General features: G+C 65.4%; 223 protein-coding genes, 7 tRNA genes, 7 pseudogenes and 1 other annotated feature (2 of these 238 running past the window's edge). Of the genes and pseudogenes, 127 read left to right on the forward strand and 110 right to left on the reverse strand.

Annotated features, from left to right (window positions below; translation table 11 throughout):
* Together plsX and rpmF are read right to left on the reverse strand one after the other, a co-directional pair.
* A protein-coding gene (gene plsX / locus H9L13_RS03190; protein ID WP_187538977.1) for a phosphate acyltransferase PlsX crosses the window boundary here: on the reverse strand, positions 1–897 show its 5' portion. It extends 150 nt beyond the left edge of the window; the window shows 897 of its 1047 coding nt (coding positions 1–897); it begins with the start codon at positions 895–897; the stop codon falls past the left edge of the window.
* A 16-nt stretch (positions 898–913) separates the two neighbouring features.
* Positions 914–1093, reverse strand: a complete 180-nt coding sequence (gene rpmF / locus H9L13_RS03195; protein ID WP_187538979.1) for a 50S ribosomal protein L32 — start codon at positions 1091–1093, stop codon at positions 914–916.
* A gap of 220 nt (positions 1094–1313) precedes the next feature.
* Here rpmF and H9L13_RS03200 point away from each other — a divergent pair, with 220 nt between their 5' ends.
* A complete protein-coding gene (locus H9L13_RS03200; RefSeq protein ID WP_187538981.1) occupies positions 1314–2318 on the forward strand; it encodes an amidohydrolase family protein in 1005 nt (334 codons plus the stop codon).
* 45 nt (positions 2319–2363) lie between these two features.
* Here the strand turns inward: H9L13_RS03200 and H9L13_RS03205 are convergent, their stop codons facing one another.
* Both H9L13_RS03205 and H9L13_RS03210 read right to left on the reverse strand, forming a co-directional pair.
* Complete coding sequence (locus H9L13_RS03205) at positions 2364–3032, reverse strand: MBL fold metallo-hydrolase (RefSeq protein WP_280528171.1); 669 nt, start codon at positions 3030–3032, stop codon at positions 2364–2366.
* Complete coding sequence (locus H9L13_RS03210; protein WP_187538983.1) at positions 3029–4282, reverse strand: dipeptidase; 1254 nt, start codon at positions 4280–4282, stop codon at positions 3029–3031. Before H9L13_RS03210 ends, H9L13_RS03205 begins: the two co-directional genes overlap by 4 nt.
* Positions 4283–4363: 81 nt before the next feature.
* On the opposite strand from H9L13_RS03210, the gene H9L13_RS03215 reads away from it, so the two are divergent.
* The gene (locus H9L13_RS03215) at positions 4364–4603 is read left to right on the forward strand and encodes an aminotransferase class IV (protein WP_187538985.1); all 240 of its coding nucleotides are present in this window, start codon (positions 4364–4366) and stop codon (positions 4601–4603) included.
* Here H9L13_RS03215 and pdeM read toward each other — a convergent pair.
* The gene (gene pdeM / locus H9L13_RS03220) at positions 4600–5262 is read right to left on the reverse strand and encodes a ligase-associated DNA damage response endonuclease PdeM (protein ID WP_187538987.1); all 663 of its coding nucleotides are present in this window, start codon (positions 5260–5262) and stop codon (positions 4600–4602) included. The two genes, H9L13_RS03215 and pdeM, sit on opposite strands and share 4 nt — an antisense overlap.
* A gap of 17 nt (positions 5263–5279) precedes the next feature.
* Positions 5280–5732, reverse strand: a complete 453-nt coding sequence (locus tag H9L13_RS03225) for a hypothetical protein (protein WP_187538989.1) — start codon at positions 5730–5732, stop codon at positions 5280–5282.
* 68 nt (positions 5733–5800) lie between these two features.
* Here H9L13_RS03225 and H9L13_RS03230 point away from each other — a divergent pair, with 68 nt between their 5' ends.
* Positions 5801–7309: a M20/M25/M40 family metallo-hydrolase gene (locus H9L13_RS03230; protein WP_187538991.1), complete on the forward strand. Its 1509-nt coding sequence runs from the start codon at positions 5801–5803 to the stop codon at positions 7307–7309.
* Here H9L13_RS03230 and H9L13_RS03235 read toward each other — a convergent pair.
* The 3 genes from H9L13_RS03235 to H9L13_RS03245 form a co-directional block, all read right to left on the reverse strand.
* Complete coding sequence (locus tag H9L13_RS03235; protein WP_235091126.1) at positions 7306–7587, reverse strand: hypothetical protein; 282 nt, start codon at positions 7585–7587, stop codon at positions 7306–7308. The genes H9L13_RS03230 and H9L13_RS03235 overlap by 4 nt on opposite strands.
* Positions 7588–7597: 10 nt before the next feature.
* Entirely contained in the window at positions 7598–9931 is a 2334-nt protein-coding gene (locus H9L13_RS03240) for a ligase-associated DNA damage response DEXH box helicase (RefSeq protein ID WP_235091127.1), read from the reverse strand.
* Between the two features lie 71 nt (positions 9932–10002).
* A complete protein-coding gene (locus H9L13_RS03245; protein ID WP_187540458.1) occupies positions 10003–10197 on the reverse strand; it encodes a hypothetical protein in 195 nt (64 codons plus the stop codon).
* Between the two features lie 52 nt (positions 10198–10249).
* Here H9L13_RS03245 and H9L13_RS03250 point away from each other — a divergent pair, with 52 nt between their 5' ends.
* Together H9L13_RS03250 and H9L13_RS03255 are read left to right on the forward strand one after the other, a co-directional pair.
* Positions 10250–11251 carry a ligase-associated DNA damage response exonuclease gene (locus tag H9L13_RS03250; protein ID WP_187538993.1) on the forward strand — a complete coding sequence of 334 codons (1002 nt, stop codon included), beginning with the start codon at positions 10250–10252 and terminating at the stop codon, positions 11249–11251.
* Positions 11252–11333: 82 nt separating this feature from the next.
* Entirely contained in the window at positions 11334–12398 is a 1065-nt protein-coding gene (locus H9L13_RS03255; protein ID WP_187538995.1) for a PAS domain-containing protein, read from the forward strand.
* Here the strand turns inward: H9L13_RS03255 and H9L13_RS03260 are convergent, their stop codons facing one another.
* Both H9L13_RS03260 and H9L13_RS03265 read right to left on the reverse strand, forming a co-directional pair.
* Positions 12399–12797, reverse strand: a complete 399-nt coding sequence (locus tag H9L13_RS03260; RefSeq protein ID WP_187538997.1) for a response regulator — start codon at positions 12795–12797, stop codon at positions 12399–12401.
* Between the two features lie 32 nt (positions 12798–12829).
* On the reverse strand, positions 12830–13795 hold the full coding sequence (locus tag H9L13_RS03265) for a GAF domain-containing protein (RefSeq protein WP_187538999.1): 966 nt from the start codon (positions 13793–13795) through the stop codon (positions 12830–12832).
* Positions 13796–13858: 63 nt separating this feature from the next.
* On the opposite strand from H9L13_RS03265, the gene H9L13_RS03270 reads away from it, so the two are divergent.
* Complete coding sequence (locus H9L13_RS03270; RefSeq protein ID WP_187539001.1) at positions 13859–14479, forward strand: hypothetical protein; 621 nt, start codon at positions 13859–13861, stop codon at positions 14477–14479.
* Here the strand turns inward: H9L13_RS03270 and H9L13_RS03275 are convergent.
* Positions 14468–15034, reverse strand: a complete 567-nt coding sequence (locus tag H9L13_RS03275; protein ID WP_187539003.1) for a hypothetical protein — start codon at positions 15032–15034, stop codon at positions 14468–14470. The two genes, H9L13_RS03270 and H9L13_RS03275, sit on opposite strands and share 12 nt — an antisense overlap.
* Before the next feature lie 90 nt (positions 15035–15124).
* On the opposite strand from H9L13_RS03275, the gene H9L13_RS03280 reads away from it, so the two are divergent.
* A complete protein-coding gene (locus H9L13_RS03280) occupies positions 15125–16159 on the forward strand; it encodes a winged helix-turn-helix domain-containing protein (protein ID WP_187539005.1) in 1035 nt (344 codons plus the stop codon).
* On the opposite strand, the gene pgmG is transcribed toward H9L13_RS03280, so the two are convergent.
* Together pgmG and H9L13_RS03290 are read right to left on the reverse strand one after the other, a co-directional pair.
* Positions 16156–17535, reverse strand: a complete 1380-nt coding sequence (gene pgmG / locus H9L13_RS03285) for a phosphoglucomutase/phosphomannomutase PgmG (RefSeq protein ID WP_187539007.1) — start codon at positions 17533–17535, stop codon at positions 16156–16158. The genes H9L13_RS03280 and pgmG overlap by 4 nt on opposite strands.
* 31 nt (positions 17536–17566) lie before the next feature.
* Positions 17567–18361 (reverse strand): division plane positioning ATPase MipZ, encoded by a 795-nt coding sequence (locus H9L13_RS03290; protein WP_187539009.1) that lies wholly within the window; start codon positions 18359–18361, stop codon positions 17567–17569.
* 72 nt (positions 18362–18433) lie between these two features.
* Here H9L13_RS03290 and panC point away from each other — a divergent pair, with 72 nt between their 5' ends.
* Both panC and H9L13_RS03300 read left to right on the forward strand, forming a co-directional pair.
* On the forward strand, positions 18434–19270 hold the full coding sequence (panC, locus tag H9L13_RS03295) for a pantoate--beta-alanine ligase (RefSeq protein ID WP_235091130.1): 837 nt from the start codon (positions 18434–18436) through the stop codon (positions 19268–19270).
* Between the two features lie 76 nt (positions 19271–19346).
* On the forward strand, positions 19347–19652 hold the full coding sequence (locus H9L13_RS03300) for an SEL1-like repeat protein (RefSeq protein WP_187539013.1): 306 nt from the start codon (positions 19347–19349) through the stop codon (positions 19650–19652).
* Here H9L13_RS03300 and H9L13_RS03305 read toward each other — a convergent pair.
* The 5 genes from H9L13_RS03305 to ruvB all read right to left on the reverse strand — a co-directional run bounded on the left by H9L13_RS03305 (position 19649) and on the right by ruvB (position 24192).
* On the reverse strand, positions 19649–20107 hold the full coding sequence (locus H9L13_RS03305) for an OmpA family protein (protein WP_187539015.1): 459 nt from the start codon (positions 20105–20107) through the stop codon (positions 19649–19651). The two genes, H9L13_RS03300 and H9L13_RS03305, sit on opposite strands and share 4 nt — an antisense overlap.
* A gap of 76 nt (positions 20108–20183) precedes the next feature.
* Positions 20184–21392, reverse strand: coding sequence for a PD40 domain-containing protein (locus tag H9L13_RS03310; protein ID WP_187539017.1), 1209 nt, complete (start codon positions 21390–21392; stop codon positions 20184–20186).
* A complete protein-coding gene (locus tag H9L13_RS03315; RefSeq protein ID WP_187539019.1) occupies positions 21389–21838 on the reverse strand; it encodes a YbgC/FadM family acyl-CoA thioesterase in 450 nt (149 codons plus the stop codon). Before H9L13_RS03315 ends, H9L13_RS03310 begins: the two co-directional genes overlap by 4 nt.
* Positions 21839–21934: 96 nt before the next feature.
* Positions 21935–23059, reverse strand: a complete 1125-nt coding sequence (locus tag H9L13_RS03320) for a DUF3089 domain-containing protein (RefSeq protein ID WP_187539021.1) — start codon at positions 23057–23059, stop codon at positions 21935–21937.
* Positions 23060–23145: 86 nt separating this feature from the next.
* A complete protein-coding gene (gene ruvB / locus H9L13_RS03325) occupies positions 23146–24192 on the reverse strand; it encodes a Holliday junction branch migration DNA helicase RuvB (protein WP_187539024.1) in 1047 nt (348 codons plus the stop codon).
* Between the two features lie 363 nt (positions 24193–24555).
* Here ruvB and H9L13_RS03330 point away from each other — a divergent pair, with 363 nt between their 5' ends.
* On the forward strand, positions 24556–25677 hold the full coding sequence (locus H9L13_RS03330) for a dipeptidase (RefSeq protein WP_187539026.1): 1122 nt from the start codon (positions 24556–24558) through the stop codon (positions 25675–25677).
* A 128-nt stretch (positions 25678–25805) separates the two neighbouring features.
* Here H9L13_RS03330 and ruvA read toward each other — a convergent pair whose 3' ends face one another.
* From ruvA to rplK, 9 genes are all read right to left on the reverse strand, one after another.
* Positions 25806–26396 (reverse strand): Holliday junction branch migration protein RuvA, encoded by a 591-nt coding sequence (gene ruvA, locus H9L13_RS03335; RefSeq protein ID WP_187539028.1) that lies wholly within the window; start codon positions 26394–26396, stop codon positions 25806–25808.
* An 89-nt stretch (positions 26397–26485) separates the two neighbouring features.
* Positions 26486–26977, reverse strand: a complete 492-nt coding sequence (gene ruvC / locus H9L13_RS03340; RefSeq protein WP_187540093.1) for a crossover junction endodeoxyribonuclease RuvC — start codon at positions 26975–26977, stop codon at positions 26486–26488.
* Between the two features lie 104 nt (positions 26978–27081).
* A complete protein-coding gene (locus tag H9L13_RS03345) occupies positions 27082–27825 on the reverse strand; it encodes a YebC/PmpR family DNA-binding transcriptional regulator (RefSeq protein WP_187539030.1) in 744 nt (247 codons plus the stop codon).
* A gap of 9 nt (positions 27826–27834) precedes the next feature.
* Positions 27835–28077, reverse strand: a complete 243-nt coding sequence (locus tag H9L13_RS03350; protein WP_187539032.1) for a DUF2312 domain-containing protein — start codon at positions 28075–28077, stop codon at positions 27835–27837.
* Between the two features lie 85 nt (positions 28078–28162).
* Positions 28163–28540 (reverse strand): 50S ribosomal protein L7/L12, encoded by a 378-nt coding sequence (rplL, locus tag H9L13_RS03355; RefSeq protein ID WP_187539034.1) that lies wholly within the window; start codon positions 28538–28540, stop codon positions 28163–28165.
* Positions 28541–28601: 61 nt separating this feature from the next.
* On the reverse strand, positions 28602–29117 hold the full coding sequence (gene rplJ, locus H9L13_RS03360) for a 50S ribosomal protein L10 (protein WP_187539036.1): 516 nt from the start codon (positions 29115–29117) through the stop codon (positions 28602–28604).
* Between the two features lie 386 nt (positions 29118–29503).
* Positions 29504–30379: an outer membrane protein gene (locus H9L13_RS03365; protein WP_187539038.1), complete on the reverse strand. Its 876-nt coding sequence runs from the start codon at positions 30377–30379 to the stop codon at positions 29504–29506.
* Between the two features lie 221 nt (positions 30380–30600).
* Complete coding sequence (gene rplA, locus H9L13_RS03370) at positions 30601–31299, reverse strand: 50S ribosomal protein L1 (RefSeq protein WP_187539039.1); 699 nt, start codon at positions 31297–31299, stop codon at positions 30601–30603.
* Positions 31300–31302: 3 nt separating this feature from the next.
* Positions 31303–31734 carry a 50S ribosomal protein L11 gene (gene rplK, locus H9L13_RS03375; protein ID WP_187539041.1) on the reverse strand — a complete coding sequence of 144 codons (432 nt, stop codon included), beginning with the start codon at positions 31732–31734 and terminating at the stop codon, positions 31303–31305.
* 232 nt (positions 31735–31966) lie between these two features.
* On the opposite strand from rplK, the gene H9L13_RS03380 reads away from it, so the two are divergent.
* From H9L13_RS03380 to H9L13_RS03390, 3 genes are read left to right on the forward strand one after another with little or no spacing between them, the layout of a single operon-like run.
* Positions 31967–32413: a cupin domain-containing protein gene (locus tag H9L13_RS03380; protein ID WP_187539043.1), complete on the forward strand. Its 447-nt coding sequence runs from the start codon at positions 31967–31969 to the stop codon at positions 32411–32413.
* 19 nt (positions 32414–32432) lie between these two features.
* Positions 32433–33545 (forward strand): AraC family transcriptional regulator, encoded by a 1113-nt coding sequence (locus tag H9L13_RS03385; protein ID WP_187539045.1) that lies wholly within the window; start codon positions 32433–32435, stop codon positions 33543–33545.
* Positions 33546–33603: 58 nt separating this feature from the next.
* Positions 33604–35079 carry a S41 family peptidase gene (locus H9L13_RS03390; protein WP_187539047.1) on the forward strand — a complete coding sequence of 492 codons (1476 nt, stop codon included), beginning with the start codon at positions 33604–33606 and terminating at the stop codon, positions 35077–35079.
* Here the strand turns inward: H9L13_RS03390 and H9L13_RS03395 are convergent.
* The 7 genes from H9L13_RS03395 to H9L13_RS03425 all read right to left on the reverse strand — a co-directional run bounded on the left by H9L13_RS03395 (position 35076) and on the right by H9L13_RS03425 (position 41091).
* A complete protein-coding gene (locus tag H9L13_RS03395) occupies positions 35076–35261 on the reverse strand; it encodes a hypothetical protein (protein ID WP_187539049.1) in 186 nt (61 codons plus the stop codon). The two genes, H9L13_RS03390 and H9L13_RS03395, sit on opposite strands and share 4 nt — an antisense overlap.
* Positions 35262–35264: 3 nt before the next feature.
* Positions 35265–35804, reverse strand: coding sequence for a transcription termination/antitermination protein NusG (nusG, locus tag H9L13_RS03400; protein WP_187539051.1), 540 nt, complete (start codon positions 35802–35804; stop codon positions 35265–35267).
* A 24-nt stretch (positions 35805–35828) separates the two neighbouring features.
* Positions 35829–35999, reverse strand: coding sequence for a preprotein translocase subunit SecE (secE, locus tag H9L13_RS12690; RefSeq protein WP_244954833.1), 171 nt, complete (start codon positions 35997–35999; stop codon positions 35829–35831).
* 136 nt (positions 36000–36135) lie between these two features.
* Positions 36136–36208: transfer RNA gene (locus H9L13_RS03410), tRNA-Trp, on the reverse strand.
* A gap of 48 nt (positions 36209–36256) precedes the next feature.
* On the reverse strand, positions 36257–38212 hold the full coding sequence (locus H9L13_RS03415; RefSeq protein ID WP_187539053.1) for a CocE/NonD family hydrolase: 1956 nt from the start codon (positions 38210–38212) through the stop codon (positions 36257–36259).
* Positions 38213–38268: 56 nt separating this feature from the next.
* A complete protein-coding gene (locus H9L13_RS03420) occupies positions 38269–39288 on the reverse strand; it encodes an SDR family oxidoreductase (RefSeq protein WP_187539055.1) in 1020 nt (339 codons plus the stop codon).
* A gap of 42 nt (positions 39289–39330) precedes the next feature.
* Positions 39331–41091 carry a fatty acyl-AMP ligase gene (locus tag H9L13_RS03425; protein ID WP_235091138.1) on the reverse strand — a complete coding sequence of 587 codons (1761 nt, stop codon included), beginning with the start codon at positions 41089–41091 and terminating at the stop codon, positions 39331–39333.
* Positions 41092–41367: 276 nt separating this feature from the next.
* Between H9L13_RS03425 and H9L13_RS03430 the strand changes: the two genes are divergently transcribed.
* From H9L13_RS03430 to H9L13_RS03450, 5 genes and pseudogenes are all read left to right on the forward strand, one after another.
* Entirely contained in the window at positions 41368–41727 is a 360-nt protein-coding gene (locus H9L13_RS03430) for a RecX family transcriptional regulator (protein ID WP_408022122.1), read from the forward strand.
* A gap of 136 nt (positions 41728–41863) precedes the next feature.
* Positions 41864–42388, forward strand: coding sequence for a cold-shock protein (locus tag H9L13_RS03435; RefSeq protein ID WP_187539059.1), 525 nt, complete (start codon positions 41864–41866; stop codon positions 42386–42388).
* Between the two features lie 113 nt (positions 42389–42501).
* Complete coding sequence (locus H9L13_RS03440) at positions 42502–42864, forward strand: DUF192 domain-containing protein (RefSeq protein ID WP_187539061.1); 363 nt, start codon at positions 42502–42504, stop codon at positions 42862–42864.
* A 50-nt stretch (positions 42865–42914) separates the two neighbouring features.
* Positions 42915–43298 carry an NADH:ubiquinone oxidoreductase subunit NDUFA12 gene (locus H9L13_RS03445; RefSeq protein ID WP_187539063.1) on the forward strand — a complete coding sequence of 128 codons (384 nt, stop codon included), beginning with the start codon at positions 42915–42917 and terminating at the stop codon, positions 43296–43298.
* A 170-nt stretch (positions 43299–43468) separates the two neighbouring features.
* Positions 43469–43681: pseudogene (locus tag H9L13_RS03450) on the forward strand (DUF2155 domain-containing protein); the annotation flags it as partial.
* Positions 43682–43716: 35 nt separating this feature from the next.
* On the opposite strand, the gene aat reads toward H9L13_RS03450, so the two are convergent.
* Both aat and arsC read right to left on the reverse strand, forming a co-directional pair.
* Positions 43717–44454 carry a leucyl/phenylalanyl-tRNA--protein transferase gene (aat, locus tag H9L13_RS03455; RefSeq protein WP_187539065.1) on the reverse strand — a complete coding sequence of 246 codons (738 nt, stop codon included), beginning with the start codon at positions 44452–44454 and terminating at the stop codon, positions 43717–43719.
* A 13-nt stretch (positions 44455–44467) separates the two neighbouring features.
* Positions 44468–44821, reverse strand: coding sequence for an arsenate reductase (glutaredoxin) (gene arsC, locus H9L13_RS03460; RefSeq protein WP_187539067.1), 354 nt, complete (start codon positions 44819–44821; stop codon positions 44468–44470).
* A 184-nt stretch (positions 44822–45005) separates the two neighbouring features.
* On the opposite strand from arsC, the gene H9L13_RS03465 reads away from it, so the two are divergent.
* Positions 45006–45569, forward strand: a complete 564-nt coding sequence (locus tag H9L13_RS03465; RefSeq protein WP_187539070.1) for a YMGG-like glycine zipper-containing protein — start codon at positions 45006–45008, stop codon at positions 45567–45569.
* 56 nt (positions 45570–45625) lie between these two features.
* Positions 45626–46999, forward strand: a complete 1374-nt coding sequence (locus tag H9L13_RS03470) for a L,D-transpeptidase scaffold domain-containing protein (protein WP_187539072.1) — start codon at positions 45626–45628, stop codon at positions 46997–46999.
* Positions 47000–47002: 3 nt separating this feature from the next.
* Here H9L13_RS03470 and H9L13_RS03475 read toward each other — a convergent pair whose 3' ends face one another.
* Positions 47003–47713, reverse strand: coding sequence for an energy transducer TonB (locus H9L13_RS03475; RefSeq protein ID WP_187539075.1), 711 nt, complete (start codon positions 47711–47713; stop codon positions 47003–47005).
* Positions 47714–47820: 107 nt separating this feature from the next.
* Here H9L13_RS03475 and corA point away from each other — a divergent pair, with 107 nt between their 5' ends.
* Entirely contained in the window at positions 47821–48786 is a 966-nt protein-coding gene (corA, locus tag H9L13_RS03480) for a magnesium/cobalt transporter CorA (RefSeq protein WP_187539077.1), read from the forward strand.
* A gap of 6 nt (positions 48787–48792) precedes the next feature.
* On the opposite strand, the gene accC is transcribed toward corA, so the two are convergent.
* On the reverse strand, positions 48793–50142 hold the full coding sequence (gene accC / locus H9L13_RS03485) for an acetyl-CoA carboxylase biotin carboxylase subunit (protein WP_187539079.1): 1350 nt from the start codon (positions 50140–50142) through the stop codon (positions 48793–48795).
* A gap of 11 nt (positions 50143–50153) precedes the next feature.
* Positions 50154–50651, reverse strand: a complete 498-nt coding sequence (accB, locus tag H9L13_RS03490) for an acetyl-CoA carboxylase biotin carboxyl carrier protein (protein WP_187539081.1) — start codon at positions 50649–50651, stop codon at positions 50154–50156.
* A 129-nt stretch (positions 50652–50780) separates the two neighbouring features.
* Here accB and thiS point away from each other — a divergent pair.
* The 3 genes and pseudogenes from thiS to H9L13_RS03510 all read left to right on the forward strand — a co-directional run bounded on the left by thiS (position 50781) and on the right by H9L13_RS03510 (position 52764).
* Positions 50781–51792 (forward strand): annotated as a pseudogene (gene thiS, locus H9L13_RS03500) (sulfur carrier protein ThiS).
* A gap of 33 nt (positions 51793–51825) precedes the next feature.
* Positions 51826–52491 carry a protein-L-isoaspartate(D-aspartate) O-methyltransferase gene (locus tag H9L13_RS03505; RefSeq protein ID WP_235091140.1) on the forward strand — a complete coding sequence of 222 codons (666 nt, stop codon included), beginning with the start codon at positions 51826–51828 and terminating at the stop codon, positions 52489–52491.
* An 84-nt stretch (positions 52492–52575) separates the two neighbouring features.
* Positions 52576–52764 (forward strand): hypothetical protein, encoded by a 189-nt coding sequence (locus H9L13_RS03510; RefSeq protein WP_187539085.1) that lies wholly within the window; start codon positions 52576–52578, stop codon positions 52762–52764.
* Here the strand turns inward: H9L13_RS03510 and H9L13_RS03515 are convergent.
* Together H9L13_RS03515 and H9L13_RS03520 are read right to left on the reverse strand one after the other, a co-directional pair.
* Complete coding sequence (locus tag H9L13_RS03515) at positions 52761–54422, reverse strand: thiamine pyrophosphate-binding protein (protein ID WP_187539087.1); 1662 nt, start codon at positions 54420–54422, stop codon at positions 52761–52763. The two genes, H9L13_RS03510 and H9L13_RS03515, sit on opposite strands and share 4 nt — an antisense overlap.
* Before the next feature lie 252 nt (positions 54423–54674).
* Positions 54675–56102, reverse strand: a complete 1428-nt coding sequence (locus H9L13_RS03520) for an NAD-dependent succinate-semialdehyde dehydrogenase (RefSeq protein ID WP_187539089.1) — start codon at positions 56100–56102, stop codon at positions 54675–54677.
* Between the two features lie 72 nt (positions 56103–56174).
* Here H9L13_RS03520 and H9L13_RS03525 point away from each other — a divergent pair, with 72 nt between their 5' ends.
* Positions 56175–56486, forward strand: a complete 312-nt coding sequence (locus tag H9L13_RS03525) for an SCP2 sterol-binding domain-containing protein (RefSeq protein ID WP_187539091.1) — start codon at positions 56175–56177, stop codon at positions 56484–56486.
* A gap of 135 nt (positions 56487–56621) precedes the next feature.
* On the opposite strand, the gene H9L13_RS03530 is transcribed toward H9L13_RS03525, so the two are convergent.
* A complete protein-coding gene (locus H9L13_RS03530) occupies positions 56622–57401 on the reverse strand; it encodes a LytTR family DNA-binding domain-containing protein (RefSeq protein WP_235091281.1) in 780 nt (259 codons plus the stop codon).
* A gap of 130 nt (positions 57402–57531) precedes the next feature.
* Here H9L13_RS03530 and H9L13_RS03535 point away from each other — a divergent pair, with 130 nt between their 5' ends.
* The 21 genes from H9L13_RS03535 to H9L13_RS03630 all read left to right on the forward strand — a co-directional run bounded on the left by H9L13_RS03535 (position 57532) and on the right by H9L13_RS03630 (position 73089).
* Positions 57532–58080 (forward strand): DUF2306 domain-containing protein, encoded by a 549-nt coding sequence (locus H9L13_RS03535; RefSeq protein ID WP_187539095.1) that lies wholly within the window; start codon positions 57532–57534, stop codon positions 58078–58080.
* 33 nt (positions 58081–58113) lie between these two features.
* Complete coding sequence (locus H9L13_RS03540; protein ID WP_187539097.1) at positions 58114–58821, forward strand: CoA transferase subunit A; 708 nt, start codon at positions 58114–58116, stop codon at positions 58819–58821.
* The gene (locus H9L13_RS03545; protein ID WP_187539099.1) at positions 58821–59261 is read left to right on the forward strand and encodes a hypothetical protein; all 441 of its coding nucleotides are present in this window, start codon (positions 58821–58823) and stop codon (positions 59259–59261) included. Before H9L13_RS03540 ends, H9L13_RS03545 begins: the two co-directional genes overlap by 1 nt.
* Positions 59258–59587, forward strand: a complete 330-nt coding sequence (locus H9L13_RS03550; protein WP_187539101.1) for a DUF5076 domain-containing protein — start codon at positions 59258–59260, stop codon at positions 59585–59587. Before H9L13_RS03545 ends, H9L13_RS03550 begins: the two co-directional genes overlap by 4 nt.
* Positions 59588–59599: 12 nt before the next feature.
* Positions 59600–60280 (forward strand): CoA transferase subunit B, encoded by a 681-nt coding sequence (locus H9L13_RS03555; protein ID WP_187539103.1) that lies wholly within the window; start codon positions 59600–59602, stop codon positions 60278–60280.
* 70 nt (positions 60281–60350) lie between these two features.
* On the forward strand, positions 60351–60620 hold the full coding sequence (locus H9L13_RS03560; protein WP_187539104.1) for a hypothetical protein: 270 nt from the start codon (positions 60351–60353) through the stop codon (positions 60618–60620).
* A 10-nt stretch (positions 60621–60630) separates the two neighbouring features.
* Positions 60631–61464: an N-acyl homoserine lactonase family protein gene (locus H9L13_RS03565; protein WP_187539106.1), complete on the forward strand. Its 834-nt coding sequence runs from the start codon at positions 60631–60633 to the stop codon at positions 61462–61464.
* A gap of 105 nt (positions 61465–61569) precedes the next feature.
* Positions 61570–62382 carry an N-acyl homoserine lactonase family protein gene (locus H9L13_RS03570; protein ID WP_187539108.1) on the forward strand — a complete coding sequence of 271 codons (813 nt, stop codon included), beginning with the start codon at positions 61570–61572 and terminating at the stop codon, positions 62380–62382.
* Between the two features lie 53 nt (positions 62383–62435).
* Entirely contained in the window at positions 62436–63179 is a 744-nt protein-coding gene (locus H9L13_RS03575) for an N-acyl homoserine lactonase family protein (protein ID WP_187539109.1), read from the forward strand.
* A 75-nt stretch (positions 63180–63254) separates the two neighbouring features.
* The gene (locus H9L13_RS03580; protein WP_187539111.1) at positions 63255–64253 is read left to right on the forward strand and encodes an NADPH:quinone oxidoreductase family protein; all 999 of its coding nucleotides are present in this window, start codon (positions 63255–63257) and stop codon (positions 64251–64253) included.
* Positions 64254–64300: 47 nt separating this feature from the next.
* Positions 64301–64630 carry a DUF1476 domain-containing protein gene (locus H9L13_RS03585; RefSeq protein WP_187539112.1) on the forward strand — a complete coding sequence of 110 codons (330 nt, stop codon included), beginning with the start codon at positions 64301–64303 and terminating at the stop codon, positions 64628–64630.
* Entirely contained in the window at positions 64630–64872 is a 243-nt protein-coding gene (locus H9L13_RS03590; protein WP_187539114.1) for a BolA family protein, read from the forward strand. Before H9L13_RS03585 ends, H9L13_RS03590 begins: the two co-directional genes overlap by 1 nt.
* Positions 64872–65186, forward strand: a complete 315-nt coding sequence (gene grxD / locus H9L13_RS03595; protein ID WP_187539116.1) for a Grx4 family monothiol glutaredoxin — start codon at positions 64872–64874, stop codon at positions 65184–65186. The genes H9L13_RS03590 and grxD overlap by 1 nt, the downstream gene beginning before the upstream one ends.
* 261 nt (positions 65187–65447) lie before the next feature.
* Positions 65448–66701: a glycosyltransferase gene (locus tag H9L13_RS03600; RefSeq protein WP_187539118.1), complete on the forward strand. Its 1254-nt coding sequence runs from the start codon at positions 65448–65450 to the stop codon at positions 66699–66701.
* Positions 66702–66759: 58 nt separating this feature from the next.
* Positions 66760–67584 carry a hypothetical protein gene (locus tag H9L13_RS03605; RefSeq protein ID WP_187539120.1) on the forward strand — a complete coding sequence of 275 codons (825 nt, stop codon included), beginning with the start codon at positions 66760–66762 and terminating at the stop codon, positions 67582–67584.
* Between the two features lie 46 nt (positions 67585–67630).
* The gene (locus H9L13_RS03610; RefSeq protein WP_187539122.1) at positions 67631–68476 is read left to right on the forward strand and encodes an MBL fold metallo-hydrolase; all 846 of its coding nucleotides are present in this window, start codon (positions 67631–67633) and stop codon (positions 68474–68476) included.
* The gene (locus H9L13_RS03615; RefSeq protein ID WP_187539124.1) at positions 68461–69210 is read left to right on the forward strand and encodes a DUF4230 domain-containing protein; all 750 of its coding nucleotides are present in this window, start codon (positions 68461–68463) and stop codon (positions 69208–69210) included. The genes H9L13_RS03610 and H9L13_RS03615 overlap by 16 nt, the downstream gene beginning before the upstream one ends.
* Positions 69207–70238, forward strand: a complete 1032-nt coding sequence (gene nadA, locus H9L13_RS03620; protein WP_187539125.1) for a quinolinate synthase NadA — start codon at positions 69207–69209, stop codon at positions 70236–70238. Before H9L13_RS03615 ends, nadA begins: the two co-directional genes overlap by 4 nt.
* Before the next feature lie 68 nt (positions 70239–70306).
* Positions 70307–70717: a hypothetical protein gene (locus H9L13_RS12695; RefSeq protein WP_235091142.1), complete on the forward strand. Its 411-nt coding sequence runs from the start codon at positions 70307–70309 to the stop codon at positions 70715–70717.
* Between the two features lie 39 nt (positions 70718–70756).
* Positions 70757–72445: a prolyl oligopeptidase family serine peptidase gene (locus H9L13_RS03625; RefSeq protein ID WP_235091144.1), complete on the forward strand. Its 1689-nt coding sequence runs from the start codon at positions 70757–70759 to the stop codon at positions 72443–72445.
* Positions 72446–72567: 122 nt separating this feature from the next.
* Complete coding sequence (locus H9L13_RS03630) at positions 72568–73089, forward strand: CAP domain-containing protein (protein WP_244954823.1); 522 nt, start codon at positions 72568–72570, stop codon at positions 73087–73089.
* A gap of 19 nt (positions 73090–73108) precedes the next feature.
* On the opposite strand, the gene H9L13_RS03635 is transcribed toward H9L13_RS03630, so the two are convergent.
* Positions 73109–73513 (reverse strand): hypothetical protein, encoded by a 405-nt coding sequence (locus H9L13_RS03635; RefSeq protein WP_187539127.1) that lies wholly within the window; start codon positions 73511–73513, stop codon positions 73109–73111.
* Between the two features lie 20 nt (positions 73514–73533).
* Here H9L13_RS03635 and H9L13_RS03640 point away from each other — a divergent pair, with 20 nt between their 5' ends.
* The gene (locus tag H9L13_RS03640) at positions 73534–74133 is read left to right on the forward strand and encodes a phosphatase PAP2 family protein (RefSeq protein ID WP_187539129.1); all 600 of its coding nucleotides are present in this window, start codon (positions 73534–73536) and stop codon (positions 74131–74133) included.
* Here H9L13_RS03640 and H9L13_RS03645 read toward each other — a convergent pair.
* Both H9L13_RS03645 and H9L13_RS03650 read right to left on the reverse strand, forming a co-directional pair.
* The gene (locus H9L13_RS03645; protein ID WP_408022130.1) at positions 74120–74557 is read right to left on the reverse strand and encodes a DUF4112 domain-containing protein; all 438 of its coding nucleotides are present in this window, start codon (positions 74555–74557) and stop codon (positions 74120–74122) included. The genes H9L13_RS03640 and H9L13_RS03645 overlap by 14 nt on opposite strands.
* Complete coding sequence (locus H9L13_RS03650) at positions 74557–76038, reverse strand: ABC transporter substrate-binding protein (protein WP_187539131.1); 1482 nt, start codon at positions 76036–76038, stop codon at positions 74557–74559. Before H9L13_RS03650 ends, H9L13_RS03645 begins: the two co-directional genes overlap by 1 nt.
* 100 nt (positions 76039–76138) lie before the next feature.
* Between H9L13_RS03650 and H9L13_RS03655 the strand changes: the two genes are divergently transcribed.
* The 4 genes from H9L13_RS03655 (at position 76139) to H9L13_RS03670 (ending at position 79384) form a co-directional block, all read left to right on the forward strand.
* On the forward strand, positions 76139–78115 hold the full coding sequence (locus H9L13_RS03655) for a transglycosylase domain-containing protein (RefSeq protein WP_235091150.1): 1977 nt from the start codon (positions 76139–76141) through the stop codon (positions 78113–78115).
* Between the two features lie 143 nt (positions 78116–78258).
* Positions 78259–78417, forward strand: coding sequence for a Flp family type IVb pilin (locus tag H9L13_RS03660; RefSeq protein WP_187539133.1), 159 nt, complete (start codon positions 78259–78261; stop codon positions 78415–78417).
* 199 nt (positions 78418–78616) lie between these two features.
* Entirely contained in the window at positions 78617–78955 is a 339-nt protein-coding gene (locus H9L13_RS03665; protein WP_187539135.1) for a hypothetical protein, read from the forward strand.
* 72 nt (positions 78956–79027) lie between these two features.
* On the forward strand, positions 79028–79384 hold the full coding sequence (locus H9L13_RS03670; RefSeq protein ID WP_187539137.1) for a response regulator: 357 nt from the start codon (positions 79028–79030) through the stop codon (positions 79382–79384).
* Positions 79385–79408: 24 nt separating this feature from the next.
* Here H9L13_RS03670 and H9L13_RS03675 read toward each other — a convergent pair whose 3' ends face one another.
* From H9L13_RS03675 to H9L13_RS03685, 3 genes are read right to left on the reverse strand one after another with little or no spacing between them, the layout of a single operon-like run.
* Positions 79409–80164, reverse strand: coding sequence for an ATP-binding protein (locus H9L13_RS03675; protein ID WP_187539139.1), 756 nt, complete (start codon positions 80162–80164; stop codon positions 79409–79411).
* Positions 80164–81468 carry an ATP-binding response regulator gene (locus H9L13_RS03680; protein WP_187539141.1) on the reverse strand — a complete coding sequence of 435 codons (1305 nt, stop codon included), beginning with the start codon at positions 81466–81468 and terminating at the stop codon, positions 80164–80166. The genes H9L13_RS03675 and H9L13_RS03680 overlap by 1 nt, the downstream gene beginning before the upstream one ends.
* Before the next feature lie 3 nt (positions 81469–81471).
* Positions 81472–86856 carry a HAMP domain-containing protein gene (locus H9L13_RS03685; protein WP_223176475.1) on the reverse strand — a complete coding sequence of 1795 codons (5385 nt, stop codon included), beginning with the start codon at positions 86854–86856 and terminating at the stop codon, positions 81472–81474.
* A gap of 227 nt (positions 86857–87083) precedes the next feature.
* Here H9L13_RS03685 and H9L13_RS03690 point away from each other — a divergent pair, with 227 nt between their 5' ends.
* Both H9L13_RS03690 and H9L13_RS03695 read left to right on the forward strand, forming a co-directional pair.
* Positions 87084–88574: an ATPase domain-containing protein gene (locus tag H9L13_RS03690; RefSeq protein ID WP_328282562.1), complete on the forward strand. Its 1491-nt coding sequence runs from the start codon at positions 87084–87086 to the stop codon at positions 88572–88574.
* Positions 88575–88584: 10 nt separating this feature from the next.
* Positions 88585–90666 (forward strand): PAS domain-containing sensor histidine kinase, encoded by a 2082-nt coding sequence (locus H9L13_RS03695; RefSeq protein WP_187539143.1) that lies wholly within the window; start codon positions 88585–88587, stop codon positions 90664–90666.
* 26 nt (positions 90667–90692) lie between these two features.
* Here H9L13_RS03695 and H9L13_RS03700 read toward each other — a convergent pair.
* Positions 90693–90768 (reverse strand) — tRNA-Ala (locus tag H9L13_RS03700).
* Between the two features lie 79 nt (positions 90769–90847).
* The gene (locus H9L13_RS03705; RefSeq protein WP_187539145.1) at positions 90848–91162 is read right to left on the reverse strand and encodes an FYDLN acid domain-containing protein; all 315 of its coding nucleotides are present in this window, start codon (positions 91160–91162) and stop codon (positions 90848–90850) included.
* Between the two features lie 139 nt (positions 91163–91301).
* Between H9L13_RS03705 and H9L13_RS03710 the strand changes: the two genes are divergently transcribed.
* Entirely contained in the window at positions 91302–91928 is a 627-nt protein-coding gene (locus H9L13_RS03710; protein ID WP_187540110.1) for a (d)CMP kinase, read from the forward strand.
* Here the strand turns inward: H9L13_RS03710 and H9L13_RS03715 are convergent.
* Positions 91925–92374 (reverse strand): CAP domain-containing protein, encoded by a 450-nt coding sequence (locus tag H9L13_RS03715; RefSeq protein ID WP_187539147.1) that lies wholly within the window; start codon positions 92372–92374, stop codon positions 91925–91927. The two genes, H9L13_RS03710 and H9L13_RS03715, sit on opposite strands and share 4 nt — an antisense overlap.
* Positions 92375–92621: 247 nt before the next feature.
* Between H9L13_RS03715 and H9L13_RS03720 the strand changes: the two genes are divergently transcribed.
* Entirely contained in the window at positions 92622–94199 is a 1578-nt protein-coding gene (locus H9L13_RS03720) for a putative bifunctional diguanylate cyclase/phosphodiesterase (RefSeq protein WP_187539149.1), read from the forward strand.
* Between the two features lie 198 nt (positions 94200–94397).
* Here the strand turns inward: H9L13_RS03720 and H9L13_RS03725 are convergent.
* The 3 genes from H9L13_RS03725 to H9L13_RS03735 form a co-directional block, all read right to left on the reverse strand.
* Positions 94398–94484 (reverse strand) — tRNA-Leu (locus H9L13_RS03725).
* Between the two features lie 63 nt (positions 94485–94547).
* Positions 94548–94772, reverse strand: a complete 225-nt coding sequence (locus tag H9L13_RS03730) for a helix-turn-helix domain-containing protein (protein WP_187539151.1) — start codon at positions 94770–94772, stop codon at positions 94548–94550.
* On the reverse strand, positions 94772–95224 hold the full coding sequence (locus H9L13_RS03735; protein WP_187539153.1) for a DUF2975 domain-containing protein: 453 nt from the start codon (positions 95222–95224) through the stop codon (positions 94772–94774). Before H9L13_RS03735 ends, H9L13_RS03730 begins: the two co-directional genes overlap by 1 nt.
* Positions 95225–95343: 119 nt before the next feature.
* Here H9L13_RS03735 and H9L13_RS03740 point away from each other — a divergent pair, with 119 nt between their 5' ends.
* From H9L13_RS03740 to H9L13_RS03760, 5 genes are all read left to right on the forward strand, one after another.
* Entirely contained in the window at positions 95344–96525 is a 1182-nt protein-coding gene (locus H9L13_RS03740; RefSeq protein ID WP_187539155.1) for an aspartyl protease family protein, read from the forward strand.
* Between the two features lie 60 nt (positions 96526–96585).
* Positions 96586–97542 (forward strand): complex I NDUFA9 subunit family protein, encoded by a 957-nt coding sequence (locus H9L13_RS03745; protein ID WP_187539157.1) that lies wholly within the window; start codon positions 96586–96588, stop codon positions 97540–97542.
* Between the two features lie 3 nt (positions 97543–97545).
* Positions 97546–98346, forward strand: coding sequence for an undecaprenyl-diphosphate phosphatase (locus H9L13_RS03750; RefSeq protein WP_187539159.1), 801 nt, complete (start codon positions 97546–97548; stop codon positions 98344–98346).
* Between the two features lie 72 nt (positions 98347–98418).
* Positions 98419–98871 carry a hypothetical protein gene (locus H9L13_RS03755; protein WP_187539161.1) on the forward strand — a complete coding sequence of 151 codons (453 nt, stop codon included), beginning with the start codon at positions 98419–98421 and terminating at the stop codon, positions 98869–98871.
* Between the two features lie 35 nt (positions 98872–98906).
* Positions 98907–99578: a glutathione S-transferase family protein gene (locus H9L13_RS03760; protein WP_187539163.1), complete on the forward strand. Its 672-nt coding sequence runs from the start codon at positions 98907–98909 to the stop codon at positions 99576–99578.
* 312 nt (positions 99579–99890) lie between these two features.
* Here H9L13_RS03760 and ubiG read toward each other — a convergent pair whose 3' ends face one another.
* Positions 99891–100610 carry a bifunctional 2-polyprenyl-6-hydroxyphenol methylase/3-demethylubiquinol 3-O-methyltransferase UbiG gene (ubiG, locus tag H9L13_RS03765; RefSeq protein ID WP_187539165.1) on the reverse strand — a complete coding sequence of 240 codons (720 nt, stop codon included), beginning with the start codon at positions 100608–100610 and terminating at the stop codon, positions 99891–99893.
* A gap of 46 nt (positions 100611–100656) precedes the next feature.
* On the opposite strand from ubiG, the gene H9L13_RS03770 reads away from it, so the two are divergent.
* Positions 100657–101889 (forward strand): aspartate kinase, encoded by a 1233-nt coding sequence (locus H9L13_RS03770; protein WP_187540111.1) that lies wholly within the window; start codon positions 100657–100659, stop codon positions 101887–101889.
* Between the two features lie 147 nt (positions 101890–102036).
* A complete protein-coding gene (locus tag H9L13_RS03775; RefSeq protein ID WP_187540113.1) occupies positions 102037–103020 on the forward strand; it encodes an NAD(P)H-dependent flavin oxidoreductase in 984 nt (327 codons plus the stop codon).
* 54 nt (positions 103021–103074) lie between these two features.
* Here the strand turns inward: H9L13_RS03775 and H9L13_RS03780 are convergent, their stop codons facing one another.
* Complete coding sequence (locus H9L13_RS03780; protein WP_187539167.1) at positions 103075–103740, reverse strand: porin family protein; 666 nt, start codon at positions 103738–103740, stop codon at positions 103075–103077.
* 156 nt (positions 103741–103896) lie between these two features.
* Between H9L13_RS03780 and H9L13_RS03785 the strand changes: the two genes are divergently transcribed.
* The 8 genes from H9L13_RS03785 (at position 103897) to H9L13_RS03820 (ending at position 113156) form a co-directional block, all read left to right on the forward strand.
* Positions 103897–105009, forward strand: coding sequence for a helix-turn-helix transcriptional regulator (locus H9L13_RS03785; protein WP_187539168.1), 1113 nt, complete (start codon positions 103897–103899; stop codon positions 105007–105009).
* Positions 105010–105230: 221 nt separating this feature from the next.
* On the forward strand, positions 105231–107498 hold the full coding sequence (gene ptsP, locus H9L13_RS03790; protein ID WP_187539170.1) for a phosphoenolpyruvate--protein phosphotransferase: 2268 nt from the start codon (positions 105231–105233) through the stop codon (positions 107496–107498).
* A 63-nt stretch (positions 107499–107561) separates the two neighbouring features.
* On the forward strand, positions 107562–108350 hold the full coding sequence (locus H9L13_RS03795) for a helix-turn-helix domain-containing protein (RefSeq protein WP_187539172.1): 789 nt from the start codon (positions 107562–107564) through the stop codon (positions 108348–108350).
* A 69-nt stretch (positions 108351–108419) separates the two neighbouring features.
* The gene (locus H9L13_RS03800; protein WP_187539174.1) at positions 108420–109355 is read left to right on the forward strand and encodes a tetratricopeptide repeat protein; all 936 of its coding nucleotides are present in this window, start codon (positions 108420–108422) and stop codon (positions 109353–109355) included.
* A 17-nt stretch (positions 109356–109372) separates the two neighbouring features.
* Positions 109373–110356 carry a tRNA lysidine(34) synthetase TilS gene (tilS, locus tag H9L13_RS03805; RefSeq protein ID WP_187539176.1) on the forward strand — a complete coding sequence of 328 codons (984 nt, stop codon included), beginning with the start codon at positions 109373–109375 and terminating at the stop codon, positions 110354–110356.
* 57 nt (positions 110357–110413) lie between these two features.
* Positions 110414–110656, forward strand: coding sequence for a hypothetical protein (locus H9L13_RS03810; protein WP_187539178.1), 243 nt, complete (start codon positions 110414–110416; stop codon positions 110654–110656).
* 109 nt (positions 110657–110765) lie between these two features.
* A complete protein-coding gene (gene ftsH / locus H9L13_RS03815; protein ID WP_187539180.1) occupies positions 110766–112718 on the forward strand; it encodes an ATP-dependent zinc metalloprotease FtsH in 1953 nt (650 codons plus the stop codon).
* A gap of 69 nt (positions 112719–112787) precedes the next feature.
* Positions 112788–113156 (forward strand): hypothetical protein, encoded by a 369-nt coding sequence (locus H9L13_RS03820; protein WP_187539182.1) that lies wholly within the window; start codon positions 112788–112790, stop codon positions 113154–113156.
* Between the two features lie 6 nt (positions 113157–113162).
* Here H9L13_RS03820 and H9L13_RS03825 read toward each other — a convergent pair whose 3' ends face one another.
* Positions 113163–114209 (reverse strand): DUF3667 domain-containing protein, encoded by a 1047-nt coding sequence (locus tag H9L13_RS03825; RefSeq protein WP_187539188.1) that lies wholly within the window; start codon positions 114207–114209, stop codon positions 113163–113165.
* A gap of 57 nt (positions 114210–114266) precedes the next feature.
* Between H9L13_RS03825 and H9L13_RS03830 the strand changes: the two genes are divergently transcribed.
* From H9L13_RS03830 to H9L13_RS03875, 10 genes are read left to right on the forward strand one after another with little or no spacing between them, the layout of a single operon-like run.
* Entirely contained in the window at positions 114267–114929 is a 663-nt protein-coding gene (locus H9L13_RS03830; protein WP_187540115.1) for a nicotinate-nucleotide adenylyltransferase, read from the forward strand.
* Positions 114910–115314 (forward strand): ribosome silencing factor, encoded by a 405-nt coding sequence (gene rsfS / locus H9L13_RS03835; protein ID WP_408022123.1) that lies wholly within the window; start codon positions 114910–114912, stop codon positions 115312–115314. Before H9L13_RS03830 ends, rsfS begins: the two co-directional genes overlap by 20 nt.
* Before the next feature lie 5 nt (positions 115315–115319).
* Complete coding sequence (locus H9L13_RS03840) at positions 115320–116159, forward strand: serine hydrolase (protein ID WP_187539192.1); 840 nt, start codon at positions 115320–115322, stop codon at positions 116157–116159.
* Positions 116160–116162: 3 nt separating this feature from the next.
* Positions 116163–116585, forward strand: a complete 423-nt coding sequence (locus H9L13_RS03845; RefSeq protein WP_187539194.1) for a 23S rRNA (pseudouridine(1915)-N(3))-methyltransferase RlmH — start codon at positions 116163–116165, stop codon at positions 116583–116585.
* Positions 116586–116588: 3 nt separating this feature from the next.
* Complete coding sequence (locus H9L13_RS03850) at positions 116589–117470, forward strand: hypothetical protein (RefSeq protein ID WP_187539196.1); 882 nt, start codon at positions 116589–116591, stop codon at positions 117468–117470.
* Positions 117471–117496: 26 nt separating this feature from the next.
* Positions 117497–117769 carry a peptidoglycan DD-metalloendopeptidase family protein gene (locus H9L13_RS03855; protein WP_187539198.1) on the forward strand — a complete coding sequence of 91 codons (273 nt, stop codon included), beginning with the start codon at positions 117497–117499 and terminating at the stop codon, positions 117767–117769.
* A gap of 41 nt (positions 117770–117810) precedes the next feature.
* The gene (locus H9L13_RS03860; RefSeq protein WP_187540118.1) at positions 117811–119154 is read left to right on the forward strand and encodes a S41 family peptidase; all 1344 of its coding nucleotides are present in this window, start codon (positions 117811–117813) and stop codon (positions 119152–119154) included.
* A gap of 8 nt (positions 119155–119162) precedes the next feature.
* Positions 119163–119675 carry a disulfide bond formation protein B gene (locus H9L13_RS03865; protein ID WP_187539200.1) on the forward strand — a complete coding sequence of 171 codons (513 nt, stop codon included), beginning with the start codon at positions 119163–119165 and terminating at the stop codon, positions 119673–119675.
* A 38-nt stretch (positions 119676–119713) separates the two neighbouring features.
* Entirely contained in the window at positions 119714–120205 is a 492-nt protein-coding gene (locus H9L13_RS03870; RefSeq protein ID WP_187540120.1) for a demethoxyubiquinone hydroxylase family protein, read from the forward strand.
* Positions 120206–120258: 53 nt separating this feature from the next.
* On the forward strand, positions 120259–120660 hold the full coding sequence (locus H9L13_RS03875) for a hypothetical protein (RefSeq protein WP_187539202.1): 402 nt from the start codon (positions 120259–120261) through the stop codon (positions 120658–120660).
* An 8-nt stretch (positions 120661–120668) separates the two neighbouring features.
* Here the strand turns inward: H9L13_RS03875 and H9L13_RS03880 are convergent, their stop codons facing one another.
* On the reverse strand, positions 120669–122438 hold the full coding sequence (locus H9L13_RS03880) for a DUF885 domain-containing protein (protein ID WP_187539204.1): 1770 nt from the start codon (positions 122436–122438) through the stop codon (positions 120669–120671).
* Between the two features lie 120 nt (positions 122439–122558).
* Between H9L13_RS03880 and H9L13_RS03885 the strand changes: the two genes are divergently transcribed.
* The 4 genes from H9L13_RS03885 (at position 122559) to H9L13_RS03900 (ending at position 126629) form a co-directional block, all read left to right on the forward strand.
* Positions 122559–123359, forward strand: coding sequence for a DUF1206 domain-containing protein (locus H9L13_RS03885; protein ID WP_187539206.1), 801 nt, complete (start codon positions 122559–122561; stop codon positions 123357–123359).
* Between the two features lie 63 nt (positions 123360–123422).
* Positions 123423–124667 carry a putative DNA modification/repair radical SAM protein gene (locus H9L13_RS03890; protein WP_187539208.1) on the forward strand — a complete coding sequence of 415 codons (1245 nt, stop codon included), beginning with the start codon at positions 123423–123425 and terminating at the stop codon, positions 124665–124667.
* 31 nt (positions 124668–124698) lie between these two features.
* Positions 124699–125184, forward strand: a complete 486-nt coding sequence (locus tag H9L13_RS03895) for a hemerythrin domain-containing protein (protein ID WP_187539210.1) — start codon at positions 124699–124701, stop codon at positions 125182–125184.
* A 2-nt stretch (positions 125185–125186) separates the two neighbouring features.
* The gene (locus H9L13_RS03900; protein ID WP_244954824.1) at positions 125187–126629 is read left to right on the forward strand and encodes a UdgX family uracil-DNA binding protein; all 1443 of its coding nucleotides are present in this window, start codon (positions 125187–125189) and stop codon (positions 126627–126629) included.
* On the opposite strand, the gene H9L13_RS03905 is transcribed toward H9L13_RS03900, so the two are convergent.
* From H9L13_RS03905 to H9L13_RS03930, 6 genes and pseudogenes are all read right to left on the reverse strand, one after another.
* A complete protein-coding gene (locus H9L13_RS03905; protein WP_187539212.1) occupies positions 126626–128719 on the reverse strand; it encodes a TonB-dependent receptor in 2094 nt (697 codons plus the stop codon). The genes H9L13_RS03900 and H9L13_RS03905 overlap by 4 nt on opposite strands.
* 58 nt (positions 128720–128777) lie before the next feature.
* On the reverse strand, positions 128778–130124 hold the full coding sequence (locus H9L13_RS03910) for a cytochrome P450 (protein ID WP_187539214.1): 1347 nt from the start codon (positions 130122–130124) through the stop codon (positions 128778–128780).
* Positions 130117–130809 (reverse strand): DJ-1/PfpI family protein, encoded by a 693-nt coding sequence (locus tag H9L13_RS03915; RefSeq protein WP_187539216.1) that lies wholly within the window; start codon positions 130807–130809, stop codon positions 130117–130119. Before H9L13_RS03915 ends, H9L13_RS03910 begins: the two co-directional genes overlap by 8 nt.
* Positions 130810–130811: 2 nt before the next feature.
* Positions 130812–134227 (reverse strand): annotated as a pseudogene (locus H9L13_RS03920) (chromosome segregation SMC family protein).
* 21 nt (positions 134228–134248) lie between these two features.
* On the reverse strand, positions 134249–135004 hold the full coding sequence (locus H9L13_RS03925; RefSeq protein WP_187539218.1) for a DsbA family protein: 756 nt from the start codon (positions 135002–135004) through the stop codon (positions 134249–134251).
* The gene (locus tag H9L13_RS03930) at positions 135001–135561 is read right to left on the reverse strand and encodes a DUF721 domain-containing protein (RefSeq protein ID WP_187540123.1); all 561 of its coding nucleotides are present in this window, start codon (positions 135559–135561) and stop codon (positions 135001–135003) included. The genes H9L13_RS03925 and H9L13_RS03930 overlap by 4 nt, the downstream gene beginning before the upstream one ends.
* 27 nt (positions 135562–135588) lie before the next feature.
* Here H9L13_RS03930 and H9L13_RS03935 point away from each other — a divergent pair, with 27 nt between their 5' ends.
* Both H9L13_RS03935 and H9L13_RS03940 read left to right on the forward strand, forming a co-directional pair.
* A complete protein-coding gene (locus H9L13_RS03935) occupies positions 135589–136590 on the forward strand; it encodes an A/G-specific adenine glycosylase (protein ID WP_235091156.1) in 1002 nt (333 codons plus the stop codon).
* A gap of 71 nt (positions 136591–136661) precedes the next feature.
* Positions 136662–137372: a c-type cytochrome gene (locus H9L13_RS03940; RefSeq protein WP_187539219.1), complete on the forward strand. Its 711-nt coding sequence runs from the start codon at positions 136662–136664 to the stop codon at positions 137370–137372.
* A gap of 12 nt (positions 137373–137384) precedes the next feature.
* Here the strand turns inward: H9L13_RS03940 and H9L13_RS03945 are convergent, their stop codons facing one another.
* The 3 genes from H9L13_RS03945 to H9L13_RS12900 are packed head-to-tail and all read right to left on the reverse strand — an operon-like array spanning position 137385 to position 139685.
* Positions 137385–138245, reverse strand: a complete 861-nt coding sequence (locus H9L13_RS03945; RefSeq protein WP_187539221.1) for an LOG family protein — start codon at positions 138243–138245, stop codon at positions 137385–137387.
* 31 nt (positions 138246–138276) lie between these two features.
* Positions 138277–138744: an inner membrane CreD family protein gene (locus tag H9L13_RS12895; protein ID WP_280528173.1), complete on the reverse strand. Its 468-nt coding sequence runs from the start codon at positions 138742–138744 to the stop codon at positions 138277–138279.
* Complete coding sequence (locus tag H9L13_RS12900) at positions 138741–139685, reverse strand: inner membrane CreD family protein (RefSeq protein WP_280528174.1); 945 nt, start codon at positions 139683–139685, stop codon at positions 138741–138743. Before H9L13_RS12900 ends, H9L13_RS12895 begins: the two co-directional genes overlap by 4 nt.
* 149 nt (positions 139686–139834) lie before the next feature.
* Here H9L13_RS12900 and H9L13_RS03955 point away from each other — a divergent pair.
* Together H9L13_RS03955 and H9L13_RS03960 are read left to right on the forward strand one after the other, a co-directional pair.
* Positions 139835–140526: pseudogene (locus H9L13_RS03955) on the forward strand (pirin family protein).
* A 139-nt stretch (positions 140527–140665) separates the two neighbouring features.
* On the forward strand, positions 140666–141901 hold the full coding sequence (locus H9L13_RS03960; RefSeq protein WP_187539223.1) for a hypothetical protein: 1236 nt from the start codon (positions 140666–140668) through the stop codon (positions 141899–141901).
* 182 nt (positions 141902–142083) lie between these two features.
* Here the strand turns inward: H9L13_RS03960 and H9L13_RS03965 are convergent.
* The 8 genes from H9L13_RS03965 to H9L13_RS04000 form a co-directional block, all read right to left on the reverse strand.
* Positions 142084–142197, reverse strand: a tRNA-OTHER gene (locus tag H9L13_RS03965).
* A 389-nt stretch (positions 142198–142586) separates the two neighbouring features.
* Positions 142587–143255, reverse strand: coding sequence for a DNA-3-methyladenine glycosylase family protein (locus tag H9L13_RS03970; protein ID WP_187539225.1), 669 nt, complete (start codon positions 143253–143255; stop codon positions 142587–142589).
* Complete coding sequence (gene rlmB, locus H9L13_RS03975; RefSeq protein WP_187539227.1) at positions 143255–143998, reverse strand: 23S rRNA (guanosine(2251)-2'-O)-methyltransferase RlmB; 744 nt, start codon at positions 143996–143998, stop codon at positions 143255–143257. The genes H9L13_RS03970 and rlmB overlap by 1 nt, the downstream gene beginning before the upstream one ends.
* 45 nt (positions 143999–144043) lie before the next feature.
* Positions 144044–144481: a hypothetical protein gene (locus tag H9L13_RS03980; protein WP_187539229.1), complete on the reverse strand. Its 438-nt coding sequence runs from the start codon at positions 144479–144481 to the stop codon at positions 144044–144046.
* A gap of 46 nt (positions 144482–144527) precedes the next feature.
* Complete coding sequence (locus H9L13_RS03985) at positions 144528–144872, reverse strand: hypothetical protein (RefSeq protein ID WP_187539231.1); 345 nt, start codon at positions 144870–144872, stop codon at positions 144528–144530.
* Between the two features lie 258 nt (positions 144873–145130).
* A complete protein-coding gene (locus H9L13_RS03990) occupies positions 145131–145508 on the reverse strand; it encodes a helix-turn-helix domain-containing protein (RefSeq protein ID WP_187539233.1) in 378 nt (125 codons plus the stop codon).
* Between the two features lie 172 nt (positions 145509–145680).
* A tRNA-Tyr gene (locus H9L13_RS03995) sits at positions 145681–145766 on the reverse strand.
* A 158-nt stretch (positions 145767–145924) separates the two neighbouring features.
* Positions 145925–145998: transfer RNA gene (locus H9L13_RS04000), tRNA-Gly, on the reverse strand.
* A gap of 125 nt (positions 145999–146123) precedes the next feature.
* Here H9L13_RS04000 and ku point away from each other — a divergent pair.
* Both ku and ligD read left to right on the forward strand, forming a co-directional pair.
* Positions 146124–146990, forward strand: a complete 867-nt coding sequence (gene ku / locus H9L13_RS04005) for a non-homologous end joining protein Ku (RefSeq protein ID WP_187539235.1) — start codon at positions 146124–146126, stop codon at positions 146988–146990.
* A gap of 3 nt (positions 146991–146993) precedes the next feature.
* Entirely contained in the window at positions 146994–149480 is a 2487-nt protein-coding gene (gene ligD / locus H9L13_RS04010; RefSeq protein ID WP_187539237.1) for a DNA ligase D, read from the forward strand.
* 6 nt (positions 149481–149486) lie between these two features.
* Here ligD and H9L13_RS04015 read toward each other — a convergent pair whose 3' ends face one another.
* Positions 149487–150410: an HWE histidine kinase domain-containing protein gene (locus H9L13_RS04015; protein ID WP_187539239.1), complete on the reverse strand. Its 924-nt coding sequence runs from the start codon at positions 150408–150410 to the stop codon at positions 149487–149489.
* A 162-nt stretch (positions 150411–150572) separates the two neighbouring features.
* Between H9L13_RS04015 and H9L13_RS04020 the strand changes: the two genes are divergently transcribed.
* Complete coding sequence (locus H9L13_RS04020) at positions 150573–152726, forward strand: penicillin acylase family protein (RefSeq protein ID WP_187539241.1); 2154 nt, start codon at positions 150573–150575, stop codon at positions 152724–152726.
* A 17-nt stretch (positions 152727–152743) separates the two neighbouring features.
* On the opposite strand, the gene H9L13_RS12580 is transcribed toward H9L13_RS04020, so the two are convergent.
* Genes H9L13_RS12580 through H9L13_RS04040 form a run of 4 tightly spaced genes read right to left on the reverse strand, consistent with a single transcriptional unit; the run spans position 152744 to position 156027 of the window.
* The gene (locus tag H9L13_RS12580; protein WP_223176476.1) at positions 152744–152887 is read right to left on the reverse strand and encodes a hypothetical protein; all 144 of its coding nucleotides are present in this window, start codon (positions 152885–152887) and stop codon (positions 152744–152746) included.
* 2 nt (positions 152888–152889) lie between these two features.
* Complete coding sequence (pip, locus tag H9L13_RS04030) at positions 152890–153861, reverse strand: prolyl aminopeptidase (RefSeq protein WP_187539243.1); 972 nt, start codon at positions 153859–153861, stop codon at positions 152890–152892.
* Positions 153861–155231: a glutamate--cysteine ligase gene (locus tag H9L13_RS04035; RefSeq protein ID WP_187539245.1), complete on the reverse strand. Its 1371-nt coding sequence runs from the start codon at positions 155229–155231 to the stop codon at positions 153861–153863. Before H9L13_RS04035 ends, pip begins: the two co-directional genes overlap by 1 nt.
* Before the next feature lie 25 nt (positions 155232–155256).
* On the reverse strand, positions 155257–156027 hold the full coding sequence (locus H9L13_RS04040) for a 16S rRNA (uracil(1498)-N(3))-methyltransferase (RefSeq protein WP_187539247.1): 771 nt from the start codon (positions 156025–156027) through the stop codon (positions 155257–155259).
* Between the two features lie 25 nt (positions 156028–156052).
* Here H9L13_RS04040 and ubiA point away from each other — a divergent pair, with 25 nt between their 5' ends.
* Positions 156053–156967 (forward strand): 4-hydroxybenzoate octaprenyltransferase, encoded by a 915-nt coding sequence (gene ubiA / locus H9L13_RS04045; RefSeq protein ID WP_187539249.1) that lies wholly within the window; start codon positions 156053–156055, stop codon positions 156965–156967.
* 11 nt (positions 156968–156978) lie between these two features.
* Positions 156979–158325: a TldD/PmbA family protein gene (locus H9L13_RS04050; protein ID WP_187539251.1), complete on the forward strand. Its 1347-nt coding sequence runs from the start codon at positions 156979–156981 to the stop codon at positions 158323–158325.
* On the opposite strand, the gene H9L13_RS04055 is transcribed toward H9L13_RS04050, so the two are convergent.
* Positions 158322–158759 carry a CoA-binding protein gene (locus H9L13_RS04055; protein ID WP_187539253.1) on the reverse strand — a complete coding sequence of 146 codons (438 nt, stop codon included), beginning with the start codon at positions 158757–158759 and terminating at the stop codon, positions 158322–158324. The genes H9L13_RS04050 and H9L13_RS04055 overlap by 4 nt on opposite strands.
* Positions 158760–158781: 22 nt before the next feature.
* Complete coding sequence (locus H9L13_RS04060; protein WP_425326492.1) at positions 158782–159753, reverse strand: Mrp/NBP35 family ATP-binding protein; 972 nt, start codon at positions 159751–159753, stop codon at positions 158782–158784.
* Between the two features lie 37 nt (positions 159754–159790).
* Here H9L13_RS04060 and hflK point away from each other — a divergent pair, with 37 nt between their 5' ends.
* From hflK to H9L13_RS04090, 6 genes are all read left to right on the forward strand, one after another.
* A complete protein-coding gene (hflK, locus tag H9L13_RS04065; protein WP_187539255.1) occupies positions 159791–160894 on the forward strand; it encodes an FtsH protease activity modulator HflK in 1104 nt (367 codons plus the stop codon).
* On the forward strand, positions 160891–161727 hold the full coding sequence (hflC, locus tag H9L13_RS04070) for a protease modulator HflC (RefSeq protein ID WP_187539257.1): 837 nt from the start codon (positions 160891–160893) through the stop codon (positions 161725–161727). Before hflK ends, hflC begins: the two co-directional genes overlap by 4 nt.
* Before the next feature lie 204 nt (positions 161728–161931).
* Complete coding sequence (locus H9L13_RS04075) at positions 161932–163362, forward strand: Do family serine endopeptidase (protein ID WP_342354488.1); 1431 nt, start codon at positions 161932–161934, stop codon at positions 163360–163362.
* 73 nt (positions 163363–163435) lie between these two features.
* Positions 163436–165046, forward strand: a complete 1611-nt coding sequence (locus tag H9L13_RS04080) for a helicase HerA-like domain-containing protein (protein WP_187539259.1) — start codon at positions 163436–163438, stop codon at positions 165044–165046.
* 13 nt (positions 165047–165059) lie between these two features.
* Positions 165060–165455 (forward strand): nuclear transport factor 2 family protein, encoded by a 396-nt coding sequence (locus tag H9L13_RS04085; RefSeq protein ID WP_187539261.1) that lies wholly within the window; start codon positions 165060–165062, stop codon positions 165453–165455.
* Positions 165456–165467: 12 nt separating this feature from the next.
* On the forward strand, positions 165468–167444 hold the full coding sequence (locus H9L13_RS04090; RefSeq protein WP_187539263.1) for an OPT family oligopeptide transporter: 1977 nt from the start codon (positions 165468–165470) through the stop codon (positions 167442–167444).
* Here the strand turns inward: H9L13_RS04090 and queF are convergent.
* Entirely contained in the window at positions 167441–167890 is a 450-nt protein-coding gene (gene queF, locus H9L13_RS04095) for a preQ(1) synthase (protein WP_187539265.1), read from the reverse strand. The two genes, H9L13_RS04090 and queF, sit on opposite strands and share 4 nt — an antisense overlap.
* A gap of 45 nt (positions 167891–167935) precedes the next feature.
* On the opposite strand from queF, the gene sseA reads away from it, so the two are divergent.
* Entirely contained in the window at positions 167936–168760 is an 825-nt protein-coding gene (gene sseA / locus H9L13_RS04100; protein WP_187540129.1) for a 3-mercaptopyruvate sulfurtransferase, read from the forward strand.
* On the opposite strand, the gene H9L13_RS04105 is transcribed toward sseA, so the two are convergent.
* From H9L13_RS04105 to H9L13_RS04130, 6 genes and pseudogenes are all read right to left on the reverse strand, one after another.
* The gene (locus H9L13_RS04105) at positions 168757–169116 is read right to left on the reverse strand and encodes a hypothetical protein (protein ID WP_187539267.1); all 360 of its coding nucleotides are present in this window, start codon (positions 169114–169116) and stop codon (positions 168757–168759) included. The genes sseA and H9L13_RS04105 overlap by 4 nt on opposite strands.
* A gap of 107 nt (positions 169117–169223) precedes the next feature.
* Entirely contained in the window at positions 169224–169775 is a 552-nt protein-coding gene (locus H9L13_RS04110) for a winged helix-turn-helix domain-containing protein (RefSeq protein ID WP_187539269.1), read from the reverse strand.
* A gap of 25 nt (positions 169776–169800) precedes the next feature.
* Entirely contained in the window at positions 169801–170211 is a 411-nt protein-coding gene (locus H9L13_RS04115) for a DUF3035 domain-containing protein (RefSeq protein WP_187539271.1), read from the reverse strand.
* On the reverse strand, positions 170204–170707 hold the full coding sequence (gene lspA / locus H9L13_RS04120) for a signal peptidase II (protein WP_187539272.1): 504 nt from the start codon (positions 170705–170707) through the stop codon (positions 170204–170206). Before lspA ends, H9L13_RS04115 begins: the two co-directional genes overlap by 8 nt.
* 178 nt (positions 170708–170885) lie before the next feature.
* Positions 170886–173833 (reverse strand): annotated as a pseudogene (gene ileS, locus H9L13_RS04125) (isoleucine--tRNA ligase).
* A gap of 181 nt (positions 173834–174014) precedes the next feature.
* Complete coding sequence (locus tag H9L13_RS04130; RefSeq protein ID WP_187539275.1) at positions 174015–174938, reverse strand: bifunctional riboflavin kinase/FAD synthetase; 924 nt, start codon at positions 174936–174938, stop codon at positions 174015–174017.
* 223 nt (positions 174939–175161) lie between these two features.
* Between H9L13_RS04130 and rpsM the strand changes: the two genes are divergently transcribed.
* The 8 genes from rpsM (at position 175162) to H9L13_RS04170 (ending at position 181940) form a co-directional block, all read left to right on the forward strand.
* The gene (rpsM, locus tag H9L13_RS04135; protein ID WP_187539277.1) at positions 175162–175530 is read left to right on the forward strand and encodes a 30S ribosomal protein S13; all 369 of its coding nucleotides are present in this window, start codon (positions 175162–175164) and stop codon (positions 175528–175530) included.
* Positions 175531–175581: 51 nt separating this feature from the next.
* A complete protein-coding gene (gene rpsK / locus H9L13_RS04140) occupies positions 175582–175971 on the forward strand; it encodes a 30S ribosomal protein S11 (RefSeq protein WP_116860794.1) in 390 nt (129 codons plus the stop codon).
* 85 nt (positions 175972–176056) lie between these two features.
* Positions 176057–177127, forward strand: a complete 1071-nt coding sequence (locus tag H9L13_RS04145) for a DNA-directed RNA polymerase subunit alpha (protein WP_187539279.1) — start codon at positions 176057–176059, stop codon at positions 177125–177127.
* A 148-nt stretch (positions 177128–177275) separates the two neighbouring features.
* The gene (locus H9L13_RS04150) at positions 177276–177518 is read left to right on the forward strand and encodes a putative periplasmic lipoprotein (RefSeq protein WP_187539281.1); all 243 of its coding nucleotides are present in this window, start codon (positions 177276–177278) and stop codon (positions 177516–177518) included.
* A 287-nt stretch (positions 177519–177805) separates the two neighbouring features.
* Entirely contained in the window at positions 177806–179611 is a 1806-nt protein-coding gene (locus H9L13_RS12700) for a sigma-70 family RNA polymerase sigma factor (protein WP_244954825.1), read from the forward strand.
* Complete coding sequence (locus H9L13_RS04160; protein WP_187539283.1) at positions 179608–181248, forward strand: FecR domain-containing protein; 1641 nt, start codon at positions 179608–179610, stop codon at positions 181246–181248. The genes H9L13_RS12700 and H9L13_RS04160 overlap by 4 nt, the downstream gene beginning before the upstream one ends.
* Before the next feature lie 15 nt (positions 181249–181263).
* Complete coding sequence (locus tag H9L13_RS04165) at positions 181264–181584, forward strand: hypothetical protein (RefSeq protein ID WP_187539284.1); 321 nt, start codon at positions 181264–181266, stop codon at positions 181582–181584.
* An 89-nt stretch (positions 181585–181673) separates the two neighbouring features.
* On the forward strand, positions 181674–181940 hold the full coding sequence (locus H9L13_RS04170; RefSeq protein WP_187539286.1) for a hypothetical protein: 267 nt from the start codon (positions 181674–181676) through the stop codon (positions 181938–181940).
* Between the two features lie 9 nt (positions 181941–181949).
* Here the strand turns inward: H9L13_RS04170 and lptG are convergent, their stop codons facing one another.
* Positions 181950–183050, reverse strand: coding sequence for an LPS export ABC transporter permease LptG (gene lptG / locus H9L13_RS04175; RefSeq protein WP_187540133.1), 1101 nt, complete (start codon positions 183048–183050; stop codon positions 181950–181952).
* Entirely contained in the window at positions 183050–184270 is a 1221-nt protein-coding gene (gene lptF / locus H9L13_RS04180; protein WP_187539288.1) for an LPS export ABC transporter permease LptF, read from the reverse strand. Before lptF ends, lptG begins: the two co-directional genes overlap by 1 nt.
* A 133-nt stretch (positions 184271–184403) precedes the next feature.
* Between lptF and H9L13_RS04185 the strand changes: the two genes are divergently transcribed.
* Complete coding sequence (locus tag H9L13_RS04185; protein WP_187539290.1) at positions 184404–185399, forward strand: diacylglycerol/lipid kinase family protein; 996 nt, start codon at positions 184404–184406, stop codon at positions 185397–185399.
* Positions 185400–185409: 10 nt separating this feature from the next.
* Positions 185410–186288 (forward strand): hypothetical protein, encoded by an 879-nt coding sequence (locus H9L13_RS04190; protein WP_187539292.1) that lies wholly within the window; start codon positions 185410–185412, stop codon positions 186286–186288.
* A 120-nt stretch (positions 186289–186408) separates the two neighbouring features.
* Here the strand turns inward: H9L13_RS04190 and H9L13_RS04195 are convergent, their stop codons facing one another.
* The 8 genes from H9L13_RS04195 to H9L13_RS04230 all read right to left on the reverse strand — a co-directional run bounded on the left by H9L13_RS04195 (position 186409) and on the right by H9L13_RS04230 (position 194828).
* On the reverse strand, positions 186409–188397 hold the full coding sequence (locus H9L13_RS04195) for an ATP-binding protein (protein WP_187539294.1): 1989 nt from the start codon (positions 188395–188397) through the stop codon (positions 186409–186411).
* A gap of 56 nt (positions 188398–188453) precedes the next feature.
* A complete protein-coding gene (gene spt, locus H9L13_RS04200) occupies positions 188454–189656 on the reverse strand; it encodes a serine palmitoyltransferase (protein ID WP_187539296.1) in 1203 nt (400 codons plus the stop codon).
* 138 nt (positions 189657–189794) lie between these two features.
* Complete coding sequence (locus tag H9L13_RS04205) at positions 189795–190037, reverse strand: acyl carrier protein (protein ID WP_187540135.1); 243 nt, start codon at positions 190035–190037, stop codon at positions 189795–189797.
* A 61-nt stretch (positions 190038–190098) separates the two neighbouring features.
* Entirely contained in the window at positions 190099–191016 is a 918-nt protein-coding gene (locus H9L13_RS04210) for an NAD-dependent epimerase/dehydratase family protein (protein ID WP_235091166.1), read from the reverse strand.
* A gap of 145 nt (positions 191017–191161) precedes the next feature.
* Positions 191162–192205, reverse strand: coding sequence for a GTPase ObgE (gene obgE / locus H9L13_RS04215; RefSeq protein ID WP_187539298.1), 1044 nt, complete (start codon positions 192203–192205; stop codon positions 191162–191164).
* 115 nt (positions 192206–192320) lie between these two features.
* Positions 192321–193505, reverse strand: coding sequence for a Na+/H+ antiporter NhaA (gene nhaA / locus H9L13_RS04220; protein WP_187539299.1), 1185 nt, complete (start codon positions 193503–193505; stop codon positions 192321–192323).
* Positions 193506–193551: 46 nt separating this feature from the next.
* Positions 193552–194175, reverse strand: coding sequence for a retropepsin-like aspartic protease family protein (locus H9L13_RS04225; RefSeq protein ID WP_187539301.1), 624 nt, complete (start codon positions 194173–194175; stop codon positions 193552–193554).
* Between the two features lie 20 nt (positions 194176–194195).
* A complete protein-coding gene (locus H9L13_RS04230) occupies positions 194196–194828 on the reverse strand; it encodes a TetR/AcrR family transcriptional regulator (protein ID WP_187539303.1) in 633 nt (210 codons plus the stop codon).
* A 28-nt stretch (positions 194829–194856) separates the two neighbouring features.
* Between H9L13_RS04230 and H9L13_RS04235 the strand changes: the two genes are divergently transcribed.
* Positions 194857–195729 (forward strand): metal-dependent hydrolase, encoded by an 873-nt coding sequence (locus H9L13_RS04235; RefSeq protein ID WP_187539305.1) that lies wholly within the window; start codon positions 194857–194859, stop codon positions 195727–195729.
* A 40-nt stretch (positions 195730–195769) separates the two neighbouring features.
* Here the strand turns inward: H9L13_RS04235 and H9L13_RS04240 are convergent, their stop codons facing one another.
* The 3 genes from H9L13_RS04240 to rplU form a co-directional block, all read right to left on the reverse strand.
* Positions 195770–196321 carry a GNAT family N-acetyltransferase gene (locus tag H9L13_RS04240; RefSeq protein ID WP_187539307.1) on the reverse strand — a complete coding sequence of 184 codons (552 nt, stop codon included), beginning with the start codon at positions 196319–196321 and terminating at the stop codon, positions 195770–195772.
* Positions 196322–196491: 170 nt separating this feature from the next.
* Positions 196492–196761, reverse strand: a complete 270-nt coding sequence (rpmA, locus tag H9L13_RS04245; RefSeq protein WP_187539309.1) for a 50S ribosomal protein L27 — start codon at positions 196759–196761, stop codon at positions 196492–196494.
* Positions 196762–196770: 9 nt separating this feature from the next.
* Positions 196771–197304 (reverse strand): 50S ribosomal protein L21, encoded by a 534-nt coding sequence (gene rplU / locus H9L13_RS04250; RefSeq protein ID WP_187539311.1) that lies wholly within the window; start codon positions 197302–197304, stop codon positions 196771–196773.
* Positions 197305–197566: 262 nt separating this feature from the next.
* On the opposite strand from rplU, the gene H9L13_RS04255 reads away from it, so the two are divergent.
* Positions 197567–200428, forward strand: a complete 2862-nt coding sequence (locus H9L13_RS04255; RefSeq protein ID WP_187539312.1) for a TonB-dependent receptor plug domain-containing protein — start codon at positions 197567–197569, stop codon at positions 200426–200428.
* Positions 200429–200512: 84 nt separating this feature from the next.
* Here the strand turns inward: H9L13_RS04255 and hspQ are convergent, their stop codons facing one another.
* The gene (hspQ, locus tag H9L13_RS04260; protein ID WP_235091167.1) at positions 200513–200854 is read right to left on the reverse strand and encodes a heat shock protein HspQ; all 342 of its coding nucleotides are present in this window, start codon (positions 200852–200854) and stop codon (positions 200513–200515) included.
* Between the two features lie 112 nt (positions 200855–200966).
* Between hspQ and H9L13_RS04265 the strand changes: the two genes are divergently transcribed.
* The 6 genes and pseudogenes from H9L13_RS04265 (at position 200967) to H9L13_RS13020 (ending at position 205763) form a co-directional block, all read left to right on the forward strand.
* Positions 200967–201056: transfer RNA gene (locus H9L13_RS04265), tRNA-Ser, on the forward strand.
* Between the two features lie 108 nt (positions 201057–201164).
* Positions 201165–201269: a sequence feature (Trp leader region), on the forward strand.
* 36 nt (positions 201270–201305) lie between these two features.
* Positions 201306–202372: pseudogene (gene trpD / locus H9L13_RS12705) on the forward strand (anthranilate phosphoribosyltransferase).
* A complete protein-coding gene (gene trpCF, locus H9L13_RS04275) occupies positions 202365–203735 on the forward strand; it encodes a bifunctional indole-3-glycerol-phosphate synthase TrpC/phosphoribosylanthranilate isomerase TrpF (RefSeq protein WP_187539316.1) in 1371 nt (456 codons plus the stop codon). Before trpD ends, trpCF begins: the two are co-directional and overlap by 8 nt.
* Positions 203732–204916 carry a tryptophan synthase subunit beta gene (gene trpB, locus H9L13_RS04280; RefSeq protein ID WP_187539318.1) on the forward strand — a complete coding sequence of 395 codons (1185 nt, stop codon included), beginning with the start codon at positions 203732–203734 and terminating at the stop codon, positions 204914–204916. The genes trpCF and trpB overlap by 4 nt, the downstream gene beginning before the upstream one ends.
* On the forward strand, positions 204913–205611 hold the full coding sequence (gene trpA / locus H9L13_RS04285; protein ID WP_223176479.1) for a tryptophan synthase subunit alpha: 699 nt from the start codon (positions 204913–204915) through the stop codon (positions 205609–205611). The genes trpB and trpA overlap by 4 nt, the downstream gene beginning before the upstream one ends.
* On the forward strand, positions 205587–205763 hold the full coding sequence (locus H9L13_RS13020) for a hypothetical protein (RefSeq protein ID WP_425326497.1): 177 nt from the start codon (positions 205587–205589) through the stop codon (positions 205761–205763). Before trpA ends, H9L13_RS13020 begins: the two co-directional genes overlap by 25 nt.
* Here the strand turns inward: H9L13_RS13020 and H9L13_RS04290 are convergent.
* On the reverse strand, positions 205696–206403 hold the full coding sequence (locus tag H9L13_RS04290; RefSeq protein ID WP_187539320.1) for an arylesterase: 708 nt from the start codon (positions 206401–206403) through the stop codon (positions 205696–205698). The two genes, H9L13_RS13020 and H9L13_RS04290, sit on opposite strands and share 68 nt — an antisense overlap.
* Positions 206404–206425: 22 nt before the next feature.
* Between H9L13_RS04290 and H9L13_RS04295 the strand changes: the two genes are divergently transcribed.
* The 8 genes and pseudogenes from H9L13_RS04295 (at position 206426) to H9L13_RS04330 (ending at position 216334) form a co-directional block, all read left to right on the forward strand.
* Positions 206426–207127 (forward strand): ABC transporter ATP-binding protein, encoded by a 702-nt coding sequence (locus tag H9L13_RS04295; protein WP_187539322.1) that lies wholly within the window; start codon positions 206426–206428, stop codon positions 207125–207127.
* Positions 207124–209623 (forward strand): annotated as a pseudogene (locus tag H9L13_RS04300) (ABC transporter permease). Before H9L13_RS04295 ends, H9L13_RS04300 begins: the two are co-directional and overlap by 4 nt.
* 109 nt (positions 209624–209732) lie before the next feature.
* A complete protein-coding gene (locus H9L13_RS04305) occupies positions 209733–211646 on the forward strand; it encodes a heme lyase CcmF/NrfE family subunit (protein WP_187539324.1) in 1914 nt (637 codons plus the stop codon).
* Complete coding sequence (locus H9L13_RS04310; RefSeq protein ID WP_187539326.1) at positions 211643–212170, forward strand: redoxin family protein; 528 nt, start codon at positions 211643–211645, stop codon at positions 212168–212170. Before H9L13_RS04305 ends, H9L13_RS04310 begins: the two co-directional genes overlap by 4 nt.
* 61 nt (positions 212171–212231) lie before the next feature.
* Positions 212232–212576 (forward strand): cytochrome c-type biogenesis protein, encoded by a 345-nt coding sequence (locus H9L13_RS04315; RefSeq protein ID WP_342354489.1) that lies wholly within the window; start codon positions 212232–212234, stop codon positions 212574–212576.
* Positions 212576–213217 carry a tetratricopeptide repeat protein gene (locus H9L13_RS04320; protein ID WP_187539328.1) on the forward strand — a complete coding sequence of 214 codons (642 nt, stop codon included), beginning with the start codon at positions 212576–212578 and terminating at the stop codon, positions 213215–213217. The genes H9L13_RS04315 and H9L13_RS04320 overlap by 1 nt, the downstream gene beginning before the upstream one ends.
* An 82-nt stretch (positions 213218–213299) precedes the next feature.
* A complete protein-coding gene (locus H9L13_RS04325) occupies positions 213300–215975 on the forward strand; it encodes a TonB-dependent receptor domain-containing protein (RefSeq protein ID WP_187539330.1) in 2676 nt (891 codons plus the stop codon).
* A 146-nt stretch (positions 215976–216121) separates the two neighbouring features.
* Entirely contained in the window at positions 216122–216334 is a 213-nt protein-coding gene (locus tag H9L13_RS04330) for a TonB-dependent receptor (protein WP_187539332.1), read from the forward strand.
* On the opposite strand, the gene H9L13_RS04335 is transcribed toward H9L13_RS04330, so the two are convergent.
* Genes H9L13_RS04335 through H9L13_RS04350 form a run of 4 tightly spaced genes read right to left on the reverse strand, consistent with a single transcriptional unit; the run spans position 216331 to position 224371 of the window.
* Positions 216331–218562 (reverse strand): TIR domain-containing protein, encoded by a 2232-nt coding sequence (locus tag H9L13_RS04335; RefSeq protein WP_187539333.1) that lies wholly within the window; start codon positions 218560–218562, stop codon positions 216331–216333. The genes H9L13_RS04330 and H9L13_RS04335 overlap by 4 nt on opposite strands.
* A gap of 8 nt (positions 218563–218570) precedes the next feature.
* Positions 218571–219584, reverse strand: coding sequence for a PrsW family glutamic-type intramembrane protease (locus H9L13_RS04340; RefSeq protein WP_223176480.1), 1014 nt, complete (start codon positions 219582–219584; stop codon positions 218571–218573).
* A gap of 51 nt (positions 219585–219635) precedes the next feature.
* Positions 219636–222758 carry a WD40 repeat domain-containing protein gene (locus tag H9L13_RS04345; RefSeq protein ID WP_187539337.1) on the reverse strand — a complete coding sequence of 1041 codons (3123 nt, stop codon included), beginning with the start codon at positions 222756–222758 and terminating at the stop codon, positions 219636–219638.
* A gap of 44 nt (positions 222759–222802) precedes the next feature.
* Complete coding sequence (locus H9L13_RS04350; protein WP_187539339.1) at positions 222803–224371, reverse strand: hypothetical protein; 1569 nt, start codon at positions 224369–224371, stop codon at positions 222803–222805.
* A gap of 244 nt (positions 224372–224615) precedes the next feature.
* Here H9L13_RS04350 and H9L13_RS04355 point away from each other — a divergent pair, with 244 nt between their 5' ends.
* Positions 224616–224843, forward strand: a complete 228-nt coding sequence (locus tag H9L13_RS04355) for a hypothetical protein (RefSeq protein WP_187539341.1) — start codon at positions 224616–224618, stop codon at positions 224841–224843.
* 51 nt (positions 224844–224894) lie between these two features.
* Here the strand turns inward: H9L13_RS04355 and H9L13_RS04360 are convergent, their stop codons facing one another.
* Positions 224895–225295: the 3' end of a CHAT domain-containing protein gene (locus H9L13_RS04360; protein WP_235091176.1), read on the reverse strand. The gene runs 2674 nt beyond the window's last position; 401 of the gene's 3075 nt are visible here — the last part of the coding sequence; its start codon lies beyond the right edge, outside the window; the stop codon is at positions 224895–224897.

Raw genomic sequence — 225295 nt, forward strand, 5'->3', positions numbered from 1 at the left:
CACTAGCCCGTTGAGGCCGAGGAAGACCGCGCCATTGTGGTTGTTCGGGTCGAGATGAACCTTGAGCAGGTTGAGCGCGGGGCGCGACAATGCGAAGCCGGCCTTGGAGCGGAGCGAACTCTTGAAGGCGCGGCGCAGCAGATCGGTGACGAAGCGCGCGGTCCCTTCCGCGGTCTTGAGCGCGATGTTGCCCGAAAAGCCGTCGGTAACGACGACGTCGACATTGCCGCGGCTGAGCTGGTCGCCCTCGGTAAAGCCGTCGAAGCGCAGCGGCAGGTAATCGGCATCGCGCAGCAGGGCGGCGGCTTCCTTGAGCTCGTCGGTGCCCTTGAGCTCCTCGGTACCGATGTTGAGCAATTTGACGCGGGGTTTGGCGTTGCCGAGCACCGTGCGGGCATAAGCCGCGCCCATGACCGCGAACTGAACCAGGTTCTGCGCATCGCATTCGGTATTGGCGCCGAGGTCGAGCATCACGCAGTCGGTGCCGAGCGTGGGCAGCAAAGCAGCAAGCGCGGGGCGGTCGATCCCCGGCATCGTGCGCAGCGCGAGCTTGGACATCGCCATCAGCGCGCCGGTATTGCCGCCAGACAGTGCGGCATCGGCCTGATGCTCTTTGACCGCGTTGATCGCCATGCCCATCGATGTGGTGCGGGCGCGGCGGATCGCCTGGCTCGGCTTTTCGCTCGCCGCAATCGAATCGGGCGCGTGGATCAGGGTAACGCCGCTGGCGAGGATCTTGTGCTGCGCGAGTTCGGCGCGGACGGTCTTTTCGTCGCCGTAGAAGACGAACTGCAACGTCGGGTCTTTGCGGCGCGCGCGGGCGGCGCCGGCGATGATCGCGGCATGGCCGCTGTCGCCGCCCATGGCGTCGATGGCGATGCTTGGGCCCCCGGTCATGCGGGGCGCCTTGGGCTTAGGCCTCGGTCGAGACGATTTCGCGGCCGTTATAATGGCCGCAGGCCCCGCACAAATTGTGCGGCAGCTTGAGTTCGCCGCAATTCGGGCATTCCTGGAAGGTCGTGGCCTTCAGCGCGTGATGGCTGCGGCGCATGTTGCGCTTCGAGGGCGATGTTTTTCTTTTAGGGACAGCCATTCCGGCACCTTTAGCTTCAATAAAAATTGCGACGATCTGCGCCAGTTTCCAGCGGGATCACCCCACGGCGGCACTCGGATCGTCGCGAACAGCGGCCCCTATAGCGAATGAGGGCGGGAGTGCAAGGTGGTCGAACGGCGTCTTCACGCGCCGATGTCTGCTTTCGACCCATTGCAGACATTGGACTTGCGGATAATCTGCGCGGCAAAGGGGCCGCATCATGTCATTCCTGTTGTTTCTTGCCGCACTGGCTTCTCAACCAAGTCACGCGGAAATTCCGCCGCCCATCATCGACATGCACATGCACGCCTGGTCGCTTAAGGAGTTTGGCGGGGAGAGCGTGCCCGGCTGTGTCGGCTCAAAGGGTATCGACATGCACGGAATCGACCCAGCCAAGCCCTTCGACTTCACCGCCCAAGTGACATGCAAAGTGATGATGCAGTCGCCTGGAACCGATGCCGCGGTCCTGGCCGAGACCGTCGCTCATATGAAAAGATTCAATATCGTCGCCGGGGTCATTTCCGGGGATCGTCCGATTGTTGCCGCATGGCACAAGAAGCATCCCGACCGTTTCATTCCCGCGGCCAACTTCTTTCTCGACGAAGGGCTGCCGCCTGCCTCGCACGTACGAACTCTTGAAGCACAGGCCCGGAGTGGGGAAACAAAAGTCTTTGCCGAGGTAACAGCCCAATATCGGGGGCTCCCTCCTGATCACCCCGCGCTTGAGCCTTTCTACGCCATGGCCGAACGGCTTGATGTGCCAGTCGGCATTCACATGGGTTATGGAGCGCCAGGCGGACCCTATTGGGTTTATCCCAAATACCGCGCCGCACTAGGCAACCCGCTATTGTTAGAGGACCTGCTCGTCCGACACCCGAAAATGCGGGTCTATGTCATGCATGCCGGCATGCCGATGGTGGACGAAATGATCATGTTGCTGAACGCGCATCCTCAGGTGTTCGTCGATATTTCGGCCGACAACTGGGGCGTCCCGCGAAAGGAGTTTCATTTCATTCTCAAGCGACTCGTTGATGCCGGCTATGCAAGACGCATCATGTTTGGCAGCGACCAGATGGTATGGCCGCAAACCATCGCGGTCGCAATCGATGCGATCACCGGCGCGGACTTCCTGACTGAGGCGCAGAAGCGCGACATCCTATACAACAATGCGGCGCGGTTCCTTCGCTTGAGCAAAGAGCAAATTGATCGCCACCACGGGCGCTAGCGCCCGGTCTCAATGTCCGCTTTCCACCCTAACCGCCGTCGCAGGCTAAGCCGCTGCCAACACCGCATCCCCGACGAACGGGTTGGTCGCGCGTTCGTGGCCGAAGGTGGACATCGGGCCGTGGCCGGGGACGAAGGCGGTGTCGTCGCCCATCGGCCAGAGGCGTGTGGTGATCGACTGGATCAGCTGCTGCTGATTGCCGTGGGGAAAATCCCAGCGGCCGACCGATCCCTGGAACAGCACGTCGCCGACGATCGCGAGCTTCGATTCAGGGTGGTGGAAGACGACGTGGCCGGGCGTGTGGCCGGGGCAGTGGCGGACCTGGAGCGTAAGGTCGCCGACCGTCACCTGGTCGCCGTCCTCAAGCCAGCGCGCGGGGGCGAAGGGCTGGCCGGTGATGCCGTACTTCGCGCCGTCCTCGCGCAGCCGTTCGATCCAGTAGATGTCGTCCTTGTGCGGGCCCTCGATCTCGACCCCCAGGTCCGCGGCGAGGATCGCGGCCGATCCGCAATGGTCGATATGGCCGTGGGTCAGCAGGATCTTCTCGATCGTCACGCCGACCTGCGACGCCGCAGCCTTGAGCTTGGGCAGGTCGCCGCCCGGGTCGGTGAAGGCGCCGCGCATCGTGGCGGTGCACCAGATCAGGCAGCAATTCTGCTGCAGCGGCGTCACCGGGATGATCGTCGCCCGCAGCGGCGGCTGCGGCTGGCTCATTGGCGGGGAAGCGTCGCCATGGAGGCCGGCTCGCTGCGCATCTCGGCCGCGACGGCCTCGGCCCGGCGCAGTGCGCGAAGCACGTTGCCGCCCGCCAGTTTGGCAAGGTTGGCGTCGCTCCACCCGCGGCGGATCAGCTCGGCGAAGAGGTTGGGATATTCCTCGACCCCGTCGAGGCCCTCGACGCCATAAGGGATGCCGTCGAGATCGCCGCCGATGCCGACATGATCATGCCCGGCGACGCGCACGACATGTTCGATGTGATCGGCGACGGCCGGCACGTTGACCGGTGGGCGCGGGTTTGCCGCTTCCCAAGCCTTTAGAGCGGCCTCGGCCTGGGCCTTGCTGTTTGGAAAGCGCGCCTTCAGCCGCGCTTCCTCGCCCGACCGATTCTGCGCCCACGCCCACACCTTGGGGTCGAGGAAGCCGGGGACGAAGGTAATCATCACCACGCCGCCATTTGCGGGCATCAGACGCAGCACGCCGTCGGGGACGTTGCGCGGATGCGGGTCAAGCGCGAAGGCGTTGGAGTGCGAGAAGATGACCGGCGCGCGGGTCGCGGCGATGGCGTCGCGCATCGTCGCCGCCGATACGTGGCTCAAATCGACCAGCATGCCGAGCCGGTTCATTTCCTTGACCACCTCGAGCCCCACGGGGGCGAGCCCGTCATGCCTGGGCTCATCGGTGCCAGCGTCGGCCCAGTCCGTCGTCTGGTTGTGGGTGAGCGTCATGTAGCGCGCGCCGAGGTTGTAGAATTGGCGCAGCGCGGCAAGCGAGCCGCCAATCTGCCGCCCGCCCTCGATCCCGAGCAGCGAGCCGATGCGGCCCGCGCGGTGGATGCGGACCATGTCGTCGGCGGTGCGCGCCAGTTCGAGATCGCGTGGATAAGTGCCGATGATCCGCCGCGCGGTGTCGATCTGCTCGAGCGTGATGCGGATCGCCTCATCGCCGGTGATCGTGCCGCTGATATAGACCGACCAGAATTGGCCGCCGACGCGCCCTGCGCGGAGCCGTGCCATGTCGGTCATCAGCGGCTTGGCGCGCTGGTCAGTCCCGCTGGCAAGGCCAGCGACGCTGCCGCCATGATCCTCGCGCAAGGCCCAAGGCAGGTCGTTGTGGCCGTCGATAAGCGGCGTGCGCGTGAGGATGCGGTCGATCCGCGCCTGGGTGCGCGGATCGACTGTCTGGGCCGGGGCGGTGGTCGCAAGGCCGAACAGAAGCGCGGCGCCAATCAATAGTCGGGTTTTCATGGCGCGGGTTTAGGAAGAGCCTTGTCCCCGCGCAATCGGGAGGGGTTGCCGCGCGCGCCGGAGCCGTCAATGAAGGCGGCGATGAGTCATTGCCCCGACATTGAAGAATTGATGCATTTCGATCCCGACGAAGGGATCGCCAATCTCGATGAGCATCTCGACCGGCTAAAGGCCGCGGCGGAAAGCCACGGCTTCAAGTTCGACCGACATGCGGCGCGCAACGAGCTGCAGGCGGCGACGTTCGGAAAGAGGCGTCCGGCAGTCGCGCGGCTGCTGCTGTCGCCCACTGGCGCGATGGCGATCGAGGTTCGCGGCGGCTAGGCCGCCAGCGGGAAGCGAAGCAAGCGGTCGGACACCGGAACGAGCGCCGCGGCGCCGTGCCCGACATTGCCCATGATCTGCGGATGATGAGCGTCGAGCCCGCCGGTCAGCGAGCCGAAGGCGGGCAGGATGACCTTGGTCGGCGACATTACGAAGCAGCGCCGCGATACGCGCCGCCCGCGCACCTGCAACCGCAGCTTGGGGTGAAAATGGCCCGACATTTCCGGTCGAGGATCGTCGCGCACCGCCTCATGTCGAAGGACGATGCCGCCGACTTCGACCTCTTCGGCCAGGCTCCCGCCGCAATGGTCGGCAAAGCCGGGATCGTGATTGCCGACGATCCAAGTCCAGTCGGTGGCGCTGGTGAGGTGCAGCAGCATCTCACGCGCCTGCGCCGGTAGGCGGTCACAGCCGAAGCGGTCGTGGAAGCTGTCGCCCAGGCAGTAGATCCGTTTGGCCCCGGTACGCGCGACCTCCTGAGTTAACGCCGTCAGTGTCGCCTGCGAATCATAAGGCGGGAGGAACTGGCCGAAGCGCGCAAACCAGCTTGCCTTTTCAAGGTGCAGGTCGGCGACCAGCAACGCCTCGCGCGCCGGCCAGAACAGCGCGCCTTCGGGCGTGGCCGCGAACGTTTCGCCTGCGAACGAAAAGGGAACCATGTCCGCCCAATCGGGCGTCAGGGTTCCAGCGTCAAGACATGATCGCGCAACGCGCGCGCGTCGTGCAGGGCGTTGTGCGGCACGCGGCTATTGGCCGCGGTACTGAAGCCTGCCAGCGGACGATACTCGAAGCGCAGGCGTGGGACTTCGACCATCGTTCCCGGCCCGGTCAGCAGAAGGGCGGTGAACAAAGCAATATCCTCGGGCCAGTCCGCGACGATGAGAGGCTGGGGATCGCCGGCGAGATAGTGCGAGACGGTGCGCGCGGCGTCGATCCGGCTCATCCGCGGCGAGACCAGGCCGTCGGGCACCGTGTCGAGATAGGGGACGACGTGGCGTTCAACCCACTTTTCGAGCGCTCCCGGCCAATCGAGCGTGATGTACAATTCCTCGCCATCGTCGGGGACGAGGGCGAGCGACAGGAGGGCACCGCCCCACCCATTATACTCGGTGTCGAGAAAATAGCGCACGCGTCCCCGTCTGGACTTGGGCGGAAGCCGCGTCCAGTCTCGATCGGCAATCGACTTGAGGGGGAATCATGACACGTCTGCACAGGTTGCTTTCGGCTGGTCTTGTCGTGGCGGCACTGACCCAGCCCGCCGTTGCGCAAACGCCCAATCGCGCGGAACTGGAGAAAGCGGTCGCTGCTCGCCACGGCGTGACGGTCAAGGCGCTGCAGGACTGGATCGCGTTGCCCACCATCGCGGCGGAAAGGCGCAACGTCGCGGAGGGAGCGGCCTATATGGTCCGGCTTGCTCAGGAAGCGGGTTTCGTAAATGCCAAGGTGGTCCCGACCGATGGGCTGCCGGGCGTATTCGGGACGATAGACGTCGGCGCGCCGGTCACCATGGGCGTCTACTTCATGTATGACGTGAAGCAGTTCGATCCCGCCGAATGGACGTCACCGCCGCTCGAGGCGAGGATTGTCGATCGTCCGGGCGAAGGCAAAGCGATCGTCGGTCGCGGCTCGGTCAACCAGAAGGGTCCGGAAATGGCTTTTCTGGCCGCGCTCCATGCGCTCAAAGCGGCGGGCAGGAGGCCGCCGGTCAACATCGTCCTGGTAGCCGAAGGTGAGGAGGAGATCGCCTCCCCCAACTTCCACCAGATCGTCCAGAACCCCGAGGTCATGGCGGCGCTGAAGCGGACCGCAGGCGTCTTCATACCTTTCAACGCGCAGGATCGTGACGGCAGTGCCGGCGTCAACCTGGGGGCCAAGGGCGCGGTCGAGCTGCAGCTGATCGTCGGCGGCGAGACGTCCAACCGTTACCCGAAAAGCGACACGCACTCGAGCAGCCATGCACGTATCGCGAACCCCGCCTGGCGGCTGGTCAAGGCGCTCGACACGCTGGTGGCCGATGACGGCTACACGGCCGCAGTCGACGGCTGGATGGAGAACGTCAAACCGTTGACGGCGCGGCAGAGGGAACTGGTCGAACAATTGTCGAAGCGCGGCAGCGAGGCGGATGCGAAGAAGGCGTCAGGGGGCGTTGGCCGCTGGCTCGGCGACGACGATTATCGCTCCAGCATCGAACGGCTGATCAGCCGGCCCACGATCAACATCCAGGGGCTTGTCAGCGGATATTCGGGGCCGGGTGGCAAGACCGTCCTGCCGAGCCGCGCGGAAGCGAAGATCGACCTCCGTTTAGTGCCCGACCAGACACGCGATGAGGTGGTCGCCAAGCTCAGGGCGCATCTTGCCAAGCATGGCTTTGACGATGTGAAGGTGAACGTCAGCGGCGGGTACGGCCCCAACCAGACGGATGAAAACGCGCCGCTCATTCGCGCGCAGAAGGCCGTGCTTGACCGCTGGAAGATTCCCTACGTGATCAATCCGCGGCTGGCGGGCAGCTGGCCGGGCGTCGTGTTCACCGGTCCGCCGCTCGGACTGCCGGCGGGGCAGATCGGCATCGGCCGCGGCGGCGGAGCCCATGCGCCTGACGAGTGGTTCCTGATCGAGAGCAGCGACCCCAAGGTCGCAGGCATGAAGGAGCAGACCCTGCTCTACGTCGATCTGATGTACGAACTCGCCAAGCAGGGCAGGCGCTAGTTTCGCGGAACGATGCTGCAATCGTCGGTCGGCAGCGGCCGGCCTTTGCGGCAGCGATCGACCAGCTTGCGCCACTGGCGGCCGCGCTCTTCCTCGGCCTTGCGCAGTTCGCGGCCGCGCTGTTCGTCGGCTTCGGACTGGCTGGTGGTGACCGCATCGACCCCGGCCGAGACGACCTTCACGGGCAGGGTGACGGCAGTTACCGCCGCATCCGCCACCGCCCCGACGACGCAGCCGCCGAGCATGAAGGCAACGGGCAAGAGTAACAGGATTCGCATGGGCGGCAGGCTAGACCGTCATGGCTTCCTGCGCGAGGGCTTCGGCCTGGAGCAGCAGTGATTCGTCCGCCGCGGCGCCCGGCGGCAGGGCTTCGCGCCCGATCACGACCATCAAAGGGATCGCGAGCGGGGTCACGCGTTCGGCGCTGACATGGACCATCGTCGCCTCGGCGCGCTCGACCAACCGCGCCAGGCGCCCGAGCTCGGTCATGCGCCCGCGCGCATCGTCCCACGCGGCGCGCAGCAGCAGATGCTCGGGCTCATATTTTCGCAGGACGTCGTAGATCAGGTCGGTCGAGAAGCTGACCTGCTTGCCGCTCTTGCGCTTGCCCGGGTGCTGGCGCTCGACCAGCCCGCCGATCACGGCTACCTCGCGGAAGGCGCGCTTGAGCAGGTGCGATTGCTCGACCCACTCGACGAATTCATGTTCGAGGATGTCGGCCGAGAAAAGCGGGCGCGGGTCGGTCACCGGTTCGAGGCTGTAGGCGGCGAGGCCATAATCGTTGGCGACGAAGCCGAGCGGCTTGAGCCCCGCAGTCTCCATCCGCCGCGTAATCAGCATGCCGAGCGACTGGTGCGCGTTCCAGCCTTCGAAGCTGTAGGCGACCATGTAGTGGCGGCCCTCGAACGGAAAGGTTTCGACCAGCAAGTGATCGGGCTGGGGAAGGATCGAGCGCTTGGCCTGGATCTCGAGCCATTCGCGGACGTCGTCGGGGAAGCGATGCCAGTCGCGGTTGTCGGCAAGGAAGGCGCGCACGCGGTCGGCAAGGTGCGTCGACATGCTCATCCGCTGCCCGCCGTAGGTCACCAGCCGCGCCTGCTTGGACGAGGCGCGCACGACGATGTCGGTGTCCTGAAAGCGCGTCACTTCCAGGCTCAGGCCCGCGAAGAAAATGTGATCGCCGACCGACAGGGTCGAGCCGAAACCCTCCTCGACCCGGCCGAGCGTGCGGCCGTTGAGGAAACGCACGTCCATCATCGGATTGTCGACGATCACGCCGGCGTTGAGCCGGTGCTGGGCGACCACGGCGGGCTTCGTCACGCGCCACTGGCCGGGCGCAAATTCGGTCAGGCGTTTGAACTTGTCGTAGGCGCGCAAGCTGTATCCGCCGGTCGCGATGTAATCGAGGACGCGGCGCCAGACCTCCTCCGTCAGGGCGGCATAAGGTGCCGCCCCGCGTACCTCATCGAGCAGCACCTTCTCATCGAACGGCCCCGCGCAGGCGACGCCAAGGATGTGCTGGGCGAGGACATCGAGCGTGCCCGGGCGGAATATTTCCGGATCGAGCTCGCGCGCCTCGACCGCGTCGAGCGCGGCGCGAGCTTCGAGATATTCGAAGCGGTTGCCGGGCACGATCATGCCGCGGCTGGGCTCGTCGAGGCGGTGGTTGGCGCGGCCGATGCGCTGGAGCAGGCGCGAACTGCCCTTGGGCGCGCCCATCTGGACCACGAGGTCGACGTCCCCCCAATCGATGCCAAGGTCGAGGCTAGCGGTGCAGACAAGCGCACGCAGCTTGCCTGCGGCCATCGCCGCTTCGACCTTGCGCCGCGCTTCGAGCGACAGGCTGCCGTGATGGACGCCAATCGGCAGAGCATCGTCGTTGGCGGTCCACAATTCCTGGAAGATGAGTTCGGCCAGGCTACGCGTGTTGCAGAAGACGAGGGTGGTGCGGTGCCGTTCGATCAGCCGCATCACCTCGCGCGCGGCGTGGCGGCCGCTGTGCCCACCCCACGGAATCCTGTTTTCGGGAATGAGGATCGACAAATCGGGGTCTGCTCCCGGCTCCCCGGTCACCAAATCCACGGCGTCGATGTCCGCGTCGGGCGCGAGCCAGCTGCGGTAGGCATCGGGGTCTGAAATGGTCGCGCTCAGGCCAACCCGCCGCAGCTCCGGCCGAAGCGCCTGAAGCCGTGACAGCGACAGGCTGAGCAGGTCGCCGCGCTTTTCCTTGGCGAAGGCGTGGATTTCATCGACGACGATGGTCGTCAAATTCTCGAACAAGGTCGCGCTGTCGGGGTAGCTAAGCAGCAGGCTGAGCGATTCGGGGGTGGTCAGCAGGATTTGCGGCGGGCGCGCGCGCTGGCGCGCCTTGCGGTCGGACGGTGTGTCGCCGGTTCGCGTTTCGACCCGGATCGGAAGCGCCATCTCCTCGATCGGGCCGATGAGGTTGCGCTGGACGTCGACTGCCAGTGCTTTCAGCGGCGAGACGTAGAGCGTGTGCAGGCCCTCGCTCGGTCGTTCGGCAAGGTCGCAGATCGTCGGCAGGAAGCCGGCGAGGGTCTTGCCCGCGCCGGTCGCGGCGACGAGCAAGCCGCTGCGTCCGCGCCGCGCAAGCTCGAGCATGTCCAGCTGGTGCCGGCGCGGTTGCCAGCCCCGGGCGTCGAACCAGCTTTCAACGGCGGCGGGAAGGCCGCTCAGAGGTCGTCGGTTCCCTCGCGCCGACGTTGTTCTTCTTCCTTGTAGAGATCGCCCGTCGCGCGTTCGGTCTGCCGCGTGGTCTCGGTCGGCTGGCCGGCGCGGCGGCGCGAGCGCATGACCAGCCAAATAAGGGCGATCAATAGGATGATTGGCCCGACGATGTTCATGATGCCCCACAGTGCCTGATCCATGTTTCTTCTCCTCCCGCGGGAACCTCGCGATGCTTCACCTATATAGCTCGCTATGGCGCGCTTAGGTTCCTGGATCGAGTCCCACCCCGAGGGAATTTATGTGCGGCCGGCGGATGCGTGGATCGATCCGTCTGAGCCCAAGGAACGCGCCTGGGTCACGCACGGCCATGCCGATCACGCGCGCGGCGGGCATAGCAAGGTGCTGGCGACGACCGAAACGCTGGCGATCATGGAATGCCGCTATGGGCCGCAGCCCGGCGGGCAGGGTGTCGCCTATGACGAGGCGATCCGCGTCAACGATGTCGATATCCGCTTCGTCCCCGCCGGGCATGTGCTGGGATCGGCGCAGATCGTGATGGAATATCAAGGCGAGCGGATCGTGGTGTCGGGCGATTACAAGCGCCGCGCGGATCCGACCTGCCCACCGTTCGAGCCGGTGCCGTGCGACGTGTTCGTGACTGAGGCGACCTTCGGCCTTCCCGTGTTCCGCCACCCCGATACGGGCAGCGAGATCGACCGGCTGTTGCACCGGCTGCACGCCGATCCGTCGCGCTGCGTGCTGGTCGGCGCCTATGCGCTGGGCAAGGCGCAGCGGATCATCACCGAATTGCGCGGGCGCGGGCATGAAGCCCCGATCTACTTCCACGGCGCGATCGAGCGGCTGAACCAGCTGTACCAATCGTTCGGCGTCGAGCTTGGCGAGCTTCGCCATACGGGCGGCGCGACCAAGGCGGAGATGGCAGGGCATGTCGTCATCGCGCCCCCCGGCGCGCTCAACGACCGCTGGTCGCGGCGGCTGCCCGATCCGGTGACGGCAATGGCCTCAGGCTGGATGCGCGTCCGTCAGCGCGCCCGCCAGCGCAATGTCGAGCTGCCGCTGATCATCTCGGACCACGCCGATTGGGACGAACTCACGACCACCATCCGCGAGCTCGCGCCGAGCGAAGTGTGGATTACACACGGCCGCGAGGAGGCGCTCAAGCATTGGTGCATGATGCACCAGATCAAGGCGCGCGAGCTCAACCTCATCGGATATGAGGACGAGGACGATTGAAGATCACGCGTTCCCGGCCGCCGTCGGGAACAGCCGTGCGTCACAAGCTTTATGACCTCTCCGAAACGGCTTATTCCCCCGGATGGCCGGGACCAGCCAGCGTTGGAGAATCTTCGTTTACGTCGAGAAACCCGAAGCCGAGACCTTGGCGGCGCGCCGCGCTCTTCTGAACAGCGATGCCAGATTCAAGGTCCTCGCCAATGCCCTGCCGCATATGGTCTGGTCGACGCTGCCCGACGGCGACCATGACTTCTACAACGCGCGCTGGTATGAATTCACAGGCGTCCCGGAAGGATCGACCGACGGCGAGGGCTGGAACGGGATGTTCCACCCCGATGACCAGGAGCGCGCCTGGGAACGTTGGCGGCGCAGCCTGGCGACGGGCGAGCCTTACGAGATCGAATATCGGTTGCGGCGGCACGACGGCGAGTATCGCTGGACGCTTGGCCGCGCGATGCCGGTGCGCGATGCCGACGGCAATATCGTGCGCTGGATCGGCACCTGCACCGAAATTCACGATGCCAAGGAGCATGCGGCGCAGAATGAGATCCTGAGCCGCGAACTCAGTCACCGGATCAAGAATATTTTCGCGGTCATCGGCGGCCTGATCGGCATGTCGGCGCGCGACGACCCGCAGCAGAAGGCCTTCGCCAAGCGCCTGCAGGAGCGCGTGGCCGCACTCGGCCGCGCGCATGAATTCGTGCGCCCGCACAGCGAACATTCCTCGCCAAACCGGCTGCCGGGGACGAGCCACGGTGTCCTGCGAGAAATCCTCTCGCCCTATCCCGCCTTAAGCGAGGGCCGAATCACGATCGATGGCGAGGACGTCGCGATCGACGATCGCGGGGCGACTCCCTTCGCGCTGCTCGTTCATGAACTTGCGACCAACGCGTCAAAATATGGTGCGCTGTCGGTTCCTGACGGCCGAATCGAGATCACAACCCGCGTCCACGGGGACCAATTCGAAATGCGCTGGAAGGAATGCGGCGGGCCGACGATCGAAGCGCCGCCCGAGCATCAGGGCTTTGGCACCAAGCTCAGCGAGCTGAGCATCGTTCAGCAGCTTGGGGGAGCGATCGACCGCGATTGGACGCGCGATGGGCTGATCATCGCCATCACGGTGCCGACCCGCGGCCTCGTCCGCTAGTCAGCCGAACAGTCGAAGCGCAGGCGGCGGTGCAACGGATCGCCCCTCGCGCATGCCCAGCGCATATTCCACCGCCTGCCGCACGGTCGGCTCGTCGGTCGGCTTGGTCAGCACACCCACCGCGCCGGCGATGCCGTCGCCGAGAAGTCGCGGATTTGCGGTGATGAACAGCACGCTGACGCCCTTGGCGCCAAGGAGCCGTCCGATTTCGGGCCCGGTTAGGCCGTCGCGAAGGTTCAAATCCACCAGAGCGAGATCGATTGTTTCGTCGAAATAGACTTCGGCGCTGGTGAGATCGGGCGCGATCCCGATCGGTTCGTAACCGAGATCCTCGAGGATCGACTCGAGTTCCACGGCGACCAGCATTTCATCTTCGACGATCAGAATTCGTGCAGGCATGGTCCTCACGTTTGGGTTGCGTCGCGTCGCTGCTAGAAATTCTCCGAGCCGCGATTCGGTTCCGAAGTCTTGCCCGTCATCGTCGCGATCGACTGCAACGCCGCGTGCGCGCGCTCGCGGTCGATGACCAGAGCAGCGGTCTGGGTGATGAGGTCGACCAGCATCAGGTCGCGGATGGTCGGCTCGCGCGGCTCGCGATGGTACATGGCAAAAGTGCCCAAGACCTGGCGGTTGCGCGTCAGAATCGGGATCGACCAGCAGGCACGAAGCCCGTGGGGCAAGGCGATGGCCTTGAAGTCGGCCCACAAGGGATCGGTCTCGATATCCGAAACGAACACTGCGGCGCCCATGTAGGCGGCCGTTCCGCATGACCCGGCGCAGGCGCCGATCTCGAAGCCGTCGATCGCGGCGCTATATTCGGGGGGCAAGCTGGGCGCGGCGCCGTGGTGCAGGTGCTTGCCCTCCGTATCAAGCAGAAGGATCGAGCCGATCATGCCGGTGCGCGAGTTCATCTCGACGATTTTGATCAGCTCGGTCAGCGTGACTTCGAGCGGACTGTCGCCAATCGCCAGCTCGAGTACCTTGGTATGCGCCGCGCGCAGCGCCTGGCTGCGCTTGTCCTCGGTCACGTTGTGGCCCTGGACGAAAATTCGCCGCTCGCCGGGCAGCGGCTGGAACACCAGGTCGACGAGAAGCTCTTCGTAAGATCCATCGCTGCGCACGACCGACAAAGGCAGGGCGCGACCGGAAAAGGCCTCGCCCGACCGCGCGACGCCATCCAGGATCTCGTCGAAGCCATGTTCGGTGAATTCGGGAATGGCGTCCGCAAGCGATCGACCGACAATGTCGCGGTTTCCGACGAGATCACGAAATGATTGGTTGGCAAGAGCAATGCGATGGTCGCCGCCCTCTAGGAGGGCCATGAAGCCGGGCGCCTGCTCGAACATCAGCGCGAGATTGGCGCGCTCGACATCCCTCGCTGACTGCTGCTGGAACATGGCCGAGTTATACTACAACGCCGCATGAGCGTCACTTGGCGTGTTGACGCGCAAGGAGAGAGAATGCCGATGCGAGGATGCTTGCTTGCCCTGGGCTTCCTGGCGGCATGTTCCGGCGAAGCGCCGAACCGCCCGGACAGCAATGCCGGCGCCCAGCAGACGCGGGTCCGCGCGACCGCCAACCCCCCGGCGCCCACCCCAGCAGCAGCACCCGCGACGCCGGCCCGTGTCAGCACCTTCACCCAGTTGGCCGAAACGCGATGCCGCCTGATCGAAGAGAACAAGGAGGAGGGGCCGTACTGGCTTCGGCGATGCCCCGGTCATGCCGGCTGGTCGTTGGAATGGAGCGAAAGCGACCTCCGCCAGGACCTCACATTGATCGCGCCATCGGGCGCGAAGAGCGAACTCGGCTTGACCGGGGCGGTCGCCAACGGCGCGTTCAACAGCATCCAGCCGACAATCGAATGGCGCGGACCCGATGCGCGCACGCCGGCCGCGCTGATCGTGCGCATGAACGTCGCAGCCGGCCAGGAAGGCGGCCGGCCGGACATCAGCCGCCTGGTGGTGGTTCGGCTGACATCTTCGCCATGTCCGGTCGCGGTCGTACCGCCCGGACCCGGCCAGAACGCACGTGCCCGGGCAATTGCGGACGCGCCGCCGCCTGCCTGCCTGTCAGCCGGCTAAGGCTCGCGCCGCCCGGCGAAAGAGCAAGCCCGAAGCAACGAAGATGGCTGCGAACAGTCCGGTGCCGATGATCTCGCGCCCTGGCGGCACCCACGGCTCGTCGGTCGCGCCCGCTTGGGCGACAAACAGCGCGACGACCAGCGCGGCGGCGGTGCCGAACATCGCCACGCTCATGCCGCCGGCGCGCAGTCGGGCAACGGTCGCGCCGACGATCGCGAGGCCGAGAGCGGCGAAGAACCAATTGTTGGCGGGATTGTCCTCGCTGCCGACGATGCCGACCGCCAAGTTGACCCAGATCACAGCCAGCGCGCCAAGCACCGCCAGCGCGAACCCCGTGCGGTAGTCCAGGCGCGGCGATGCGCCCGCGGCCAATTCCACCATGCCGCCGAAGATTGCGATGATGATTGCGGCGAAGACGAAGTCGCCCGGGCCCCAATTCATTTCCGGGGTGAATTGCATGGCGATGAAGGGGGCGATCAGGAGCGCGACCGCAGTCCCCCACCCGATCGTTCGCCACCGGATATTCCGGGTCGAACCGCTGATGCTGTTTGCCATAAGCGCGTCTCCGTGCATGAGTGGTGTTGCATCCCTTCTGGCCGACCGGCTGGTGAGCGGCATGAGCAAGTCCTGAGGTGTTGCTGAAAAGTGCAGTCCGGCCGCATCCGCTTCGACCGATTCGAACTCGACGTGGAGGATCGGCGGCTGCTCCGCGACGGCGCCCCGCTCGACCTCAACTCGCGCTATCTGGACGCGCTTGCGCTTCTCGTGCGCGAGAACGGCCGGCTTGTCTCGAAGGATCGCTTTCTCGACGATGTCTGGCGCGGCGTGCCGGTGACGGACGAAGCCTTGACCCAGTGCATCCGCACCTTGCGGCGCCATCTTGACGACGACGCGGCCAATCCGCGCTTCATCGAAACCGTGCCCAAACATGGCTATCGCTTCATTGCCCCGATCGATGACGTCGCCGTCGCTGCGGACAAGGTCGACAATGGCTTCTGGGCGGAGGCTGGGGCGCTGGCGGGTGCGGGGACGGTTGGCGGGGGGATTGCGGGCCTGCTCGGCGGCCTGATCTACGGTTTCGCGGCGGCGTCGCAACCGATTGCGGGGACGGGCGCGATCTCCATCATGCTGGTGCTGCTCTGCCTGTGTATCCTGGTCGCGTTGATGGGCGGTGCGGGCGTCAGTTGCGGGATCGTCGTGGCCCGCCGCTACGCGGGGCCAACATGGTACGCGATTGTCGCCGGTGGGGCGCTTGGCGGCATGGCCATCGGCGGCCTGGTCAAGCTGCTGGGCGTGGACGCATTCAACCTTCTTCTCGGCCAGTCCCTCGGCGACATCACGGGCGGGCCGGAAGGCGCGATCCTCGGCGCCTCTGTCGGCTTGGGCGTGTGGCTGGCCTTCCGCCAGGCACGACCGTCGCTGCGCCGCGAAAGCATCCTTGCCGGGATACTCGGTGCGGTGGCGGGCGTCGCGGCGATTGCAAGCGGCGGACGCCTGATGGCCGGAAGCCTTGCTTTGCTCGGCGAGAATTTTCCCGATTCGCGGCTTCAATTATTCAGCGCGAGCGGCTTCGGGCCGATCGGCGCGCTTCTGACCGGCGCGCTTGAGGGCGGGTTGTTCGCAGCCTGCCTGGTCGGCGCCATGGTGGTGGCGCGGAAGTCGATCGACCGGCGGGGTTAGTGCGCGGCCTCGGTCCGGCGCACGCCGGACTGGGCCAGCTGGTCGTCGATCTGTTCGATCAATCGGGAGATCCCTGCTTCGTCCTCAGCCTCCGCGCGGGCGACGAGGACGTCCTGCGTGTTCGAAGCGCGCAGCAGCCACCACCCATCGCCGGTGCTGACCCGCACCCCATCGGTCGCGTCGACGGTGGCGCCGCTGGCCGCCAGCCGGTCGCGCACCTCGTCAACGATAGCGAACTTGCGCACTTCATCGACCTGGAAGCGCATTTCCGGGGTGGCAGCGGTGGCCGGCATGGCGTCCATGATTGCGGTCAGGCTCCTGCCGCTCGCGCTGACCGCCTCGATCAGGCGGAGTGCCGCGTAGAGCGCATCGTCAAAGCCGTACCAGCGGTGCTTGAAGAAGATGTGGCCGCTCATCTCGCCCGCGAGCGGGGCGCCGGTTTCCCTCATCTTCGACTTGATCAGGCTGTGCCCGGTCTTCCACATCAAGGGTTTGCCGCCAAGCTCGGCGACGCGGTCGAACAGGGTCTGGCTCGCCTTGACGTCGGCGATGATCGTCGCGCCGGGCTCTTCCTTGAGCACAGCTTCGGCGAGGATCATTAACAGTTGGTCGCCCCAGATCACGCGGCCCTGGCCATCGACCGCGCCGATGCGGTCGCCGTCGCCGTCGAAGGCAATTCCGAAATCGAGCTTCTTGTAGGCGACGAGGCGCTTCAAGTCGGCGAGGTTGGCCTCGACCGTAGGATCGGGGTGGTGGTTGGGGAAGGTGCCGTCGACCTCGGTCAGGATCGTGAAATGCTCGCCCGGAAGGCGCTTCACCAATTCTTCGAGAACGGGGCCGGCCGCCCCGTTGCCCGCGTCCCAGCCGACCCGGAACGGCCTGGCGTCGATGTCCTGCACGAGCCGGTCGACATAGGCCTGGCGAATATCGACGTCTTCGACCTTCCCCTTCCCTTCGCTCCACTCACCGGCGGCGCAGCGCTGGCCAAGCGCCTGGATCGCCTCGCCATAGACCGATCCGCCGGACAAGAGCATCTTGAAACCGTTATAGTCCGCCGGATTGTGGCTGCCCGTCACCTGGATGCCGCCGCCGACGTCGAGCGTGTGGGTCGCAAAGTAGAGCATCGGGCTCGGCCCCATGCCGATTCGCACGACATCAATCCCGCCTTCGGTCAGGCCGCGGATCAGCGCGGCTTCAAGCTCCTCGGAGTGGGTGCGGCCATCGCGGCCGACCGCGACGCGGGTCACGCTAGCTTCGCCGGCAAGCGCTGCAAACCCGCGCCCGAGGCCATAAGCGTCATGCTTGGTCAGCGTGTCGCCGACGATTCCGCGAATGTCATATTCGCGCAGGATGGTGGGATTGAATGTGTGAACCATGCGCCGCCTTACGCAGCGGCGGGCCATTGGTTCAACCGGCGGCCGCGATGGGCTCGACCGCGCCCGGCTCGGGGATGCCGAGGCCGGCGATCATTTCGCGCAGCTCCTGGCGCGCAGTGATGTGGCCCATGCCGACCTCGCCAAGCTGCTGGAGGTCGAGCAGGGTCAGGCCCTTGGGGAAAAGCTCACGGTAGATGACGCGCTCGCCGAGGCCGGGGATGACGCGGAAGCCAACGCGGCGGGCGAGCTCATCCAGCGCCGCGCCAACGCGGCGGAGATTATGCGATTCGATATGCTGCAGACGGTTGCGCAAAACGACCCAATCGACGCTTTTGCCCGTGACCTTGGCGCGCTGCGTGCGGCTGTTCCAGATCAGCTCGGCATAGAAGCTGGGCTTGGTGATCTTGTAATTTTCGGGATGGACCTGGCCGATCAGGTCAAGATCGACGAAGCTGTCGTTCATCGGCGTAACGAGCGTATCGGCCTTGAGGATCGCGGCGCGCGCGAGCTCGTCGTCGCGGCCTGGCGTGTCGATGACGATCGTGTCGGCATCGGCCGCGAGACGCTCGATCGCGGCGTTGAGCCCTGCTTCGCTATGCTCTTCGATCACTTCGTAGCGTGCCTGAGGCAAGTCCTTGTCGAGTCGGCGCATCGTCGCGTCACGATTTTCAAGGTAGCGGGTCATCGTCCGCTGGCGGTGATCGAGGTCGAGCGCGCCGACGCGATGGCCCGAGGCCGCGAGTGCCACGGCGGTGTGCACCGCCGTCGTCGACTTGCCCGTGCCGCCCTTTTCGTTGGCGAAGATGATGAAATGCGGCTGGCCCATGCTTGCCTTACCCCTCGCACCGCATCAGAACGCGGCCCTTCCCGTAAAAACTCTACCGATGGCCGGAATCGCGTGCAAATCATTCGTGACCTAAGCGAGCTGAACCTGCTGTCCGGGCAATGGTGCGCTGATGACGAGCAATTCGCGTTGGTCCCGACCATGGGCGCGCTGCACGACGGGCATTTGGCGCTGATCGCCGAAGCGAAAAGGCGCGCCGAGCGGGTGGTTGCCACGATCTTCGTCAACCCGACCCAGTTCAACGATCCGGCCGATCTTGAGCGCTACCCACGCACGGAGGAGGCGGACACTGCCAAATTGCGCGGGGCGGGCTGCGATGCGGTGTGGATTCCGGCGGCCGAGGACATCTACCCGCATGGCTTCGCAACCATTGTCCGGGTCGCCGGTGTGTCCGAACGATGGGAAGGCGAGCATCGGCCCGGCCATTTCGACGGGGTCGCGACGATCGTTGCCAAGCTGCTCATTTCGACGCTGCCCAATATCGCCGTGTTCGGTGAAAAGGATTGGCAGCAATTGGCCGTCATCCGCCGGCTGGAGCAGGACCTGCAGATCGGCGTCGACATCGTTGGCGTCCCCACGGTGCGGGAGGCGGACGGACTGGCCCTCTCATCCCGTAACGCCCTACTGAGCGACAGTAGAAGGGCGCAGGCGGTCGCACTTCCCAATGCCCTGGCCGATGCGCGCGACGCGATTTCCGAAGGTGAGCCGGTCGCCGTCGCGCTGGCGACGGCTCGGCAATCACTTGAAGATGCCGGCTTTTCCAAGATCGATTATATCGCGCTCGTCGACGCGGCCACGCTTGAACCCCTCGCTGCGCCGGCAGGCGACATGCGACTCATCGCCGCCGCAGCGATCGGCGGGGTGCGGTTGATCGACAATGTCGAAATCTGACGGCTTTTTCGACGTTAACCATTTCTTTGCCATCGGCTGGTGAATTGGCCCCAACGGGAGAAGAGGGGAATTTGCCATGGGTGCCATTAGCCAGAAGAGCGCGGACTTCTTGATCCGCAGCCGGATTGCGGATGCGGAAAAGGGCAATGTCGATGCTTTGTTCGAACTCGGCGTGAGCTATTCGACGGGTCGCGGCGGCGTTCCGGTGGACCTCATCGAAGCGCATAAATGGTTCAACCTTGCAGCGCTTTCAGGCTGCACCCGCGGCCAGCAATGCCGGGCCGAAATTTCGGTTGAGATGACGGCGCGCGAAATCGCCGAAGCGCAGCGGCAGGCTCGCGCCTGGCTCGGAACGACCGGCTACGGCCGCCGCGCCGCCTAACGCACCAGGACCGTGACAGTGCGTCCCGGTCCCGGGCGCTCCTTGCCCAGGCTGGCCGCGCCAACCTGAAATGCCGGCACGCCCATCAGAATCAAATATTGCCGGACTTCTTCCGCCCGCCGCGCGCCCACCGCGATGGCGTGGTCGCGGGTGTCGCTGAGGTCGGCATGGCCTTCGATCCGCACCGACACCGTGGGGTTCATGCGCAGCCACTGCGCCTGCGCGGCCAATGTCGCCCGGGCCGGCGCACTGAGGACGGCCGTATCCCCGGAAAAATAGATGGTATCTGCACCCGCCCGGGCGAGGAAGTCGGCGCGCAAGGCGTCGATCCCGACCAGCGCGGGTGGCGGCACGGGGCGGCCGAGTACCCGCTGGACGATTCGCGGCTGCGCCAGCGCCGACGTCGCCACCATGGGCAGCGCCACCGCCGTAGCGAGGAGAAACGTCCGGATCATTCGCGAACTCCGGACCAATCCGGATCCATACCGTCCTGCGGCACCAGCACCTTGCGCGGATCGCCGCCCGCCAAGGTCACGCGGTAGATTCCGGTCCGGCCCCTTCGGTGCGCTGGAACAGGATTTCGCGGCTGCTCGCCGCCCACGCCGGCCCTTCGTCGCTGGGGCCGGTGGTCAGCAGGCGGACATCGGACCCGTCGATCTTCATGGTTCCGATCCGGCGCCCTTCCGGTCCGCGGCGGACGAAGGCGATGCGCGTCCCGTCGGGGCTCCACACCGGCGATGCGTAGGCGCCGCCGCCGAAGCTGACGCGCCGCTGGTTCGACCCGTCGTTGTTCATCACATAGATTTGCTGCGTGCCGGAGCGATCGCTTTCGAACAGAATCTGGGATCCGTCGGGGGAGAAGCTGCCCGCGGTGTCGATCCCCGGGGAGGTAGTCAGACGCCGCGCGCCGCCACCGCCCAAGCCGACCAGATGAAGGTCGGTGTTGCCGGCGGTGACCGCGGACAGGAGGAGGCTGTTGCCGTCGGGCGAAAAGCGCGGGGAAAAGGTCGTGCCGGAACTGGGCAGGACCGCGGCATCGCCCTCGCCATTGGCATCGGCAACGCGCACCTGCGGCTGACCGCTGGCGAAGCTGACGTAAGCAACGCGGTTGGCACGGGGTGACAATCGCGGCGTCACCACCCGCGTCCCGCCGGGGGTTAGGTAGGTGTGGTTGACGCCGTCGCTGTCCATGACCGCGACCCGGGTCACTTCGGTCGGCCCGCTGCCGCTGCGCGCGACATAGGCGATGGGCGTATCGAACACGCCGGGGGCGCCGACCATGTGCTGATAGGCTAGGCCCGAGCATTTATGGGCGGCGCGGCGCCAGTCGTTTGCGGCGACGACGAAGCCGATGCGTCCGAGCTCGCTGCGCTTTTCGACGTCATAGATATAGCAGCCGACCGCCAGGCGCCCGTCGGGCCTGGCCTGGACGAAGCCGGTAAGCAGGCCCTTGACCCCAGCCGCGCGCCACTTGGGGTAATTGGGCGCGGTCACTTCGGGATAGGAATAGAAGTCCTTCTGGTCAGGCGGCAGCGCAAGCACTTCGGCGGTGGTCCGCAGGTCGCTGCCGATCAGCTGGGTCGCCTGCCAGGCGATGCTGAGCGTGCCGCCGGCATCGGTCGGCGTGTCCTTGGGCGTCGACAGCGGCGGGATGGCGATCACCGGCACGGCCTGCTGCGCCACGGCGGGAGCAGCAAGGGACAGTGCGGCAATGAGGAAAGCGAAAGCGGATTTGATCACGATACGCTGGCGATCTCTTTGAAAATGTCGATCCAGGACTTGGGTTGCCGTTGCGGCCGACCGTTCGCATCCAGGAACGCTGCGGTCACGCGGGCATCGGTCAACAGTTCCCCCGCGCGGATGACTCGCTGCTGAATTCCCACGGCGGCGGCACGGATTTGCTCGACCGTGCTGACGACGAGCAGGTCATCGCCCAGTCGCGCCGGGCGGTGATATTTGATGGTGACGTCCGCAACATAATAGGCGCCGCCTCCGCGGGCCATCACCTCTCGCTGGTTGATCCCGACCGCGCGCAGCATGTCCGAGCGCGCCCGTTCCATGAACTTGAGGTAATTAGCGTAATAGACAACGCCTGCTGTGTCGGTGTCCTCGAAATAGACCGTCAGCGCGAAATGATGCTCCGCGCCAACGAAGGCACCGCGGTAGGGGACATCCGGATTGCTCATCGCCGTTCGTCCCCAGTGGAGGCCAAAGGCCTTTGTCGAATGGCACTAGCACCTCCGTGGAACCGGCGCCCTTCGACTTCGCAGAGGACGAGCGGGTCAGTTGCGGGATGCACTGCCAAGCACTTCCACCAAGCGCACCAGATCGCCCTGAGCCGCCGCAATATCGGCCAAGTGCATTCCCCAGCCGGGCAGGAACAAGCCGAAGATGGCGACCTCACCGCCAATGCGGTCGGTGCGCTTGTCCTGCGGATCGGCGTTGGTGCGGATCGACAGGTACCCGCGCGGACCATCGTTGATGCACCGCGCAGAAACCAGGCCTTCGGTCCTGAGGTAGGGCGTCGGCGCGGCCCCATCGGTCGACCACTGAATCGGGCCGCCGGCCACGGGCAGCGTTGAGCGCGCGAACCAATAGCTGTCGAGCCGTTCCCACGTTGTCGATCCGGGGCGCGCCGGATTGACGCAGGCGACGGTCATGCCGGGCTCAGTTGCGATGCCGAAGATCGCCCCGCGCGGAGGTAAATTCCTTTCGCGGAAGCTGACCCAGCTCATGACGCAACCGCTTTGTCCGGGCTTGCTGCACAGGGGCGTCCGTTTGAAAGTCCCGCCGACGACCTTTCCTTGCTGGACGAAGACGTTGTAGCCGGGGATGATCGCAAGTTTCATCCGGCGCGCGACATCGGGCTTGGTCTCGATCTCGCGCGCGATCAATTGCTGGAGCATCAGGCTGCCCTGGCTGTGACCGATCAGCACGAACGGGCGGCCGCCGTTCTTGGTCCGAATGTAATTGCGCCAGGCGGCGAGGACGTCGCCATAAGCAAGCAAGCCGCTTTGCGTCAGGTCGACGCCCGCCGCCGCGGCGGCGACCGCGCCGAGCGTCATCTGACGGTAGATGGGCACGAACGGCCGGCACACCGAGGCGAAGCGGGCGAACTGGCTTTCGGTCATCAACCGCTCTTCGCGTCCGGGGGTGAGGTCGCTGTTGAGGCCCTGGTCGGATGAGACGGTGGGATAGACGTAGAAGCAGTCGATCGGCGCGTTGCGCGCGACGCTGCTGCGTCCGGTCGAACCGTAGCCGTTGGGGTTGAGCGCGGTGGTCGCGACGGGGGTCGAACAGATGTCGGTCCGGCCCGGCAGGCACAGCCAGGTCGCGGGTTTGGCGTAGTCAGGCGCGGCGGGGGCCGGGGCTTGGGCAATCGCCGGGGACGCCCACCCTATCGCCATTCCCGCGAAAGCGGGGATCCACCTGCCTTTGCCGCGAAAGAAGGTGAAGACGGATCCCGGATAAAGTCCGGGATTACGGCGGGGGGTCACTTGCTACTCGCTCCCTGGTCGAACAGGCCGGACTGGCTCCCCTGCGGCGCGGGGAGCCCGAGATGGGTGTAGCCTCGGCCGTTGAGGCATCGCCCGCGTGCCGTGCGAGCGATGAGGCCGAGCTGAATGAGGAAGGGCTCGATCACATCCTCGAGCGTATCGCGCGGCTCGCTCAGGCCCGCTGCGAGCGTCTCGATCCCGACCGGACCGCCACCGTAGAGATCGGCGATCATCGTCAGGTAGCGGCGATCCATCGCGTCGAGGCCGAGCGCGTCGATCTCCAGCCGGGACAGGGCCTTGTCGGCAACGTCGGCATCGATCGTATCCGCGCCCGAGGCGTGGGCGAAGTCCCGCACGCGGCGCAGCAGCCGCCCGGCGATGCGCGGCGTCCCGCGGGAACGGCGGGCAATCTCGCGCGCGCCATCGTCGGTCAGGCCTGCGCCGAGCAGGCGCGCGGCGCGGCGTACCACCATTTCGAGCTCTTCGATGGTGTAGAAGTTGAGACGCACGGGAATGCCGAAGCGGTCGCGCAGCGGCGTCGTCAGCAGGCCCTGGCGTGTGGTTGCGCCAACCAAGGTGAAGCGCGGCAGGTCGATCCGCACCGAGCGCGCGGACGGTCCTTCACCGATCATCAGGTCGAGCGCGCGGTCCTCCATCGCCGGATAGAGTACTTCCTCGACCGCCGGATTGAGGCGGTGGATCTCGTCGATGAACAGGACGTCGCCGTCCTCGAGATTGGTGAGCAAGGCGGCAAGATCGCCCGACTTGGCGATCACCGGGCCCGAGGTGGCGCGAAAGCCCACGCCCATTTCGCGCGCCAGGATGCCGGCGAGCGTGGTCTTGCCGAGCCCGGGCGGGCCATGCAGCAGCACGTGGTCGAGCGCTTCGCCGCGGCTCTTCGCGGCGCCGACGAACACCCGCAAATTCTCGCGCGCCGCCTGCTGCCCGATGAATTCGTCGAGGGTCTTCGGGCGAAGCGCCGCGTCGGCGTCTTCGCTGGTGCGCTCGGGCGTCGTGATGCGGTCGGGGTCGGTGGCGCTCATGCTCTCCCCGCGGGCCTTACGGGGCGGGCGACGATGAGGAAAGGCGCACTTGTTGTGACTTTAGGCACTGTCGCGCGATCGATCGCTGGTCGATGAAGGATCGCGCCCATTGCCGCGAATGATGCACATTTGCGTGGGCCGAGGACAGCGGATTGTGCAGCTAGCCGGCTGCCTAGAGGGGGGATCGATGGCGATACACGCGGCAAATACGGCCGGACTCGGGCGCGGCTCGAAAAGCTCTTTGGCAGGAATTTCCTGCGCGTTTGTCGAGAAGCTTGGGGTGGATGGGCCGAACGCTTGGCGGATTGCTTGCGGCAGTGTCCGATTCTGGGCACTTTGCCTGACTTGCGCAGGGGGAAAATCATGCTGACCAGACGTTCGATGCTCGCCGGGACGGCCGCTTTGGCAGCCGCGGGACCAAGCCTTGCCCAGCGCCGCGCAGCGGCATCAAGCTGGTTCGACCGCGCTATCGTCATCGACGCGCTGGGTGCGGTCGGCGACCCATATGGCAGCCCCGATTCCATCCGTATGAGCGACCGCGCCTGGGCCGAAACCGTCGCGACCGGCGTCACCGTCGTGCGCCAGACGCTGATGCCGGTAGGCAACGTCGCCGACGCTTGGGGCGATTATAAGAAGTCGCGCGAGGAACTGCGTGAGGTTCTCGCTGCCAATCCCGACCGGATGTTGCTCATCCGCAGCGGCGCCGACATTCTCAAAGCCAAGCGTGAAAAGAAGTTCGGGGTGATCCTCGGCACCCAGGATACGTCGATGGTTGGTGGTGCGCTCGACCGCCTGGCTGAGATGAGGAAGGATGGTGTGATGACCGTCCAGCTGACCTACAACAACCGCGGCTTGTCGGGCGACGGGGCGCTCGAGCCGGGCAATGCGGGCTTATCGAAACTCGGCAAAGCGACGATCGAGCGGATTGAGGCGGAAAAGATCCTGCTAGATATTTCCCACGGCGGCGCGCGGACGATGGCGGAGGCAACCGCGCACGCCAAGCGTCCCCTCGTCAACAGCCACACTGCCGCGCGTTCGCTCTACGACCATCCCCGAAACACGAGTGACGAGACGATCAAGGCCGTCGCCGACAAGGGCGGCGTCACTGGCGTCTACTTCATGCCGTTTCTGCGCGCCGACAGCCAGCCAACCGGCGAAGACCTGATCCGCCATATCGAGCATGTCGCCAAGGTTGCGGGGGAGGACGGCGTCGGCATCGGCACCGACAATGGCGTCCTGCCGATGGAAATCACCGAGGAATCGCGCAAGCAGAATCGGGAGTGGGCCAATCAGCGGATCAAGGCCGGCATCGCCTCGCCCGGCGAGGGACCCGAGGTATTCCCCATCGTCGCCGACTATAACAGCGTCGATCGATATCGGCGGCTCGCCGGTGTTCTCGAGAAGCGCGGCTGGAGCCAGTCGCGGCTCGAGAAGCTGTTCGGCGGCAATTTCCTGCGCGTCTACCGCGAGGCCTGGGGCGGGTAATTGCCGTCATCCACGCCCGCTTATCCTGAGTAGCCGCGCAGCGGCATATCGAAGGACTGTCCTTCGGATCTTCGGCGCGCTTCGCTTACTCTGCCCTACTCAGGATGAGCCGAGGTTTGGGTGGGTGGTCACTTTCCCGCCTTGCGCAGCGCCAGCCGGACCAGTGCGTCGAGCCCCGCATCCGTGCCGAGTTCGTCGATCGCGGCGTTTACGGCGGCACTCGCTTCGGCAGGCTTGAAGCCAAGGTTGGCGAGAGCGGACAACGCGTCTGCAGCAGCGCCCGCGCGGGGCAATGGCGCGCCGCCGCCGAGCCCGGGCGCGCCAAGCTTTCCCTGCAATTCATTAGCTATCCGCATCGCGAGCTTGGGTCCGACGCCGTTGGCGCGCCCAATCATTGCCTTGTCGCCCTGGCTGACGGCGCGTGACAGCTCGTCGGGGGAGAGCGCGGAAAGAATCGCGATCGCCAACCGCCCGCCCACGCCTTGGACCGAGGTCAGCGCGCGGAACGTGTCGCGCTCGGCAGTCGAGCCAAAGCCGAACAGGGTCCAGGCATCCTCACGCACCTGGAGTTCGGTGAGCAGCATCACCTCTCCGCCGACCGGGCCAATTGCGTCGAGCGTGCGGGCGCTGGCGTGGACGAGATAGCCGACCCCCGCGACATCGATCACGGCGCCGTCGGCGCTGGTTTCAGCAAGAATTCCGGAAAGGCGCGCGATCATGTCGGCACCCTAATCGTTGGTGTCGAGCGAAGTCGAGATGGCGCGACCGGTCATGCCCCCGGCATGTCCTTTGTCCGCCATCCCCTCGACTACGCTCGGGGCAAACGGACTTGTGAAGCCAGGTGATGCGCATGGGTGACGGCGACCGCGAGCGCGTCGGCCGCATCGGGCCCGCAGATCGCGGCGCCGGGCAGAAGCCGCGCGATCATCGCGTGGACCTGCACCTTGTCGGCATTGCCGTTGCCGACCACCGCTTTCTTGACCAGCCGGGCGGCATATTCGCCGACATCCAGGCCGGCGCGCGCGGCGACCATGATTACCACGCCGCGTGCCTGGCCGAGCTTGAGCGTCGATTGCGGGTTCTTGTTGACGAACACCTCCTCGACGGCGGCGCCATCGGCCGGATGATCGGCCAGTAGCGCGTCGAGCTGGTCCGCGAGGTGGGCGAGCCGGCGCGGCAGCGGCGCTGCGCTATCGGTCTTGATCTGGCCGTTGGCGACGTGACGCAAGCGATTGCCGTCCGCCTCGATCAGGCCCCAGCCGGTCGTGCCGAGTCCGGGATCGAGACCGAGGATTCTCAGTTTCCCCTCCCGCTTGCGGGAGGGGTCAGGGGAGGGGAGGTCGAAGCCGGCACGCTGCGGGTGGGCATGCCCTTCCCCAGCCCCTCCCGCAAGCGGGAGGGGAGTTAGGCAAGCTTCTCCAGTTCGTCCTCAGGGACGTCGTAATTGCCCCAGACGGTCTGGACGTCGTCGTCCTCGTCAAGCGTATCGATCAGCTTCATCAGGCTGGCCGCGTCGTCGCCGCGCACTTCAACTTCGGTCGACGGCTTCCACGCGAGCTTCGTCCCTTCGGCCTCGCCCAACAAGGCTTCGAGCGCGCGCGAGACCTCGTGCAGATTCTCGACGCTGGTCCAGATGCGATGGCCGCCCTCGTCGCTTTCGACGTCCTCGGCGCCGGCTTCGCTTGCCGCTTCGAACAGCTTGTCGGCATCACCCGCGCTGGCGGGGTATTCGATCAGGCCCATGCGCTCAAAACCGTGGCTCACGCTGCCGCTCGCGCCGAGATTACCGCCGTTCTTGGAGAAAGCGGTGCGCAGGTTGGTTGCAGTACGGTTGCGGTTGTCGGTCAGCGCCTCGACGATGATGGCCACCCCGCCGGGGCCGAAGCCCTCATAACGCATCTCTTCGTAATTTTCGGCGTCGCTGCCCGATGCCTTGTCGATCGCGCGCTGAATATTGTCCTTGGGCATCGACTGGGCGCGCGCGGCGATGATCGCTGCGCGAAGCCGCGCATTGGCGTCGGGATCGGGCAGGCCCATCTTGGCCGCGACGGTGATTTCGCGGCTGAGCTTGGAGAAGAGGGCGGAGCGCTTCTTATCCTGCGCCCCCTTCCGATACATGATGTTCTTATATTTGCTGTGGCCGGCCATGGCGCTTCCTTACGCGAGACCCAGCGCGTTGCGATAGGTTTCCAGGACCGCGTCCTGTTCCTGGCGCGTGTGGGTCTCCATTTTCCGCAGGCGGACGATCATGCGCATGATCTTTGGGTCGTAGCCGTTCGCCTTGGCCTCCGCATAAACGTCGCGAACATCGTCCGCGATGCCCTTCTTCTCTTCCTCGAGCCGCTCGATCCGCTCGATGAACAGCCGCAGCTGATCCGCCGCGACATTGCCTTCCGCCATGGTCCCACAACCTCAAATCAAAAATTCGGACAAAAAAGGGCGGCCCCAGACAGAGCCGCCCTTTGAAGTTTCGTAGCCGTGAAGCTTACTTGAGTTCGACGGTGCCGCCGGCCTCTTCGATCTGCTTCTTGATCTTTTCGGCTTCGTCCTTGTTGACGCCTTCCTTGAGCGCCTTCGGAGCGCCTTCGACCAGCGCCTTGGCTTCGCCGAGGCCCAGGCCCGTGATGACGCGGACTTCCTTGATCACGTTGATCTTCTTGCCGCCGTCGCCCGTCAGGATGACGTCGAATTCGGTCTTTTCCTCGGCAGCCGGGGCAGCAGCGCCACCACCAGCCGGGCCGGCAACCGCAACCGCGGCAGCGGCGGAAACGCCCCACTTCTCTTCAAGCGCCTTGGCGAGGTCCGCGGCTTCGAGGACGGTCAGTTCAGACAGCTGGTCGACCAGCTTAGCAATGTCAGCCATGTGATACTCCTTGGTGGGGCATCAGCCCCATATTGTCGTGCGTTGATGAAAGGATTGCGGCTTATGCAGCCTCTTTGGCGGCATAAGCACCGAAGACCCGTGCCAGCTGAGCACCAGGCTCGTTGACCGTGCGGGCGATCTTGGTCGCAGGCGCCTGGATGAGGCCCACGATGGTCGCGCGCAGCTGGTCGAGCGACGGAAGCTCGGCAAGCGCCTTGATTCCGTTCACGTCGAGCACGGTGTCGCCCATTGCGCCGCCGACGATTTCGAACTTGTCGGTCGTCTTGGCGAAATCCACTGCAACCTTGGCGGCCGCAACGGGATCGCCCGAGGTGGCCAGCGCGGTCGGTCCGGTCAGCAATTCGCCGAGCGGGCTGTAGCGCGTGCCATCGAGGGCAATCAGGGCAAGGCGGTTCTTCGCAACTTTATACTGGGCGCCGGCGTCGCGCATCTTCAGACGAAGATCGGTGGACTGGGCCACCGTCAGACCGTGGTTGCGCGTTATCACAACCACGCTCGTCTCCGTGAAGACGTTCTTCAGCTCGGCAACCAGATCGGCTTTTTGCGAACGATCCATGCCAACTCCACATTTCGGTCGAGCAGGGCTCGACCGAGACTTCAAAAACCCACCACGGCATGCCGGGGCGGAGCGAAATGTCCGTGGGGATGGATCAATGGCGCGGCGCGAGCCAGCGCACGACCGGAGCTGCCTTGTACAGCCGCTCCGTAAGAATTCCTGTCCCCGCCTCGGCTGGAAATTAAGCGTCGGTCCCTTGCGGGACATCGGCACCAGCTGTCTCGGACGGTGCGAACGGCAAGCCGCTCGCGAGGGCGCGCCTATAACGCAATTGCGCGCTCGATCAAGTCTTTGGCCTGCGGCGGCAGGGCAAAAAGAACCCCGGGCGAAGCGGATGCCTCGCCCGGGGTCTTCATCGCGTCCCGGGAGACGCGAAGAGTCCAGCCTTACTGGCCGCGCTCACCAGCCGACGGCGGCGGCGGGGGCGGCGGGGGCGGCGGCGCCGGGCAGGTGCTCGTCGCCAGGATCACCGAGCCGTCCGGGCAGGTGATCGTCGCGGGAGCTTCCGGCGGCGGCGGCGGCGGCGGCGGGGGCGGCGGCGGCGGTGCAACCGCGGCGCCGAAGTTGTAGGTCAGGCTGGCCAGCAAGCTGTGCGAGCTGAAGCGCGTGCGCAGGCCGGTGTCGAACGTGTCGCCGTCGAAATCGAACGACGTGTCATAGTTCAGACGACCGGTGCGGAAGTAGCGATACTTCACGCCGACATCGATGTTCTCGCTGATCGGCGCACGGATGCCGGCAAGGAACTGCCAGGCCCAGGCGCTGTCGCTGTCGCCGTCGCCATCACTGGAAAAGTCGACGTTGGCGAGACCGATGCCGCCACCGATGAAGCCGCCGACGCCGCCTTCACCACCAAGGTCAAGCAGGCCGTTGAGCATGCCGGACGTGACGGTGACGCGACCGTCGAGGTCGAGATCTTCGTCGGTCAGCGGGAAGCCCAGCTCGTCCTCGATCTCGTCCTGGAGCAGCGGGTCGAGTTCGAACTCGTCGGCCTTGGCGCGCTTGTAGGCGAGCTCGCCCTCGACGCGGAACATACCGAAGTCGTAACCGCCGTTGATGTCGATGTCGTATCCGGTCTTGAAATCGACGCCGTAGCCGCTGTCGAAATCAGCGGTGCCGTCGCCATCGACGTCCACGTCGAAGTCCGACACCTTCGGGAACAGGAAGCCGGCGTCGACGCCGACATAGCCCGACCCGTCGCGAGCCGCAGCCGGCGTCGCAAGGACGGCCAGCGCCGCAGCGCCCGCAAGGAAAAGATTACGCATGTTTGCCCCTTTCATGTGGCAGGTTGTGTCGGCGCGCTAACTTCTGCGCCCCGGCAAAGTTTCCGGCCAAAAGCCACTCTGCGGAATCCTGTTGCACCGATGCAACAGCGCGCTGCAACCCCCTTGCTGCAAGGCCTTGAAGAGACACGAAAAAGCCGGCGGCGGAAAATCCTTCCGCGCACCGGCCTTTTGCGTTCGTTGTTCAGGCGTAACGCCGAAAATCAGGCGCCTGCAATCTCCGCAAGGTCGACTTTCACGCCCGGGCCCATCGATGATGACACCGAAACCTTCTGGACGAACTTGCCCTTGGCGCCGGTCGGCTTGGCCTTGACGATGGCGTCGACGAAGGCGTTGAAATTGTCCTTGAGGTCGCCTTCGCTGAAGCTGGCCTTGCCGATGCCGGCGTGGATGATCCCCGCCTTCTCGACGCGGAACTCGACCTGGCCCGACTTGGCATCGGTCACTGCCTTGGCGACGTCCATCGTCACGGTGCCGAGCTTCGGGTTCGGCATCAGGCCCTTGGGACCCAGCACCTTACCGAGGCGACCGACAACGCCCATCATGTCCGGCGTCGCAATGACGCGGTCATAGTCGAGCTTGCCGGCCTGCATTTCTTCCATCAGGTCTTCGGCACCAACCTTGTCGGCGCCGGCACCCGTGGCTTCATCTGCCTTCGCGCCCTTGGCGAACACCGCGACGCGAACCGTCTTGCCGGTGCCCTTGGGCAGGTTGACGACGCCGCGGACCATCTGGTCGGCGTGGCGCGGATCGACGCCCAGATTCATCGCCACTTCGACGGTCTCATCGAACTTCGATGTGGCCAGGCTCTTCACCAGCCCGATCGCCTCATCGACGCCGTAGAGCTTTTCGCGATCGACCGAACCGGCCTGAGCCTTCTGCTTCTTGGTCAGCTTCGCCATGTCTTAGCCCTCCACCACTTGGAGGCCCATCGCGCGGGCGGAGCCTTCGATGATCTTGGTCGCCGCTTCGATATCGTTGGCGTTGAGATCCTTCATCTTACTTTCGGCGATCTCGGCGAGTTGCGACCGGCGAATGGTGCCGCCCGAAACCTTGCCCGGCTCCTTTGAGCCCGACTTGATCTTCGCCGCCTTCTTCAAAAGGAAGCTGGCCGGCGGCGTCTTCGTCGCGAAGGAAAAGCTGCGGTCGGCGTAGACGGTGATCACCGTCGGGATCGGCGCGCCGCGTTCCATTTCCTGGGTTGCGGCGTTGAACGCCTTGGTGAATTCCATGATGTTCACACCACGCTGGCCGAGGGCAGGGCCGATCGGCGGAGCGGGCGTCGCGGCGCCGGCGGGCACCTGCAACTTGATGTAGCCGGTAATTTTCTTGGCCATCAATCTCACTCTATAGGGGCCCGCGTCCGCGCGAGGGCGGCAAGCGGGCGGTTCAAGTTTAGCGGTTCAAGCGGCCTTCCCGAAAGAAAGCCTCCCGCAGCGGTCCCAATTGCTTGGATGGGGGCGCCTGTAGCGAAAGCGGCCCAAAGTGGCAATCGGTGCGGACTCTGCGCGCCACGCCAAGCTGTGCTAACGCGGGTTAATCGGGCAGGTTAATAGGGAGGCGAGTCGCATGAAGAAGGCGCTCCTTCTGGGAATTACGACGCTGCTGATAAGTTCGGCTGCGCCGGCGCAGATGAATGCGGACCAGCTTGAATGGGGCCCGCCCCCGGCGGGACTTCCCGACGGGGCGTTGTTTGCGGTCCTCGCCGGCAATCCTGAACAGCCGGGACCGTTCGTCATTCGCTTGCGCTTCCCGCCCGGCTACAAGATTCTGCCGCACCGCCATAGCGGTGACGAGCAGATCACGGTCCTTTCCGGCGAAGTCTCGCTTGGCCGCGGCCGCAGCTATAGCGAGCGTAAGGCGACCAAGCTGACCCGCGGCGGCTTTTCGCCCGAACCGCCCAACACCGACCATTATGCCTTCACCAAGGAGGGCGTCGAGATTCAGATCGCCGGGCAGGGGCCTTTCACGATCGCTTATGTTCGCGCCAGGGATGATCCGCGGCGGAAGCGCTAGCCTTTTCGCAGAATTGACTTTGGCCGCACCGCGTCGAAACCTCGGCAGCGATGGTTCGGTTGGGGCATGGAGCACGGCGTTGTTCGTGCTGGCGCTGCAGGCACTGGCCCTGGCGCTGGTGCTTTGGTTTTCGAACGGCAACCGGCAGGCGAACCGCCTGCTCGCCGCGCTAATGATCGTGATCGCCGGTCTCCTGACCCCCTTCATCCTCGGATATGCGGGGGCGTATGACGCCTGGCCCCGGCTGACCTTCGCGCCATTTTCGATACCATTGGCAGTCGGGCCCTTGCTCTATGCGCACGTCCAGGCGCTGGCGAGCGGCCGGCGGATCGCCTGGTGGCACTGGATCGCGCCGGCGGTGCAATTCGGTTGGCAAGCGGTGTTGTTCCCGCTGCCCACCGCTATGAAATTCCGCATCGACGCGGCGGTGATCGAGCCATTCCTTAGCCCGGTGAGCAGCGTGGCGGTGCTCGCGTCGATGGCGGCGTACGGCGTCGCGTGCTGGCGCGCGTTGCAGCGGTACGAACGATGGTTGGCGGAGCGCCGACGGCAGTTGCGTCCGGCGCGGCGGATCCGCTGGCTGACGTTCGCGCTGGTGCCACTGGTCGCCGCGCGCGCGGGGTACAGCCTGTTCGAAGCGCTGGTTCGGCCGATCAATTATTTCGACCTGTTCGGCTATTACATCCTGCTCGGCCTGGTCGGATTGTGGCTCGGGCTCGAAGGGTGGCGGCAGGCGGAGGCGCCTGCGCCTGCTGCCGAGGATGAAGACGCGCGCCGCAGCGACCAGGGCGCGGCATGGATCGAACGTTTGCGCGCACAAGGTTGGTGGCGCGACGCCGATTTGTCCCTGGCCGATTTGGCGCGAGAGCTGGGCACGAATGCCGCGAGCCTGTCGCGGGCGCTTGCGCCGCACGGCGGCTTTGCCGCGGTGCTGGGCGGGATACGCAGCGAAGCAGCAGCGGCGCGGATCGCGGCCGGCCAGGGCGACGACCTGCTGCGGCTGGCGATGGATTGCGGGTTCGGAAGCAAGGCAAGCTTCAACCGCGCGTTCCGCGCGCGCTTCGGGACCAGCCCAAGCGCCTTCCGCGCAGACGGCGCAAAACCGACGGAAGGCGAGATGTTGGCGCGTTGAGGCGCCCGCCGCGCTGCTCGCGGGAGAATGTCGGCCTCCCTCATCCTTGGAGCCGACCATGTTCGCAATCGACCGCCGCTCATTCCTCGGCGCCAGCCTCGCCGCCGGCGTTTCCACCGCGCTCCCAGCGCAAGCCACCGCAACGGCCGTGCTGTCACCCAAGGCCATGCGCGACGATCTTGCCGTCTTGGGCGAAGTTTATGCGGCGCTCCACCCGGGCCTCGACCGCTACCTCGGCCGACGTGCGTTTGCGGCGCGCATCGAGGCCTTGCGCGATTGGGCCGCGACGGAACGGTCGCCGCAGGCATTCTTTGTCGCGCTCGGCCGCCTGACCGCCGCAGTTCGTTGCGGCCACAGCTACCCCAATCCGGTGAACCAGCCCGATGCCACTGCCGAGAATCTGCTCAGCGGCCGCAACCGCGTGCCCTTCGCCTTCCGCTGGATCGATGGCAAGATGGTCCTCACCCGCGTGCTGCGCGACGAACTGCCGCTGCGGCCGGGCATGGTGGTCGAAGCGGTCGACGGGCTGCCCGCGACCGAATTGCTTCGCCGCCTGATGCCGCTCGGACGGGCCGACGGCAGCAATGACGGCAAGCGGCGCGCGCTGATGGCGGTTGATGGCACCGGCCGCTACGGCGCGTTCGACGTCTATCGCCCGCTGGTTAGTGCCGCGCGCGCCGACGGCATGGTCGATGTTCGGATGCGCGGCAAAACGATCCGCCTGCCCGCCATGACCGAGGAAGAGCGGCAGGCGCTTGGTAAAGGGGGCCAGGCCGACGATGGCGGATGGGAATTCGCGATTGGGACCGACGGCGTCGGGCTACTGCGGATGCCCAATTGGGCGCTGTACAACAGCAAGTGGGACTGGCGCGGATTCATCGACCGCAGTGTCGACCAGTTGATCGAGCAGCGGGCGCGGGGCCTGATCGTCGATCTGCGCGAGAATGAAGGCGGTCTCGATTGCGGCGATGTGTTGCTGGAGCGGTTAATCGCCAAGCCGGTCCCGGCGCCCACCTATCGCCGTTACGTCCGCTATCGCGCGGTTCCCGCGGCGCTTCGATCGCACCTCGACACTTGGGACAAAAGCTTCTTCGATTGGAGTGACAAGGCCAGTGACGACGGGCGGCGACCGGGCCTGTTGCGGCTAGTACGCGAGGCCGACGATGAACCGGGGGCACCGCTTCGCCCGCGCGGACCGCGCTACGCCGGTCCGGCCGCTGTGCTGATTTCGCCGACCTGCTCCTCGGCCACCTTCGGCTTTGCGCAGCTGATCAAGGGCAGCGGGGTGGCAACGCTTGTTGGCGAGACCAGCGGCGGCAATCAGCGCGGCATCAACGGCGGCGCCTACTTTTTCGTCCAGCTGAAGGAAACGGGAATGGAGGTCGATTTGCCGCTGATCGGCTATTTCCCCGACCGCCCGCAACCCGATGCCGGGATCGCACCTGATATATTCGTACGCACGACGGTTGCGGATGTCGTGGCAGGCCGTGACCGTGGCATGGACACGGCACGGCGCTGGGTGCGATCGGCCTAGCGAAGTTTGGCGATGGTCAGCCCGTCGGCCTTGGCGCGGTCGCGGGTCGATTCCTCGCTCCGCGTAAGCGCCTTGGCAATGGCGCGCAGCGACATGCCCTTGGCGGCAAGCTGGTGAAGCTTCTGTATCTCGTCCTGCCGCCACGGTTGACGGTGGCGTTCGAACTTGTCGCCGGTCGCCATGCCTTACTTGACGCGTTCGACCTGCTCGAACTCGAGCTCGACCGGCGTTGCGCGGCCGAAGATCGAGACCGAAACCTTGACTCGGCTGCGGTCGAAATCGAGCTCTTCGACCAGGCCGTTAAAGCTCGCGAACGGGCCGTCGAGCACCTTGACCGAATCGCCGATCTCATAATCGACGTTGATCTTCTGCTTTGGCGCGGCGGCGGCGGAGGCGTCGGAGCTGTCGAGCATCCGCGCGGCCTGCGAATCGGGGATCGGCTGCGGCTTGCCGTTGGGTCCGAGGAAGCCCGTGACCTTGGGCGTATTCTTGACAAGGTGGTAAACCTGGTCGTTGAGCTCGAGCTTGGCGAGGACGTAGCCGGGCATAAATTTGCGCTCGGACTGGACCTTCTTGCCGCGCTTGATCTCGGTCACGGTTTCGGTCGGAACTTCGATCTGGTCGACGAAACCGGTCAGGCCAAGGCGGTTGGCCTCGCTCATGATCTGGTCGCGGACCTTGTTCTCGAACCCGGAATAAGCGTGGATGATGTACCAGCGGGACATGTCGTTTGTGCCTTGTGCGTTTGCCTAGCCGAGGAGGCCGAGGAGGAAGCGGACGATCGTCGCGAAGAACGCATCGACGCCGAAGAAGAAGATGGCGAGCAGCGTCGTCATGATCAGCACCATGATCGCGGTCGCGATGGTTTCCTTGCGGGTTGGCCAGTGGACCTTCGCGGTCTCGGCGCGGACCTGACGGATGAATTCGCCGGGGAAGTCTTGGCCACGTGATTTGCTCTTCCAGAAAGTAAAAGGCTCCGCGGACCAGTGCGGCCGGCGGAGCTGAAGGCGACTTAGCGCTGCCAGCCTGAGTCTTCAAGTGATGGGTCCATGCGCGCAGGAGTGGAGGGACTCGAACCCACGGCCCTCGGTTTTGGAGACCGATGCTCTACCAACTGAGCTACACTCCTAGGAGCGCGCGCTGGGCAGGTAGCCAGAGCCGGGGGATCGCGCAAGGTTCAGCGAACGATGGGGAGGCCGATCCAGGTGCCGCCCGGACCGAAGAACACGCGCTGGGTGGCACGTTGATAGTCGTCGGATTGGGCAAAGAAGATGTTGGGCACGAAGCTTTGCGGATTGCGGTCGTACAAGGGAAACCAGCTCGACTGAATCTGGACCATCAGGCGATGGCCAGGCTGCACGACATAGTTCACGGTCGGCAGCGCGAAGCGATAGGTGACGGGCACACGCGGCGGAATGCGCGTCGGCTGCGCGGGATCGTCGCGAAAGCGGCCGCGCATCACCTCCATCGCAATCGGTAGCTGATAGCCCGCCATGCCCGGGTTCCTGGGATAGGATGCCGGATAGACGTCGATCAGCTTGACCACCCAGTCGCTGTCGGACCCCGTGGTCGACGCGACGAGATTGGCGAGCGGCGTACCGGCTAGCTTGAGCGGCGCGGTCAGCGGGGCGCTGGTGTAGGTCAGCACGTCCTGGCGCGCGGAGGCGAAGCGCTGGTCGTCGACCAGCCACAGGCGCCAGGTCGACCCCGGCGCCCACGGCGACAGGTTGGGGCGCGCGCGATACGGCACGGGGTCGGCGGGATCCGAGACGTAGGAATCGCTGCCCGCGGCGCGTGGCGCGTCGAAGTCGAGGGCGCGTTCTCCGGCGAGGTGCAGCGGCGTCAGCCCTGTCGGACAGCCGGCGGCGCAGGCCTGCGGCCAGTCGTCGAAGCGGCGCCATTGATTGGTCCCAGCTTCGAACGCGGTGACCCGGGCGATGTCGGCGGGTGGGCCGTCCTTCAGATGCTGCTTAAGAAAGGGCAGGAGCAAAGTTTGGCGGAACCAGCGCGCGGTGTCGCTGCCCCAATGCAACGGACCAAGCGACAGCGCCGGAAACACAACTTGGCCGTGGTGCCAAGGACCCAGGACAAAGCGGGTGCGGCCGCCATCGACGCGCTTCACCGCGTCGAATAATGCGGGCGTGCCGTAGATATCCTCCTGATCCCACAGGCCGCCGACGAGAAGCATTGGGACGGTCGGCGGCCGGCGCGCGAACATGCGGTCGAGCGCCTGCGCTTGCCAGTGATGGTCGTAATTGGGGTGACGCGTCAGGCGCCGCCAGAAGGGCAGGCGGTCGACCCCCATCGCCCGGGCATATTCGGACGCTGAGCCGTAGCGTAGCGCGGTCGCGTAATTGTCCTTGGAGCCGGGAAACCAGCTGTCGTCCGACGTCCGCGCCGCGGTCTGACTATAGACGTAGGCGACCATTTCCTGCCGGAAGGCGCCGTTGTGGAACCAGTCGTCACCCTTCCACACATCGACCATCGGGTTGATCGGCACCGCCGCGCGCAAGGCGGGATGCGGATCGATCAGGCTCATCAGCGCGGTGAAGCCCTCGTAGCTGGCGCCGATCGTTGCAACCTTGCGATTGCTTTCGGGCACGTTCTTGACCAGCCAGTCGATGCTGTCCCAAGCGTCGGTGGAATGGTCGACCGGTGTCGGGTTGAGCGGCCCGCGCAAGGGGCGGTTCATGACGTAATCGCCCTCCGACCGATGCTTGCCGCGAACATCCTGGATGGCGACGATGAAGCCGGCGCGAACAAGCTCGGCATAAGCCGGCGTCAGGATATTCTCGGGCCACGGGCCGACGCCACGCGCGGTCGACTTGGCGGCGGAATAAGGCGTTCGCTCGAGCAGGATCGGCGCATTGGCGGCGTTCCGGGGAAGGATGAGGACGGTGTAGAGCCTGGCCCCGTCGCGCATCGCGATCGTTGCTTCACGCCGGGCGTATTGCGTCGGCGCGGGCGCGGGCTGGACAATGCGTTGTTGCGGCGGCCGGGCCGGCGGACGCGGCGACACGCGCGGGATATCGCCGCCCGGCTGGACCGCAGGCTGAAGATTTTCCTGCGCCGGGGCGACCAGCGGCGCCGCGAGCGCGAGCGCGGCGGTCAACGAAATTTTTCTGAAGATCATGCGATGTCCTGCGCTCGTTCTTCGCACGGTCGCCGCGCGGGCGGCAAGGCAGCTCGCTAGCTGCTTGCGATTGTGCGCTTGCGGGCGCGCAGGGCGATCCCGGCCATAAGGGCGCCAGCCCCAAGGATAGCCGTGGCAACAACGGGCCGCTTCTGCGCCTCAAGGAACAAACTGTAGCGCTTCGCAGCGAAATCCTGCGTGCCCTCTTCAAGCCCGTCCTTCTTCGGCACGAAGAGATTGTCACGCATGGCCGGGTCTCCGGCATCCTCGCGCGACTGCTGCGCACGAACCAGTGCGAATTCCATGACCTTGTCGGTCAAGCGCGGGAAAAGGCGCGCCAGCAGGGATTGGATGAAACCGGTCCCGCCGACGTAAATCTGGCGCCGCGGGTGCTGTGCGGCGAACAGGATCGCATCAGCCACCAGCCGTGGGTCATACATGACCTGCGGAATGCGCGGCGGGAATTCCATATGGTTGCGGCCATGCTCGGGGAAGGGGGTGTGGATACCCGTCGGCTTGATCAGAGTGACGGAAATCGGAAGCCCTTCACGCTCAATGTCCATCCGCAAGCTTTCGGTCATGGCGCGAACCGCAGCCTTGGCTGCGCTGTAGGCCGGCTGCTTGATCGCGGCGCGGTCGGACAGGACCGATCCGACGTTGATGATCGCCCCGCCTCCGCGTGACCGCAAATGCCGGATGGCGACCAGGCTGCCCTGAAGCATCCCAAAATAGTCGACGTCGAATACGCGTCGCTGTTCGTCGATGCCAAGCTGCTCGAGCGTGCCGTACGAGGTGACGGCGGCGCAATTCACCCACGTATCGAAGCCGCCGAACGCGCTTACTGCAGCCTCGGCAATCCGTTCCGCCGAGCCCGGGTCGGCGATGTCGATGGCGCAGACCGCAGCGGCATCGCCAAGCTGCCCGGCAATGGCTTGAAGCGCCGCTTCGTTTCGCGCGACGAGGACCACTTGAGCGCCGCGCCGGACGGCTTCGCGCGCAGTGGCGAGGCCGCTACCGCTCGATGCGCCGGTAATGACGAGAACCTGCTGGTCGAGCGGCTTGAGATGGGAAGACATGACGGATGAACGCCGCCGCCCTCCATTGGTTCGACCTGGCGGTTAGGCCGCGATGTCGAACGGAACGATTTCGCCTGACAAATAGAGGTTGCGGGCCTTGGTCCGCGACAGCTTGCCCGAACTGGTGCGCGGCAACGTGCGCGGAGGAATCAGCTCGACCACCGGCGAAATGCCGGTGATGGCGCGGACGCGCTCGCGGATTTCATCGCGCAACTTGCCGCGCTCCGCATTATCCGACACGCGGCAATGGACGAGGACGGCGGGCGTCTCCTCTCCTGACTGGCCGGTAATGGCAAAAGCGGCGATATCGCCGGACTTGAAGCCGGGCAGCTGCTCGACCGCCCATTCGATGTCCTGCGGCCAGTGGTTACGCCCGTTGATGATGATCATGTCCTTGGCGCGACCGACGATGAAGATATAGCCTTTCGACATGTAGCCCATGTCGCCGGTGTCGAGCCAACCGTCGTCGGACAGACAGGCCGCTGTCGCCTCCGGATCGCGGAAGTAGCCGGCCATGACGCTCGCGCCGCGAACGAAGATCCGCCCGATCCCGCGGTCCGGCAGGGGTTGGCCGCCTGCATCGCGCACTTCGACGCTCATGCCCTGGACCGGCTTGCCGCAATTGACGATCGCGCGGAAGCGGCGCGGACGTTCCTCGCCGTCCTCGCCGCGTCCCGACAATTCGGTCTCCTCAACCAGCTCGAGCCGGATGCCTTCGCCCGGCGGCATCAGGGAAACGGCAAGCGTCGCCTCCGCCAGACCGTAGCTCGGGCAGAAGGCGGAGGCCTGGAAGCCCGCGTCGGCAAAGGCATCGACGAAGGCCTGCATGACGTCGGGCCGAATCATGTCGGCGCCGTTCCCCGCAATGCGCCAGCGCGACAGGTCGAAGCGATCCTCGGCACGGGTCTGCGAGCTCATCCGGCGGGCGCAAATGTCGTAACCGAAGGTGGGCGAATAGCTGACGCTGTTGCCGGGATTGCGCGTGATCATGTCGAGCCAGGCGAGAGGGCGGCGCGCGAAATCCTCGGTCTTCAGATAATCGGCGGAAATCTGCTGCGACACTGGCGACAAAAGGCAGCCCACCAGGCCCATGTCGTGATACCAGGGGAGCCACGACACGCAGCGATCTTCGTCTCGGACCTGAAGTCCGATGCCGTGCGCGCGCAAGTTGTCGAGCAGCGCACGGTGCGTGACGGCAACACCATGTGGAAAGCGTGTCGATCCGCTGGAATATTGCAGATAAGCAATGTCGTCGGCGCTTGCGCTAGGCAAATCCACTGCGGGCGCGGCTTGAAGCGAATCCCAAGCTCGGGACTTCACGCCGGCTTTGTCAGCGGCTTCACCGCAAAGGTCGGCAAGTTCGCTCGGGTAGAGGAGGAGCGCCGGGTCACTGCTCTTGAGCTGAACCGCGAGCTGGTCGGTGTAGCTGTCACGCCCGCCAAAGCTGGTCGGCAGGGGCAGGGGAACCGGCCATGCGCCGGCATAAACCGCGCCGAAAAAGCCCGCAGCAAATTCGGCACCGGTCTCGGCAATCAGCGCAAGGCGGTCGCCCGGCTTGATTCCCATGCCGATCAGCCGGTGCGCGAAATCGCGCGCATCGTCGCGCAACTCAGTGAAGGTGTAGGCGCGCTGGAGCGTGCCGCGTGCGTCGTGGAAATTGAGACCGCGCGCGCCCTTCGCCGCATAGTCCAGGGCTTCACCCAGCGTATCGAAGTCCGCAATGCGCCGCGGAAGGACGTCGAGCGTCGGAGTCGCGCCGGGCGGCGCAAGTGCGTGGTCGTTGGGATTGATGCGATCGAGCACGCGGGATCCTTGGCAATTGCACGGGCGGGTGCAAAGCGCGGGCACCCGGTTCCTGATGATCGGTCACTGTGGCAAAAAAGGGGCGCAATGCCGCCAAGACGTCACCGCAAGCCTCCGCCTCCGCTCGACGAGCCCGCCCTTCGGGAGCTCGCGCTCAGCTATGTCGGACGATTTTCGACGACGCGCGCGAAGTTGCGAGCTTATCTTGCTCGCAAGGTTCGGGAGCGCGGATGGTCGGGCGCTCGAACTCCAGATTTCGACAACCTGGCCGAGGCCATGGCCGAGCGTAACTACGTCGATGACGCTGCCTATGCCTTGTCCAAGTCGCATGCGCTGACGGGACGCGGCTACGGGGCGCGACGGGTCGCGCAGAAGCTTCGCGCGGCCGGCGTCGAGGAGGGCGACGGCGCTGCGGCACTCGATCACGCCGAGGCCGAGGCTGTCGTGGCGGCACTGAGGTTTGCGGAGCGGCGGCGAATCGGCCCCTTCGCCACCGGTGACAAGGATCGCGAGCAACGGAGCAAGGCGATCGGCGCAATGGTGCGCGCGGGCCACGACTTCGATCTTGCGAAAGCGATCGTCGACTTGCCAGCAGGGCGGGCCATCGACGCGGACGAGCTTCGAGATCGCCTGTAGATCGGCTCCGGCTAAAGTCGGTTTGCCGACACAGACACGCATGTTAATAGGGTATGTGCCGCGGGGAGTATCAATTGATTCTGGCGCCGAGAGGCCGGCAGAGGCCGGCTCTGCGCAAGCCGGAGCGGCGCCTGAAATGGCGCCCATCACGGGCCGCGTGAAGTGGTTCGACGCGACCCGCGGTTTCGGCTTCCTGGTCAGCGATGAAATCGAGGGCGACATCCTGCTGCATTTCAGCGTTCTTCGCGATCATGGTCGTCGCAGCGTGCCCGAAGGCGCGACGGTTGAGTGCGTGCCGGTCAGGCTGGAACGCGGCCTTCAGGCGAAGCGGGTCTTGTCGATCGACCTGTCGACCGCCTTGCCGCAGGCGCCGCGCTCGGCCATGCCGGCAGGCGAGCGTTCGAACCGGAAGGCCCTGGCAGATGCCGCGGGTGCGTTCGAGCCGGTGGAGGTCAAATGGTTCAATCGCGTTCGTGGCTATGGATTTTTGATGCGAATCGAGGACGATTCGGGCGCGGACGTCTTCGTTCACATGGAAACGGTGCGCGATGCGCATCTAAACGAGCTTCAGCCAGGCCAGCGCCTCAGGGCCCGGATCGCGCCGAGCGGGAAGGGATTGACCGCCGTCGAGATCCAGTCGGACGGCCATTCGCCGGGCTGATCGTGATCGCGGCGAGCGCACTTGCCGCTTGCAGCACGCAGGGACAAGGCGAGCCGCGGGGACAAAGCGATACTCGCGCGGCGGAAGCCGTTGCGCCTGCGGGACTGGAAACCATGACGCTGACCATCCAATCCGGGTCGCGCAGCCACCGGTTTACGGTCGAAGTCGCGCGCACCGCCGAAGAACAGGCGCAGGGCCTGATGTTTCGCGAATCGCTGGCCGACGACCGCGGCATGATCTTTCCGTTCGAGCCCCCGCGCGAGGCGGGCTTCTGGATGAAGAACACCCTCATCCCGCTCGACATGATCTTCATTCGTGCGGACGGGACGATCGCGCGGATCGCCGCCAACACCGTCCCTCACTCGCTGGAGCCGGTGCAGTCTGGCGAACCGGTCGCGGCGGTGCTCGAAATCCGCGGCGGTCGTTCGGCGGAACTCGGGATTAAGGAGGGCGACCGCGTCGATTGGCGGGGATGAGCCAATCGCTCGCTTGCGCTCCCGCGCAGGACTCGGCACAGGCGGCGCCCATGGGATTCTGGTCCAAGACCTTCACCTGGTGGAACGGGGCGACGTGGGGTACGTCGCTATGGACTCGCCGCTTTGGCGATGAGGCCGGACGCGACGATGCCGGCAACGTTTACTACCGCAGCAAGAAGGATCCGCGGCGGCGCTGGGTCATCTACGACGGCGCCAATGACGGCAGTCGCGTGCCGCCGGCGTGGCAGGCGTGGCTGCGCGGAACGATCGACGACGTGCCGAACAAGGCCTTGCCGCCGGTGCGCAAGTTCCAGACCCCGCCAGAGCCGAATCTCACGGGCACGATGGCGGCCTTCCGCCCCGACGGCGCGCTTGGATCGGGCCGCGTGCGCCCGGCCTCGACCGGGGATTACGAGCCCTGGATTCCCGAATAATCGTGCGCTTCGCCACGCCCGCGATCCTGACCTGCGCCCTTGCCCTCGCGGCTTGCGGTGAAGGCGAGGACAGCGCCGAGAACAATAGCGCGCCGGTGATTACCAACGCCGCCGCGCCGGCCAGCGTCAATCAGCCCGGCGTGACCCCGATGGCGCAGCGCGTCGCGGTCATGGGCATCCTCAACAAACGCAACGGGATCACCCAGTCGGTAGCCCTGCGGCCGGGCCAATCGGTCCGGTGGAAAAACCTGATCGTCCGCCTGCGCGCCTGCGAGGCGAGCGCGCCGTGGGAGAATGAGCGGCTGACCGGCGCCTTCGTCCAGGTCGACGTGCAGCGTCCCGACAGTAATTGGCAGCGGGTCTTTTCGGGCTGGCTGTACAAGGAATCGCCATCGCTCAACGCGGTCGAGCACCCGGTCTATGACGTCTGGCCCAAAAGCTGCGAAATGACATATCCGGCTGCGCCCGGCGTGCCAGCGGCGCCGGTCGCTTCGAGCAACCGGTCGAGCGCCGCGAGATCGGGCGGTGCCGAAGGCGAACGCGCCAATGCATCCACCAGCACCCCGGCGGCCGAGCCGGACACGGCCGCGCCGCCGCCCAGCGCCGCGGACAGCAACGCGACATAGGCTTCGCGGGGCACGTTGACCGCGCCCATCGAGGCGAGGTGATCGGTCATGAACTGGCAATCTAGCAAGGTAAAGTTTCCAGCCTTGAGCCGCGCCACCAACCAGGCCAGCGCGACCTTCGACGCATCGGTCATCCGGCTGAACATGCTTTCGCCGAAGAAGGCACGGCCAAGCTTCACGCCGTAAAGGCCGCCGACCAGCCGGCGATCGTGCCAGACCTCGATCGAATGGGCATGGCCCGACGCGTGCAACGCAAGCATCGCGCGCTCGATCTCGGCATTGATCCAGGTTTCGTCGCGTTCGGCGCAAAGGCGGATCACCTCCGCGAAGTCATGGTCGAGAGTGACGTCGAACGTGCCGGCGCGAACGGTACGGCGAAGCGACCGCGAAAGGTGGAATTTATGCAGGGGGATAACGGCGCGCATGCGGGGCTCGACCCAGAACAGCTCTGGCGCGTCGCGGCTGTCAGCCATGGGGAAGATGCCGTTGGCGTATCCTTGGAGCAGGAGGCGGGGATCGAGGCGGCTCATGCCTGGCCGCTCTTCAGAGGATTTCGCGCACGACGTCCTGCGGCCGGCACAAGCGCACGCCCTTTTCGGTCTCGACCAACGGCCGATTGATGAGGATCGGATGCGCCACCATTGCGTCGAGGACGTCATCATCGGTGACGTCGCCGCGCTGAAGATCGAGTTCGGCGACCAGACTTTCTTTCGCGCGAAGGCCCTCGCGCGGGGTGATCCCGGCGCGGCCATACAGTCGCTCAAGCTCGCCGCGGCTTGGCGGCGCCTTCAAATATTCGCGGACGTCGACATCGTAACCCGCCTCGCGGAGGATCTCGAGCGTCTTGCGCGACGTTCCGCACGCAGGATTGTGATAAATCGTGGCAGTATTGGTCATCCGACTTTGCTTTGCGATTCAGCTGGTTGAATCCTTGTTTAATCCGGACCCGCGACTTTCTCGCTAACCCATTGTCGCGCTTGCGGAACGATGCGGGTCAATCGTCGTTCCTGCGCATGTGACATGCCCCTCCTTCGGGCACCCGGAGGCATGTCCCGGCAAGTTTAATACACGGGAGAAAGTCATGAAGAAATCCATCCTCGCGATCACCCTGGCGAGCTCGGTCGCATTGACCGCGTGCGCAGGCAACCGCAATGCCGGCAACATCGCCGAAGGCGCCGCTTATGGTGCGGGCGCGGGCGTTGTCGCCGGCGCGGTCCTGCCTGGCGTCAGCGTCATTGAAGGCGCCGCAGTCGGTGCGGCCATTGGCGGTCTTGCTGGCGGCGTGTGGGCCGACAACAACAATGACGGCTATGTCGACGGTTATGTCCAGAACGGCACTTATTATGCCGGTCAGCCGCAGGGCTACGACCCGACGCTCCGCCGCGTCGCCACTGGCGCGCTCGGCGGTGCCGCAATTGGCGCGGTCGCCGGCGGCGTGATCCCCGGACTCAGCACGCTCGAAGGCGCGGTGATCGGCGCTGCGGTCGGCGGTCTCGCCGGCGCGATCTGGGCCGACCAGAATAATGACGGCCGGGTGGACGGCTACGTCTACAACGGCCAATATTACTCGGGTCAGCCCGCTGGCGGCACGATGGCTCCGGCACCGACCTATTCGTCGCCGGCCCGGAGCGGCGAGCGCGGCTAAATGGATCGTTCATCAAGGGTCGTCCTTGATGCGCGCTCCGTAAGGTCGGAGTTGAAGTGAAACATTTGCGTATTGCGCGCACCGGCCTTGGGCCGGTGCGCCTCTATTCAAGGTTGAGTGGCGTCGCGGCGGGTTTGGTGCTGGCCGCGGCGCCCTTTTCCTATGCCCACGCCGCGCCGGCAAAAGGCAAGGCGCGGGCGGTTGCCGCTGCGCCGGCGCCCGCCGCGCGTGTCAGCGTCGCGGACTTCTATCGCGCCCGCCAAGGCGCGCCGTTGTGGCTGAACAAGGCATCGGGCGATGCGGCCCAGCAGTTGTTCCTGATGCTCAGCAATGCTCGGCTCGACGGCCTCGATCCCCAGAATTATCGCGTCACGGCGCTGCAGGATGCATTGGCCAAGGCATGGAACGGCGACCGGCAGGCGGTCCTTCGTGCCGACCAGATGCTGTCCGAAGCCTTTGTCGCGTACGTTCGGGATCTTCGCCGCGACCCTGGCGGAATCATCTACGTCGACCCTGAGTTGAAGCCGGCCGCACCGTCGCCCTTCACCCTGCTTGCCCAGGCTGCGACGTCGCCTGACCTGCCCGGCTTCATTCGATCGATGAAGTGGATGAACCCCACCTACGCCGAGCTTCGCCAAGCGCTGATGCGACACAATTACGCCTCCGCGCACGAGCGGCAGCTGCTGATGGTCAACCTCGAGCGCGCGCGCGCGCTGCCTGCCGACAAGCGCCGCTACATCGTCGTCAACATCGCCGCCCAGCGGCTGACGATGTTCGAGGATGGCAAGCCGGTCGATTCGATGCGTGTCGTCATCGGCCAGACCAAATATCCGACGCCGATGATGAGCGGCCTCATCCGCTATGCGGTGCTCAATCCGTATTGGAACTCGCCCGCCGATCTGACCGCCGAGCGCGTGGCACCGAGCGTGCTTCGCGAAGGCACCAAGTTCCTTGACAAGAAAGGCTACCAGGTCCTGTCGGGCTGGAGCGAGAATGCCGTGGTCGTCGATCCCGCGACCGTCGATTGGAAAGCCGTCGCGGAGGGTCGAACCGAGATTCGCGTGCGCCAGTTGCCGGGACCCGAGAATGCCATGGGCCGGGTCAAGTTCATGTTCCCCAACGAACAGGGAATCTGGCTTCACGACACGCCCGACAAGCAGCTGCTCAACGAAGCGGCACGACTTTACAGCGGCGGCTGCGTGCGGCTGGAAGATGCGCCGCGCCTGGGCGAATGGCTGTTCGGCCGGCGGCTGGAGCCCAATGGCGAGGCGGCGGAGCAGCCGATCGCGCTATCGACCCCGGTGCCGGTCTACCTGACCTACCTGACCGCGATTCCGGAAGGCGCCAGCATCGCGTATTTCAAGGACGTCTACGGGCACGACAAGGCGAAGCTAGCCGGCGCGTCTGGCGATCGGTTAGCCGCCCGCTAGGCATCAGTTAGGCGCCCAGTCGGGGTACCAGGTAATATCCTGCGCAATCGCACGTCCGCGGTCGTCGCGGGCGGGCCGAAAACGGACATGCTGCAGCGCGAGCTGACACATCAGGGAATCGGTCACCCCGTTCCCGCTCGACTGCGCGATCCGGCAATTCGACGGCGACCCATCAGGGTTGACCTTGAGCGTGATGCCGACGCGTCCGCGGCTTTGCCCACTTACCGCGACCAGGCGGCGATATTCGCGGTTGGGTATGCGAGAGATGCGCTGCGCCGGCGTGAATTTCGAATAATCGACGCCGCCGCCACCACGTCCGCTGCCCGATCCTCCGGCACCCATGCCGGTGCCGGCATTCGCAGCGCCGGCGGTGGGCGCGCTGCCCGTCCCCGCGATGGGCGCTGCGGCAATCGGGGTTTCCACCGGAATGCGCGGCGTTGGGGCAACGACCGGCGTCGGCTCGGCGCGCTTGCCGGCGGCGCCCTCCTCAAGCTCGACTCGCTTGGCTTCGCTCGCCGGCGGCGGCGGGGGCGGCGGCTCTGGCGGTGGCGGCAGGCGGACGTCGATCATCTGCAGCTTCTCGACGGCGCGCTCGGCGAAACGCACGTTCAGGCCAGTCAGGATCGCCGCGGCAAGCGCCGCATGGATTGCCGCGACGGCGACCATCGCCTTGGCGCGGGAACGGGGATCGGCTGTTCCGCGATAACTCGACATCCGCTTCGCCTCACAGGCACCGCCATCCGCAACGCGCATGCGCATGGAAAGGTGGCGCTTTTGACTTCGCTCTACCGCGCGGCGCGGGCGAGCGCTATCGCCCGGGTATGACCGTCAAGGCTGCGTTTCTCTACGACAATGGCCGCCGGCTCAAGGAAGTCGGCTTGGATCAGCCCAACCCGTGCGCGAACGATGATGAGTTCGTGTGGATCGGGCTCGAAGATCCCACGGAAGAAGAGCTCGGCAAAGTCCAGGAGCGGTACGGCCTTCACCCGCTCGCGGTCGAAGATGCCGCGCATGCGCATCAGCTGCCCAAGGTCGAGGTTTATGGCGAGCAACTGTTCGTCGTGGCCCGCACTGCCGCGCTCAAGGACGACCGCATCGAATATGGCGAAACCGCAATCTTCGTTGGCCACAACCATATCATCAGCGTGCGCCATGGGTCGGCGCGGCCGCATACCGAATTGCGCAAGCGCCTCGAATCCGCGCCAGTCCTACTCGCCCATGGCGTCGATTACGTGCTTCACGGAATCCTCGACTTCGTGGTCGACGGTTATTTCCCGATCGTCGAGGAGATCGAGGAAGACGCCATCGAGCTTGAGCATTGCGCCACGACCGCGCATCTCAAGCGCAGCGACATCGCCCGGCTTTTCGCGCTACGCCGGGAGCTCATTCGCTTCCAGCGCATCCTTGGGCCGATGGCGGATGTGTGCGCCAAGCTCGTCCGGCTCGACCTGCCGAATATTGACGAAGCGACGCGGCCCTACTTTCGGGACATCCAGGACCACGTCACCCGGTTGGGCTCGCGGGTCGACGCGCTTCAGGAAATCCTGCGCTCGGTGTTCGAACTCAGCATGTTGTTCCAGCAGGAGCGGCAGAGTGAGACGACGCGCCAGCTTGCGGCGTGGGCAGCGATCCTCGCCGTGCCGACCGCCATCGCCGGCATTTACGGAATGAACTTCGATGTCATGCCCGAACTCAACTGGCGCTACGGCTATTTCGTCGTTCTGGGCGTGATCGCCACGATCTGCGTTGCGCTCTACGTCCAGTTCAAGCGCGCCGGCTGGTTATGACGACGCTCAGCCCTGTTGCCGCGCGAGCCAGTTTTCGAGCCACTTGATCGTATAGTCGCCGGCCAGGAATTCGGGATCGCGCACCAATTTCTGGTGAAGCGGCACCGTGGTCTTCATCCCCTCGACGACGAATTCCTCGAGCGCTCGGCGAAGTCGCTGGATGCAGGCATCGCGGTTGGATCCGTAAACGATCAGCTTGCCGATCATGCTGTCGTAATAAGGCGGGACCTTGTAGCCGGTGTAAAGGCCGCTATCGACGCGCACGTGCATGCCCCCCGGCGCGACGTAATTCTTCACGGTCCCGGGTGACGGCGCAAAGGTCTCCGGATCCTCGGCATTGATGCGGCATTCGATCGCGTGGCCGCTGAGCACGATCTGGTCCTGCGTGTAGGACAGGCCTTCACCGGACGCGACGCGGATCTGTTCGCGGACCAGGTCGATACCGCTGATCATCTCGGTCACCGGATGCTCGACCTGCAGCCGCGTGTTCATTTCGATGAAGTAGAATTCGCCCTTCTCGTATAGAAACTCGATCGTGCCCGCGCCGCGATAGCCCATCTCGCTCATCGCCTTGCGCACGACTTCGCCCATGCGTTCGCGCTCTTCGGCGGTGATGACGGGGGAGGGCGCTTCCTCGAGCACCTTTTGGTGGCGGCGCTGGAGCGAGCAGTCGCGCTCGCCGAGGTGGATCGCGCCGCCTTTTCCGTCGCCGAACACCTGGAATTCGATGTGGCGCGGATCAGCGAGATATTTTTCCATGTAGACGGTGTCGTCGCCGAACGCCGAGCGCGCTTCCGATGCCGCCTGGCTCATCAGGCTTTCAAGCTGCTCCTCGGCCTCGACGACCTTCATGCCGCGCCCGCCGCCGCCCGACGCCGCCTTGATCAGCACCGGATAACCGATCTCGGCCGCCAGCTCGTGCGCCTGTTTGACCGTGTCGATGGCGCCGGCGGAACCGGGAACCAGCGGCAGGCCCAGCTTGGCGGCGGTGCGCTTGGCCTCGATCTTGTCGCCCATCGTGCGGATATGCTCGGGCTTCGGTCCGACCCAGATGATGTTGTGCGATTCGACGATTTCGGCGAACTGCGCATTTTCGGACAGGAAGCCGTAGCCGGGGTGGATGGCGTCGGCATGGACGACTTCGGCGGCCGATATGATGTTGGGAATGTTTAGGTAGGAATCGGTCGCTGGCGGCGGACCGATGCACACGGTCTCGTCGGCCAGGCGGACATGCATTGCATCGGCGTCCGCGGTCGAATGCACGGCAACCGTCTTGATGCCCATTTCGTGGCAGGCGCGGTGGATGCGCAGCGCGATCTCGCCACGGTTGGCGATGAGGAGTTTCTGGATCTTCATGCCGCGTCGCGTCAGCCGATGACGGCGAGCGGCTGGTCGAATTCGACCGGCTGGCCGTCGCTGACCATGAGCTTCTTGACGACACCCGCGGCGGGCGCGGTGATCGGGTTCATCACCTTCATCGCCTCGACGATCAGCAGCGTGTCCCCCGCCTTGACCGTGTCGCCGACCGCGACGAACGGCTCGGCGCCGGGCTGCGGCGAGAGGAAAGCAGTGCCGACCATCGGCGACTTGACCGGCGTTCCGCCGATGTCTTCGGGAGCCGCAGCAGGCGCGGCGGGTTCGGTAGCATTTGCGGCGACGGGCGCCGGCGCCGGCGCTGCCGCTGCCGGCGCTGCAGCAGCAGAAACCACGGCGGCCGGCTCGCGCTTGACCTTGATTTTGCGGTCGCCATCCTCGACTTCGATCTCGGTCAGCTCATTCTCGGTCAGGAGTCGGGCGAGCTCGCGCACCAAGGCGGGCTCAATACGCATTCCGCCGTTCTTCTCGCCCTTGGCGGATTCGGCCATCCTCACGATCCTCTTAAGTTCCGGCGCTGGGCCATGTCGCGGGCGATCCCTTGCAGAGCCAGTCCGCCGCGTCCAGAGGATCTGCGCTCAATTGCGCCGGCGCGCCACCCTTCCTATCTGCACCTTCTGATGAGTGTCGACGGCTCCCTTTCCATCCGCATCAACGGCGAAAATCGTCATGTCCCCGGCGGTATCACCATCGCGCAGATGCTGAACGAGCTCGGGCTCGATCCCCAGCGCGTGGCGGTCGAGCGCAATCTCGAGATCGTTCCGCGCTCGACGCTGGGCGAGGCGTGCGTCGAGGACGGCGACGATTTCGAAGTCGTGCATTTCGTCGGAGGCGGCTGACGTGACCGTGCAGAATAACATTGCCGCCGACAGCTGGACGGTTGCGGGGCGGACGTACACGTCGCGACTGATCGTCGGCACCGGCAAGTACAAGAGCCTCGAGGAGAATGCCGCGGCGGTCGAAGCCTCGGGGGCCGAGATCGTCACCGTTGCGGTGCGCCGGGTCAACGTGTCCGACCCCAGCCAGCCGCGTCTGACCGACTTCATCGATCCCAAGAAAATCACTTACCTGCCCAACACCGCGGGCTGCTTCACTGCGGAGGAGGCGATCCGCACGCTCCGGCTGGCGCGCGAGGCGGGCGGCTGGAACCTCGTCAAGCTCGAGGTGCTGGGTGAGGCCAAGACGCTCTACCCCGACATGCGCGAAACGCTTCGCGCGACCGAAGTCCTGGTCAAGGAGGGCTTCGAGCCGATGGTCTATTGCGTCGATGATCCGATCGCCGCGAAGCAGCTGGAAGAAGCCGGCGCGGTGGCGATCATGCCCTTGGGCGCGCCGATCGGCTCCGGCCTCGGCATCCAGAACCGCGTGACCATCCGCTTAATCGTCGAGAACGCGGGCGTGCCGGTGCTGGTCGATGCCGGCGTCGGCACCGCGAGCGATGCCGCGCAGGCGATGGAGCTGGGCTGCGACGGGGTGCTGATGAACACCGCCATCGCCGAAGCCAAGGATCCGCTGCTGATGGCGCGGGCGATGAAGGCGGCGGTCGAGGCAGGGCGACTGGCCTACCTCGCCGGGCGGATGCAGAAGCGCCGCTACGCCGATCCCAGCAGTCCCCTGGCAGGGCTGATCTAGCAACGGCGCGGGCACGCTGCGCGTTTGTCGCGAATGGCCTCGTCCCTCCCCGATTTTGCCGCCGAGCGCGCGGCGATGGTCGAACATCAGTTGCGCCGCCGCGGCATAGCCGACGCGCAGATCCTCGACGCCTTTCGCACGGTGCCGCGTGAGGCATTCGTCGACGAGGATCAGCGCCATCTCGCTTATGGCGACCATCCGCTTCCGATTGCCGCGGGGCAGACGATCTCGCAGCCCTACATCGTCGCACTGATGATTCAGGCCGCGGGCATCGGGCCGGGGGACCGCGTGCTCGAAGTCGGGGCGGGATCGGGCTATGCCGCGGCGGTCATCGCGCAGATCGCGCGCGACGTGGTGGCGATCGAGCGGCAGCCGGCGCTTGCAGAATCGGGGCGAGAGCGCCTCTCGCGCCTGGGCTATCCTAATATCGAGATTGTCGAGGGCGACGGCACGCTCGGCTGGCCGCAAGCCGCGCCGTTCGACGCAATCCTCGCCGCGGCAAGCGGGCGCCATGTCCCGCCGCCATTGATTGCTCAGCTCGCCCCCGGCGGGCGGATCGTGATGCCGATCGGCGCTGCTGGCGACGCGCAGGAGCTGGTGCGCGGGGTCATGCAGCCCGATGGGACGCTTCGACTGCACCGGCTTGCTGAAGTCCGCTTCGTGCCGTTGATTGGCGCCGAAGGTTGGGACGAACGATAGCTGGCGCCGCGGGACCGGTCCGATCCGGAGCAAGCCTGTGGATAATTTCCCGCGATCCGTTCGTTGTCAGGGCGGAGCAAATCAATGCCGAACAGATGTAAATCGAAGACGGGTAGCTTCGGCGCGCATTTCGATGAGCTGGTGAAGCACTTTCCACGAGAGACACGTGCGGAGCGAAAATCGCGCGACGATGAGGCTGCGCGCCGCGAGCAGCGCGACATTCATGCCTTGCTGTTCGAACGTGCGTGGCAGGTCGAGCAGACCAAGCCTTAGTCTCTCGACGCCGCCCGCAATTTTGCGATGGTCGTCGCGTTGCTGATCACTTCGACGTCGGTCTTGCAGTGGAGAAGGCGGATGCCCTTCTGCTCCAACGCGCGGTCGAGCGCGGGGGCGAAATCCGCCGTCGCGTCTACCGTTTCCGCCCAGCCGCCGAAGGCGCGGGCGAGTGCGGCGAAATCGGGATTGCGGAGTTCGGTGGCGCTTATTCGCTCCGGATATTCGCGCTCCTGGTGCATGCGGATCGTGCCGTAGCTGGCGTTGTCGACGAGGATGACGAGCAAATCGGCGCCATATTGCGCGGCGGTCGCCAGCTCCTGCCCGTTCATCAGGAAATCGCCATCGCCCGCGACGCAGACAACAGGCCGGTCCTTGAAGCGCAGCGCGGCGGCAACCGCGGCGGGGAGGCCATAGCCCATCGTCCCGCTGGTCGGCGCGAGCTGCGTCGGCTGCGGGCCGTAGCGCCAGTAACGATGCCACCAGCCCGAGAAATTGCCCGCACCGTTGCAGACGATGGTATTGGCGGGGAGCCGCTCGCGCATCGCGGCGACGCACGGGCCGAGGTCGAGCGCGACACCCTCGCGGGCGGACGGGGTGGACCAGTCGAGCCATTCGCGGTGGGCTTCCTCGCCTGCGGAAAAGCGCACGAGATCGGGGTCGCGCCAGTCGTCGACCATCTCGGCGAACTCGCCCATGTCGGCGCAGATTGGCAGATCGGCGTGATAGACGCGGCCGAGTTCGTTGGGGTCGGGGTGGACGTGGACGAGCGTCTGGCCGCGATGGTCGGGGGTGATCAACGTATAGCCGTCGGTGGTGCTTTCCCCGAGCCGCGCACCGACGGCGATGATGAGGTCGGCATCGCGGATGCGTTGCTGCAGCTTGGGGTTGGGGCCGTAGCCGAGCTGGCCGGCATAAACGCCGCAATCGTTGGCGATTGAATCCTGGCGGCGGAACGCGGCTGCGACGGGGATTCCGTGGCGGAACGCGAAATTGCCGAAATGATGCCCGGCGCGCGGACTCCAGTCGGCGCCGCCGACGATCGCGACCGGATTGGTCGCTTCCTTGAGCAGTTCGAACAGCGCTTGGATTGCACCGGGATCGGGCGCTTCGGCGACCGCTGGGACGGGCGGGCGGTCGGGCACGTCGACCTCATCGCGCAGCATGTCTTCGGGCAGCGCCAGCACCGCGGGGCCAGGGCGCCCCGCAGTCGCGACGCGGTAGGCGCGCGCGACATATTCGGGAATGCGCGCCGCATCTTCGATCCGCGCCGCCCATTTGGCGATCGGGCCGAAGAAGGCCGGAAAGTCGATCTCCTGAAAGCCCTCACGGTCGCGGTCGCCGCGCGCAACATCGCCGATGAACAGGATCATCGGGGTCGAATCCTGAAAGGCGACATGAACCCCGCCGCTGGCGTTGGTCGCGCCGGGCCCGCGGGTGACGAAGGCGATGCCGGGGCGCCCCGTCATCTTGCCGTCGGCGTCGGCCATGTAGGCAACTCCGCCTTCCTGCCGGCACACCACGGTGTCGATCTCGGGCGTGTCGTGCAGCGCATCAAGCACCGCGAGGAAGCTTTCGCCCGGTACGGTGAAGATGCGGTCGCAGCCGTTGGTCACGAGTTGGTCGACGAGGATGCGGCCGCCGGTGCGTTTGGTCATGCGGGGCCGTTAGCGGCGTCCGTAGTCCCAGTCCATTTTCCACAAGACAACGGCGTGTCCGGCAACGAACGCGCTGAAGGCGAGCGCTGCTGTGATCCACCAAGCCGCGGAGTCCGAATCCGTCAAGAACAAGCCGCCGATCCCGAATGAAATCATCGTCAGATAGGTGACGGCGAGGACGATCTTCCCCTGCCAAGTGATGGGTCGGAATCTAAGGATTCCGTCTGGTCGGAACCAAGGCTCAGGCACAGCTCACGCCTGATGAATCGCCTTCACCACCTGGTAGCTCTCCAACCCTTCCTTGCCGCCCTCTGAGCCGAAGCCCGAATCCTTGACCCCGCCGAACGGCGCGTCGGCGACCGAAATCGCGAAGGTGTTAATGCCGACCATGCCGCTTTCGACCAGGTCGCCGATCAAGTTCGCGCGGCGGCCGTTTTCGGTGAAGGCGAAGGCGGCAAGGCCGTAGGGCAAGCGGTTGGCTTGCTCGATTACCTCGTCGAAGCTGTCGAACGGGCGCGACACCGCGACGGGACCGAACGGCTCCTCGTTCATGATCTCGGCCTCGTTGGGCACGTCGGCGAGGAGCGTCGGTTGGAAGAAGAAGCCGCCTTCCCCGCGTTCGCCGCCCGCCAGCAGCCGCGCGCCTTTGGCTGTCGCATCCTCGATCAATTTGCCGACCGCGTCGGGGCGGCGGGCGTTGGCGAGCGGACCCATGCGCGTGTCACCTTCGAGGCCATTGCCGATCTTCACCTTGGCGGTGCGTTCCGTGAAACCCTTGAGGAAGGCATCGTAGATCCCGTTCTGCACGTAAAAGCGGGTCGGCGAGACGCACACCTGGCCCGCGTTCCGGAATTTCTGCGGCACGACCATGTCGAGCGTCTTTTCGAGGTCGCAATCGTCGAAGATCAAGACCGGCGCGTGGCCGCCAAGCTCCATCGTCACGCGGGTCATGCTGTCGGCGCACAATTTCATCAGATGCTTGCCGACATTGGTCGACCCGGTGAAGCTGACCTTGCGGATGGTGCGGCTGGCGATCAGCGTCGAGCTGATGAAATTCGCCTCGCCGTGGACCAGCTGCGCGACGCCCTTGGGAATGCCGGCGTCGGCGAGGCAGCGGAACATCTCGGTTGCGCAGCCGGGCGTTTCGTGTGGCGGGCGGCTGATCACCGGGCAGCCCGCGGCGAGCGCCGCCGCGACCTTCTTAGCGAGCAGATAGATCGGGAAATTCCACGGGGTGAAGGTCGCGACCGGGCCGACCGGCTGCTTGATCACACGCGACAGCTGCCCCGCCGGGCGGACCAAAGTGCGGCCGTAGTCGCGCTTGATCTCCTCGGCATACCAATCGAACAGTTGCGCGCTGCCGAGCACTTCGGCCTTGGCTTCGGCGAGGATCTTGCCCTGTTCCTGCGTCAGCGTCGCCGCGATGAGGTCGATCCGCTCGCGCATGATCGCGGCCGCCTTGCGCAGGATCGCGCCGCGCTTCTCGACATCGGTCGCGCTCCATTCGGGCCAAGCGCGGTCGGCGGCGGCGAGCGCCTCTTCGAGGTCGGCCTTGGTCGCGTAGGGTACCTGCGCGATGGCGTCGGCGGTGACTGGATTGACGACATCATGCGCATCGCGGCCTTCGCCCGATTTCCACGCGCCATCGATGAAGAGCTGGAGGTCGGTTTCATATCCCATGCGGCGCGCTCTACGCCTGCCTTGAACGCGCTTCAACGGCTCGCTAGGCGTCCACGCGAAGGAGAAGCCCGAATGACCAAGCAGGAACTCGCCGCCAAGATGCAGGAAAACAGCGCCTGGGTTCCGGGCAAGAAGGTCAAGATCGACTTCGGCGGCGAGCAGGGGGCGATCATGCTCGACGGAACCGCCGAGCAGGTGTCCGAAATCACCTCGGATGCGAACATGGCGGACACGACGATCAAGGTCACCTGGGACGATTGGCAGCACCTCGCCGCGGGCCAGCTCGACGGCATGACCGCCTTCATGATGGGCAAGCTCAAGGTCGAAGGCGACATGTCCAACGCGATGCAGCTGCAGGGCGTGCTGGCGAAATTGAAGGGGTGACTTAGCCCTCTCCCCTTGCGGGAGAGGGTCGACTTGCCGCGGCGAGCGGGGTGAGGGGTGTGCCGCCGTCTCGATAATCCTCTCACCCTTCCGCCGCTCCGCGGCTTCCTCCCTCTTCCTCAAAGGGGAGAGGGGCTATTTCAACCAGTCGCGGACGGCCGCCGCGCGATCGCGGGCGACGGGCGCTTCGAGCCCGCCGTCGAGCCGTAGCCGCAGGCTGCGGCCGTCGCGCGCCCGTCCGATCACCGCATCGCGTGCGACCCACCAGCTGCGATGAACGCGAAGGCCGTCGGCGGCGCCGAGCTCGCGCTCTGCGTCGGCCATGCGCATCAGGATCAGCACGCTTTGTCCGCCAGGGCCGTGCGCGCGGACATAATGGTCTTCCATCTGGAGCGCATTGAGCTGCCCGTTCCAATGCCCCGGCAGCCGGTCGAGGAACGGCGCCGGCGGTGGGGCTTGGGGTTGCGCTCGCGCCGGCTCGGCGGGCGCTGGCCGCGCCGGCCACAGCAGAACAAAGACGGCGCCGATCAACGCGCCAATCAGGGAAACCTGGAAATAAAGCTGCATCAGGACTTCGAGCCGGATCGCGTGACCGAAGCGGACCCCGCCGAGCCATAGCATTGCAGCGCTCGCCGGAAAGGCGGCGATGGCCACTGCAATCAGTAGCGCCGGCATGGCCCCGAGCCCAAGCCGCTCGCCCGCCGCCAGGACCAGGAGCGAGATTGGACGGAAGATCGCATAGCCAAGGAAAGCAGCCGGCATCCAATATTCTAGGCGCGCGCCGAATCCGCCGAGCTCGAAGCTTCCGAAGGGACCGAGCGCCGCAAGGATGAGGGCGATCACCGCCAGTAAGGCGAGTTCGCCGGCGAGCGCTCGCGGCCCCGGCCAGTGCGCGCTGACGCCCGGTTCACGCATCGCCAATTGGATACCCCTTTCGAAACGCGCGATTCACGAACGCATGCGGCAAATTAGCGAAGGCAAGGTTGGCGGCCAAGCGCAGCTCGGGAAGGCATGCGCGATACTTTTCAAGATGGGCCTCGCCAGCATGACCGCTTTCGCTCTTTCCCGCCAGACATTCGACTTCCCGCCCACGGCGCGGATCCTGATCGCCACCGCGGCGGGGGCGATCTTTGCGCTTTCGCTGTTCGGCTTGCTGCGCTGGCTCCTCGGCTTCGCACCGCCGACCCCTTGGGTCCGCGACATCGCGCTTGCGACGCACCTCGCGACGGTCATTCCGGCACTCCCGCTCGGCGCTTATGTGTTCCTTACCCGCAAAGGCGGGGCGCGGCACAAGCTGCTGGGCAAGATCTGGCTGAGCCTGATGTTCGTGACCGCGGTCTCGACGATCTTCATCCGCAACGTCAACGACGGGGCGTTCAGCTGGATACATCTGTTCACCCTGCTGACCTTCATTGCTATCCCTTATGCGCTGGTCAGTGCCCGCCGCGGCGACATCGCGGCGCACCGCCGGCACCTGCGGAATTTCTTCCTGGGTTCGCTGATCGTCGCCGGCGCCTTCACCTTCGTTCCGGGACGAACGATGTGGCAATGGGCGTTCGGCGACCCGGCGGTGGTCCAGCCCTCGCACGGTTGACCGCAGACGCCGCTCCGACTTACGGGCTGCGGCATGCAGAAGATCTATCCTAATGCCGAAGCCGCGCTCGACGGCCTGCTCCACGACGGCATGACGATTGCCGCGGGCGGGTTCGGCCTGTGCGGAATCCCCGAGCGGCTGATCGATGCGATCGTCGCCAGCGGGGCCAAGGATTTGACCATCGCGTCGAACAATGCCGGAATCGACAATGAAGGGCTCGGCAAACTGCTGCGCACGCGGCAGGTCAGGAAGATGATCAGCTCCTACGTCGGTGAGAACAAGGAGTTCGAGCGGCAGTTTCTCTCGGGTGAGCTGGAGGTCGAATTCTGCCCGCAGGGGACTCTCGCCGAGCGGATGCGCGCGGGCGGCGCGGGCATTCCGGGCTTCTTCACCAAGACCGGCGTCGGCACGAAGGTCGCGGAGGGCAAGGAGGTCAAGAGCTTCGACGGCGAGGATTACATCCTCGAACGCGGCATCCGCGCCGACCTCAGCATCATCAAGGGCTGGAAGGCGGACGAAAGCGGCAACCTCATGTTCCGCAAGACCGCGCGCAACTTCAACTATCCGGCGGCGACCAGCGGGCGCATCTGCGTCGCCGAGGTGGAGGAGATCGTGCCGGTGGGCAGCCTTGACCCCGACTGCATTCATCTGCCGAGCATCTACGTGAAGCGGATGATCCTCGGCGCGCCCTACGACAAGAAGATCGAGTTCCGAACCGTACGGCAGCGCGAGGCAGCGTGATGCCGCGTAATCCTTGGCTGGTGGTCGGCGGTCTGTTGAGCGCGCTTGCGTCCATCTTGCACATCGCGGTGATCTTCGGCGGGCCCGACTGGTACCGGTTCTTCGGCGCTGGCGAGCCGATGGCGCAGATGGCCGAGCGCGGCAGTCCGGGGCCGGCGCTGGTCACCGCGGGCATCGCCCTCGTCCTGGCGATCTGGGCGGCTTATGCTTTTGCGGGGGCGGGGCTGATCCGGCGCCTGCCGCTGATGCGCACCGCGCTGGTGGCGATCACCGGCATCTACATGGCGCGCGGATTGCTGATCGCGCCGCTCCTCATGACGCCGAAAGCCACATCCTTCGACCTTTGGTCCTCGGCCATCGTGCTGGCGATCGGGTTGGTCCATCTCGTCGGAACGATGAGGGCGTGGCCGCAGCTCGGACGCCGGGCGGCAGCGCTATGAGCTTCGGCAGGAAGCCGCGGAACCAGCTCGATCTGGTGGGCAACGACCGCACCCTCGACGACCTGACCTTCGAGGTGCTGCGCGTCTGGGTGCACCATCAAGGACCGGTGGACACCTTCCTTGACCCGACGTTGCTCAAGGAACCCGAAGCGTTCGGCACGATGATGGCGACGGTGCTGCACGACGCGTCGCGGGCCTATGCCGAAGAATATCGGCTGGACGGCAGCGTCGCGCTCAACCGCATCTACCAGGGCATGATGAAGCATTTGACCGACCCCGAGGGCAGCGCCGCGGAATCGCGCGTTCGCATCCTCGGCCACGAATAATCGGAGCGCAGGATGACGACGGAAACGACGACGAAGGGCTGGACCCGCGACCAGATGGCGGCGCGCGCGGCCAAGGAATTGCGCGACGGCTATTACGTCAATCTCGGCATCGGCATCCCGACGCTCGTCGCGAACAACATTCCGGCGGGGATGACGGTGACGCTGCAAAGCGAGAACGGGATGCTCGGGATCGGGCCCTTTCCGTACGACGACGAGGTTGACGCCGATTTGATCAACGCCGGCAAGCAGACGATCAGCGAACTCGATTCATCAAGCTATTTCGACAGCGCGGCGAGCTTCGCGATGATCCGCGGCGGCCACATCGACCTGACCGTGCTCGGCGCGATGGAAGTCAGCGAAGGTGGCGACATCGCCAACTGGATGATCCCGGGCAAGATGATCAAGGGCATGGGCGGGGCGATGGACCTGGTCGCGGGCGTCAAGAAGATCATCGTCGTGATGGAGCATGTGTCCAAGAACGGCGATCCCAAGTTCATCCCCGAATGCACGCTTCCGCTGACCGGCCGCAACGTGGTCGACATGATCATCACCGACCTCGCGGTGTTTCACCGGCCCGATCACGGCAGCCCGTTCAAGCTGATCGAATTGGCGCCGGGGGCGAGCGCGGATGAGGTGCGCGAGAAGACGACGGCGAAATATGAGGATACCCTTTCCACCGCTCATGCTGAGTAGAGGCCTCGCGAAGTCGAGGGCTCGTATCGAAGCACGGTCCTTCGATACGCCGCTGACGCGGCTACTCAGGATGAGCGGGTTGGTTGTTGTGTGCCTTCTCGCCGCCTGCGCCGACGCCGCACCGACCGTCATTGACGGCTCCTCCCCGCAAGCCTTTGCGCAAACCACAGCTGCGGCGCGGCGCGACTTGCCCGATGCCGACCGCCTGCTGTTCGACCGGGCGCTCCGCACGATCGGCGGACGGCGGCATTCGGCCGACCCGGAGACGTTGGCGCGAGTCACCTTCGACGGTATGACTGCCGCCGAGGTCGTCGCCGATCAACGGGCGCGTGACCTTTAGGGGGGCGCTGATGAGAAAGCTGCTGATGGCCGGGTTGCTGGCCGCCGCCGCCGCGGCTGCGCCGGCACAAGCGCCACAGCCGGACCTGGAGCTGTGGCGGCTCGACTGCGGCGACTTCATGATGAAGAAGTTCGGCGCTTGGTTTTCCGATACCTTCCAATATCCACCCGGCGCGCGGCCGCTAGTCGGCAGCTGTTACCTCATCCGCCACGGCGACCGCTATTTGCTGTGGGACACGGGGTTGTCCGACGAGCTGATCGCCAAGCCGGTCGACAATGACGAGCAGCGGATGTCGCTGAAGCGGACGCTTGTCGACCAGCTCAAGGTGATTGGTGTTGCGCCGGAAAAGATCGGCTTTGTCGGAATCAGCCATTTTCACGGCGACCACACCGGGCAAGCGAAGCACTTCCCCAACGCGACGCTAGTCATCGGCCAGGCCGATTGGGAGGTGATCAAGGGCGACAATCCCAGCGTCGCTGATGCGCGCAAGCACCTCGACCACTGGATCAGCGGCAAGGGCAAGGCAGTGCCGGTCGGCAGCGATGTCGATATCTTCCGCGACGGCAGCGTGACGATGCTCATGCTGCCGGGACACACGCCAGGACACAGCGCGCTGCTGGTCCGGCTGAAGTCGGGACCGGTGCTGCTGTCGGGCGACCAATATCACTTCACCGAAGCAGTGAAGAATCGCGGCGTGCCGGTGTTCAACACCAACCGTGCGGATACGTTGGCGTCGCACGACCGCTTCGATCGCATTGCCGCCAACACCAGTGCCAAGGTGATCATCCAGCACGAACCGTCCGACGTCGCAAAGCTCCCCGCCTTCCCGACGTCGGCGCGCTAACAGTTCTTTTCGACCGATTGCGGCGGATCGTCTGCAAGCGGCCGGAACGGCACTGGCGCAATGACCGCGCGCGCATAGGCTGGCCTCCGCGAAAAGGGGGATGGAATGCGCGGGAAATTGACGGCGTCGATGCTTGCGATGGTCCTTACGATGCCTGCGTTCGCACAGCCCGCGCCGCCGACTGCGACCCCGCTCAAGCTGTGGCGCCTCGACTGCGGGCGGATCGAAGAAAATGGGGCGCGGCCGTGGGCGTGGCAGCGCGTGCCCACCCCGACGCCTTGCTATCTGGTCCAGAACGGTGACCGCTACCTGCTGTGGGATGCGGGCACGTCGCGCCGCGCGCTTGGCAACGCCCATCCGACGATCAAGCTCGATCGCACGGTCACTGACCAACTCTCGCAAATTCGCGTCCGGCCCGAACAGATCGCATTTGTCGGGATCAGCCATTATCACGGCGACCACACCGGCCAGGCGGCCCAGTTTCCCAAGGCGAAGCTGCTGATCGGCGCTGGCGATCTTGAGGCGCTCAAGCGCACGCCGCCGCCGGTCGGCGCGGCCCCGCCGCATATCCAGCCGTGGCTCGACGGCACCGCGCCGGTCGAGGCACTGCGCGAAGATCATGACGTGTTCGGCGACGGGCGGGTGACGGTCTTGATGACGCCGGGCCACACGCCGGGGCACAGCGCGCTGCTCGTCAAGCTCGCCCGCGGGCCGGTCATCCTCGCCGGCGATCTGTGGTTCACCCACGATGATGCGCTGCGCGACACGATGCCTGACTTCAACACCAGCCGTGCCGAGACGACCGCCTCCCGCCAGCGCATCGCGCGCATGGCCGACAAGCTCGACGCGGTGATCATCCTCCAGCACGAGCCCAATGACGTCGCCAAGCTGCCGGCGTTTCCGGAGGCTGCCCAGTGATTGCGCGGATGCTAGTCGCGCTGGGAGCCCTGACAAGCGCAAGCTGCGCCACCGTGCCGCGATCGCGCGCGCCGGAAATGGCGTTGTGGCGGCTCGACTGCGGGCATTTTGACATCGACGACCTCGAAGGCCGGGGCCGCGTGCTCATGCCCGTGTCCTGCTACCTCATCCGCCACGGCAGCGATTACGTGCTGCTCGATACCGGCCTCAAGGCGGGCTTGGTCGGCACCAGCGAACGCCAGACCGGCCAGACCTTGACGCTCAATCGGACGATTGCCGACCAGCTCGGTCAAATCGGCGTCGATCCGGCGCGCATCGGGACGCTAGTCGTCAGCCATTTTCACGGCGACCATCATGAGCAGTCCGGGACGGTTTCCAACGCCCGGCTGCTGATCGGGGCCGGCGACCTCGCCGTCTTCCGCTCAGCCCCGCCGCGTGAGCGCGAGCTCAATCCCTGGCTGAACGGAAAACGTCCGGTCGAAGCGGTGACCGCCGACCGCGACCTGTTCGGCGACGGCCGGGTCAGGATCCTGTTCACACCCGGCCACACGCCCGGCCATCTCGCCATGCTGGTCAAGCTCGACGGACTGTCCGTCATCCTCACCGGCGACCTTGTGCACAATCGCGACCAGCTGGCCAGCGCGACCCCGTCGGGCAACCACACCGACAAGGTGCGCGGCAAGGCCGAGATCGAACGCGTGCTGGCGATCGCCAGGACCGAGAAAGCGGAGATTATCGTCGGTCACGACCAGCGCGATATCGCCAGGCTTCCGGCGTTTCCGGCGGCGGCGGAGTAGCCGTCAACCGTTGGTCCCGAGCGGAGTCAAGGGACGTGCCTCGACTTCGCTTGGCACAAACGGATAGGTGGTACGATGAAAGCCCTCCTCTCCCACGCTCCCGGCGGTCCTGAAACGCTCCAGCTTGGCGAGCAGCCCGACCCGGTCGCCGGCCCCGGCGATTTGCTCGTCCGCGTGCGCGCCTGCGCGATCAACTTTCCAGACGTGCTGATCATCGAGGATAAGTATCAGATGCGCCCGCCTCGGCCGTTTGCGCCGGGCGGGGAAATATCGGGCGAGGTCGAGGCGGTCGGCGCGGGGGTCGAGGGCTGGGCGCCGGGCGACCGGCTGATTGCCGCCAGCGGCTTCGGCGGGCTTGCTGAAAAGATCGTGGTCCGTCCTGAAATGGCGTTTCGCTTGCCTGCCGATCACGATTTCGCCGAGGGATCGGCCTTGTTGATGACCTATGCCACCGCGATCCACGCGCTGGTCGATCGCGGGCGGCTGGAAGCGGGCCAAACGCTGCTCGTGCTTGGCGCGGCCGGGGGCGTCGGTTTGGCCGCGGTCGAAATCGGCAAGGCAATCGGCGCGCGGGTGATCGCCGGCGTGTCGTCCGAGGAAAAGGCCGAAGCTGCCCATGCGGCCGGCGCCGACGCAACGGTCGTTTACGGCCGCCCGCCGTTCGACAAGGACGCGTCCAAGGCGCTGGCCCAGCAGTTCAAGGAGGCGGTCGGGGGACAGGGCGCGGACGTCATCCTCGATCCGGTGGGCGGCGATTATGCCGAGCCCGCCCTGCGGTCGATCGCCTGGGAAGGCCGCTATCTTGTGGTCGGCTTCCCCGCGGGCATCCCCAAGCTGCCGCTCAACCTTACCCTGCTCAAGAGCTGCGACGTTTGCGGCGTGTTCTGGGGTGCGTTCGCCGCGCGCGATCCCAGGGCCAATGCCGCGCATGTCGATCAGCTGTTCCGCTGGTGGGCCGAAGGCAAGATCGCGCCCAAGGTCAGCGCGACCTATCCGCTTGAGCGCGCCGCCGAGGCGATTAGCGCGCTGCGCGACCGCCGGGCGATCGGCAAGCTGGTGGTGACGCTGGACTGAACCGGCGGTGCGTCCTATCTCGCCGGGCGAACGGAGAAGGACCAGACATGGGAAGTTTCGACGATCGCGAACGGGCATTCGAAACCAAGTTCGCGCACGACGAGGAAATGAAGTTCCGCATCATTGCGCGACGCAACCGACTGCTCGGCGAGTGGGCGGCGCGGCAGATGGGCCTTTCCGAGGCGGAAACCGCGTCCTACGCCAAGGACGTGGTTCGCGCAGACTTCGAGGAAGCCGGCGACAATGACGTGATCCGCAAGGTGCTGGGTGACCTCACCGCGGCGGGGGTCGAGTGCGACGAAGCCAAGATCGCCGAAGCGCTCAAGAACAAGGAAGTCGACGCGCGCCGCCAGATCATCGAGGCGACCAACCTCTGATGCCCATGACCGCGAGCGAAATCGAGGCGATGATCCTCGCGGAATTCCCCGATGCAGCTGTGGAAATTCGCGATCTTGCCGGAGACGGCGATCATTATGCCGCGCGGGTCGTCAGCGCCAGCTTCGCGGGCATGAGCCGGGTGCGTCAGCATCAGGCCATCTACGCTGCCCTAAAAGGAAAAATGGGGACCGACCTCCACGCGCTTCAGCTGGAAACGATCGTCCCGTCAGGAGATCACTAATGACCGACGCCGCCACCCGCATCGGCGATCTTGTGAAGACCAACGATGTCGTCCTGTTCATGAAGGGGACGCCGCTGTTCCCGCAGTGCGGTTTTTCCAGCCGCGCAATCGCGATCCTCGACCGCCTCGGTGCGACCTATGAAACGGTCGACGTCCTGCAGGATCCGGAGATTCGCCAGGGCATCAAGGCATATAGCGATTGGCCGACCATCCCGCAGCTCTACGTGAAGGGCGAGTTCGTCGGCGGGTCGGACATCATGATGGAGATGTTCGAAAGCGGCGAGCTGCAGCAACTGGTCACCGCCGAAGCCTGATTTCCATGGCCTGAAACGAGGAAGGGACGGTGCAGCCGGGACCAGAGAACCTGACTGCACCGTCCCTTCATTGGCGTGGAACCAAGTGGACCCGCTAAATGTAGCAACGGCCGTGCCAATTTTGCAGAAACTGCCGAAAATCTGCCGAAAACACCCGTGGCTTTCAGATGGAGACGAGCACATTCGTAAAGTTTTCCGACACGGCCAGGCCGGGCATTGCTTGGGCGGCACTTTCCCCGACTTGCGGGGTTGGACTGCCGCATGAGCCGGCATGACCCTGCGCTTGGCACCGATGGCGTGCCCAAGACCTTCTGCGACCTGACCCAGAGCTGGTCGGAAGTGGGCGGGGGCGTGCGCACATATTTGCTGCACAAGCGTCGCCACATCCTGGAATCGACCCCGCACCGGCATTTGCTGATCATCCCCGGGGCCGAGGACAAGGTGGTCGAGGAAGGCCGCGCAACCACCGTAACCATTGCGTCCCGGCACATCCCGGGCAGCCCCAATTACCGGATGATGCTGCGCAACGGTGCCGTGCGCGCGGCGCTGGAGCGGTTCCAGCCCGACCTGATTGAATGCCAGGATGCCTACAACTTGCCGTGGGCGGCGATTGCCCACCGCAAGGCGCATCCGCATGTCGCGCTGGCCGCGGCCTACATGACCGACTTCCCGACGGTCTATGTCGAGCGGCCGTTGGGCAAGTTCGTCGGAAAGCGCATCGCCGCGGCGCTGGGACGGCTGTGCTATCGTTATTGCGGCCAGCTTTATCGCCGCTTCGATGCCGTCTTCGCGCTGAGCGAAAATGGCGGCGCGACGAAGCTCCGCAGCCTTGGCATCGACCCCGTCGATATCATCGGCCTAGGCGTCGAAGTCGGTGAGTTTGGCCCTGATCGGCGCGACGAACACGTGCGCCGCCGTCTGGGGCTTCAGCCCGACCAGCCCCTCCTCATCTATGTCGGCCGGCTCGACATCGAGAAGCGGCCCGATGTGGTCGTTGAGGCTTTCCGTCGCTTGCCTCGCGATCTTGGTGCCAAACTGGTGCTGATCGGCGAGGGCCCGCTGCGCGAGGACATTGCCGCGCTGGGTGACGAGCGGATCATCATGCCCGGTTATTTGCGCGACCGCGCCGAACTGGCGAAGTGGCTGGGCAGTGCGGACGTTTACGTATCCGCCATGCCTAACGAGACCTTCGGCGTGTCGATCGTCGAGGCGCAGGCGTCGGGATTGCCCGTGGTCGGAGTCGCCGCAGGCGCGATGATCGACCGTGTGAGCCGGGAAACGGGTCGGCTCGGGCCCGTCGGCGACAGCGCCGCGATGGCCGACAACATCCTCGACATCCTTGCTGGCGATCGCTCGCAGCTGCGGCGGGCGGCATGCGACACGGCACGGAAGTTCAGCTGGGATCAGAGTATGGAGGCGCTGTTCACCCGCCTCTATCCGGCGGCATTCGCCCGGCGATCGGGCGCCGCGATTGCGCCGCCGGCTGTGGCACCGGCGACACTCGCAAAAGCCTGAAAGTCGGTTAAACCGCGGTTCAGCGCCGTTCGCCGATGCGAAGGGCAGGGGAAGAGTGATGAAGATGAAGCTTCTAGCGCCGATCGCCGGCGTCACCGTGGCGATTTCGGCAGCCGCCTTTGCGCAGGGGCAGACACCGCCGGCATCGACTACGGTCGCGCCGGGCGGCGGGCTTTCGCGCGAAGAAGCGCAGAAGACGCTTGAGAATTGCGGGTCGCGGCGCTTCGTCGCCAGTGCTGAGTATCAGGAAGAGGGCAAGGCGCGCCGCACCGGCGTGACCTTGTGCGCTGCGCCCGGCGACACCGAAGAGATGTGGATCGGCAAGCTTGAGAAGTCGGCCACCGCGCTAGCGACGCAAACGCGCATTCCGGCGAGCGCACGGACGCAATTGGTGGCGGACATCCAAAAGGAGGTCGCCCGTCTGCGTAGCGCCCAACGTCGGAGCTTACCCGCGGCGGATGCTTTGGTCGCAAACGTCCCGGCCATGCCGGCGCCGCTGCCGCCCAGGCCCGTGGCGCCGGTTGGTTCTTATGTCGCACCGTCCCTGGTCGCCGCGCCCAGCATCACCATCCGCTGCCTCAATGAAGGCGGCCCGCGCGACCGCGGTGAGGATTGCGAAGGCCAGATCCGGCGCGAGACGATCCTGGCGCTTGAATCAGGGGAAAACATGACCGCGCCGGCAATGGTTCGCTTCATCCGCAAGGGCCAGGTGCGCGAGGAGGTGCGGATCGGCACGCTGCGCCAGGGCCAACTGGTGCGAATGCGGTTGCCGCGCAGCGTGTGCAAGGGCGTCGTCCGCAGCGAACTGCAGCTCGAAGTGGTCGCGGCAAGTTCCAAGCCGTCGGCGGCACTCACCGAAGGTCCCTACGACCTTCGCTGCTAGCGCCAGCGGCTTTGCCCCGCCGCTGCGGCGTGGCAAGGGCAGCGGCGTGGACGCGCTTTACGCCAAGTTGGAGCCAATCGAGCCTGGGATCGCGCGCGTCCTCGCGCACAATCCGTCGGCCTTCACCTATTACGGCACGCAAACCTATCTGATCGGTGAGCGCGAGGTCGCGGTCGTCGATCCTGGTCCCGACCTGCCCGCGCATGTCGATGCCTTGGTCGACGCGATCGGCGGCCGACCACTCGTCGCCATCATGTGCACGCACACCCATCGCGACCATAGCCCGGCGTCGCGGCCACTGGCGGCACGCACCGGCGCGCCGATCGTCGGCTGTGGTCCCCTCGCGCTGGAAGATGTCGGTCCCCGCGCCGATGCGGCGTTCGACGGGGATTATCGGCCCGACCACATTCTTGCCGACGGAGAAGGCGTGCGCGTCGATGGCGAACAGGTCATTGCGCTGGCGACGCCGGGCCATACCTCCAACCATCTGTGCTTCGCTTATCGCGGCGCCTTGCTCACCGGCGATCACGTCATGGGCTGGTCGACCACCGTGGTCGTGCCGCCCGACGGCGACATGGCGGCCTATATGGCGAGCCTCGACCGCCTGCGCGGTCGCGACGATCGCATCTACTATCCCGCGCACGGGCCCGCGGTGACCAATCCGCAGCAATATGTGCGTCACCTGATGGGCCACCGCATGCAACGCGAAAAGCAGATCCTGCGGCTGATCGGCGAGCAGGCGCGCGACATCCCGGACATCGTGGCGAACGCGTATCCGGGACTCGATCCGCGGCTGACGACTGCTGCCGGCGGTTCGGTACTCGCGCACCTCGTGGACCTTGAACGGCGCGGCCTCGTTCAACAGGCTGGAGAGACATGGACCCGAAACTAGACGAAGCTGAAATCCGGGCGATCCGCCGTCCGGTCGTGCTGGGCACGATTGCGGTGCTGGTCCTGGTCGCGCTGGCCGGGCTGGTGTTCGCGCTTGCGCGCCTGACTGAATCGGCGGTCGGCGGGCCAACGCCCGAGACGATCGCCACCGCGAGCCTCGAATCGATGCGCGCGCAGAACCGGCTGAATGTCTTCGCCGCGCGCTACGTCTCAGTTACCAGCAGCCGCGTCAGCCGGTTCGGCTTGTCCAGCGAGCGGACGCTGATCCTGCCCGGCGACGTTCGCTACGAGCTCGACCTCAGCAAGCTTCAACCGAGCGACGTGACGTGGGATGCGGCGAGCAAGACGCTCAATGTGAAATTGCCGGAGATTGAAATTGCCGGTCCCGATGTCGATCTTGCCCAGGCACGGGAATATGGGGAAGGCGGCGTGCTTTCGGTGCTGACCAACAATGACCAGCAGCTCGACCGCGCCAACCGCGCCGCGGCGGTTGCCGACTTGCGCAAGCAGGCGAGCGCGGCCACCCCGATGTCGCTGGCGCGCGAAGCGGCGCGGCGCGCCGTCGAGCGCAGCTTCGCGATGCCGCTGCAGGCCGCCGGATTTGCCGAGGCCAAGGTTGTCGCACGCTTCCCGACCGACGGCACGCGGGATGGAGAGCGGATCACCGCGTCGGTACCTTATGAGCAAGCGATCGAGCAGGCGCGCCAGCGTCGTGCCCAGGAGGGACGTCAATGACGGCGACCACACCCCGCCTGACCGGCACCGACTTGCTGGCCGAAATCCAGCGGCTGAAGCGCGAGCGCAACGCCGTGATCCTGGCGCATTATTATCAGAAGCCCGAGATTCAGGATCTGGCGGACTTCGTCGGCGACAGCCTGGATCTTTCGCGCAAGGCCGCGGCGACCGATGCCGACGTCATCGCCTTTTGCGGGGTCAGGTTCATGGCCGAGACCGCGAAGATCCTGTCACCGGAAAAGACCGTAATCCTGCCCGACATGGATGCCGGTTGCAGCCTCGAGGATAGCTGCCCGCCCGATCAGTTCGCCGCCTTCCGCGCCGCCCACCCCGACCATATCGCATTGACCTACATCAACTGCTCGGCAGCGGTGAAAGCGCTCAGCGACATCATCGTCACCAGCTCTTCAGCGCAAATCATCCTCGATCAGATCCCGCCCAAGCAGAAGATCATCTTCGGGCCCGACCGCCATCTTGGCGGTTATCTGGCACGCAAGACTGGGCGCGACATGCTGCTGTGGCCCGGCATCTGCATCGTCCACCAAGCCTTCAGCGAGACCGAATTGCTCAAGCTCAAGGCCGAGCATCCGGGCGCGCCGGTGGCCGCGCACCCCGAGTGCCCGCCGCATATCATCGAACATAGCGACCATGTCGGGTCGACCAAGTCGATCCTCGATTTCGCGCTCAACTCCCCCGCGCAGACGATCCTCGTCGCGACGGAGCCGCACATCATCCACCAGATGGAGAAAGCCGCGCCGAACAAGACGTTCATCGGCGTGCCGGGCGGTGACGGCAACTGCAATTGCAACATGTGTCCATACATGGCGCTCAACACGCTCGAGAAATTGTATGTCGCCCTGCGCGATCTCGAGCCCCGGATCGAACTCCCCGGCGAGGTCATGGCGAAGGCGCGCGTGCCGCTTGAACGCATGCTCGAAATGGCGGGACGGACGGTCGGCCAAGGTGATGTGGGGAAACCGATCATCGACCGGCCCGCAAGGATCGATCCGGCTATCAGCGGCGACTGATGACCGTCCACGCGACGCGTTGACCCCTGCGACGCAACCGCACAGGATCGCGCCTTCATGGCGGGAGAATGATGTTGCGTAAAATCCTGATCGCGGCGAGCGGCCTGCTCCTCGCCACTGCTGCGGTGGCCCAGACGGCGGCCGGCGACCCCTATCTTTGGATGGAAGAAATCCAGGGCAGCCGCGCACTCGATCAGGTCAAGGCATGGAACGCCGACGCGATGGCGCAACTTACCGCGGTTCCCGGCTACGAGGCACGCCGCCAACGCGCCCTCACCATCCTCGAAAATCCTGCCAACATCGTGGTGCCGGAGCAGCTCATCGGCGACCGCGTGCTCAACCATTGGATCGACGCCGATCATCCGCGCGGGCTGTGGCGGTCCGCGTCGCTGCAATCCTTCATCTCCGGCAAGCCCGACTGGAAAGTGCTGATCGACGTCGACGCACTGGGCAAGGCCGAGGGCAAGAGCTGGGTGTAGCACGGTGCCGATTGTCTCGCGCCGGCTTATCGACGTTGCATGGTGTCGCTCAGCCCGGGAGGCGGCGATGCCGACGTGGTGCGCGAATTCGATCTGACGACGGGCAGCTTCGTGGCAGGTGGGTTCGAGGTACCATTGAGCAAGAACAGCGTCGACTGGATCGACGAAGATACGCTGCTGGTGGGCTATGCGCATGGCGGGACGAGCGAGACGCGGTCGGGGTATCAGCGGCGAATGACGGAATGGCGGCGCGGAACGCCGCTCGCCTCGGCTCGCCTGCTCGCCGAGGCAGAGGTCAGCGATATCGGCATATACGCGGGCGAACTGAGCAATGCCGATTCCCGCTGCCCGATGATCTCCCGGACCCTGGGCTATTTCGATCAACGGCGGCGCGTACGCCGACCTGACGGCCAATGGATCGAGCTGGATGTGCCGGTGAGCGCCGACATGGTGGGGCTGGTCGGCAATCGCCTGGTGATGAGGATCGAGGAAAAGCTCGGCACTTTTCAACCGGGGACACTGATTGATTATGATTTCGCCGCTTTGCTGGATGGACGCACGGTTGCACCGCGACTGGTGTTCGCGCCATCGGCGACGCAGGCGGTCGAATCGTCGGCGACGACCGACAATCATCTGTGGATCAAGTTGCTCGACAATGTATCGGGCAAGTTGATCGCGCTGACGCCGACGGCGACCGGTTGGAGCCAGCGTCCGATCCCGCTCGCGGCCAACAGCACCGTTGCGCTCCTCCCCACCGCCGACAAGCAGGACTTGGTCTTCGTGACGGTCGAATCGATGCTGTCGCCGACCTCATTGGCCAGCGTCGGGGCGAACGGCGCGGTCACGCAAGTGCAGGCGCTCCCGCCGCAGTTCGACGCCAGCAACATGCGGGTCGAGCAGCGCTTCGCAACGTCGAAGGACGGCACGCGCGTGCCCTATTTTCTCGCGCGCCGGAAGGACGTCCGCGGTCCGGTCAACGTGCTGGTTCATGCATACGGCGGCTTCCAGGCGGCGCAGACCCCGACCTATTTGACCGGCCAGCCCTATCGCTCGGGCCCCCTCGGCCTGTTCCTGGTCGAGGACGGCAATGCCTATGTCCTCGCCAACATCCGCGGCGGCGGCGAATATGGGCCGTCGTGGCACCGCGGTGCCTTGCGCGAGAAGCGCCAGAACAGCTTCGACGATTTGGAGGCGGTCGCGCGTGACCTGATCACCACGGGGGTCGCGCGGAAGGACGGGGTAGCCATCTCGGGCCGGTCGAACGGCGGCGTTCTTGTCGGCGCAACGATGACCCAGCATCCCGACCTCTACGCAGCGACGATCGTCGGGTCGCCATTGTTCGACATGCAGCGCTATTCGAAGCTGTCGGCCGGCGCGTCATGGATCGACGAATATGGCGATCCCGACAAAGCCGCCGATTGGGCGTTCATGCGCCGTTACTCGCCCTATCAGAACGTGCGCGCCGGCGTCCGCTACCCGCCGATGTTCCTGTACCTCTCGACCCAGGACGACCGGGTGCATCCGGGCCATGCCCGCAAGATGGCGGCCAAGCTCAAGGCGGGCGGCAATCGCGTCTACTATCATGAATATCTGGAGGGCGGCCATTCGGTCGGCGCCGATCGGGAGGAAGATGCGGTGCGCGCCGCGCTCGAATGGGCGTTCCTGACCAAGGAGTTGCGGCCGACTGCGCAGCCAACGGGCTCCAGCATGGGCGAGCGAGGCCGGTAAACGGGCTCGTTTACGTCGAGACGCCAAGGCGAAACGACAAGTCGTTGCGGACAGAACAGCCCACCGATTGTCTGCGGGGAAGCTGATGCACATTCTCCCCACTTCACTTGGGGGAGTGGATCGTGAAGCGGGCATTCGCTTGGATTTTCCTGGGGTTTGTCGCGGCGTCGACATCGGCGCTGCCGGCGACCGCGCGAACGTTTTCGGCAGCGCCATCGCCCGCGCGATTTCTTGCCGCCCATAATGCCGTGCGTGCGCAGGCCGGAGTGAGGCCGCTTGCCTGGGATCCTGCGCTTGCGCACTCGGCGTCCCTTTGGGCGCGGCAACTGGCCTACACCAATCGCTTCGAACATTCTCACCGTCGCGCCCGCCGCGGCGTGGGCGAGAATTTGTGGATGGGATCGCGTGGGGTCTATCCGCCCGAACAAATGGTCGGGCAGTGGGCGTCGGAGCGGCGCTGGTTTCGGCCCGGCGTATTTCCCGCCGTCGGCAAGCGCGGCTGGGCCGCCGTGTCGCACTATACGCAAATGGTCTGGCCGACGACCACGCGGATCGGCTGCGCGTTGATCAGCAATGCCCGGTCCGATTTCCTGGTCTGCCACTATTCGCCGGCCGGCAATATCGACGGCCGCTGGGTCGGCTGAAGTGAGGAACCGTTAACCATTAAGCATTAGCTCTCTGCCCGTGGACCTTGGGGAGGCGCGGGGCGTGGGGAACATCCGTTATTGGCTGCTCGGTTTGCAGGCGCTGTTCGTGTTGTGCCTCGCCGCGGTGAGCGACCGCCCGATCCCCTTCGAATTCTCGCGCCCGATGGCGGCGGCGATGTTCATCTGGTGCTTCGGCCTCGCCTTCCTGGGCTTCCGCTTGTGCTGGGTTCTTGCGCGCGCGGGCAAGCCCGTCAGCCACCTGCCGGGAGCCTTTCGGCAGGAATTTCCGCTGATCGGCCGCTCGTTCCAATGGGCGATCATTCTTGGCCTCGCCATGGCGCTTCACGGCTGGGGCAAATCGATGATCCCGCACGTGACCGGCGGGTTCTGGGCCGATCCCTATCTCGCCAACATCGATCACGCGATTTTCGGCACTGATCCGTGGCGATTGGTGCGCAGCGAGTTCATGAGCCCGATCTACGCCAAGGCCTATGTCAGCTGGTTCGCCATCACTTTCGCCACAATGGGCGTGCTGGCGTTCGGGACCAATCCCGACAACCAGCGCATCCTGACCCTGTATCTCGCGACTTTGATCCTCGGGGGACGATCGGCCAGTATGTTCTTCCCTCCGCCGGACCCATTTTCTACGAGCTGGTCGGCTTCGGCCCGCGCTTTCACGAACTGGTCGCGACCAACGATCCGACCTATTCAGGATTTGCCAAATATCTGTGGCGGCACTTTTCCACCGGGAGCGCCGATATCGGAACCGGGATCAGCGCCATGCCATCGATGCACGTATCGATGTCGGTGTGGACAGTGATCGCCGCGCGCGCGATCTGGAAGCCGCTGATGATCCCGGCGATCCTCTATGCGCTGACCGTGTGGCTGGGCTCGATCGCGTCGGGCTGGCACTATGCCACCGACGGCATCGTCGGCGCGGCAATCGTGCTTTCGCTCCATCATGTGTTGGTCAAGCGGCCGGCGAAGCGGCGCGAAGCGGCATTGCAGGCGCAGCCGGAGGTGGTGGCTAGCCCGGCCTGACGTCGCCGGGCGGCAGGTCGATCTTCGCCCCGCCCGCATGATGCTTGTCGAGGTGGCGCTTGATGATCCGCAAGTTGCGGCTGTTCGACCGAAAGAAGAAATCGGGGATCGCACCGACCCACGGGATCATTCCCAACAGCCAGTCGACCCCGATGTTGCCGCCCATGCGCGCCAGATGCCACTTCGACATGCCAAGATTGCGCGCTTCCCAGGCAAGATAGCTGCCGATGACCGCGCCGGCAGTGCTGCCGAGGAAGGGCACGAGATCGAGGATCACGTCGAGGCCGACCGCGCGGTTGGTGCCGGGGATGACGAACAGGCGTTCCAGCACGCGTTCCAGCGTTTCGACGCGCTGACGAACCGACTGCGGATCGGATGGCAAGCTGCTGAACGGCGAGCGGCCCGGCATGGGTTCTGGCATCATCATCCTCCCGTGCTGAGCGGCTGCCCAAGGTCGGTTAAAGTATGGCGCGCCTGCCGGTTCCCGGCAAAGCCCGTGATCTGCGGCGACACCAGCGACCAGCGGATCGGTGCGGTGAGCGGAATGAACAGCTGACGATCGTCGATCAACGCCGCCGCTTGCAGCAGCAGCGCATAGCGCTGGGCCGGGACCTGCGTTTCGCGCGCGGCATCAAGCAGAGTATCGACCTCTTCATCGCAACGCGGCGCGACGCCGCAGCGGAAGTTGCGCAGGAACCAGGCCGGGGATGTCGACGGCGCAACCGCGTCGATGAGGCGAAAGTCCGCGTTCCGTCCGTTTTCGGCGCGTTCGACGGTTAGGCCGAGCACTCCCCAGTCGCGCGATAGAAGCGCGAGTAGCCGATCCGCGCCAGGGCCCTCGGGCAGCAGAACGCGGACGACGCGCCGTTCGTTGTCGCCGAACATCTGCGCAGCCTGCGCGATCAACGCGGGACGGCGTTCCTGAATCGGGATGCCAAGCCATGATGGCTGGACCACCGCCGAAATGCCGTCCAGTCCCGGCTCCAGCACCGTCGCTCGCCCGTTGAGCCCGGGAACGTTGAGCAAGGCGACAAGCGCCGAACGGTCGATGGCTTGGCTCAACAGGCTGAGCGCCTGCGGATCGCTATAGGGTCCATCGGCCGTCGCCGGGGCGAGCCCGAACAGGCCGGAGGCCGGGTCGAACCGCAGGCTGCCGCGCGGCAGACGGGCCGCTTGCGCCCAGGGCAAGTGGCTAAACGTGCCACCCAGCACCATCTGAGCGTCACCGCGGGCGAAGGCGCTGATGGCCTCGCGCGGTTCGGCATGACCGAGCAGCACTTCCTCGCGCCGGCTGAGCTCGCCGTCGGCGCCCATGATCTCCCGCACAAGACGGATATCGCCGTTGGGCGGGGCAGCAGGGTCGATCGCGAACGGCCCCGTCCCATGGCCATCACGGAGGATGGCGAATTCAGGTTGGGCCAGCAAGGCAAGCAGGTTGGGGCGGGGCGCGTGAAGGCGGATCTCGATCACCCGGTCGGTCATGGCGACCACGTCGTCGATGGCCCCCAGCGTGTCTTTCAGGGGGTTCTTGCTTCGGCTGTTCAGCTGTCGCTTGAGCGCACGTGCGACCTGCTGCGCGGTGATCTTGCGCCCGTCGGGCCATTGCGCGCTGGCGATGCGAAAGATGTAGCTGCGCCCGTCGTCGCTGACGTTCCATCGCTCCGCCAGGCCCGCGACAACGTTCCCTCCCGCATCCAAGCGGACGAGGCCTTGCGCGACTTCGCCGAGCAACAGTCCGTCCGCGTAGGATAAGGGTTCCTGGCTCGGATCGCGAACTTTGGGCGGGTCACCGATGACGAGGACGCGGATGTCGCCGCGTACCTCGTCCTCGCACGCGGAGGCCAGAACCGAGAGCGCGCCAAGCGCAAGCCACGCAAACGCGCGCCGAAGAGACAAAGCGGGCATTGCGCCGGTTTACCCGCAAGCCTCGGTTCAGCAAGCGTCTGGATATATCGCTCCGGGTGTTTTACTAATGTAAAGCACTAACGGGATGTGAGTGAGGGGCTTGGCCGAACGGGATCTGATCTGGAGCCGTGATGGGACGCCCGTCGAGGAGCTGCCCGATCCGTTCACGCTTCCGCCGGTCGAGCCGGTTACCGAACGCAAGCGGCGGCGACGCTGGCCGATGGTGCTGTACGTGGTCTTTGGCGTGCTCGCGCTGTTGCTGGCGTGGCTGATCGTGACGGCACCCCTGTCGCGCGCACTCGAGCCGCTTGAGGATCCCGCGCTGCTCATCCTGACGTCGGAGGGGCGTCCCATTGCACGGCGCGGGGCGATCAAGGAATCGCCCGTGGAAGCCGCCAAGCTCGATCCGCTTACGACTGCCGCGTTCGTCGCCATCGAGGATCGCCGCTTCTACCGCCATTGGGGCGTCGATCCGCGCGGTATCGGGCGCGCAATGGTCGCCAACATGCGCGCCGGTGGTGTCCGTCAGGGTGGCAGCACGTTGACCCAACAACTGGCCAAGACCAGCTTCCTCTCGAGCGATCGCAGCCTGAAGCGAAAGGCGCAGGAAGTGATCATCGCCTTGTGGCTGGAAGCATGGCTCACCAAGGACGACATCCTTTCCCGCTACCTGTCGAGCGTTTACTTTGGCGACGGCGTCTATGGCCTTCGCGCCGCTGCCAAACATTATTTCAACCGCGAGCCTGAGCGGCTGAGCCTGGCTCAGTCCGCCATGCTGGCGGGCGTGGTGCAGGCGCCGTCGAGGCTTGCGCCGACCCGGAACCTGGAAGGCGCACGCAAGCGCAGCCGGCTGGTTCTCCGAGCGATGGCCGACACGGGCGTGATCAGCCGCGCGCGAGCGGATCAGACGAATAGTGCAAGGCCGGTCGCGCACAGTTCGCGCGTGCCCACGGGCACCTATTTCGCGGATTGGGTCGCTCCGGCCGCAAGCCAGGCGTTCGGATCCGACTTTGGCGAGGTGCGGGTCAACACTACGCTCGACGCCGATCTGCAGCGTCTTGCCGTACGCGCCATCAGCCGTGCTCCACTGGCTGATGCGCAGGCGGCGCTGGTCGCGATGCGCCCCGACGGCCGCGTCGTCGCGATGATCGGCGGCCGAAGCTACAAAAACTCGCCGTTCAACCGGGCGACCCAGGCTCGGCGACAACCCGGATCGGCGTTCAAGCTGTTCGTCTATCTCGCCGCCCTGCGCGCAGGCTGGACCCCGGACAGCATGATCGAGGATTCGCCGATCACCATCTCGGGTTGGACACCGGTGAATAACGATGGCGTCTATCGCGGCGAATTGTCGCTTCGAGAGGCGTTCGCGCGGTCGAGCAACGCGGCCACGGTGCGGTTGTCCGAAGCAGTCGGGCGCGGGAACGTGATCCGCGCTGCGCAAGACTTGGGTATCACTGCGCGGCTGCCGAACACGCCCAGCCTCGCGCTCGGGACAGCAGGCATCAGCTTGCTGGAGCTGACGTCGGCTTATGCGGCAATTGCCTCGGGACGCTACCCGATCGCTGCCCGCGGCTTGCCCGTCCAACGGCCCGACGAAGGACTTTCGGCGTTCTTCCAGCGCGCCGGCATGCTGAATGAACAGCGTGACCGCAGGCCGATGCTGGATCTGCTCTTCGCCGCGGCCAACAGCGGCACGGGTCGGCGCGCAGCGCTACGGACCCCGACCTTCGGCAAGACCGGGACGACGCAGGAAAACCGCGATGCCCTGTTCGTAGGTTTTGCCGGAAATCTCGTGGTTGGCGTCTGGGTCGGCCGCGACGACAACAAGTCCCTGGGCAAGTCGATCAGCGGGGGCACCCTGCCGGCCCAGATTTGGCGCAATTTCATGGCGCCTGCCGTCGCCATCGACGGTCAGCGCGGCCCGGACCTGCCCGAAGAATTCCGTGCGCCGCGGCTCGACGAGCCTCGCCCCAGCGAGCGGGAACAGGAGAGCCCCATCCCACCGGAATGGAGCGACCGCACGAGGGAGCTTCGGGAAATCGGCGAAAAGCTGCGGGAGATGCTTGAACATCTTTAGCGAGCCGCGGGATATTAACGTCTGGCAACCCGGCACCTTAAGTCTTTTTCAACCACTGGTCCCTTAGGACGGCGTCAACCTCAGCGGGGAATTGCGGAGGTGGGGGAGCAATCCCGTTTGGAAGATCTTGAGGAGGACCAGAGATGGCCAAGTTCCTGAAGCTGATTAAGAACTCGAAGGGCGCGACCGCCATTGAGTATGGCCTGATCGCGGCCCTCATTGCCGTCGCCGCCATTGCTGCGATGCAGAACATCGGCACCAAGCTCGGCACGACGTTCAACAACGTTTCGAACGAGCTCTAAGCGCCAGCCGCTTAGGCCGACAAAAGGAGCGGCGGTGCCGAAAGGCGCCGCCGCTTTCTTTTTGTTAAATCGTGTCTGTTACCGCACAGTCTCATTCGAAAATCATTGCCGATGCAGCGGTTTGCGAAGAGACGAGGGACGCGGAACCATTGTTGTGCACTTGCGATCATCCCGGCCAAATGTCAGTCCTGCCGCCCTCATGATGCGGGCGGTCATCCTTGCGTTGGCGTTGGGCTTTGCGGGTTCGGCTGCCCTTGCCGCGTCGCGTCCACCGCTGCACGACCCCGTTTCGCTGAACATCGGACTGGCCTGCCAGTGGCAGCAAAAGTGCATGCGCTCGCAGCAAAAAGCGATGAAGCGCGCGCTTAGCTACGTGAAGAAGTCGGAACCGCCGACGTGGCGCATCCACATGTGCAACCGCAATGCTTCGCGCAAGCGCGGGCGTGTTGACTGGGTCGGATTCGAAAACTGCATCCGCAACGCGGCCCTGGTCCCGCAGAGGCAGGCGCCGAAGCGGCGGCCGCGACGGATTGCCTGATCAATTGAACGACCCGCGCGGGCGTGCGTTTCACGCACATCCCACCATCGCGACAAGGGTCACAAAACAGGAATGCACGCGTTCATCATCGAAGATGATTATCTAATCGGGCAGTCGCTCCGCGACATGCTCGAACGGCTCGGCTTCACCAGCTTCAGCTTCGCTCGGTCCGAAGACGCCGCAATCATGGGTGCGACCGCGCAGCAAATCGACCTTATCACCGCCGATGTGCGCCTTCTTCCTGGCGATGGCTTGGCCGCTGTCGAGGCGATCAGTGCCAAACAGCACGTGCCTGTGGTCTTCATCACGGGCTATGCGGACGAACTCATCGACCGCGCGCCCGATGCCATCGTCGTTCAGAAGCCGATCAAGCAGGAGGAATTGGAAGACGCCGTCCGCCACGCGATGTCGCCGGGGCAGGTACGTTAAGCTTCCATCCGCGTTCGCTGCTTTTCAGCGAGATTCAACGGCCCCTTGCACCGCTCTAGAAAGGTCGTGCACCGTGAAGGGCTTCAACAGGAGACCGACATCGGAGGGGCGTTCGCTGACCTCATCCATGTCCGCATAACCGGTGACGATGAGTGCCGGCAGGTCGGTGACATGTTGCCGCGCCAGCTTGATCACCTCAGTGCCGCTAAGCCGCGGCATCGCATAGTCCGTCACCAGAAGGTCGAACTTGCGTTCATCCGCACTCAGGATTTCCACGCCTTCAGCGCCGGTTCCAACATCCACCGTCGAATGACCGAGGTCGCGGAGCATTGCCGCCGTCGTTCCGCGAACTTCGGCATGATCGTCGATCAGCAAGATGCGCAAGGAGCGTTGCGCGACAGGATCCTGGGAAACATTGCTCCGAGGCCCCTTACGAGCCGCATTGCCTGTCGCTCGGGGTAGCCAAAGCTCGGTGCAGGTTCCGACGCCGACCTTGCTTTCGATGTTGAGGGTCCCGCCGGTTTGCTTGGCGAAGCCATAGACCATGCTGAGCCCAAGGCCCGTGCCCTTGCCGACCTCCTTCGTCGTGAAAAAGGGCTCAAGGACTTTGTCGAGGAGTTCGGGTGAGATTCCGCAACCCCGGTCGATGACCGAGATCACCACATAATCGCCTTCGTGCAGCGGCAGAGGGTCGTCGTCGCTCGCGGTTCGATTTTCTGCGCTGACGACGATTGTGCCGCCCTCCGGCATAGCGTCCCGGGCGTTGATGATGAGGTTCATCAGCGCGAGTTCCAGCTGCGGCCGATCGGCAAAGGCGGCCCCGACATCGGGGGCAATCTTCCATTGAAGCTCCACCAAACCCCGAGGGTATGGCTGAGCAGGTCGTTCACGCCATCGTGGAGGGCGGCAATGTCGATGGGAGCGGGCTCTAGCTGCTGGCGCCGCGCGAAGGCGAGCAGGCGGCGGACGAGCTCCGACCCCTGGTCGGCCGCGCGCTTGGTCATCGTCAGGATGCGCTGATCTTCCTCCGTCAGCTTGGCGCGGCGCTCGATCAGCCCGATCCCGCCGATGACGGCGGCAAGAAGGTTGTTGAAGTCGTGCGCAATCCCGCCGGTCAGCTTGCCGATCGCATCCATCTTCTGGGCCTGGACAAGCTGACTTTCCAGCAATCGCCGGTCAGTGACGTCGGTAAGCGTTCCGGCATATTCGATCGGATTGCCCTGCGGGTCTTTCAGCAGCACAGCCTGGTCGTGAAAATGGCGGTAGGTACCGTCGGCGCATTTCCAGCGATATTCGACCGACAGGCGCCCCGTTTGATCACGCTCATCGAGCGCCGCCAACACCCGTTTCTTCTCGTCGCGATGAAGTCGTTCGTGCCACAGTTCCGGCCGCTCGACGACATCGCTGAAGTTGAACCCGGTCAAGGCGTGAAGATCGCCGCTGACGAAGCGCGGACAGCGCGGCTTGCAGCCCAGTGGCTCCAGATAGAGGATGATCGGCAGCGACTGGATGATGACCGCCTGCCGCTGCTCGGCACGGCGCAAATCCTGTTCCGCCTTCAGCCTTTCGGCATTGGCCTTTAGGGCAACGTCGAGAAGCGCCTGTTCTTGGCTGGCCTTGCGCTCAATCTCCTTGGTCTTCGCGAACAGGTCGACGAACACCGCCACCTTGGAGCGGAGGATGATCGGATCGACCGGTTTGAAGACGTAGTCGACAGCGCCCATTTCGTAGCCGCGCATCAGATGTTCGGCTTCCTTGTTGACTGCCGACAGGAAGACGATCGGGATGCGCTTGCTCTGTTCGCGGCTGCGGATGATCTGCGCGGCCTCGTAACCGTCCATTCCCGGCATGTAGACGTCGAGCAGGATGACGGCGAATTCACCTTTGAGCAGATGGCGCAGCGCTTCGTCACCGGACCGTGCGGTCACCACTTCGCCCAAATCCTCAAGCACTGTCGCGACGGCCAGGAGGTTGCGGTCGTCGTCGTCGACCAGGAGCACGCGCGGACGCTCGACCTCCGCCGGGGCGGCGTGATCTCGTTCCGCGCGCAAGGCGACCGGGATTTCTGCCGTGGAGCGGGTCATGGACTAGTCCGCACGCTCCGCTGCGGCTGCTGCTGTCGCGGCGCTCCCCTCGCGCGAGCGCGCCACCCATACCCGCAGCAACGCCAGAAGAAGCTCGATATCCACAGGCTTGGCGATATAGTCCGACGCGCCCGCGTCGAGGCACTTCTGCCGGTCGCCCTTCATCGCCTTGGCGGTAACTGCGATCAGCGGCAGGTTGGCCAATGCCGGCCGCTGGCGGATCTGCTGCATCGTCTCGTAACCGTCCATTTCGGGCATCATGATGTCGATGAGTGCAACGTCCACGCCCGGCGTCTGCTCCAGGATCAGGATCCCGTCCTTGCCCCGTTCGGCGTGCATCACTTCCGCTCCATGGCTTTCCAGTACGCTGGTCAGGGAGAAGATGTTGCGGATGTCGTCGTCAACGATGAGCATTTTCGCGCCGGCAAGCTCGGCCACGGGCGCAGCGGCAGGCGCCGTGGGACGGGGCTTTCGCCTCGGCTTTTGAGTCTTCGCCTGTTCGCCGAGGCGTTTGAACACCTTGATCAATTCATCACGTTCAGCCGGTTTCTCGGTAAGGCCGAATGCGCCCATGTTCGACGCCAACTTGATGCGATCGGCGCCGGAAATGATCTGGATGGGGATGTGGCTGGTGTCCGGATCGTGCTTAAGGAGGTCGAGCAGAACGAACCCGTCAATGTCGGTCAGCCCAAGATCGAGCGTGATCGCGGACGGCTGGAGCTTGCGGGCCATGGCCAACGTGCCCGCGCCGGCAGTCGATACGACTGCCTTGAGCCCGGCTTCATGCGCCGCATCGAGCAGGATCGACGCAAACGTGGCGTCGTCCTCGACAATCAGGGCGAATGCTCCCTTGCCAAGGTCATCGCGGTCGTCGCTGACTTCGAAGCCGGTCGGCAGGGCGCTCGGCACCAACGCCCCGCTATTGTCGTAACGTGCGGGAGCGCTGGTCGAGATTGATGGAGCGAGCGCCTCGGCGCCGGCCTCGGCTTCAAGCGGAACGTAGAGCGTAAAGGTCGATCCTTCACCCGGCACCGATCGCACCTGAAGCTCTCCGCCCAAAAGACGCGCGATCTCGCGGCTGATCGACAGGCCCAGGCCCGTACCGCCATATTTGCGGCTGGTCGTGCCGTCGGCCTGCTGGAAGGCTTCGAAGATCAGCTTCTGCTTGTCCTGCGGGATACCGATGCCGGTGTCGGTCACGGCAATCTCGATCGCTCGGCTGGCATCGTGAAGCACGGGGTGGTGCGCGCTCCAGCCCTTCGATACCGGTCGGACGCTTAGCGTCACGCCCCCCTTCGACGTGAATTTGAAGGCGTTGGACAACAGGTTGAGAACGATCTGCTGGAGCCGTTTTTCGTCGGTCCGGATGCTTTCCGGCAGCTTGGAGTCGAACTTGACGTTGAAATCGAGGTCCTTGTCGGCCGCGAGCTGCCGGAACGTACGTTCCATGTGCTGCTTCAGATTCGCCATCGGCATCTCGCCCACCTCGATCGTAACCGTGCCAGATTCGATCTTCGACAGGTCGAGGATGTCATTGATTAGGTTGAGCAGGTCCGATCCCGCTGAATTGATCGTTCGCGCAAACTCGACCTGTTTGTCGTTGAGATTGCCCTGCGCATTGTCGGACAGGAGCTTCGACAGGATGAGCAGCGAATTGAGCGGCGTGCGCAGCTCGTGGGACATGTTGGCCAGGAATTCGGACTTGTATTTCGAGGTGAGGGCAAGCTGCTCGGCCTTCTCCTCGATTGCGCGGCGCGCCATGTCGATTTCGATATTCTTCGCTTCGACCTGCTTCTTCTCGTTTTCGAGCAGCTGCGCCTTCTCCTGCAGCTCCTCGTTGGTCGCGTGCAACTCTTGCTGCTTGCGGGTGAGCTCGGTCTGGCGCGCCTGGAGCTCGGTCGTCAGCAACTGCGACTGCTTGAGCAGGCCTTCGGTGCGCATCGTCGCGGCGATCGTGTTCAAGACGATTCCGACCGATTCCATCAGCTGGTCCAGGAAGCTCTGGTGGGTCTCGTTGAACTCGCTGAAGGAGGCGAGCTCGATCACCGCCTTGACCTCGTCCTCGAACAAGGCCGGAAGAATATTGACGTTGGCCGGCTTGGCGTGGCCAAGGCCCGATCCGATACGGATGAAGTCGGGCGGCACATCCCTCAGCAGGATCGGCCGCCGGTCGGCTGCAGCCTGGCCGACCATACCTTCCCGCAAGCGGAATTCAGGCTTCAGCTCGTCGGGATTCTCCGCGCCATAACTGGCGACCAGCTCGAGCTTGGTCTCATCCTCATCCCGCTTGCTGACATAGAAAACGCCGTACTGGGCGTTCACCAAGGGCGCGAGCTCGGACATGATGAGGTTGGAGACGGTCGCCAGATCGCGCTCGCCCTGGAGCATGCGCGAAAAGCGGGCGAGGTTGGTCTTGAGCCAATCCTGCTCCGCATTCTTCAGCGTCTGCTCCTTCAAATTGCTGATCATCTCGTTGATCGTGTCCTTGAGCGCGGCCATTTCGCCCGACGCCTCGACGGCGATCGAGCGGGTAAGGTCGCCCTTGGTCACGGCCAGCGCCACTTCGGCGATCGATCGCACCTGGTTGGTCAGGTTGGCGGCGAGCTGGTTGACGTTGTCGGTCAGGTCGCGCCACAGGCCCGCAGCGCCCGGCACGCGCGCCTGCCCGCCAAGCCGCCCTTCGATGCCGACTTCGCGCGCCATGTTCGTGACCTGGTCGCCGAAGGTCGACAGCGTTTCGATCATGCCGTTGATGGTCTCGGCCAGCGCCGCGATCTCGCCCTTGGCGTCGAAGGTCAGCTTGCGCTTGAGGTTGCCCTGGGCAACCGCGGTGACGACGTCGGCGATGCCGCGCACCTGGTTGGTCAGGTTGGTGGCCATGACGTTGACGTTGTCGGTCAAATCCTTCCACGTCCCGCCGACGCCAGGCACCTGCGCCTGCCCGCCAAGCTTGCCGTCGGTGCCGACCTCGCGCGCCACGCGGGTCACTTCGGACGCGAACGCATTCAGCTGATCGACCATGGTGTTGATGGTGTTCTTGAGGGCGAGGATCTCGCCCTTCACGTCGACCGTGATCTTTTTGGACAAGTCGCCGCGCGCCACCGCGGTCGTCACGTCGGCGATGTTGCGCACCTGCCCGGTGAGGTTCGCGGCCATCAGGTTGACGTTGTCGGTCAGGTCCTTCCAGGTCCCGGCGACGCCGCGCACCTGCGCCTGGCCGCCGAGCTTGCCCTCGGTGCCGACTTCGCGCGCAACGCGCGTCACCTCGCCCGCGAAGGCGTTGAGCTGATCGACCATCGTATTGATGGTGTTCTTGAGCTCGAGGATCTCGCCCTTCACGTCGACCGTGATCTTCTTGGACAGATCGCCCGAGGCCACGGCGGTGGTCACCTCGGCGATGTTACGGACCTGGCCGGTCAGGTTGGCGGCCATGGCGTTGACGTTGTCGGTGAGATCCTTCCACGTCCCCCCAACGCCTTCGACCCGCGCTTGGCCGCCCAACTTGCCTTCGGTGCCGACCTCGCGGGCAACGCGCGTCACCTCGCCGGCGAAGGCGTTGAGCTGGTCGACCATGACATTGATGGTGTCCTTGAGCTCAAGGATTTCACCCTTCACTTCGACCGTGATCTTCTTCGACAAGTCGCCGCGTGCGACCGCGGTGGTCACTTCGGCAATGTTGCGCACCTGGCCGGTCAAATTGCCGGCCATCAGGTTCACGCTGTCGGTGAGGTCGGCCCAGGTTCCGGCCACGCCTTCGACCTGCGCCTGGCCGCCCAGCTTGCCGTCGGTCCCAACCTCGCGCGCCACGCGCGTCACTTCCGACGCGAAGCCGTTGAGCTGATCGACCATTGTGTTGATGGTGTTCTTGAGCTCGAGGATTTCGCCCTTCACGTCGACGGTGATCTTCTTGGACAGGTCGCCCTTGGCCACTGCGGTCGTCACTTCCGCGATATTGCGGACCTGGCTCGTCAGGTTCTCGGCCATCAAGTTCACATTGTCGGTAAGGTCGGCCCAGGTTCCGCCGACGCCCGGCACCTCCGCCTGGCCGCCAAGCTTGCCTTCCGATCCAACTTCGCGCGCCACGCGCGTCACTTCGCTGGCGAAGGAATTGAGCTGGTCGACCATCGTGTTGATGGTGTCCTTGAGCTCGAGGATCTCGCCCTTCACGTCGACGGTGATCTTCTTGGACAGATCGCCGCGCGCCACCGCGGTGGTCACGTCAGCGATGTTGCGCACCTGGCCCGTAAGGTTCGCGGCCATGAGGTTCACGTTGTCGGTAAGGTCCTTCCACGTGCCGGCAACGCCCGGGACCTGCGCCTGTCCGCCGAGCTTCCCTTCGGTGCCGACCTCGCGCGCCACGCGCGTCACTTCCGAGGCGAAGCCGTTCAGCTGATCGACCATCACGTTGATGGTGTTCTTGAGCTCGAGGATTTCGCCCTTCACGTCGACGGTGATCTTTTTCGACAAGTCGCCGCGGGCCACTGCGGTGGTCACTTCGGCGATGTTGCGCACCTGGCCGGTCAGATTGTCGGCCATCAAGTTCACATTGTCGGTAAGGTCCTTCCATGTCCCGCCGACGCCGGGCACTTCCGCCTGTCCACCCAGTTTCCCTTCCGTGCCCACTTCGCGCGCGACGCGGGTGACTTCGCCTGCGAAAGCGTTGAGCTGATCGACCATCACGTTGATGGTGTTCTTGAGCTCGAGGATTTCGCCCTTCACCTCGACCGTGATCTTCTTGGACAAATCGCCGCGTGCGACCGCCGTGGTCACTTCGGCAATGTTGCGCACCTGACCGGTAAGGTTGGTGGCCATGGCGTTCACATTGTCCGTTAGGTCCTTCCAGGTGCCGGCGACGCCCTTCACGTTCGCCTGCCCGCCGAGCTTGCCTTCGGTGCCGACCTCGCGCGCGACGCGGGTCACTTCCGACGCGAAGCTGGCGAGCTGCTCGACCATCGTATTGACGACCTTGCCGATGCGCAGGAACTCGCCGCGCAGGGCGCGTCCTTCGATCTCGACGGTCATCGTCTGCGACAGGTCGCCCTTGGCGACGGCGCCGATGACGCGAGCGACCTCGGCGGTCGGCTGCACCATGTCTTCGATAAGCTCGTTGACGGCGCGAATTGCGCTTTCCCAGCCGCCGCGCGCATTTTTGACGCGCCCGCGCTGGGTGATCTTGCCTTCTTTGCCGACCACCCGGGAAAGGCGCTCGAACTCCTGCGTCATTTCCTCATTGAGGGACACGACTTCGTTGAACAGGCTGGCGATCTCGCCATCAACCCCGTCGGCATCCTCCGGCAGGCGAACGCTGAAATCGCCGCGCCGAAGCGCGCGCAAGGCGGTGACGAGCTGACGACGGTCGATGAAGTCGCGCGGGGCCTGGATATTCACTCAACTCTCCGTTCGGCTCTCCCCCGCCCGGCACCTTGGACACCCCATAACGGGAAAAGTCCAATAGCCCCGTGATAATGGATGGAAACCGTTTCGGCTTCATAAAAATGCCGTTAGTGGGGCAAACAGCATCCCGCAGAGTCGCGACCTTCCGGCTGGTGGAAGCTAGGTTTGTTCTGGGAGCCTCAAAGTTGAGGCGCCTCCGAGTATGCGTGAGGAGGGACGATTTGAGTAATCCGCAAGCCATGAAGCCGGCTGGCATCGCGACGGGGAGCGACGCGCTCGACCACATCCTTGCGGGCGGTTACGCCAAGGGTCGGGTGCATCTTCTCGAAGGGCGGCCTGGCTCTGGCAAGACTACCCTGGCCATGCAATTCCTCATGGCGGCCCGCGACCGCGGCGAGGGCGCGCTGTACGTCAGCCTCTCCGAGGGGCGTGACGAACTGCTCGATTCGGCTGCCACGCACGGCTGGTCGCTCGAAGGTATCGATATCTACGAACTGATTCCCCCGGAACTCAGCCTCGATCCCTCGCAGCAGCAGTCGATCATCTATTCGTCCGATCTTGAATTGGGCGAAACGGTGCAGTTGGTCATGGACCATGTCCAGCGCGGAAAGCCTTCCTGCGTGGTGTTCGACAGCCTGTCGGACATTCGCCTGCTGGCCGGGAATTCGCTTCGCTATCGGCGCCAGGTGCTGGCTCTGAAGCATTTTTTTTCAGGTCTGGGCTGCACGACGATCTTCGTCGATGACCTGACCGAAGAAATGGACGACGCCAACCTTCATAGCCTTGTCCATGGCGTCATCCGGCTTGAGACGACGCCTGTCGTTTACGGAAGCAACCGGCGGCGGCTCCAAGTCTTCAAGATGCGCGGCCGTCCGTTCCGTGACGGCAGCCACGACTATATCATCCGGACGGGCGGCGTTGAGGTTTTTCGTCGGCTGATCGCGAATGAACATGTCGAGGGATTCGTCGAACGGCCCCCTGCCGAGAGCGGCATTGAATCGCTTGATAGTCTGTTTGGCGGCGGCATCGATCGCGGGACGAGCACCCTCATCATGGGCCCCGCGGGCTCCGGCAAGTCTACCCTTGCCATGCAATATCTCATCAAGGCGCTGGAACGCGGCGAATCCGCACTGTTCATCAGCTTCGACGAGACCCGCCGCAATTTCTTCCGTCGCGCGGCGGGCCTGTCGATGGACTTTGCCCAGCATGGAGATCGCTTCCGCTTCCTCCAGATCGACCCCGCCGAACTTTCACCCGGCGAACTTTCGAGCTTGATTCGTCACCAGGTGGAAATGGAAGATAAGTCCGCGGTCGTCCTTGACAGCCTTTCGGGCTACCAGAACTCGATGCCGGCCGAGCAGTTCATGCTGCTCCAGATGCATGAGCTCCTGACGTACCTGAACCAGCAGGGGGTGATCACCTTTCTGATCCTTGCTCAGCACGGGCTGGTCGGACAGATGCAGTCGCAGGTCGACCTGACCTACCTATCGGATTCGGTTCTCCTCCTGCGTTTCTTCGAGGCCTTCGGCGAGCTCAAGCGCGCCCTTTCAGTCGTCAAGAAACGGACCGGCGGTCACGAGGCCTCCATCCGGGAATATCAGATCACGCCGGAGGGGGTCCGCGTGGGAGATCCATTGCGGACTTTTTCAGGCGTGCTGACGGGGGTGCCGACCTTCGTCGGAGGGTCTGGCGAGCTTCTCAACACTCTGTAGGCGAGTACGCATGCCGCAGACTTTGGGGATCCTGGCGTCAACCGGCCGCGACGGCGCAGTCATTGCGAATATCCTTGAGCGTTCGTTGATCGACGTAGTGCCGTGCGCGACGGCCGAAGAATTGCTGGACGCCCTGGAGCGGAGCCGCGTGGGAGGAATCATCGTTGCCGAAGAGGCCTTCCGACAAGCGGACCTTGAGCGCCTGACGGAATGGCTCACCCGCCAGCACTCATGGTCCGACCTTCCCGTCATTCTCCTCACCAGGAAGAGCGCCAACTCGGCCGCTCAAATGAGCCTTGCCCAATCGCTCGGCAACACCACAATTCTCGAACGCCCCTTGTTTCCCGCGACCTTGGTGTCGGCTGCACGGGCCGCTCTTCGCGCGCGGAGGAAGCAGCATGAGGCGGAAGAACAAATCGCGCAGCTTGCCGCGCGCGAACTGGAGCTTTCGCAGGAACGCGCTCGTCTTGCTGCAAGCGAACTGCGTCTGCGTGAAGCGAATGAGAAGCTGGGCCAGCGATTTGCCGAAGCTCTTTCGGAAAAGCGGGTGCTTGCCGACATCGTCGAAGGGACCGACGCCTTCGTGCAGGTGGCCGATCTCAATTATCGCTGGCTTGCGATCAATCGTGCCGCGCGGGACGAGTTCGAGCGCATCTTCGGCGTTCGCCCGCAAATCGGGGATTCGATGCTCGACGTGCTCGATCATGCGCCCGAACACCGCAAGGCCGTGCAAGCGGCTTGGGGCCGCGCTCTTGCGGGAGAAGAGTATACGGAAGTCGGGGAGTTCGGCGATCCCTCCCGGGACCGTCGCCACTACGAGATGAAGTTCAACACACTGTATGACGAGCGGGGCGAACGGATCGGTGCCTATCAGTTCGTTCATGACGTAACTGAGAGGGTCGAGAACCAGAGGCGGCTGTCGGAGGCACAGAACCGCGTTCACGAAATGGCAAAGCTCGAAACCCTCGGCCAGCTGACCGGCGGCGTCGCCCATGATTTCAACAACTTGTTGACGCCGATCGTTGGGGCGCTTGACCTTCTCCACCGCAAGCATGAGGGCGATGAGCGCGCACGGCGCCTGATTTCCGGGGCGCTCCAGGCATCCGAGCGTGCCTCGATCCTGGTCCAGCGGCTGCTGAGTTTCGCTCGCCGGCAGCATCTTGAGGCGCGAGCGATCAACGTGGGCGAGCTGATCGAGGGGATTCGCGATCTCCTGCAGCGCTCGATCGGTCCGCATGTTCATGTCGACGTTGAAATCGAAAACCAGCTCCCGGCAGCAAAGATCGACCCCAATCAGCTCGAACTTGCGCTTCTCAACCTTGCGGTGAATGCGTCCGACGCGATGTCCGGAGGCGGACGGCTTTCGATCAAGGTCGAAACTCGGGAGATCGGCGACCAGCAAGTCGACGAGCTCAAGGCGGGACGTTACATCCGCCTGTCTGTCAGCGACACCGGCACGGGCATGGACGATGCCACGCTGCAAAGGGCGATCGAACCCTTCTTCACCACCAAGGGACCGGGCGAGGGCACCGGGCTTGGACTATCGATGGTCCACGGACTCGCGGCCCAATCGGGCGGAACGCTCAATGTCGTCAGCGCGCCCGGAAAGGGGACGACGGCGGAGATCTGGCTGCCGGTGTTCGACGGTGATGCGGACGTCCTCGTGGGCGCCGAAAGCGAGGTCGCGCACCAGCCGCGCCAAACGGCCATCCTTCTGGTCGACGATGAGGATGTCGTCCGGCGTGCAACCGCGGACATGCTGTTGGAGATCGGACATGAGGTTCTCCAGGCCAATTCGGGAAGCGCAGCGCTGAAGATCCTGGCCGAGCGGCCGGACATCGAAATCCTGGTCACCGATTATTTGATGCCCGGAATGCGCGGCGCCGAGCTGGTCAATCGGGCAAGGGAAATGCGGCCGGGCATGAAGGCGCTCTTGATCACCGGTTACGCGCGCATGACGGGCGGCCAGGCGGAGATTGCGCGGCTGGCCAAGCCATTTCGAGCAGCCGACTTGGCACGAGAGATCGCCAAATTATTGTCGGAAGGCAAGGTGGTCGACCTTGCCGCGCACGGCAAGCGCCGTCCGAAGTAAGCCAGTCGTCGGCAAATTCAGAAGGATGGTGGAGCCGAGGGGGATCGAACCCCTGACCTCTGCAATGCCATTGCAGCGCTCTCCCAGCTGAGCTACGGCCCCACGTTCCGACGCGCCTTAGAGGAAACATCCCCCGCTGGAAAAGGGGGAATATCACGGCGCGGACAAGATCTTTTTTGCCTTAGCTGTCGTCCTCGTCGCCGGTCGCCTCGACGCCCAGGTCGTCGTCGCCAGTGTTGAGATCGACTTCCTCGTCCGCGCTGATCTCTTCATCCTCATCGGGTGCCAGATCGTCGGCCGCCAGGTCGTCGTCCTGGGCCTTTTCCTTGGCCGGTGCCGCCTCGAAGGTGAGCGGCTGCTTGGACTTCAGAACCGGCTCGGGCATGAAATCATTGCCGCACTCGATGCAATGCACCGGGTCTTCTTTGCCGAGGTCGTAAAAGCGGGTCGAGCACTTGGGGCAAGTGCGCTTGGTGCCCCATTCGGGCTTCACCATGTGAGGTCTTCTCCAGTGAAAAAGTCGATCGTCGCGGGTCGGACCGCGGTTCGGGGCGGCGCCTTGCCATAGCGATATGGCCCTGTCAAAGCGCGTCGCTTCAATGCCAGAGTTGGAACGGAGCGCCGTGAAAAAGGGCCTGATCATTGCGGTCGACGGCCCGGCGGCCAGTGGAAAGGGCACGATCGCCCGTGCACTGGCGCGCCACTTCGGCCTGCCGCACATGGATACCGGGCTCCTCTATCGCGCAGTGGCGCTGCAGCTTTTTCGCTGGGGCGGCGACCCAGGCAATGAGTTCGAGGCCCTGCGCGCCTGCCACGAACTTGGTGTCGACCCCGCCGATCCGGAGCTGCGGACCGAAACCGTTTCGAAGTTCGCGTCAGCAGTCTCGGCATATCCCTCGGTCCGGACAGCGCTGCTGGAGCGTCAGCAGGAATTCGCCGGGCAACCGGGCGGCGCAGTCCTCGACGGGCGGGATATCGGCACGGTGATCGCTCCGCAGGCCGATGCGAAATTGTTCGTCACCGCCTCGCCGGAAGTCCGCGCCGCTCGCCGTCACCAGGAGCTTGTGGGACGCGGGATGGCCGCGCATCTTGCCGACGTGCTGAACGACATCAGGGCGCGGGACGCTCGTGATGCATCGCGTGAGACCGCGCCGTTGCGCCAGGCAGACGATGCCATCCTGCTCGACACGAGCGGTCTCGACGTGAACGCCGCCATCGCCGAGGCGATCCGGCTGGTCGAAGAAAGGCTCGCCCTACCCTAGCGGACGATTGCCGCGGCGGCAGTGGTGAAGATCGGCTTCCCGTCGATGTTGCCGGGCGGCGAATAGCGGCAGATCAGGTAATCGCAGTCGGTTGAAAAGATGGCGCAGCCGACGCGCGTTGTCGTCGGCCACACCATCTGCGTGTAATGCGCCACGTCCTCCCAACGCCCGGTGCGGCTACCTGCCGGGAACATCATGCAGCCGTACCGGCTCGGGCAGGCGGGGCCGGCGAGCCCCGGTTGGAGTAAGTGCTTTTCCCGGCTCCACAGCTCGATCAGCTGTTCCGGGCTGAGCGTGCGATGGACCGCCATCGCCAGATTTTCGCGCTGGCCCGGGCGGGTATCTCGCGGTGAGTGGACGAGACGACGCAGGCTGGCGAGAGTCGGGCCGTAGGACGCGGCGGCCGCCGCCAATTGCGCGTCCCAGACCAGGGGTGCGTGACCCACGAGCGCGCGTTCATGATTATGGGCGGCAAGCAATCGCTGGGCGAGCGCACCGCTCGCGCCTTGGAGCGGCGCTTGAGCCGCGGCCGGCACCGCGACAAGCGCAGCTACTGCGAGAAGGGCGCATCGCAACATCGCGCTGGTTTTGGCGGCGACCTCCTAAGGTCTTCTCAGCGCGCATGGTTAACAGCGGGCGGTAGGACATTTTTCATCTGTGTTCGCTATCCGCGCCGATGGGGGTCTAGAGCGAGTGTCGAGAGTCACCAGCAAGGCGGTTCGCATTGCGAGCAGCCATCTCATTACGAGTTGCGCGACGGGCGCGGCGATCCTGCTGTTCGTTGTGCTTGGTGCGCAGGTGCTGTCACCGGCATCGATCGCCGCACGCCTGCCCGACGCTGCGAACACGCTGCAAATCGCTTTCCTCCTGAACATTGCGATCATCCTGTTCGGCTGGCGGCGATCCAAGGACCTGCGGCTGGCGCTTGGCGCCTACGAAGAGGCGGACCGTCTGGCGCAGCGCAATGCGAACACCGACCCCGCGACCGGTCTGTCGAACCGGCGCGAATTGATGCGCGCTTTGACCGAGGCCATCGAGGCAAGGAAGGGCGGGGTGCTGCTGCTTCTCGACCTCGATCATTTCAAGCGGGTCAACGATTTGCACGGACATCTTGCGGGCGATCAGCTTCTGCGCTCCGTCGCGGACTCGATTACCGCGGCTACCCCTGACGCTTCATGCTGGGCCCGGATCGGTGGCGACGAGTTCGCCATTCTCCATCGCGAGCTGACCACGGCCGGCGCAGAAGAGGTCGCCACGGGCATCCTGGCGCGCCTCGATCAACCGATCGCCGTCGAAGGTGGCCAAGCGCGCGTCTCCGGTTCGATCGGCCTCGCGTGGATCGAGCGCGGCAGCAGGGAGGAGGACGTCCTGCGCCGCAGCGACGTCGCGCTTTACGCATCGAAGCGCGGCGGACGGAATACGTTTGCCTGGTTCGATCGCGCACTCGAGCTGGAGCTGGCCGAGCGCCTCAAGCTTGAAGAGGACATTCGCCGCGGCGTGCAGAACGGGGAGTTCGTCCCCTTCTTCCAGCCGCTGATTGATCTCGCCACGCGCGAACTTGTCGGGTTCGAAGCGCTTGCGCGTTGGCGCTCGCCGACGCGCGGCTTCAGTGAAGCCGAAAACTTCATCGAAGCAGCCGATGCGACCGGCCTGATCGGCCCGTTGACGATGAGCGTGATCGAGCAGGCGATGGCCGATGCGCGCAACTGGCCGCCGCACCTCAAGCTCGCGGTCAACTTCTCGCCCGTTCAGTTCCGCGAGCGCACGCTGGCCGAGCAGATCACCAAGATCATGACCAAGACGGGATTCCCCGCGCACCGTCTGGAAATCGAGATCACCGAGGCCTCGCTGCTCGAAGATCGCGACCAGGCAATCACGATCATGCAGAGCCTCAAGAACCTCGGGGTCAGCATCTCGCTCGACGATTTCGGCACGGGCTACGCCGCGCTGGCGCAGGTCGACTCCCTGCCCGTCGACCGGATCAAGATCGACAAGAGCTTCATCAGCACGATCGTCAAGAGCGAGCAGACGGCCGCGATCGTGAACACGATCGCCAGCCTCGGCCACTCGCTCAACGTGCCGATCACCGCCGAGGGCGTCGAATCCGAAGCAATCCGCGGTGAGCTCAGTAAATATGGCTGCAGCGAAGCGCAGGGCTGGCTGTTCGGGCGCGCCGTCTCCGCGGAAACGGTCCGTTCGTTCCTGGGGCTGGACCAGGGCTCGGCTCCACCGGCGCAAGATTCGGCGGCGCGGCGCCGCCGTGCGTCTTAAGGCTTTCGGCGCACCGACCAGACGAAGGCCGACAGGCTGCTGACCAAGGCAGCAAGCGCAATCAAGAAGGCAGGATCGAGAACAAGCATGGGGCGACTCCGAGCGCCATCATGTTCCCTACTTGTTCCCTAAGCGCAATAGGAAATTTCCTACTCCGGCGGCGTCGGTCGCGGAATGCAGGTGTTCGGTTGTGAGGAATGGTGCCCAGGAGAGGACTCGAACCTCCACGCCCTTGCGAGCGCCAGCACCTGAAGCTGGTGCGTCTACCAATTCCGCCACCTGGGCACAGGGGTCAGTTTGTAGGCAGGCGGCGCGCTTAGAGGGCGCAGCGTCCGCCTGTCAACGCGCTTATTGAGCCCCGGCCCTGGCGTCGGGCTCATAGTCGATGATGTCGCCGGGCTTGCAGTCGAGCTCCTCGCAGATCGCCTCGAGCGTGGCGAAGCGGATGCCCTTGACCTTGCCCGACTTGAGCAACGACAGATTGGCTTCCGTTATGCCGACCGCGGCAGCAAGGTCCTTCGACTTCACCTTGCGCATCGCCAGCATGACGTCGAGCCGGATGACGATCGGCATCAGACGAATGCCCGATTTTCTTCGTCGATACCGCGCGCACGCTCGAGCAACCGCGCGATGAGGAACAGCACGAGCGTCACGCCCACGGTAAGGACGGCGCGGAAATCGATCCGCATCTCGATCCGGGGCGGACCGCCAAGCGCGGCCTGGGCAAGCTGGGCTGCGGGCGGCGCAATCAGGCCGATCAGCGCCATGAGCAGCAGCCAGAAGGCGAAGCTTCGGAACGCGGCGACGACGCCGGCTGAAAACAGTTCGCCGCGCGCGATCCGGCCCAACATCTGGGTCAGGCGGATCAGCGCGGCGATCAGCAGAACCATCGAGACGTCCCCGATTGCACGCGCCGCGGGCGTATCGAGCCCGGATTGGTGGCGTTCCAGCCGCACCGTGCCGGTGTCGACGCCGAATCGGGCAGCGGCATAAAGCGACGCCATCAGGATGATCGTCGCCCACACTCCCCAACGGAGACGCGAAGCTGAAAGACTGATCGATCTATTTGTTGTCTCGCTTGACATGATTATCGTCCAACAATAATAGATTGCCAATCTACAGCAACGCAGATGGAGCCGCAATCGTGAAGAAACTGTCGATCATCCTTGCCAGCCTCGCGCTTGCTTCGGCCGGCGGCCTGACCCTTGCCCACGCGCAGCAGATCGCGCCGCCGAGGGTGACGTTCATGGCGCAATCGCACACCGTTCCGTTCGAACTGTATCGCGGCAACCGGATTTTTGCCGCTGCGGAGCTCAATGGGCATCCGACTCCGGTGATCCTCGATACCGGCGCAAGCGCGACGACGATCGACGCGGCCTATGCGCGTTCGATCGGCCTGCCGCCGGGCCGCAAGATCCAGGGACAGGGTGCCGGCGGCGCGGTCGACGCGGAACTCGTGTCCGGCGTTACCCTCGAAATCGGCGGGATGCGGTTTGAAGACATGACGGTCGGCGTCATCGACCTGTCGCTGGTGTCGCGCGGCATCGGCCGTCCGGTCAACGTCATCCTCGGCCGGGAATTCTTCAATTCGGCAGTCGTGTCGCTCGACTGGGCCGGGCGGACCCTGACGGTCAATTCGCACGCGTCGTTCAGGCCTGCAGCCGCCGCTGCGGAGCTCAAATTGTCGCGCAAGGGGCCGTTCAACACGATTCCCGTGGCTGTCGCCGGGGACAAGCCGATCCAGGCACTGCTTGACCTCGGCAATGGCGGCAACTTGTCGTTGCCCCGAACCTATTGGGGCGCGCGCGCGGATCTTTCGCGCTTGCGCTACGCCGAAAGCCGCATGGGCGGGGTCGGCGGCCTGCATGCGGCCCGGGTAACTGTCCTTCCGGCGGTGGGCCTGGGCAACCGCACGTTCGCCAACGTCCCTGCAACCCTGTCCGACTCCGGCAACGATCACGACCCTGAAAAGATGGCCAATGTCGGCATCGGCTTGCTCAAGCAGTTCCACGTCGATCTCGATCTCGGCCGCGACCGCATCTACCTGACCCCGCGGCGCGATGCCCCGAGCTTCGAGCGCGACCGCTCGGGCACGAGGCTTGAGCTGGTCGGGAATCGGCTGCGCGTCGCGTTCGTCTCGCCCCAGGGGCCGGCCGCAGCGGCAGGTCTGAAAGAAGGCGATGAGATTGTCGCCGTCGACGGCCGTCAGGTCACCGCTTCTTATTATCAGGGTGCCGACTGGACGCGCGGCCGCGCCGGCAAGTCCGTGCTGCTGGAGCGCGCCGACGGCAGCCGGGTCACGGTGACGCTCCGCGACTATTACTGACCGGTGCCTGGCGCTTGCGCCCGCTTGTCAACGCCAAGCGGGCGGAGCTAGGGCCGCGCAATGATCGACCTCAAGGAAGAGCTGGTCACCGTCTTTGGCGGCGGCGGCTTTATTGGCCGCTACGTCTGCGAGAGCCTGCTTCGCGCCGGTGCGCGGGTCCGTGTTGCCCAGCGCGACCCTCGGAAGGCGCATTTTCTGCAGCCGCTTGCCCAGGTGGGGCAGATCGGCTTCGTCAGTGCCGATACGCGGCGTCGTGACACGATCGCCGGCGCGATCCGCGGCGCGACGGCGGTGATCAACCTCCCGGGCGTCTTCGGCAAGCAGATGTGGAGCGTCCACGTCGAAGGCGCACGCAATGTGGCCGAGGTCGCGGCCGCGAATGGCGTCAGCGCCTTGGTGCAAATGTCTGCGATCGGCGCCGACTCCGCCGGCGTTTCCGATTATGCGCGCAGTAAGGGGGAGGGCGAGGCCGCGGTGCGCGCCGCTTTTCCGAACGCTACGATCATCCGGCCATCGCTGGTGTTCGGGCCGGAGGATCAGCTGACCAATCGCTTCGCTGCAATGGGTCGGCTGCCGCTGCTGCCGGTGCTTGCGGCAGCGACGAAATTCCAGCCTGTCTACGTGCGCGACCTGGCCAAGGCGATCGCCATCGCGGCGAGCAATCCTCGCGCGCACGCCGGCAAGACCTATGAAATCGCCGGACCCCAGCCCATGAGCATGATCGACCTGCATCGGCAGATTTTTGCGTTGTCGGGGCAGAACCCTGACCTCATCGAGCTGCCAAACATCGCGGGCAAGTTTCTTTCCATGTTCGGTTGGCTGCCCGGAGCGCCGCTGACCGCTGATCAATGGAAGATGCTTCAGCAGGACAATGTGCCGTCGGGCAGGCAACCGGGGCTGGAAGCGTTCGGCATAGAGGCCACGCCGCTCGCCGCCGTGGGCGCGGAATGGCTCGGCCGGTTCAATCGCGGAGGCCGCTTCGCCGGTCACCGCGCCAGCGCAACCGCGGCCAACTAGCGCATGCCCATCCTCTGGTTGGTTATCATCCTCGGCATCGTCGAGGGCGTCACCGAATATCTGCCCGTCTCCTCGACCGGCCACCTCATCCTCGCCACCGAGCTGCTCGGCTTCCGCGCCGACGAATGGGCGGTGTTCAACATCGCCATCCAGCCGGGCGCGATCCTCGCCATCGTCGTCCTCTACTGGCGCACCTTCTGGGAGGTGCTGAAGGGGATGTTCGAGCGCAGCCCCGATGCGTGGCGGTTCGTGCGCAACGTCCTTGTCGCCTTCACGCCCGCCGTCGTCCTCGGCCTGGCGCTTGGCGACGCGATCGAAACGATGCTGGCCAATGCGGTCATCGTCGCCTGGGCGCTGATCATCGGCGGGATCGCCATCTTGGTGATCGAACGGCTGGTGAAGCCGAAGGAAAGCGGCGGGGTCTCGAACCTAACACTGCGCCAATCGGCGTCGATCGGCCTCGTCCAGTGCCTGGCGATGATTCCTGGGGTCAGCCGCTCGGGCGCGACGATCCTCGGCGCGATGAGCCTCGGCATCGACCGCAAGACCGCGGCGGAATTCAGCTTCTTCCTCGCCGTGCCCACGCTGGCGGGCGCGACCACGCTGCAATTGTTCAAGCATTGGGACGAAATCCCGACCGGCCAGCTGCAGTGGATCGGGCTCGGCAGCCTCGTCTCCTTCGTCGTCGCCTGGGTGGTGGTGAAAGGCTTTCTGGCGATCGTTACCCGCTATGGCTTCGCGCCATTCGGCTGGTATCGCATCGTCGCCGGCACCGCCGCTGTGGTCTGGCTAACGCTTCGCTAGTTTATCCTTGCGTCACTTTGGGTTAAGCTGGTTCCCCTGACAAATCAGGCGGTTGGCCGAAAGGGCGAGACGATGCGTACCAAGCTTCTCCTGATCCCGATGTTTCTGGGCGCGAGCCCCGCACTTGCCCAGGCGCCTGTTGCGCCCAAGGCGGCACCCGACACCGCGCAAATCCAGCGTGTGCTCAATGACCCTGCGATGGCAGACCGCATGGCGCGCGTCATGCAGGCGATGTCCAGGAGCTTCATGAACCTGCCCGTGGGCGAGGTGCAGGCCGCGGTCGAAGGCCGCGCCCCGACGGCGGCGGAACGGCGCATGACCGTGCGCGACATGGGCCGCCGCGACAATCGCAATTTCGAGCGTGACGTGCAGCAGCAGATGGCCAATGCGCGCCCGATGCTCGAACAGGGAATGAAGGCGCTAGGCGAGGCGCTGCCCGCGATGATGCAGGGCATGACCAAGGCGGGTGAGGCCATCGAACGCGCAACCGCAAATTTGCCTGACCCGACCTATCCGAAGCGGTAGACGCGCCGTCCCACCGCGCTAAAGCTGCCCCTCGCATGTGGCAGCTCTTCCAATTCCCCCTGTGCCCTTTCTCCCGCAAGGTCCGGCTCGTCCTCGCCGAGAAGGGCGTCGGGCATGAGCTGGTGCGCGAGAATCCGTGGGAGAAGCGCGACGAGTTCGTCGACCTGAACCCCGCGGGCGAAACGCCGGTGATGGTCGACGCCGACCAGGGGATTACGCTGATCGGGTCGCAGCCGATCGTCGAATATCTCGACGAGACGGTCGACCGCATGCCGATGGTCCACGGCAATGCCGCGCTTCGCGCCGAAATCCGCCGAATGACCGAATGGTTCGACATCAAGCTCTATCGCGAAGTGGTCGAGCCGCTGATGAACGAACGGATGCGCAAGCGCCTGGTCAGCCGCGAAAGCCCCGACACGCGCGTGCTGCGGGAGGCGATGCGGATCGCGTCCGAGCATCTCGATTATATCGATTATCTGCTCGACCACCGCCGCTGGCTAGCGGGACCGGGGCTGAGCCTCGCCGACTTTACCGCCGCCGCGCATCTGAGCGTGATCGATTATCTCGGCGCGCTCGACTGGCGCGGGCACAAGCAGACCCAGGATTGGTACGCGGTAATGAAGTCTCGGCCGTGCTTCCGGCCGCTGCTGGGGGAGCGGATGGAAGTGATCGTGCCGCCGGGGCATTACGACAAGGTGGATTTTTAGCGGGAGGCACCGAGCATAAGGGAGCGTTTGCGAAGCAAACGGGAGCTTATGTCGAAGAGATGCCGAATGCCGGACGGCCTGCGCCCATAGGGCGACAGGACCGGAAGCGCAGCTGACCGAAGGTCACCGCGCGGATTCACTCCGCGCCGGCTGCAATCGCGATCAGGCATCCAACCAAGGCGATGGACCATAATAAGACGCCGACCCAAAACGCCGCAGGCTCGGTCCGCCTGTAAGCAAGTCCCGTAAGATATAACGGTATCGAGCCCTTGTTGAGGCCGAGCATCAGGATCACAACGCACAACGCTGCGCTCAAGCGCGCACCGCCGCTACCAGATAATTCAACCGCACATCATCGCTGAGATGCAGCCCCCGCGACGGTGACCAGGCAATGCCCTCCACGTCGACGCACTCCAACCCCGCATCCGCGAGCAGCGTCTTCATCCGCTCGGGCGAGATAAACTTGTCGAAATCATGCGTGCCGCGCGGGATCTGGCCGAGGCCTTCGGCGAGCGTGATCATCATCAGCTTCGACCAGCCGGTGGCGTTGGGCGTCGACAGGATCAGCAACCCGTCCGGCGCCAGCCGCGCCGCAAGCGCCCTCAGGAAGGCAGCGGGATCGGCGACATGCTCGATGACCTCGAGGCAGGTGACGAGGTCATATTGGCCGTCAAGCGCCTGCACGTCGCCCTGCCGGTAGTCGATCTCCAACCCTTGCCCCGCCGCATGGTCGCGCGCCACCGCGATCACCTCGGGCGTGGCGTCAATCGCGGTGACCTTCGCGCCCATCCGTGCAAGCGGCTCGGCCAGCAGGCCCGCGCCGCAGCCAACGTCGAGCGCGCTCTTGCCTTCGAGTGGCCGCCGCAGATGCTCGTCCACCTGCCAGTGCCGGTCGATCTGGTCGCGGATGTAGCCGAGCCGCACCGGGTTGAGCTTATGCAGCATCGCTGACGAGCCCTTCGGGTCCCACCAATCCGCTGCGAGCTTGCCGAACTGTTCGACCTCGCGTGGCAGGATGCTTGTTTCGGCCATGCGCGCCTCCTAACAGTCCGCGCGTCCCAGCCCAAGGAGCTTCAGCCTGCCCCGTATCGTAATGAAGTTCGGCGGAACGTCGATGGCGGGTATCGAGCGCATCCGCAGTGTCGCCGCGCGTGTCCGGCGCGAGGCCGAGGCGGGCAATCAGGTGCTGGTGGTGGTTTCCGCGATGGCCGGGGAGACCGACCGGCTGGTGCAGCTCTGCCGCGAGGCCGCCGCGCTGCATGATCCGACCGAATATGACGTCGTGGTCGCCTCGGGCGAGCAGGTGACCGCAGGCCTGCTGGCGATGACGCTGCAAGGCATGGGCGTGAACGCGCGCAGCTTCATGGGCTGGCAATTGGTGCGGGCATCGGGAGTCCACGGCAATGCGCGGGTCGAGGCGGTCGAGGGCGCCACGCTCGATGAGGCGCTGCGTAATGGCACAGTCGCGGTCATCCCCGGCTTCCAGGGCGTGTCCGACGACGGGCGGCTGGCGACGCTTGGCCGCGGCGGGTCGGACACCAGCGCGGTGGCCATCGCCGCGGGGCTGAAGGCCGACCGCTGCGACATCTACACCGACGTCGACGGCGTCTACACCACCGATCCGCGGATCGTGCCGCGCGCGCGCAAGCTGACCCAGGTGACGTTCGAGGAAATGCTCGAGCTTGCGGGCGTCGGCGCCAAGGTGCTGCAGGTGCGCTCGGTCGGGCTGGCGATGCGCGAGAAACTGCCGCTGCGCGTGCTGTCGGCCTTCGAGGATTTGCCCGGCACCGACATCGTCGCCGAGCTTTCAGGAGCGAACATGGAACGCAATGAGATCGCGGGCATCGCCGCCGACCGCAACGAGGCGCGGATCACGCTGACCGGCGTCCCCGACAAGCCCGGCACCGTCGCGCAGGTGATCGCGCCGCTGGCCGAAGCCGGGCTGTCGCTCGACATGATCGTCCACGCCGCGACGCCCAACACCGGGTCGTCCGACCTGACCTTCACCGTTCCACGCGCCAGCCTGTCGCAGGCGATGGCGGTGATCGAGCAGCGTAAAGGCGAGATCGGCTATGCCGAGCTGATCCACGACGATGCGGTCGCCAAGGTCAGCATCGTCGGCGTCGGCATCCGCTCCAACCCGCAGCTCGCGGCGCGGATGTTCGACGTTCTGGCCGAGCGGCAGATCAACCTTCACGCGGTCTCGACCAGCGAGATCAAGGTCAGCGCGCTGATCGCCGAAAGCGAGCTCGATCTGGCGGTGCGGATGCTGCACTCGGCGTTCGGCCTCGACGCGGAGCAATCGGCGTGAACCACGTAGCCCTCCCCTTGATGGGGAGGGGTTGGGGTGGGGTGAGGTGTCCGCTAGAGACGCCGCCCTATGAACGACCTTACCCCCACCCAACCCTCCCCCATCGAGGGAGAGGGCTTGCACGGCCGACGCCGTCTTGCCGAATTGATGCACCGCGGCACCGACTTCCTCGGCTGCGAGGTCGCGATCATGGGCGGGGCAATGAGCTGGGTCAGTGAGCGCAACCTCGTCTCGGCAATCAGTAACGCCGGCGGTTTCGGCGTGATCGCCTGCGGCGCCATGACGCCCGAGCTGCTGGATACGGAAATTGCCGAGACCAAAAAGCGCACCGCCAAGCCGTTCGGCGTCAACCTCATCACTATGCATCCGATGCTGGCGGAATTGATCGACGTTTGCGCGAAGCATGAGGTCAGCCACGTCGTGCTCGCCGGCGGACTTCCGCCGGGCTGGGCGATCGAGAAGATCAAGGCGAACGGCGCCAAATTGATGGGCTTCGCCCCCGCGCTTGCGCTGGCCAAGAAATTGATGCGTTCGGGCGTCGATGCCCTGGTGATCGAGGGGATGGAGGCGGGCGGTCATATCGGGCCGGTCTCGACCTCGGTCCTCGCGCAGGAAATCCTGCCCCACGTCTGCCACGACATTCCGGTGTTCATCGCCGGCGGGATTGGGCGCGGGGAGGCGGTTGCGGCCTATCTCGAAATGGGCGCGGTCGGGGTGCAGATCGGGACACGCCTGGTCTGTGCGCATGAAAGCATCGCCCACGCCAGCTTCAAGAAAGCGTTCCTCCGCGCCTCGGCGCGCGACGCGATCCTGTCGGTGCAGATCGATCCGCGGCTGCCCGTCATTCCGGTGCGCGCGCTCAAGAACAAGGAAACCGAACGCTTCGCCGCCAAGCAGCGCGAGGTCGCCGATCTGCTCGACAGCGGCGCGCTGGAGATGGCCGAAGCGCAGTTGCAGATCGAACATTATTGGGCGGGTGCACTGCGCCGCGCGGTGATCGACGGCGATGTCGAAACAGGTAGCGTGATGGCCGGTCAGTCGGTCGGCATGGTCACGCGCGAGGAACCGGTTGCGGCGATTCTCAAGGAGCTGGTCGATGAAGCCGCAGCAGCGCTCGAAAGCCGCGGCTGAAAAACTTGGGGCGCCCCGCGGTGACCCCGCGGGACGCCCACTGGCCCCCGCCCGTTAGAACCGATAGCCCAGGGAGACTTGGACGATTGGGAAGATCTTATAATCGACCTCATCCTCCAGTTCATCGGCTTCGCGGGCGAGTTCTTCCTGGAAGTCCGGATCGGTCGCCAGGAGCCCAGTTGTCTTGAGGTCACGAACGCGCGGCGAGCCCTGGAACATGCCGCCTGCCTCGATCCCGAAGTTGAGGCCGCGCGTCGCGCCGCCGAAATAGCCCAGCGTCAGTGTCGGCGCGAACGACTTGGCTTTGACGTTACCCGACAGCACGCCGATTTCTTCCGGCGTGTAGACTTCGTCGCCAATCTCGACGTCCTCGGTCGGCGTGGCGGTCAGGCGCACCTTGTTGCCGTTGATCCGCGCGCCCCCCGACACACGGAACCCGCCACCGAACGGGTGGACGTCGAGCATCAGCCCGCCCGAAGCGAGCTTGAGCTTGCCGTCATAGTCGACGCCGTCGGATTCGGCGTCCTGGCTGATGCTAAGGAAGGTGACGTTGCCACGGACCCCGAACATGTCGGAAAAGCGGAAGCCGACTTCCGGCCCGATGCCGAGCGTTCCGCCGGTCACCCCGACGCTCACCGACCCCGTCGTGCCGGCATCCTGCGCCAATGCCGGCGTCGAAACGGCCAGCGCGGCCGCAAACATAATGACCTTCTTGTTCATGGTTCTGATCCCCCAGCGCTCAATCTCAAGCGCTTCATCGGGGACGGATTCAGGCAAGTCATACCCCACTTGAGGTACGGGAATAATTCGCCTTAAACTGTGACCAATTTACCGGCCCGCGAAGCGCGTTTGCCGAGTTGCGTTGCGGGGACCGAAGTGAAGCTGACCGCCGACCTGATCTACGAAGCCGCGATCGACGATGAATTGTTCGCGCAATTCCCGGCCATCATTTCGACGGCGCTTGAAGCGCGCAGCTGCACCCTCCACTGGCGCGATTCGGCGGGGACTGCGGGGGTGGCCGGGCATTCGGGATATTTCTCCGACGCGGACATGGCGGATTACGCTTTCAACTTCGCCGCGCACGACTTGTGGACCGACGCCGGCATGCGCGCAGGTTTCGTCAACCGCGCATGGAACACGTCCGGCCTCGTCCCGCTCGACGAATATGCGCGCAGCATTTTCTACAATGAGTGGATCCGGGCGATCGGCGACGACACTTATTATTGCTGCGGCTCGGTGATGCGCACGAGCGAAGGCTTTGGCATGATCGGCCTTCACCGTGGCCGCACGCAAAGCGATTTTAGCCCCGAAACGCTCGCCGAACTCAATGCGCATGTCGATCATCTGCGGCGGATGTTCACGATCCGCGGGCGCCTGTCGCATCTGGCCGACCGCAATGACTTGCTTAGCGCGATCTTCGAATCCCCGCGCCAGGCGGCCTTCCTGGTCGGCGGCGATGCGCGGCTGGTCATGGCCAACGCCCAGGCCGACACCCTGTTGGCGCGCCGCAAATATCTGCGCCTGCGTGGCGGAAAGCTGGAGCCAGCAAGCGATGCGGGACAGTCGGTGTTCGAAGCGGCGCTCGCCGCCGCCCACGCGCCTGCGGATCGCCGCGCGTCGTCCTGCCTGCTGCGCGGGAACGATGGCACGTTCGTCACTGCCGCGATGACCCCGATCGTCGGCAAGCGGTCCGCATCGGCGGTGCTGGTCACGATCGAGGCGCCGGCGATCGCGGCGCACGGGGTAGTGGTTTCGCGCCATCTTCAGGACGCGTTTGGGCTATCGGCGGCGGAAGCTGACATCGCCATCCGGCTGGCCGAGGGCGATACGATCACTGAAATCGGCGAGCGGCGGCGCTCGGCCCCGGGCACGGTGCGGACGCAGGTCAAGCATATCTTGTCCAAGATGCACGCGCGACGCCAAGGTGATGTCGTGCGGATTGTCGGCCGGATCGCTGCCGGACGGCCGGTCGGCAACGACCTTCGCTAGCGCGCCGCAATCTCGTCGATGCGGCTGCGGATGCGCCGATAGGACGGCGACAAGGTGTAGCGCAGCCGATGCTGCAGGCGATTGAGAAGTCCGAACGCGAAGGACATGGCATCTCCCACATCGTTACGCTCAGCAGATGCCCTTGAATCAGATGCACACACCGCCGTCAAGCGCGCCGTCACGCGTTGGAAGGCAGTGGCCTTTCTGTTAGCGCGCATGCCATGCCCCTGACCGCCTCCACCGCTGCCCGGGAAATCCTCACCGGCCTGCACGAAGTGATGGCCAAGCGCGGCTCGGCGCAGGTCAAGCTCGACCAGGTGGTCGACCTCATCGCCGGCAAGATGGCGAGCGAAGTGTGCTCCATCTACCTGCTGCGCGACAATAAGCTCGAGCTGTTCGCGACTCATGGCCTGCGCAAGGAAGCAGTGCACGTCACGCGGCTGGGCATGGGCGAAGGCCTGGTCGGCACGATCGCCGCCGAAGGGCGCATCCTCAACCTCGACGAGGCGGCCGATCATCCCGGCTTCGTCTATCGGCCGGAAACGGGGGAGGAGCGCTACCACAGCTTTGCCGGCGTCCCCATCGTGCGGCTCGAAAGCCCGATCGGCGTGCTTGCCGTCCAGCACGCCGATCCGCGCCGCTACGAAGAGGTCGAGATCGAAGCGCTGCAGACCGTGGCGATGGTCCTGTCGGAAATGATCGCCGGTGCACGCCTCGTCGATGGCGCGCGCCGCGGCCGCTTGCGCAGTGCCGGGCCGCTGCGCCTGTCAGGCCTGCGATTGGTCGCCGGCATGGCCAAGGGCGAAGCGGTGTTCCACGAGCCGCGCGTCGTCGTCGAACATACCGTCGCCGAGGACACCGAGGCCGAGCGCGAGCGCGTCTACGGCGCGTTCCGCAAGATGCGCGAGCAGATCGACAATATGACTCGCGAGGCGGAGTTCGGGATCGCCGGCGAGCATCAGGAGATCCTCGAGACCTACCGCATGTTCGCCTACGACGAAGGCTGGTCGCGACGCATCAACGAGGCGATCGACAGCGGCCTCACCGCCGAAGCGGCGATCGAGCGCGTTCAGCAGCGCACCCGGGCCCGCATGCGCGAAATCGACGATCCGCTGCTGCAGGAGCGGATGCACGATCTCGAGGATCTGTCCAACCGCCTGCTGCGCATCGTCTCGGGCCGGATGGGCACGGCCGCGCAAACCGGGCTGACGCGCGACACCGTGCTCATCGCCCGCAACCTCGGGCCGGCGGAGATCCTCGAATATGATCGCCGCCGCTTAAAGGGCGTCCTGCTCGAGGAAGGTTCGCTGACCAGCCACATGACCATCGTTGCGCGCGCCATCGGCGTGCCGGTGATCGGGCGGCTGCCCGACATCCGCCACAGCGTCCAGGAAGGCGAGCAGATCCTGGTCGACGGCGACAATGGCAGCATCATCATCCGCCCCAATCGCGCGCTGACGACCGGCTTCGAACATCGCATGGCCTTGAGCCAGAAGCGCCGGGCCGAATTCGCCGCGGTCAGGAACCTGCCCGCCAAGACCCGGGATGGGGTGGAGATCGGCGTGATGGTCAACGCCGGCCTGGCCGAGGATGCGGTGGCGCTGGCGGCGAGCGGCGCCGACGGCATCGGCCTGTTCCGGACCGAATTCCAGTTCCTCATTTCCGCCACGCTTCCCGGCCGCGACCGCCAGCTGCGCCTCTATACCAAGGTGCTCGAAGCGGCAGGCGACAAGCCGGTCATCTTCCGCACGGTCGACATCGGCGGCGACAAGGCGCTGCCGTATCTCGCCGATGTGCACGACGAGGCGGAAAACCCGGCCATGGGGTGGCGTGCGCTGCGCCTGTCGCTCGATCGTTCGACCTTGATGAAGGCGCAGGCGCGCGCGTTGATCGAGGCATCCGCGGGCAAGGTCCTGCGCGTGATGTTCCCGATGATCTCCGAACCCTGGGAGTATGAGGAAGCACGCGCGCTGCTCGAAGAACAATTGGAATGGGCGCGGCAGGGTCATCGCAAGCTGCCCAAGCGCGTCGAATATGGAGCGATGCTGGAAGTGCCGAGCCTTGCGGAAATGCTCGACCAGCTGCTGCCGCGGATCGACTTCCTGTCGATCGGCACCAACGACCTCACGCAGTTCCTTTTCGCCGCCGACCGCTCCGACCCGCGCCTGGCCGAACGCTACGACTGGCTCAGTCCCGCGATCCTGCGTTTCCTGAAACGCGTCCTGGATGCGGCGCGCGCTGCCAACGTGCCGGTCCGGATCTGCGGGGAGATGGCGGGGCGGCCTCTGGAGGCGATGGCATTGATCGGCATCGGCGCGGAAAATGTGTCGATCACACCCGCGGCGGTTGGCCCGATCAAGGCGATGGTCCGCTCGATCGATACCGCCGAAGTGCGTGCGCGGCTCGATGCCGTGCTGGCCAAGCCGCCGCGGGACATGCGCAAGGCACTTGCGGATTGGGCGCGGCGGCATTCCGTGACGATTAGCTGACGGGCGGTTGACACGAGGGCCGCAGCCTTCAAACAGGGTTGGAAGGCGGTTCAAGGCGAAGCGATGGACGAAGAATCGGTCGAGACGGAGACTTTGACGGTCGGGCAGCGCTTGCGCGTCGCGCGTGAGGAAAAGAAGCTCAGCCTTGAGGATATCGCCAGCCAAACGCGCATTCCGCGCCGCCATCTCGAAAGTCTCGAGCAAAGCGCCTGGGATCAGCTTCCGGCACCCACCTACACCATCGGCTTCGCGCGCAGCTATGCCAGCGCGGTAGGCCTGGACCGGGCCGAAATTGCCGAGGATTTGCGGGGCGAACTGGGCGGGCAGCGAACGCCGGCCATGGCCCCCGCCGAAGTGTTCGAACCTGCCGATCCGGCGCGGACCATGCCCAAGTGGCTGGTGCTGGGCGCGATCGTCGCGGTGATTGCAATCGTGCTGCTGATGAGCTGGCTCAATGAGCGTTCGCTGACCGCGGGCGAAGATCCAGCGGCGAGTGCGCCGGTGGCCGCGGCCACCGCGCCGCCCGCGGCTCCGGCGCCTTCGCCAGCGCAGCCGCAAGCCGCGCAGGGTCCGGTGGTATTGACCGCCAATGCGCCCGCCTGGATCCAGATCACCGACAATGGCCGCACCCTGTTTTCGGGTGAGCTTGCCGCCGGACAAAGATACGAGGTGCCGGCGACGGCGACTGCGCCGCTGCTCAAGGCGGGCAAGCCCGAAGCGCTGCAGATCACGGTCGGCGGGCAGCCGGCGCCGCAAGTGGGTCCGCCGGGCCGGGTCGCATCGAACGTCAGCCTCGCTCCGGCCGATTTGATGCGCGGCCCGTCGCCCGCGACCACGGCGACCCCGGGCTAAGGGATTCATCCGGGGCTAAGGCGGGACACGTCAGAGTCGCGCCACATTTCAGGCTGGGGAAGCAATTTCGTGGAAAGCTTGCGTTCGATCACCGGCGTTGCCGTCAGCGCGGCCGCCTTGCTGCTTCCGATCCATGCAGCGCAGGCGCAGCGCCAGCTGCCGCCGTCCCCCGAACAGCGCATCGACCGGCTCGAGCGGCAGCTGCAGCAGATCCAGCGCCAGGTGTTCCCGCGCGGACGGCCCGCCGATACCGCGGGCTTCGCGGATGAACCCGCCGCCACGCAATCGTCCGTCGCGACGCTCAACCAGCGGCTGGAATCGCTCGAACGCCAGATGGCGGACATCCTTCGCCTGTCGGAGGAGAACGGTAACCAGCTGCGCACCATGTCCGCCGACCTCGCCCGCTCGCGGGATGAGCAACAGCAGCGCATCAATGGCCTTGAGCAGCGTATTGCCGATGCCGCAGCCGCGGCGGCAGCGGCCCCCGTCGTCGACCCGGCGGCAACCCCGGCCGTCACGCGTCCGCCCGCAACTCGTCCGCCGGCGACCCGGCCCTCGACGACTGGCGCGGCCAGTCCGGCCACGGGCGGCCCCGCGGTTCCGGCCGCGACGGCCGACGCCGGCGAGGAAGCCTATACGGCGGGATTCAAGCTGTGGGAGGCGGGCAAGCTCGACCCCGCCATCCGCGAGTTGCGCGCGTTCACCGCGGCCTATCCCAGGCATCGCCGCGTCAGCTATGCCAACAACCTCATCGGCCGGGCCTTGCTCGACCAGGGGCAGCACCGCGCGGCGGCGGACGCCCTGCTGTCAAATTATCGCAACAATCCGCGCGGCGAACGGGCGGCGGACAGCCTCTTCTATCTCGGCCAGTCGCTGATGAAGCTCGGTCAGCCCGGCCAGGCGTGCAAGGCCTATCAGGAACTCGATGCCGTTTATGGTGCGAAGGTGCGCGCCGACCTGCGCAAGCAGGTCGATGAGGCCAAGGCCAGCGCCAGCTGCAGCTGACGTGCTAAAGGCGCGACATGCCGATCGCGCCTGACATCGCTTCCCGCTTCACGCGCGATCTGGACGCGCTGTGCCCGCAAGCTGCGCGGATCGGCATAGCCGTGTCGGGCGGGGCCGACAGCCTCGCGCTGCTTCTCCTCGCCGCTTCCGTGCGTTCGGGTCAGGTCGAAGCCGCCACCGTCGACCATGCTCTACGCCCTGAAAGCCGGGGCGAAGCAAAGATGGTTTCCACTGTGTGCGCCGAACTCGGCGTTCCGCACCGCGTGTTGACCGCACAGTGGGACACGACGCCGCAGTCGGCGCTGCAGGAACGTGCGCGGCACGAACGCTACCGGCTGCTCGGCCTGTGGGGGGCAGAGCGCGGCCTCGACGCCATCCTGGCAGCACATCATCTCGACGATCAGGCGGAAACATTCCTGATGCGCCTCGTGCGCGGCGCGGGGGTGCGGGGACTGGCCGGCATCCGGCCGTCTGCGACGATTCCTGGAGGAAATCTGCCCCTGCTTCGCCCCTTGATCGGATGGCGGCGAAATGAGCTTGAAGAGATTTGCAACCAAGCCGGTTTGTCGCCCGCGATCGATCCGGGCAATGCCGATCAAACCTTTGAACGCGTGCGGGTGCGCGGGGCGCTTGCCGATGCGGACTGGCTCGACTCTGCGGCGATTGCGGCAAGCGCCCAACACTTGGCCGACGCCGACCGGGCTTTGGAATGGGCAGTCGATCGCGCCTGGCCTGCCGACGTTGACGAAAGCGACGGCGGTTTCAGCTACCGCCCGGGCAATGCACCAAAGGAAGTTCGCCGGCGCGTCACCGAAAGGATCGTGAGGCGCCTGGCGAGCGAAGGTGGCTCGAGCCTGCGTGGCGCCGAACTTGACCACTTGCTCAATACGCTTGCGCGCGGCGACCAAGCCACCCTTCGGGGCGTCCTTTGCAAGGGGGGCGACATTTGGCGCTTCGTTTCGGCGCCGCATCGGACTCGACGCGGAGAGGACTCGCGTTAAACTCCGCTTCAACGACTCGCAGGGAGTTGCGCTTCAACGTCGGGGGAGGAGAAGCGAATGGAGCCGGACGCACGTTATTTTCGCCGTCGCGCGAGTGAGGAGTTGGCGGCCGCTAATCGGGCAGTGACCGCCGCCGCGCGCGAACGTCGCATGCAACTTGCCGGAATCTTCCTCGAACGGCTCAAGGCGGCGGAGGCGAGCGACGCTTTGTTCGAGTATGAATCGCGGCAATTCGTTGCCGCTGCCGACCGCATCACCGCGCTGGAATGGAGCGACCGGCTGGAGGCGCAAAGCGCCTGACGGTTGCCCGCGGCGGGTGTGCCGTTCACGACTCCCTAAGCCCGCATTGTTATTGAGGGCGACGCGCTTATCTTTAGGCGCAAGGGCGATCGGCCCGCATGAGAGAGCGATGAACGACAAAGAGAAGAAGCCCGGGAACCCCTGGACCAAGAGCCTGCTGATCTGGGTCGGCGTGCTGTTTGCGCTGGTCCTGTTCGTGCAGATGATCGACGGCGGCTCGCGCTCGACCACCGGCAATCCCATCCCTTATTCCGATTTTGTCCGTCAAGTGGATGAAGGCAACGTCCAGACCGTCACCATGGCGACCAGCACGACGGGCAATTCCGCGATCACTGGCAAGCTCAACGGCGGCGAGGAATTTCGTACGATCGCGCCCGCCGGGTCCAACGTCGCCGACAAGCTGATCGGCAAGGGCGTCGCGGTCCAGGTCAAGGCCGAGGAAAGCTCGAGCATCTGGCTTTACATGCTCTACAATTCGCTGCCCTTCTTGCTCATCCTGGGCATCAGTTTCTTCATCATGCGCCAGATGCAGAAGAATGCGGGTTCGGGCGCAATGGGCTTCGGCAAGAGCCGCGCGCGGATGCTGACGCAAAAGGAAGGCCGCGTGACCTTTGCCGATGTGGCCGGCATCGACGAGGCTCGCGAAGAGCTTCAGGAAATCGTCGAATACCTCAAGGATCCGGGCCGCTTCGCCCGGCTCGGCGGCAAGATTCCCAAGGGGGCGCTGCTGGTCGGCTCGCCCGGCACCGGCAAGACCCTGCTCGCCCGCGCCATCGCGGGGGAGGCGGGCGTGCCCTTCTTCACCATTTCGGGCTCGGACTTCGTCGAGATGTTCGTCGGCGTCGGCGCCAGCCGCGTGCGCGACATGTTCGACCAGGCCAAGAAAAGCGCGCCGTGCATCGTCTTCATTGACGAAATCGACGCGGTAGGCCGCCACCGCGGCGCAGGCCTTGGCAATGGCAATGACGAGCGCGAACAGACGCTCAACCAGCTGCTGGTCGAAATGGACGGCTTCGAAGCCAACGAAGGCATCATCATCATCGCCGCGACCAACCGTCCCGACGTGCTCGACCCGGCGCTGCTGCGTCCGGGCCGGTTCGACCGCCAGGTCGTTGTGCCGCGTCCCGACATTGACGGCCGTGAACAAATCCTTGGCGTGCACATGAAGAAGGTTCCGCTTGCTCCGGACGTCGATGCTCGGGTCATCGCGCGGGGCACGCCGGGCTTTTCCGGCGCAGACCTCGCGAACTTGGTCAACGAAGCGGCCCTGCTTGCCGCGCGTAAGGGCAAGCGTCTCGTCGCCGCGCAGGAGTTCGAAGAGGCCAAGGACAAGGTGCTGATGGGCAGCGAGCGCCGGTCGATGGTCATGACCGAAGACGAAAAGCGCATGACGGCCTATCACGAGGCCGGTCACGCGATCGTCGCGCTTCACGAGCCGGCATCGGACCCGATTCACAAGGCGACCATCATCCCGCGCGGCCGCGCGCTGGGCATGGTCATGCGCCTGCCGGAGCGCGACAATTACAGCTATCACCGTGACAAGATGTACGCGAACCTCGCGGTGTCGATGGGCGGGCGCGTCGCCGAGGAAATCATCTTCGGTTACGAGAAAGTGTCGTCCGGTGCCTCTTCCGATATCAGCTATGCCACCAACCTCGCCCGCGACATGGTGACGCGCTGGGGCATGTCCGATGCGCTTGGGCCCCTGCAATATGCCGAGGCCGACGAAGAGGTGTTCCTGGGCTATTCCATGAACCGCCAGAAGAACATGTCGAACGAGACCGCGCAGGCGATCGACAAGGAGATCCGCCGCATCGTCGAGCAGGGCTACGACCGCGCCAAGTCGCTCTTGCAGGAACATCGCGAAGAGCTGGAAACGCTGGCGAAGGCGCTGCTCGAATATGAAACGCTGAGCGGCGAAGAGATCAAGAAGCTGATGGCCGGCGAGACGATTGATCGCGGCGGCGCGAAAGGTCCCGCCATCCCGACCGCCGGATCGTCGATTCCGAAGGCGAAGCGGCCCAAGGCCGGCATCGGCGGCGCCGCGCCCGCGGGCGCCTAGCCACCTGTCATTCAACGACGGTTCATCGTTTCAGCCCTCTCTGGCGCGTCCAGGGAGGGCTGTTTCTTCATGATCTTTCGACCGACCATTGCCGCCATCTTGATCGTCACTGCAGCGCCGGCAGCGGCGATGCCCGTGTCCAATTTCCTGGCCAAGGCCGAAGCACTCAAGAAGGGGCCGCTGGCTCTCTTCTCCGGCGACATCAAGCTGCTGATGAATCAGATCAAGGCTGACAGCCAGGCGCTCCGGAGCGAGCGTTTGGCCGCCGAACAGGCGGGCAAGCGCGGCGCCTTCTGCCCGCCCGCAGGGGGCGTGAAGATGACCGACAAGGATGTCCTTCAAGCGATGGAGGCCGTCCCAGCGCCGCGGCGGGCGCAGACCAGCACCAAGGACGCCATGCGGGCCTATATGGTGCGCCGCTTTCCCTGCCGCGCCTAGCGCAGCCTACATCGTCCCGATCGCGACCGAGGCGACCAGGAAGAGTGATGCGCAAATGCAGGCGAAGGTGACCAGGGCGGCGGTTCGCAACAGCGCGCTCCACCGGCCGAGCTGGTAAGCGCCCTTCAAGTGGCGGTACATGTGGATCGGCGGCACGAAGAACAGGAAGCTGGCTAGCGCGGTCATGCCCGCGGACACCAGCAGCCCGCTGATCACCACCAGGATCATCATGAACGATAGCGAATAGGTGACGAACACGGTGTGGTCGTACATCTTGTACCGGCGCCGCAACGGAAACAGCAGCCACAGGAACGGCACCGAGATCGGGATCAGAAGCCAGCTGTATTTCGACGCCGCATCCTGGATCTTCTGCGCCATCAGCTGGGGGTTTTCACGCGTCCCGTCGATCAAGGGGCGCAACCAGGACGGAATCTGCTCTTCCTCGTCGCCGTCGGTGACAACCAGGCCCCCACTATCCGCCTCTGCCTGCTTGTCCGCGATCTCCTGACGAATTTGGGCAATGCGCGTCTCGATGGCGGTCGTGTCCTGGTCTTTCCCGGCGATGGTTCGCCGCGCGGCTTCGGCCTTAGCCAAGGCCTGCTGTTCCTCCGCGATCTCGGCCTGGATTTCGCGCTTGAAGTCGTCGCGCGTGCCGGGATCGAGTGCGCCGGTGAAATTCAGCGTCGCAAACATCGCGAACACGGTGAACAGGTAAAGCGCGATCGGCGAGATGAACCGGGCGCGTTCGCCCGCGATATAGCGCCGCGTCATTTCGCCCGGCCGCCACACCAGCATCGGCAGGGTTCGCCAGAACTTGCCTTCGAAATTGAACAGGCCGGCGGCAAAATCCTGCATGAAGGCGCGGAGCGAGCGGTGGACGTGCGCCTTCTGCCCGCATGCCGTGCAATAAGGACCGGTCAGCCGCGTCCCGCAATTCAGGCAGTTACGCTCGTGCGTATGACCGTCGTCGCGCGCTTCGCCCCCGCCCGGCTCGACGGCGCGCGCGAGGAGCCCGCCGGTCACCGCTTCGCCAAGCCCTTCCATTTCGCCCATGTCATCCCCGCCGCCATATTAGGCGGAGCCGAAGGCGCGTGCTAGCGCTTGCCCGCGATGGCGCGCATCGGACTCCTCGGCGGCTCCTTCAATCCGGCGCACCGCGCGCATCGCCGGATCAGCTTCAGCGCCATGCGTGCGCTTGGCCTCGACGAAGTGTGGTGGCTGGTGTCGCCCGGCAATCCCCTCAAGGCCGGCGCGAAGGACATGGCGCCGATCGATGCCCGGCTGCGATCCGCGTCCGCTGCGGCGAGGCGGGCGCGCATTCGTGTCAGCGATTTCGAGCGTGAAGCGGGGACGCGCTATACCATCGACACGATGCGGCGCATTCGGCGGCGCTTCCCTGACGACGACTTCATATGGCTTATGGGCAACGATGTGCTGCCAAATTTTCACAAATGGCGCGATTGGAGGGGGTTAGCCCGAATGGTGCCGATTGCGGTCATTTCCCGGCCCGGTTATGATTCAGCTGCCCACGCGGCACGCGCGATGGGCTGGCTGCGAAGGTTCGTCCGTCCTTCCCGCCAGGCGATGCGATGGACGGAATGGAGTGCACCGGCGATTACTTTCCTTCGCCTGCCGCCCGATCCGACCTCCGCTACCGCCATTCGTGCGTCGAACCCGAACTGGCACCGCCGACTGGGCAATGCCCACACGCACCTGCATTTTGCCGGCCTGCCTCTTTCCCCCAGGAGACCCCTTGACCGACCGTCCCGCTGATCAAGCTGAAACGCGCGCGCCGCCGTTGGCGGACGTCGAGGAGCTTCACCGCCTGGTGCTGCAATCGCTCGACGACGACCAGGCGCAGGAGGTTGTCTCCATCCCGCTGACCGGCAAGTCGAGCATCGCCGACCACATGGTGATTGCGTCGGGCCGGTCGACCCGGCAGGTCGCATCGATGGCGGTTAAGCTTTCCGACAAGATCAAAGCGCGATTTGGTAAGGCGCCGAGGCTCGAAGGGCTCCCAGCCGCAGACTGGGTGCTGATCGATGCCGACGACGTCATTGTTCACATTTTCCGTCCCGAAGTGAGAAATTTTTACAATTTGGAACGAATGTGGGCTTTTGGCGATGATTCCAACGCAAGTGCGTCGGCAAGCGGGTAGGGCAAATGCGCTTCATTGCTGTATTTCTGGCGGTATTGGCGTTTCTCGCGCAGCCCGCGGCTGCGGCCTCTTCGCCGAGCCTGTTCAACCTGGAACAGCAGCTTGATAATCTGTCGCGCAGCGGTTCGGGCGATGTCGGGATTGCCGCGCTCGACTTGAGCAATGGCGAAAGCGTCAGCATCCGCGGAAATACGCCGTTCCCGATGGCCAGCACGATGAAGGTCGCAGTCGCGGCGCTTTACCTGTCGCAAGTCGACCATGGCCGCCGCTCGCTCGATGACATGATCGGCAAGCAGTCGGCGCGCCACTTGATCGATCGCATGATGATCTACAGCGACAATCACGCGACGGACGTGCTGCTTCAGGATCTGGGCGGGCCGAGCGCACTCGATCAATGGCTTCGCCAGCACAAGTTGGAAGGCATGCGGGTCGACCGCAACATCGCGCAATTGCTGCGCGCCAAGCGCGACCTGTGGGATCGCCGCGATTCGAGCACGCCGATGGCCATGGTCCAGTTGCTGAGCAAGCTTTACAAGGCCGAGTTGATCAAGCCGGAAAGCCGCAACTACCTGCTCGACGTCATGGCCCGTTGCAAGACGGGCAAGAACCGGATTCGCGGCCTGCTGCCCTTTGGTACGCCCGTCGAACATAAGACCGGCACGCTCAACGGCTACGCCAGCGACGTCGGGTTCATTACGCTTCCAGATGGACGGCGCATTGCCGTGGCGATCTTCGCCCGGGGCGGGGTCGACCGGCCGCGTACCCTGGCCCAGTCGGCCCGCGCCATCTACGACGGCTTCAAATCGGTCATGACCTGGCCGCTGCGGCCCGCGCTCAACCCCTAGCGAATGCTCCTGCACATCGTCGCGCGGGGCAAGATCGGCCGCTCACCGGAGGCCGATCTCGTCGAGCGTTACGTCAAGCGCATTGCCTGGCCGACGAAGCTGACCGAACTCCCCGATCGCGGCGGCAGCGCGCCCGCGCCCGCTGCCAGTACCGTTACCATCCTTCTCGACGAGCGCGGCGAGGCGCTGTCATCGATGCAATTGGCGCGAAAGCTCGAACACTGGCGCGATGGCGGGAAGCGCGAAGCGCGGTTCTTGATCGGCGCTGCGGACGGCCACGAAGCCAAGGATCGCGGCGGCGCCGACCTCTTGCTGTCCTTCGGCCCCGCGACCTGGCCGCATCTGCTGGTCCGCGCGATGCTTGCCGAGCAGTTGTTCCGCGCCACATCGATCCTTGCGAACCACCCGTATCACCGCGAAGGTTAGGCCATGCGCTTCGCCTGGTTGCTGATTGCCATTCCCACCTTCGCTGCGGCGGCGAGCGCCCCCGTGCGCCAGCCTGCGGACCCACTGACGGCACAATTGCGGCGCGCGCAGTCCGAGCAAGCCGCTGCAAGCGCGCTCGCCGATCGCCTCGAGAGCGCGGTGAAGAGTGCGCGCGACCAAGCAGCACGCCTGCGCGCCGAGCGGGCTGCCGCAGCGCAACAGATCGCTGCCGCCGAAGCGCGCATCACTGTGGCCGATACGCAGCTGCAAATGATGTCCGCCGCGATGGAGGCCCGCCGCCAGCGCCTGCAGCGTGAACAGGAACCCGTTGCCGCGCTGCTCGCCGGGCTGGCAGTGATGGCCGAGCGGCCGCCCTTGCTCGCCGTCGCCGACCGTGGCGGCACCGACGAGCTGGTCGAAGTGCGGGTCCTCCTCGATTCGACCTTGCCGGCAATCCGCAAGCGCACGGCTGCGCTGTCCGCAGAGATACGCCGCGGCGAATCGCTCGAACGCGCCGCACGGCAGGCGCGTGCGGCCATGACCCGAAGCCGCGCGGAATTGCAGGCTCGCCGCCAGAATTTTGCTGCTCTCGAGCGGCGCGCGCTGGAAAGTGCGACTGCCGCGGGCGGCCAGGCGCTGGGCGCTGGCGATACGGTGCTGGCGTTGGGGGAGGAGGTCGAGCGTGCCCGGTCGGCAGTCCAATCGGGGCGCCAGTCAGCCGCGCTTGCTTCCACCTTGGCGTCGGAACAGCCTGCACCGGCCCGTCCCGATGCCCCGAGATGTCGGCACCGCCCACTCCCCTCGACTACCAGCTGCCCGTATCGGCGTCGGTCGTCGATGGGCTGGGCGCGGTCGACGAAAATGGCATCCGCTCGCGCGGACTGACGTTCGCGACGAAGCGGGGTGATCGCGTGACCGTCCCCGCCGGCGGGATCGTGCGCTTCGCCGGCGCCTTTCGGGACTATGACGGCGTGATCATCCTCGACCATGGCGGCGGGTGGACAAGCGTCCTGGTCAACGCCGCCACGCAACTGCGGGCCGGAGACCGCGTACGCCGCGATCAGCCGCTCGGCCGAGCGCTGGGACCGCTGCTCGTCGAATTGTTGCACAATGGGACGCATCGCTCCCCGGCTCTCATCGCAGGTTCATCTCGAACTCTGTCAAACAGGGGCAAAGACAGCTAAATGAATCGCCATCTCGTCACACAGGACGCGAACTGATGACCATGAACCGCAAACTGCTCCCGCCGCTCGCACTGGTCGGCGCGCTCGCCCTGGTCCCGGTGACCGCCAGCTCGTTCGCTGCCGCGGATACCGCCAATTACCAGGAGCTCGAGAAGTTCATGAGCGTCTATGAGCGGGTCAAGGCCAACTATGTTGACCGCGTGGACGACAAGACCCTGATCAAGGGGGCGATCGACGGCATGCTGTCGTCGCTCGATCCGCATTCCAGCTTCGTCGAAGCATCGGATTTCGACACGTTGCGCACGACCACCGACGGCAATTACGGCGGGCTTGGCATTACCGTTTCGACCGAGGACGGGGCGATCAAGGTCATCGCCCCGACCGAAGACACGCCGGCGTGGCGCGCAGGCGTCAAGTCGGGCGATTATATCACCCACATCAATGGCGAGCTGATGTACGGCCTGACGCTCGACGAAGCGGTCGACAAAATGCGTGGTCAGCCCGGTACGGGGATCAAGCTGACGGTCGTCCGCCCGGGCCGCGAAAAGCCCTTCGACATCGCGTTGGTGCGAGAGCGGATCGAGCTGCGCCCGGTGAAGTGGGAGATCAAGGACAACGTCGGCATCATCAACATCAACACCTTCTCGGGCAATGTCGCGGACGCCACCAAGTCGGCGCTGCTGTCGATCGACAAGGCGACTGGCGGCAAACCGACGGGCTATATCATCGACCTCCGTTCCAACCCGGGCGGGTTGCTCGACCAGGCGGTGGATATCACCGACGCCTTCCTTGAAAGCGGGGAGATCGTCTCGCAACGCGGGCGCGAGCGTGGCGATATCGAACGTTATTACGCGCGTCCCGGCGACATGGCGCACGGCCTTCCCGTGATCGTCTTGATCGACGCGGGCAGCGCTTCGGCATCGGAAATCGTCGCCGGCGCGCTGCAGGACCACCGCCGTGCCTTGGTGATGGGCGAAAAGAGCTTCGGCAAGGGCTCGGTCCAGACCGTTGTGCAAACGGGACCGCAGGCCGCGCTGCGTCTCACCACGGCGCGTTACTACACGCCGTCGGGCCGCTCGGTGCAGGCCGGCGGGATCGACCCGGACATCAAGGTCCCGCAGCTGTCGGACCCGGATTACAAGGATCGCCCGCGCATTCGTGAAGCCGACCTTCGCCGCCACCTCGTTGCGCAGGCCAAGGTCGAAGACGCGATCCTGGAGAAGGACGATTTGACCGATCCGCGCTTCGCGATGACCGCCGCGCAGCTTGAGAAGAAGGGCGTCAAGGACTTCCAGCTCGACTATGCGATAAAGACGCTGAAGCGGCTTGCCAATCCGGTGGCGATCGCCGCCGCCAGCCCGAAGAAGACTCGCGCGGCTCAATGAGCGAGGCCATGGCCGCAATGCCCCGCGGCGCATCGTCCCTCGGGGCGGCGAGCATCGCCCGGCTGATCGCGCTCTTGCTGCCGCTGGGGCTGCTTGGTGGCGCGCTCGGCTCGCAATATTTCGGCGGGCTCAACCCGTGCGAAATGTGTTACTGGCAGCGCTGGCCCCATGCCGCGGCGATCGCGCTTGCGGCTCTGGCGTTCACCGCATCCGCGGGCAGCCGCCGGGCGTCGGCGCTGACCCTGGCGGCAGCGGCAGCAATTGCAGTTTCCGGCGCGATTGGCGTCTATCATGCGGGCGTCGAAGCCGGGATCTTCGAAGGGGTCACGACCTGTTCGGTCACCGGCGGCGGGGGCAGCGATGCCGATCTCCTGCGACAGATCACCCAGGCCCCGATCGTTCGCTGCGACCAGGTACAATGGGCCTTTCTCGGCATCTCGATGGCCGGATGGAACGCGATCCTGTCGCTTGGCGGCGCGTTGACCATCCTGCTGCTGACCCGCCGCGGGGCGCGCCCGTGACCTGGCGTCCAGGCGATCCGCGCGCCGATACGGCGTCGATGGTGCGCGTCGACCAGGCCGGCGAATATGGCGCCACTCGGATCTATGCGGGGCAGCTTGCCGTGCTTCGCCCCAATTGCCCGGAATCGCGCTTGATCGCGCGCATGGCGGCGCAGGAAGAACGCCACCTCAAGCGATTCAATCAGTTGATGGCAGAGCGCCGCATCCGACCGACTGCGCTGCAGCCGTTATGGAACGTTGCCGGCTTTGCCTTGGGCGCGGCCACCGCGCTGATGTCGGAAAAGGCGGCGCTCGCCTGCACCGATGCAGTCGAAACGGAAATCGACCGGCATTATGGCGCGCAGCTCGACGCGATTGGCGACAGCGACCCCGAGCTTGCCGCGGACATTGCGGAGTTTCGCGCCGAGGAGCTTGAACATCGCGATACGGCGCGAGAGGCCGGTGCGGCGGGGGCCGTGGGCTACCCGCTCTTGACGGCGGCGATCCGTGCCGGATGCAGGGCAGCCATCGCGCTGTCCAAGCGGACTTGAGGAACCACAAGCGGCACTCGCCCGCTTAAGTAGTCGAAAGGATGGCGTTGAACATGGCAAAGCAGCTTGTGGTCCCGGCCTTCGCCGTTGCCGTTGTGGCAGGCTTCACAGCCCTCGCGCCCACCGCCGAAGCGCAACAGACGGTGGGTGAGATCATCGTGTACGGCACCGACCCCTGTCCCCGCGCGACGGATGACGAGATCGTGGTTTGTCGTCGCCTGCCAGAAAGCATGCGCTATCGCATTCCCGAGAATATGCGGCCGGGCGGCACATTCCAGCAGCGTCAGTCGTGGACGATGAAGTCGCGGCAGATGATGAATGTCGGCTCGACCGGCACCGGCAGCTGTTCGGCGGTCGGCCCGGGCGGCCACACCGGCTGCCTGACGCAGGAAATTCAGACCGCGCGAAAGCAGTCGCAGGACATCACCGCCGAAGACACCGCGCCCGAGCAATAAGGCGCGACTTACGTCCGCGCTCTTTCGCTTTCGATCCAGGCGTTCATCTGCGCGTCGAGCGTATCCAGCGGCACCGCGCCCTGGCCAAGGACGGCGTCGTGGAAGCGGCGCAAGTCGAACTTGCTCCCCAGCGCTTTCTCGGACCGGGCACGCAGCTCGCGAATCTTGAGCTCGCCGAGCTTGTAGGCAAGGGCCTGACCCGGGTTGGCGATGTAGCGGTTGACCTCGGCCTCGATATTGGCGGCCGATAGGGCGCTGTTGTCGGTCATGTAGGCGATGGCGCGTTCCTTCGACCAGCCCTTGGCGTGCATGCCGGTATCGACCACCAGCCGCGTTGCCCGCCACATCTCATAGCTGAGGCGCCCCATGTCCTTGGCCGGCGTATCGTACAGCCCCATCTCGATCCCCAGCCGCTCCGAATAGAGCCCCCAGCCTTCGCTGAAGGCAGTGAAGAAGGTGCCGTACTTGCGCCAATTGGGCATCGCCATCTCCTGCTGGAGCGCGATCTGGTGATGATGCCCGGGCACCGCTTCGTGCACCGACAGCGCGGGGATTTCCCACAATGGCCGCTGATCGAGCTTCGACGTGTTGACGTAATAGGTGCCCGCAACGCCATTCTCGGGGGAGCCGAGATTGTAATAAGCCGTGGTCGTCCCCTCGGCGGTTTCGGCCGGAATTTCGCGGATGCCGTAGGGCAGGCGCGGCAGGACCGTGAACAGGCTCGGCATCTTGCCGTCGATCTTCTTCAGTTCGCGCGCCGTCGCCTGCATCAGCTCCTCGGGCGTCTTGGCGTAATATTTGGGATTGGTTCGAAGGTCGGCGATCATCGCTTCTCGGCTGGGGTAGCCGGCCTTCTTCGCCACCTGCTCCATCTCGGCGCGGATGCGCTTGACCTCCGACAGGCCGAGCGCGTGGATCTCGTCCGCCGTCTTGGTCGTCGTCGTCATCTGGCGGATGCGGTAATTGTAGAACGCCTTGCCGTTCGGCAGGTCGGTGATGGCAATCGACTTGGCGCATTTCGGCGCATAGCTCGTCCGGTACCAGTCGGCGTGTCTGGCGTAGGCGGGACGCAACTGTCCGTCGATTAGGGTGCGCGCCCGTGCCTGCAGCGCGGACCAGTCGCCGGCGCTGATCCCGGCCGGCGGCGTGGCGGCGGCGAACGGCGCGTAGAGGCGCGACTTGGTCGCATCCGCCGGGATCACCCCGGTGATGGTCGTTTCAAATCCCTCCATCGCCGCGCAGGGCAGGACATAGCCTTCGTTAAGTGCCTGGGCGCTGATCTTCAGCGCCTCGTCGTTCATCGCCGGATATTGCGCGAGCCGCTTCAGATAATTGTCGAAGTCCGCCTTGGTGCGCATCGGGATCAAGTCGCCCAAACCCGCAATCTGCTGGTGCCAGCCGTCGCGGTTCGAAAACAGCATCATCCGCTGGCCGAATCGATTGCCTTCGATGGCCTCTTCAAGCGAGCGCTTGAAGATCGACTTGTTGACTCGGTCGGCGGGGCTCAGCCCGCTATCCGGAATGGCGTTGAGGCGAGCCAGGTATTTCGCATATTCGCCCGCCGCGCGGTCTTGCGCGGCAAGGCTGATGTCGCCCAGCTGATCGTCATAATCGCGAACGCCGAGCATCGACGCATAGACCGGCGCCTGCTTCAGGAAATAAGCCCAATATTCGTCGGTCAGCGCCTTGAAGTCTTCAGGCGGGCCGGCGGTGGCGGGCGTGGTTACCACCACCATCGTGACGGCGATTGCGGCGGTGGCGAGCAGTCGGTTGCGCATACGTGTCCCCTTTGGCGGGCAGGCTAACGGCACCTCGCGGCGCGGCAAGCATTATCGGACGTTGCAGCAACGGAACGGCGGTCCGTCCCATCCGTTCGGTGCGCGAAACAGGAGGCGAGAATGGACGCAAGTGCGCGGCTGACGACGTTGACACGCGTAGGCTTTGCCGCGCGCGGACTGCTCTACATCGTAATCGCCGTTCTCGTCCTCCAGTCAGGCCGGACCGAGGACCCGAGCGGCGCGATGGGCTATCTTGCCGACGGCGCGGGCAAGTGGCTGCTGGCGCTGATGGCGGCGGGCTTCATCGCCTACGGCATCTGGCGTTTGTCCGATGCGGCGCTGAACGTCGAGCAGCACGAAGACAATGCCAAGGGCCTGCGCCAGCGCCTCGGCGCCGCGGGCAGCGGGATCGTCCACTTGCTGCTGGCGTGGCAGGCCGTGAAGCTGGTCCAGGGATCCGGCGGCGGCAGCGGCGGCAACGGCGCACAGGAAAACGCGCAGACCGCCCTGCAACTTCCGGGCGGGCAGCTGATGCTCGTCATCGCCGGCCTCGTCCTCATGGGCGCGGGCGCGTTCCAGCTCTACAAGGCGTACAAGACCAGCTTCTGCGAAAAGCTCGAACCCGGGATTGCCAATCGTGAATGGGTCAAGATTCTCGGCCGCGTCGGCTATTCCGCCCGCGGCGTGGTGTTCCTGATCAGCGGCTATTTCGTGCTCAAGGCGGGCATCAAGGAGCAGTCGGGTGAGGCCGGCGGCATGGAGCAAGCGCTGGCGTGGCTGACCAACCCGTGGGACGTCATCGTCGCGATCGGTTTGCTCATGTTCGGCGTCTTCAGCCTGGTGGAAGCGCGCTATCGCGTGATCCACTCGGTTCCCGTCGACGGGCTTGCCCGTGAGGCACGTTCCAAGCTTCCGCTCTGACAGACGCGACTACGGCTAAACTTCTGTATGGACAGGAGAAACGCTAGAACATAGTGTGAACGTATGCCGCAGCTCGATACCCGCGCAAAGCTCGCGATCCTCGCCGATGCCGCGAAATATGACGCGTCCTGCGCATCGTCCGGGACGGCCAAGCGCGACAGCCGCGGCGGCAAGGGCGTCGGGTCGACCGAAGGCATGGGCATCTGCCATGCCTACGCCCCCGACGGCCGCTGCATTTCGCTGCTCAAGATCCTGCTGACCAACAGCTGCATTTTCGATTGCGCTTATTGCATCAATCGCAAGAGTTCGAACGTCCGCCGCGCGCGCTTCACGGCACAGGAAGTCGTCGAGCTCACGCTCGCCTTCTACAAGCGCAATTATATTGAGGGCCTGTTCCTTTCGTCCGGGATCATCCGATCGTCCAATTATACGATGGAGCAACTGGTCGAGGTCGCTCGGAGCCTGCGCGAGGATCATGATTTCCGCGGCTACATCCATCTGAAGACGATCCCCGACGCCGACCCGGAACTCGTGCGCCAGGCCGGTCTTCATGCCGATCGCGTGTCGATCAATGTCGAACTGCCGACCGAGCGCGGGCTGGTCGACCTCGCCCCGGAAAAGAGCGTTCCGCAAATCGAGGGCGCGATGCGCGACATGAAATCCTCGATCGTCGACGCTCGCGACGCGCGCAAACGGTTCAAGTCGGCGCCCCGCTTCGCGCCCGCTGGCCAGTCGACGCAGATGATTGTCGGGGCGGATGCGGCGAGTGACGCGGATATCGTCGGCCGGGCAAGCCAGCTGTATGACCGCTTCTCGCTTCGCCGCGTCTATTATTCGGCCTTTTCCCCGATCCCGGATGCCAGCGCCGTGCTCCCGCTCAAGCGACCACCACTGATGCGGGAGCATCGCCTCTACCAGTCCGACTGGCTGATGCGCTTTTACGGGTTCGCGCCGAAGGAAGTGCAGAGCGCGGCCGACCCGGCGGGCATGCTTCCGCTCGACATCGACCCCAAGCTTGCCTGGGCGCTCAAGTTTCGCGAAAGCTTTCCGGTGGACGTCAACCGCGCCCCGCGCGAGATGCTTCTGCGCATTCCAGGCCTCGGCACGAAGGCCGTGGCGCGCATCCTGACCTCGCGGCGCTGGCGCAACCTTCGGCTCGACGATGTCGCGCGGCTGACCGTTTCGATCGCAAAGGTTCGCCCGTTCATCGTCACGGCCGACTGGCGGCCGACCTTGCTGACCGATCGCAACGACCTTCGCGCGCTGATTGCGCCCAAACGCCAGCAGTATGAGTTGTTCGCTGCCTAGGACGCATCCGCGTTACGAAAGGGAATTGCGCATGGCTGACGGGGACATTTTCGACCGGTTGAAACAGGATCACGACCGCCATCGCGACCTGATTGAGAAGATTGATGCGACTGCGAGCGGTAGCATGGAACGCCGCCAACTTTTCGATACGTTCAAGGTGGAAGTGACGGCGCACGCCGCTGCGGAAGAGGAGTCGCTGTATGCGACGATGCTCGCGCGCGAGAACCTCCGCCATGACGCCGTCCATTCGGTGAGCGAGCATAAGGAAATCGGCGATCTGCTGCAGGAGCTTGCGGCCGGCGACATGGAATCGAGCGACTGGTTGGACCAATTCCGGAAGCTGCAGGAACGCTACCTTCATCACATCGATGAGGAAGAGGAGGAGATGTTTCCGGCCGCGGCCGACGGCCTTAGCGAGGAAAAGACGGTCGAGCTGCGGGCGCTGTTCGAGAAGCGCAAGCCGCGCGAGATCGCGCGTGCGGAAGCCGGCGTCGATGAAGAGGACGATCGCGACTGACCATGCTTGCCGAAGGGCCGATGATCGACGCGCATCGCGTGACCTTGTCGGCGCCCGACGACTTCGACGGATGGCGCGATGCTGCGCGCGACCTTGCCGAAGCCGGCGTTCCGGCCAGCGCTGTCGTGTGGCAGGTCGACGGCGACGTGGGGGACCTTTTCGGCGTGGACGCGCCGCGCTCCGCCGCGCCCAGCTTTGCGGTGCCGCGGCCGTTCGTCGATCTCGCCAAGGCGGTCGTCTGCCACCGCGATCCGGAACGCTTTGCCCTGCTTTATGCGCTGCTGCTGAAGCTGCGCGACAATCGCCGGGCGTTGGAGGATCGTGCCGATCCGCTCGTCGATCGCCTGGAAAAGATGGCCAAGGAAGTGCGCCGCGACGCGCACAAAATGCATGCCTTCGTCCGCTTTCGCGAAGTCGAGGCGGACGGGGACACGCGCTTCGTCGCTTTTTTCGAGCCCGATCATCACATCGTTCGGCGCGAGGCGGGCTTTTTCATGCGCCGCTTTTCCAACATGCGCTGGTCGATATTGACGCCCGAGCTCAGCATCCACTGGGACGGCAAGCAGATCAGCGAAAGCCCGGGCGCGACGCGCGAGGATGCGCCCGACGGCGACCCGCTCGAGGAGACGTGGAAGACATATTACGCGAACATCTTCAATCCGGACCGGTTGAAGGTCGGCGCGATGATGAAGGAGATGCCGAAGAAATATTGGCACAACATGCCCGAAACCGCATTGGTCGCACCGCTCATTGCCAATGCGCGCAATCGGGAGCTGGAGATGATCGAACGGTCGAGGGCCAGTCTGAAGCCGGCCGTCCCGCCACCGCCATCGAGCAACCTGCGCGGATCGTGGGAGGCGTTGCGCGCGGAGGCGATGGTGTGCACGCGCTGCGACCTGCACAAATGCGCGACTCAGACGGTGTTCGGGGAAGGCCCGCTCGACGCGCGGATCATGTTCGTCGGGGAGCAGCCGGGCGACCAGGAGGATCTGGCCGGCCGACCCTTCGTCGGTCCGGCAGGTCAGATTTTCGATGCCGCGCTAGAACGCGCGGGGATCGACAGGGCGGGGGTCTACGTGACCAACGCGGTCAAGCATTTCAAATTCGTGCTGCGCGGCAAGCGGCGCATCCACAGCCGGCCGGACACGGGTGAGATCGATGCGTGCCGCTGGTGGGTCGACAATGAAAGGTCGCTGATCCGCCCGCCGCTGACGGTCGCGCTGGGGGCAACCGCAGCGCGCTCGCTCCTGCACAAGAGTGTGACGATCAGCCGCGTTCGCGGCGAGCCGCTCGCGCTGCCCGATGGCGGCGGCGAATGCTGGGTGACCGTGCACCCAAGCTTCCTCCTCCGCATCCCCGAAGAGGATCGCAAGCGCGAGGAGCAGGCGCTGTTCGTCCGCGACCTGGAACGGATCAAGGCGCGCGCCGCCGCGCTTGCCGCCTAGAAGCGGTAGCCGACCGTCCCCTTGAGCGTGCGCGGCGCGCCCGGCGCGATATTGTTGTCGTTGTGCGCGGTCGGGAAGTAATCGGCGCCGAAGACGTTCTCCAGGTTGAGCTGGGCCTCCATGCCGTTGGGAAGCTTGTAGAAGACGGCGGCGTCGACGCGCGCATAGCCGGGCAAACGCACGTTGTTGCTGATCGAGGCGTAGGATTTCGACCGCGCGATTACACCCAGGCCGGCGCCGACGCGGCTGTTGAAGTCGTAGCGATTCCAAAGGGAAAAGCTGTGCCGCGGGACTAGCGGTACCTCGCACTGTGCCACTGCCGGATTGCAGGCGCTGGTGCGTTCGCGGATTTCGGCCTTTTGGAGCGCGTAGCCGGCCGAAACCTGCCAGCGATCGGTGATGCTGCGCTCCAGCCCCAGCTCGATCCCGCGACTGCGCTGCTCCCCGGTCAGTAGCGGCGGTAGGCTCGGGTCCGGGTTGGGCGACTGACTGTTGGTGCGGTCCAGCTGATAGACCGCCGCTGTCGCCAGCAGGCCCTCGATCGGCTCCCACTTCCCGCCGATTTCCAGATTGTCGAAGCGTTCGGGCTTCAATTGCGCGCTCGCCGAGGTGAGGCCGCTGAACTGGTCGCCCGACTGCGGAAGATAGGAGCGGCTAAAGCTGCCGTAGACCGACATGCGCTCGGTCGGCTTGAGCACCAGCCCCAAACGCGGCGACCACAGATTGTCGGTTCGGTCGTAATCGCTGCTCCCGGCGCGCAGATCGTCGACCTCGAGCTTGAAGCGGTCGAAGCGAAGCCCCGCGACGATCTCCAGCCAGTCGGTGGGACGAAGCTGCTCCTGCACGTAGATGGCGGCGACGCTGGCGCGGGTGCGGTTGTTCGCGTCGCTCGGCGTCGAGGCGTAGATGACATCCACGTCCACCGTCGGATCGTCGATCGACACGCGATTGCCGGGGAGGCCCTGGATGGCGCCGCTTACGCGGTGGTTGCGCGATTTCTGTCGCCCCAGTTCAAACCCCGCGAGGAAGGTGTGGTCGATCGACCCCAGCTTGCCTTCCCAGATCAGGTCGGTCTGGCTGAACAGGTTTCGGCGGTCGTTGCGGCTGTTGTAAGCGCCAAGCACCACCTCGCCATTCGTAACGGCGCTGTTCGGGTAAATGTTCTGATAGAATTTGTCGTAATGGCCGTAGTGCGTGATGTTGCGCAACATCACCCCCCGCCGGAATTCATGCTCGGCGCGGAAGTGCGCGATGTTGACATCGGCTTTGGCGAAGCTGTCGTCGGGGTCGCCGAAGAAGCTCTTGTCGCGGCCCTCCAGCGGCTCGCCGGCGAGGGAAGGCAGGCCGCGATCGGTGGTGCGGCGGTCGTGGAAATATTCATAGCCGATGTCGATGCGCGTGGCTGGGCCGACCTGGATGCCCGCCGTCGGATTGAGGCCGTAGCGCTCGAGATCGACGTGGCGGCGGAAGCTGTCGCCATTTTCGTAAAGCGCGTTGATGCGCACGCCCGCGTTGCCCGACAGTGGCTGGTCGACATCGGCCGTTACCCGGACGCCGCCGAAGCTGTCGCTCGACACCAGGCCTTCACGATAGGCGTTGAGGGTCGAGCGCTTGCCGACCCGATTGACGATCCCGCCGCCGCCGCCGCGGCCGAAGATCATCGCGTTCGGCCCCTTCAATACCTCGACCCGATCGACGTTGTAGAAGTCGCGGAAATATTGAACGTCGTCGCGCACGCCATCGATGAAGAAGTCGGCGGTGGTGTTGTTGCCGCGCAGCGTGATCTGGTCGCGGTTGGCCTCGCCGGTACCGGCGGTCGCCCCGGGGACGAAGGTCAGCAGTTCGGCGATCGAGCGCAGGCCCTGGTCTTCGATCTGGCTTTCCGAGATGACCGTAAGCGCCTGCGGGATGTTGCGGACGTCGGTATTGGTCTTGGTTGCCGTGCTGGTCGAGCGGACGCCATATTCTCCGCGCTCGCCAGTGACGATGATTTCCCCCTGGGCGGCGTCGTCGGCGGCATCCGCCGCGCGCGCCGGAGACACGGAAAAAGCAATTACGGCCACCGTGGCCAACCAAGTCGAACGCGTCATCTGAACCCCTTCGTGATGCGGGCCAGCTAGCGTTATTGAAAATCATTCGCAATAGCGTTTATGAGCGGGGCGTCATCTTCAGAGGCATTCCGCCCAATGGCCGCAGGGTGACGGATCCCGACAGTCGGACTGGCCGTCTGACGCTACCGAAGGACCAGCGGGCTATCCAGACGGCGAGGATCGTCAGCGCTTCGGCGATCGCGAATCGTGCGCCGACGCAGGTGCGCGGGCCTGCGCCGAACGGGATATATTGAAAGCGGTGGCGGCCCTTCTTGCGATCAGGGGTGAAGCGTTGCGGGTCGAAGGCATCCGGATCGTCCCACAATGCGCGATGGCGGTGGAGCAGCCAGGGCCAAATGGATACGAAATCGCCGCGACGCACACGATACCCGCAGATCTCATCCTCGCCGATCGCTTCACGATCAAACCGTGGCGCCGCCGGATATAGTCGAAGCGATTCCTCGACCACCGATTGGAGCAGCGGCAGCCGGGTCGGCAGGCGGGCGTCCGCGCCTGAGGCCAGCGCCGCCTGCGCTTCGGCAGCGACCGCTTCCTGCAGATCAGGCTGCTCTGACAAAAGGTATAGCGTCCAAGTGATGCTGTTCGCCGTCGTCTCGTGCCCTGCGAGATAGAAGGTCGCGGCATTGTCCACCGCCAGCGAAACCGCTTCGGCGCGTGAATATTTTTCCGACAAGGCGTGTATCATGCCCGTGACGAAGTCGTCCGGCGCGCCGGGGCGAAGGCGCTCTTCGACGATCTGGGTCAAGGTGCGGCGCAAATAGGCCTGGCCCCGAAGCCCGCGAAGGCCGCGCAACGTCACCGGGAACACCGGCAGTCCCATAAGGACTTGTAGCCGCGCCTCGCTGAATCCCTCGAGCGCGGCGGCGATATGGGTCAATGCCGTCCGGCTGGTGAGGCGCTTGTCGCCGCTGAACAGCGCCTCCGTGATGACCTGCATCGTCGTTGTGGTCGCCTCTTCGGCCACATCCAACACGCCGCCGGCCCACCCTTTCGCGCGGCGTTCGGCCTGGGCGGCGAAGACGGGCACCAAAGCGTCGACCGCCGGCGGGTTGAAGCTGGCCGCGACGATTTGCCGCTGCGCGCGCCACAGCGGCCCGTCGGAAGTGAGGAGGCCGCGTCCGATGACTGGTGCGAGCAGCGTTTTGACAAGGCGCGGCTTCTCATAATTGGCGGCATTGTTGAGCAGGACGTGCTGGATGGCTTGCGGCTCAAGCGGGATGTGCACGCGCCAGCCAAGGACCTTGCGGAACAGATAGGTTTCCGAGAAGGCGCGCTCGGACCAGCCGTAGACCAGGGTCCGCGCGCGCTCGCCGTACAGTCCGCGCCACGATGGCACCGGTGCCGCGGGCCGCGGCGGATAGGGTGGGACGAAGCGCTCAGCCATTGGCCGGGCGGCGCCCCGCGATCGCGCGCACGCGAGTCTCGCGGTCGGGCGCGAGGCGGCGGGTCCGGTCGCGCACGCCTTCGGCCAGGGCAGCGCCGGCACTGGCGGGAGAGCCCGCGTCAAACGGGGGTCGCGGATCATATTCGAGCGCGAGCTGCACGCCCTTGGCATGGTCTTCACCACGAATGGCCGCGGTCAGCGCGAGGGCGAAGTCGATCCCTGCGGTCACACCGCCACCCGTGACGCGATTGCGATCGAAGACGACCCGCGCTTGCACCGGTTCGGCCCCGAACAAGGGGAGGAAAGCGTGCCAGTTCCAGTGGGTCGTCGCGCGATAGCCTTCGAGCAGGCCGGCCGCGCCGAGGATCAGTGAGCCGGTGCAGACGCTTGTCACCCAGCGGGCATCGGCCGCGACCTTTCGGATCCAGTCCAGAGCCTCTTCATCCTCCATCACGTCGACGCACCCAAAGCCGCCTGGAATGCAGATGATGTCGGCGCGGGTAATGTCGGCGAATGTCGCCGTGGGGACGATTGCAAACCCGCTGTCGGTCTGCACGGGCGCGAGGTCACGCCAGACAAAGTCGAGATGCGCATTCCCCAGCCGCGACAAGACTTGCGCCGGGCCGGTGAAATCGAGCTGGGTGACGTTCGGGTAGATCAGGAACGCGACTCGTACCGCGTCCATGTTCATTCCGCCGCAAGCAGGGTTTCGGCGCCGCCGAGGTCGACCGAAACGAGCCGGCTAACGCCCTTTTCGATCATGGTCACGCCGTACAGCCGATGCATACGGCTCATCGTCACGGCATTGTGGGTGACGATCAAATAGCGCGTGTCGGTTTCTTGCGTCATCCGGTCGAGCAGGTCGCAGAAGCGCTCGACATTGGCATCGTCGAGCGGGGCGTCGACCTCGTCGAGGACGCAGATCGGTGCGGGATTGGTCAGGAACAAGGCGAAGATGAGCGCGATTGCGGTCAGCGCCTGTTCGCCGCCCGACAGCAAGGTAAGGGTCGACAGCCGCTTGCCTGGGGGCTGCGCCATGATTTCCAGCCCGGCTTCAAGCGGATCGTCGCTCTCGACCAGCGCCAGATGGGCCTGGCCGCCGTCGAACAAGGTCGTGAACAGGCGCCGAAAGTGGCCATCGACCTTTTCATAGGCTTCGAGCAGCCGCACGCGCCCTTCGCGGTTGAGGTTGCCGATCGACCCGCGCAGGCGATGGATCGCCTGGGTCAGTTCGTCGGCTTCGGCCGCGCCTTTGGATCGCGTTTCGTCAAGTTCGGCGAGCTCGCGCTCGGCGACGAGGTTGACCGGCCCGATCCGCTCGCGCTCGGCGGTGAGTTGGTCGAGCGTCTGGGCTTCGGTCTCTGCATCGCGCTGCCGGTCGGCGTCGAAGCCGATCCGTTCCGGCAGGCGCTGGGGACGCATTCGAATTTCTCGACACTGGTGCGAGCAAATTCCGCACTTCGGCCGCGTTGCGCTTCGGCGCGAGCGGTCGCGGCGGCCCGGCGTTCCCGGGCGGCGGCCGAACTTTCGTTGGCCGCCGACACGGCCGCCGCAGCCGCGATCAGCGCGCGCTCCGCATCCTGTTCCGCCGTCGCCGCCTCGCCGACCTTCACCTGGCTTTGCGACGTCGCCCGTTCGAGTTCCGCGATTCGCGAATCGAGCGCGGCAGGCTCCTGCTCCAGCTCCACCCGTTCGGCCGCCTGCTGCGACTGCCGTTCGACCGCCCCCGCCAACCGCCGCTCGGCGTCGGCCTGGCGCTTGCGCCAATCGCCTTGCTCGCGGGCAGCGGTGGCGGTCCGCTCGCGGTCGGCGCCGGTCTCGCGTGCCCGCGTCGCCGCCTCGGCGCGCTTTTCGGCCACCGCGGACGCGGCAGCAGCCGCCGCTTCCCGCGCGGTCCCGACGTCGCTTTCGAGTGCGGCCGGGTCGGGCAAGGCACCCAGCGCCCGTTCCGAGGCTGCGACCGAATCGGAGGCGGCGCTCAGCACGGGCTCAAGGTCCGCCTGGCGCTGCATCAGATTGGCGCGTTGGGCCTCCAGCCGCTCGATCGCCGCCGCCGCGGAATCGCCATCACGCGACGCTTCGCGCGCGTCGCGCTCCGCCGCCAGCGCGGCGTGGCGCGCCTGCTCGGCGGCCTGGCGTGAATCCTCCATCGACTGCATCGCCGAATCGCGCGCGGCCTGCGCGTCAGCGACCGCTTTTCCCAGCGCGGGAAGCTGCTTCGCCAGTGCGGCAAGGCGGTTCGCGCGCAACAGCCGCTCGGCCGCCGCCGCTCCGGATTCCAGGGCGACGAACCCATCCCAGCGGCGAAGTGCGCCGTCGCGCGTGACGAGCCGCTGGCCGACGGCCAGCGCTTGCCCGACATCGCTGTCGACCACCGCAACCTGCTTCAACCGCCGCAGCAGTTCGGCTGGCGCACGCACATGATCGGCAAGACATTCGGTGCCGGACGGGAGGGCGGGGTCGCCGGGAAGCGGCGCGCTGCCCTGCCAGCGCCGCGCGCCGTCCGCGCCGATCGCGGCATCCGAATCCTCGCCCAGCGCGGCGGCCAGCGCCCGTTCGTAGCCAGGCTCGGCGGACAGGCTGGCAATCGCCGCGCCGCCGCCTTGGTCGAGCGCGCGCGCCAAGGCGTCATGCTCGGACTTGGCGGCAGACAAGGCAGCGCGCGCGGTCGAAAGCGCGCTCTCGGCGGCATCGCGCTGCTCGGCGGCGGCAGCGCGGCTTTGCTCGGCCGCGTTACGCCGCGCGTCGGCTTCGGCCATTGCGGCGGCCGCGGCCTTGCCACGCGCCTCCGCGTCCCGCTTTGCTGCGAAAAGAACCGCGCCATCGCCCAGCGCGGCCGACTGCTCGACAAGCCGGCGCTGCTCCTGCTCGGTCCGTGCAAGTTGCGCCCGCGCGGCTTCGAGCGCGGCCTCGGCCACCCGCCGCTCGGCGCGCATTGCCGCCTGCCGCGCAAGCAACTCGGCCAGCGCGGCCTCGGCCTCGCGCGATGCCGCCTCGGCGGCGGTCAGTTCGGTTGCGATCCGCGCCGATTGACCCTCGGCATCCTCAAGCCGGCGCGCGATCGCCCCGATTTCTGCGTCGAGCTGCGCAATGGCACGCGCGGCATCGCCTTTGAGCGCTTCCTCGCGCTGGATGTCGCCGGCAAGCGCCGCATCGAGCCGGTCAAGTTCGGCAAGCCGCCGCGCGACGGTGTCTCGCCGGGCACGGGCGGTGGCGAGTTCGTGGGCCAGATTGTGTCCGGCTTCGCGGGCTTCGGCCAGCGCATTGCGGCGTTCGGCGAGGATCGCGTTGGCGCGTCCCTGCGCGGCCTGCGCCTCGGTAATGCCAGCCAGGATCCGCTCGACCTCGGCTTCGGCTTCGCGCGCTTCTGCGGCGGCGGCTTTGGATGCAGCTTCGGCTTCCGCCCAGCGGGCGTGGAGCAGCTGGGCTTCGACCGCGCGGATTTGCGCGCTGAGCTTGCGATAGCGTTCGGCCGCTCGCGCCTGCCGGCGGAGTTGCGCGGCCCTTTGCTCCTGCTCGCCCAGGATTTCCGCAAGCCGCGTTAGATTGGCCTCGGTCGCGCGCAATTTCTGCTCGGCATCCTTGCGGCGCACGTGAAGGCCGGAGATGCCGGCCGCTTCTTCTAGCAATTGCCGCCGCTCGACCGGCTTGGCGGCGATGATGGCGCCAATCTTGCCCTGGCTGACGAGGGCCGGCGAATGGGCGCCGGTGGCGGCGTCTGCGAACAGCAGCGAGACGTCCTTGGCGCGAACGTCGCGACCATCGATCCGGTATGCCGACCCGGCGCCGCGCTCGATGCGCCGGGTGACCTCGCTCTCGCCGATCTTGCCATCCTCGGGATCCTGCTGCTCGAGCAGGATCGAGACTTCGGCGAAGTCGCGCGGCGGGCGCGAGGCCGTGCCGGCGAAGATCACGTCTTCCATGCCCCCGCCGCGCAGCGACTTCGGGCTCGCCTCGCCCATCGCCCAACGTATGGCTTCGAGCAGGTTCGACTTGCCGCAGCCGTTGGGGCCGACGACCCCAGTCAGCCCGGGCTCGATGCGCAGTTCAGCGGGCTCGACGAAACTCTTGAATCCGCTCAGCTTGAGCCGGCGTATCCGCACCTTTCGCCCGGCCCCCGACCGCTAGCCGCGCTCGCCGAGCGCAGTCTTGAGCTTGGGCTCCAGATCTTGCCAAGTCGCGGTCCGCTCGAGCAATTCGCCATTGATCACGAAGCTCGGTGTGCCGGAAAATCCAGGATAGGCACCGGTGACGTCGCTGGTCATCTGGACCAACTGATTCACGGCATTCTCATCGCTCAGGCATTGGGCGCTCTTTGCTTCTGGCACGCCACGCATGGCTGCGAACTGCTGAAAGCCCGCGACCTTGGCCAGTTCAAGGAATTGCCGATTGGGCGGCAGTCCCTGCAGGGCCTCAAGCTGCGGCTGTGGCGTCCCCTGGATGCGGTTGAGCCAGTTGCTCTGGTCGGCATAGAGCGCCCGCGTCATTGGGAAAAAGCCCTTTGCCCCATTGCAGCGAGCCACCAGCGAGGCCGCGAGGTCGAAGCCATCCCGGACATAGTTGCGGAATTCCCAGCTGACCTGGCCGGTCTTCACATATTTGTCGATCAGCGGCTGGACGCCGGTCTCATCGAACTCCGCGCAGTGCGGGCAGGTCATCGACCCGAATTCGATCAGGCGGACCTTGGCCTGCGGGTTGCCCATCAGGAAGCCGCCCTCAGGCGTCTTGATGACGCTTTGCGACCAATCGCCATTGGCCGGCGCCTGGACCGTGGGAAGCTCGCTCTGCGTTGCGGTGGCACCGTTGGTGCCCTTGTCCGCATTGCACGCGGCACTGGTCAGGATTGCGGCGGCTGCAACGAGATACTTGATTCGCTTCATCGGACTGACTTGCTCCGGTTGATGACGGGAATGGCGGTCTCGCCGTCCATAGGCAGGGACGGCGGTCCGCTGGTAGCCGCAATTTGCGTGGCAAGCGACTCCAGGCAGGCGCGGAGTTCCGGGTCGGCAATCTCGCGCAAGCCTTCCCCAATCTCCTTGGGAACGGCTCGCAACTCGGGCCGGCGCGGCATCGGCGTCGCGGCGGGCAACTTGCCTTGCCGGAAAACGATCCGGTCGATGGCCGCATAGCCGAAGAAGCGATTGACGCGCTCGACGATCATCGGGGTCAAATGCTGTATCAGCGGGGCATGCGCGCCTTCGACCAGCAAGGTCAGTGCACCGCTCGACTTGCGGCCGGCCGGAAAGCGAATCGATTCGGGCGAGGACACCTTGGCGTAACGCTCGCCGACGATCTCGCTCCAGCGGCTGACGATCGCGCCCTGGACGAAGCCGAAGCGGCGAAACGACGTCCCGCCGACATCGCCGAGCAATTCGCCCGCGGCGCGCGGACGGCAGCTGCGCTGCTCCTTATCAGGCGTGCCCTTGCGCTTCGACATCATGGCCGAGCATGCCATAGCGATTGGGTGACCGCCAACGCCACAACGCGCCTCCTCCAACATTATGTGGATAACTTCCGCCATTTGCCGTGGCGCAGCCCGCCCGGTGCGCCGCCGATGGACCCGTACCGCGTGTGGCTGAGCGAAGTGATGCTGCAGCAGACCACGGTCGCCGCGGTGACGCCCCGGTTCGAACGTTTCGTGACCAAGTGGCCGACCGTCGAAGCCCTTGCCGCAGCCGATGACGCCGATGTGTTCGCCGAATGGGCCGGGCTCGGTTACTACGCACGCGCCCGCAATCTGCTGGCGTGCGCACGGAAGGTTGCAGCGCGCGGCGGCTTTCCCGCCTCGGCCGCCGATCTTCGCGGTTTGCCCGGCATTGGGCCCTATACGGCGTCGGCCATTGCGGCGATTGCCTTTGGTGAAGCCGCGCCCGCCATCGACACCAACATCCGCCGCGTGATTGCCCGGCTTCACGCGCTCGAACGGCCGAGCGACGCTGAGATCGAAGCGTTGCTTGGGAACATGATCCCGGCCGGACGCGCCGGCGATTTCATCCAGGCGCTGATGGATCTTGGCGCGACCATCTGCCGGGCACGGGCGCCGCGGTGCGACCACTGCCCGCTGCGGACCGATTGCCAAGCTTTTGCGACAGGCCAGCCCGAGGCCTTTCCGGCGCCCAAGATCAAGACGGTTCGCCCGCAACGTTACGGTATTGCATGGTGGATTGAACGAGATGGCGCGGTCTGGCTCGTCCGCCGGCCCCACAAGGGCCTCCTCGGCGGAATGGCAGCGCTTCCGTCGAGCGACTGGGGGGATTCGCTGGCGCCCGACGTCAACGCGCTCAGCATGGTGCGGCACGTGTTCACGCATTTCGCCCTCGACCTCAAGATTGTTCGCGCCGGCGAGCCGATCGGGGAGGGCTGGTGGCACCCGGTCGACCGGTTGGCCGACGCAGGGCTGCCGACGTTGTTCAAGCGCGCTGCCGCATTGGCCGTGGCTGCGCGCCGCCCTTGCGCAGCGGCTTGAAGAAGGCCCCGCGCAACCCTAAAGGGCAGCGCAGATTCACGTCTCGGTTTCGAGAAACCCAGGGAAATTTCATGGACGACCGCTTCAATACTATCGCCGGCTGGGTGCTGTTCGCGGGGATCGTCGCGCTCGGCTCTTCGATCGTGGCCGGAGAGGTCTTCCACAGCGAGCGGCCGGAAACGATGGGCTATCCCATCGAAGGCGTCGTCCTCGAAGGCGAGGACGGGGCGGAGGCCGAGAAGCCGATCGCATTCTATCTCGCCAGCGCCGACGCCGCGAAGGGTGAGCAGGTCTTCAAGAAGTGCGCGGCGTGCCACAATGCCGAGCAGGGCGGGGCCAATGCACTTGGACCCAATCTGTACGCGATCATGGGGGCGCCCCATGCGTCCAAGCCCGGCTTCGCCTACACTGACGCGCTAAAGTCCAAGCCGGGCAATTGGGATTGGCAGTCGATGAGCGACTGGCTGAAGAATCCGAAAGCCTATGCCCCGGGCACCAAGATGACCTTCGCCGGCCTGAGCAAGCCCGAGGATCGGGCCAACCTCATGGTCTGGCTCAACAGTAAGGGCAGCAATCTGCCGCTTCCCGCCGCTCCGGCCGCGGGCGCCGAACCGGCCGACGATGCCGCAGCCAAGGCCGGCACCGGCGCTGGCGACGGCGCGCAGAAGGCCGAGAATGAGCCGGTGCTGACCGAGCAGCAGACGGGATCCAACCCCAAGAATGTCGGCGGCGAGGGTGCCTCCAAGCTGACCGGCCCGGCGAGCGCCAAGAAGACGAACTGACGTACGGCGGCGTCAGTCGCGCTCGTAGTAATCGCAGACGAAATCCCACGCGGCCTGCGCGTCCTCGCTCCAATGGATGAGGTCGAGGTCGTGCGGCGAAATCACGCCTTCGTCGGCCAATGCCTGGAAGTTGATAACCCGGTTCCAGAACTCCTCACCGAATAGCAAGATCGGCAATGGCCGGACCTTGCCCGTCTGGATCAGCGTCAGCAGTTCGAACAACTCGTCGAATGTACCGTACCCGCCGGGGAACACGGCGACGGCGCGCGCACGCAACAGGAAGTGCATCTTCCGCAGGGCGAAATAGTGAAACTGAAAGCTAAGATCCGGGGTCACGTAACGGTTGGGCATCTGTTCGTGGGGAAGCACGATATTAAGCCCGACCGACTCCGCGCCTTCCTCGAACGCGCCGCGATTGGCGGCCTCCATGATCGACGGCCCGCCGCCGGAACAGACGACAAACTGGCGGTTGCCGTCCTCATCGGGCTCGGTGCGGCTGACGATCCGCGCCAATTCGCGCGCGACCTCATAGTAACGCGAATTGACCTTGAGTCGCTCGGCCACCGCGCGCTGCTCGTCGTTGGTCGCAGCCGCGATCAACGCGTCAGCCATGTCCGGCGCCGGAATCCGCGCCGACCCGTAAAAAACGAAGGTGGACGCCACCTTCGCTTCGTTCAGCAACAGCTCGGGCTTTAGCAGCTCAAGCTGGAAACGGACTGGGCGAAGGTCTTCGCGCAGCAGGAACTCGGTGTCCTGAAAGGCGAGCTTGTAGGCCGCGCTTTCGGTTTGTGGCGCGGACGGCACATGCTCGGCGGCGCGGGCATCGAGCTTGGACGAGGGGAAGATGCGCTTTGGCGGACGCGGTTCGGTCATGCGGCCGAACTAGCCCCAAAGTCTGACAGGGTCACGCCGCTTCCGGCGCGCTCCGTCGTCCGCCCCAATCCAGCCGCCGGGTCGCATACATCACGCCCGCCAATGCCGCGAACAGCAGGAGCGAGCCGATCATCAACGAATAGGCTTCGAGGCTGAGCAGGATGTAGAGCACCGCGTAGAGTGCGATCAGCAGGCCGCCGATGAACGCCGCGCGCCGCCAGCTGCCGAGGACCGCGGCGGAATAAGCGGTGTTGAGGCCCGCAATCGCCGCCGACGCCAGGACATAAGCGGGTGCAAAGCCGATGACTTCGGCAAAGGCGAGCAGGAGCACGAAGAACAGCACCAGCGCCGCGCCCATCAGCAAATATTCGACCGGCGACACGCGCACCCCGCCAATGAGGTCGAACATTAAAAGGGCAAGGAAGGTGAAGGCAACGAAGAGGAAGCCGTATTTCGCCGCTCTATTGACCTTCGAATAAAGGTCGACCGGCTGGATCAAGCTGATCTGCGCGGTCTGGATGGGCCCGCCGGCGCCGACCGTATCGGTGCTCGGGGCATCGGCGCGCGCGATGGCGGCGCGACGCGTTCGATGAGGTTCGACGCCCCGGCATCGCCGGTGCTGACCAGCGACCGGCCGAGCGCGAGATTTCCGACCCGATAATTGGCACGGAAACCGTCGCTCCCGACCTCGCTCGACCCGGGCAGGAAATCACCCGCGAAACTGGGATGCGGCCATGACGAACGCACAAGCCACTGCGTGTCGCCCGCCTGCGGGACCAGGCTCAGCGCGGCCGTGCCGCGGAAATCGAAGGCGAAGTCGACCGTCATCGGACGGCCCGTAAGCGCACTGGCATCGAGCCAGGCAAAGAAACCGCGACCGCCGCCGCTCCCACCGCCAGGCTGCAGGCGCAATTGGCGGCCATCGGCGGCGACCTTCGGATTAGCGCCAAGGCCGCGCGGATCGCTGAGCCCGAAGCGAAGTTCGGCGCGCGCCAGCTGCATGTCGGCCAGCGCGACGCCGGTTCGTTCAAGATCGGGGGGGAACGCAAAGCGCGCCCGGCCGAGCGCCTTTGAATCATACACGACTGCCTCGTAGATTGAGCGTTTGCGCCGTTCGGGCCGCACATCGGACGTCAGCTGGACCGCTTCGGGCGCCAACGTCAGCTCGCGCATCACGTCGCGGCTTCGAGTCACGCTGCGGCCGCCTTCGATCACCGTTTCGGTCGCCGTCCCGCGATAGGGGATGACAAGCACTGGTCCCGTCATCGCCTGGGGCCCGCCCCAGCCGGCCGTGATCGACTGGACCGCCTGCTCCGACTGCGACTGCCGGTCGTAAACCAGGAACCAGACCATGAAGATGGGGACGGCGAGGGCCGCTGCGACGAGGACGGCAATGAGCAACTTGCCCGCCGGGGTGCGTTCACCATCGCTCTTCAACACGCCGCTTTCTCCTCACTTGATTGCGCCCATCGTGCAGTACGCGAACGGCAGGTGTCATGAGCGAAAGCTGAGTAAGTCATGAATGCGGCACCTGCACGGTCACACAGCTGACACTTGAAGCCGGTTTGGCCGCAAGCCAATTCAATCGCATGATCGACATCCGCAAGTTCGACAGCCTGGGCCACGCCGATCACGGCTGGCTCAACGCCCGCCACCATTTTTCTTTCGCCGGCTACCATGATCCCAGCCGCATGGGCTGGGGCCGCATCCGTGTGTGGAACGACGATGAAATTGGCGCGAAGAGCGGCTTTCCACCGCATCCGCACCGCGACATGGAAATCGTCACCTACGTCCGCACCGGCGCGATCACGCACCAGGATTCGCTCGGCAACAAAGGCCGCACGGGGCAGGCGACGTTCAGGTGATGAGCGCCGGGACCGGCGTCACCCATGCTGAGTATAATTTGGAGGACGAGCAGACCACCCTGTTCCAGATCTGGATCGAGACCGACAAGCCCAACGCGGCCCCAAGCTGGGGGGCGATGCCATTCCCGAAGGAATCGCGGGCTGGCAGCTTCCAGCTTCTTGCCAGCGGCGACCCGGGCGATGGCGCGCTGACCATCAACGCCGATGCCCAGATCCTCGGCGCGACCGTGAAGGCGGGCGAGACGATCGAGCTGGAGCCGTCACCCGATCGCCACCTCTATCTCGTTCCCAGCGCCAGGGTGCGCGTCAACGGCATCGAGGCAGGACCCCGCGATGGGGTCGCCATTACCGGCGAATCGCGGCTTGCGATCAAGGCCGAGGAGGATGCCGAGCTGGTGCTGGTCGACGCCCGCTGAGCGCAGCTAGCGGCCGGTTGAGCCTCTGTTCATCGTGCCTGTGCTTGAAACGCAGGCGCTGGGCGGGCATGTGCCTGACCGGGCAGAGAAAATGCCCGAACCTCGGACAGAGCGGGAGCTAATGAGAGCGGGTCGACGCTTGGCGATTGCGGCATTGGTGGCGGGGCTGTCGCTCACGCCCTTGCCGCTGCATGCGCAGGAAGCGACGCAGAACAGCGCCGCGCCCGCCGACCCGATCGGTCCCGGTGAACTGCGCGACTTCAATCTTCAGGGGACGGTCACGCGCCCTGCCGAGTCGGCCGCCACGCCGCCTTCGCGCGAACAGTCTCCGCCACCTGCCGCCCGAACCGAGCGAACCACGGAACGGGCGCCGTCTTCGCCGGCGGTACAAGCTCCGCTCGAATCGGCGGCGCCCAGGCGACCTGCCGAGCAGGCCACGGCAGAGGCCGGGCTTAGCCGCTCTGCCCCCTCCGCTTCGGAAGCCGTTGCGGAGGTCGCGGCGTCGCGCTCGTCGATCACGGTCGACCTTCCCCCGGCCCGCACGGCATCGGCGCCGGTTGAATTCCCGGCATCCGATCCGGCCGCAGCATCCGCGATTGTGCCGGAAAGCGGCTTGAGCTTGTGGCCCTGGTTGCTCGCCGCACTCGTGCTTGGCGCGGGGGGCGCGTATCTTCTCTGGCGGCGAAACCAAGGTGCGGAAGCCTTTGCCGGTAGCGGGTCTCAAGTCAGCGCGTTCGTCGCACCCACCCCAAGCGCGCCGGTTCCCCAGCGTGCCCCGGTGCCGCCAATACCCGCCCCGCAACCCGATCCTGTGCCGCCGGTCGCCGCCCTTGTACCGCCGGCGGTTACGCCTGCGCCGGCTGGGATCGTTGCAACGCGGCTGCGACCCTGGCTGGACGTCGAGTTCGAACCCGACCGCTGCGTGATCGAAGACGAACGGGTAATCTTCGAATTTGAGCTCGATGTCGTGAATTCGGGCACGCTCCCGGCGGCCGATGTCCGCGTGGCGATCCAGCTGTTCAACGCGAGCCCCACGCAGGATCAGGACATCGCGCAATTTTTCCTCGAGCGGGGAGAGGACGCCAATCGCGCGCCCGACATTTCCCCGTTCAAGAAGTTCGAACTCAAGCCGCAGCTCGTCGTCCCGAAATCGAAACTGCGCGTGCTGGAGGCAGGGGGACGGCAATTTTTCGTGCCGCTAGTGGCGATCAACATCCTCTATCGGGGCGGAAAGAGCGAGGGCCAGTCTGCAGCCGCTTTCCTGCTCGGCCGCGACACCGGAAGCGAAAAGCTGGCACCCTTCCGCGTGGACCTCGGCAACCGCATTTATCGCGACGTCGGCGCGCGCATCCTGCCGGGCAACATCCGCCGCTAGAGGACAGCGCTATTGTAGCTGTGCCAATCTCGAAACCGCTGGTTGACTTTAGAAAGTCCAATCCAGCCAAGCACTTATAAAATAACAGATTTTTAGTGCACCCAGCACAACACGGCGGCCAAAATTTATTTTCTTAGTCCGACCAGCATCTTAGCTGCACCACAATAGCGCGGTGCCCTGTTTGGACGGCGGACTGGGACTTGAACCCAGAACCTCACGTGGCTTATCCCTGCGTTGTCACACCCAGAGAGTCACTTCGTGCCCACGAGTGCTCTATCCAGTTGAGCTACCCGCCGTGACCTGACTCTATAACGAGTCGCACGGCGGTCCTAGAATCCGCAACAAGAACAAAATTAGAACAACTGTGGATTGTTTGTGCACGGTCATGTGAAATGACCTGCGAAACTGGCGAATTCCTAAGGCGTGTTCTCTCCACAGAAATCTGAGCCACTGGTCAACGCCGCGCGCGGATCAATTGTGACTGGCTCGCAAATCTCCTTGTTGACCTTCAGCACCGCCTCATGTGACGCCTTCGCTTTGCGAGCTAGCTGGGGAGACATTGTGGCATCAAAGCTTGAGATTGGCGGTGCGGTCACCTTGGGTCTGGCGATTGTCGGCGGTGCAGTCTGGATTGGTCAAGCGAGGGCGTGCCCGCGGCGATGGAAGCCGAAAACGCAGTTGAGCCCTAAAGGGGCGCCTCGCTTTTGCGCCTGCTCTTAGCTTTGACGCCGGAACAGTCTTCACAACCGTATGAGTAATGGTGCCAGGCGAGGACTGCGGCGGCACCCCGATGAGGTCGCCACGGCTCGGCCATTTCACGCAATTGCTTCTCGCTGGGGCGGTCGGACAGCCCCATGACGCGGCCGATCTCGACCATCACGGCAAGGTCGCCGGCCGGGAAAACATCGCCGCGCCCTTCGGCAAAGAGCAAATAGATCTCCGCCGACCAGCGACCGATGCCCTTGATGCGTGTGAGCAAGGCAATCGCCTCCTCATCGTCGGCCGGCAGCTCGTCAAGCGCGAGCTCGCCTGACAGGACAAGTTTGGCCAGGCTACGAATGTAAGCCGCCTTCTGACGCGATATGCCTGCGGCGCGCAGTTCCTCGTCGCTCGCCGCAAGCAACCGCTCAAGGTCGGGCGGCGATCCGAACGCTGCCTCCAGCTTGGCCCACATTGATCGCGCCGCCGCTACGCTGACTTGCTGGCCGACGATCGTGCGCAGCAGCGTCTGGACGCCCGGTTCGCTTGTTCGCGGCTCGGGGATCCCGTGCTTCTCGATCACGCGCGCAAAGGCTGGTTCGCGCGCGGCAAGGGCCTCGACGCTTTGGCGGATGCTCTGCGCGGTGCGGACCATCAGCGGCTGCTCGCCGCGTACAATGCGATGGCAGCGGCGTTGGAGACGTTGAGACTTTCCACGGCATCGGTAATCGGCAACCGCGCCAGGGCATCGCAATGCTCACGCGTGTTCGGGCGAAGTCCCGGTCCTTCCGCCCCCAGCACCAGCGCGGAGGCGGTCGCGCCCAGCGCATCCTTAAGCAGGGCGTCGGCGTCGCCGGTCAGTCCGATGCGCCAGAAGCCGGCATCGCCAATCTCCTCAAGCGCCCGAGCAAGATTGACCACGCGCGCCCACTTCACGCGTTCGAGCGCGCCCGAAGCAGCCTTCGCGACGACGCCGCTTTCGGGCGGCGAGTGACGGTCCTGCGTGACGATCCCGACGGCGCCAAAAGCCGCAGCCGAACGCAGGATCGCGCCGACGTTATGTGGGTCGGTCACTTGGTCGAGCACCAGGAGAACGGCGTCGGGCGATGGGCTTGCGATCAGCTCGTCGAGCCAAGCGTCCTCGAGCGGCTCGACCTCGATCACTACACCCTGATGCGGGGCGTCATTGGGGACGAGGCGACCCAGGTCCGGCGCTTCCGACAAGGTCAGCGGCACGTCCTTTGGAAATTGCATGAAGCCCGCCGCCTCGCGCGTTGCCCAGGCGCGCAGAACCTTGCGGTCGGGATTGTCGAGCGCGGCTGCTACGGCATGCTTGCCCCAGAAGCGCGGCCGGTTGGCGGTGCCGTGGCTTTGGTGAGATTTCTTGCGGCGGGACATGATGCCGCAATGGCGTCGGCTTGGCGACCTTGCAACCGGTCAGGGTCAGGCGGGACTTTCGATACGTGGCGCGCGGGTGCGGCGGTGATGGCTGCGCCAGGTGGCGATGAGGATGATGACCAGGATCGGGTAGCTCCACAACACCGCGGCTGCCGCATATGCGCGGGGCAGGAGGTCCTGGTCGATCGCCTTGAGGACGTGCGAGATGCTGATCGTGAGCTGCAAGCCGGAAATCCACAGCGGCCAGAATCGTTCGGACCGCAGCGCCACCGCGACGAATGCCGCGAGGACGGCAAGATCGATCAGGATCAGCTCGAGGTCGAGGTAGGAATAGCGCTCCTGCGGGGGCGGGATGACGAACTGGGTCGCCAGTGTCGCCAGCAGGCAAACCGCGGCAACCGTCCGCTCATCGCTCCGGCCGCGCCACAGCGTGAAAGCGAAGGTTCCAAGCAGGATCCCCCAGAAGGCGAGATAATGCGGCATGGCTGCAGGCGACCGGACCACATTGTTGTGGCCCGGTCAAAGCCCCTTAAGCGACGATGCGAAGATCGCCGAACGCTTCTTGCGGCGGGCATTCCTGACCGTCGCCCCATGCGACTTCGCGCAGGCCCGGAATCGTCTTGCGCGATTCGGCCAGCGCGACGTGGCAGCTGGCGATCCCACCCCGCGCGGCAATCAGGCCGGTGGTCGCGGCGGCAAGCTTCTCGAACGCGTCGTGCGTACTGGCGAAGCCGGCCCGGGTGGCGGCGCGGGCCTGGACCATGCGAGTCTGCAGCTCGGCGATCTCGATCAGGGCGGCCTCGATGCTGTCTTCGACAGCGCGAACCTGCGTGGCGACTTCAAATGCGGCGGTTTGAATCATTGTTTTGCGCATGACTGCTCCTTCTCCGGGCGCACAAGCGCCGGAGTGGCTGTCGGTCCGATCTGAACGTCGGTTGCGGGCTTTAGCGTTCCAGCAGTCTTGCGAGGCTTTCGAGCCCGGCGAGATACATGCCCGCCGAAAACGCCGCCCCGATTGCGATCGCCGCAATCCAGAACAGCCGCTGGCCGACACTCATCTCATTCCGGGGGTTGCTCCTCGTTGCGAACGGCGGTTGCAGGAAGGGCCAGAACGATTCTGGCCTCTGCTCGGTTAGGAAACCAGCTCCGCCAGCCCTCCCTGCGCGATCAGCGTGCGAATCTGAAGTCTGACCGCCCCATCGCAATGATCGCTGCCGGTAGCCGGCTCAATGTGCGGCGATTGATGTATCAAGCGCTGATATGTGCCGCTGTGCTGTGACACGATGCGCGCAGCCTGGGCCCGGCGTTCGACGCCGAGAATCTGAAGCGACTGGCGGATGCGCTGGTCGACGGTGTGCGGGGAGATGGAGAGCTCCGCGGCGATTTCCTTGGACGAAAGATGCTCGTTCACCAGCCGCAAACAATCGAGCTGGCCGGCACTCAGCCGTCCAACGCGAGCTGTCATGTCGTCTTCCGCAGGGCTCGCGGCCCCCTGCTCGGCGTCGGACACGCCTTGTCTCTCCTCCAGTGCAAGTCTGCCCCCCAACGACATTGCTAGCTCGCAGTTGCGAGTCCGTCACCGCCTTATGGCATCGGCGGTGCCTTTGCCAGTTTCTCGCAGGATTTTGCGGAACTGCTTTGCCAACTAGGTTACTGACTTCTTTGTCAGTTTTGATCGGTTGTGGTGGAGAGGGCTGGATTCGAACCAGCGTACGCTTGCGCGGGCAGATTTACAGTCTGCTGCCTTTAACCACTCGGCCACCTCTCCACGAGGCATGCCCTTCCGGAACGGACAGACATTTGGGCAGGGGCGCCATGTGGCGACACGTCGGTGCTGTGTCAACGCGCTCTTGAAACCCATGAAGCCGATCGCCGTTCGCGTCGCTGGCACGCTCCAATTCCGGCCTGTCCCCAGCAGACCGAAATTGGAGCGGGTGAAGGGAATCGAACCCTCGTCGTAAGCTTGGAAGGCTTCTGCTCTACCATTGAGCTACACCCGCTCGGGCTGCCCGCGGCCATGCCATTGCGGGACAATCCCCGTCAATAACGGGGAATCATAGCGGACTCGGAACGACTCTTCAGGTAAGTTGGTTGAATCGCCCTCGTTCGGGACAGGAGTGAATGAATGGCTGCGCGACCGATCTGGAGAGGTCAAATCCGATTGGCCTTGGTGTCGATCCCGGTCGAAATCTATTCGGCGACGAAGAGTGGCGCTCAGATCCAGTTTCACCAGGTCCACGAACCGACGGGCAAGCGGATCAAGTATGAGAAGGTGGTCCCGGGGCACGGACCCGTCGACCGCGACGAGATTGTCAAAGGTTATGAGGTATCAAAGGGCCATTACGTTCTTCTCGACCCCGAAGAAATCGAGAGCGTGAAGCTCGAAAGCCGAAAGACGCTCGACCTTGTTCAGTTCGTCGACGACGACGGCATCGACCCGATGTATTTTGAAAAGCCGTATTACGTCGTCCCCGCAGACGATCTTGCTGAGGAGGCGTATGTCGTCCTGCGCCAGGCGCTCAAGGATGCCAAGAAGATCGGCATCGGCCAGATGGCGATGCGCGGCCAGGAATATGTCGTGGCGCTGAAGCCGATGGATCGGGGGCTGGTGCTGGAGACGTTGCGCTACGCCGATGAGGTCAACAAGGCCTCGGGCTTCTTCCGCGACATCGGCGACACCAAGCCCGATCCCGACCTGCTCGACATGGCGTCGATGCTGATCGAGCGCAAAGCTGGAGAGTTCAATCCTGCGGACTTCCACAATCGTTACGTTGACGCCCTCAAGGAATTGATCGCCGAAAAGCAGAAGAAGAAGGGCGAAAAAGTCATCCAGGATCCGGACGCCGACGCGGCGCCGCCCAAGGGGTCCAACGTCATCGATCTGATGGCCGCGCTGAAAAAGAGCCTCGGCGAGGATAAGAAGAAAGCGCCCGCGAAGAAGGCCGCCTCAAAGAAAGAATCAACCAAGGCTCCGGCCCGCAAGCGAGCGTAACCCATGGCGGGGCGCAAGCCGCTCGACATCGACACGTACAATGCCAAGCGCGACTTCGCGAAAACGAAGGAGCCGCGCGGGCGGAAGCTTAAGGGTAAGGGCGACAGCTTCGTCGTCCAGAAGCATTACGCGTCGCGGCTGCACTGGGACTTCCGGCTCGAGCTGGACGGCGTGCTCAAGAGCTGGGCAGTGCCCAAGGGGCCGAGCCTCGACCCGGGCGAAAACCGCCTCGCCATGCGGACCGAGGACCATCCGCTCGACTATGGCACGTTCGAAGGCACCATCCCCAAGGGCGAATATGGCGGCGGCACGGTGATGCTATGGGATCGGGGCCGTTGGATTCCGGACCCGCGCAAGGACCCGACGAAGACCATCGAGGAAGGCCACCTCCACTTCACCCTCGAAGGCGAGCGCATGCGCGGGGAATGGGTGATGTTCCGCCTCAAGCCCAAGCCTGGCGAAAAGGCCGAGCCGTGGATGCTCAAAAAGGTAACCGACGACTTTGCCGACCCCGGCAATGGGAACGCGCTTGTCGATAATTGCGTGACCAGCGTGACCACCGACCGGACGATGGCCGAAATCGCCAGCGGCGCCGACGTCTGGCGGTCGAATCGTGGCGGTCAAAAGGGCGGGCGGGCGCGAAAGAAGACGGCGAAAGCACCGCCCGCCTTTGAAGCGCCACAGCTAGCGACCCTGGTCGACGATGTGCCGACTGGCAACGGCTGGCTGCACGAGCTGAAATATGACGGCTATCGGCTGCAGCTGGCGGTGGGGGACGGGATGGCGACCGCCTGGACTCGCAACGGCCTCGATTGGAGCGACAAGTTCAAGGCGCTGGTCAAGGCGGCGGCGCGTCTGCCTGCCGGCTGCTTGATTGATGGCGAAGCGGTCGCGCTCGACGATGACGGCCGGCCGAGCTTTCAGCTGCTGCAGTCGACGCTGAAGGAGCAGCGCGGCGCCAACCTCGCCTTCTACGCCTTCGACCTTCTGGTCGATCGCGGCGAGGACATCCGCAAGCTGCCCAACCTCGAGCGCAAGGCGCGTCTCGCGGCGTTGCTTGAGGCCGTGCCGCCGCCGATCCTTTACGGCGACCACGTTGTCGGCCGCGGTGCCGACCTGTTCCGCGAGGTGTGCAAGCAGGGCGGCGAAGGCATCATCTCCAAGAAAGCCGATGCGGCCTATAAGGGTATCCGGTCGCGCAACTGGCTGAAGATCAAATGCATCCAACGGCAGGAGTTTGTCATCGTCGGCTGGTCCGACAGCGACAAGCGCCGCGGCTTCCGCTCATTGCTGCTCGGCGTACGTGACGGGCGCAAGCTGCGCTACGCGGGCAAGGTCGGGACGGGTTTCAACGCCGCGCTGATCGAAGAGCTGATGGGACTGATGACCAAGCTGGAGGTCGACAAGGCCCCGGTCGAGGTGCCGCGCGCCGACCGCAAGGGCACGCACTGGATCAAGCCCAAGTTGGTGGCTGAGGTCGCATTCACCGAAATGACCGACGATGGCGTTTTGCGGCACCCGAGTTTCATTGCCCTGCGTTCGGACAAGCCGGCAGAGGATGTCGTGCGCGAAAAGCCCAAGAAGCTGAAGAAAGCGGAGAAGAAGGGCGAGCGGCCAACGGCTGCCAGCTTCGGCATCGAGATCAGCAGTCCCGATCGCGTCATCTATCCCGAACTCAAGCTGACCAAGCTCGACCTTGCCGATTATTATGCGGCGGTCGATCCGTTGTTCATGATCGACGGTGGCAATCGCCCGATGACCCTGGTCCGCTGTCCGGGCGGGCGTACCGGCGAATGTTTCTTCCAAAAGCACGACAAGGGCATGTTCGGCGAACATGTGAAGCAGGTTCCGATCAAGGAGAAAGACGGGTCGACGGAGGATTATCTCTACTTGGATGACATCCGCGGCGCGCTCGCCTGTGTGCAGATGGGGACAATCGAATTCCACGGCTGGGGCAGCAGGATTGACAAGGTCGAACATCCCGACCGGCTGGTGTTCGACCTCGACCCCGATGTCGGGCTCGATTTTGCCAAGGTGAAGGGCGCCGCCGTACGACTTCGCGCGATCCTGCAGGACTTGGGCCTGCACAGCTTTCCATTGCTGTCGGGCGGCAAAGGCATTCACGTCGTCGTTCCACTCGATGCGTCGCGCGACTGGCCGACGGTCAAGAGCTTCGCCGATCGCTTCAGCCGAGCGATCGCCGAGGCGGAGCCGGAGACCTTCACCGCCAACATCCGCAAGGTCGAGCGCAAGGGCCGCATCTTCATCGACTGGCTGCGCAACCAGCGCGGCGCGACGGCGGTCATGCCGTACTCCGCCCGCGCGCGGGAAGGCGCGCCCGTCGCCGCGCCGGTGGCGTGGAGCGAACTCGACGATTTCGGCAGCGGCGCGCACTTCAGCATCCGGGATGCGGATCTGCTGCTGGAACGCGCAGCGTCGAAGGCCCTTGCCGGATGGGGCCAGGCGAAGCAGGCGCTGCCCGACGCTTGATCTTGCTCAGTCGATTGGGAAACGGATCACTGCGGTCAGCCCATCGGGCCGCCAGTCTCGTTCGATCGAGCCGTTCAAGTCCGCCTCGACTGCCATCGCGATCATCCGCTGGCCAAAGCCGGTCGATGTCGTCGCGCGCGGGCATGGCGGTCCGGTCTCGACCCACACAAGCTCGACTTCTTCGCCCTTGCGGTCCCAGTCGAGGTCAATCCTTCCTCGGTCGGTGCAAAGGGCACCATATTTGACCGCGTTGGTGTAGAGCTCGTGAAGGATCATCGACAGCCCAAGGACGCGGGCCGGCGGAAGCAGGATCTCGGGCCCGCCGAAGCGCGCCCGCCCCATGGCCACGTCGGCGCTGAGCACCTGTTCTGCGAGCGAGGTGAGCGCGACCTCGTCCCATGCCTTGTTCGCAAGCAATGCATGGGATCGGGCAAGCGCCTCCAGCCGCCCGTTGAAGGTCTTGATGAAGGCATCGACATCCGGTGATGCGCGCGCCGTCTGGTGCGCGATCGCGGCGACGACGGTCAGCATGTTCTTGACGCGATGATCCGATTCCTGGAGCAGCCGCTGCTGCCGCTCGGTCGCCGCGCGGCGGTCGGAAATGTCGCGGATGAAGCCGATGAACAGGCGTTCGCCGAACTGCTCGGTCGCGGTGACCGACAGCTCGACCGTGATCTGGTTGTTGTCGCGGTGCAGGGCAGGAACCTCGATCCGGCGGTTGAGGACCGGCCCTTCGCCCGTCGCCAGAAAATGGACGATTCCCGCTTCATGCGCGGCGCGCAGCGGTTCGGGGACGATCAAGTCGCTTAGCCGCCGGCCCATGGCCTCGTCCCGGCGCCAGCCGAAACATTCGGCGGCATGCTCGTTCCAACCAACGACGATGCCGCTGGAATCCATCACGCACACGGCATCGAGCGCCGTGTCGAGCACAGCCCGAAGCCCTGCGTGAATGCGATCCCCCGGATATTTCATTTCGGAGGCATCGCGACTTTGAAAAATAAAATCAATAGTTTAATCGTCGCCAAGAAGTCGGCGTGGGCCGGCCCGCGACCGCGCTTGCGAAACACGCGGTAGTCCATACGATGCCCGCGCATGCGCGCACTTATCCTTCCGCTCCTGTGGCTCGTGACAACTGCAGCGGCGCCCGGAACAATCAGTCAGTGGCGGGAACAGGCGGGGCGGGTAACGATCACCCGCGACGATTGGGGCATCGCCCACGTCCACGGACCGACCGACGCCGACGCCGTCTTCGGCATGATCTATGCGCAGGCCGAGGACGACTTCATTCGCATCGAGGACAATTATCTGACGGCGCTCGGACGAAAAGCCGAGGCGGAAGGTGAAAAGGCGATCTGGTCCGATCTGCGCGCGCGGCTGTTCGTCAGTGAGGATGAGCTGAAGGCGCAATATGCGCAGAGCCCGGAGCGGATGCGGCGGCTGATGGATGCCTGGGCCGCGGGACTGAATTACTTTCTTGCCACCCACCCGAACGTTCGTCCGCGGGTGCTGAAGCGCTTTGAGCCATGGATGGTGCTCAGTTTCACCGAAGGCAGCATCGGCGCCAATATCGAAAGCATCAGCCTGCGCGACTTGGAGGCATTCTATGGCGCGCGGAAAGTCGCGGCCGCGGCGGTTCCGCTCCCCGAACCGCACGGCTCCAACGGCATCGCCATCGCGCCCGCGCTGACGCAGGGACGCAAGGCGCTGCTGCTGATCAACCCGCACACCAGCTTTTTCTTCCGCACCGAACAGCGGGTGCGGAGTGACGAGGGCCTCAATGTCTATGGCGCGGCGACCTGGGGACAGTTCTTCATCTACCAGGGGTTCAACGATCGCGTCGGTTGGATGCACACCACCAGCGGCGTCGACAATGTCGACGAATTCGCGGAGACCATCGAACATACCGGCCAGGGGCGCTGCTACCGCTATGGGAACGCCTGCCGACCGCTCACCGAGCGGCGCATCACGCTTCGTTACAAGATGGATAACGGGCGCCCGGGCACACGAACCTTCACGACGTGGAGCACGCATCACGGCCCGATCGTCAAGGCGGCCGCGGATGGGCGCTGGATTGCCTTCGCCATGATGCACCGCCCCGTCGAAGCGCTGCAGCAAAGCTATTTGCGGACGCGCGCGACGGATTTCGAAAGCTTCATGACCGTCGCGCAACTCAAGGCGAACAGTTCGAACAACACCCTATATGCCGACGCGCAGGGCAGGATCGCCTATCTGCACCCGCAATTCGTTCCCCGGCGCGACAATCGCTTCGATTACACCAAGCCCGTCGACGGCAGCGTGCCCGCGACCGACTGGGGTTCGCTCCATACGATCAGCGAGCTTCCCAACGTGATCAATCCGCCCAACGGCTGGGTGCAGAACACAAACAACTGGCCGTACCGCGCGGCGGGCGAGTTCAGCGCCAACCCCGTGCGCTTCCCACGCTACATGGATCAATATGGCGAAAACTTCCGCGGGTTACGCGCGGTGCAGTTGCTGACCGGAAGCCGCGGCTGGACGCTCGACCGGCTTCAGGCCGCGGCGTTCGATTCCCGCCAGCCGGGCTTTGCGGCGCTCGTGCCGGCGCTGGTCAAGGCGTTCGACGATCTGCCCAAGGCGGATCCGCAGCGCGCGCGCTTGGCCGAGCCGATCGCGGATCTTCGGCGCTGGGACTATCGCTGGGGCGCGGAGTCCACTGCGCAGACGCTGGCGATGGCGTGGGTCAGCGCGCTCATTCGCCTGCAACCGCCAGCACCCGGCGAACCGACGAACATCGGCACCATGCGGCTCAACCAGCGCACCACGGCCGCGCAGAAGCTTCAGGCGCTCGATAACGCAATGAAGACGCTCGAACAGGATTTCGGCCGCTGGCGGATGCCGTGGGCGGAAGTGAACCGGCTGCAGCGCCTGCCGTCGAACGGCTCCGCCAATTATGACGACAATGCCCCCAGTATCGCCGTCCCCTTCTCGTCCAGCCTGTGGGGATCGTTGCCCGCCTTCGCGTCGCGCCAGATGCCCGGCACCAAGCGCTGGTACGGGGAGCGCGGCAACAGCTTCGTCGCGGTGGTCGAATTCGGGCCGCGCGTCCGGGCCCGCGCGATCCACGCGGGCGGCGCCAGCGGCGATCCGGCATCGCCCCATTTCGAAGACCAGTCGGCGCGGTTCGCCGCCGGCGCTCTCCGACCCGTCTATTTCTATCCCGATGAGCTCGCAGCCCATACGCGCCGGACGTATCGCCCGGGCGAATGAGCGCTAATCTTCGACCTTCACGCCAGGCGCGGACCGCTTCGCGTCGCCGTGGACACGCCGTCGACATTGTTGCCGTAGAAGCGGCGGCTGGTCTCAAGATCCCGAACGACCAGTTGGACGTGGTCGATCCAGCCGGCCGCGTGCAGTTCTTGAACTTCCACGGCTACAGCCCGGCAAACTTGTCGGTGGCCCGGACCAGCCCGTCCAGGATGCCCGGTTCGTTGAACAAATGCCCGCCGTCGGGGATGATCTGCAGGTCGACCTCGGGCCAAGCCTTTTTCAGCGCCCACGCCGCCTTGGGCGGCGTGCAGCTGTCGTGGCGACCCTGGATGATGACGCCCGGGATGCCCCGTAACTTTTCCGCGCCGCGCAGCAGCTCGCCTTCCGCCAGCCAGCCGCCACTCGCCATGTAATGATTTTCGATCCGCGCAATGGCGATCGCTTTGTCCGGGCTGGTGAATTCCTCGATCACATGGGCGTTGGGCAGCAAAGTGACGGTGACGCCTTCCCATTTGCTCCAGGCCTTGGCCGCGCGCAATTGCTCATCGCGGTCGTCGCCGGTGAGCCGGCGGCGATAGGCTTCGACCAGGTCGCCCCGCTCTCCCTCGGGGATGAGGCTGACGAATTCATCCCAATATTCCGGGTAGATGGCTGAGGCGCCGCCCTCCTTGTAGAGCCAATCGACCTCATGTTGGTCGAACAGGAAGATGCCGCGCAGTACCAGCTCGGTCGCACGCTCGGGATGGGCCTGCGCGTAGGCCAGCGACAGCGTCGATCCCCACGACCCGCCGAACACCATCCACCGGTCGACTTTGGCGACCTCGGTCCGCAATCTCTCGATATCCGCGACCAGATGCTCGGTCGTGTTGGCCTCGAGGCTCGCATAAGGCGTCGACTTGCCGCAGCCGCGCTGGTCGAACACCAGGATCTTGTATTTGTCGGGGTTAAACTGGCGGCGGTGGTCGGGGCTCGATCCGCCACCCGGGCCCCCGTGCAGGAAGACCGCCGGCTTTCCATCCGGATTGCCGCAAAGCTCCCAGTAAAGGCTGTGCCCGTCACCGACGTCGAGCTTGCCAGTCTCGTACGGGTCGATCTGCGGGTAAAGGCCGCGGCGGCTGGTCGACTGGATGTCCATCAGAAGCTGAACTCCTCGTAAATGCGTGAAACGTCGCCGCCCCACTCGCCATGATATTTGGCCAGCAGCCGATCGGCGGGCGTCATGTCGCTGGCCACCACGTCATGCAACGGGTCCAGGAAGCCGCCCTCGTTGTCGCCCGCGGCGTTGAGGAAACCGCGCCGGCTCAGTCCCGCAGCCGCAATCTTGAGGACGTCACCGGCAAGCGCGCGCACCGTCCGCCCGTCGGGCGTCGGCGCCTCGAGCGCCTGCTTGGGGACCGCGCCGCGCAACGCCTCGCGCTCCGCGATCGTCCAATGCTTGACGAGATCCCAGGCCGCATCGAGCGCCTGATCGTCGTACAGCAGCCCGACCCAGAATGCGGGCAGGGCGCAAATGCGTCCCCAGCGGCCGCCATCAGCGCCGCGCATTTCGAGAAAGCTCTTCAATCGCACTTCCGGGAAGGCGGTCGAGAGGTGATCGGTCCAGTCGGTCAGCCGCGGCTTTTCGCCAGGAAGCTCGGGCAATTTTCCGTCGAGGAAATCGCGGAAGCTGCGCCCGGCGACGTCGATGTAGCTGCCGTCGCGGTAAACGAAGTACATCGGCACATCGAGCATGTAGTCGCAGTAGCGCTCGTATCCGAAGCCATGCTCGAACACGAAGGGCAGCATCCCCGTGCGGTCCGGGTCGGTGTCCTCCCAAATGTGACTGCGGAAGCTCTTGTACCCGTTGGGCTTGCCCTCGGTCAGTGGCGAATTGGCGAAGAGCGCCGTCGCGACCGGCTGCAACGCCAGCCCAACTCGGAACTTCTTTACCATATCGGCTTCGGATGCGTAATCCAGATTAACCTGGATGGTGCATGTCCGAAGCATCATGTCGAGACCGAGATTGCCTACGGTTGGCATGTATCGCAGCATGATCTTGTAGCGGCCCTTGGGCATGATCGGCAGGTCGGTGCGCGCCTTGTCGGGCCACATTCCGACACCGAGGAAGCCGATTCCCAGCCGGTCGCCGACCGTCTTGCATTGCTCCAGGTGCCGCGCGGCCTCGGCGCAGGTCTGGTGGAGGTTTTCAAGCGGCGCGCCCGACAGCTCGAACTGTCCCGCCGGTTCCAGGCTGATGGTGCCGTCGGCCCCGGTCAGCGCGATGATGTTGCCATGCTCGACGACCGGCTTCCAACCGAACTCGGTCAGGCCGTTGAGGAGGTCCCGGATTCCGCCGGGCTCGTCCCACGACGGCGCACGATGGTCGGCGCAGCGATAGACGAACTTTTCATGCTCGGTACCGATGCGCCACGCGTCGCGCGGCTTTTCACCGCCCGCGAACACCGCGAGCAAATCGTCGCGGCTCTCGATCGGCGCGGATTCGCTATCGTCGGTGCGCGTCGTCATGCGCTGGGGTCGGTAGCGGGCGGAATCACGCCGCGCCAGCATCCTTCGCTTTATGGGTCGATAAGCCCCAATCGCCGGCCACCGCCATGAAGGCGGCGAGCGCGGCCAGCGCAGCTGTCTCCGCGCGCAGAATGCGCGGGCCGAGCGAGACCGCCACGGCCTGCGGGATTGCACGAACCAGCGCGCGCTCTTCGTCGGTAAACCCGCCCTCGGGCCCGACCAGGATCGCCGCCGGCCCTGCGCGCATCGCCTCGGCCACCGGCGCGCCGCCGCCCTCGTCGGCAAAGTAGAGCGGCCGGTCGATCGCTTTCAGGAACGCCGCCAGCGCCAACGGCTCGGCGATTGCCGGCAGGCTGGTGCGGTTGCACTGCTCCGCCGCCTCGATCGAAATGCTCTCCAGCCGTTCCAGCTTGACGCGTTCGGCCACCGTGCGCTGGGTCATCACCGGGATCAGCCGCGCCGCGCCGAGCTCGGTCGCCTTCTCGACCATCCAGTCGGTCTGCGCACGCTTGACGGGCGCGAACGCCAGCCACACGTCGGGCACTGCCTCGAGCGGCCGGGTCTTCCGCTCGACGCTGAGCGCCATACGCTTCTTCCCCGCCCCGGCAACCCGCGCCAGCCACTCGCCCGACGCGCCGTCGAACAGCAGCAATTCATCGCCGATGCCTTTGCGCATGACGTTGCCAAGGTAGTTCGCTTGGCCCGGGTCGAGGGCGATTGCCGCGCCTTCGCTCAGTGCGGCCCGCACGAACAGGCGCGGCAGGCTCTTGGGCGGCCAGGCGGGGGTTGCGGGCATCCTCGCCTCCTACTTAGGTGCACGCGTGACCGCCACCACCGACATCGTCCCTGACAGCGAGCGACGCGGATTTATTGGCGTGCTGCCGCCACGGCTGCGCCCATTCGCCTCGCTGATGCGCATCGACCGGCCGATCGGGACGTGGCTGCTCTACTGGCCGTGTGCGTGGGGCGTTGCGCTGGCGGGCGTGGACGGACACTGGGGCCTGCTTGCGTGGTTTGCGCTCGGCGCTTTCGCGATGCGCAGCGCGGGCTGCGTCTATAACGATATTGTCGACCGCGATCTCGACCGGCAGGTCGAACGGACGCGGTTGCGGCCGCTGGCCAGTGGGCGCGTGTCGCTGCGCGCGGCCTGGCTGTTAATCGGCGCGCTCTGCCTCCTCGGCCTGGTGGTGCTGCTTCAGCTCAATCTGCTGGCGGCGGCGATCGCGCTCGCCAGCATCGCGCTGGTCGCCGCTTATCCCTTCATGAAGCGAATCACCTGGTGGCCGCAGGCGTGGCTTGGCCTGGTCTTTTCCTGGGGCGCGCTGGTCGGCTGGCCCGCGGTCACCGGCAGTTTCGGCTGGCCCGCGCTGCTGCTGTGGCTGGGCAGCGTCAGCTGGGTCATCGGCTATGACACGCTCTACGCGATCCAAGATATCGAGGACGACGCACTGGTCGGGGTGAAGTCGTCGGCGCGGCGACTTAGCGATCGGGCGGCGGTCGGCGTCGCCGTCTTCTACGCAATCGCCGTCATCTTGTGGGCCGCGGCGATCTGGCGTGTGCGGCCCGATTGGCTGGCGCTGCTCGCACTGGTCCCGGCGGCTATTCATCTGGCGGGCCAGGCGTTGCGCGCCGACCCCCGCGACGGCGAGCTTGCGCTCCGGCTATTTCGATCCAACCGCACCTGCGGTCTGCTCGTTTTCCTCGCCATGCTGGTCGTCGGCCTTTCCGCCCGCTAGGCGCTGCCGCCATGCTTTCCCCTCAACAAGCGCGCGATATCGCCAGCAATCTCGTCGAGCGCGGAATCGCCGCCGGCGCCACCGCCGCCGACGCGCTTTACATCGGTCACGGCTCGAACAGCGTGCAAGTGCGGCTCGGCGAGCTCGAAGGAGTCGGCGGTTCGGAGGGCGAGGAGATCGGGCTGCGGCTGTTCGACGGGCAGCGATCGGCGACCGTCGCGTCATCCGATCTGTCGGAAGAAGTGCTCGCGACCCTCGTCGATCGCTGCCTCGCCATGGCGCGCGAGGCACCGGAGGATCCGTTCGTCGGCCTGGCGCCGTCCGATCTCCTGCATCGCGGCGACTTGCCCGCGCTCGATGCCGAGGATGCGTCCGCCCCCACCCCGGACGAGTTGCGCGCGCGCGCCCTTGCGTGCGAGGCGGCGGCGCTGGCCGTGCCCGGCGTGACGAATTCGAGCGGCGGCGGCGCCAGCGCATCGAGCGCGATCGTCGCCCTCGCCACCTCGGACGGCTTTGCCGCGGCCTATCGTTCGACCGGGCACGGCTGCTCGGCCGGGGTTATCGCGGGCGAGGGCGCGGGCATGCAGCGCGACCACGCCTGGCACAGCGCGCGCCATCTCGCGGACCTCGACGATCCCGGCGCAATCGGCAGTCGCGCCGGCGAGCGCGCGGTCGCCCGCCTTGATCCGACGCGGCCCAGGCCGGGCAAATATCCGGTGCTGTTCGATCCGCGCGTCGCGCCGTCCCTGCTCGGCCATTTCGCGGGGGCGATCAGCGGTTCGGCGGTTGCCCGCAAAACCAGCTTCCTGCTCGACAAATTGGGGGAGCAGGTGTTCGCGCCCGGCGTCGAGATCATCGACGATCCCCTACGCGTGCGCGGGCTGCGGTCGCGCCCGTTCGACGGTGAAGGCGTCGCGGTCCACCGTCAGGCGCTGATCGAGGACGGCAAGCTCACCGGCTGGATGGCTGAGAGTGCATCGGCGAGGCAGCTCGGCATCCCGCCCACCGGCCACGCGGCGCGCGGCGCGAGCGGCGCGCCCGGTGCCAGTCCGAGCAATTTCTACATGGCGGCCGGGCCGCGCAGCCGCGAGGAGCTGTTGGCGGCTTTCCCGGAGGCGGTGCTGATCGTCGAGCTGATCGGGCAGGGCGTGAACCCGGTCACCGGCGACTATAGCCGCGGCGCCGCCGGCTTCATGGTCCGCAATGGCGAGATTGCCGAGCCCGTCGCGGAAATCACGATCGCTGCAAACCTGCTCGACATGTTCGCGACGCTCGAGCCCGCCTCGGACCTCGAATTCCGCCGCGGCATGGACGCGCCGACGATCATGGTGCCGGAAATGACGGTGGGGGCGGCTTAAGCCTCCGTTGTCACCTTCGGCAAACGCAGCCGCGGGATCTCGATTGCCGGGCAGCGGTCCATCACCACCTTCAGGCCCGCCCCCTCGGCTTTGGCCGCGGCCTCCTCGTTGATCACGCCAAGCTGCATCCACACCGCTTTTGCGCCGACGAAAATGGCTTGGTCGACCGCGTCCATCACGGCGTCAGGGCGGCGAAACACATCGACGATATCGATTGGCACACCGATCTGCGACAGCTCCCGCCACACGAACTCGCCAAGCACATGCTCGCCCGTGATCTGCGGATTCACCGGCAGGATGCGATAGCCATGATCTTGCAGGAAGCGCATGACGCCATACGAAGGGCGGCCGGCGCGGTCCGATGCGCCGATGACCGCGATATTGCGGGCGCTGGTCAGAAGTTCGGCAATGTCCTCGTCGCGGGTGAGCGGCATGGCACGGTCCTTTCACCAGCGCTCAATGCGTCACGGCGGCCAACAGTTTCGTCGCGATTGCCGCGAAGGCATCGCTGTCCGGACCCGCGCCGGCGGCGGGCGGGCGGCCGGCGTCGGATTCCTCGCCGATAGCGATCGACAACGGCAAGCGTCCCAGAAAAGGCACGCCCATTTCCGCCGCCGCCGCCTCGGCGCCGCCGGTGCCGAAAGGATGCGAAGCCTCGCCGCAATGCGGGCAGGCATAGGTCGCCATATTCTCGATGATCCCCAGCACGGGCACGCTCATCTTGTTGAACAGGTCGACCGCGCGCCGCGCGTCGATCAGTGACAGGTCTTGCGGGGTCGATACGATGACGGCCCCGGCGGGCCGCGATTTTTGAATGAGCGACAACTGCACGTCGCCGGTCCCGGGCGGCAGGTCGACCAGCAGCAACTCGGCGTCCGACCAATCGGCTTCCACCAGCTTGGCGAGCGCGCCCGTGGCCATCGGCCCGCGCCAGGCCAGCGCGTGACCGGGCGATACCAACTGGCCCAAGGACAGGAACTTGAGGCCGTGCGCGCTGACCGGGATCAGCTGGTCGTTTTCCGCCGTCGGCTTGGCATCGGTGCCGAGCAGGGTCGGCTGCGATGGGCCATAGACGTCGGCGTCGATCAGTCCGACCTTCTTGCCCATCCGCGCCAGCGCCACGGCGAGGTTGGCGGAGACGGTCGACTTGCCGACGCCGCCCTTGCCGCTGCCGATCGCGATGAGGGTGCGGCTCGGCTGGGCGGCGGTCAGCGCGACGCGTGCCTCGGTCACGCCGGCCTGCGCAAGCGCTGCGGTACGGAGGTCGTCCTCCAGCGATTTTGCCTCGCTTTGGCTGAGGCCGCTGGCGTCGGCGATGATCGTCGCGACCCCGTCCGCGACGCGGTGCGAACGGATGCGCTCAGGGTGGGGGAGGGCGGCTCGATCGCTCACCGGGCGGGAGATAAGCGCCAACTTGCGGCTTGCCACTGTTTTTCGCGCTTTGGCCTTCCTATAGTTGTCAGCGATGAACATTCTCATGGGGTGGGGCGGGCGCATTCGCGGCCTGTTCGCCGACAATAAGGGTCCCTGGGGACCGACTGAGGACGGTGGTTCCAGCGAACCGCCGTCGAGCGAGGACAAGGGAGGCCCCTGGGGCGGCCCGTCCAATCCCCCGCGCCGCCGCCGTGGTTCGCTCAACACGCCGGGTAACGTCACATCGTTCGACGATTTCGTGCAGCGCAGCCGTGCCCGCTTTGGCGGCGGCGGCGGTGCCGGAGGTGGAGGCTTTGGGCGCCCCGACCGGCCGCTGATCACCTGGGCCATCATCGCCTTCGTGGTGGCTTGGCTATTGTTCACCTCGATGCATGTGATCTCGCCGGGGCAGCGCGGGGTCGTGACGCAATTCGGGCGCTACAGCCATACGCTCGGCCCCGGCGTCGGCTTCACCATGCCTTCGCCGATCAACCGCGTGAACAAGATCGATGTCGAAAACATCCGCAACATCGATCTCGGCGCGTCCAACACCGAAACCTTGATGCTGACTGGCGACCAGAACATTATCGACATCGCTTATTCGGTGCGCTGGAACATCCGCGATCCGGAGCAATATCTGTTCGAGCTCGCACAGCCGGACGAGACCATCCGCGAGGTCGCCGAAAGCGCGATGCGCGCGGTCGTCGCCCGGGTCACGCTCGACCAGGCGATGGGCGAATCGCGCGGCCTTATCGAATCACAGGTGCAGGAAGTGATGCAGCGCGTGCTCGATGCCTATGGCGCGGGCATTTCGATCCAGGGCGTGGCGATCAAGCAGGCCGATCCGCCGGCCGCGGTCAACGAGGCGTTCAAGGATGTGACCGCTGCCCAGCAGCAGGCGCAAAGCTACATCAACCAGGCCAATGCCTATGCCACTCAGCTGACCCAGAAAGCCCAGGGCGAGGCCGCGGCGTTCGACAAGGTGTATGAGGAATATCGCCTGGCGCCCGAAGTCACGCGCCGCCGGATGTATTATGAAACGATGGAGCGCGTGCTCAAGAAGGTCGACAAGACGATCGTCGAAACGCCGGGCGTGACGCCCTATCTGCCGCTGCCGCAAGTCCAGAAGTCGCAGCCGCAAGGGGCCAATCAATGATCGCTTTCCTTCGCGCTCGTCCAATGGTCGCCGGCGTCACGGCACTGCTGCTGCTGTTCATTCTGTTCAGCAGCTTCCTCATCGTTCCGGAAACCAAGCAGGCCGTCATCGTCCGCTTCGGCAAGCCCGACCGCATCCTCGGCAACACCACCGCCGGAATCAACTGGCGCATTCCCTTCGCGGAAAACGTGGTGTGGATCGACAAGCGAGTCCTCGACGTCGACATGGACCGTCAGCAGGTTCTGTCGACCGACCAGCGCCGGCTCGAGGTCGACGCCTTTGCCCGCTACCGCATCGTCGATCCGCTGCGCATGTACATCAGCGCGCGGAGTGAGGACCGGGTCAGCGATGCGCTGCGCCCGATCCTCGGTTCGGAACTCCGCAATGAGCTTGGCAAGCGCCGCTTCGCCGAACTCCTGTCGCCCGAACGCCAGGGCGTGATGGAAAATGTCCGCCGCGGGCTCGATCGTGTCGCGCGGCAATATGGCGCGGAAATCATCGATGTGCGCATCAAGAAGGCGGATCTGCCCGACGGCACCCCGCTCCAGTCCGCGTTCGACCGGATGCGCACCGATCGCGAGCAGGAAGCGCGGTCGATCCGTGCCGAAGGCGCCAAGCGGGCGCAGATCATTCGCGCGGAATCGGATGCCGAAGCGGCACGTGTCTATGCCCAGAGTTTCGGCAAGGACGCCGATTTCTACGAATTCTATCGCGCGATGCAGTCGTACGAGACGACGTTCATCGGCGATGGAAATGAGCGGCCAGGGGCGACTACCATCATTTTGTCGCCGGATAACGACTTCCTGAAGGAATTCTCTGGACGTTCGCGCTGATCGAGCTGTTCAAAGAGCGTTCAGTCCGCGGCGACATATCCCATTGCGTCCAGCCCAAATTGATGGAGTATCGAACTTGTCGAAGGAGTCCGGAAAAGTGCGCTACGCCTATGGGGTCGCCATGGCCCTGCTGCTTGGGGGACGACATTTTCGCTAGCGACGGGTGAAGCTGGCGCGCAGGTCGCGCAGAATGCGCCGGCCAACATGGCGCCGCGCGGTGCGCCGATGTCCTTCGCCGATCTGTCAGCGCGGCTGCAGCCGGCGGTCGTCAACATTTCGACCAAGCAGCGGGTGCCTGTCCGCACGCAAAGCGATCCGTTCGAGGAATTCTTCCGCCGCTTCGATCCGACCCAGCCGCCCGGCGGTCAGTCGCCGGGGCCGGGCGGTCAGGGCCAGGGCCAGGGTCGCACGCGCGAAACTGGCTCGCTTGGATCGGGCTTCATCATTTCCGCCGACGGCTATGTCGTCACCAACAACCACCTGATCCAGGGCGCCGGCGGCCAGGGCACGGTCGATACCGTTACCGTCACGCTTCCCGACCGCCGCGAATTCACCGCGCGCATCGTTGGCCGCGACGCGACGTCGGACCTTGCCGTGCTCAAGATCGACGGCCGCAACCTGCCGTTCGTGCAATGGGGCGACAGCGCCCGCGCGCGGGTCGGCGACTGGGTGCTTGCGATCGGCAATCCCTACGGCCTTGGCGGCACCGTCACCGCGGGCATCATTTCCGCGCTGCACCGCGGAATCACCGGTGTCGGGGCGTACGACCGCTACATCCAGACGGACGCGTCCATCAACATGGGCAATAGCGGCGGTCCGATGTTCGACCTCAACGGCAACGTCATTGGCGTCAATTCGGCGCTGATCTCGCCGACTGGCGCGTCGGTGGGCATCGGCCTCGCCATTCCGGCCGAGCTTGCCAAGCCGGTGATTGATTCGCTGATGCGCGGCCAGCGCCCGCAGCGTGGGTATCTCGGCGTCGGTCTTCAGCCGCTCGACGAAAGCCTCGCCCCGTCGCTCGGCTTGCCCAAGGATACGGGTGAAATCGTGCGCTCGGTCGTGCCCGATGGCCCGGCTGCCCGTGCCGGCCTGCAGCAAGGCGATGTCATCCTCCGCGTCGGCGGCAAGGCCGTCTCGCCCGAGGAAACCGTGTCCTACCTGATCGCCAACACGCCGGTCGGCTCGCGCGTGCCGCTCGACATCATTCGCGGCGGACGTCGACAGACTGTAACCGTCACCGTCGGCCAGCGCCCGACCGAAGAGCAGCTGGCGCAGATCGGCGGCGGCGGAGCGACACCGCCAGGCGGGACCGCGCCGGGCACGGTGACACCGCAACGCGCGCTGGGCCTGGGCCTTGCCGCGCTCACCCCCGAACTGGCGCGCGCGGCCAATCTTCCGGCAGATGCGCGCGGCGTGATCGTCACCGCGGTCGAGCCCGGCAGCGATGCCGCCGAGGAAGGACTGCAGCGCGGCGACCTGATCGTTTCGATCAACAACACGCCGGTGCGCGCGCCGTCGGATGTCGTCGCCGCGGTGGAAACGGCGCGCCGTGCGGGCCGCAGCAGCGTGCTGCTGCTGGTTCGGCGCGGGAACGGGCCGGAAGGCTTCTTCGGGATCGACATTAGCGGGCGCTGACGCGACGCTTCTCTAGGTTTGGCTTGCGCTTGGGCGCCTCGTCGGCAAAGTGGGCCGGCGAGGTGACCGGCATATGAGCGACACTGGGATTTTCATCGGCGCGGCCAGCGGCGGCGCCAACCCCCAGCAACTCGAACTCACGCGCGCCAACCGCCACGGCCTCATCGCCGGCGCCACCGGCACCGGCAAGACCGTTACGCTCCAGGGCATCGTCGAAGGCTTTTCCGCGGTTGGCGTTCCGACGTTCGTTGCCGACGTGAAGGGCGACCTCGCCGGGCTGGCGATGGCCGGGTCCCCCACATCCAAGACGCACGAGATCTTCGCCGCGCGCGCGCAGGACATTGGTTACGCCGGCTGGCAATATTGCGATTCGCCGGTGCAGCTATGGGATTTGTTTGGGGAGCAGGGGCACCCCATCCGCACCACCGCGACCGAGATGGGGCCGCTGCTGCTTGCGCGGCTGATGAACCTCAACGAGGTCCAGGAAGGCGTGCTGACGATCGCCTTTCACGTCGCCGACAAGGAAGGCTTGACGCTGGTCGATCTCGACGACCTGCAGGCGATGCTCGTCAACGTCGGGGAGCGGGCGGACGAATTGACGCTTGAGTACGGTAATGTGTCGAAGCCGTCGGTCGGCGCGATCCAGCGCTCGCTGCTGCAACTGCGCAGCCAGGGTGGCGACCATTTCTTCGGCGAACCAGCACTTGAGCTCGAGGACTTCCTCAAGATCGACGACAGCGCGCGCGGGGTGGTCAACATCCTCGCCGCGGACAAGTTGATGGCGTCCCCGCGCCTCTATTCGACCTTCCTGCTGTGGCTGCTGTCCGAACTGTTCGAGCAGCTTCCCGAGATCGGCGACGTGCCCAAGCCCAAGCTCTGCTTCTTCTTCGATGAAGCGCATCTGCTGTTCAACGACGCGCCCCCGGCGCTGACCGAAAAGGTCGAGCAGGTCGTGCGCCTCATCCGCTCCAAGGGTGTCGGCGTCTATTTCATCACGCAAAACCCGATCGATATTCCGGACACGGTCGCCGCGCAGCTCAACAACCGCATCCAGCACAAGCTCAACGCCTTCACCCCGCGCGACCAGCAGGCGGTGCGCGCCGCCGCCGACACCTTCCGCCCCAATCCCGAGATCGACGTCCCCAGCGCGATCACCGAGCTCAAGATTGGCGAGGCCTTGGTCTCTCTACTGCAGCCCGATGGCTCGCCCTCGCCGGTGCAGCGGACATTGATCAAGCCGCCCTCGTCACGTGTCGGCCCGCTGACCGATCAAGAGCGGCAGGTTCTGCTCAGCACCGACGAGATCGGCAACCGCTACGATGCAGCGCTTGACCGCGATTCCGCGCAGGAGATGCTCGCCGCGAAGTCGGCCGAGGCTGCTGCGGCGAGCGCGGCGGCGCAGGCCAAGACCGATGCCGACCGCCAGGCGGCCGAGCAGGCCAAGGCTGACGCCGCGGCCGAACGCGAGCGCCTGAAGCTTCAGCGCGAGCAGGAGCGGCTCGACGCGCAACGCCAGCGCCAGCAGGATCAGGCCGATGCCCGGGCCCGGCGCGAGGCGGCTAAGCCGTCGATGACCGACAAGGTGATTCAATCGGCAACGCGCGCCGCCGCAAGCTCGGTTGGGCGCCAACTCGGCAACCAGATCCTGCGCGGGATCCTCGGCGGCTTGTTCCGCGGTCGCTGACGGGAAAGCACCTGTGGCCAGGAATAAGTCTTGCGAACTCATCGAAGCGCTCGAAGCCGAATGGCGCGACGCTTTATGCAGCAAGGACCTCGATCGGCTGCGGACCTTGGTCCATCCCGACTTCACCTTGATCGGGACGCGGTCGAGTGGGCCGTTCATGATGCACCGCGACGAATGGCTCGACGCGATCGAGCGCCGCGATGTGCATGACATCGACCTGGTCGTTCGGGACGCGACGGTGCTCGATCACGTCATGATCGGGACGGTGCAAGCCAAATGGCGGCTGAAATATCTCAATCGCGTGATTGAGGATTGCGTGCTGCTGACCGACGTCTGGGTGCTCGACGAGGGCCGTTGGCGCGCATTGCGGCGCCACTCCACCCCGGCGCCGGGAGGGGATTGGGGCTAAGAAAGGCCGATCATGGCAACAGACGTTCGAATCCTGCGGCCGCGGGATGACATCAATGAGCTGACGCTGCGCGGGATCGTCCTTGGCGCGCTCATCACCCTTGTGTTCACCGCCGCCAATGTCTATCTCGGGCTTCGCGCCGGCCTCACCTTTGCGACCTCGATCCCCGCCGCGGTGATCTCGATGGCCGTGTTGAAGGCGTTTCGGGATACGACCATTCAGGAAAACAACATCGTCCAGACGATCGCCTCGTCGGCGGGGACGCTGAGCGCGATCGTCTTCGTCCTTCCTGGCCTGATCATGGTCGGCTGGTGGACCGGCTTTCCGTACTGGCTGTCGGTCGCGGTGATTGCGATCGGCGGAATCCTTGGCGTGATGTACTCGGTGCCCCTGCGCCGTGCCCTTGTGACAGGTTCGACGCTGCCTTACCCCGAGGGCGTCGCCGCCGCGGAGGTTCTCAAGGTCGGCGCTGCGGTCGGCGGAGCAGAAGAGAATAAGCGGGGCCTCTCGGCCATCTCGCTCGGCGCGGCGGTTGCGTCCGGCTACGTGCTGCTCGCCAAGATGCGCTTCTTCGCGGAGGAAGCCTCGACGACCTTCCGCATCGGCACCGGGGCGACGACGCTCACCGCCGGCCTGTCGTTGGCGTATATTGGCGTCGGCCACTTGATCGGACTTGCAGTTGGTCTGGCGATGCTCGCCGGCGTCATCGTCGGCTACCTCATCCTGCTGCCGATCTTCACCGCCGGTGGGTCGCCGCCCGGGATTGAACTTGGCGATTTCGTCGCGACCATCTTTCGCGAAAAGGTCCGCCTGGTTGGCGCCGGGACAATCGGCGTGGCTGCAATTTGGACTCTGCTGAAGGTTCTTGGTCCGATCACGCGTGGCCTCAAGGACGCGCTCGCCGCCAACCGGGCCCGCCGCGAAGCCGGCAATGCGAGCCTACCGATCACCGAGCGCGACCTGCCGATCACCATCGTCGGCGGCACCATCCTGCTGTCGATGGTGCCGATCGCGGCGTTGCTCGCGGCTTTCGGCAATGTTGCGCCGATCTCTGGAGCGGCGACGAGCACGCTGATCGTCAGTGTTCTCTACATCCTTGTTGCAGGCGTGCTGATCGCTGCGGTGTGCGGCTACATGGCGGGCCTCATTGGCGCCTCCAACAGTCCGATCTCCGGGGTCGGAATCCTCGCCGTTCTGGGTATTTCTCTATTGCTGGCCGCATTGTTCCCGGCAGTCGACGGCGATTCAACCCAGGCGCTGATCGCATTTGCGCTGTTCGTCACTGCGCTGGTGTTCGGCATTGCGACCATCTCCAACGACAATCTCCAGGACTTGAAGACCGGTCAGCTGGTGGCCGCTACGCCGTGGCGGCAGCAGGTGTCGCTGGTGCTGGGCGTGATCTTCGGCGCATTGGTCATTCCGCCGGTGCTGAACCTTTTGAACGAGACGTTCGGTTTTGCCGGTGCACCCGGTGCCGGCGAGGGTGCCCTGGCGGCGCCGCAGGCCGCGTTAATTTCGACCATCGCGCAAGGCGTTCTCGGCCGCACGCTGGCGTGGGACCTGATCGGGATCGGGGCCGCGCTCGGCGTGCTTACCATCTTGGTCGATGAAGTGCTTCGCCGGGGCAAGCGCGCGTCGCTTCCGCCGCTGGCAGTCGGCATGGGAATCTATCTGCCGTTTGCGGTTACGGCGCTGATCATCGTCGGTGCGGTACTCGGCCACATCTACAACCGCTGGGCCGCGCGGCAGCCGAACCCGGGCTTTGCCGAACGCATGGGTGTGCTTGCCGCGACCGGCCTGATCGTCGGCGACAGCTTGTTCAACGTCGTGTTTGCCGGTCTTGTCGCGGGGTCGGACAACCCCGAAGTGCTGGCCCTCATCGAGGTTGGGCCGTGGCAGATGCCCGTCGGGATTCTCGTCTTCGCGGGGGCGATCGTCGGCCTCTATGGGTGGACCCGCCGCCGCGCCGCGGAGCCGCTACCCGCCTAGCCCCGCCCGCGGTAGGGCGCGACCCCTTGGTCGGGGAGCCACAGCCCATCGGGCGCCGGGCCGCTCTGCCAGAAGACGTCGATCGGCATTCCGCCGCGGGGATACCAATAGCCGCCGACGCGCAGCCACTTGGGCTTCATCTCCTCGGCGAGCCGCTGGCCGATGCCGACGGTCACATCTTCGTGGAACCCGCAATGGTTGCGGAAGCTGCCCAGGAACAGCTTCAGGCTCTTGCTTTCGACGATCGTCGCGTCCGGGGCATAGTCGATCACGAGGTGCGCAAAGTCGGGCTGGCCGGTGACGGGGCACAGCGAGGTGAACTCCGGCGCCGCGAAGCGCACCAGGTAAAGCGCGCCGCGCCGCGGGTTCGGGACGTAGTCCAGCACCGCCGCGTCCGGCGAAGCAGGCAGCGCTGAGGATTTGCCGAGGTGGGTCGTTTCAACCATGCGCTGCAACTAGCAGGGGCGACCCCTGCCGCCTATCCTGTGCACATGGACTCGCTCGTTTCCACCGAATGGCTGGCGCAGCATCTTGCTGACTTGGACCTGCGGGTCGTCGATTCCAGCTGGCACATGCCGGCGACGGGGCGCAGCGGCCGGGACGAATATCGTGCAGCCCACATTCCCGGCGCGGTGTTCCTGGACATCGATGCGCTGTCCGACAGATCCCATCCCGCGCCACATATGCTGCCGGCCGCCGAAGACTTCGGTGCGGCGATGGGGCGGCTGGGGATCGGCGCGGGCGACCGCATCGTGGTGTACGACAATTCGCCGCTGCGGACGGCGGCGCGGGGCTGGTTCATGCTTCGCCATTTCGGCGCCAGTGACGTCGCAATCCTCGACGGCGGGATGCAGAAATGGGTTGCCGAGGGTCGGACGGTCGAGGGCGGCGACCCCACGGCTCGAGCGGCGCGGTTCGAAGCGGTGGTGCGGCCCGATGTCGTCGCCAAGGCCGAGGTCCCAAGTGCAGCGGCGCTGCTCGACGCCAGGGGCAAGGCGCGCTTCGAGGGGAGCGAGCCCGACCCGCGGCCCGGGGTTGCGCCGGGCCATGTCCCTGAAGCGCGGAACCTGCCGTATGCCGCGCTGTACAATGACGACGGGACGTTCAAGCCGGTCGCGGAGCTTCGCCGCCTGTTCGCCGAAGCGGGGGTCGACCCGGCGGCGCCGTTCGTCGCCAGCTGCGGTTCGGGGGTTACGGCCAACAGCCTGATCTTTGCGGCGCACTTGCTCGGCAACGATTCGGCCAAGCTTTATGACGGCAGCTGGAGCGAGTGGGGCAGTGATCCCGAGACGCCCAAGGCGCTCGGCCCGGCTTAAGCGAGGACGACCCGCGCCACCTCGGCGAGTTCGCGGCGGATCTGGTCGACCAGCTCGCGGCTGGCTTCGGCATGGGGCATGCGGCCCGCTTCGCGTTCGACCAGCAGCGCCTCGACCCCGGCAGCGGTGGCGCCGACGATGCGGCTGGAGCGGGCATCGAAGCAGCGCTGCTTCGCTGGCCCCGCCTCATCCCACACCGCGGCGATCTTGGCGTCCTGGTCGAGGTCCGGGGCGGGGCCACCGGCGTGGTTGTCGACCAGGCGCAGGGCATGGCGGATGCTTGCCAGCCGCGACACGGCCTCGGCGTACGGCTCGGGGCGAGGTTGCGGGGCGAAATCCGGGACCAGGTGCAGCATTGCTCCGGGCTAACCGCCGCAGGGTTAGGAATTTGTGAATCCTCGGCGAAGAACCCCTCCACCGCCTTCGGCGGTCCCCCTCCCCTGCAACTGCAGGGAGGGATGTTTTACGCGCCGCTGTTTGCGTCGATGTCGCGCAGGATCCAGCCGCGCTGGGGGATCGTTTCGATGAATTCGGCGCCGCCACTGGCATTGCGCAATTTCTTGCGCAGCTTGGAAATGAAGACGTCGATGATCTTGGGCTGCGGCTGGTCGTCGGCGCGGCGGTAGAGGTGCTTCAAGAGCATTGCGCGGGTGACGACATTGTTGCGCGCGAAGGCGAGCAATTCGAGCACGCGATATTCCATTTCGGTGATGCCGATCGGATGCCCGTCGATGCGGATCAGCCGCTGCACCTGGTCGACCGCGAGGCGGCCGCCGCACAGGGTGGGCGGCATGTCGCCGCCGCTGGCCTTGAGCGAGGCGAGCAGACGCGAGGCCGCTTCTTCGCTGTCTTCGGGCGACATGCTGCGCGGGCTGCCGATCAGCGCCTGCTGAAGCTCGCCCAGGATCTTGTGGGCTTCATCAACCAGGCGGGTGCCCTCCTCGAACCGACGGCGCGAGCGGTCGAGCATGGATTCGACTTCGACGAGCCGTGCGGAAACCGTATCTTGAGCCATGGCGACGGAGCCCCCGCTCTCGTGCTTACTGCTGAATCTGGGCCGAGGCGACCTCGGAATTGCTTTCCGGCACCGCCAGGATCGACAGCGTCACCGGGCCCTTGTCGACGATACGCGTATCGGGGTCCCAGGCTGTCGAGCGAATGCCGATCTGCGCGCTGTCGCGTCCGGCCTGGTCGAGCAAGCTCATTTCGCCCATGCTGCGCGGCGCGGGGCCGCCGAAGATGGCGTCGATCGCCTGCTGCTGGACATCGTTGGTGGTGGTCACCGTTCCGGCGACCGGCGGCGCCAGCGTGTAATCGGGCGGAATGATCAGCGGCGCGTTGCGGGCGACAGCGAATTCGTCCGGCGCGGCCTGGCGGCCGGTGAGCGACGCGCAGCCCGCGGTCGAGATCGCGGCGGCGCCCAGAACGAGGGCGGAAAAGGCATTACGCATGTTCGGCAGTCTCCTTGGCGCCCTCTTTACGGGTGAGGAACGCGCGCAGCAACAATATCACAACGGCGATGCTGATCGCAGCATCGGCGACGTTGAAGACGAGGAAGGGACGAAAGTCCCCGAAGTGAAGATCGGCGAAATCGACCACGAAGCTGTGGCGGATGCGATCGAGGATGTTGCCCAGCGCGCCGCCGAGCACCAGCCCGAGCGCGGCCTGGTCGATGCGGTTCTTTTCCCGTCCGATCCAGATGGCGACGCCGACCGCGATCGCGCTGGTCAGCGCGACCAGCATCCAGCGGCCGACCTCGTTGGTGGCGTTCAGCAGGCCGAGCGAGATGCCGTTGTTCTCGACATAGGTGAGCGCAAAGATGGGTAGGATGACGAGCTGGTCGCCAAGCTGGTCGATGCCGAGCGGACCGGTGACGATCCATTTGGTCAGCTGGTCGAAGGCGAACACCGCGAAGGCGACCGCGAACCCGAGGCGATAGCGGGTCATGGGCGGCCCCCGCCAAAGGTCACAAAGGTCGCGTCCAAGCGCATGTGCGGTACTGCGGCTACGGTCGGGAACAGCGCGCTTTCGGCGCGCAAATGTGTGACCTTCGCGATATTCGATTCAGCCATCGGGCGACGTTGCACATTTGCCTCGCTGTAGGACAGGATTTTGTTAGGAGAGCTCAGGCCGCAAGCACGTCTGCGCAGCGACCGCACAGGTCGCCGTCTTCGGTCACTTCCGGAAGGAGGCGCCAGCAGCGGCCGCATTTGTGGTTGTCGCTTTTTGTGACTGCCCAATCGCCTTTGTGGACGGTCGACGTGATGAACAGTTCGGCGAGAAGCTCGGGATCGCCCGATTCCGGGAGAGTGACCTCGGCTTCGAGGCTCGACCTGATGATTTTGTCGCGGCGAAGGGGCTCGATGGCTTCGGTGACCTGGGCACGCAGGGCGCGGAGTTTCGCCCAATCGTCATCCCGGCGAAGGCCGGGGCCCAGATTCTCCTGTTCCGCTGGGTCCCGGCCTGCGCCGGGATGACGGAGGGTTGGCCATTCGAGCAGATGCACCGATCCGCCATCGGGATAGCGCGTGCCCCATACTTCCTCGCTGGTGAACACCAGCACCGGCGCGGCCCAGCGGACCAGTGCGTGGAACAGGGTGTCGAGGACGGTGCGGTAGGCGCGGCGCTTATCGGTTTGGACGCCGGTTTCGGCGTTGATTTCGCAGTAGAGGACGTCCTTGCGGATATCGAAATAGAAGGCCGACAGATCCTCGTTGCAGAAGTCTGTCAGCGCGCGGACGTAGGTGTTGAAATCGAAGTCGTTGACCGCCTGGCGAAGCTTGGCGTCGAGCTCGGCGGCGAGATGGAGCATGTAGCGCTCGAGCTCGGGCATCGCTTCGACCTCGACCCGCTCGTCCTCGCCGAACCCATCAAGCGCGCCGAGCAAATAGCGGAAGGTGTTGCGCAGCTTGCGATATTGGTCGGCGACGCCCTTCAGGATTTCATCGCCGATGCGATGGTCCTCGGTGAAATCGACCGACAGCGCCCACAGGCGGATGATGTCCGCGCCGTTGGTCTCCATCACCTTCAACGGGTCGATGGTGTTGCCCAGGCTCTTGGACATTTTCATGCCCTTGGAATCCATGGTGAAGCCGTGGGTCAGCACCGCGTTAAAGGGAGCGCGGCCGCGCGTGCCGCAGCTTTCGAGCAGCGAGGACTGGAACCAGCCGCGGTGCTGGTCGGAGCCTTCGAGGTAGAGGTCGGCGGGCCAGCGCTGGTCGGGCCATTTGCCGCTTTCGAGCGTGAAAACGTGGGTCGAGCCGCTGTCGAACCAGACATCGAGGATGTCGGTGACCATCTCGTAATCGTCGGGGTTGCGGCCTTCGCCGAGGAAGGTGGCGGCGTTGTCGGCGTCCCAGGCGTCGACGCCCTGGTCGCGGATGGCGGCGACGATGCGCTGGTTCACCTCAGCGTCGACGAGCAGCTGGCCGGTCTTACGCTCGACGAAGACGGCGATTGGGACGCCCCAGGCGCGCTGGCGGCTGAGCACCCAATCGGGGCGGCCTTCGACCATGCTGCCGATGCGGTTGCGGCCCTTTTCAGGGACGAAGCGGGTGTCGGCGATGGCCTGCATGGCCAGCTGGCGGAGCGTGGCCCCTCCACCAAGCTGCGCTTGGTCCCCCTCCCCCAGACGAGCTGGGGGAGGATTTGCAGCGGCTTCATTCCTCCCCGAGCTTGCCTCGGGAGGGGGACCGCCGCAGGCGGTGGAGGGGCAATGGGTTTATCCATCGCGACGAACCATTGCGGGGTGCAGCGGTAGATGACCTTGGCTTTCGACCGCCATGAATGCGGGTAGCTGTGCTGGAAGTCCGCGCTCGCGGCGAGCAGTGCGCCGGCTTCGCGCAAGTCGCTGCAGATGGGGCCGTCGGGGGCGTTGAACTTGGCGTTGATGACGCTGCCCTGGCCGCCGAGCCAGAGCCAGTCGGCGCGATACTTGCCGTCGCCCTCGACCGCGAAGACGGGGTCGATGCCGTGCGCCTTGCACAGCTCAAAATCATCCTCGCCATGGTCAGGCGCCATGTGGACGAGGCCGGTGCCCTGGTCAGTGGTAACGAAATCGCCGGGGAGAAAGGGGCGCGGTTTGGTGAAGAAGCCGCCGAGGTGGTGCATCGGGTGGCGGGCGATGGTGCCTGCGAGGTCGGCGCCCCTCACTTGCTGCATCGGGATGAGATTGTAACCCAGCCGTTGGGTCACGACCCCAATCAAATCGACACCTACGAGCAACATCTTGTCACGGAGTGACGTATCTGTGTGTCCGCTCGGGTCGCCGACACGAACAAGGCGGTACTCAACGTCGGGCCCGTACGCGATGCCCTGGTTCACCGGGATCGTCCAAGGCGTGGTCGTCCACACCACCGCATGCGCGCCGACCAGCTCGGGAATCGGGCTTTCGACAATCTCGAACGCGACATCGATCTGGGTCGAAACAATGTCCTCATATTCGATCTCGGCCTCGGCCAGCGCGGTCTTCTCGACCGGGCTCCACATCACCGGCTTTGCGCCGCGATAGAGCTGGCCGCTTTCCGCAAACTTCATCAACTCACCGACGATCGTCGCCTCGCTGTCGAACGCCATCGTGAGATAGGGGTTGGCCCAGTCCGCGGTGCAGCCGAGGCGCTTGATCTGCTCGCGCTGCACATCGACCCAATGCTGGGCGTAGGCGCGGCATTCGGCGCGGAATTCCTTGACCGGCACCTCATCCTTGTTGAGCTTCTTCTTGCGATATTGCTCCTCGATCTTCCATTCGATCGGCAGGCCGTGGCAGTCCCAACCGGGCACGAACGGCGCGTCCTTGCCGAGCAGGGTCTGGGTGCGCACGACCATGTCCTTGAGCGTGCGGTTGAGCGCGTGGCCGATGTGGATGTCGCCATTGGCGTAGGGCGGGCCGTCGTGGAGAATGAATTTCTCGCGGCCCGTGCGGGCTTTGCGCACCTGGCCGTAGAGGTCTTGCGCCTGCCATTGGGCAAGGATCGCCGGCTCCTTCTGCGGCAGGCCGGCTTTCATCGGAAAGTCGGTCTTGGGCAGGAAGACGGTCGAGCGGTAATCGGGTTTGGCGGGGGTGTCGTCGGACATTTGGCGGGCGCTCTAGCTGCGTGGCTGGCATGAATGCAAACCTGCGAGCGATTGGCGTGGCCGAAGGTCGTCGGATGATTTCACGCCAAGACGCAAAGACGCCAAGAGGTTGAGGCTGTTACGCCCGCTTTGCGCCTTTGCGTCTTGGCGTGAAAGACCTCTGTCCTGCCGCTTCGCGGCGTTACGTAAGAAGCTTGCGCGCCGCGGCTTCATCCTCGCGCATTTGGGCGGTGAGGGCTTCGAGGGTGTCGAACTTGGCTTCGTCGCGAAGGAAGGCGTGGAGGGCGACTTCGATGGTGCGGCCGTAAAGGTCGCCGTCGAAATCGAAGATGTGGGCTTCGAGCAGTTCGGTCGGGGGGTCGAAGGTGGGGCGGATGCCGAGGCTGGCGACGCCGGGATGCTCGCTGCCGTCATCGAGGGTCACGCGGACGGCGTAGATGCCGTAACGGGGGCGCTGGTAGTCGCCGAGGGTGAGGTTGGCGGTGGGGTAGCCGAGGGTGCGGCCGCGCTGGTCGCCGCGCTGGACCACGCCTTCGATCGCGAAATCGCGGGTCATCAGCTGCGTCGCGGTGGCGAGGTCTCCGGCGGCGAGCGCTTCGCGGATGCGGCCCGAGGAGATGCGGCCGACATCGGACAGGACCGGCGCGACGGCCTCGGCGGCGATGCCGTGCTTCGCGCCTAATTCGCGCAGCACGTCGACATTGCCGGTGCGGCCCTTGCCGAAGGTGAAGTCGTCGCCGGTGACGACGCCGGCAGCGCCGATCTGCCGCGCGAGGATGTCGCCGACGAAATCTTCCGCGCTGGTGCTTGCGAGCGCGCGGTCGAAGGTGAAGACGAGCATGGCGTCCGCGCCAGCCTGCGCGAACAGGCGCTCGCGCTGGTCGAGGGTGGTGAGGCGGAAGGGCGGGGCGTCGGGCTTGAACAGGCGTACGGGATGCGGATCGAAGGTGGCGATGATGACCGGCTTGCGTTCGTGGAAGCCGCGCTGGATCGCGCGTCCAGCGACCGCCTGGTGGCCGAGGTGGAAGCCGTCGAAATTGCCGAGGGCGAGAACCGCCCCCTTGAGCTTTTCGGGGACGCCGCCATCTAGGGTGAGCCGCTGCATTGCCGCGCGGCTCTATCGGCGGCATGCGCTCGCCGCAAATCCCGCGCGCTTCGGCTTGACTCGCGCCGATCGCATTCTTATCTGCAACCCATCCCGATCCACCGGCTTCCGGCGGCGCACCTGTGCGCGCGTCGGTTTTTCGTTTTCGAAAAGCGGTGGTTCCGGGGCTTTCTAGCGACGAGATGGGGCACGCCTGCCCTGTGGAGCTGAAGAAGGATAACAGATGGCTCGTATTGCCGGGGTCAATATCCCCACCAACAAGCGCGTCGAAATCGCGCTGACCTACATTCACGGAATCGGCCGCACCACGGCAAAGAAGATCACGGAAAAGCTGGGCATCACGCCGGAAAAGCGAGTCCAGGACCTGACCGACCAGGAAGTCCTTCACATCCGTGAGACGATCGACCGCGAACATAGCGTCGAGGGCGACCTCCGCCGCGAAACCGCGATGAACATCAAGCGGCTGATGGACCTCGCGTCCTACCGCGGCCTTCGCCACCGCCGGGGCCTCCCCGTTCGTGGCCAGCGCACGCATACCAATGCGCGCACCCGCAAGGGCAAGGCCAAGCCGATCGCCGGCAAGAAGAAGTAAGCACGCTTCTTCCCGCCCGCTCGCAGCAGCTTAGATTGTAGGATTTTGTAAATGGCCCAGGCACCGCAGCGTCTTCGCAGGCGCGAACGCAAGAATATCACGGCCGGCGTCGCCCACGTGAACGCCAGCTTCAACAATACGATGATCACCATCACCGACGCGCAGGGCAATGCGATTGCCTGGTCGAGCGCGGGAATGATGGGCTTCAAGGGCAGCCGCAAGTCGACGCCCTATGCCGCGCAGGTCGCGGCCGAGGACGCCGGCAAGAAGGCCGCCGACCACGGCGTCCGCACGCTCGAGGTCGAGGTCAAGGGTCCGGGTTCGGGCCGCGAAAGCGCGCTTCGGGCGCTGCAGGCGGTCGGCTTCCAGATCACCTCGATCCGCGACGTCACGCCGATCCCGCACAATGGGGTCCGGCCGAGCAAGCGCCGGAGAGTCTAAGGGTTTCGCTCAAAGTGGTACTTTGAGCGAGGTTAGAAAAGTAAGAGAAACAGAGGGTTAGCCCTCTATCTGCCAAGGGATGAACATGGCCGTCAACGCAAAGAACTGGCAGGAACTGAAGAAGCCCAACGCGCTCGAGCGCAAGCAATCGGGTGGCGATGCACGCCGCCGCGCCGTCTTCGTCGCCGAGCCGCTCGAGCGTGGCTTCGGCATGACGCTCGGCAATTCGCTGCGCCGCGTGCTGCTGAGCTCGCTCCAGGGCGCCGCCGTCACCTCGATCAAGATCGACGGCGTGCTCCACGAATTCTCGAGCCTTGCGGGCGTTCGCGAAGACGTCACCGACATCGTGCTGAACGTCAAGCAGATCGCGCTGCGCATGGAAGGCGAAGGCCCCAAGCGGCTGCACCTGAGCGCGACCGGACCGGCGGAAGTCACGGCGGGCATGATCGCCACCGCGGGCGACATCGAGGTCACCAACCCCGACCTCGTCATCTGCCACCTCGACGACGGTGCGACGCTCAACATGGAGCTGACCGCGGACATCGGCAAAGGCTACCAGCCCGCCGCCGCCAACCGCCCGGCAGACGCGCCGATCGGCCTGATCCCGGTCGATGCGCTTTATTCGCCGGTGCGCCAGGTCGCGTACAAGGTCGAGAACACCCGCGTCGGACAGGAGCTCGATTACGACAAGCTCAACCTGACGATCGAAACCGACGGCACCGTCAGCCCGGAAGACGCGCTCGCTTATGCCGCGCGCATCCTTCAGGACCAGCTGCAGTTGTTTGTCCACTTCGACGACAGCCAGGTGCGCATGGCGCCGTCGCCGATGATCGGCGCGACCGCCGCGATGCCGGTCGAAACGCAGGCCGACACCAACCAGCTCAACCGCTATCTTCTCAAGAAGGTCGACGAGCTGGAGCTGTCGGTCCGTTCGGCCAACTGCCTCAAGAACGACAACATCATCTACATCGGCGACCTCGTCCAGAAGACCGAGGCCGAGATGCTGCGGACGCCGAACTTTGGCCGCAAGAGCCTCAACGAGATCAAGGAAGTCCTGGCCTCGATGGGCCTGCGCCTCGGCATGGACATCCCCGGCTGGCCACCCGAGAATATCGAGGAAATGGCCAAGAAGCTGGAACAGGAAATGCTCGGCTAGTCCGGAGTTTTTTCAAGGGTTCCCGAAGTTCGAAGGGCCGCTCCGGAAGGGGCGGCCCTTTTTGTTGCATGCCACGCAATGGAGCCAAGCGTGCCGTCGGGGGTTGTGCCCGCTGACTCAAGGTAAAACGAGAACAGGGAGAGAAGATATGCGCGCTTTATTTCTGGCCGCCGGTGCGGTGCTTACGCTTTCGGCCTGCAGCCCGGGTGACGATGCGGTCAACAACGAACAGAATGACAACATGATGGCCGACAATATGATGGTCGATCAGAATGCGGCGATGACCGGCGGCATGGACGCCAACATGGCGACCAACGCGACGACCGAAAACATGATGATGAATGACATGATGACCAACGAGGCGGACACGAACCTTGCCAATGGCATGTGATTGACGTTCAGCAATGCCGCGCAAGCGGTTGTGGCAAGGGCGCCCGGCGATGGCCGGGCGCTCTTTGCTTTGTCCCGCAACGATCCTTGGACCCCCGCAGGTCATCAGTCCGTCCACAGGTGGATATCCCCGCTAGGACGCAGGCGATTCACTTCGCGTAAACCGCGACAATCACCCCCGTGTTGGAGCCGGACGCGGCGATTCCTGCGGCCAGTCGAGCTGGATTCGACCGCGAAAGCGACGAAGCTTCAAGCTCTTACGACTCGCGTGAGCTTGGGGGAGGGCACATGGCTAGCACGACGCGTCCGACGCATTACGACGTCCTTGGACTGAAGCCGACTGCAACGGCCGACGACATCGACCGGGCCTTTGCGCGCGAGATCGTTCGGCCACGGCCTCTTGGTGGACTCGCCCAGATTGGCGTGGCGCATGCAACGCTAAGAGACCCGGCCAAGCGCCGTTCCTACGACCAGTCGATCGGCCTGTTCAGTAAGCCTGCCCCTGTCATGACGATGAGCTATAGCGGCTGGGTGACCGCCGCGGCGCCGGTCGTTCGAACGCCGCCTGTCACGGCGGGCGTCACGCGCACGACAGTGGCGCCAGCTGCGGCAAGCGAGCCAGCCGATGCGCCCGCGCGCGAGACGTTTATTGCGGCCTCGCTTCGCGCATTGGCCGATCCGGAGCCTTTGGTGCGCAGCGCGCCCGAGGCGGTGGTCCCGGCGCGGCCGCCGATCGCCACCCGCGAAGAGATCGTGCTTCCAGACATCGAGGTGCAGGATTCGCCCATCGCCTGGCGGCGGCCGGCGATCATCGGCGGCGGGCTTACGCTTGCCGCGGTCCTGTTCGGCGCCTGGGCCGGATCGACGGTCGGCGACCCCGCGGCGCCCGTCGATGAAGAGGCGGAGGTCGCGGTGACCACGGCCGTCCCGGCGGCCAGGGTACGTACCGGCCAGGCGGCTTCGTCGGCCATTTCATCCACCGGTCTGCCGTCCAGGTCGGATCCGGTGGAAACGCCGAAAGCCGCGCGATACGCCAGCGTCCGGCTCGCCCAGGCTGCTCCGCCCACGTCGCCCCGCCCAGTGGCCCTTACCCCCCAGGAGGAGCAGGAACTGGCCGGCGGCGGCTTCGTCGAGAGTGCGACCGGCCAAGCCGCGACGGTTGCCGAAGCGATCGCGCCAGCCGCAACAGCGGCGGAAGCCGCCGCACGTCCCGCCAAGCTTCCGCTTTCGGGGCGGACCATCGCGCGGACGATCGGGCGCATCGGCTATGCCTGCGGCTCCGTCGCGTCGATCGCCGAGGTCGACGGCAGCGCGGGCATGTTCAAGGTGACCTGCGCTTCGGGGATAGCTATCAGGCGCGTCCGGTCCGCGGCCGCTACCATTTCCGCCGCTGGGGCCGGAACTAGCGCGACCCGCATTCCCGCGGCGAAAAGTCGTCGCCGATATGTTACGGCTTTCCCAGGCACCATTGTCTGGGCGGGGAAAGGCCGGGATAAATTGTCGGGGAATGCGCTTCACCACATGGAGAACGAGGCAGCGCTACATGCTTGGTTCTGCCACGAGGTGCTTCCCCTGGAGCGCGCACTGACCGGCTTCATTCGACGCAATTGGAGGGTCGCTGACGACGTGACCGATCTTCGGCAGGACATTTATGAGCGGGCATTGGCGGGCGCGCGCGGCGCGATCCCGATGAATACCCGCGCTTATCTGTTCACGGTCGCGCGCAATCATCTGATCAACCAGGCGAAGCGCGGCCAGGTCGTGTCGATCGAGCTGGTCGCCGACATGTCCGCGCTGGAATCCGATTTCGACCGGTTCGGCACCGAGCGCCAGCTGAGCGCGCGCGAGGAATTGCGCCGGACGCAGCAGGGGCTCGACCAATTGCCGCCGCGCTGCCGCCAAGTGGTGTGGTTGCGCAAGGTGGAAGGCCTGTCCACCAAGGAGACGGCGGAGCGGCTGGGCGTGACCGTCGACACGGTCGAAAAGCAGATTACGCAGGGCATGCGCGCGCTGGTCGATTACATGCTTGGCGGAAGCGGCAAGATCCGCCGCCCGGCAAGCCCGGCCGCGCGGTCGCGGAGCGAATTGCAATGAGCCGCGCCGCACAGATCGAAGAGCTCGCCGCCCACTGGGTCCTGCGCCGCGAGGAGCGGTCGTGGGACGAGGCCGATGAAGCGCAGTTCGCAGCGTGGATGGATGAATCCGACGCGCACAAGGTCGCATTCTGGCGTCTCGAAAACGGCTGGAGGGCCGCCGACCGTATCGCATCGATCGGCGCTCCGCCGCGCTTGGTGCACGATGGTTTCCGTTCCATCGCCTGGACCAAGCCGCTTGCGCTGGCTGCGTCCCTGCTGCTCGTCTTCACGCTTATCGTGATGCAGACGGGCCTGCCCTTCGGCGGCACGTCGGCGCCGCTGTCGAGCGCCAAGTTCGAAACCGGCGTCGGTGGCCACAAGGTCGTCAGCCTGGGCGACGGGAGCCGGGTCGAGCTCAATACCGACACGATCATCAAGGCGGCGGTGGATGAGGACAGCCGCGCCGTGTGGCTGCATCGCGGCGAGGCCTTTTTCGATGTTGCCAAGCAGCCGGGCCAGAAGTTCGTCATCTACGCCGGCGCGCGGACCATCACCGTGCTGGGCACGAAATTTTCCGTCCGGCGGAACGGCGCCGAAGTCGTCGTCGCGGTGCTGGAAGGACGTGTGCGGGTAGAAGACGCGCCGGCCTTCGGCGCGGACCGCGAAGCGACGATCACGGCCGGCGACATCGCGATTGCCAAGAACGGCAATACGGTGGTGACCAAGTCGGCCGAGGCGGTGCAGTCGCAGCTGGCCTGGCGCGAGGGGCTGTTGAAGTTCGACGGCGTCACGCTGGCCAGCGCCGCGCAGCAGTTCAATCGCTACAACCGCAAGCAGTTGGTGATCGGGGACGTCGATGCGTCGGGTCTGCTCATCGAGGGCATCTTCCGGGCGCGCAACGTCGATGCCTTCGCGCGCCTTCTGCAAAATGCCTATGGCTTGAACGTGCAGGACGAGTCGGGGCGGTTCGTCCTGTCGTCGCGCCGGATGGCGAGCAAGACCTTGCCCAAGCAGATCCGGCCCGAGCTGCTGGCGCCGCAGCGGGCCAGCGACGCGGCGACCGATACGGGCCCGGACTGCGGCACGGGCGGATCGGGCTGCGCGGTCATCCCGCTGTCGGCGCCCGCCCCGCGGGTCCAGACGGCATCGCAAACGACCAAGGCGATCCGCGAGGGGCGCAACTGGGACGTGCTGCACAAGCTCTATCCGGCGCGTGCCCTTGCGGCGGGTGAGGAAGGGCTGGTCGGCTTCACCGTCAGGCTCGATTCGCGCGGCAACCCGATGAGCTGCAAGATCACCCACACCAGCGGACATCCGCTGCTGGACATGGAAACGTGCAAGCTGATCCTGGTCAATGCAGTGTTCAAGAAGCCCGCCGGCGTCACCGGCTCGCAGCAGCGCGCCTATGAAGGCGTTGTGAACTGGAAGCTGCCGACGACGCCGCTGACCGCCGTTCCGGCGGTGCCCAAGGTCATCGCGGAGGCGCAGGCGCCGGAGGAACTGGTCTGCAAGCGCGTGCAGCGGACGGGATCCAATATTCCATCCGAACGGCAGTGCATGCCCAAGTCGGAATGGCTGAAGGCGTCGGAGAGTTCGAAGCGCGCCTACATCGATACGGCGCGGCGAAACTGCGGGGGCACCGCAGACTGCTATTAAGCCGGCGCGCAAAGCGTGCCGCATTGGGACAGGCTACACCAGCGCATTGCGGCTGCGGACGCCGACCGGCACCACGCCGCCATGATCGCCGCATCCGCCATGATCTTTCTCGCGCAAGCCGTAACTCCGTGCACAACTGCCGGATTGCCGCGGCTCGGCGGCGGCGCGGTGCTGTTGCGTCCAGTGACCGGAGAGGTGACGATCCCGTTCCTCCAGTTGGGGCCGACAACCAGCGTCCGCGCACGGCCGGACACGATCCAGCAAGCCGGAGCTGACCGCCCCTCGTCGGAACGCGGGGCCGTAGGGCAATGCGAGGCGGTCATCTCCATCGCCTGACGCGCCGACTTGCACCGTGAATGCGTCCGCCTGAACTTTCGTCCCTCCAAGCGTCAGCTATTCTAGTGCGCGAATTCAGGAGTGGCGTAATGGCGTGGATGATTGGCCGAGCCGAGGCGATGGCCGACCCCGATGGGGCGCGGCGCAAGGTGCTGGCGAAGCTTCACGGCCTGACCGAGGTCGACGACCCGGAAAGCCTGGTGGTGCCGATCCTGATCGACGCCATGCTGCTGGTCGAATCCTATCGCGGCGCGCGCCACCAGGTGACGTTCCTGCCCGAGCTGACGCGCAACGTCGACGCCTTGCTCCGCGAACTCGACATCATCGAGAAAACCAAGGCCTGGGCAAGCGAGTGAATTCGACGGTCACTCTTCGCTTCGGACGAGGACGGTTTCGCCGATCAGAAGGAAGAGGAAGAATGGTGCCCAAGCGGCGATCAGCGGCGAGTAAGCGCCGGCATTGCCCATCGCCAGGCTGAAATTGTCCGCGACGAAATAAGCAAAACCGAGCGCCATGCCGAGCGCGGCGCGCAGCAGGACCTGACCCGAACGGGCAAGCCCGAATGCCGCGACCGCCGCGAGCAGGGGCATCAGCAGGGTCGAGAGCGGTCCGGAAATCTTGTGTGCAAGGCCGGCGCGTGCCTCGTCGGCGGAGCGTCCCGCCTCCTCCAACTGACGGATGCGCGTTTTCAGCGTCCAATAATCAAGCTCGCTCGGATTGACCTTTGCGAGGGTCATCTGGCCGGGCGTGACGCCCGCCAAGCCAGGCATTTGCGGCACGCGCCTGACAACATTCATCTCGGCATCGTAGATGCGCACATCGGTCAGCAGCCAGTCGCCGGAGTCGGGGCGGGGCACGCCGCGATCCGCTTCGATCACGCGATGGAGGATGCCGCCCGTACGGTCATAGATCTCGATCCGCTCGGCATGGAAGCGGGCGCCGCTGCCCGCGACATGACCGGCGCGGATCAGGTCGTCGCCCTGGAGCAGCCAGACGTTGCTGAGGATCCCGCTTTCCGGCGGGATGGGACGATATTCATTGTCGGACCAGGCGGTCACGGCCCGCGCCGACTTCACCACCACCGTTTCGTTGAAGGCGAAGAGGATGGCGGCAATGCCGAGGCTGGTGACGACCAGCGGCGCAAGGATCTGGTGGGCGGAAATGCCCGCCGCCTTCATCGCCACGACTTCGCTGTTCTGGTTGAGGCCGACGAAGGCGATGAGCGCGCCGAGCAGCACCGAGAAGGGCAGGAAGCGCGAAATCAGGAGCGGGATGCGCAAGGCGACGTAGCGCCACAATTCCGCATCGCCGTTGCCCTCGACCGCCAGGATCTTGCCCGATTCCCCGAGGAGATCGAGGGTCATGAGGATGAGGACGAGCGCCACCAGCACGGCCAGGCTGCGCGTCAGGAACAGCTTCGCCATGTACAGCGCCAGCTGCCGCGAAGGGAAGAATTGCAGGTTGATCACGCCGGCTTCGGCCCTCGCGTTGCGCGGCGCAGCGCTTTGCCGAGCTTGGCAAAGAACCGCTCGAGCGCGCCGATCGGCTGCCCGCCAGGGCGATGGGCGAGGACGTGATACATCCAGACGATCAAGACGGAGAGCAGGACGAGGGGCACCCATAAAGCGAGGATCGGATCGAGCCGCCCTTGGGAGCCCGCCTGCTCGGCATATTGATTGACCTTGTGATAGGCGACGACGATCAGGATGCCGATGAAAATGCCGAGCGCGCTGCTGCTGCGCTTCGGCGGCACCGCGAGCGCCACCGCGAGCAGGGGCAGCATCAGCATCATGATCACTTCGACGATGCGGAAGTTAAGCGTCGCTTGCGCTTCGAGCATCTGCTCTTGCGAACTGGCGCCGCCGCCATAGCCGACCCGCCAGAGCTCATGAAGGTAGAGCTCGTCCGATTCATTGACGCCGCGAATGCGGAACTGGTCGATCACGGGAAGGCTGATCGGCAGATCGTAGCTGTCGAAGGCGAGGGTGCGCGGCGTGCTGAACTTCGCCGAATCCTGGATCAGCCGGCCGCGTTCGAGGCGGAAGAGGATGGTGTCTTCATCGTCGGTCGCGAGGAACTGACCGTGCTCGGCCGTGGCGGCGACGGACATCCCACCGTCGTTCATCTGGACGAAGATGCCGTGAAGGCGCGTCCCGTCATCCTCGCTGCGGTCAATGCGCAAGGTGAGATTGCGGCCGAGCCGGTTGAATTCCCCCACCTTGATGGCCGCGCCCAGCGCCCCCGACTTGAGGTCGAAGCGCAACCCTTCGTAGCGATAGTGCGAGGCGGGCTCGACATAGCCGACGATGGCGAGGTTCAGGAACATCAGGGGGACCGCGTAGAAATAGGGCACGCGAAGCAGCCGGCCGTAACCCACGCCAATGCCCTTCAGCGCATCGAGCTCCGATGAAAGCGCCAGCTTGCGAAAGGCGAGCAGGATGCCGAGCATCAGGCCGATGGGGATGCCCAACGCCAGATATTCGGGCAGTAGGTTGGCGAGCATGCGCCATACGACGCTGACCGGGCCGCCGGCATCGACCACATATTGGAACAGCCGGAGCATCTTATCGAGCACGAGCAGCATCGCCGCGAGGATCAGCGAGCCGATCAGCGGAATCGCGATCTGTCGCGCAAGATAGCGGTCAATAAGGGCGACGCCCGGCACGTTCTGTCGTTCCAGCACCATGATTTGGCCGCAAACACGACCGAAGTTGCACGACGGGCCGGACCATCTTCGGAAGGGCGTGCCCGCGTCGACGTATAGCGGAACGGTAGCTGAATTCATGTTGAAAACGCGGTCGCAACAAAAAGCTCAGGTCATGCCCGTGACCGGCGGGCGCTCGCGTCCTCGGATCGCATTGCTGTCGAACCCGAAATCGACCGGCAACGTCGCGCAATTGCCGCGGATCCGCGCCTTTTGCGCCGACCATCCCGATATCTTTCACTATGAAGTGGAGCACGCCAACCAGGTCGGCCAGGCGATGAAGACCATTGCCCAGATCCGGCCCAAGGTGCTGGCGATCAACGGCGGCGACGGCACGGTCCAGGCCGCCTTGACCGAGATTCACAACGGCGGGCATTTCGGCGACGAGCCGCCGCCGGTCGCGGTGCTGCCGAGCGGCAAGACCAACCTGATCGCGATCGACCTGGGCGCGCGTGGCGACCCGATCGCCGCGCTCGAGCGGCTGATCGAGCTTGCGCAGGCCGATCTGGCGCCCTTCATCGTCCACCGCGAGCTGATCGCGCTTCGGCACAGCGGAAACCTCGATCGTCCGGCGATCGGCATGTTCCTGGGCGGCGCGGGATTGGCCGAGACGATGATCTGGTGCCGCGACAAGGTCTATCCGTTGGGTCTTCCGAACGGCGTCGCGCATGTGATCACCGCGATCGCGCTGATCATGAAGACGCTTCTGCGCGTCCGGGCGAGCTTCCTGCCGCCTGACTTCAAGCCGATGCAGGTTTCGATGCGCGAGGCCGGCAATACGCTGAGCGGGCGCTATTCGCTGCTTGCCGTCACCACGCTGGAGAAATTGCTGCTGTCGGGCGAATTGGTTGCGGGCCGCGGCGGTTCGCTCAAGCTGCTGGCGATCGACGAGCGCCCGCTGACGCTCATTCGCGCCTTTTTTGCGAGCATCATCGGCAAGATCGGGACATCGCACGTGCGCGGCGTCCATTTCGAGGAAGCCGACGAAATCACCATCGAGGGTGAAAGCAGCAACGTCATCCTGGATGGCGAGACCTTCCGTGCCGAGCTTGGCCGGCCGATCATGCTGAGCCCCGCCCAGCCGCTATCCTTCGTCAAGCTGGCGGCGTAATCTTCCAGGCATGAGCGAATTGCGGCGGCTTGTCGCCGAAGAGCTGGAGCAGCGGGTCGACCCGCGCGTCACGGCGATGGCGGCGGCGATTGCGGCCAAGCACGGGGCGGCGAGCCGCGCCGTGATGTTCTACGGATCGTGCCTGCGCCAGCGCGAATTCGATGGCCTGTTGCTCGATTTTTACCTGATCGTTTCGGATTATCGCAGCGCGTACGACAAACGCTGGCTAGCGATCGCCAACCGGCTGATTCCGCCCAACGTCTTTTACGTCGAGCATGGCGGGCTTGCCGCCAAATATGCCGTGCTGAGCGAGGCCGATTTCGCGCACGAATGCTCGCCCCAAGCATGGCAGGTGTCGACCGCGGCGCGGTTCGCGCAGCCGGTGCGGCTGGTGTGGCGTGTCGACGAAGCGGCGGGGGCGAGGGCCGGGGACGCGGTTGCGGCGGCGGTGCGCACGCTGCTGCACTGGGCGTTGCCGCAGCATGACGGAAGCGACGGCCTCAACCTGTGGAAGGGCGCCTTCGACAAGACGCTTGCAGCCGAACTGCGCGCCGAGCGGAGTGGGCGGGGCGCATCGTTCGTCGATGCCGAGCCGGAGCGCTATCGCAAGTTCGCCGAGGCAGCGCTTGCCGAGGGCATCGCGCCGGCGATGGGCCCGCAGCGCGCACAGCGCTGGTGGCGGGGCAAGCAGGTCAAGGGCAAGGTCTATTCGGTCGCGCGCCTCGCCAAAGCGAGTGCGACCTTTGCCGGGGGCGCCGATTATATCGCGTGGAAGATCAACCGGCATGCGGGCACGGCGATCGAACTGAAACCGTGGCAGCGGCGCTGGCCGCTGGTCGCGGCGATCGGGCTGCTGCCCAAACTGATCAAATCCGGGGCGGTGCGCTAGCAGGCGCGGCGTAGATCCGCGCCGTCGGTCCTGTTCGCTTGGCGGCAGGCCGTCCGGCTTTCGCCGTCTCTTCGCCCAAGCTTCGCTTGCGGTCGCTCGGCTTCGTTTGGTCTCGGCGGCTCAGGCTTTCGCGGCGGCTGCGGACGGGCGGGGCGGGTCGATCGCGGTTCGGGCGAGGGCGGCGGAGACCGCGCCAGCAAGCGCGCCGACGGTGAATGGCTTGCGCAGCAGCTCGTGGCCGCGCAATTCGTCGCTCTCCCCGTCGCCGACATAGCCAGTCACGAACAGCACCGCGAAATCGCGCTCGTAATTGGTGGTCAGATGCTTGATCAGTTCGGGCCCGGTCATCTCGGGCATGATCACGTCGGTGATCACCAGGTCGAATTCCCGCGCGTGGAACAGTTCGATCGCTTCGGCGCCGCTGGAGCAGGCCACCGGATCGTAATCTAGGTCCTCGAGCGCATCGACGGTTGCGGTGCGGACGCGCGGATCGTCCTCCACCAGCAGGATGCGCGCGCCCGGGACGTGGACATCCTCCTCGGCGGCGCGCTGCACGGCGGGGTGGACGCGGACCTTGGCTTCGACTTCGGTACGCGGCAGGTAGATGGCGACGGTCGTGCCCTTGCCGACCTCGCTTTCGATCCCGACCTCCCCGCCCGACTGATGGGCGAAACCGAAGATCTGGCTAAGGCCGAGGCCCGTGCCCTTGCCAACCGGCTTGGTGGTGAAAAAAGGCTCGAACGCATGTTCGAGGACATCGGACGTCATGCCGCAGCCGGTGTCGGTGACGGAGATCTTCACATATTGACCGGGCCGGACGTCGCCGACTTCGTTGGCGGCGAGCGTCACGTTGGCGGTGGCGATGCGCATCATGCCCTGGCCGTCCATGGCGTCGCGGGCGTTGACGGCGAGGTTGACGATCGCATTTTCCAGCTGATGCGGGTCGACGTAGCTCGGCCAGGTTTCGGGATCGAGCTCGACATCGACCTTGATCCGCTCGCCCAGCGTACGGTCGAGGAGGTCGGACATGCCGTTGATCAGGTCGCGGCTGTCGACGCGCTCGGGAAGGAGGGGCTCTGACCGCGCAAAGGACAGCAGGCGGCGGGTGAGGGCGGCGGCTCGGGTCGCGCCCTCCATCGCATTCTGCAGGTGCATCAACACCTCCCGCCGAGGCCCATTCAGGCGGCGCTGAGCAAGGTCGATGCCGCCGACGACGACCGCGAGCATGTTGTTGAAGTCGTGCGCTATGCCGCCGGTGAGCTGGCCCACGGCTTCCATTTTCTGGACCTGGCGGAGCTGCGCCTCGGCCGCTTCGCGCTCCATCGCTTCGGCCTTGAGTGCCTGGTTGGCTTCCCACAATTCCTGGGTGCGGTCGCGCACCGCGACCTCGAGATTCTCGGCGCGCTCGGCCTCGCTTTCGGCCTGGCGCCGGGCGGCCGCATTTTGCCGCAGCGCCTGCACCGCCACCACGCCTAGCGAGATGGCACCGATCCCAACGAGAATCCCAAGCCAGCTCAGGTAATCGGTGAGCCGATCGGCTTCGGCCGAGAAAAACTGGCTCTGCTCGATGCGTTCGCGCAACGCGCGCCGTTCGCTGACGATGATCTCATTGAGCTTGGAGTCGAGTTGGCGCAGCGTGCCGGACCGGCCCGCCTGGTAGAAGTAGCTGATGCCGCTCTGATCCTGCCCGGCAAGGGCAGCACGGGCGGCGATCGCCAGTTCTTCGCCACGGACGCGATAAAGCCTCTCAAGCTCCTGGACGCGCGCTTCCTGCTGTTCGTTGCCACGGATCAGTCGCGCCAATTGGCGGATCTGGTGGCCGGCGACTGCCCAATCGTTCGAATAAAGCGCGCCGGTCTCAGCCTGCTCATCGAGCACGAACCGGCCAAGCGCGGCTTCGGCGCGGGAGATGTTGGAGCTGACGTTGCGGACGACCAGCGCGACGTCATACGCCCGCCGCTCCGCGCTCAAGGCCTGTTCGCGGGCGTCGTTGGCGAATTTGACGAGGAAAACCATCGCCAGCAGCACCAGGGCCGCAAGCAGGCCCGCTCCGGCCGCGCCACCCCGCCGCCAGTCAAAGCGAACGTCGTCGTCCCCGTCCCCGATCATGCCGGCAATCTAGCCCTGTTAACCTTTGGGCGAAACCCAAAGCGGCAAAAGTTCCTTCAGCTTATGCAGCCCGTGGCACGGCCCGCCGCAGCGAACATGCCCAAAATCTCCGTGACCTGCGCTTCCGTGTGGAGGGTGCACAGCGAACAGCGGAGCAGGGTCATGTTGGCCGGGGTCGCCGGCGGACGGGCGAGATTGACGTAAAGCCCCTCGCGAAGAAGCGCTTCCCACATCGCCGCGCCGGTTTCGAGGTCCGGCATGATGACCGCGATGATCGCCGATTGCGTCTCCTCGGTGCCGAGCGTGAACCCGAGCTGTTTAAGGCCCGTGTGAAGCCGCTTGCTGTTTTCCCAAAGGTGCGCGCGCTTGTCGGCGCTGTGCATCAGCTTGCGGATCGAGGTCGTGGCGGTGGCGACGACCGAGGGCGGGAGCGAGGCGGTGAACACATAGGGCCGACAGACCAGCCGCAGGATTTCGAACTTGGGGTGGTTCGAGACGCAAAAGCCGCCGACGGTGCCGACCGACTTGGAAAAGGTGCCGATGATGAAATCGACATCGTCGATCACGCCCTGCGCTTCGGCGACGCCGCGGCCGTTTTCGCCGATGAAGCCCATCGAATGGGCCTCGTCGACCAGCACCATCGCGCCCGCCGCCTTGCACACCGCGATCATCTGCTTGAGCGGGGCGACGTCGCCGAGCATCGAATAAACGCCTTCGAGGACGACCAGCTTGCCCGTTTCGGGCGGCAAGCGCTTGAGGCGCTTTTCGAGGGCTTCGACGTCATTGTGGCGGAAGGGCACGATCTGCGCATTGCCGAGCGCGCAGCCGTCATAGATCGACGCGTGGCTGTCGATGTCGAGGATGATGTAATCCTCTTTGCCGGCAATGGTCGAAATGATCCCGAGATTGGCCTGGTAGCCGGTCGAAAAGACCATGGCGTGATCCATGGCGTAAAAGTCCTTGAGCGCCTCCTCGACCGCCTTGTGGCCGACATAGGTGCCGTTGAGCACGCGGCTGCCGGTGGTGCCCGATCCGAATTCGTCGAGCGCCTTGTGGCCGGCGGCGATGACGTCCGGGTCGAAGGTCATGCCCATGTAATTGTAGGTGCCGAGCAGGATCGTGCGTCGGCCGTTGCAGATGGCGACGGTCGGGCTTTCGACCTTTTCCATGACCAAGTTGAAGGGGTCGGTGACGCCGGTCGCGAGGAGGCCTTCGCGCATTTCGATCAGCGGGTCGAACTTGGAGAAGAGGTCGGTCATCGTCTTTGTTTCCATGCTCCTTGCCCGCTCGTCCTGCGTAGCAGCTCCAGCGGCGTATCGAAGAACCGTGGTGCGTCCTTCGATACGGGCCTTCGACTTCGCTCAGTCCCTGCTCAGAATGAGCGGCGATTGGGCGGTTTACGCCTTCAACTTCCCCAGCGCGTCGACCAGCTGGCCGACGGTTTCGATCTCGGCCTGCATGTTCATGGAGATGATCACGTCGAATTCGTCTTCGATATTGGCGACAAAATCGAGCACGGTGAGGCTGTCCCATTCAAGATCCTGGGCGAAGCGCGTCGCCTCGCCGACGTCGACGCCCTTCTTGTTGAACGGCGCGATCATCTCGAGGACTTTGGCGAGGGTCTGCTGGCGGTCGGACATGGCGTTCCCGTAGTGGTGCGCCGCGGGCATCGCAACGCATTGGGGCGAAGATGCGGCGGGACTAGAGCCAGCCTTTGGCGCGGTACCAGTCGGCGGTTTCCTTGAGCCCCCGCACGGCGTCGACTTTGGGCGCCCACAGCGATGGTGGGGCTGCCAGGCGCGGGTTCGCGACCCAGTCGCGGTGCGAGAAGTAAGCGGCGCGGTCGGGGGTCAGCTTGGCCTTGTCACGGCGCACGAGGCGGTCGGCGCGGGCGGCGAGCTTGAGCAGCGGCGCCGGCGCGGCCAGAATGGCGGGGCGCGTGCCGATCGCAGCGCCAAGCGCGCGGCCGAATTCGCGATGGCTGTAGCCGCCGGGATGCCCGTCATCGCATTCGATGGTAAGGCCGCTGGGCGCGGCGGGATCGGCCAGCGCCAGGAGCAGGCGCGCGAGGTCGCCGACATGGATCAGCGACAGGCGGCCCCTGGGCGGCATGATGAGGAGGCGGTGACGGGCCATGCGGAACAGTTCGAGCGTTTCGCGGTCGCCGGGGCCGTAGACGGCGGGCGGGCGAACAATCGCCCAGTCGAGCCCGGAGCCCTGCACCAGCGCCTCCGACCGGGCCTTCGACGCGCCGTAGAGCGACAGCTTGGGTTCGCGCGCTGCCAGCGAGGAAACGTGGACGAAGCGCTTGGCGCCGCCGGCGGTCGCGGCGGCAAGCATGGCGAGCGTGCCCGCGACATTGCCCTGCGCGAAGCCCGCGGCATCGGGCGCGTTGATCACCCCGGCGACGTGGATGACCGCGTCGGCGCCTTCGACGAGGCGCTTGAGCGTCGCGGGCTGCTCGAGGTCGCCCGCGACCCAGGTGACGCCCGTGCGCGGCGCCTGGTCGCGGCGGGTCAGCGCGAGGATGTCGTGGCCGGCGGCGAGGGCGTGGTCGATGACATGCGACCCGACGAATCCGGTGCCGCCGGTCAGCGCCACTCTCAAGGGCGTCCTCACGCCTTGTCTCCGCTAGTCCTGAGGAGGCACTGAGCGAAGCCGAAGGCCCGTCTCGAAGGATTGTGCCTCGTCCTTCGAGACGCCATTTCGACTTCGCTCAATGGCTCCTCAGGATGAACGGGAAAAAGTTCAGCCCGTTCCACGGTCACAGCGGGGTCCAAGGCCGCTCCGCTTCGGACTCGTCACGTTCCGCGGCAAGTTCGCTTCCGAGCCGCGCGATGATCGCGTCGAGCAGCGGCTCCATGCCGTCGTCGAGCGGGGCGGAGACGGGGAAGGTGCGCGCGCCCGATGCGCCTTCGAGCGCCTTGGTCACCTTGGCGAGCCGCTTGGCGTCGAGCATGTCGGCCTTGGTGATGGCGAGGAGTTCGGTCTTGTCCTCGAGCCCGGCGCCATAAGCTTCGAGTTCGTCGCGGACCACGCGATAGGCGTCGACGGGATCATCGCCCGACCCGTCGACGAGGTGGAGGAGGACGCGGGTGCGCTCGACATGGCCGAGGAAGCGGTCGCCAATCCCTGCGCCTTCGGCCGCGCCTTCGATCAGGCCGGGGATGTCGGCGAGCACGAACTCTCGGCCCTTGTGGCGGACGACGCCGAGCTGCGGGCGGAGCGTGGTGAAGGGATAGTCGCCGACCTTGGCGCCGGCGTTGCTGACCGAATTGAGGAAGGTCGACTTGCCGGCGTTGGGTAGGCCGACGAGGCCGACGTCGGCGAGCAACTTGAGCCGCAGCCAGACCCACAATTCCTCGCCATCCTCGCCCGGCTGGTGCTGGCGCGGGGCACGGTTGGTCGAGGTCTTGTAACTGGCGTTGCCGCGCCCGCCGAGGCCGCCCTTCAGGAGGACGACGCGCTGCCCTTCGCGTGTAAGGTCGACGAGCAGCGTACGTTCTTCGTCGTCGGCCAGAACCTGGGTGCCGACAGGGACCTTGATGACGAGGTCGTCGCCGCCCGCGCCGGTGCGGTTGGAGCCCGCGCCGCCCTTGCCGCGGGGCGCGCGGAAATGCTGCGTATAGCGGAAGTCGATGAGGGTGTTGAGGCCGGGCACGGCTTCGAACACGACGTCGCCGCCCTTGCCGCCATTGCCGCCGTCCGGACCGCCGAATTCGATGAACTTTTCGCGACGGAAGCTGACCGCCCCGGGGCCGCCCGCCCCCGAGCGGACAAAGATTTTGGCCTGGTCAAGAAAGTGCATGGCGCGCGGGTAGGGGATTCCACGCAAAGCTTCCAGCACGGCAATCGCGTCAGTGAGAACCGTTCACACCCCGCTCGCTGCCGTGCAGGGCGGGCGCGAGTGGCGCCCGTCGCGTTCAATGCTGGGGATTGCCCGCAGCCGCTTTGGGCCGAGCTGCGAAGCGGATGATCGCAAAGCCCACGATGGCCGATAGGAACGATCCGCTCAATATTCCGAGCTTCACATCGTCGATCTGTTGGGGATCGCTGAACGCGAGTGTGCCGATGAACAGGCTCATGGTGAAGCCGATCCCGCACAGGATCGCGATCCCATAGACCTGCAGCCAGGTCGCGCCCCGCGGCCGGCTGCCCCAGCCGAACGCGACGGCCAGGCGGACACTGCCAAAGATGGCCACCTGCTTGCCGACGAAGAGCCCCGCAGCCACCGCGAGCGGGAGCGGAGCGAGCAAGGCGGCGACGTTTAGCCCGGCGAGCGACACGCCGGCATTGGCAAAGCCGAACAGCGGGACGATCAAATAGCCGACCCACGGCTCCAGCGCATGTTCGAGCCGGTGAAGGGGAGATTCCATGTCGTCGGGCGCGCCGGGGCTTGGGCGAATGGGAATCGTCAAGGCGGCAAGCACGCCGGCGACCGTGGCATGAACCCCCGAGGCGTAGGTCGCGACCCACAATGCAGCGGCGAGAAGGAGATAAATCGACAATCGCTGAACGCCGGCACGATTGAGCGCGGCCATGCCGGCGAGGATCGCGGCCGCGGCGGCGAGGGCCGCGAGGTTCAGGTCGCTCGTATAAGCGACGGCGATGATCGCGACCGCGCCGATGTCGTCGACCACCGCGACGGTGGTCAGGAATAGCTTGAGCGAGGCGGGCACGCGCTTGCCGAGGAGCGCGAGGACGCCGAGCGCGAAGGCGATGTCGGTCGCCGCGGGCACTGCCCAACCGCGCGCAAGGTCGGAGCCCGGCCCGACGATCACAAGGTAGATCAGCGCGGGGCCGGCCATTCCTGCTGCCGCGGCAATGATCGGCAGCCGGCGATCCGCCGGATTGGCCAACTCTCCGTCGAGGAACTCGCGCTTGATCTCCAGCCCGACGAGCAGGAAGAAACCGGCCATGAGCGCATCGTTGATCCAGTGGAGGACACTGAGCGGCCCCAGATAGGATTGCAGCGCGCCGAAATAGGCAGGCGCGGCCGGGCTGTTGGCGATGACCAGCGCTACCGCGGCGGCGGCGATCAAAAGGATTCCGCCCGACGCCTCGTTGGTCAGGAATTCGCGCGTGATCGAGATAGGGCGGCGGCTCATCGCCACGCCATTGCGCAGCGCGCGTCGTTGTGTCGATCAAAACCGGCTAGTTGGCGCCCGCTTCCGCCTTTTCCGGCACGAGCACCAGCGTCTGGCCCTCCACGCGCCAGGAGGCGAGGCGCGAGAGGAAATTCATGCCGAGCACGTCGAAACCGCCAAGCGCGGGCGAGGTCACAACCTTCAGGTCGGTAGCGGTGATACTGCCCACCTCCAGCCGCTGAACCGTCCCGGGACGAGCTTGAGTCATGCCGTTTGCGGTGCGCAGCATGATCGGCACGATGTCCACATCGCGCTCGATGCGGGCGGCAGCGGCGGTCTCGTCCGACAAAGCGGTGATGGTTGCGCCGCTGTCGATCAGCATGCGCCGCTCGACCCCATTGACCCGGACGTTGGCCCAGAAATGCCCGTCGCGCGACATGCGGATGCGCACTTCGTCGCCGACGACCTGCTGACGATCGAGGCCCAAGCTGGTCGCGATGCGCCCCAGTGTCGGTTCAAACGGTGCATGCTGAAGAAGCAGGAAAATGAGCAGCGCCATCACCGCAAATGAGAAAGCGAAGCGGATGAACCGTCCGACGTAGGGAAGCCGCTGGAGCAGGGTGATGAGGACAGCCGCCAGGACCGCGTAGATCGCAAGTTGCAGCCAGTCGGGGGCGGTCGTCGTCGGCATATGGAGCGCTCAGTCCGGGATCAACTGCGCCGCGGCGCTTTCGATCCGCCGACGGCTTTCAACGGCACCTCGCGGGGATGCTCCATCTCGATCCGATAACGCAGCCGCTCCGACGCGAGGGTGCGTGCGGTATCCCGGGGAAGACCGAGCGCTTCGGCAATCGCCGGGCCGAGAAGCGAATCGCCGAGAGCATTCAGCACCAGCGAGAGCGTCGATTCGGCGACATGATGCTCTTCATGCCCAATGCTGAGCTGGGCGACGAGGTCGCGGATCGAATCCAGGATGGGATTGAGCGCATCGCGGTTGCCGTTGATGATCATCCATGCGGCCAGCGCGCCCGCGCCTTCGCGGCCAAAGGCATCGAAGGTCTGATCGACGATGTCGCGTGCGTCCGCCTCACCAGCGCGGGCCCGCTCGACCGACTCGGCGATGCTTTGCGTGACCGAATCGGCGATCGACCGGGCAAGTTCGGACTGGAGCCCGGCGGCCGAGCCGAAATGGTGCAGAAGGTTGGCGTGCGTGCGCCCGATCTGAGCGCCAACAGCCTTCAGCGTCACCGCCTGTGGACCGCTTTCCAGCAGCAGCCGGCGGGCCGCTTCGAGCGCGGCCTGTCGGCTTTGTGCGGGGGAAAGGCGCTTGGCAGTTATTGACATCAGTGTAAGTTATTCTACCTTTGCAATCATGAGCTCGATTGCCGCACCGACACCATCGGACCTCGATATCCGTCCGCGCGACCGCCGCTTCGGCCGGGAACATGCGACCCCCCGTCTTTGGCACGGTGGGCGCGTCGAAGCGACTGCAATCTATAACGCGCTATCGACCACCTTTCCCCGCGGCGAGGCCTTTTTCGTGGAAAGCGTGCGCGCCTTCCGTGACGGCGCGCCGCCCAGGCTGGCCGAAGAGATCAAGGCGTTCACGACGCAGGAGGCGATCCACAGCCGTGAGCATGACGCGTTCAATCGCCGCGCGGCGGACAGCGGCTACGACCTCAGCAAGCTGGAACGGCAGGTCGAATATCGGCTGAGCGTGACCAAGTCGAAGCCGCCGATCGTCACCCTTGCAGCAACGATGGCGCTGGAGCATTTCACGGCGATCCTGGCACACGAACTGCTTGCAGATCCGCGCCATCTGGCGGGCGCCGACCGCGAGACGGCCGACCTGTGGCGCTGGCACGCGGTCGAGGAGATCGAGCATAAGGGCGTCGCCTACGACACCTGGCTGCACGCCACGCGGCACTGGACGCGGCGCAAGCGGTGGGAGGTCAAGGCCAAGGTGATGTTCTACGTCACCCGCAATTTCCTGGTCGACCGCACCGCGGGCGCGCTCGAGCTGATGCGCCAGGACGGCGTGACCGGCCTGAAGGCGTGGGCGCGGCTGCTGGCCTATCTGTGGGTACGGCCGGGCATGTTCCGCAAGATCGCCGGGGCGTGGTTCAAATTCTTTCTGCCGGGGTTCCACCCGTGGAACGAGGACGACCGGCATTTGCTCACCGCGTATGATGCGGAGGCGCCGTCGTCGGAATCATCGGCGAAGAAGGTGCGCAGCGCGGTTTAACGGACGCTCCTCCCCATCGCTTCGCGACAGGGAGGAGCTTTTAGGCCGCCAGGGCCTCGTCTTCGTCCTCGACGGCCGCACCACGTAGCACCAGCCGCATCAGCCTGGCCGGCACGTCTTCGCCGCGTGCGCAGCTGCGGCGCGGGGCGACGATTCCGAGCGGCGCGAAGCCGAGCTTTTCAAGCACCCGCGCCGACGCCGGATTGTCGATAAAGTACGAGCCTTCGAGGCTGGGCAGGTCGAGCGCGCGGGCAATCTCGATCAGCGCGGTGCACGCCTCCGTCGCAAAGCCGCGGCCCCAGTCGCTGCGGGCGATCCAATAGCCGAGCTCGACCGCGCCCGACGGCCGCCGGCCAAGTCCGCAGGCACCGACGAGGCGCGGCGCGCCCGACGTCCGCTCGAACGCCAGCAGCGAGGGCAGGATGGGGTCGCGCGGAGTCGCCAGAAAGGCTTCGGCGTCGCGCACGCGATAGGGCCACGGCACCGTCGCGAGATTGCGGGCGATGGCTTCGTCGGCGATGGCCATGGCAAGCGCCGGCGCATCTTCGGGGAAGCCGGGTCTCAGCAGCAATCTTGGCGTCCTGGCGAACATTGGTCCTTCTCCTCGCCGCCGTCCCTAGGCACGGCCGGTGACAGTTCCGGGAGAAGGATATGAAAAAGGGGAGCCTCCCTTTTCGGGGGCTCCCCTTCTCCCTTTGGCTTTGATCCGCTTGAGATCTCGTCCGGGCCGCCCCTAGTGGGAACGGTCCGTTGCAACCGTTCCTATGCGCTGGCTTCCGTAATCGGCATCACATGGACGTATTTGCGGCCAAGCTTGCCGTCACGGAACGTGACCGTGCCGTCGGTAAGCGCAAACAACGTATGGTCCTTGCCCATGCCGACGTTGGTCCCCGCGTGCCACTTCGTGCCGCGTTGACGAACGATGATATTGCCGGCGCGCGCGGCCTGGCTGCCGAACAGCTTCACGCCAAGGCGCTTGCTTTCACTGTCGCGACCGTTGCGGCTCGAGCCGCCTGCTTTCTTATGTGCCATTGTGCGCTCTTACTTCTTCTTTGCCGGAGCCTTGGCAGCCGGCTTCTTCGCGGGGGCCTTAGCAGGTGCAGCATTTTTTGTCGACGCCTTGGTTTCGGCCTTGGCCTCAGCTTTGGCATCGGACGTCTTGGGCTCCGCCTTGGCCGGCTTGTCATCGGCCTTCGCGGGCGACGCAGCCTTGGTCTCGGCCGTCGGTGCATCGGTCTTGGCTTCGGCCTTCGGAGCGGCCTTCTTTTCAGCCTTGTGATCGCCGATCGCGACGATCTGCAGGATGGTGTGCTGCTGACGGTGGCCCTTCTTGCGGCGATAATTGTGGCGGCGCCGCTTCTTGAAGACGGTGACCTTCTCACCCTTGGCCTGGGCGATGATTTCGGCCGCGACGGTCAGGCCGTCGGTCTTCTTGAGGTCCGATCCGTCGCCGGCGAGCAGAATGTCGCCCAGCGTGATCTTGTCACCAGCATTGCCGTCGATTTTCTCGACGACGATCTTGTCTCCCGGGGCGACGCGATATTGCTTGCCGCCCGTGCGCACGACTGCGAACATTGGCTTTTCTTCCTACGAATTCCGCTTCCCACACGCGCGCACGACCGGTCGGCGGCACAGCAGCGCTCGGGAAAGCGAGCCGCCTATGGCAGGCGCCGCGGCCTGTCAACGGCACGCCGTGTCTGTGGCCCGCCCGCAACATCTGCGGCCAACTATCCAGCGCCCGGCCTAACGTCCTTGTCACAAAGCATATTCCGGTCATTCTGCGATGTCTGATGGCGGCAAGGGGGTCCGCGCCGCGATTCGGAAGGGGGAAGAGCTAATGTCCAAATCGCTTCGCCGAGCGCTCCTGCTTGCGACCTTGAGCACCTTCGCCATCGCGATCCCGGCCGCCGCGCAAGATGCGCAGAGCGACGTCCCGGCCACGCCCGAAAGCAGCGATGCCACCCCCGCAGCACCGGCAGGTCCCGCACCGACCGTGCCACAGGCGGTGAACGAAGATACGATCATCGTGACCGGCACCCGTTCATCCAACCGGACGGTGGCCGACAGCCCGGTACCGGTCGACGTCATCGGCGCGGACGCGATCGCCCATACCGGGGCGACCGAAACCAACAAGATCCTCAATCAGCTGGTGCCGTCGTTCAACTTCCCGCAGCCGTCGGTCAACGACGGGTCGGACTCGGTCAAGCCGGCGACCTTGCGCGGCCTCAGCCCCGACCAGGTGCTGGTGCTGGTCAACGGCAAGCGCCGCCACGTTGCCGCCCTGATCAACATCAACGGGACGGTCGGGCGCGGCAGCGCGGCGGTCGACATGAACCTCATTCCCGGCATGGCGATCAACCGCGTCGAGGTGCTGCGCGATGGCGCCGCCGCCCAATATGGCTCGGATGCCATCGCGGGCGTAATCAACATCCAGCTCAAGAACGCGCGGCAGGGCGGGTCGGCGAGCCTGACCTACGGCAAATATATCACGACGCTGGAGGACGTGGACGACGTGACCGGCCTTGCGCTCAATGGCGCCGGCCAGCCGTTCCTCGATCCCAACGACATCGGAACGCCGACCACGACCTCGCGCTATTTCGTCGCCGAGACCGATGGGGAGCGCAAGGCGCGAGACGGCTCCCAGGTGACCTTCGCGGCCAACCTCGGCCTGCCGATCGGCTCGACCGGATACGTCAACCTTACCGGCGAACTGCAGCGCAAGTCGGCGGTCAATCGCGCGGGCTACGATCTGCGGCCGAACTTCACCTTTGGCGTGACGAACGCAACGACCGTGTTCGATCCACGCGAACTCGATTTCAACCGGCTCCAGTTCAAATATGGCGAGCCCAAAGCGAAGAGTTACAATCTGTTCCTCAATGCCGGGATCGACGTCTCGCCCGATTGGGAAGCCTATGCATTCGCCTCGCACGGCCACCGCAATTCGACCAGCGCGGCCAATTGGCGGCAGTATATCGCCGCCGCCAACCGCGATTTCAGCGTGCTCGCGCCGAACCAGGTGCCCAATGCCGGCAACTTCGTGCCGCTGACGGACGAGGGCTTCCTGCCGTTGATCGAGACCGACCTCGACGATTATGCCGCGACCATCGGGCTGCGCGGTGCGATTGCCGGGTGGAAGGCCGATTTCTCGGCCGGTTATGGCCACAACCGCTTCGACTATGACCTGCACGACACGCTCAACACGTCGCTCGGGCCCGACAGCCCGCGCGATTTCGATGCCGGCGGCCTGCGTTATGGCCAGTGGTTGTTCAATGCCGATTTCTCGCGCGAGTTCGCGATCGGGACGGCCAAGCCGCTGACCGTCGCGGTCGGCGCCGAGCATCGCCGCGAGCGCTTCAAGATCCGTCCCGGCGAGGAAGCCTCCTACGTCGCCGGGCCGCTGTTCCGGGCAGCGGTGCCGAACACCACGCTGGCCAATTGCGACGCCTTGGGCGGGCGCTTCGGCTCGCTGGCGCCGACCACCTGCGACTTCCCGGGCCGCGGCGCGGGGGCGGGCGCCCAGGGCTTCCCGGGGATTCCGGCGGCTAGCGAAACCAATGAGGGCCGCCACAGCTGGGGCGTCTATGCCGAACTCGACACCGACCCGATCGAGGGCGTCACCACGACCCTGGCCGCACGGTTCGAGGATTATTCGGACTTCGGGACGACGCTGAACGGCAAGTTTGCCGCGCGGTGGGAATTTATCCCCAATTATGCGGTGCGCGGCGCGATCTCCAACGGGTTCCGCGCGCCGTCCCTGCACCAGCAATATTTCACGACCTTTTCGACCAACTTCGTCAACGGCATCCCGGTCGACATCGCGACACTCGCCGTCGGGTCCCCAGCGGCGGCGGCGCTCGGCGCGCAGCCGCTGAAGCCCGAGAAGTCGGTCAACTTCAGCCTCGGCGCGACGGCCAACCCGGTGCCCGGCCTGACGATCACGGCGGACTGGTACTCGATCAAGATCAAGGACCGGATCGTGTTCAGCGAGATCCTTGGCGTGAACGGCACCGGCAACGTCGCCGCGACGGGGACGGCGGTCACCGCGCTGCTGCAGAGCCTGGGCTTCCCGCAGGTCGGCGCCGGGCGCTTCTTCTTGAACGGAATCGACACCCGTACGCGCGGTCTCGACATCGTTGCCGCCTATAACTGGCGGACCAACGGCTTCGGCCGCTGGAACCTCAGCGCGGCCTACAACCGCAACAAGACCAAGATCACCGACCGCGCGCCGCCTCCCGGAGCGTTGTCGACGATCCCGAACCTGATCCTGTTCGGCAGAACCGAAAGCCTGCGCTTCACTTACGGCCAGCCGCGCGACAAGATCGTGCTCAGTGCCGATGGCGACCTGGGCCGCTTCGGGGTGACGGCGCGCACCACGCGCTATGGCAAGGTCGTTTCGCCCTCCGCCAGCCTGCCGCCGGCGCCCAACCAGTTCGACGTCAATACCTTCCTGCCGGACGACATTCGCCTTGGCCGCAAGTGGATCACCGACCTCGAATTGCGCTGGAAGCCGGGTGGCGGGGCAGAATTGGCCTTGGGATCGAACAATCTGTTCGATGTCTATCCCGACCGGTCGCCGTTCGGGATCCGCCCGGACGGCGGGGTCTATCCGGTGAACCAGATCTATTTTCCATATTCGACCTTCTCGCCGTTCGGCTTCAACGGACGATTCATCTACGGCCGGGCGTCGATCAACTTCTAGGCGGTGGGATATGTGAGGCGGCACGGCGCGGGAGTGGATCCGCGCCGTCGATCGTCACCGCGTTCAGCCAGGCGTCGGCCGGCTCTAGTGCCGATGCTCGGGGCGGAGCTGGTAACGGCCGCCTTCAAGGCCGTTGAACATCGATGCAATTTCCGGGTGATCGACGGGCTCGTCGCTTTCGTCGGGAACGAGGTTCTGCTGGCTGACGTAAGCGGTGTAGGTCGTCTCCGCATTTTCGGCGAGCAGGTGGTAGAAGGGCTGGTCCTTCGACGGGCGGATCGCCTCGGGAATCGATTCGTACCATTCGTCGCTGTTGGCGAATTCGGGATCGACGTCGAAGATCACGCCGCGGAAATCGAAGATGCGGTGGCGCACGACATCGCCGATGGCGAAGCGGGCGGAAGGGATGGCGATATGCTGGGCCATGGGGGCTGAACGTTCGACGGGCGACATGGCTTCCTATCTAGGCAAGCTTGGGGGCCGCTGCTAGAGCCCGCCCGCGACCAACGCCCGGATCCGGGCCTTGCACCTTCGTAGCGGAGAGGTGGCTGAGTGGTCGAAAGCACCGCACTCGAAATGCGGCGTGCGGGCAACCGTACCGTGGGTTCGAATCCCACCCTCTCCGCCAACCCCATCCCCCACAATAGCGGTTGACACGGCGACTGCCTCGCGCTCTCTTGCGTGCATGCGTGAGAAGCACTGCATCCAGATGGGCAATCCGGCCACGACGTCGTCGCTTGGCTGGTGGTGGCGCTTGCCCGAACGATGGCGTGCGCGCGGCTGATTCCTGACTGACAGGATTATCTGACCCGAGGCCCGCCATTCGAGCGGGCTTTTTTTTTCGTCTGCGCTCATCGCCCACAAACGGGAATTCGACATGCTTAATGCCCTCGTCAAAACGCACGCACCCGACAATTTGCCACCTGATCTGGGGCCGGTGCCAAATCCGCTGCCCCGGCTCCTGTCGGGTGAAAACCTCGACGCCGACGATTCGCAAAAGTTGTTTGAGCGGCTGGTGCTCGGAAAGCTCGAGCCTGCAGAAATCGCCGGGATGCTGATCGCCCTTCGAATGAAGGGGGAAACGCCGGAGGAAATGGTCGGCGCGGCACGGGCGCTGATCGAGGCCGCCGAGCCCTTCGACCGACCCGATTATCTGTTCGCCGACTGCTGCGGGACCGGCGGGGACGCATCGGGGCTGATCAATGTCTCGACCGCCACCGCCTTCGTCGCCGCGGCCTGCGGCCTGCCGATTGCCAAGCACGGCAACAGGTCAGTCAGCAGCCAGTGTGGGTCCGCCGATGTCCTTGAGGCGCTGGGGTCAAGATTGTGGTGGAGCCAGCGCACGCGCGCGACCTGCTCGACGAGACGGGGTTCTGCTTCCTGTTCGCGCCGTCCTTTCATCCGGGGATGAAGCATGCGGCGCTGGTGCGGCGGCAATTGGCGATCCGCACCGTGATGAATTTGCTCGGTCCGTGCGTGAACCCGGCGCGGCCGCCGGTCCAATTGCTGGGCGTCGCCGACGCGGCGAAGCTCGATCACGTCGCGCAAGTGCTGGGCGCGATCGGGACGACGCGCGCGCTAGTGGTTCACGGCGCGGGATTGGACGAGGTTGCGATTCACGGCGAGACCGACGCGACGCTGGTCGAAGACGGCGTGACCACGGCACTTCGCCTGTCACCCGAAGACGCGGGCATCGATCGGGCACCCCTGTCTCAGGTCGCCGGCGGTGAGCCGGCAGAAAATGCGTTACGGCTGCGCGCCTTGCTCGACGGCGGGGGCAAGGCGGCCGAACGCGACATCGTCATTCTCAATACCGCCGCCCTGTTGATGACCGCGGGACTTTCGGCGGACTTGAGGCGGGGGGCCGACTCTGCCCGCGAGGCGCTTGCCGACGGTGCACCGGGGCGGGTGCTCGACGCGTACATCCGGGGCAGCAATGGCTGACGTCCTCGACCGGATCCTTGCGCGCAAACGGACCGAAGTCGCGGCCCGGCGGCGGACGATCGCGCCGCCGCCACCATCGGTGCGCTCGCTCAAGACGGCGCTGGCCCGGCCCGACGCGCGCTTCATCATGGAGGTCAAGCCGCGATCCCCATCGGGCCATGTCGCCCGCTATTCGGTGGAGGAAGCAAGCGCCGCTTATGCGCCCGTCGCGGACGCCATCAGCGTGTTGACCGACAGCGGCGACTTTGGCGGGTCGCTCGACGACATCGGCCGGGTCCGGGAACAGTTCGATGGACCCATCCTGGCCAAGGATTTCGTGATCGACGCGTTCCAGGTGCCCGAAGCCCGCGCGGCGGGCGCGGACGCGGTGCTGGCGATGCTGTCGGTGCTCGACGACTCGCTGGCCAGCGAGGTGATGGCAGCAGCCCGGCGGCTGGCGATGGACGTGCTGGTCGAGGTCCACGACGAGACAGAAATGGCGCGCGCCATTGCCCTCGGCGCCGACATCATCGGGATCAACAACCGCGACCTCAAGACCCTGCAGACCGACCTCCGAGTTACCGAGCGGCTAGCGCCGCTGGCTCCGGAGGGCGTCCTGGTGGTCGCCGAATCAGGCATTGCCTCGCGAGCCGACGTGATGCGCCTGTCGCCGCTGGTCGATGCTTTCCTGGTCGGTTCCTCGCTGATGGCGGCCGATGACATCGGCGGCGCAGCGCGGTCGCTGATCCATGGTCGGGTCAAGATTTGCGGACTGACACGCGAGGAAGACGTCGAGGCGGTCATTCGGGCCGGCGCGACGCATGCCGGGCTGATCCTTGTGCCGGATACGCCGCGCGCGCTGTCGCTCGACGCCGCGCGGCCGCTAGCCATGCTCGCGCGGCGCGGCGGCCTGAAGACGGTCGGCGTGTTTCGGGATGAGGAGTCGGCCCAGGTGATCGCCGCCGCGCGCGCACTGCAGCTCGACGCCATCCAATTGCATGGACGCGAGTCTGCCCGCGAGATTGCGCAATTTCGGTCGTGCTTGCCGCCAAGTGTCGAAATCTGGGCGGTGCGGGGCATCGACGAGAATATGATCGAACCGCCCCGTAATGCCGATCGGAGCTTATTTGACACTCGGGTAGGAGACCGTTGCGGCGGATCGGGGATCGCCTTCGACTGGGACAGGCTGCGCACCGACCCCGAGCTTCCCGGCGCGTTCATTTCGGGAGGACTGAACGCTGCCAACATCGGCGGCGCGGCGAAGCTTGGCGCGCACGGCCTTGACCTGTCGTCGGGGGTCGAGTCGGCGCCGGGAATCAAAGATCAGGCCAAGCTCGCGGGATTGTTCGACGCCTTGCGGCCACCAGCGCGGAGGGCCGCATGAAGTTCGACGGACGATTTGGGCGCTTTGGCGGGGCCTATGTGCCGGAAATATTGGTTCCCGCCCTGGAACAGCTGGAAGCCGCCTTTATCGAGGCGCAACAGGACCCTGGCTTCGCGGCCGAACTTGGCGATCTCTTGTCGACCTACGCCGGCCGGCCGACGCCGCTGACGCGCTGCCGCAATCTTTCGCGCGGGAAGACCCGCATTTACCTGAAGCGCGAGGATCTGCTTCACGGCGGCGCGCACAAGACCAATCAGGTGTTGGCACAGGCGCTCCTTGCGCGGCGGATGGGAAAGACCCGACTGATTGCCGAGACCGGAGCCGGCCAGCACGGGGTGGCGACTGCCATCGCCGGCGCCTTGTTCGGGCTCGAGACCTGCATCTACATGGGCGCGGACGATGTCGAGCGGCAGCAGCTCAACGTCTTTCGCATGCAGTTGATGGGCGCAACCGTCGTTCCCGTTACCACCGGGGGCCGGACGCTGAAGGACGCCGTCAACGAGGCGCTGCGCGATTGGACGGCATCGTTCGAGACCAGCCATTATCTGCTCGGGACCGTCGCCGGCCCGCATCCCTTTCCGCTGATGGTGCGCGAATATCAGAGGGTCATCGGCAAGGAAGCGCGCGAGCAGATTCTGGGGATCGAGGGGCGCCTGCCCGACGCGGTGATTGCCTGCGTCGGCGGCGGGTCGAACGCGATCGGCCTGTTCAGCGATTTCATCGGTGACGAAAAGGTGGCGCTGATCGGGGTCGAGGCCGCCGGCAAGGGCCTGTCCGGGCGCGAGCATGGCGCGACCATCCTGAAAGGCCGTCCGGGGATTTTGCACGGGGCCGAAACGCTGGTGCTGCAGGATGCCGACGGCCAGATCGACGACACATGGTCGGTGTCGGCGGGCCTCGACTATCCGGCCGTGGGACCGGAACATGCTTTCCTCAAGGAAAGCGGTCGCGCGGAATATGTCGGGGTGACCGACGATCAGGCGCTTGCGGCCTTCGTCGCGCTCGCGCGGGGGGAGGGCATCCTGGGGGCGTTCGAAAGCTGCCACGCCCTGGCGCATGCCCTGCAGCTGGCACGGGCCGGCGAGGATCGCATCATCCTGGTCAACCTGTCGGGACGCGGCGACAAGGATGTTGCGCAGGCCCAAACCCTGCTCGGCGATCGAGAAAGAAACGCAGCATGACAAGCCGCTACGCCGACATGTTCGGGAGCCGCGCGCGAGACGGTGAAGGCGCGCTCGGAATCTTCACCATGCTCGGCGATCCGGACCCGGGAAGCTGTCTGGCCTGTCTCGACGCGATCGTGGCCGGTGGGGCGGATATGGTCGAGGTCGGCATTCCGTTCAGCGACCCAATCGCCGATGGACCGGTGATCCAGGCCGCTGCCGAGCGCGCGCTGCGGGCGGGCGTACGTACCGCCGATTGCCTCGAAATGATCGCCGACTTCAGACAGCGGCATCCGACAGTGCCGCTGGGCGTCTTGACCTACGCGAACCTAGTCGTGGCGCGCGGCATCGACGCATTTTGCCAACAACTGGCGGACGCAGGCGGCGACAGCCTGTTGATCGCTGACGTTCCGAGCATCGAAGTCGGCCCTTATGCCGCGGCCGCCCGGCGGGCCGCGCTCGACCTAGTCATGATCGCTGCCACCAATACGCCCGGCGCAACGCTCCAGCGCATCGCTGCCGCAGGGTCAGGCTATACCTATTGTGTGGCGCGAGCCGGGGTGACCGGTGCCGACCGCGAAGTTCATTTCAATGGCCACCCCGCGCTCTTTGCAGCGCTTGCGGCGGCAGGGGCGCCGCCCCCGTCCTGGGGTTCGGTATCGCCACGCCCGACCACGTTCGCACGGCGATCGATTCGGGCGCGGCCGGGGTGATCAGCGGATCGGCCATCGTGCGGCAGATCGCGGAGGGGATTTCGGTTGAGCGCCTAAGGTCGCAGGTTGCGTCGCTGAAGCAGGCTACCCGGCCTTTGGCGGCTGCAACGCTTTCTGGGCCAGCGGGGCAACGCGTTCGGCCATGCGCCTGATCCCCGCGGGATTGGGATGGAGGCCGTCGGCCAGCAGCAGCTTGGGATCGGTGATGATCCCGTCCATGAAGAAGGGGTCGAGCGTCGCCCCATATTTTCTGGCGAGGTCGGGGTAGATGCTGTCGAAGCTGCGGACATAGGCATCGCCCAGGCTGCGCGGGGCCATCATGCCGGTGAGCAGGACGGGGATGCCGCGCTTCTGAAGCTCGGCCAGAACGGCGTCGAGATTGCGGCGCGTTCCGGCGGGGTCGAGCCCGCGCAGGGCATCGTTGGCGCCAAGACCGACGATGACCAGGTCGGGCTTCCGGTCCAGCCCGTCGAGCGTGAAAGCCAGGCGCGCTCGGCCGCCCGCGCTGGTGTCGCCTGAGACGCCGGCATTGACCACCCGGGCGCGAACGCCGCGCGCTTCCAGCGCTTGTTCGAGAACGGATGGAAAGCTTTCGTTCTGGTCGACGCCGTAACCGGCGTAGAGGCTGTCGCCCAAGGCCAGCACGAGCCGCTCATCACCGACCGGGGCGGCGGTTGTCGCCCCCTCGACAGACGTGTTTGCCTGTTCGACCGGCGGCGCCTGCGCCGGCTTCGAACAGGCGATCGTCAATTGAAGCGGCAGCAAGAGCATCACATATCGCGCGGCAATCATTGTCTTGCGGGGTCCCATTTTTATGAATGTCGAGGCGGCGGTTGCCGATATCGTGATCGCCGCGCGCGATGTCACCCTGTCTTTCGGCAAAGGCGAGACGCGGACCGACGTGCTGCGCGGGATCGACCTTACCATCAAACGCGGCGAAAGCGTCGCGGTGCTGGGGCCGTCGGGATCGGGCAAATCGTCGCTGATGGCGGTCATTTCCGGGTTGGAGCGCGCGAGCGGTGGGCGGGTCAGCGTCGCCGGGATCGACTTGGCGGGCCTCGACGAAGATGCGTTGGCGCGGGCGCGGCGCGGAAACATCGGGATCGTGCTTCAGTCGTTCCACCTGCTGCCGACGATGACCGCACTCGAGAATGTCGCGGTGCCGATGGAGCTCGACGGCGCCGACGACGCCTTTGAGCGTGCCAAGGCAGAATTGACGGCGGTCGGGCTGGCCCACCGCCTCGACCATTATCCGGCGCAACTGTCGGGCGGCGAGCAGCAGCGCGTGGCCATCGCCCGCGCCGTCGCGGCGCGTCCGCAAATCCTGTTCGCGGATGAACCGACCGGCAATCTGGACGGCGAGACCGGCGCCGCGATCATCGACCTGCTGTTTGCCCGCCAGCGCGAAGTCGGCGCGACCCTGATGATCATCACGCACGATCCGTCGCTGGCCGCGCGGTGCGGGCGGGTCCTGGAAGTGCAGGACGGGCGCATCGCGGTCGATCGGCGCGCATGAGCGGGCGCTGGGCCTTTGCCGCGCGGCTTGCCCGGCGCGACCTCAACCGCAGCCTGCGCGGGCTGAGGCTGCTGTTCCTGTGCATTTTCCTGGGCGTCGCCACCCTGGCCGCGATCGGCAGCCTGACGTCGGCGATCACCGGCGAACTGGCGGACCGCGGCCGCGTGATCCTGGGCGGCGACCTGCAAGTCGGCATGTCGCAGCGCCGGGCGACGGCGGAGGAGCGCGCGGCGCTGGCCCGCGCCGGCACGCTGAGCGAGACGATCCGCCTTCGCTCCATGGCGCGCGCGGCGGATGGATCGGCAGTGCTGGCCGAGCTGAAGGCGGTGGACGCGCTTTATCCGTTGTACGGCACCTTGCGCGTCGATGGCCGTCCGGCTCGTGCGCCGACCGCCGATGCGATCTTCATCGCGCCCGAGCTTGGCGAGCGGCTGTCGGTCGGCAGGGGCGAAACGCTGCGCTTCGGCAATACCGATTTCCGCGTCGCGGGGATTGTCGACGAGGAGCCCGACCGGATCGGCGAGGGCTTCACCTTGGGTCCGGTGGCGATCGTTTCGAGCGAGGGTCTCGCGCGGACCGGGCTGATCCAGCCGGGGAGCCTGTACGACACGCGCTATCGCTTGAAGCTTCCGCCGAGCAGCGACCCCAAGGCGGTAACCGAGGCGATGAAGGCGCGTTTCCCCGCCGCGAGCTGGGAGTTCCGCGACCGCGACCGTGGCGCACCGGGCGCGAGCCGTTTCTTCGATCGGCTGGGCCAGTTCCTGACCTTGGTCGGGCTGGCGGCGCTGATCATTGCCGGGATCGGGGTCAGCAATGGCGTCGCATCCTATCTGCGCCAGAAGCAGGACGGGATCGCGACGCTAAAGATGCTGGGCGCGACGTCGGCGGACATCGGGCGCGTCTATTTCGTGCAGATCGGGCTGGTGACGCTGGCCGCGACGCTTTGCGGGCTGGCGGTCGGCGCTCTTCTGCCGCCGCTGGCAATCGCCATCGCCGGCGACCTGTTGCCGGTCCGACCGGGCTTCCAGCTGCATCCGCTGCCCTTGCTGGTGAGCGCGGCCTACGGATTGCTGATGGCGCTGATGTTCGTGCTTCTGCCCTTGGGCCGCGCGCGGCGGCAGCCGGTGGCGACCCTGTTTCGCGAGATGATCGCGGAGAATCGCACGCCCGACCGGCGTACCCTGCTGATGGTCGCCGGGGCCGGGCGGCGATCGTCGCGCTGGCGGTGGGGACGTCGGACAATCCGCTGTTTGCCGCGTCGATAATCGGCGCGATCGCAGGCACGGTGCTGCTGCTGGCGGGGCTGGGCTGGCTCGTGCGGCGCGCGGCGCGGGCGGTGCCGCGGCCGCGGCGGCCGTTGCTTCGGCTGGCGCTGACCGGGCTTCACCGGCCGGGCGCGCAGACAGTCGGGCTGGTGGTCGCGCTTGGCCTTGCACTCACCCTGTTCGTGACGCTGGCGGCGGTGCAGACGAGCCTGTCAGCAGAAATCGACCGCGCCGTGCCCGAGCGCGCGCCCGACCAGTTCGTGCTCGACATTCCGGCGACCGAACGCGCGCGCTTCGAGGGGCTGGTGCGGCAGACCGCGCCGGCCGCCGACCTCAACGTCGTGCCCAATCTGCGCGGCACGATCACCGCCTACGGCAACACGCGCGTGGCGGACTTGAAGGCGCTGCCCGACGGCGCCTGGTTCCTGCGCGGCGAGCGCGGCGTAACCTACAGCCCCGGCGTCCCGAAGGCAGCGAGGTGGTCGCGGGCACATGGTGGCCGGCCGATTATCGCGGCCGGCCACTCGTCTCGCTCGACCGCGAGGCGGCGGAAATCCTCGGCCTGGGCGTCGGCGATCGCATGACGGTGAGCGTGCTAGGCCGCGAGATCGAGGCGCGCATCGCCTCACTGCGCGAGATCCACTGGGACACGATGGGCTTCAACTACATCCTCGTATTCCCGCCATCGACGCTGCAGAGCGCACCGCACAACCTCGCAGCGACGATCAGCGGGGACGTGGCGCGCCAGCCCGAGCTTACGCGCGCCGTTCTGCGTACCTTCCCGTCCGCCTCGATCGTCGATGTCGGCGAGCTGATTTCCGAGGTCGGCACGATCCTCGAGCAAATGGCGGCGGCAATCCTGGTCGCGGCATCGGTTGCGGTGCTGGCGGGGATCGCGGTGCTGATCGGGGCGCTCGCCGCGTCGCGCCAGGCGCGCAGCTACGATAGCGTCATTCTGAAGACGCTAGGGGCGACCCGCGCGCAGGTGCTGGGGACGCAAGTGCTCGAATATGCGCTGATTGCGTTGCTCCTCTCGGGTGCGGCGCTGGTGCTTGGCCTGACGGGGGCGTGGTTCGTCATCGTTCAGCTGTTCGAATTCACCTGGAGCCCGGACTGGGCGATCATCCTTGCCACGCTCGGCGCGGGCGCGTTCCTGACCCTGACGATCGCGCTGCTGGGATCGCTGCCGCTGCTCAACCTTCGTCCAGCAGCGGCGCTTCGATCGCTCTAGCGCGGCCCCCGGTCACTGGCGCATGGATTTTCCGGTTCACATCGCCCAAGGCTGCGCCGAAGAATCCCCGTTGCAGCGAGAGAGTTCGCCAAATTGAAAGTCCGCGACGATGTTGGCTGAGGCCGGGCTCGCCGCGCTATGGCTGGCGGCGGCGCTGGCCGCGTTCCAGTTGATCCTGGCCGGCGCGGGGGTTGCGCGCGGGAGCGGTGAGGCGATGGCCGCCGTGCGACCCGTCGCCATCGTCCAGGGCCTGCTTGCCGCGTTGGCGATGGCGATCCTGATCCTCCTGTTCCTGCGCAGTGACATGAGCGTCCTTCTGGTCGCGACCAACAGCCATTCGGCCAAGCCGTGGCTGTACAAGTTCGCCGGCGCGTGGGGGAATCACGAAGGGTCGATGCTGCTGTGGGTGACCGTCCTCGGCCTCGCCGGCGCGGCGGTCGCCATGCTCGAACAGCGGCTGAAGCAGCCGACATTGATCGCCACGCTGGGCGCGCAGGCGGCGATTGCACTCGGTTTCTACGCCTTCCTGCTGTTTTCCTCCAACCCGTTTGCGCGGCTCAATCCCGCGCCGATCGAGGGCAATGGGCTGAACCCGCTGCTGCAGGACCCCGGCCTCGCCTTCCATCCGCCGACGCTCTATTTCGGCTATGTCGGCATCTCGATCGCATTTTCCTTCGCGGTGGGGGCGATGATCACGCGCGACGTCGGCCCGGCGTTCGCGCGGGCGATGCGGCCGTGGATCCTCGCCGCGTGGATCTTCCTCACGCTCGGAATCGCGGCGGGCAGCTACTGGGCTTATTATGAGCTGGGGTGGGGCGGCTGGTGGTTCTGGGACCCGGTCGAAAATGCCTCGCTCATGCCGTGGCTGGCGGCGACGGCCTTGCTCCATTCGGTGACGGTGCTGGCGACGCGCGACGGGTTGCGGGCGTGGACCGTGCTGCTCGCGGTGGTCGCCTTTTCGATGTCGATGGTCGGCACCTTCCTGGTGCGGTCGGGCATCCTGACATCCGTCCATGCCTTTGCCGTCGATCCGGAGCGCGGCACCTTCATCCTTGCATTGCTGCTGATCTACATCGGCGGCGCGCTGCTGCTATTCGCGCTGCGCGCCGGGACGATCCGCGAAGGCGCAACGTTCGAACTCGTCAGTCGCGAAGGCGCGCTGGTGATGAACAATTTGCTGCTGTCGGTGATCCTTGGCGTGGTGCTGGTGGGGACGCTCTACCCGATCGCCGCCGCCGCACTTGGCGTGCAATTGTCGGTTGGGCCGCCGTTCTTCGACAAGACCGCAGGGCCGATTGCGCTCGTGCTCGTCGCGCTGATGGCGCTTGGGCCGCTGCTGCGCTGGCGGCGGGACGATGCCGGCGCGGCGGTCAGGCGCGCGGCAGTGCCGATCGGCGTCAGCGCCGCGACGCTGGCCGCCTTGCTCATGCTCGCGCCCGGCATTCGCTTGCTGCCATTGCTTGGACTGGTCTTCGCAGCGGGCGTCGCGGTGGCGAGCGTGGCGCCGCTGTGGGGCCGCAACCTCCGGCGCACGCCGCTGTTCACCTACGGCATGGTCGTCGCGCATTTCGGGATTGCCGTGGCACTGGCGGGGATGGCGTCGGACAGCGCCTTTACCAAAGAGACGCTGGTCGCCCCGCGCCCCGGCGAAACGCATCGCGTCGGCCCGTATCGCGTGACCTTCGAGGGCGTCTTTCCAGCAGTCGGTGAAAATTGGTCGGCGCTGGAAGCGCGCCTCCGGGTCCAGCGCGGCGACGGGGACGCTTTCATCCTGCGCCCGCAATCGCGCTTCTTTTCGAGCCCGCCGATGGTCACCAGCGAATCCAAAATTTCGACGGCGGTCGATGGCCAGCTGTACACCGTCCTCGGCCAGCAGGACGGATCGGGCCGGTGGCAGCTGCGCTTGTGGTGGAAGCCGTTCGTCACATTGATCTGGCTGGGCGGGTTCCTCGTCGCGCTGGGCGGCGCGCTGTCGCTGATCGGGCGCGTGCGGCGGGACCGGCGCGGAGTGGTGCGGGCATGAAGCGCGCACTTCTGTGGCTGCCCGCGGTGGCGTTCGTCGGGCTCATTGCCCTGCTTGCCAGCGGCCTGTTCACGCCCGCCGACCGGACGGTCCGTTCGGCATTGATCGGCCAGCCGCTGCCGCAATTCGCCTTGCCGCCGATCGTCGCGGGAATGCCGGGCCTGGCGAGCAGCGACTTCGGCAAGGGCGAGCCGCGGCTGATCAACGTCTTTGCCAGCTGGTGCGCGCCATGCATCACCGAAGCGCCGGTACTGATGCAGCTTAAGCAGGCCGGCGTGAAGATCGACGGCGTCGCCGTCCGCGACACCGCGCCCGCGCTGGAGCGGTTCCTCGAGCGCAACGGCAATCCGTTCGAGCGCATCGGCAGCGACGTCAATTCGCGGCTGCAATTCGCGCTCGGGTCGTCGGGCGTGCCCGAAAGCTTCGTGATCGACGCGCGCGGGCGGATCGCGCTGCAGCATGTCGGCGATATTAAGGCCGAAGACGTCCCGGCGATCCTCGCCGCGATCCGGGACGCAAGATGATGCGTGCGCTGATCATCGCCTTGACGATCTTCGGCGCGGTTCCGGCGGGGCGGAGTCGCAGTTGCCGCCGGCCGCGGACGCCGACCGCCAGCTCGCCGACCCGAAGCAGGAGGCGGATGCCAAGCGGTTGATGGAGACTTTGCGCTGCCTGGTCTGCCAGGGCCAGTCGATCGCCGACAGCGACGCGGAGATGGCGGGCGACATGCGTGCGCTGGTGCGCCAGCGGATCGCGGCGGGCGAAAGCCCGGCGCAGGTACGGCAATGGCTGATCGAACGCTACGGCGCCTATGTCACCTACGATCCGCCGATGACGTCGAGCACCGCGCCGTTGTGGCTTGCGCCATTGGTGCTGCTGGCGATCGGCGGGCTGGTCGCTGCGCGCAGCTTCAAGCGAAGGCGCCGCTGATGGGCTGGCTGTGGCTGTTCGTGATCGGCGCCGCGGCGCTGCTTGCGCTGCGCATGCTGGGCATCCGTCGCGCGTGGCTGCAGCTCAGCGCGGCGGCGTTGCTGATTGGCGGGGTCGGCTATGCGTTTCAGCATAATGCGTCGCTGGCCGGGCAGCCGGCGCAGGCGCGCGCCAAGGCAACCGGCCTCGATCCCGGACTTGTCGCTTTCCGCGCCGCGATCATGCCGGCCGATGCAGGCAATCGCGTGGCATTGAGCGCGGCGGACTTCCGGCTCGGCAATGGCGACGTGACCGGCGCGTCGCAGGTGCTGCTCGATGCCATCCGCCGGCGCCCGGACGACGCCGCCTTATGGACCCGGCTCGGCTCGGTGATCGCCGAACATGACGGGGGACAAGTTTCACCGGCTGCGCAATTTGCGTTTCGTCGGGCGGCCGCGCTGGCGCCGCAAGCGCCGGGTCCGCCCTTCTTCCTCGGCTTGGCTTTAGTGCAGAGCGGCGATCTCGCTGCGGCCAGGGAGGCATGGGCAAGGACGTTTGCACTAACGCCGGCGGTCGCCCCTTATCGTGTAGCGCTTGCCGAACGCATCGCGCTGATTGATCGCGTGCTTGCGTCGAAGGCGTCGAACAGCCCCCCGCCCTGATCGTCAACTCGGCGCTATCGATGATGCCGCAAACCCAATTTGCTGATATGGGTCAAGCCGGTGGCGGCGTGAGCGGGGTCGAATGGCGGCGATCCGGTCTTTGGCTCTTGTGGTTGGCTTCAGCTGCTCGGTCGTTGCCTTTGCGCAGCCGAGGCCATCCAACGCGCCGCCCGACACGCTGGCGGATTCATCGCAAGCGGCGATCGTCATTACCGGCACCCGGATCCAGACTCCCAATCGCCGAAGCGCAAGTCCGGTCGAATCCGTCCGGCCTGAGGACTTTACGCTGACCGGCGTCGCGAATGTCGAGCAGACGCTTAACCAACTTCCGCAGATTGCGCCGAGCTACACTTCCACGTCGAACAATCCCGGCACGGGTGCCGCGACGCTCGACCTTCGCGGTCTGGGGAGCGTGCGGACGCTGGTCCTGGTCAACGGGCGGCGGTGGATCGCGAATGATGCGGGCAACATCCCGGAGGTTGACGTAAACACCATCCCCGCCTCGCTGATCGACCGCGTGGATATCGTCACGGGCGGCGCCTCGGCGGTTTATGGGTCGGATGCCGTTACCGGCGTGATCAATTTTGTCCTCAGGCAAAACCTTCGCGGCCTGCACATCGATGCGCGCAACAATCTTACCGAACGCGGCGACGGTCGCGTCAGCAGCGCTGATCTCAGCTACGGGCTCGACATCTTCCGGGGCCGGGGAAACCTGCTTGTCTCCGTCGGGATGCTGGATCAACAGCCGCTCACCCAAGCCGCACGCGCCTATACGCGTGACGCGCTTGGCGACGGATGCGTCATTCCGGGGACAGAGGGCGAAACGGGCGCCAGCACGCCCGCGCCCAATCCGGACCTGACGTGCGACGATCCGGACGAAGAACTTGGCTATATCGCGGGTGGCAGCACCTTCATTCCCGAAGGGTTAATCCAGGGCGGCGGCAACACGTTCCTACCCGGGAGCGGCAATCAATTGATCGCGATTCCGCGCGCAAGGTTTACGCAAGCAGGCGGCATCGCGCGATACAACAATGACACCGACGCCTATAATTTCGCGGCCGACAATTATCTGCAGGTCCCGCTTCGCCGCTATAGCGCCAACATCTTGGGACGGGTGCGGCTTACCGACCATTTCGAGCCCTACACCGAGCTCAGCGTCATCCAAACGAAAAGTCCGCAACAGCTGGCGCCCGCGGCCGCTGCCTTGGGCACAGGCGGCGGCACCGTGCCGCGGGTGCGCATCAACCTGGACAACCCATTCTTGTCCGCGCAGGCGCGGCAGGCGCTGAATACCAGCTTCGGCGTGGATGCGCAGGGCCGCCGGGGCTTCCTCGGCAGCAATGCGGCAGGCTTCACGGTCAATCCTGCCTACACGGGGGATGCCGACGGAATCGTCCAGCTACCCGGCCAGTTTCGGTCCCGACTGACTGGGCTTGGGCCGCGGCAGACGGTCAATGAACGCCGCGCGTATCGAATCCTGGTGGGCGCGCGCGGGAAGCTTTCGAATGGGCCGTTCGATTACGATTTCTATTTCAGCTCGAGCGATGTCGAGCATGCAAAGCCGCTGGTGAACAGCGCATCGGCGCGTCGCCTGCAGCAGGCGTTGCTCACGCGCGATGGCGTGACTTGCATCGACCCCAGCAACGGATGCGTACCGGTCAATATCTTTGGCGTCCAAGAGATCGGCGCTGCGGCCGCCGACTTCATCCGCGCCAATCCATTTGAAAATACGCGCGTCAAAGAGAAGATCGTGGAGGGCGTGGTGCGCGGATCCGCAGCACAATTGCCCGCCGGCGACCTGCGCATTGCCGTCGGCGGTCACTGGCGCCAGACGTCGTTCGCTTACCAACCCGACCGGACCTTGTCCGACGGCGACAACCTGGGGTTTCAGCCTTCGGTCGGGTCGGCTGGACGGACGCGCGTGGTCGAGCTGTTCGGCGAGGCCCTCGTCCCGTTGCTCAGCGACAGGCCGTTTGCGCGCGAACTCGCTCTGGAACCGGGCTTCCGTGTGTCGCACTACAATATCGTCGGCAACGTCTGGACCTGGAAGGCAATGGCCTATTGGTCGCCGTTTGCCGCGCTGCGCTTTCGCGGCGGGATGCAGAAAGCCGTCCGCGCGCCTAACGTGCGCGAGTTGTTCGAGGAAGAAAGCTCGGCGTTCGGCGGAGTCCGCGATCCATGCGCGCCCGCCAACGAATTGATCGCCAATCCCGATTTTGCGGCCGCTTGCGCGCGCAACGGCGCTGTCGACCTGCCGCTTGGCGTGCGCGACTTCTTCCCGCTTGAGAATACGCGGGGTTCAACCAACCTCAAGCCGGAGGCCGCCAGAACCCTGACGCTCGGCGTGGTCGCGCGCCCGTTCCGCAATCTGACGATCACCGCCGACTATTACGATATCCGCATCCGCGACGCGATCGGCATCTTCGGGGGCGGCGCCCAATCGACCGTTTTCGGTTGCATTTTCGGCGGCGGCGATCCCGCCGATCCGCTGTGCCGGGCGTTCGAGCGCGACCAGAGCGGCGAGATCATTTCAATCGATCTGCCGACTGCGAACCTGGCGCGAATCACGACGCGTGGGGTTGACTGGCAAGCGGCCTACCGAGTCCCGCTGCTGACCGGCGACCTGTCCTTGAACCTTTCGGGCACGCGGTTGCTGTCATCCACGATTCGGCCCAATCCCGAGATCGCTCCGTTCGAATGCGCCGGCGACTTCGGCGGCGTCTGCGGCGGCACCGACGCCGGTTCCGCGGCGCCCTAGTGGCGGCTGTTCAATCGCCTGGCCTGGGCCAAGAGTCCGCTGACCCTGTCGCTCCGTCACCGCTATTTCTCGTCGATGCGCAACGGGCGGTTCGAAGCGCGCGAAAAGCTTGGCTTCACGACTCCCACCGATATCCCGCGCGTGCAGTGAAGCTCGAATCGCGCCATTATTTCGACGCCGCCGCGACCTTTGCGATCAAGGGCCGCTTCGATTTCACGCTGGGCGTCAACAATCTGACCAAACGGAGGCCTTCGTTGCTGGGCGCCGATCAGATCCAGGCGAACACGCAGCCTTCACTCTACGACGTTCTTGGCCGCCGTTTCTTCGTCACGCTCAGCGCAAAGTTGACGCGGCCCTAGTCCAGCCGGATCGGTCCGAGCTCGGCCCGCTCCTTGCGGATATGGCCGAGGATCTGCTGGCGGATCGCCTCGAACCGCGGATTGGACTTGAGCTCGGCCAGCGCGGGATCTTCGGCGAGGTCCATTGGCAGCATCGGCAGTTCGGGCAGCCAGTTCCGGCGCACGGCATCGCCGAGCAATTTGACGGCTTCGTTTGCGTTGCCTCTTGCGGCGTGAATGCGAGCAAGCTGGACCTTTCCGGCCATCGTCGATCCGTTTTGTTCGGTCGCTCGCGCCAGCGCCAAGTCGAGCAGGCGTTCGGCCTCGGCGGGGTCACCTGAGCGCTGAAGCGCGATCGCGAGGCTCGGCGCGACATCGAGGAAGTGGCCCGAGCTTACTTGCCCTTCGAACTCCTCCGGCGATTTCGCCACGGCGCGATAGAGCTCGACGACCTTGGCCTCGCGATGATTGTAGATATAAACCCGGGTGCCGATGATCGGCAGCATCTGGAAGCTCCAATATTGCCTTGGCCCCATGCGCGCCTCGATCATCTCGAGGGCCTTGGGATCGTTGCGTCGCAAATACGGGACGAATTCGGTGGCTGGTTCCTGAATCTTGTCGGCCGCGTCGTACAAACCCAGCTTCATCAATGCTCCCCAGAGGAAGCCGCCGATGAGGCGTCGTTGCTGCGGCGTGGCTTGGCGATAACGATTCAGGCTGACCGTAATCGCTCCGGAAAGGTCGCCCAGGTTTTCCAGATGATAAGCCTCGATCGCGGCCGTCATGGTGGGGTCGCCCTGCGCGCGCACCCGCGCCAGCTCCCCTTCCATCGCCTTGATGTCGCCGGTGTCGCGCAGCAAATTGAACTTGTTGAGGATCGCCGGCCACCATAACGGCTCGATCTCCGCGACCCTTGAATAGAGCCGCAATTTCTCCGCGGCCTGCGTGCTGTTGTCGAGGCTGTTGGCGAGCCAATTGATCGCTTCGTAGTCGTTGGGATCGAGCGCAAGCGCCCGGCGCAGGGCTGCCTGCGCAACCGGCCCCTTCTGCAGGATGAATCCGAGCGCGGCGTGACCAGCGGCGAGATTGGGCGCAAGTGCGATCGCCCGGCGCGCATTGGCTTCGGCGCTTCCCTTGTCGGACGACACCACGCTTCCAAAAGCCTTGCTGACCGCCAGGGTCGCCCAGCCGGGGGCGAAGTTCGGGTCCATGCGCACGACCTGCTCAAGCTGGCGTTTCGCCTCGTCGTACGTGCCCATCTCGCGCCTGCGGATCTTGGCGCGGGCGTCGCTGTAAAGGGCGTAGACTTCGCCCGAAGTGGCAATGTTCTCGGGCTTGATTCCGCCGCGCTCCGCCAGCCGGCCGCGGATGTGGCCTTCGATTTCCCCGGCGATCTCGGACTGCAGGGCGAAGACGTCGTCGAGTTTGCGATCGAAGGACTTGTTCCACACTTCGGCGCCGTCTTCGGTGCGGACCAAATTGGCGTTGACGCGGACACGGTCACCAACCGAGCGCACACTCGCCTCGACAAGGTAGTCGGCCAGCTTCCTCGCCGTCTCACCGCCTTTTTCGGCAATTTCCTCGGCGGTGTTGGGCCCCAGCACAAGGAGTTGCGGGTTGCGGCCGAGGGCCTGGCGCGTGTCCTCCCAGATCCCCGAGACCAAGCTGGCATCGCGCTGATCCAGGCTTTCAAAAGGAAGCACTGCAAGAACCGGCCGTTTCTCGTCATCCCCGTTACGCAACAGAAAGAACCCAACCACGGCCGCAACCAGAAAGACGACAGCCGCAGCGGCGAGCCAACGCGTATTGAACCGGTCGCGCCAGCCGAAATTGGGCGGTATCGATGCCGCTTGCTCCTCTCCGGAAACCAGCGCGTCGACGCTTCCCAAAAGTTTGGCCCAGCCGGCATGCCGGGTGCTGCCGTGCCAACCCCTGAGGTCGGCGCACTGGATCTGATTGAAGGGCAGGGGAGGCATGTTGCCGTCGACCTGCGCCTGGGCAAGCTTATTGTTATTGCGGGCGTAATCAGCCTCTGCCCGGACCCATTGTGAGGCCGCCGCCGCGGTCGACCACAGCACGACGACCGCCTTGGCGTCGCGCAAATGCTGCTCGATAATTTCGCTGTAGGCCTTGTGCGCCGGGAGATCGGCATCCCACCAAACGCTATACCCCTTGTCGGTCAACGCCTTTGCGACTTTTCGGGCGACCGCTTGGTCGGCGCGCGCATAGGAGATGAAGACGTCGCCCATGACGCGGGCTACTCCTCCTTCGCAATGCGCTGCTTGAGCTCGCGCAGCTCCCAATAGTCGTTGCGGCTGAAAGGCAGCATGCGCTTCACCGCGCCGAAAATGTCGTCGCCGAGCGAGGCTTGAAGCGCGGCGAGCTCGGCAAAGGCCGCATCGATGGCGGCGCGGTCGAAAGCGGCGTCGCCGGCGGCTTCTTCCAGCAAGGTCTCCTCGGCCTGCACGACCAGCCACGCCAGCACTTCCCAATAGCGCCGTACCTGGGCATCGAATGGGGGCTGGAGCGAGCGGGCGAAGGTGGCGACGCGTTGGCCCGCCGATGATGGCGGCCAGCCGCCGTCGTGAAGCGCCTGATATTCGGTCTGATGCTGCTTCTTCTCTTTTTCCAGCCAGCTGTGCGCCTCGGCCGTGCCGAACGTGAAGATGGCAACCACGGCCAGGGGCGCGAACATCGCTGCGCCGAGCATTGCGAGCAGCGGCTGATCGGGAAATTGATTGAACAGCATGTGCAGGCCGCCGGCTGCGAGATAGCCGGGCACGAACCACAGCAGGTTGAAGTTGAATTCGCCCGCCGCCTCACGCGTCTCGCGCTCGGCAAGTTCGTGCGCCGTGGCGGCCAGAATGGCGAGCGTCGTTCCATGCATGACGGCGGTCCCGAGCCCGCGCACAAGCCAGGTGCTGGCGCCGAATTCGGACAAGCGGACGAGGTAGATCATATTCTCGAGCACCGAGAAGCCCGCGCCAACGGCGAAGCCCGACAGCACCGCGTCCAGCTTGAAGCCGATGCGGTTGAAACGGAACAGCGTTACGATGACGGCGCCCTTGATGAATTCCTCGATCCACGGCGCGTAGAAGCGGCTGTAATTGGAAAAGCCGATCGGCAGCGTGTCGAGCAAGCGGCCGCTCACCGGATAAGATGCGACAGCCGCCAATGCCCCTAGAAACAGAAGGAGCAGGATTTCCCTGAGGCTCATCAGCTTGAACGCGTCAAAGCTGACGAAGATCGCGAGGAGGATGAGGACGGGCACCAGGGCCAGCGCCCAATGGGAGACCTCTAGCGCGAACATGACGCGATTAGATCACAGGATCTTTAGCGAAGCGAGCCATTCCGTCTTCGACAAGTCGCCGTCGGCATAGCCGCGCGCGACGCCGACGGAGAAGATCATCGGCAGGCGCATGGCCACGGTGAAGTTGAGATCAAACTGCGCGCCGATGTTGCGATAGTTGTGGCCATCGCCTTCGGGATCCTTGGTGAGCATGCCGCCGGCGAAAATCGCGGGGCGGATGTAGGACAAATAAAAAGCGGCGGTGCCGACTTCGGCGAAGCGGATCGGCGGCAGGTTCACCTCGCCCGTCAGCCGCGCGAAGCTGCGCGCGGTGACTTCGTTGATCTTGAAGCCCGGGAAGCTTTCCATTTCGCGGTAGCGCTTCTCGCTGCGGTCATCGACATAGTTGTTGCGGAAGGCGCCGAAATAATAAGCGGCGAGCGGGCTCGAGCGCTTGCCGCCGGCAAGGCCCGCGTGCGCGTAGAGCCATGCCGAGCTGTTGCCCCACGGCAGCGCGGTGCCAAGGTCGAGTCCGCCGTAAAGCTTGGGAAAGACGTTGCCCTGCGCCTGGTCGGCGCCGGCGACGATGCGGCCTGCCCAACCCTTTTCATGATCGACCCCGCCAAGCGCCTTGGTGGTGTCGGTGTAGCGCACGCCGAACTCCGCCGAGCGCAGGTTCTTGGGGCTGAGTACGTTCTGCGCGCTGGGTAGCTGGTCGAGGCCGAAATAAGCAGCGGCCGACCCGAACACGTCGAGCTGTCGCGGCGGATCGTAGATGACCGGCTTGGAATAGCTGACGATGAACGCGTCACCCTTGCGGCTGCGCAGCACCGGGCCGGCGAGGTCGTAGACGTCGGCGAGGTTGTGCCAGTAGTTAAGCTTCCACGTCGGCGTTTGATATTCGACATTGGCGTGGAAGCGTTCACCGCCGCGCACCTTCTTGAACGGCGAGTAAGCCACCGTGGCGCTCAGCTGGCTGAACTGCATCGGATCGGCGAGGTGGACATAATAGCCGAAGGCCGGTGACTGGTTGTAGCCGGAGACGATCGGGTAATGCGCATCGAAGCGCATGCGCTTGGTGGGGACATAGGTCCCACGCTGTGTGATCAGTTCGTCGAGGGGAATCTTGGCCGGAGAGCCGACGCCCCATGACTTCAGCTCGGGGTGCGCCTTGACCACTTCGGTGCCGAAAAAGCGAACGCTGGCGAGATCCTGCTTCACCTCCGGCACAATGATCGACGGATTGAAGCCTTCGCCCGTGTAATCGTAGACCAGCAGATTGCCGTCGGGCCGCAGCTGGGGTCGGAAAAAGCCAGTCGCAGCGTTGCTCAAGACGTCATATTTTCCGGTCGCGATGTCGAGCCGGAAGACGTTCGACACGCCAGTGTAATAGCTGTTGCCGAGCAGCGACTTGCCGTCAGGCGTGAAGGTGAAATTCTCCGGGATCGACGGTTCGAGCGCGAGGGTTGTCACCGGGTCGTCGGCATTGCCCTGCTCCAAGTCGGCGCGGCGCCAGACCTTGACCGACTGCTTGCCCTCCACGCCGCCGTACGACGCGGAAATGAGCTCGCCATCGGGCGACACGTCGAGATCGAAAAGCAGCTCCCCGTAGCGGAACGTCTTGATCTGGTTGAACTCGGTATATGGCGCAGGAATGCGCACCAGCGTGACGAAGCCATTCTGGTGCCGAATGCCCCACAAGCTCTTGTCGGCCCGGTTGAACGCCAAGTCGCCGATCCGCGCGTCCTTGAGCAGCTGGCGCTTCTTGCCTGTATCGACGTCGATCGCGAGCAGTTCGCGGAAGGCGTAATTCTGGTTGGTGTAGAAGGCGGTCCGGCTGTCGGCATCGAAGGCGACGCTGGTCACCTTGTAGAGCATCATGCCTTCAAGGTCGGCGAGCGGGGTCAGCTTGCCCGTCGCAAGGTCCATTCGCCCGATGAAGCCGATGCGACCGGGATAGCGGAAGGCGGCAATCAGGCTGTTGGTTTTGTCATCGACGAAGCCGCGCGACATCGAGCCCAGCCCCCGGGGGCTGAGATGCCTCGGCTCAGTCAGCGGAAATTGCGCGATCTGCGCCAAATTTTCGGCCTGGAACTTGCGTTCGTGCGCCAGCCAATCGTCCCACGCGGTGTCGAGCGGCTTGCCGAACACATGCGCGAAGTTTGATGCATAGAAGCCCTTGCTGCCTTCCGACCGGCGGAGCCACTCGACCGTTCGTTCGGGCCCGTAGGTCAGCGCAAGATAGGAAAAGAAGCGCGTGCCGTAGAGGTAGCTGTTGGCGCCAACCTGGAAGTCGACCGACGTGCCTTCGCTTTCCAAGCCGAGCGGCGAATAGACCCGGGCATTGTCGCGCATCTTGGCGCGCCACACCATTTCGTCATAGCCGCCCTGGGCGCGCCCCAGGCCGCCCGCCATCCAGGTTTCGAAGAAGACCGCGCTGCCTTCCATGTACCAGCGCGGGGCGAGGTTCCGCGGGTTGGCAAGGAAGTTGTAGAGGATCGATTCCGGATGTTTCTGCAGCGGATTGGGCTTGCCGCCCAGGAAACGCCGCCAGAAAGCATCGCGCTTGTTCCAAACGTCAATCGTCGCGACATGGGCAAGCTCGTGGTTGGTCAGCGTGAAGAAGCGCTCGCCTGGGGAAAAGGTCTCCATCGACAGCGACAGCGGCGCGACGTCGAACAACATCATGTTGCTTGGTGAGGCGAGGGCGGCCGCATTGCCGTAGTCCGAGAAGTCCTTGAGGAGCACCGTCGTACGGTCCCACGGCTCCCACTTCAGCATCTTCTTGTGGAAGATCAGGGCATTCTCGATCGACCTGCCGAGATAGGGCGTCAGATAGGTCTGGACCGGGTCGACATAGAGGAGCGACAAGTTTTTCGTTTCCAGCGTCGACAATTGGAAGCCCGAGGCATCCGGCGGCACCGATTCCGGCCCTGTCTGTTCGGGCGAATTGGGCTTGGGTTCGGGCTGTGCGACCGGATCGGCCGGCGGCGGATCCGCCGGTGGCGGCGGCACCGCGTCGGGCTGTTCGACCACCGTCGTGATATCCGCCGGTGGCGGCGGCGGTGGATCCTGTCCCGCCTGCGTCTGGGCGGCAAGGGCGCTGGGAGACATGACGAGAAGATACGCCAGCGAGCTGCACGCAAGCCGACGCATCTTCAACGCCATACCCCCAAAATACGCCCCCTTACGCAGTTAGACTAACTGGCGGCCCCCTGCGCCACACCTGCTTGCCGGATGGCTGCATGCATCGCCGGATTGGCAAGCAAGGCGGCGAAGTTCGGCTGCGCGGCCAAAGCCGCCATCGCGCGCTGGTTCGCGGCCAGCGCGGCCACCGCCTGCGGCCGGCTCGCCATCGCCGCAAACGCCTGCGGATTGGCCAGCATCGCCGAGAAGGCTTGCGGATTGGCCAAGACCGCTTGCGCCGCGGCGGCATTGAGCCGTCCCGAAGCTGCGGCGGACGCTGCGACCGACTGCGCCTGCGCGGCCTGCAACGCGCGCGCCGCCGAAGCGAGCTGGGCCGCGTTCGCCGCATTGGCGAAGGCCGCCGCATTGCTGCTGATCGCCGACATCATCGCAGCGTTCATCGCCTGCGCATTGGCCGCGACACCGCCGAAGGCAACGGCGTTGTTGGCCATCGAGGCGAATGCCCGCGGATCGGCCTTCAGCGCGTTCATCGCCGCCGCATCCGCAGCGAGCTTGCTGAACGCCGCGGCATTGGCCTTCATCGCCGCATTCGCAGCCGAGTTTGCAGCGGCATTGGCCGCCGCATTCTGGAAGGCGTTCGGGTTGCCCGCGAACTGGCCGAACGATTGCGCATTGGCGAACATCGCCGCCATCGCCTGCGGATGCGCCGCGAGCGCAGCGAAGGCCTTGGCGTGCGAGGCAACGGCGTTCATCGCGCGCGGCTGCGACAGGAGTGCCGCAAATGCGTGCGGGTTGGCGGCAAAGGCCTGCATCGCATTATTTGCGATGCCTGCCTGCCGCATCTGCTGCGCCGCATTCGCTGCGCTCTGCACAGCAGCGGCGAAGGCCTGCGGTTGACCCGCTGCGGCCTGGAGCGCCTTGGCGCTGGCCGACATGGCGTTGAAGACGCCCGGGTCGGCCCGGAGCGCGTTCATTGCCGTCGCGTCCGCCGCCATCTTCTGGAAGGCTGCGGCATTGGCCTGCATCGCCGAATTTGCGGCGGCATTGGCCGCAGCGTTCTGGAATGCGCTTGGGTTGGCAGCAAATTGACTGAACGCCGCCGCATTATTGGCGATCGACGCGAATGCCTGCGGATGCGCGGCCATCGCCAGCATGGCCTGCGGATGCGCGGCGACTACGCCCATCAAGGCGGCGTTGGCCTGCTGGGCGCGAGGCGCCAGCGCAGCCGCGGCTTGCGCGGCCTGCGCAACGCCGGCGAAGGCCTGCGGATTGGCCGCGAGCGCTGCGAAAGCCTTTGGATTAGCCATCAGCGCAGCCATTGCCGAAGGATTGGCGGCAAGCGCCTGGAAGGCCGGACTGGCGGCAAAGGCGCGGAAGTTCGCGTCCTTGACCATCAGTTCGAATGCGTCGGTCTGCATCAGTTCGGCGACCGATGTATCGCCAAGCTGGACATCGCCCGCGCCGACCTGTGCGTTCACATAGCGGTCGGCGGGCGCAATCGTCCCGGCACTGGGCCCGAGCGGCGGATAAACCCGCCCCAAGCCATAAGCGGCGACCCCGACGGCGAGGACGCCGGCGGTCATTAAATACATCTTGTTTTTCTGTGCGTGTGCGGTGGCCATGGATACCCCCTAAAATGCCCTTTCCAAAAAAAAGGGCGCCAGATTGTTGCTCCGGGTTAACGCAGAGTCAACGGAATCACGCTGCGACGAAACGATTTTCGATTACCCCCGCGGGCGTACTGGCAAGCTTCGTCAATGACTTAGCTGCATTTGCGACGAATGTATGGCTTCCGCCCTTTAACCATTGCCGAGAGCCAAATGGAAAGGCTGCGAGGGTTAATCGGCCATGTTCTCGATGGAGGGCATGGCAATGTCTGTTCGCTACCTGCTCATGGGCGCAATGGCGCTTGGTCTGACCGCCCCTGTTTCGGCCCAGCCTGCTCAGCCGCAAGGCGGCCAGGAAAGGCAGCCCGAAAACCGTCCGGCTGAGGTCGTGCTGGCCTCCGCCGAACGCGTCGCCGTCCCGGCGGTCCAGCAAACGGGCGACACGCCGCAGGCAGCGACCGCCCCAAGAAGCGCGCTGCGCGGGTGACGTCGTGCCGTTGTGCGGGCCAGACGGCCGACGCGAGCCGCTGACCTTCGATCAATTGGCCTGCGCGATCTGCTGTGGCTTCGCGCGGATCACCGGAATTTCCCCGTCGCCGACCGCGGCAAACGCCGACCAGTAGAATGGGTGAGACGTATTGGCGTCGTCCATCAACTGCTGCTGCGACATACGCAGCGCATGGACGGTCCCCGTCCCGGGCGGCGCCGAGAATAGCCCCGTCATGAGCCGCTGCGTCGCGTTGAAGTCGTCCGGCACCGGCCAGTGACTGGCGACCACAAGGCGGCCCCCAGCACCAACGAAAGCGCGCACCAGCCCGTCGAGCGCCATGTCGCCGCCACGCGCAAGGCCAACCGACTGAGTCGCGGCCGCACTCGCTGTGCCAGCAGTGTCGCAGGCCGAGAGGATCACCAAGTCGGCATCGAGGTCGAGGTCGAAGA

This window comes from Sphingomonas lutea (assembly GCF_014396785.1).
GTDB lineage: Bacteria > Pseudomonadota > Alphaproteobacteria > Sphingomonadales > Sphingomonadaceae > Sphingomicrobium > Sphingomicrobium luteum.

Bases quoted from the DNA above. Each gene is read 5' to 3' on its own strand.
- H9L13_RS03970 (WP_187539225.1), bottom strand. From the start codon at position 143,255: ATGGTCCGCACCGCGCAGAGCATCCGCCAAAGCGTCGAGGCCCTTGCC.
- H9L13_RS03260 (WP_187538997.1), bottom strand. From the start codon at position 12,797: ATGCCTGCACGAATTCTGATCGTCGAAGATGAAATGCTGGTCGCCGTG.
- H9L13_RS04205 (WP_187540135.1), bottom strand. From the start codon at position 190,037: ATGTCCGACCGCCAGCAGACCCTCGCCAAAGTCCTCGAGATGATCGCG.
- H9L13_RS04335 (WP_187539333.1), bottom strand. From the start codon at position 218,562: ATGGGCGACGTCTTCATCTCCTATGCGCGCGCCGACCAAGCGGTCGCC.
- H9L13_RS04240 (WP_187539307.1), bottom strand. From the start codon at position 196,321: ATGTTCGCCAGGACGCCAAGATTGCTGCTGAGACCCGGCTTCCCCGAA.
- H9L13_RS03675 (WP_187539139.1), bottom strand. From the start codon at position 80,164: ATGAACCTCATCATCAACGCCCGGGACGCTATGCCGGAGGGCGGCACA.
- lspA (WP_187539272.1), bottom strand. From the start codon at position 170,707: ATGACCCGCTATCGCCTCGGGTTCGCGGTCGCCTTCGCGGTGTTCGCC.
- H9L13_RS04350 (WP_187539339.1), bottom strand. From the start codon at position 224,371: ATGGCCACCGCACACGCACAGAAAAACAAGATGTATTTAATGACCGCC.
- H9L13_RS03290 (WP_187539009.1), bottom strand. From the start codon at position 18,361: ATGGGCCAGCCGCATTTCATCATCTTCGCCAACGAAAAGGGCGGCACG.
- H9L13_RS03545 (WP_187539099.1), top strand. From the start codon at position 58,821: ATGCCGCGTAATCCTTGGCTGGTGGTCGGCGGTCTGTTGAGCGCGCTT.
- ligD (WP_187539237.1), top strand. From the start codon at position 146,994: ATGGCGGGGCGCAAGCCGCTCGACATCGACACGTACAATGCCAAGCGC.
- H9L13_RS03590 (WP_187539114.1), top strand. From the start codon at position 64,630: ATGCCCATGACCGCGAGCGAAATCGAGGCGATGATCCTCGCGGAATTC.
- queF (WP_187539265.1), bottom strand. From the start codon at position 167,890: ATGGTTGAAACGACCCACCTCGGCAAATCCTCAGCGCTGCCTGCTTCG.
- H9L13_RS03680 (WP_187539141.1), bottom strand. From the start codon at position 81,468: ATGACCCGCTCCACGGCAGAAATCCCGGTCGCCTTGCGCGCGGAACGA.
- H9L13_RS04255 (WP_187539312.1), top strand. From the start codon at position 197,567: ATGTCCAAATCGCTTCGCCGAGCGCTCCTGCTTGCGACCTTGAGCACC.
- H9L13_RS03245 (WP_187540458.1), bottom strand. From the start codon at position 10,197: ATGGATCAGGCACTGTGGGGCATCATGAACATCGTCGGGCCAATCATC.
- H9L13_RS03230 (WP_187538991.1), top strand. From the start codon at position 5,801: ATGACACGTCTGCACAGGTTGCTTTCGGCTGGTCTTGTCGTGGCGGCA.
- H9L13_RS04355 (WP_187539341.1), top strand. From the start codon at position 224,616: ATGGCAATGTCTGTTCGCTACCTGCTCATGGGCGCAATGGCGCTTGGT.
- H9L13_RS04320 (WP_187539328.1), top strand. From the start codon at position 212,576: ATGGGCTGGCTGTGGCTGTTCGTGATCGGCGCCGCGGCGCTGCTTGCG.
- H9L13_RS03980 (WP_187539229.1), bottom strand. From the start codon at position 144,481: ATGCCGCATTATCTCGCCTTCTGGGGGATCCTGCTTGGAACCTTCGCT.
- rpmA (WP_187539309.1), bottom strand. From the start codon at position 196,761: ATGGCACATAAGAAAGCAGGCGGCTCGAGCCGCAACGGTCGCGACAGT.
- rlmB (WP_187539227.1), bottom strand. From the start codon at position 143,998: ATGTCCCGCCGCAAGAAATCTCACCAAAGCCACGGCACCGCCAACCGG.
- H9L13_RS03540 (WP_187539097.1), top strand. From the start codon at position 58,114: ATGCAGAAGATCTATCCTAATGCCGAAGCCGCGCTCGACGGCCTGCTC.
- H9L13_RS04080 (WP_187539259.1), top strand. From the start codon at position 163,436: ATGAGCGACACTGGGATTTTCATCGGCGCGGCCAGCGGCGGCGCCAAC.
- H9L13_RS03645 (WP_408022130.1), bottom strand. From the start codon at position 74,557: ATGATGCCAGAACCCATGCCGGGCCGCTCGCCGTTCAGCAGCTTGCCA.
- H9L13_RS04115 (WP_187539271.1), bottom strand. From the start codon at position 170,211: ATGCGTAATGCCTTTTCCGCCCTCGTTCTGGGCGCCGCCGCGATCTCG.
- H9L13_RS03320 (WP_187539021.1), bottom strand. From the start codon at position 23,059: ATGGCGATAGGGTGGGCGTCCCCGGCGATTGCCCAAGCCCCGGCCCCC.
- H9L13_RS03780 (WP_187539167.1), bottom strand. From the start codon at position 103,740: ATGAACAAGAAGGTCATTATGTTTGCGGCCGCGCTGGCCGTTTCGACG.
- H9L13_RS03315 (WP_187539019.1), bottom strand. From the start codon at position 21,838: ATGAGCAATCCGGATGTCCCCTACCGCGGTGCCTTCGTTGGCGCGGAG.
- H9L13_RS12700 (WP_244954825.1), top strand. From the start codon at position 177,806: ATGGCTAGCACGACGCGTCCGACGCATTACGACGTCCTTGGACTGAAG.
- H9L13_RS03905 (WP_187539212.1), bottom strand. From the start codon at position 128,719: ATGACGCGTTCGACTTGGTTGGCCACGGTGGCCGTAATTGCTTTTTCC.
- H9L13_RS03275 (WP_187539003.1), bottom strand. From the start codon at position 15,034: ATGGCAAACAGCATCAGCGGTTCGACCCGGAATATCCGGTGGCGAACG.
- H9L13_RS04225 (WP_187539301.1), bottom strand. From the start codon at position 194,175: ATGCCGACGACGACCGCCCCCGACTGGCTGCAACTTGCGATCTACGCG.
- ku (WP_187539235.1), top strand. From the start codon at position 146,124: ATGGCTGCGCGACCGATCTGGAGAGGTCAAATCCGATTGGCCTTGGTG.
- hflC (WP_187539257.1), top strand. From the start codon at position 160,891: ATGATCGCTTTCCTTCGCGCTCGTCCAATGGTCGCCGGCGTCACGGCA.
- rplJ (WP_187539036.1), bottom strand. From the start codon at position 29,117: ATGGATCGTTCGCAAAAAGCCGATCTGGTTGCCGAGCTGAAGAACGTC.
- H9L13_RS03350 (WP_187539032.1), bottom strand. From the start codon at position 28,077: ATGGCGGAAGGCAATGTCGCGGCGGATCAGCTGCGGCTGTTCATCGAG.
- H9L13_RS03235 (WP_235091126.1), bottom strand. From the start codon at position 7,587: ATGCGAATCCTGTTACTCTTGCCCGTTGCCTTCATGCTCGGCGGCTGC.
- H9L13_RS04110 (WP_187539269.1), bottom strand. From the start codon at position 169,775: ATGGCTCAAGATACGGTTTCCGCACGGCTCGTCGAAGTCGAATCCATG.
- H9L13_RS03945 (WP_187539221.1), bottom strand. From the start codon at position 138,245: ATGACCGAACCGCGTCCGCCAAAGCGCATCTTCCCCTCGTCCAAGCTC.
- H9L13_RS03580 (WP_187539111.1), top strand. From the start codon at position 63,255: ATGAAAGCCCTCCTCTCCCACGCTCCCGGCGGTCCTGAAACGCTCCAG.
- H9L13_RS03255 (WP_187538995.1), top strand. From the start codon at position 11,334: ATGGCCGGGACCAGCCAGCGTTGGAGAATCTTCGTTTACGTCGAGAAA.
- H9L13_RS03445 (WP_187539063.1), top strand. From the start codon at position 42,915: ATGGGATTCTGGTCCAAGACCTTCACCTGGTGGAACGGGGCGACGTGG.
- H9L13_RS03585 (WP_187539112.1), top strand. From the start codon at position 64,301: ATGGGAAGTTTCGACGATCGCGAACGGGCATTCGAAACCAAGTTCGCG.
- ptsP (WP_187539170.1), top strand. From the start codon at position 105,231: ATGCCCCTGACCGCCTCCACCGCTGCCCGGGAAATCCTCACCGGCCTG.
- obgE (WP_187539298.1), bottom strand. From the start codon at position 192,205: ATGCACTTTCTTGACCAGGCCAAAATCTTTGTCCGCTCGGGGGCGGGC.
- H9L13_RS03650 (WP_187539131.1), bottom strand. From the start codon at position 76,038: ATGCCCGCTTTGTCTCTTCGGCGCGCGTTTGCGTGGCTTGCGCTTGGC.
- H9L13_RS04230 (WP_187539303.1), bottom strand. From the start codon at position 194,828: ATGTCAATAACTGCCAAGCGCCTTTCCCCCGCACAAAGCCGACAGGCC.
- H9L13_RS04160 (WP_187539283.1), top strand. From the start codon at position 179,608: ATGAGCCGCGCCGCACAGATCGAAGAGCTCGCCGCCCACTGGGTCCTG.
- pgmG (WP_187539007.1), bottom strand. From the start codon at position 17,535: ATGGTTCACACATTCAATCCCACCATCCTGCGCGAATATGACATTCGC.
- H9L13_RS03265 (WP_187538999.1), bottom strand. From the start codon at position 13,795: ATGTTCCAGCAGCAGTCAGCGAGGGATGTCGAGCGCGCCAATCTCGCG.
- trpB (WP_187539318.1), top strand. From the start codon at position 203,732: ATGAAGTTCGACGGACGATTTGGGCGCTTTGGCGGGGCCTATGTGCCG.
- H9L13_RS03880 (WP_187539204.1), bottom strand. From the start codon at position 122,438: ATGCGCAACCGACTGCTCGCCACCGCCGCAATCGCCGTCACGATGGTG.
- H9L13_RS03795 (WP_187539172.1), top strand. From the start codon at position 107,562: ATGGACGAAGAATCGGTCGAGACGGAGACTTTGACGGTCGGGCAGCGC.
- H9L13_RS03520 (WP_187539089.1), bottom strand. From the start codon at position 56,102: ATGGGATATGAAACCGACCTCCAGCTCTTCATCGATGGCGCGTGGAAA.
- nhaA (WP_187539299.1), bottom strand. From the start codon at position 193,505: ATGAGCCGCCGCCCTATCTCGATCACGCGCGAATTCCTGACCAACGAG.
- H9L13_RS03890 (WP_187539208.1), top strand. From the start codon at position 123,423: ATGCCGCAGCTCGATACCCGCGCAAAGCTCGCGATCCTCGCCGATGCC.
- H9L13_RS03430 (WP_408022122.1), top strand. From the start codon at position 41,368: ATGGCCGAGCGTAACTACGTCGATGACGCTGCCTATGCCTTGTCCAAG.
- H9L13_RS03205 (WP_280528171.1), bottom strand. From the start codon at position 3,032: ATGAGCCAGCCGCAGCCGCCGCTGCGGGCGACGATCATCCCGGTGACG.
- H9L13_RS03730 (WP_187539151.1), bottom strand. From the start codon at position 94,772: ATGCCGATCGTCATCCGGCTCGACGTCATGCTGGCGATGCGCAAGGTG.
- H9L13_RS04020 (WP_187539241.1), top strand. From the start codon at position 150,573: ATGCGCGCACTTATCCTTCCGCTCCTGTGGCTCGTGACAACTGCAGCG.
- ftsH (WP_187539180.1), top strand. From the start codon at position 110,766: ATGAACGACAAAGAGAAGAAGCCCGGGAACCCCTGGACCAAGAGCCTG.
- H9L13_RS03885 (WP_187539206.1), top strand. From the start codon at position 122,559: ATGGACGCAAGTGCGCGGCTGACGACGTTGACACGCGTAGGCTTTGCC.
- H9L13_RS04345 (WP_187539337.1), bottom strand. From the start codon at position 222,758: ATGCGTCGGCTTGCGTGCAGCTCGCTGGCGTATCTTCTCGTCATGTCT.
- H9L13_RS03810 (WP_187539178.1), top strand. From the start codon at position 110,414: ATGGAGCCGGACGCACGTTATTTTCGCCGTCGCGCGAGTGAGGAGTTG.
- H9L13_RS03615 (WP_187539124.1), top strand. From the start codon at position 68,461: ATGGACCCGAAACTAGACGAAGCTGAAATCCGGGCGATCCGCCGTCCG.
- H9L13_RS03215 (WP_187538985.1), top strand. From the start codon at position 4,364: ATGAGTCATTGCCCCGACATTGAAGAATTGATGCATTTCGATCCCGAC.
- accC (WP_187539079.1), bottom strand. From the start codon at position 50,142: ATGAAGATCCAGAAACTCCTCATCGCCAACCGTGGCGAGATCGCGCTG.
- nusG (WP_187539051.1), bottom strand. From the start codon at position 35,804: ATGTCCCGCTGGTACATCATCCACGCTTATTCCGGGTTCGAGAACAAG.
- H9L13_RS03515 (WP_187539087.1), bottom strand. From the start codon at position 54,422: ATGACCAAACGCACCGGCGGCCGCATCCTCGTCGACCAACTCGTGACC.
- H9L13_RS03670 (WP_187539137.1), top strand. From the start codon at position 79,028: ATGCACGCGTTCATCATCGAAGATGATTATCTAATCGGGCAGTCGCTC.
- H9L13_RS03535 (WP_187539095.1), top strand. From the start codon at position 57,532: ATGACCGCTTTCGCTCTTTCCCGCCAGACATTCGACTTCCCGCCCACG.
- H9L13_RS03825 (WP_187539188.1), bottom strand. From the start codon at position 114,209: ATGGGCGAAATGGAAGGGCTTGGCGAAGCGGTGACCGGCGGGCTCCTC.
- H9L13_RS03435 (WP_187539059.1), top strand. From the start codon at position 41,864: ATGGCGCCCATCACGGGCCGCGTGAAGTGGTTCGACGCGACCCGCGGT.
- H9L13_RS04040 (WP_187539247.1), bottom strand. From the start codon at position 156,027: ATGCCCGCAACCCCCGCCTGGCCGCCCAAGAGCCTGCCGCGCCTGTTC.
- spt (WP_187539296.1), bottom strand. From the start codon at position 189,656: ATGACCGACCTCTTCTCCAAGTTCGACCCGCTGATCGAAATGCGCGAA.
- H9L13_RS03910 (WP_187539214.1), bottom strand. From the start codon at position 130,124: ATGGCTGAGCGCTTCGTCCCACCCTATCCGCCGCGGCCCGCGGCACCG.
- H9L13_RS03395 (WP_187539049.1), bottom strand. From the start codon at position 35,261: ATGGCGACCGGCGACAAGTTCGAACGCCACCGTCAACCGTGGCGGCAG.
- H9L13_RS03925 (WP_187539218.1), bottom strand. From the start codon at position 135,004: ATGAAGCGAATCAAGTATCTCGTTGCAGCCGCCGCAATCCTGACCAGT.
- hflK (WP_187539255.1), top strand. From the start codon at position 159,791: ATGAACATTCTCATGGGGTGGGGCGGGCGCATTCGCGGCCTGTTCGCC.
- H9L13_RS03530 (WP_235091281.1), bottom strand. From the start codon at position 57,401: ATGCGTGAACCGGGCGTCAGCGCGCACTGGCCGGGGCCGCGAGCGCTC.
- H9L13_RS04310 (WP_187539326.1), top strand. From the start codon at position 211,643: ATGAAGCGCGCACTTCTGTGGCTGCCCGCGGTGGCGTTCGTCGGGCTC.
- sseA (WP_187540129.1), top strand. From the start codon at position 167,936: ATGGACTCGCTCGTTTCCACCGAATGGCTGGCGCAGCATCTTGCTGAC.
- H9L13_RS03665 (WP_187539135.1), top strand. From the start codon at position 78,617: ATGATGCGGGCGGTCATCCTTGCGTTGGCGTTGGGCTTTGCGGGTTCG.
- H9L13_RS04055 (WP_187539253.1), bottom strand. From the start codon at position 158,759: ATGCCGCTCACCCGCGACGAGGACATTGCCGAACTTCTGACCAGCGCC.
- H9L13_RS03820 (WP_187539182.1), top strand. From the start codon at position 112,788: ATGATCTTTCGACCGACCATTGCCGCCATCTTGATCGTCACTGCAGCG.
- H9L13_RS04145 (WP_187539279.1), top strand. From the start codon at position 176,057: ATGGCCGTCAACGCAAAGAACTGGCAGGAACTGAAGAAGCCCAACGCG.
- pdeM (WP_187538987.1), bottom strand. From the start codon at position 5,262: ATGGTTCCCTTTTCGTTCGCAGGCGAAACGTTCGCGGCCACGCCCGAA.
- hspQ (WP_235091167.1), bottom strand. From the start codon at position 200,854: ATGGCCCAGCATATCGCCATCCCTTCCGCCCGCTTCGCCATCGGCGAT.
- H9L13_RS03200 (WP_187538981.1), top strand. From the start codon at position 1,314: ATGTCATTCCTGTTGTTTCTTGCCGCACTGGCTTCTCAACCAAGTCAC.
- tilS (WP_187539176.1), top strand. From the start codon at position 109,373: ATGCCGATCGCGCCTGACATCGCTTCCCGCTTCACGCGCGATCTGGAC.
- H9L13_RS03745 (WP_187539157.1), top strand. From the start codon at position 96,586: ATGATCGACCTCAAGGAAGAGCTGGTCACCGTCTTTGGCGGCGGCGGC.
- H9L13_RS03420 (WP_187539055.1), bottom strand. From the start codon at position 39,288: ATGTCTTCCCATCTCAAGCCGCTCGACCAGCAGGTTCTCGTCATTACC.
- H9L13_RS03775 (WP_187540113.1), top strand. From the start codon at position 102,037: ATGCACCGCGGCACCGACTTCCTCGGCTGCGAGGTCGCGATCATGGGC.
- H9L13_RS04290 (WP_187539320.1), bottom strand. From the start codon at position 206,403: ATGATTGCCGCGCGATATGTGATGCTCTTGCTGCCGCTTCAATTGACG.
- H9L13_RS04090 (WP_187539263.1), top strand. From the start codon at position 165,468: ATGGCAACAGACGTTCGAATCCTGCGGCCGCGGGATGACATCAATGAG.
- aat (WP_187539065.1), bottom strand. From the start codon at position 44,454: ATGAGCCGCCTCGATCCCCGCCTCCTGCTCCAAGGATACGCCAACGGC.
- H9L13_RS03760 (WP_187539163.1), top strand. From the start codon at position 98,907: ATGTGGCAGCTCTTCCAATTCCCCCTGTGCCCTTTCTCCCGCAAGGTC.
- H9L13_RS03305 (WP_187539015.1), bottom strand. From the start codon at position 20,107: ATGATCCGGACGTTTCTCCTCGCTACGGCGGTGGCGCTGCCCATGGTG.
- H9L13_RS03875 (WP_187539202.1), top strand. From the start codon at position 120,259: ATGGCAAAGCAGCTTGTGGTCCCGGCCTTCGCCGTTGCCGTTGTGGCA.
- rpsK (WP_116860794.1), top strand. From the start codon at position 175,582: ATGGCCCAGGCACCGCAGCGTCTTCGCAGGCGCGAACGCAAGAATATC.
- H9L13_RS03755 (WP_187539161.1), top strand. From the start codon at position 98,419: ATGCGTACCAAGCTTCTCCTGATCCCGATGTTTCTGGGCGCGAGCCCC.
- accB (WP_187539081.1), bottom strand. From the start codon at position 50,651: ATGGCCGAATCCGCCAAGGGCGAGAAGAACGGCGGAATGCGTATTGAG.
- H9L13_RS04105 (WP_187539267.1), bottom strand. From the start codon at position 169,116: ATGCTGCACCTGGTCCCGGATTTCGCCCCGCAACCTCGCCCCGAGCCG.
- H9L13_RS03440 (WP_187539061.1), top strand. From the start codon at position 42,502: ATGACGCTGACCATCCAATCCGGGTCGCGCAGCCACCGGTTTACGGTC.
- H9L13_RS03895 (WP_187539210.1), top strand. From the start codon at position 124,699: ATGGCTGACGGGGACATTTTCGACCGGTTGAAACAGGATCACGACCGC.
- H9L13_RS03210 (WP_187538983.1), bottom strand. From the start codon at position 4,282: ATGAAAACCCGACTATTGATTGGCGCCGCGCTTCTGTTCGGCCTTGCG.
- H9L13_RS03625 (WP_235091144.1), top strand. From the start codon at position 70,757: ATGGTGTCGCTCAGCCCGGGAGGCGGCGATGCCGACGTGGTGCGCGAA.
- H9L13_RS04035 (WP_187539245.1), bottom strand. From the start codon at position 155,231: ATGACGACGCGCACCGACGATAGCGAATCCGCGCCGATCGAGAGCCGC.
- rpsM (WP_187539277.1), top strand. From the start codon at position 175,162: ATGGCTCGTATTGCCGGGGTCAATATCCCCACCAACAAGCGCGTCGAA.
- H9L13_RS03270 (WP_187539001.1), top strand. From the start codon at position 13,859: ATGCCGATGCGAGGATGCTTGCTTGCCCTGGGCTTCCTGGCGGCATGT.
- H9L13_RS03750 (WP_187539159.1), top strand. From the start codon at position 97,546: ATGCCCATCCTCTGGTTGGTTATCATCCTCGGCATCGTCGAGGGCGTC.
- H9L13_RS03660 (WP_187539133.1), top strand. From the start codon at position 78,259: ATGGCCAAGTTCCTGAAGCTGATTAAGAACTCGAAGGGCGCGACCGCC.
- ruvA (WP_187539028.1), bottom strand. From the start codon at position 26,396: ATGATCGCGCGCCTTTCCGGAATTCTTGCTGAAACCAGCGCCGACGGC.
- grxD (WP_187539116.1), top strand. From the start codon at position 64,872: ATGACCGACGCCGCCACCCGCATCGGCGATCTTGTGAAGACCAACGAT.
- H9L13_RS03380 (WP_187539043.1), top strand. From the start codon at position 31,967: ATGAAGAAGGCGCTCCTTCTGGGAATTACGACGCTGCTGATAAGTTCG.
- H9L13_RS03860 (WP_187540118.1), top strand. From the start codon at position 117,811: ATGAACCGCAAACTGCTCCCGCCGCTCGCACTGGTCGGCGCGCTCGCC.
- H9L13_RS04170 (WP_187539286.1), top strand. From the start codon at position 181,674: ATGGCGTGGATGATTGGCCGAGCCGAGGCGATGGCCGACCCCGATGGG.
- H9L13_RS04235 (WP_187539305.1), top strand. From the start codon at position 194,857: ATGAGCTCGATTGCCGCACCGACACCATCGGACCTCGATATCCGTCCG.
- H9L13_RS03555 (WP_187539103.1), top strand. From the start codon at position 59,600: ATGACGACGGAAACGACGACGAAGGGCTGGACCCGCGACCAGATGGCG.
- H9L13_RS03525 (WP_187539091.1), top strand. From the start codon at position 56,175: ATGACCAAGCAGGAACTCGCCGCCAAGATGCAGGAAAACAGCGCCTGG.
- H9L13_RS03250 (WP_187538993.1), top strand. From the start codon at position 10,250: ATGGCGCGCTTAGGTTCCTGGATCGAGTCCCACCCCGAGGGAATTTAT.
- H9L13_RS03570 (WP_187539108.1), top strand. From the start codon at position 61,570: ATGCGCGGGAAATTGACGGCGTCGATGCTTGCGATGGTCCTTACGATG.
- H9L13_RS04190 (WP_187539292.1), top strand. From the start codon at position 185,410: ATGAGCGAATTGCGGCGGCTTGTCGCCGAAGAGCTGGAGCAGCGGGTC.
- H9L13_RS03300 (WP_187539013.1), top strand. From the start codon at position 19,347: ATGGGTGCCATTAGCCAGAAGAGCGCGGACTTCTTGATCCGCAGCCGG.
- rpmF (WP_187538979.1), bottom strand. From the start codon at position 1,093: ATGGCTGTCCCTAAAAGAAAAACATCGCCCTCGAAGCGCAACATGCGC.
- H9L13_RS03870 (WP_187540120.1), top strand. From the start codon at position 119,714: ATGGTGCGCGTCGACCAGGCCGGCGAATATGGCGCCACTCGGATCTAT.
- H9L13_RS03605 (WP_187539120.1), top strand. From the start codon at position 66,760: ATGAAGATGAAGCTTCTAGCGCCGATCGCCGGCGTCACCGTGGCGATT.
- H9L13_RS03900 (WP_244954824.1), top strand. From the start codon at position 125,187: ATGCTTGCCGAAGGGCCGATGATCGACGCGCATCGCGTGACCTTGTCG.
- H9L13_RS03365 (WP_187539038.1), bottom strand. From the start codon at position 30,379: ATGCGTAATCTTTTCCTTGCGGGCGCTGCGGCGCTGGCCGTCCTTGCG.
- pip (WP_187539243.1), bottom strand. From the start codon at position 153,861: ATGGACATCCAGTCGACCAGCCGCCGCGGCCTTTACCCGCAGATCGAC.
- H9L13_RS03915 (WP_187539216.1), bottom strand. From the start codon at position 130,809: ATGGACGCGGTACGAGTCGCGTTCCTGATCTACCCGAACGTCACCCAG.
- nadA (WP_187539125.1), top strand. From the start codon at position 69,207: ATGACGGCGACCACACCCCGCCTGACCGGCACCGACTTGCTGGCCGAA.
- H9L13_RS04305 (WP_187539324.1), top strand. From the start codon at position 209,733: ATGTTGGCTGAGGCCGGGCTCGCCGCGCTATGGCTGGCGGCGGCGCTG.
- H9L13_RS03475 (WP_187539075.1), bottom strand. From the start codon at position 47,713: ATGTCGAGTTATCGCGGAACAGCCGATCCCCGTTCCCGCGCCAAGGCG.
- H9L13_RS04150 (WP_187539281.1), top strand. From the start codon at position 177,276: ATGCGCGCTTTATTTCTGGCCGCCGGTGCGGTGCTTACGCTTTCGGCC.
- H9L13_RS04195 (WP_187539294.1), bottom strand. From the start codon at position 188,397: ATGATCGGGGACGGGGACGACGACGTTCGCTTTGACTGGCGGCGGGGT.
- H9L13_RS03930 (WP_187540123.1), bottom strand. From the start codon at position 135,561: ATGTCGAAGCGCAAGGGCACGCCTGATAAGGAGCAGCGCAGCTGCCGT.
- H9L13_RS12695 (WP_235091142.1), top strand. From the start codon at position 70,307: ATGATGTTGCGTAAAATCCTGATCGCGGCGAGCGGCCTGCTCCTCGCC.
- H9L13_RS03840 (WP_187539192.1), top strand. From the start codon at position 115,320: ATGCGCTTCATTGCTGTATTTCTGGCGGTATTGGCGTTTCTCGCGCAG.
- H9L13_RS04295 (WP_187539322.1), top strand. From the start codon at position 206,426: ATGAATGTCGAGGCGGCGGTTGCCGATATCGTGATCGCCGCGCGCGAT.
- H9L13_RS03985 (WP_187539231.1), bottom strand. From the start codon at position 144,872: ATGCGCAAAACAATGATTCAAACCGCCGCATTTGAAGTCGCCACGCAG.
- H9L13_RS03705 (WP_187539145.1), bottom strand. From the start codon at position 91,162: ATGGTGAAGCCCGAATGGGGCACCAAGCGCACTTGCCCCAAGTGCTCG.
- H9L13_RS04050 (WP_187539251.1), top strand. From the start codon at position 156,979: ATGCTTTCCCCTCAACAAGCGCGCGATATCGCCAGCAATCTCGTCGAG.
- H9L13_RS04075 (WP_342354488.1), top strand. From the start codon at position 161,932: ATGGCGCCGCGCGGTGCGCCGATGTCCTTCGCCGATCTGTCAGCGCGG.
- arsC (WP_187539067.1), bottom strand. From the start codon at position 44,821: ATGACCAATACTGCCACGATTTATCACAATCCTGCGTGCGGAACGTCG.
- H9L13_RS03830 (WP_187540115.1), top strand. From the start codon at position 114,267: ATGGCGCGCATCGGACTCCTCGGCGGCTCCTTCAATCCGGCGCACCGC.
- H9L13_RS03330 (WP_187539026.1), top strand. From the start codon at position 24,556: ATGCTGACCAGACGTTCGATGCTCGCCGGGACGGCCGCTTTGGCAGCC.
- H9L13_RS03940 (WP_187539219.1), top strand. From the start codon at position 136,662: ATGGACGACCGCTTCAATACTATCGCCGGCTGGGTGCTGTTCGCGGGG.
- H9L13_RS03550 (WP_187539101.1), top strand. From the start codon at position 59,258: ATGAGCTTCGGCAGGAAGCCGCGGAACCAGCTCGATCTGGTGGGCAAC.
- rplU (WP_187539311.1), bottom strand. From the start codon at position 197,304: ATGTTCGCAGTCGTGCGCACGGGCGGCAAGCAATATCGCGTCGCCCCG.
- lptF (WP_187539288.1), bottom strand. From the start codon at position 184,270: ATGGTGCTGGAACGACAGAACGTGCCGGGCGTCGCCCTTATTGACCGC.
- ubiG (WP_187539165.1), bottom strand. From the start codon at position 100,610: ATGGCCGAAACAAGCATCCTGCCACGCGAGGTCGAACAGTTCGGCAAG.
- H9L13_RS03390 (WP_187539047.1), top strand. From the start codon at position 33,604: ATGTTCGCAATCGACCGCCGCTCATTCCTCGGCGCCAGCCTCGCCGCC.
- H9L13_RS04185 (WP_187539290.1), top strand. From the start codon at position 184,404: ATGCCCGTGACCGGCGGGCGCTCGCGTCCTCGGATCGCATTGCTGTCG.
- H9L13_RS03345 (WP_187539030.1), bottom strand. From the start codon at position 27,825: ATGGCCGGCCACAGCAAATATAAGAACATCATGTATCGGAAGGGGGCG.
- trpCF (WP_187539316.1), top strand. From the start codon at position 202,365: ATGGCTGACGTCCTCGACCGGATCCTTGCGCGCAAACGGACCGAAGTC.
- H9L13_RS03415 (WP_187539053.1), bottom strand. From the start codon at position 38,212: ATGATCTTCAGAAAAATTTCGTTGACCGCCGCGCTCGCGCTCGCGGCG.
- H9L13_RS03565 (WP_187539106.1), top strand. From the start codon at position 60,631: ATGAGAAAGCTGCTGATGGCCGGGTTGCTGGCCGCCGCCGCCGCGGCT.
- H9L13_RS03865 (WP_187539200.1), top strand. From the start codon at position 119,163: ATGGCCGCAATGCCCCGCGGCGCATCGTCCCTCGGGGCGGCGAGCATC.
- rplL (WP_187539034.1), bottom strand. From the start codon at position 28,540: ATGGCTGACATTGCTAAGCTGGTCGACCAGCTGTCTGAACTGACCGTC.
- trpA (WP_223176479.1), top strand. From the start codon at position 204,913: ATGACAAGCCGCTACGCCGACATGTTCGGGAGCCGCGCGCGAGACGGT.
- H9L13_RS03240 (WP_235091127.1), bottom strand. From the start codon at position 9,931: ATGCTCGAGCTTGCGCGGCGCGGACGCAGCGGCTTGCTCGTCGCCGCG.
- H9L13_RS04325 (WP_187539330.1), top strand. From the start codon at position 213,300: ATGGCGGCGATCCGGTCTTTGGCTCTTGTGGTTGGCTTCAGCTGCTCG.
- ruvB (WP_187539024.1), bottom strand. From the start codon at position 24,192: ATGAGCGCCACCGACCCCGACCGCATCACGACGCCCGAGCGCACCAGC.
- H9L13_RS03560 (WP_187539104.1), top strand. From the start codon at position 60,351: ATGAGCGGGTTGGTTGTTGTGTGCCTTCTCGCCGCCTGCGCCGACGCC.
- H9L13_RS03465 (WP_187539070.1), top strand. From the start codon at position 45,006: ATGAAGAAATCCATCCTCGCGATCACCCTGGCGAGCTCGGTCGCATTG.
- H9L13_RS03845 (WP_187539194.1), top strand. From the start codon at position 116,163: ATGCTCCTGCACATCGTCGCGCGGGGCAAGATCGGCCGCTCACCGGAG.
- H9L13_RS03695 (WP_187539143.1), top strand. From the start codon at position 88,585: ATGCCGCAGACTTTGGGGATCCTGGCGTCAACCGGCCGCGACGGCGCA.
- H9L13_RS03505 (WP_235091140.1), top strand. From the start codon at position 51,826: ATGGCCTCGTCCCTCCCCGATTTTGCCGCCGAGCGCGCGGCGATGGTC.
- H9L13_RS03850 (WP_187539196.1), top strand. From the start codon at position 116,589: ATGCGCTTCGCCTGGTTGCTGATTGCCATTCCCACCTTCGCTGCGGCG.
- H9L13_RS03510 (WP_187539085.1), top strand. From the start codon at position 52,576: ATGCCGAACAGATGTAAATCGAAGACGGGTAGCTTCGGCGCGCATTTC.
- H9L13_RS04130 (WP_187539275.1), bottom strand. From the start codon at position 174,938: ATGCAGCGGCTCACCCTAGATGGCGGCGTCCCCGAAAAGCTCAAGGGG.
- rplA (WP_187539039.1), bottom strand. From the start codon at position 31,299: ATGGCGAAGCTGACCAAGAAGCAGAAGGCTCAGGCCGGTTCGGTCGAT.
- rplK (WP_187539041.1), bottom strand. From the start codon at position 31,734: ATGGCCAAGAAAATTACCGGCTACATCAAGTTGCAGGTGCCCGCCGGC.
- corA (WP_187539077.1), top strand. From the start codon at position 47,821: ATGACCGTCAAGGCTGCGTTTCTCTACGACAATGGCCGCCGGCTCAAG.
- H9L13_RS03600 (WP_187539118.1), top strand. From the start codon at position 65,448: ATGAGCCGGCATGACCCTGCGCTTGGCACCGATGGCGTGCCCAAGACC.